The organism is Smaragdicoccus niigatensis DSM 44881 = NBRC 103563 (assembly GCF_000380645.1).
GTDB lineage: Bacteria > Actinomycetota > Actinomycetes > Mycobacteriales > Mycobacteriaceae > Smaragdicoccus > Smaragdicoccus niigatensis.
The window spans coordinates 227,456-458,141 of sequence record NZ_AQXZ01000016.1; the positions used below are offsets into that span (position 1 = coordinate 227,456).

Annotated in this window: 213 protein-coding genes and 1 pseudogene (2 of these 214 cut by a window edge); 109 read left to right on the forward strand and 105 right to left on the reverse strand. The window is 64.8% G+C overall.

Translation table 11 applies throughout. The annotated features are described in order from the left end of the window. Positions 1-329, reverse strand: partial view of a hypothetical protein gene (locus F600_RS0111550; RefSeq protein WP_245541520.1) — the 5' portion only. Its footprint begins 538 nt before the window's first position; only the first 329 of its 867 coding nucleotides appear in the window; its start codon is at positions 327-329; the stop codon falls past the left edge of the window. Between the two features lie 213 nt (positions 330-542). Here F600_RS0111550 and F600_RS0111555 point away from each other — a divergent pair, with 213 nt between their 5' ends. The 4 genes from F600_RS0111555 to F600_RS0111570 all read left to right on the forward strand — a co-directional run bounded on the left by F600_RS0111555 (position 543) and on the right by F600_RS0111570 (position 2,769). Further along, entirely contained in the window at positions 543-1,046 is a 504-nt protein-coding gene (locus tag F600_RS0111555; RefSeq protein WP_018160775.1) for a flavodoxin domain-containing protein, read from the forward strand. A 135-nt stretch (positions 1,047-1,181) separates the two neighbouring features. Beyond that, complete coding sequence (locus tag F600_RS0111560; RefSeq protein WP_018160776.1) at positions 1,182-1,952, forward strand: SDR family NAD(P)-dependent oxidoreductase; 771 nt, start codon at positions 1,182-1,184, stop codon at positions 1,950-1,952. After that, a complete protein-coding gene (locus tag F600_RS0111565) occupies positions 1,949-2,389 on the forward strand; it encodes a hypothetical protein (protein ID WP_018160777.1) in 441 nt (146 codons plus the stop codon). Before F600_RS0111560 ends, F600_RS0111565 begins: the two co-directional genes overlap by 4 nt. 101 nt (positions 2,390-2,490) lie before the next feature. Further along, positions 2,491-2,769 carry a hypothetical protein gene (locus F600_RS0111570; protein ID WP_156024537.1) on the forward strand — a complete coding sequence of 93 codons (279 nt, stop codon included), beginning with the start codon at positions 2,491-2,493 and terminating at the stop codon, positions 2,767-2,769. 11 nt (positions 2,770-2,780) lie between these two features. Here F600_RS0111570 and F600_RS0111575 read toward each other — a convergent pair whose 3' ends face one another. Further along, positions 2,781-3,626 (reverse strand): universal stress protein, encoded by an 846-nt coding sequence (locus tag F600_RS0111575; RefSeq protein WP_018160779.1) that lies wholly within the window; start codon positions 3,624-3,626, stop codon positions 2,781-2,783. 226 nt (positions 3,627-3,852) lie between these two features. Between F600_RS0111575 and F600_RS0111580 the strand changes: the two genes are divergently transcribed. Together F600_RS0111580 and F600_RS0111585 are read left to right on the forward strand one after the other, a co-directional pair. Further along, entirely contained in the window at positions 3,853-6,927 is a 3,075-nt protein-coding gene (locus tag F600_RS0111580; RefSeq protein WP_018160780.1) for an HAD-IA family hydrolase, read from the forward strand. Between the two features lie 35 nt (positions 6,928-6,962). Further along, entirely contained in the window at positions 6,963-7,241 is a 279-nt protein-coding gene (locus F600_RS0111585) for a hypothetical protein (protein ID WP_018160781.1), read from the forward strand. 99 nt (positions 7,242-7,340) lie between these two features. On the opposite strand, the gene F600_RS32380 is transcribed toward F600_RS0111585, so the two are convergent. Further along, positions 7,341-7,562 (reverse strand): hypothetical protein, encoded by a 222-nt coding sequence (locus F600_RS32380; RefSeq protein ID WP_245541526.1) that lies wholly within the window; start codon positions 7,560-7,562, stop codon positions 7,341-7,343. A 76-nt stretch (positions 7,563-7,638) separates the two neighbouring features. Here F600_RS32380 and F600_RS32135 point away from each other — a divergent pair. Then, positions 7,639-8,213 (forward strand): annotated as a pseudogene (locus tag F600_RS32135) (polysaccharide deacetylase family protein). Between the two features lie 16 nt (positions 8,214-8,229). Here F600_RS32135 and F600_RS0111595 read toward each other — a convergent pair. Then, positions 8,230-10,413: a PEP/pyruvate-binding domain-containing protein gene (locus tag F600_RS0111595; RefSeq protein ID WP_026306447.1), complete on the reverse strand. Its 2,184-nt coding sequence runs from the start codon at positions 10,411-10,413 to the stop codon at positions 8,230-8,232. Positions 10,414-10,595: 182 nt separating this feature from the next. On the opposite strand from F600_RS0111595, the gene F600_RS27850 reads away from it, so the two are divergent. Continuing rightward, complete coding sequence (locus F600_RS27850) at positions 10,596-11,456, forward strand: 1-phosphofructokinase family hexose kinase (RefSeq protein WP_306303919.1); 861 nt, start codon at positions 10,596-10,598, stop codon at positions 11,454-11,456. On the opposite strand, the gene F600_RS0111605 is transcribed toward F600_RS27850, so the two are convergent. The 3 genes from F600_RS0111605 to F600_RS0111615 form a co-directional block, all read right to left on the reverse strand. Then, a complete protein-coding gene (locus F600_RS0111605) occupies positions 11,453-11,974 on the reverse strand; it encodes a DUF2231 domain-containing protein (RefSeq protein WP_040631175.1) in 522 nt (173 codons plus the stop codon). The two genes, F600_RS27850 and F600_RS0111605, sit on opposite strands and share 4 nt — an antisense overlap. 79 nt (positions 11,975-12,053) lie before the next feature. Next, complete coding sequence (locus tag F600_RS0111610; RefSeq protein ID WP_018160788.1) at positions 12,054-13,241, reverse strand: sensor histidine kinase; 1,188 nt, start codon at positions 13,239-13,241, stop codon at positions 12,054-12,056. A gap of 65 nt (positions 13,242-13,306) precedes the next feature. Beyond that, positions 13,307-13,987: a response regulator transcription factor gene (locus tag F600_RS0111615; RefSeq protein WP_018160789.1), complete on the reverse strand. Its 681-nt coding sequence runs from the start codon at positions 13,985-13,987 to the stop codon at positions 13,307-13,309. A gap of 140 nt (positions 13,988-14,127) precedes the next feature. Between F600_RS0111615 and F600_RS0111620 the strand changes: the two genes are divergently transcribed. The 4 genes from F600_RS0111620 (at position 14,128) to F600_RS0111635 (ending at position 17,991) form a co-directional block, all read left to right on the forward strand. After that, on the forward strand, positions 14,128-15,018 hold the full coding sequence (locus tag F600_RS0111620) for an ABC transporter ATP-binding protein (RefSeq protein WP_026306448.1): 891 nt from the start codon (positions 14,128-14,130) through the stop codon (positions 15,016-15,018). Next, entirely contained in the window at positions 15,018-16,577 is a 1,560-nt protein-coding gene (locus tag F600_RS27855; protein WP_018160791.1) for an ABC transporter permease, read from the forward strand. Before F600_RS0111620 ends, F600_RS27855 begins: the two co-directional genes overlap by 1 nt. Before the next feature lie 134 nt (positions 16,578-16,711). Next, positions 16,712-17,689 carry an Acg family FMN-binding oxidoreductase gene (locus F600_RS0111630; RefSeq protein WP_018160792.1) on the forward strand — a complete coding sequence of 326 codons (978 nt, stop codon included), beginning with the start codon at positions 16,712-16,714 and terminating at the stop codon, positions 17,687-17,689. 2 nt (positions 17,690-17,691) lie between these two features. Further along, the gene (locus F600_RS0111635; protein ID WP_018160793.1) at positions 17,692-17,991 is read left to right on the forward strand and encodes a hypothetical protein; all 300 of its coding nucleotides are present in this window, start codon (positions 17,692-17,694) and stop codon (positions 17,989-17,991) included. 5 nt (positions 17,992-17,996) lie between these two features. Here the strand turns inward: F600_RS0111635 and F600_RS0111640 are convergent, their stop codons facing one another. Beyond that, entirely contained in the window at positions 17,997-19,718 is a 1,722-nt protein-coding gene (locus tag F600_RS0111640) for a DEAD/DEAH box helicase (protein ID WP_026306449.1), read from the reverse strand. Positions 19,719-20,043: 325 nt separating this feature from the next. Between F600_RS0111640 and F600_RS27860 the strand changes: the two genes are divergently transcribed. Further along, a complete protein-coding gene (locus F600_RS27860) occupies positions 20,044-21,225 on the forward strand; it encodes a YihY/virulence factor BrkB family protein (RefSeq protein ID WP_245541524.1) in 1,182 nt (393 codons plus the stop codon). Here F600_RS27860 and F600_RS31160 read toward each other — a convergent pair. Then, the gene (locus tag F600_RS31160; RefSeq protein WP_081628809.1) at positions 21,111-21,347 is read right to left on the reverse strand and encodes a DUF3039 domain-containing protein; all 237 of its coding nucleotides are present in this window, start codon (positions 21,345-21,347) and stop codon (positions 21,111-21,113) included. The genes F600_RS27860 and F600_RS31160 overlap by 115 nt on opposite strands. A gap of 113 nt (positions 21,348-21,460) precedes the next feature. On the opposite strand from F600_RS31160, the gene F600_RS0111650 reads away from it, so the two are divergent. The 4 genes from F600_RS0111650 (at position 21,461) to galE (ending at position 24,812) form a co-directional block, all read left to right on the forward strand. After that, entirely contained in the window at positions 21,461-21,829 is a 369-nt protein-coding gene (locus F600_RS0111650; protein ID WP_018160796.1) for a DUF3099 domain-containing protein, read from the forward strand. A gap of 181 nt (positions 21,830-22,010) precedes the next feature. Continuing rightward, on the forward strand, positions 22,011-22,976 hold the full coding sequence (locus tag F600_RS0111655; RefSeq protein WP_026306451.1) for a sigma-70 family RNA polymerase sigma factor: 966 nt from the start codon (positions 22,011-22,013) through the stop codon (positions 22,974-22,976). Positions 22,977-23,123: 147 nt separating this feature from the next. Beyond that, a complete protein-coding gene (locus F600_RS0111660) occupies positions 23,124-23,807 on the forward strand; it encodes an iron-dependent transcriptional repressor DtxR (protein WP_026306452.1) in 684 nt (227 codons plus the stop codon). Positions 23,808-23,828: 21 nt separating this feature from the next. Beyond that, the gene (galE, locus tag F600_RS0111665) at positions 23,829-24,812 is read left to right on the forward strand and encodes a UDP-glucose 4-epimerase GalE (protein WP_018160799.1); all 984 of its coding nucleotides are present in this window, start codon (positions 23,829-23,831) and stop codon (positions 24,810-24,812) included. A gap of 8 nt (positions 24,813-24,820) precedes the next feature. Here the strand turns inward: galE and F600_RS0111670 are convergent, their stop codons facing one another. Together F600_RS0111670 and F600_RS0111675 are read right to left on the reverse strand one after the other, a co-directional pair. Then, positions 24,821-25,861, reverse strand: a complete 1,041-nt coding sequence (locus F600_RS0111670; protein ID WP_156024539.1) for a DUF4192 domain-containing protein — start codon at positions 25,859-25,861, stop codon at positions 24,821-24,823. 73 nt (positions 25,862-25,934) lie between these two features. Further along, the gene (locus tag F600_RS0111675; RefSeq protein ID WP_156024540.1) at positions 25,935-26,627 is read right to left on the reverse strand and encodes a hypothetical protein; all 693 of its coding nucleotides are present in this window, start codon (positions 26,625-26,627) and stop codon (positions 25,935-25,937) included. A 90-nt stretch (positions 26,628-26,717) separates the two neighbouring features. Between F600_RS0111675 and F600_RS0111680 the strand changes: the two genes are divergently transcribed. The 3 genes from F600_RS0111680 to F600_RS0111690 are packed head-to-tail and all read left to right on the forward strand — an operon-like array spanning position 26,718 to position 30,843. Then, a complete protein-coding gene (locus F600_RS0111680; protein ID WP_018160802.1) occupies positions 26,718-27,668 on the forward strand; it encodes a PAC2 family protein in 951 nt (316 codons plus the stop codon). A gap of 21 nt (positions 27,669-27,689) precedes the next feature. Then, complete coding sequence (locus F600_RS0111685; RefSeq protein WP_026306453.1) at positions 27,690-30,173, forward strand: DEAD/DEAH box helicase; 2,484 nt, start codon at positions 27,690-27,692, stop codon at positions 30,171-30,173. Between the two features lie 4 nt (positions 30,174-30,177). Beyond that, positions 30,178-30,843: a PhzF family phenazine biosynthesis protein gene (locus F600_RS0111690; protein ID WP_018160804.1), complete on the forward strand. Its 666-nt coding sequence runs from the start codon at positions 30,178-30,180 to the stop codon at positions 30,841-30,843. On the opposite strand, the gene F600_RS0111695 is transcribed toward F600_RS0111690, so the two are convergent. Beyond that, positions 30,840-32,069, reverse strand: a complete 1,230-nt coding sequence (locus tag F600_RS0111695; protein WP_370670709.1) for an aminotransferase family protein — start codon at positions 32,067-32,069, stop codon at positions 30,840-30,842. The genes F600_RS0111690 and F600_RS0111695 overlap by 4 nt on opposite strands. Before the next feature lie 75 nt (positions 32,070-32,144). On the opposite strand from F600_RS0111695, the gene hrpA reads away from it, so the two are divergent. Then, entirely contained in the window at positions 32,145-36,077 is a 3,933-nt protein-coding gene (hrpA, locus tag F600_RS0111700; protein ID WP_026306455.1) for an ATP-dependent RNA helicase HrpA, read from the forward strand. Between the two features lie 13 nt (positions 36,078-36,090). On the opposite strand, the gene nrdR is transcribed toward hrpA, so the two are convergent. Next, positions 36,091-36,549, reverse strand: coding sequence for a transcriptional regulator NrdR (nrdR, locus tag F600_RS0111705; protein WP_026306456.1), 459 nt, complete (start codon positions 36,547-36,549; stop codon positions 36,091-36,093). 170 nt (positions 36,550-36,719) lie between these two features. After that, positions 36,720-37,067, reverse strand: a complete 348-nt coding sequence (locus F600_RS0111710) for a hypothetical protein (protein ID WP_018160808.1) — start codon at positions 37,065-37,067, stop codon at positions 36,720-36,722. 203 nt (positions 37,068-37,270) lie between these two features. Here F600_RS0111710 and lexA point away from each other — a divergent pair, with 203 nt between their 5' ends. Then, positions 37,271-37,981, forward strand: a complete 711-nt coding sequence (lexA, locus tag F600_RS0111715) for a transcriptional repressor LexA (protein ID WP_018160809.1) — start codon at positions 37,271-37,273, stop codon at positions 37,979-37,981. Between the two features lie 62 nt (positions 37,982-38,043). On the opposite strand, the gene F600_RS0111720 is transcribed toward lexA, so the two are convergent. Continuing rightward, positions 38,044-40,971: a crotonase/enoyl-CoA hydratase family protein gene (locus F600_RS0111720; protein WP_018160810.1), complete on the reverse strand. Its 2,928-nt coding sequence runs from the start codon at positions 40,969-40,971 to the stop codon at positions 38,044-38,046. Positions 40,972-41,038: 67 nt separating this feature from the next. Here F600_RS0111720 and F600_RS30340 point away from each other — a divergent pair, with 67 nt between their 5' ends. Next, complete coding sequence (locus F600_RS30340; protein WP_156024541.1) at positions 41,039-41,695, forward strand: TetR/AcrR family transcriptional regulator; 657 nt, start codon at positions 41,039-41,041, stop codon at positions 41,693-41,695. A gap of 10 nt (positions 41,696-41,705) precedes the next feature. Here the strand turns inward: F600_RS30340 and F600_RS0111730 are convergent, their stop codons facing one another. Genes F600_RS0111730 through F600_RS0111750 form a run of 5 tightly spaced genes read right to left on the reverse strand, consistent with a single transcriptional unit; the run spans position 41,706 to position 46,661 of the window. Continuing rightward, positions 41,706-42,689 carry a hypothetical protein gene (locus F600_RS0111730; protein ID WP_018160812.1) on the reverse strand — a complete coding sequence of 328 codons (984 nt, stop codon included), beginning with the start codon at positions 42,687-42,689 and terminating at the stop codon, positions 41,706-41,708. A gap of 3 nt (positions 42,690-42,692) precedes the next feature. Continuing rightward, on the reverse strand, positions 42,693-44,147 hold the full coding sequence (gene hflX / locus F600_RS0111735; protein WP_018160813.1) for a GTPase HflX: 1,455 nt from the start codon (positions 44,145-44,147) through the stop codon (positions 42,693-42,695). A gap of 60 nt (positions 44,148-44,207) precedes the next feature. Beyond that, positions 44,208-45,077, reverse strand: a complete 870-nt coding sequence (gene dapF / locus F600_RS0111740) for a diaminopimelate epimerase (RefSeq protein ID WP_018160814.1) — start codon at positions 45,075-45,077, stop codon at positions 44,208-44,210. A 10-nt stretch (positions 45,078-45,087) separates the two neighbouring features. Continuing rightward, positions 45,088-46,005 carry a tRNA (adenosine(37)-N6)-dimethylallyltransferase MiaA gene (gene miaA / locus F600_RS0111745; RefSeq protein WP_018160815.1) on the reverse strand — a complete coding sequence of 306 codons (918 nt, stop codon included), beginning with the start codon at positions 46,003-46,005 and terminating at the stop codon, positions 45,088-45,090. Next, complete coding sequence (locus tag F600_RS0111750; protein WP_018160816.1) at positions 45,993-46,661, reverse strand: class III extradiol ring-cleavage dioxygenase family protein; 669 nt, start codon at positions 46,659-46,661, stop codon at positions 45,993-45,995. The genes miaA and F600_RS0111750 overlap by 13 nt, the downstream gene beginning before the upstream one ends. Before the next feature lie 155 nt (positions 46,662-46,816). On the opposite strand from F600_RS0111750, the gene F600_RS0111755 reads away from it, so the two are divergent. Beyond that, on the forward strand, positions 46,817-48,127 hold the full coding sequence (locus F600_RS0111755; RefSeq protein WP_051090806.1) for a DUF349 domain-containing protein: 1,311 nt from the start codon (positions 46,817-46,819) through the stop codon (positions 48,125-48,127). 25 nt (positions 48,128-48,152) lie between these two features. Here F600_RS0111755 and F600_RS0111760 read toward each other — a convergent pair whose 3' ends face one another. Together F600_RS0111760 and miaB are read right to left on the reverse strand one after the other, a co-directional pair. Further along, the gene (locus F600_RS0111760) at positions 48,153-48,734 is read right to left on the reverse strand and encodes an Rv2732c family membrane protein (RefSeq protein ID WP_156024543.1); all 582 of its coding nucleotides are present in this window, start codon (positions 48,732-48,734) and stop codon (positions 48,153-48,155) included. Further along, positions 48,734-50,269: a tRNA (N6-isopentenyl adenosine(37)-C2)-methylthiotransferase MiaB gene (gene miaB, locus F600_RS0111765; RefSeq protein ID WP_040631179.1), complete on the reverse strand. Its 1,536-nt coding sequence runs from the start codon at positions 50,267-50,269 to the stop codon at positions 48,734-48,736. Before miaB ends, F600_RS0111760 begins: the two co-directional genes overlap by 1 nt. 113 nt (positions 50,270-50,382) lie before the next feature. Between miaB and F600_RS0111770 the strand changes: the two genes are divergently transcribed. The 5 genes from F600_RS0111770 (at position 50,383) to F600_RS27870 (ending at position 54,409) form a co-directional block, all read left to right on the forward strand. Next, positions 50,383-51,111, forward strand: coding sequence for an amino acid ABC transporter ATP-binding protein (locus F600_RS0111770; protein ID WP_026306458.1), 729 nt, complete (start codon positions 50,383-50,385; stop codon positions 51,109-51,111). A gap of 30 nt (positions 51,112-51,141) precedes the next feature. After that, entirely contained in the window at positions 51,142-51,975 is an 834-nt protein-coding gene (locus tag F600_RS0111775) for a glutamate ABC transporter substrate-binding protein (protein ID WP_026306459.1), read from the forward strand. 64 nt (positions 51,976-52,039) lie between these two features. Continuing rightward, positions 52,040-52,720, forward strand: coding sequence for an amino acid ABC transporter permease (locus F600_RS0111780; RefSeq protein ID WP_018160822.1), 681 nt, complete (start codon positions 52,040-52,042; stop codon positions 52,718-52,720). Next, positions 52,717-53,592, forward strand: a complete 876-nt coding sequence (locus F600_RS0111785) for an amino acid ABC transporter permease (protein WP_018160823.1) — start codon at positions 52,717-52,719, stop codon at positions 53,590-53,592. The genes F600_RS0111780 and F600_RS0111785 overlap by 4 nt, the downstream gene beginning before the upstream one ends. 10 nt (positions 53,593-53,602) lie before the next feature. Further along, entirely contained in the window at positions 53,603-54,409 is an 807-nt protein-coding gene (locus tag F600_RS27870; protein ID WP_081628810.1) for a transporter substrate-binding domain-containing protein, read from the forward strand. Here F600_RS27870 and F600_RS27875 read toward each other — a convergent pair. From F600_RS27875 to pgsA, 8 genes are all read right to left on the reverse strand, one after another. Next, on the reverse strand, positions 54,406-54,909 hold the full coding sequence (locus F600_RS27875) for a regulatory protein RecX (protein WP_018160825.1): 504 nt from the start codon (positions 54,907-54,909) through the stop codon (positions 54,406-54,408). The genes F600_RS27870 and F600_RS27875 overlap by 4 nt on opposite strands. A gap of 5 nt (positions 54,910-54,914) precedes the next feature. Further along, positions 54,915-55,946 carry a recombinase RecA gene (gene recA, locus F600_RS0111800; protein ID WP_018160826.1) on the reverse strand — a complete coding sequence of 344 codons (1,032 nt, stop codon included), beginning with the start codon at positions 55,944-55,946 and terminating at the stop codon, positions 54,915-54,917. 184 nt (positions 55,947-56,130) lie between these two features. Further along, positions 56,131-56,325, reverse strand: a complete 195-nt coding sequence (locus F600_RS0111805) for a DUF3046 domain-containing protein (protein WP_018160827.1) — start codon at positions 56,323-56,325, stop codon at positions 56,131-56,133. 9 nt (positions 56,326-56,334) lie between these two features. Further along, positions 56,335-57,516, reverse strand: a complete 1,182-nt coding sequence (locus F600_RS0111810) for a glycosyltransferase (RefSeq protein WP_018160828.1) — start codon at positions 57,514-57,516, stop codon at positions 56,335-56,337. Positions 57,517-57,522: 6 nt separating this feature from the next. Beyond that, entirely contained in the window at positions 57,523-58,329 is an 807-nt protein-coding gene (locus F600_RS0111815; RefSeq protein ID WP_018160829.1) for a PspA/IM30 family protein, read from the reverse strand. Between the two features lie 105 nt (positions 58,330-58,434). Further along, a complete protein-coding gene (locus F600_RS0111820) occupies positions 58,435-58,758 on the reverse strand; it encodes a helix-turn-helix domain-containing protein (protein WP_018160830.1) in 324 nt (107 codons plus the stop codon). 38 nt (positions 58,759-58,796) lie between these two features. Continuing rightward, positions 58,797-59,315 (reverse strand): CinA family protein, encoded by a 519-nt coding sequence (locus tag F600_RS0111825; protein WP_018160831.1) that lies wholly within the window; start codon positions 59,313-59,315, stop codon positions 58,797-58,799. Continuing rightward, positions 59,312-59,896, reverse strand: a complete 585-nt coding sequence (gene pgsA / locus F600_RS0111830) for a CDP-diacylglycerol--glycerol-3-phosphate 3-phosphatidyltransferase (RefSeq protein ID WP_018160832.1) — start codon at positions 59,894-59,896, stop codon at positions 59,312-59,314. Before pgsA ends, F600_RS0111825 begins: the two co-directional genes overlap by 4 nt. Before the next feature lie 59 nt (positions 59,897-59,955). Here pgsA and F600_RS0111835 point away from each other — a divergent pair, with 59 nt between their 5' ends. Continuing rightward, positions 59,956-60,492 (forward strand): amino-acid N-acetyltransferase, encoded by a 537-nt coding sequence (locus F600_RS0111835; protein WP_018160833.1) that lies wholly within the window; start codon positions 59,956-59,958, stop codon positions 60,490-60,492. Between the two features lie 73 nt (positions 60,493-60,565). On the opposite strand, the gene F600_RS0111840 is transcribed toward F600_RS0111835, so the two are convergent. The 5 genes from F600_RS0111840 to dapA form a co-directional block, all read right to left on the reverse strand. After that, the gene (locus F600_RS0111840) at positions 60,566-63,064 is read right to left on the reverse strand and encodes an FtsK/SpoIIIE family DNA translocase (protein ID WP_081628811.1); all 2,499 of its coding nucleotides are present in this window, start codon (positions 63,062-63,064) and stop codon (positions 60,566-60,568) included. Between the two features lie 133 nt (positions 63,065-63,197). Beyond that, entirely contained in the window at positions 63,198-64,754 is a 1,557-nt protein-coding gene (locus tag F600_RS0111845) for a serine hydrolase (RefSeq protein WP_018160835.1), read from the reverse strand. Positions 64,755-64,829: 75 nt separating this feature from the next. After that, the gene (locus F600_RS0111850) at positions 64,830-65,453 is read right to left on the reverse strand and encodes a TIGR03085 family metal-binding protein (RefSeq protein WP_018160836.1); all 624 of its coding nucleotides are present in this window, start codon (positions 65,451-65,453) and stop codon (positions 64,830-64,832) included. Positions 65,454-65,455: 2 nt separating this feature from the next. Further along, on the reverse strand, positions 65,456-67,189 hold the full coding sequence (locus F600_RS0111855; RefSeq protein ID WP_018160837.1) for a ribonuclease J: 1,734 nt from the start codon (positions 67,187-67,189) through the stop codon (positions 65,456-65,458). Positions 67,190-67,245: 56 nt separating this feature from the next. Next, complete coding sequence (dapA, locus tag F600_RS0111860) at positions 67,246-68,172, reverse strand: 4-hydroxy-tetrahydrodipicolinate synthase (protein WP_018160838.1); 927 nt, start codon at positions 68,170-68,172, stop codon at positions 67,246-67,248. Positions 68,173-68,389: 217 nt separating this feature from the next. Between dapA and F600_RS30345 the strand changes: the two genes are divergently transcribed. Beyond that, complete coding sequence (locus F600_RS30345; RefSeq protein WP_018160839.1) at positions 68,390-69,433, forward strand: alpha/beta fold hydrolase; 1,044 nt, start codon at positions 68,390-68,392, stop codon at positions 69,431-69,433. A gap of 109 nt (positions 69,434-69,542) precedes the next feature. Beyond that, positions 69,543-72,689, forward strand: a complete 3,147-nt coding sequence (locus F600_RS0111870; protein WP_018160840.1) for a multicopper oxidase family protein — start codon at positions 69,543-69,545, stop codon at positions 72,687-72,689. 2 nt (positions 72,690-72,691) lie between these two features. Here F600_RS0111870 and F600_RS0111875 read toward each other — a convergent pair whose 3' ends face one another. Then, positions 72,692-73,603 carry a ribonuclease Z gene (locus F600_RS0111875; protein ID WP_018160841.1) on the reverse strand — a complete coding sequence of 304 codons (912 nt, stop codon included), beginning with the start codon at positions 73,601-73,603 and terminating at the stop codon, positions 72,692-72,694. Between the two features lie 57 nt (positions 73,604-73,660). On the opposite strand from F600_RS0111875, the gene F600_RS0111880 reads away from it, so the two are divergent. Further along, on the forward strand, positions 73,661-74,107 hold the full coding sequence (locus tag F600_RS0111880) for an acyl-CoA thioesterase (RefSeq protein WP_211220063.1): 447 nt from the start codon (positions 73,661-73,663) through the stop codon (positions 74,105-74,107). A gap of 12 nt (positions 74,108-74,119) precedes the next feature. Here the strand turns inward: F600_RS0111880 and F600_RS0111885 are convergent, their stop codons facing one another. The 3 genes from F600_RS0111885 to dapB are packed head-to-tail and all read right to left on the reverse strand — an operon-like array spanning position 74,120 to position 75,779. Continuing rightward, positions 74,120-74,572, reverse strand: coding sequence for a flavodoxin family protein (locus F600_RS0111885; protein WP_018160843.1), 453 nt, complete (start codon positions 74,570-74,572; stop codon positions 74,120-74,122). Next, positions 74,572-75,036, reverse strand: coding sequence for a hypothetical protein (locus tag F600_RS0111890; RefSeq protein ID WP_018160844.1), 465 nt, complete (start codon positions 75,034-75,036; stop codon positions 74,572-74,574). Before F600_RS0111890 ends, F600_RS0111885 begins: the two co-directional genes overlap by 1 nt. Next, positions 75,033-75,779 carry a 4-hydroxy-tetrahydrodipicolinate reductase gene (gene dapB, locus F600_RS0111895; protein ID WP_018160845.1) on the reverse strand — a complete coding sequence of 249 codons (747 nt, stop codon included), beginning with the start codon at positions 75,777-75,779 and terminating at the stop codon, positions 75,033-75,035. Before dapB ends, F600_RS0111890 begins: the two co-directional genes overlap by 4 nt. A gap of 32 nt (positions 75,780-75,811) precedes the next feature. Here dapB and F600_RS0111900 point away from each other — a divergent pair, with 32 nt between their 5' ends. Continuing rightward, entirely contained in the window at positions 75,812-76,501 is a 690-nt protein-coding gene (locus F600_RS0111900) for an alpha/beta hydrolase (protein ID WP_018160846.1), read from the forward strand. 3 nt (positions 76,502-76,504) lie between these two features. On the opposite strand, the gene F600_RS27885 is transcribed toward F600_RS0111900, so the two are convergent. Beyond that, the gene (locus F600_RS27885) at positions 76,505-77,542 is read right to left on the reverse strand and encodes a hypothetical protein (RefSeq protein WP_156024545.1); all 1,038 of its coding nucleotides are present in this window, start codon (positions 77,540-77,542) and stop codon (positions 76,505-76,507) included. A 158-nt stretch (positions 77,543-77,700) separates the two neighbouring features. Between F600_RS27885 and F600_RS0111910 the strand changes: the two genes are divergently transcribed. Then, positions 77,701-77,997, forward strand: a complete 297-nt coding sequence (locus tag F600_RS0111910) for a LuxR C-terminal-related transcriptional regulator (RefSeq protein ID WP_018160848.1) — start codon at positions 77,701-77,703, stop codon at positions 77,995-77,997. 80 nt (positions 77,998-78,077) lie between these two features. Then, the gene (locus F600_RS0111915) at positions 78,078-81,842 is read left to right on the forward strand and encodes an nSTAND1 domain-containing NTPase (RefSeq protein ID WP_018160849.1); all 3,765 of its coding nucleotides are present in this window, start codon (positions 78,078-78,080) and stop codon (positions 81,840-81,842) included. A 9-nt stretch (positions 81,843-81,851) separates the two neighbouring features. On the opposite strand, the gene F600_RS0111920 is transcribed toward F600_RS0111915, so the two are convergent. The 3 genes from F600_RS0111920 to rpsO all read right to left on the reverse strand — a co-directional run bounded on the left by F600_RS0111920 (position 81,852) and on the right by rpsO (position 86,007). Continuing rightward, positions 81,852-83,216: a M16 family metallopeptidase gene (locus F600_RS0111920; protein ID WP_040631281.1), complete on the reverse strand. Its 1,365-nt coding sequence runs from the start codon at positions 83,214-83,216 to the stop codon at positions 81,852-81,854. Then, positions 83,164-85,410: a polyribonucleotide nucleotidyltransferase gene (locus F600_RS0111925; protein ID WP_018160851.1), complete on the reverse strand. Its 2,247-nt coding sequence runs from the start codon at positions 85,408-85,410 to the stop codon at positions 83,164-83,166. The genes F600_RS0111920 and F600_RS0111925 overlap by 53 nt, the downstream gene beginning before the upstream one ends. Positions 85,411-85,737: 327 nt before the next feature. Beyond that, the gene (gene rpsO / locus F600_RS0111930; RefSeq protein WP_018160852.1) at positions 85,738-86,007 is read right to left on the reverse strand and encodes a 30S ribosomal protein S15; all 270 of its coding nucleotides are present in this window, start codon (positions 86,005-86,007) and stop codon (positions 85,738-85,740) included. A gap of 148 nt (positions 86,008-86,155) precedes the next feature. Between rpsO and F600_RS30350 the strand changes: the two genes are divergently transcribed. After that, the gene (locus tag F600_RS30350; RefSeq protein WP_018160853.1) at positions 86,156-86,839 is read left to right on the forward strand and encodes a PIG-L deacetylase family protein; all 684 of its coding nucleotides are present in this window, start codon (positions 86,156-86,158) and stop codon (positions 86,837-86,839) included. Here the strand turns inward: F600_RS30350 and F600_RS0111940 are convergent. Next, positions 86,781-87,746 carry a bifunctional riboflavin kinase/FAD synthetase gene (locus tag F600_RS0111940; protein WP_018160854.1) on the reverse strand — a complete coding sequence of 322 codons (966 nt, stop codon included), beginning with the start codon at positions 87,744-87,746 and terminating at the stop codon, positions 86,781-86,783. The two genes, F600_RS30350 and F600_RS0111940, sit on opposite strands and share 59 nt — an antisense overlap. Positions 87,747-87,814: 68 nt before the next feature. Between F600_RS0111940 and F600_RS27895 the strand changes: the two genes are divergently transcribed. Beyond that, positions 87,815-88,516, forward strand: a complete 702-nt coding sequence (locus F600_RS27895) for a metal-dependent transcriptional regulator (RefSeq protein ID WP_018160855.1) — start codon at positions 87,815-87,817, stop codon at positions 88,514-88,516. A gap of 61 nt (positions 88,517-88,577) precedes the next feature. Here the strand turns inward: F600_RS27895 and F600_RS0111960 are convergent, their stop codons facing one another. Further along, the gene (locus F600_RS0111960) at positions 88,578-88,994 is read right to left on the reverse strand and encodes a cytochrome c oxidase subunit 4 (protein ID WP_018160856.1); all 417 of its coding nucleotides are present in this window, start codon (positions 88,992-88,994) and stop codon (positions 88,578-88,580) included. A 14-nt stretch (positions 88,995-89,008) separates the two neighbouring features. Next, a complete protein-coding gene (ctaC, locus tag F600_RS0111965) occupies positions 89,009-90,109 on the reverse strand; it encodes an aa3-type cytochrome oxidase subunit II (protein WP_018160857.1) in 1,101 nt (366 codons plus the stop codon). A gap of 185 nt (positions 90,110-90,294) precedes the next feature. Between ctaC and asnB the strand changes: the two genes are divergently transcribed. Beyond that, positions 90,295-92,250 carry an asparagine synthase (glutamine-hydrolyzing) gene (gene asnB / locus F600_RS0111970; RefSeq protein WP_026306463.1) on the forward strand — a complete coding sequence of 652 codons (1,956 nt, stop codon included), beginning with the start codon at positions 90,295-90,297 and terminating at the stop codon, positions 92,248-92,250. Beyond that, the gene (locus F600_RS0111975) at positions 92,247-92,810 is read left to right on the forward strand and encodes a GNAT family N-acetyltransferase (RefSeq protein ID WP_018160859.1); all 564 of its coding nucleotides are present in this window, start codon (positions 92,247-92,249) and stop codon (positions 92,808-92,810) included. The genes asnB and F600_RS0111975 overlap by 4 nt, the downstream gene beginning before the upstream one ends. Here F600_RS0111975 and F600_RS0111980 read toward each other — a convergent pair. Together F600_RS0111980 and trhO are read right to left on the reverse strand one after the other, a co-directional pair. Beyond that, entirely contained in the window at positions 92,747-93,652 is a 906-nt protein-coding gene (locus F600_RS0111980) for a pseudouridine synthase (protein ID WP_051090809.1), read from the reverse strand. The two genes, F600_RS0111975 and F600_RS0111980, sit on opposite strands and share 64 nt — an antisense overlap. Positions 93,653-93,666: 14 nt before the next feature. Next, positions 93,667-94,518 carry an oxygen-dependent tRNA uridine(34) hydroxylase TrhO gene (gene trhO / locus F600_RS0111985; RefSeq protein ID WP_026306464.1) on the reverse strand — a complete coding sequence of 284 codons (852 nt, stop codon included), beginning with the start codon at positions 94,516-94,518 and terminating at the stop codon, positions 93,667-93,669. A 227-nt stretch (positions 94,519-94,745) separates the two neighbouring features. Here trhO and F600_RS0111990 point away from each other — a divergent pair, with 227 nt between their 5' ends. Beyond that, positions 94,746-95,213, forward strand: a complete 468-nt coding sequence (locus F600_RS0111990; protein ID WP_156024548.1) for a hypothetical protein — start codon at positions 94,746-94,748, stop codon at positions 95,211-95,213. Between the two features lie 37 nt (positions 95,214-95,250). Continuing rightward, positions 95,251-95,763, forward strand: a complete 513-nt coding sequence (locus F600_RS32140) for a DUF4333 domain-containing protein (RefSeq protein ID WP_174523586.1) — start codon at positions 95,251-95,253, stop codon at positions 95,761-95,763. 13 nt (positions 95,764-95,776) lie between these two features. Here the strand turns inward: F600_RS32140 and F600_RS0112000 are convergent, their stop codons facing one another. Further along, positions 95,777-96,730, reverse strand: a complete 954-nt coding sequence (locus F600_RS0112000; protein ID WP_018160864.1) for a helix-turn-helix domain-containing protein — start codon at positions 96,728-96,730, stop codon at positions 95,777-95,779. A gap of 86 nt (positions 96,731-96,816) precedes the next feature. On the opposite strand from F600_RS0112000, the gene F600_RS31605 reads away from it, so the two are divergent. Together F600_RS31605 and F600_RS0112010 are read left to right on the forward strand one after the other, a co-directional pair. After that, complete coding sequence (locus tag F600_RS31605; protein WP_018160865.1) at positions 96,817-96,963, forward strand: hypothetical protein; 147 nt, start codon at positions 96,817-96,819, stop codon at positions 96,961-96,963. Positions 96,964-96,996: 33 nt separating this feature from the next. Further along, positions 96,997-97,176, forward strand: a complete 180-nt coding sequence (locus F600_RS0112010; RefSeq protein WP_018160866.1) for a DUF5302 domain-containing protein — start codon at positions 96,997-96,999, stop codon at positions 97,174-97,176. Between the two features lie 8 nt (positions 97,177-97,184). Here F600_RS0112010 and F600_RS0112015 read toward each other — a convergent pair whose 3' ends face one another. Further along, entirely contained in the window at positions 97,185-98,168 is a 984-nt protein-coding gene (locus tag F600_RS0112015) for a carbohydrate kinase family protein (protein ID WP_018160867.1), read from the reverse strand. 28 nt (positions 98,169-98,196) lie between these two features. Then, positions 98,197-98,544 (reverse strand): iron-sulfur cluster insertion protein ErpA, encoded by a 348-nt coding sequence (gene erpA / locus F600_RS0112020; RefSeq protein ID WP_018160868.1) that lies wholly within the window; start codon positions 98,542-98,544, stop codon positions 98,197-98,199. Positions 98,545-98,739: 195 nt separating this feature from the next. Between erpA and F600_RS0112025 the strand changes: the two genes are divergently transcribed. The 6 genes from F600_RS0112025 to F600_RS0112050 all read left to right on the forward strand — a co-directional run bounded on the left by F600_RS0112025 (position 98,740) and on the right by F600_RS0112050 (position 103,093). After that, positions 98,740-99,333, forward strand: a complete 594-nt coding sequence (locus tag F600_RS0112025) for a DUF3043 domain-containing protein (RefSeq protein WP_018160869.1) — start codon at positions 98,740-98,742, stop codon at positions 99,331-99,333. Beyond that, the gene (locus F600_RS0112030; RefSeq protein ID WP_018160870.1) at positions 99,330-99,833 is read left to right on the forward strand and encodes a bifunctional adenosylcobinamide kinase/adenosylcobinamide-phosphate guanylyltransferase; all 504 of its coding nucleotides are present in this window, start codon (positions 99,330-99,332) and stop codon (positions 99,831-99,833) included. Before F600_RS0112025 ends, F600_RS0112030 begins: the two co-directional genes overlap by 4 nt. Before the next feature lie 36 nt (positions 99,834-99,869). Next, positions 99,870-100,925, forward strand: a complete 1,056-nt coding sequence (gene cobT / locus F600_RS0112035; protein WP_026306465.1) for a nicotinate-nucleotide--dimethylbenzimidazole phosphoribosyltransferase — start codon at positions 99,870-99,872, stop codon at positions 100,923-100,925. Continuing rightward, complete coding sequence (locus tag F600_RS0112040; protein WP_018160872.1) at positions 100,922-101,644, forward strand: adenosylcobinamide-GDP ribazoletransferase; 723 nt, start codon at positions 100,922-100,924, stop codon at positions 101,642-101,644. Before cobT ends, F600_RS0112040 begins: the two co-directional genes overlap by 4 nt. 61 nt (positions 101,645-101,705) lie before the next feature. Next, positions 101,706-102,449, forward strand: a complete 744-nt coding sequence (locus tag F600_RS27905; protein WP_018160873.1) for a hypothetical protein — start codon at positions 101,706-101,708, stop codon at positions 102,447-102,449. Between the two features lie 20 nt (positions 102,450-102,469). Next, entirely contained in the window at positions 102,470-103,093 is a 624-nt protein-coding gene (locus tag F600_RS0112050) for a DUF998 domain-containing protein (RefSeq protein ID WP_018160874.1), read from the forward strand. Here F600_RS0112050 and F600_RS0112055 read toward each other — a convergent pair. Next, positions 103,065-104,465, reverse strand: a complete 1,401-nt coding sequence (locus tag F600_RS0112055) for a DEAD/DEAH box helicase (protein WP_026306466.1) — start codon at positions 104,463-104,465, stop codon at positions 103,065-103,067. The two genes, F600_RS0112050 and F600_RS0112055, sit on opposite strands and share 29 nt — an antisense overlap. Positions 104,466-104,710: 245 nt before the next feature. Beyond that, positions 104,711-105,253 carry a DinB family protein gene (locus F600_RS0112060; protein ID WP_018160876.1) on the reverse strand — a complete coding sequence of 181 codons (543 nt, stop codon included), beginning with the start codon at positions 105,251-105,253 and terminating at the stop codon, positions 104,711-104,713. 114 nt (positions 105,254-105,367) lie between these two features. Between F600_RS0112060 and F600_RS0112065 the strand changes: the two genes are divergently transcribed. From F600_RS0112065 to F600_RS0112110, 10 genes are all read left to right on the forward strand, one after another. Then, complete coding sequence (locus F600_RS0112065; protein WP_018160877.1) at positions 105,368-105,799, forward strand: nitroreductase/quinone reductase family protein; 432 nt, start codon at positions 105,368-105,370, stop codon at positions 105,797-105,799. Positions 105,800-105,811: 12 nt separating this feature from the next. Continuing rightward, positions 105,812-106,831 (forward strand): AraC family transcriptional regulator, encoded by a 1,020-nt coding sequence (locus F600_RS0112070; RefSeq protein WP_018160878.1) that lies wholly within the window; start codon positions 105,812-105,814, stop codon positions 106,829-106,831. A 61-nt stretch (positions 106,832-106,892) separates the two neighbouring features. Next, a complete protein-coding gene (locus tag F600_RS0112075) occupies positions 106,893-107,225 on the forward strand; it encodes an ArsR/SmtB family transcription factor (protein WP_018160879.1) in 333 nt (110 codons plus the stop codon). 5 nt (positions 107,226-107,230) lie between these two features. Further along, positions 107,231-108,208 (forward strand): SRPBCC family protein, encoded by a 978-nt coding sequence (locus F600_RS0112080; protein ID WP_018160880.1) that lies wholly within the window; start codon positions 107,231-107,233, stop codon positions 108,206-108,208. Positions 108,209-108,352: 144 nt separating this feature from the next. Continuing rightward, a complete protein-coding gene (locus F600_RS0112085) occupies positions 108,353-109,843 on the forward strand; it encodes a flavin-containing monooxygenase (RefSeq protein ID WP_018160881.1) in 1,491 nt (496 codons plus the stop codon). Next, positions 109,840-110,706 carry an alpha/beta hydrolase fold domain-containing protein gene (locus tag F600_RS0112090; protein ID WP_018160882.1) on the forward strand — a complete coding sequence of 289 codons (867 nt, stop codon included), beginning with the start codon at positions 109,840-109,842 and terminating at the stop codon, positions 110,704-110,706. The genes F600_RS0112085 and F600_RS0112090 overlap by 4 nt, the downstream gene beginning before the upstream one ends. Then, positions 110,703-112,217, forward strand: coding sequence for a succinic semialdehyde dehydrogenase (locus F600_RS0112095; protein WP_018160883.1), 1,515 nt, complete (start codon positions 110,703-110,705; stop codon positions 112,215-112,217). The genes F600_RS0112090 and F600_RS0112095 overlap by 4 nt, the downstream gene beginning before the upstream one ends. Then, a complete protein-coding gene (locus tag F600_RS0112100) occupies positions 112,214-113,965 on the forward strand; it encodes a GMC oxidoreductase (protein ID WP_018160884.1) in 1,752 nt (583 codons plus the stop codon). Before F600_RS0112095 ends, F600_RS0112100 begins: the two co-directional genes overlap by 4 nt. Positions 113,966-113,979: 14 nt before the next feature. Further along, a complete protein-coding gene (locus F600_RS0112105) occupies positions 113,980-114,915 on the forward strand; it encodes a patatin-like phospholipase family protein (RefSeq protein ID WP_026306470.1) in 936 nt (311 codons plus the stop codon). 31 nt (positions 114,916-114,946) lie between these two features. Next, positions 114,947-115,612, forward strand: coding sequence for a class I SAM-dependent methyltransferase (locus F600_RS0112110; RefSeq protein ID WP_018160886.1), 666 nt, complete (start codon positions 114,947-114,949; stop codon positions 115,610-115,612). Between the two features lie 10 nt (positions 115,613-115,622). Here F600_RS0112110 and F600_RS0112115 read toward each other — a convergent pair whose 3' ends face one another. Both F600_RS0112115 and F600_RS27910 read right to left on the reverse strand, forming a co-directional pair. Beyond that, on the reverse strand, positions 115,623-116,270 hold the full coding sequence (locus tag F600_RS0112115) for a TetR/AcrR family transcriptional regulator (protein WP_156024549.1): 648 nt from the start codon (positions 116,268-116,270) through the stop codon (positions 115,623-115,625). 20 nt (positions 116,271-116,290) lie between these two features. Next, on the reverse strand, positions 116,291-117,238 hold the full coding sequence (locus tag F600_RS27910) for an alpha/beta hydrolase (protein ID WP_051090798.1): 948 nt from the start codon (positions 117,236-117,238) through the stop codon (positions 116,291-116,293). A gap of 106 nt (positions 117,239-117,344) precedes the next feature. Here F600_RS27910 and F600_RS0112125 point away from each other — a divergent pair, with 106 nt between their 5' ends. Both F600_RS0112125 and F600_RS0112130 read left to right on the forward strand, forming a co-directional pair. Next, complete coding sequence (locus tag F600_RS0112125; RefSeq protein ID WP_018160889.1) at positions 117,345-119,135, forward strand: AMP-dependent synthetase/ligase; 1,791 nt, start codon at positions 117,345-117,347, stop codon at positions 119,133-119,135. Next, positions 119,132-119,584, forward strand: a complete 453-nt coding sequence (locus F600_RS0112130) for a PaaI family thioesterase (protein WP_018160890.1) — start codon at positions 119,132-119,134, stop codon at positions 119,582-119,584. Before F600_RS0112125 ends, F600_RS0112130 begins: the two co-directional genes overlap by 4 nt. Before the next feature lie 66 nt (positions 119,585-119,650). Here the strand turns inward: F600_RS0112130 and F600_RS0112135 are convergent, their stop codons facing one another. Next, the gene (locus F600_RS0112135; RefSeq protein WP_018160891.1) at positions 119,651-120,385 is read right to left on the reverse strand and encodes a lysophospholipid acyltransferase family protein; all 735 of its coding nucleotides are present in this window, start codon (positions 120,383-120,385) and stop codon (positions 119,651-119,653) included. 102 nt (positions 120,386-120,487) lie between these two features. On the opposite strand from F600_RS0112135, the gene F600_RS0112140 reads away from it, so the two are divergent. The 3 genes from F600_RS0112140 (at position 120,488) to F600_RS0112150 (ending at position 124,061) form a co-directional block, all read left to right on the forward strand. Beyond that, positions 120,488-121,192: a MerR family transcriptional regulator gene (locus F600_RS0112140; RefSeq protein ID WP_018160892.1), complete on the forward strand. Its 705-nt coding sequence runs from the start codon at positions 120,488-120,490 to the stop codon at positions 121,190-121,192. A 79-nt stretch (positions 121,193-121,271) separates the two neighbouring features. Beyond that, positions 121,272-122,633, forward strand: coding sequence for a WS/DGAT/MGAT family O-acyltransferase (locus F600_RS0112145; protein ID WP_018160893.1), 1,362 nt, complete (start codon positions 121,272-121,274; stop codon positions 122,631-122,633). A 78-nt stretch (positions 122,634-122,711) separates the two neighbouring features. Continuing rightward, on the forward strand, positions 122,712-124,061 hold the full coding sequence (locus F600_RS0112150; RefSeq protein WP_018160894.1) for a WS/DGAT/MGAT family O-acyltransferase: 1,350 nt from the start codon (positions 122,712-122,714) through the stop codon (positions 124,059-124,061). Here F600_RS0112150 and F600_RS0112155 read toward each other — a convergent pair. Continuing rightward, a complete protein-coding gene (locus F600_RS0112155; protein WP_018160895.1) occupies positions 124,058-125,431 on the reverse strand; it encodes an HNH endonuclease signature motif containing protein in 1,374 nt (457 codons plus the stop codon). The two genes, F600_RS0112150 and F600_RS0112155, sit on opposite strands and share 4 nt — an antisense overlap. 85 nt (positions 125,432-125,516) lie before the next feature. Here F600_RS0112155 and F600_RS0112160 point away from each other — a divergent pair, with 85 nt between their 5' ends. Continuing rightward, a complete protein-coding gene (locus F600_RS0112160) occupies positions 125,517-127,595 on the forward strand; it encodes a RecQ family ATP-dependent DNA helicase (protein ID WP_018160896.1) in 2,079 nt (692 codons plus the stop codon). Positions 127,596-127,653: 58 nt separating this feature from the next. Here the strand turns inward: F600_RS0112160 and F600_RS0112165 are convergent, their stop codons facing one another. The 6 genes from F600_RS0112165 to F600_RS0112190 all read right to left on the reverse strand — a co-directional run bounded on the left by F600_RS0112165 (position 127,654) and on the right by F600_RS0112190 (position 134,934). Next, positions 127,654-128,256, reverse strand: a complete 603-nt coding sequence (locus tag F600_RS0112165; RefSeq protein ID WP_018160897.1) for a L,D-transpeptidase — start codon at positions 128,254-128,256, stop codon at positions 127,654-127,656. A 196-nt stretch (positions 128,257-128,452) separates the two neighbouring features. Then, positions 128,453-129,577, reverse strand: coding sequence for a dTDP-4-amino-4,6-dideoxygalactose transaminase (rffA, locus tag F600_RS0112170; RefSeq protein WP_370670704.1), 1,125 nt, complete (start codon positions 129,575-129,577; stop codon positions 128,453-128,455). A 34-nt stretch (positions 129,578-129,611) separates the two neighbouring features. Next, the gene (locus F600_RS0112175) at positions 129,612-130,625 is read right to left on the reverse strand and encodes a glycosyltransferase (RefSeq protein WP_018160899.1); all 1,014 of its coding nucleotides are present in this window, start codon (positions 130,623-130,625) and stop codon (positions 129,612-129,614) included. Beyond that, complete coding sequence (locus F600_RS0112180; RefSeq protein ID WP_018160900.1) at positions 130,622-132,874, reverse strand: hypothetical protein; 2,253 nt, start codon at positions 132,872-132,874, stop codon at positions 130,622-130,624. Before F600_RS0112180 ends, F600_RS0112175 begins: the two co-directional genes overlap by 4 nt. Next, the gene (locus F600_RS0112185; RefSeq protein ID WP_018160901.1) at positions 132,874-133,320 is read right to left on the reverse strand and encodes a GtrA family protein; all 447 of its coding nucleotides are present in this window, start codon (positions 133,318-133,320) and stop codon (positions 132,874-132,876) included. The genes F600_RS0112180 and F600_RS0112185 overlap by 1 nt, the downstream gene beginning before the upstream one ends. Positions 133,321-133,413: 93 nt before the next feature. Then, a complete protein-coding gene (locus F600_RS0112190; RefSeq protein WP_018160902.1) occupies positions 133,414-134,934 on the reverse strand; it encodes an HD domain-containing phosphohydrolase in 1,521 nt (506 codons plus the stop codon). Positions 134,935-135,005: 71 nt separating this feature from the next. Here F600_RS0112190 and F600_RS27915 point away from each other — a divergent pair, with 71 nt between their 5' ends. Further along, on the forward strand, positions 135,006-135,428 hold the full coding sequence (locus F600_RS27915; RefSeq protein WP_018160903.1) for a nuclear transport factor 2 family protein: 423 nt from the start codon (positions 135,006-135,008) through the stop codon (positions 135,426-135,428). Between the two features lie 68 nt (positions 135,429-135,496). Next, positions 135,497-136,003, forward strand: coding sequence for a GNAT family N-acetyltransferase (locus F600_RS0112200; protein WP_018160904.1), 507 nt, complete (start codon positions 135,497-135,499; stop codon positions 136,001-136,003). On the opposite strand, the gene F600_RS0112205 is transcribed toward F600_RS0112200, so the two are convergent. From F600_RS0112205 to F600_RS0112230, 6 genes are all read right to left on the reverse strand, one after another. Next, on the reverse strand, positions 135,935-136,405 hold the full coding sequence (locus tag F600_RS0112205) for a hypothetical protein (protein WP_018160905.1): 471 nt from the start codon (positions 136,403-136,405) through the stop codon (positions 135,935-135,937). The genes F600_RS0112200 and F600_RS0112205 overlap by 69 nt on opposite strands. Continuing rightward, positions 136,402-137,562: a DUF58 domain-containing protein gene (locus F600_RS0112210; RefSeq protein WP_018160906.1), complete on the reverse strand. Its 1,161-nt coding sequence runs from the start codon at positions 137,560-137,562 to the stop codon at positions 136,402-136,404. The genes F600_RS0112205 and F600_RS0112210 overlap by 4 nt, the downstream gene beginning before the upstream one ends. Continuing rightward, on the reverse strand, positions 137,559-138,518 hold the full coding sequence (locus tag F600_RS0112215) for an AAA family ATPase (protein WP_018160907.1): 960 nt from the start codon (positions 138,516-138,518) through the stop codon (positions 137,559-137,561). Before F600_RS0112215 ends, F600_RS0112210 begins: the two co-directional genes overlap by 4 nt. After that, on the reverse strand, positions 138,515-138,988 hold the full coding sequence (locus F600_RS27920; RefSeq protein WP_156024550.1) for a hypothetical protein: 474 nt from the start codon (positions 138,986-138,988) through the stop codon (positions 138,515-138,517). Before F600_RS27920 ends, F600_RS0112215 begins: the two co-directional genes overlap by 4 nt. Beyond that, positions 138,985-139,902, reverse strand: a complete 918-nt coding sequence (locus F600_RS30355) for a DUF4129 domain-containing protein (protein ID WP_018160909.1) — start codon at positions 139,900-139,902, stop codon at positions 138,985-138,987. The genes F600_RS27920 and F600_RS30355 overlap by 4 nt, the downstream gene beginning before the upstream one ends. Positions 139,903-139,980: 78 nt before the next feature. Further along, positions 139,981-140,823, reverse strand: coding sequence for an alpha/beta fold hydrolase (locus F600_RS0112230; protein ID WP_026306477.1), 843 nt, complete (start codon positions 140,821-140,823; stop codon positions 139,981-139,983). Between the two features lie 69 nt (positions 140,824-140,892). Here F600_RS0112230 and F600_RS27930 point away from each other — a divergent pair, with 69 nt between their 5' ends. The 12 genes from F600_RS27930 (at position 140,893) to F600_RS27940 (ending at position 169,015) form a co-directional block, all read left to right on the forward strand. Next, positions 140,893-141,576, forward strand: a complete 684-nt coding sequence (locus F600_RS27930) for an HAD-IA family hydrolase (RefSeq protein ID WP_018160911.1) — start codon at positions 140,893-140,895, stop codon at positions 141,574-141,576. A gap of 97 nt (positions 141,577-141,673) precedes the next feature. Continuing rightward, the gene (locus tag F600_RS0112240; RefSeq protein WP_018160912.1) at positions 141,674-144,961 is read left to right on the forward strand and encodes a serine/threonine-protein kinase; all 3,288 of its coding nucleotides are present in this window, start codon (positions 141,674-141,676) and stop codon (positions 144,959-144,961) included. A gap of 11 nt (positions 144,962-144,972) precedes the next feature. After that, the gene (locus F600_RS27935; protein ID WP_081628813.1) at positions 144,973-147,978 is read left to right on the forward strand and encodes an MMPL family transporter; all 3,006 of its coding nucleotides are present in this window, start codon (positions 144,973-144,975) and stop codon (positions 147,976-147,978) included. Positions 147,979-148,099: 121 nt separating this feature from the next. After that, positions 148,100-162,946, forward strand: a complete 14,847-nt coding sequence (locus F600_RS0112250; protein ID WP_018160913.1) for a non-ribosomal peptide synthetase — start codon at positions 148,100-148,102, stop codon at positions 162,944-162,946. Positions 162,947-162,949: 3 nt separating this feature from the next. After that, positions 162,950-163,930, forward strand: coding sequence for an ATP-binding cassette domain-containing protein (locus tag F600_RS0112255; RefSeq protein ID WP_018160914.1), 981 nt, complete (start codon positions 162,950-162,952; stop codon positions 163,928-163,930). Next, positions 163,927-164,745: an ABC transporter permease gene (locus tag F600_RS0112260; RefSeq protein ID WP_018160915.1), complete on the forward strand. Its 819-nt coding sequence runs from the start codon at positions 163,927-163,929 to the stop codon at positions 164,743-164,745. The genes F600_RS0112255 and F600_RS0112260 overlap by 4 nt, the downstream gene beginning before the upstream one ends. Beyond that, positions 164,745-165,566, forward strand: a complete 822-nt coding sequence (locus F600_RS0112265; protein WP_018160916.1) for an ABC transporter permease — start codon at positions 164,745-164,747, stop codon at positions 165,564-165,566. The genes F600_RS0112260 and F600_RS0112265 overlap by 1 nt, the downstream gene beginning before the upstream one ends. A gap of 150 nt (positions 165,567-165,716) precedes the next feature. After that, positions 165,717-166,133 (forward strand): AMP-binding protein, encoded by a 417-nt coding sequence (locus F600_RS0112270; protein WP_018160917.1) that lies wholly within the window; start codon positions 165,717-165,719, stop codon positions 166,131-166,133. A 46-nt stretch (positions 166,134-166,179) separates the two neighbouring features. Beyond that, the gene (locus tag F600_RS0112275) at positions 166,180-167,388 is read left to right on the forward strand and encodes an FHA domain-containing protein (protein ID WP_018160918.1); all 1,209 of its coding nucleotides are present in this window, start codon (positions 166,180-166,182) and stop codon (positions 167,386-167,388) included. A 77-nt stretch (positions 167,389-167,465) separates the two neighbouring features. Beyond that, on the forward strand, positions 167,466-167,834 hold the full coding sequence (locus tag F600_RS0112280; protein WP_018160919.1) for a hypothetical protein: 369 nt from the start codon (positions 167,466-167,468) through the stop codon (positions 167,832-167,834). A gap of 10 nt (positions 167,835-167,844) precedes the next feature. After that, on the forward strand, positions 167,845-168,486 hold the full coding sequence (locus F600_RS0112285; protein ID WP_018160920.1) for a vWA domain-containing protein: 642 nt from the start codon (positions 167,845-167,847) through the stop codon (positions 168,484-168,486). 91 nt (positions 168,487-168,577) lie between these two features. After that, positions 168,578-169,015, forward strand: coding sequence for a DoxX family protein (locus F600_RS27940; RefSeq protein WP_018160921.1), 438 nt, complete (start codon positions 168,578-168,580; stop codon positions 169,013-169,015). A gap of 37 nt (positions 169,016-169,052) precedes the next feature. Here the strand turns inward: F600_RS27940 and F600_RS0112295 are convergent, their stop codons facing one another. The 3 genes from F600_RS0112295 to F600_RS0112305 all read right to left on the reverse strand — a co-directional run bounded on the left by F600_RS0112295 (position 169,053) and on the right by F600_RS0112305 (position 171,794). Beyond that, complete coding sequence (locus F600_RS0112295) at positions 169,053-170,534, reverse strand: amino acid permease (protein WP_018160922.1); 1,482 nt, start codon at positions 170,532-170,534, stop codon at positions 169,053-169,055. Further along, entirely contained in the window at positions 170,531-170,758 is a 228-nt protein-coding gene (locus F600_RS0112300) for a hypothetical protein (protein ID WP_018160923.1), read from the reverse strand. Before F600_RS0112300 ends, F600_RS0112295 begins: the two co-directional genes overlap by 4 nt. A 64-nt stretch (positions 170,759-170,822) precedes the next feature. Then, the gene (locus tag F600_RS0112305; protein WP_018160924.1) at positions 170,823-171,794 is read right to left on the reverse strand and encodes an asparaginase; all 972 of its coding nucleotides are present in this window, start codon (positions 171,792-171,794) and stop codon (positions 170,823-170,825) included. Positions 171,795-171,847: 53 nt separating this feature from the next. On the opposite strand from F600_RS0112305, the gene F600_RS0112310 reads away from it, so the two are divergent. Next, positions 171,848-172,228 (forward strand): VOC family protein, encoded by a 381-nt coding sequence (locus F600_RS0112310; protein ID WP_026306480.1) that lies wholly within the window; start codon positions 171,848-171,850, stop codon positions 172,226-172,228. Here F600_RS0112310 and F600_RS0112315 read toward each other — a convergent pair. The 5 genes from F600_RS0112315 to F600_RS0112335 form a co-directional block, all read right to left on the reverse strand. Beyond that, positions 172,225-172,683 (reverse strand): SRPBCC domain-containing protein, encoded by a 459-nt coding sequence (locus tag F600_RS0112315; protein WP_018160926.1) that lies wholly within the window; start codon positions 172,681-172,683, stop codon positions 172,225-172,227. The genes F600_RS0112310 and F600_RS0112315 overlap by 4 nt on opposite strands. Further along, positions 172,676-173,026, reverse strand: coding sequence for an ArsR/SmtB family transcription factor (locus tag F600_RS0112320; protein ID WP_018160927.1), 351 nt, complete (start codon positions 173,024-173,026; stop codon positions 172,676-172,678). Before F600_RS0112320 ends, F600_RS0112315 begins: the two co-directional genes overlap by 8 nt. Before the next feature lie 78 nt (positions 173,027-173,104). Continuing rightward, a complete protein-coding gene (locus F600_RS0112325; RefSeq protein ID WP_018160928.1) occupies positions 173,105-173,296 on the reverse strand; it encodes a helix-hairpin-helix domain-containing protein in 192 nt (63 codons plus the stop codon). Then, on the reverse strand, positions 173,296-174,585 hold the full coding sequence (locus F600_RS0112330; RefSeq protein ID WP_026306482.1) for a D-arabinono-1,4-lactone oxidase: 1,290 nt from the start codon (positions 174,583-174,585) through the stop codon (positions 173,296-173,298). Before F600_RS0112330 ends, F600_RS0112325 begins: the two co-directional genes overlap by 1 nt. After that, positions 174,582-175,811: an amino acid deaminase/aldolase gene (locus F600_RS0112335; RefSeq protein ID WP_018160930.1), complete on the reverse strand. Its 1,230-nt coding sequence runs from the start codon at positions 175,809-175,811 to the stop codon at positions 174,582-174,584. Before F600_RS0112335 ends, F600_RS0112330 begins: the two co-directional genes overlap by 4 nt. Positions 175,812-175,900: 89 nt before the next feature. Between F600_RS0112335 and F600_RS31610 the strand changes: the two genes are divergently transcribed. Next, positions 175,901-176,059 (forward strand): hypothetical protein, encoded by a 159-nt coding sequence (locus F600_RS31610; protein ID WP_018160931.1) that lies wholly within the window; start codon positions 175,901-175,903, stop codon positions 176,057-176,059. Positions 176,060-176,125: 66 nt separating this feature from the next. Here F600_RS31610 and F600_RS0112345 read toward each other — a convergent pair whose 3' ends face one another. Together F600_RS0112345 and F600_RS0112350 are read right to left on the reverse strand one after the other, a co-directional pair. Then, positions 176,126-176,896: an ABC transporter permease gene (locus tag F600_RS0112345; RefSeq protein WP_018160932.1), complete on the reverse strand. Its 771-nt coding sequence runs from the start codon at positions 176,894-176,896 to the stop codon at positions 176,126-176,128. Beyond that, positions 176,896-177,846 carry a daunorubicin resistance protein DrrA family ABC transporter ATP-binding protein gene (locus F600_RS0112350; RefSeq protein ID WP_018160933.1) on the reverse strand — a complete coding sequence of 317 codons (951 nt, stop codon included), beginning with the start codon at positions 177,844-177,846 and terminating at the stop codon, positions 176,896-176,898. Before F600_RS0112350 ends, F600_RS0112345 begins: the two co-directional genes overlap by 1 nt. Before the next feature lie 89 nt (positions 177,847-177,935). On the opposite strand from F600_RS0112350, the gene F600_RS0112355 reads away from it, so the two are divergent. Beyond that, positions 177,936-178,703 (forward strand): TetR/AcrR family transcriptional regulator, encoded by a 768-nt coding sequence (locus F600_RS0112355; protein ID WP_018160934.1) that lies wholly within the window; start codon positions 177,936-177,938, stop codon positions 178,701-178,703. A 3-nt stretch (positions 178,704-178,706) separates the two neighbouring features. Here F600_RS0112355 and F600_RS0112360 read toward each other — a convergent pair whose 3' ends face one another. The 4 genes from F600_RS0112360 to F600_RS0112375 form a co-directional block, all read right to left on the reverse strand. Then, a complete protein-coding gene (locus F600_RS0112360; protein WP_245541521.1) occupies positions 178,707-179,189 on the reverse strand; it encodes a DUF3558 family protein in 483 nt (160 codons plus the stop codon). Positions 179,190-179,204: 15 nt separating this feature from the next. After that, positions 179,205-179,570, reverse strand: a complete 366-nt coding sequence (locus tag F600_RS0112365; protein WP_018160936.1) for a hypothetical protein — start codon at positions 179,568-179,570, stop codon at positions 179,205-179,207. Between the two features lie 118 nt (positions 179,571-179,688). Then, positions 179,689-180,108: a hypothetical protein gene (locus tag F600_RS0112370; RefSeq protein ID WP_018160937.1), complete on the reverse strand. Its 420-nt coding sequence runs from the start codon at positions 180,106-180,108 to the stop codon at positions 179,689-179,691. 12 nt (positions 180,109-180,120) lie between these two features. Then, on the reverse strand, positions 180,121-180,606 hold the full coding sequence (locus F600_RS0112375) for a DUF3558 domain-containing protein (protein ID WP_245541522.1): 486 nt from the start codon (positions 180,604-180,606) through the stop codon (positions 180,121-180,123). Between the two features lie 216 nt (positions 180,607-180,822). On the opposite strand from F600_RS0112375, the gene F600_RS0112380 reads away from it, so the two are divergent. From F600_RS0112380 to F600_RS0112400, 5 genes are all read left to right on the forward strand, one after another. After that, positions 180,823-182,211, forward strand: coding sequence for an HNH endonuclease signature motif containing protein (locus F600_RS0112380; protein ID WP_018160939.1), 1,389 nt, complete (start codon positions 180,823-180,825; stop codon positions 182,209-182,211). 116 nt (positions 182,212-182,327) lie between these two features. Further along, positions 182,328-182,780: an SRPBCC family protein gene (locus F600_RS0112385; RefSeq protein ID WP_018160940.1), complete on the forward strand. Its 453-nt coding sequence runs from the start codon at positions 182,328-182,330 to the stop codon at positions 182,778-182,780. Between the two features lie 67 nt (positions 182,781-182,847). Then, complete coding sequence (locus tag F600_RS0112390) at positions 182,848-183,981, forward strand: glycosyltransferase (protein ID WP_156024552.1); 1,134 nt, start codon at positions 182,848-182,850, stop codon at positions 183,979-183,981. A 65-nt stretch (positions 183,982-184,046) separates the two neighbouring features. Beyond that, positions 184,047-185,336, forward strand: coding sequence for an MFS transporter (locus tag F600_RS0112395; protein ID WP_018160942.1), 1,290 nt, complete (start codon positions 184,047-184,049; stop codon positions 185,334-185,336). A gap of 9 nt (positions 185,337-185,345) precedes the next feature. Continuing rightward, complete coding sequence (locus F600_RS0112400; protein ID WP_018160943.1) at positions 185,346-186,059, forward strand: MBL fold metallo-hydrolase; 714 nt, start codon at positions 185,346-185,348, stop codon at positions 186,057-186,059. A 7-nt stretch (positions 186,060-186,066) separates the two neighbouring features. Here the strand turns inward: F600_RS0112400 and F600_RS27945 are convergent, their stop codons facing one another. The 3 genes from F600_RS27945 to gcvT all read right to left on the reverse strand — a co-directional run bounded on the left by F600_RS27945 (position 186,067) and on the right by gcvT (position 188,872). Continuing rightward, a complete protein-coding gene (locus tag F600_RS27945; RefSeq protein WP_018160944.1) occupies positions 186,067-186,558 on the reverse strand; it encodes a lipoprotein LpqH in 492 nt (163 codons plus the stop codon). A gap of 84 nt (positions 186,559-186,642) precedes the next feature. Beyond that, complete coding sequence (locus F600_RS0112410) at positions 186,643-187,740, reverse strand: branched-chain amino acid aminotransferase (protein ID WP_018160945.1); 1,098 nt, start codon at positions 187,738-187,740, stop codon at positions 186,643-186,645. Between the two features lie 43 nt (positions 187,741-187,783). Next, positions 187,784-188,872 carry a glycine cleavage system aminomethyltransferase GcvT gene (gene gcvT, locus F600_RS0112415; RefSeq protein ID WP_018160946.1) on the reverse strand — a complete coding sequence of 363 codons (1,089 nt, stop codon included), beginning with the start codon at positions 188,870-188,872 and terminating at the stop codon, positions 187,784-187,786. 60 nt (positions 188,873-188,932) lie between these two features. Here gcvT and F600_RS0112420 point away from each other — a divergent pair, with 60 nt between their 5' ends. Beyond that, positions 188,933-190,030: a hypothetical protein gene (locus F600_RS0112420; RefSeq protein WP_060934617.1), complete on the forward strand. Its 1,098-nt coding sequence runs from the start codon at positions 188,933-188,935 to the stop codon at positions 190,028-190,030. A 49-nt stretch (positions 190,031-190,079) separates the two neighbouring features. Further along, positions 190,080-191,510, forward strand: a complete 1,431-nt coding sequence (locus F600_RS0112425; protein ID WP_018160948.1) for a leucyl aminopeptidase — start codon at positions 190,080-190,082, stop codon at positions 191,508-191,510. A 91-nt stretch (positions 191,511-191,601) separates the two neighbouring features. On the opposite strand, the gene F600_RS0112430 is transcribed toward F600_RS0112425, so the two are convergent. After that, the gene (locus F600_RS0112430) at positions 191,602-191,919 is read right to left on the reverse strand and encodes a hypothetical protein (protein WP_018160949.1); all 318 of its coding nucleotides are present in this window, start codon (positions 191,917-191,919) and stop codon (positions 191,602-191,604) included. Positions 191,920-192,031: 112 nt separating this feature from the next. Here F600_RS0112430 and F600_RS27950 point away from each other — a divergent pair, with 112 nt between their 5' ends. Next, a complete protein-coding gene (locus F600_RS27950; protein WP_156024553.1) occupies positions 192,032-192,388 on the forward strand; it encodes a hypothetical protein in 357 nt (118 codons plus the stop codon). A gap of 5 nt (positions 192,389-192,393) precedes the next feature. On the opposite strand, the gene F600_RS0112440 is transcribed toward F600_RS27950, so the two are convergent. After that, positions 192,394-192,609 (reverse strand): hypothetical protein, encoded by a 216-nt coding sequence (locus F600_RS0112440; protein ID WP_018160951.1) that lies wholly within the window; start codon positions 192,607-192,609, stop codon positions 192,394-192,396. Between the two features lie 127 nt (positions 192,610-192,736). Here F600_RS0112440 and F600_RS0112445 point away from each other — a divergent pair, with 127 nt between their 5' ends. Then, the gene (locus F600_RS0112445; protein WP_018160952.1) at positions 192,737-193,279 is read left to right on the forward strand and encodes a CBS domain-containing protein; all 543 of its coding nucleotides are present in this window, start codon (positions 192,737-192,739) and stop codon (positions 193,277-193,279) included. Here F600_RS0112445 and F600_RS32010 read toward each other — a convergent pair. From F600_RS32010 to F600_RS27960, 3 genes are all read right to left on the reverse strand, one after another. Next, entirely contained in the window at positions 193,276-193,431 is a 156-nt protein-coding gene (locus tag F600_RS32010) for a hypothetical protein (protein ID WP_169518405.1), read from the reverse strand. The two genes, F600_RS0112445 and F600_RS32010, sit on opposite strands and share 4 nt — an antisense overlap. A 90-nt stretch (positions 193,432-193,521) precedes the next feature. Then, the gene (locus F600_RS0112455) at positions 193,522-193,731 is read right to left on the reverse strand and encodes a hypothetical protein (protein ID WP_018160954.1); all 210 of its coding nucleotides are present in this window, start codon (positions 193,729-193,731) and stop codon (positions 193,522-193,524) included. Between the two features lie 9 nt (positions 193,732-193,740). Further along, positions 193,741-194,940 (reverse strand): glycosyltransferase, encoded by a 1,200-nt coding sequence (locus F600_RS27960; RefSeq protein WP_018160955.1) that lies wholly within the window; start codon positions 194,938-194,940, stop codon positions 193,741-193,743. A gap of 334 nt (positions 194,941-195,274) precedes the next feature. Here F600_RS27960 and sucB point away from each other — a divergent pair, with 334 nt between their 5' ends. From sucB to F600_RS0112485, 5 genes are read left to right on the forward strand one after another with little or no spacing between them, the layout of a single operon-like run. Next, positions 195,275-196,966, forward strand: coding sequence for a 2-oxoglutarate dehydrogenase, E2 component, dihydrolipoamide succinyltransferase (gene sucB / locus F600_RS0112465; RefSeq protein ID WP_018160956.1), 1,692 nt, complete (start codon positions 195,275-195,277; stop codon positions 196,964-196,966). 3 nt (positions 196,967-196,969) lie between these two features. Next, positions 196,970-197,860 (forward strand): TIGR01777 family oxidoreductase, encoded by an 891-nt coding sequence (locus F600_RS0112470; protein ID WP_026306485.1) that lies wholly within the window; start codon positions 196,970-196,972, stop codon positions 197,858-197,860. Between the two features lie 16 nt (positions 197,861-197,876). Next, on the forward strand, positions 197,877-198,569 hold the full coding sequence (gene lipB / locus F600_RS27965; protein WP_081628816.1) for a lipoyl(octanoyl) transferase LipB: 693 nt from the start codon (positions 197,877-197,879) through the stop codon (positions 198,567-198,569). A 9-nt stretch (positions 198,570-198,578) separates the two neighbouring features. Continuing rightward, on the forward strand, positions 198,579-199,583 hold the full coding sequence (gene lipA, locus F600_RS0112480) for a lipoyl synthase (RefSeq protein ID WP_018160959.1): 1,005 nt from the start codon (positions 198,579-198,581) through the stop codon (positions 199,581-199,583). Between the two features lie 50 nt (positions 199,584-199,633). Continuing rightward, positions 199,634-200,389: a DUF4191 domain-containing protein gene (locus tag F600_RS0112485; protein WP_018160960.1), complete on the forward strand. Its 756-nt coding sequence runs from the start codon at positions 199,634-199,636 to the stop codon at positions 200,387-200,389. 115 nt (positions 200,390-200,504) lie between these two features. Here the strand turns inward: F600_RS0112485 and F600_RS0112490 are convergent, their stop codons facing one another. Continuing rightward, a complete protein-coding gene (locus F600_RS0112490) occupies positions 200,505-200,942 on the reverse strand; it encodes an RDD family protein (protein ID WP_018160961.1) in 438 nt (145 codons plus the stop codon). A 230-nt stretch (positions 200,943-201,172) separates the two neighbouring features. Between F600_RS0112490 and glnA (F600_RS0112495) the strand changes: the two genes are divergently transcribed. From glnA (F600_RS0112495) to F600_RS0112505, 3 genes are all read left to right on the forward strand, one after another. Further along, a complete protein-coding gene (glnA, locus tag F600_RS0112495; protein WP_018160962.1) occupies positions 201,173-202,609 on the forward strand; it encodes a type I glutamate--ammonia ligase in 1,437 nt (478 codons plus the stop codon). A gap of 200 nt (positions 202,610-202,809) precedes the next feature. After that, positions 202,810-203,163, forward strand: a complete 354-nt coding sequence (locus tag F600_RS0112500; RefSeq protein WP_156024554.1) for a hypothetical protein — start codon at positions 202,810-202,812, stop codon at positions 203,161-203,163. A gap of 255 nt (positions 203,164-203,418) precedes the next feature. Then, the gene (locus F600_RS0112505) at positions 203,419-203,940 is read left to right on the forward strand and encodes a hypothetical protein (RefSeq protein WP_018160964.1); all 522 of its coding nucleotides are present in this window, start codon (positions 203,419-203,421) and stop codon (positions 203,938-203,940) included. A gap of 80 nt (positions 203,941-204,020) precedes the next feature. Here F600_RS0112505 and F600_RS0112510 read toward each other — a convergent pair whose 3' ends face one another. Continuing rightward, positions 204,021-205,235 carry a lipase family protein gene (locus tag F600_RS0112510; RefSeq protein ID WP_040631193.1) on the reverse strand — a complete coding sequence of 405 codons (1,215 nt, stop codon included), beginning with the start codon at positions 205,233-205,235 and terminating at the stop codon, positions 204,021-204,023. Positions 205,236-205,413: 178 nt separating this feature from the next. Continuing rightward, the gene (locus F600_RS0112515; protein ID WP_018160966.1) at positions 205,414-207,438 is read right to left on the reverse strand and encodes an MDR family MFS transporter; all 2,025 of its coding nucleotides are present in this window, start codon (positions 207,436-207,438) and stop codon (positions 205,414-205,416) included. 187 nt (positions 207,439-207,625) lie between these two features. Here F600_RS0112515 and F600_RS31615 point away from each other — a divergent pair, with 187 nt between their 5' ends. Further along, a complete protein-coding gene (locus F600_RS31615; RefSeq protein ID WP_018160967.1) occupies positions 207,626-207,778 on the forward strand; it encodes a hypothetical protein in 153 nt (50 codons plus the stop codon). Positions 207,779-207,788: 10 nt separating this feature from the next. Here F600_RS31615 and F600_RS0112530 read toward each other — a convergent pair whose 3' ends face one another. Continuing rightward, positions 207,789-209,240, reverse strand: a complete 1,452-nt coding sequence (locus tag F600_RS0112530) for a bifunctional phosphatase PAP2/diacylglycerol kinase family protein (protein WP_018160968.1) — start codon at positions 209,238-209,240, stop codon at positions 207,789-207,791. Positions 209,241-209,272: 32 nt separating this feature from the next. Next, positions 209,273-210,403 (reverse strand): Dyp-type peroxidase, encoded by a 1,131-nt coding sequence (locus F600_RS27970; protein ID WP_018160969.1) that lies wholly within the window; start codon positions 210,401-210,403, stop codon positions 209,273-209,275. A 150-nt stretch (positions 210,404-210,553) separates the two neighbouring features. On the opposite strand from F600_RS27970, the gene F600_RS0112540 reads away from it, so the two are divergent. Beyond that, entirely contained in the window at positions 210,554-211,303 is a 750-nt protein-coding gene (locus F600_RS0112540; RefSeq protein ID WP_018160970.1) for an ABC transporter permease, read from the forward strand. A gap of 6 nt (positions 211,304-211,309) precedes the next feature. On the opposite strand, the gene F600_RS0112545 is transcribed toward F600_RS0112540, so the two are convergent. From F600_RS0112545 to F600_RS0112560, 3 genes are all read right to left on the reverse strand, one after another. Beyond that, a complete protein-coding gene (locus F600_RS0112545) occupies positions 211,310-211,534 on the reverse strand; it encodes a hypothetical protein (RefSeq protein ID WP_018160971.1) in 225 nt (74 codons plus the stop codon). A 58-nt stretch (positions 211,535-211,592) separates the two neighbouring features. Then, a complete protein-coding gene (locus tag F600_RS0112550; protein ID WP_018160972.1) occupies positions 211,593-212,525 on the reverse strand; it encodes a catalase family peroxidase in 933 nt (310 codons plus the stop codon). Positions 212,526-212,862: 337 nt separating this feature from the next. Next, positions 212,863-214,197 carry a family 43 glycosylhydrolase gene (locus F600_RS0112560; protein ID WP_018160973.1) on the reverse strand — a complete coding sequence of 445 codons (1,335 nt, stop codon included), beginning with the start codon at positions 214,195-214,197 and terminating at the stop codon, positions 212,863-212,865. 161 nt (positions 214,198-214,358) lie between these two features. Between F600_RS0112560 and F600_RS0112565 the strand changes: the two genes are divergently transcribed. Then, positions 214,359-216,299, forward strand: a complete 1,941-nt coding sequence (locus tag F600_RS0112565) for a M20/M25/M40 family metallo-hydrolase (protein ID WP_018160974.1) — start codon at positions 214,359-214,361, stop codon at positions 216,297-216,299. Between the two features lie 64 nt (positions 216,300-216,363). Here F600_RS0112565 and F600_RS0112570 read toward each other — a convergent pair whose 3' ends face one another. After that, a complete protein-coding gene (locus tag F600_RS0112570; RefSeq protein ID WP_018160975.1) occupies positions 216,364-219,372 on the reverse strand; it encodes a bifunctional [glutamine synthetase] adenylyltransferase/[glutamine synthetase]-adenylyl-L-tyrosine phosphorylase in 3,009 nt (1,002 codons plus the stop codon). Between the two features lie 124 nt (positions 219,373-219,496). After that, positions 219,497-220,840 carry a type I glutamate--ammonia ligase gene (gene glnA, locus F600_RS0112575; RefSeq protein WP_018160976.1) on the reverse strand — a complete coding sequence of 448 codons (1,344 nt, stop codon included), beginning with the start codon at positions 220,838-220,840 and terminating at the stop codon, positions 219,497-219,499. A gap of 125 nt (positions 220,841-220,965) precedes the next feature. Between glnA (F600_RS0112575) and F600_RS0112580 the strand changes: the two genes are divergently transcribed. After that, positions 220,966-222,207, forward strand: a complete 1,242-nt coding sequence (locus tag F600_RS0112580) for a threonine/serine exporter family protein (RefSeq protein ID WP_018160977.1) — start codon at positions 220,966-220,968, stop codon at positions 222,205-222,207. A 1-nt stretch (position 222,208) separates the two neighbouring features. Here the strand turns inward: F600_RS0112580 and F600_RS0112585 are convergent, their stop codons facing one another. The 3 genes from F600_RS0112585 to F600_RS0112595 are packed head-to-tail and all read right to left on the reverse strand — an operon-like array spanning position 222,209 to position 226,273. Then, positions 222,209-223,711, reverse strand: a complete 1,503-nt coding sequence (locus tag F600_RS0112585; protein ID WP_026306488.1) for an alpha/beta hydrolase — start codon at positions 223,709-223,711, stop codon at positions 222,209-222,211. Beyond that, a complete protein-coding gene (locus F600_RS27975) occupies positions 223,705-225,231 on the reverse strand; it encodes an alpha/beta hydrolase (RefSeq protein WP_018160979.1) in 1,527 nt (508 codons plus the stop codon). The genes F600_RS0112585 and F600_RS27975 overlap by 7 nt, the downstream gene beginning before the upstream one ends. A 43-nt stretch (positions 225,232-225,274) precedes the next feature. After that, entirely contained in the window at positions 225,275-226,273 is a 999-nt protein-coding gene (locus F600_RS0112595; protein ID WP_018160980.1) for an alpha/beta hydrolase, read from the reverse strand. Positions 226,274-226,524: 251 nt separating this feature from the next. Between F600_RS0112595 and panB the strand changes: the two genes are divergently transcribed. The 5 genes from panB (at position 226,525) to F600_RS27990 (ending at position 230,664) form a co-directional block, all read left to right on the forward strand. Further along, the gene (gene panB / locus F600_RS0112600) at positions 226,525-227,367 is read left to right on the forward strand and encodes a 3-methyl-2-oxobutanoate hydroxymethyltransferase (protein WP_026306489.1); all 843 of its coding nucleotides are present in this window, start codon (positions 226,525-226,527) and stop codon (positions 227,365-227,367) included. A 103-nt stretch (positions 227,368-227,470) separates the two neighbouring features. Then, positions 227,471-227,833: a hypothetical protein gene (locus tag F600_RS27980; RefSeq protein WP_018160982.1), complete on the forward strand. Its 363-nt coding sequence runs from the start codon at positions 227,471-227,473 to the stop codon at positions 227,831-227,833. Between the two features lie 2 nt (positions 227,834-227,835). Beyond that, complete coding sequence (gene pip / locus F600_RS0112610; protein ID WP_018160983.1) at positions 227,836-228,789, forward strand: prolyl aminopeptidase; 954 nt, start codon at positions 227,836-227,838, stop codon at positions 228,787-228,789. Continuing rightward, positions 228,786-229,670 carry a CHAD domain-containing protein gene (locus F600_RS27985; RefSeq protein WP_018160984.1) on the forward strand — a complete coding sequence of 295 codons (885 nt, stop codon included), beginning with the start codon at positions 228,786-228,788 and terminating at the stop codon, positions 229,668-229,670. Before pip ends, F600_RS27985 begins: the two co-directional genes overlap by 4 nt. Positions 229,671-229,695: 25 nt before the next feature. Next, a complete protein-coding gene (locus tag F600_RS27990) occupies positions 229,696-230,664 on the forward strand; it encodes a CapA family protein (RefSeq protein ID WP_162141414.1) in 969 nt (322 codons plus the stop codon). Here F600_RS27990 and F600_RS0112625 read toward each other — a convergent pair. After that, positions 230,661-230,686, reverse strand: the 3' portion of a protein-coding gene (locus F600_RS0112625; protein WP_018160986.1) for an RNB domain-containing ribonuclease. The gene runs 1,375 nt beyond the window's last position; 26 of the gene's 1,401 nt are visible here — the last part of the coding sequence; the start codon falls outside the window, past its right edge — the gene reads right to left on this strand; the stop codon is at positions 230,661-230,663. The genes F600_RS27990 and F600_RS0112625 overlap by 4 nt on opposite strands.

A 230,686-nucleotide genomic window follows, 5' to 3' on the forward strand; every position in this document is an offset into this window, starting at 1 on the left:
TCCTGCTGCCACCGCTGGGCATCGGAGACGCTCGCGAAGGGCCACAGCGGTGCATAGTCGAACCGCGACGGGTCAGCCGGCACGCTGGTCGTCAACGGACGCGACGTCGACGACGGCGCTGCGATCCACTGCGAAGACTCGGCGATCACCGTGGCTTGCTCGGGCGACGGGGCGATCGGCTGGACGGCGTTCACGTCGCCGTCCAGAGCTTGCACAAGTGCCACGAATCCGCCCAGAGCCAGGACAACCAGGGCGACCACGAGCACCAGCGGGCCGCGATTGCGATCCCGGCGGCGTGGCGGCTCGAGAGTGGGGATTGTGGGGATCATCGGTGACTCCGTTCCGTGAGCAAAGTTCTGAACCCGAGCCTCGCGTTCGCAAGTTGCTCTTGAAGAGAGTCGAATGAGCACTGGCGCAGGGTCTTTCGTCCTCTCGCCGGGAGGGCCGACAACTGCACCGAGGAGCGAACAAGCCCTTCGGCCTGCATTGAGGAGGCCTTTCGCATCTGTCGTGGTCCCGATCGGCGGAGCAAGACTCGGGCCATGCCGAAGATCCTTGTTGCGTATGCGTCCGCCGATGGCAGCACTGCGGAGGTCGCCAGCGCCGTCGGGCGGCGACTGACCAGCCTCGGGTTTGTCACCGATGTCGTCGACATCGAATTCAAACCTGACCCCACCCCGTACGACGCCGTCATCGTCGGTAGCGCGATACACAACGGCGCGTTGCTACCGACGGCCGTCGCCTGGGTCGAGGCACGGAAGCCGGTACTCGAATCCCGCCGGACCTGGCTGTTCACCCTGGGCTTTGGTCCGGTGCTGCGGGGACCGATCGGCGGGATCTTCCGGCGGATGGTTCCCCCGGACGTCGCTTCTGTTCAGGACGCGCTCAAGGCCGAGGAGTACCGCCCGTTCGCCGGCGCGTTCTCCCGTCCACCCGAGCGCCGGCTTCGTGTTCTCATCTGGTTATTGGGTGCCAGTTACGGCGATCACCGCGACTGGGCGCAGATCACCGACTGGGCGGACTCGATCGCCCGTCGGCTCGGGTGATTGCCATCAGTTTCTTTACCCGGGTCCTTGGGCGTTCGAATCAGCGACTATCGCCCCTGACCTGACCGGCATCGACTTCGTAGCGTCGACGGCAACACCCACATTCGAAGCGTTCTTGATCCAGCAGAGTCCCCGATGTCGAAGTACAACCACCGCAGTGCGATCGTCACCGGCGGATCGCGCGGCATTGGTGCCGCAGTCGTTCGCGCCCTGGCAAAGGAAGGCCTCGGCGTCGTCATCGCGGATATCCGCGACGCAGAAGGCCTTCAGTTGGCTGACGAATTGGGCAGCGGCGTCTCGTTCCACCACCTTGACGTCACCATGGAGAGTGACTGGAGCCGCGCCCTCGAGGCAGCCGAAAGTGACCACGGCCCATTGGCGGTTCTGGTCAACAACGCCGGCATCCTGGACATCGGTGGCGTCACGGAGGTACACCGGCCGATCTTCCGGCACGTCCTGGACGTGAACCTGTACGGAGCCTGGCTCGGAATGCACTCCGCCGCACCGTTGCTCGCACGCGCCGGGGGCGGCGTCATCATCAACGTCTCGTCCACTGCCGGACTCATGGGCTACTCGGGGATTGCGGCGTACGTGGCCAGCAAGTGGGGTCTTCGCGGGTTGACGAAAGCTGCGGCACTGGATTTGGCGCCGGCGGGGATTCGCGTCTGCTCGGTGCACCCGGGCCCGATCCGCACTCCCATGACCGCCGGGTTGGATGACAGTCTCGTTGCCACTCAACCGATCCCCCGATTCGGCGAGCCCGACGAAGTCGCCGCGATGATCCGATTCGTCGCCATGGAAGCCACCTACTCCACGGGCTCGGAATTCGTCGTCGACGGCGGCGCAACCACGGGCGCGATACTCGCCACACCCGAAACCCACTCTGACTCACCGATCGGGCTGTGACGACCAACGGCGAACCCTTGCGCCGACGCGAACTGGCGCTTCTCCGCGCATCGTTCGCCATTGCATTGCTTGTGACCCTGGCCAGTCTGCTCGGCCTGTTCGCAACGTGGCCGTACGCCCAGGAAACCGAGAACTGGGTTCTGCAGGCGCGCGGCCAAGACGTGGGCAACCTTCTCGCGGTCGTCGTCCTCATTGCGAGCGCGATCCGGATGCGTGCCGGCTCCGTGCGAGCGGCTCAGCTGTGGGTCGGCACCTTGGTCTACCTGCTCTACGCCTACACCGTGTACGCCTTCGCCGTGCACTTCGGTCGCCTGTTCCTCTGCTACGTGGCGATTCTCGGGCTGGCGTTCTACACCCTGATCGCTGGTCTCCGCACACCTACAGGAACGCCGGCTACCCGTCCGGCGCCGTTCGTCGGTCCGCCGCGTGGGTACTGATCGGCACGGGCACGCTGTTCGCCGTTCTCTGGCTAAGCGAACTGATTCCGGCGATCGTCTCGGGTAACGCTCCGGCAAACCTCGCGGTGACTGGGTTGATCGTGAATCCCATCCACGTCATCGACCTGTCAGTCGTTCTGCCGGGCCTGATCGCCACTGGCGTACTCGCCCTGCGCGGGCGCGAGACAGGCCTGTTCCTGGTCGTGCCGGCGCTGGCGTTCTCGGTGCTGATGGGATCGAGCATCATCGCGGCGACGCTGTTGATCGTCGCGAGCGGCGACCGGAGCGGATTCGTCCCGATGGTGATGGTTTCCGTTGTGGTCTGCGCCAGCCTCGCGGTTGCCGTCGCCTTCGCACACGGCACTCGCGTGGACGAATAACACCGAGTCGGCTACGCGTTGCGGCACACCATCACCGGGCACGGAGCGTTCTTGATGAGATGCTCACTGACGGACCCGAGAATCAGCGCCGCGGCCCGGCTCCGGCCATGGCTGCCCACGACGACCAAGAGCGCGTCAACAGCGAGTTCGGACAACAGATCGCGAGGGTCTCCGGCGGTGGAGACGGACTTCACGTGCACGTCGGGGTACTTCTCCGACCAGCCGGCAAGGCTCTCGGACAGCAGCGCCTTGTTCTCCTGGCCAACCCATTCCTCATCCCAGCCGCGGCCCTGGCTCCACGCATGTACCGCTACTAGGCCCGTGCCGAACCAGTTCGCGAACTCGAATGCGTGCTCGATCGCAACCTCGCTGAGCGGGCTACCGTCGACGCCGACGACGACCGGCTTGCGAACTTCACCGGGACGCCAGATGACCACCGGACACGTCGCGTGGTTGGCGACCAGCGCGGCTGTCGACCCCACCATCAGCGACTGCAAGCTCGCGGTCCGGTGGGCGCCGACGACCAGCAGTCGAGCTTTGTGACTCAAGGCGATGAGCATCGAATCGGCCGGCCCTGGCTTGATCACCGTGTGAATTTCCAGATCGGGATAATTGTCGGCCACATCTGCGCGGACGCGAGCCATGAGGCGCTCGGCCGCGTCTTGCGCCTCCGCAATGGATGAAGATGCCAAGAGCGACGCTTCGCTGAGATACCAGCCTGGGATCATGACTCCGTGCGCGATGACCAGCGGCGCATTCATTCGGCTCGCAACCTCAGCGGCCCAGAGCGTGGCTCGCATCGCGGTCTGTGAACTATCCACACCGACGACGACGGCTGTCGAATCTACGAGAGTCATAGCACCCACTGTCGGTCTGCAGCAGACCGTCGGTGTAGGGGCGTAAGTCCCGACATCCGTTCATTTCCGGCGCCTGTACGCGGATTCTGCGGGACCAAAGTCAGCCGGAATTCTGTCTTCCTCCTTCTGCCTTGCGGACGGTGCAGCGCCGATTCTGGAAGACGAGATCACGGACGCCAGGAGGAGCGATGGGCGTAACCAACCGCTGCGAGCGGATCGCTCCGCGATGACTGCCAACATCGATCCGCGCCACATCGAGGCCGTGATCTTCGACCTCGACGGCGTTGTCACCGACACTGCGGTCGTCCATGAGCTGGCTTGGCGACAAGCGTTCGCGCCGACGGTCGGCGGTGCGCCGATGACGGCGTACGAGTACCGGCGTTACGTCGATGGACGTGCCCGGATGGACGGAATCGCGGCATTTCTGGCCGCGCGAAATGTCGAACTACCCGTGGGCTCGCCCGACGACGAGCCGGGTAAACCGACACACTTCGGGATCGCCGGCCTCAAAGATCAGATCTTCCGCGAAAGTCTGACGACCGCTGGGGTGCGAAGCTTCCCCACCACCGTCGAACTGGTGCATCACCTGCAAACGATCGGCCTGGCGACCGCGGTCTTCTCCGCCAGCTGCAATGCCGAGGCGGTGCTTGATGCGGCCGGCCTGGGTTCGCTGTTCCCGGTCCGGGTCGACGGCGTCGTCGCGCGGGAACAGGGGCTGGCCAGCAAACCAGCACCAGACATGTTGCTCGAAACCGCACGCCGACTCGGCATCGGACCGCGTCGTATCGCGGTGATCGAAGACTCGCTCGCCGGAATCGAGGCCGCGCGGGCGGGAGGTTTCGGACTGGCCATCGGTATCGACCGAACCGGCTCGGCGACGCTCGACGCGGACCTGACGGTTCGCGACGCGGCGGACATCACGATGCTCTCGATCGGCGGGAATCCGTGGACTCTCGCGTTCGAAGATTACGAGCCCGGCGAGCAGCAGCTGCGCGAATCCCTTCTCGGTCTCGGCAACGGCTATCTGTCGATACGCGCTTCCCTTCCGCAGTCGACGGTCGGCGGACCGCACTACCCGGGCACCTACCTTGCGGGAATCTACAACCGCCTCAGCGACGACATCGGGGACCGGCAAACCTCGCATGAGAGCCTGGTGCGGACTCCCGACTGGCTGCCGTTGATGATCCAGACCGGGACCTCGTGGTTCGACATCGACAATTCGGAGCTGTTGTCCTACCGGCAGGAACTGAGCCTTCGCCGCGCCGTCCTCACCGAGCACTTCAGTTACTGCGACGACCTGGGACACATCGTCGACGTCCGAAACCGTCGTTTCGTTGGGATGCATTCTTCGCATGTCTGCGCGCTCGAGGTCACCGTGACGCCGCGAAACTTCAGTGGCGACATTCGAATTCGCACCGCGATCGACCATGACGTCCGGAACAGTCTCGTCCAGCGATACGCCGGGCTGGCGAACAAACATCTGGAACTCGTGCAATCCACCACCCGCGACGATGGCCTTCTCGCCGTCGTCACTCGGACCACACAGTCGCACATCGACATTGCGGTCGCGGCGGCCACCACGATCGACTGCGACGCGGCGTGGGACACGCCTCGAGATTCCAACGGGATGCTGAGCCGCGACGCGACGATTCCCGTCACGACGGGAGAAAGCGTTCGTATTCGCAAGATCGCAGCCATCTACACGAGCCGCGACCATGCGATCAGTGAGCCGCTGGAGGCTGCGGTACAGGCGGTTGGCGACGCACGATTCGATGCACTGCTCGAACGGCACGACATCGAGTGGAAGCACCTGTGGCGACAGATCGGAATCGATACCGGCGGCCGCGATGACGGACAGCGCATTCTCCGTCTTCACCTTCTCCAGCTGCTGCAAGCGGTGTCACCCAACGGTGCGGACCTCGATGCCGGCGTCCCGGCGCGCATACATGGCGAGGCCTACCGTGGCCACATCTTCTGGGATGAGTTGTTCGTGCTGCCCGTGCTCAACCTGCGCAATCCGTCGCTCACGAGGGGGTTGCTTCTCTACCGCTATCGCCGACTCGACCAGGCACGGCGGACCGCGCAGGCCGCAGGTTATGCCGGTGCGCTCTACCCGTGGCAGTCCGGCTCCGACGGGCGGGAGGAGAGCCCGACCTGGCACTTGAATCCGCAATCCGGACACTGGGTTCCCGATCCGAGTCGGCTCGCACATCACTCCGGCCTCGCCGTCGCCTACAACGTCTGGCAGTACTTCGAAGCGACGGGAGACATCTCTTTCCTCACTCAATATGGCGCCGAGATGCTGGCTGAGATCGCCCGATTCTGGGCCAGTCGCGCGGTACTCGACGACGCGACCGGTCGATTTCACATCCGCGGGATCATCGGCCCCGACGAGTTCCATTCCGGATACCCGCACGCACCGCACCTCGGTATCGATGACAACGCCTACGTAAACGTCATGGCCGTTTGGGCCCTTCTGCGGGCGCTCGAGGCTCTTCGAATCATCCCTCGAAGGGATCGGAGTGCTCTGCTCGAAAGCCTCGGATTGACGAGCGCCGACCTCAGCCAGTGGGACGACATCACCCACGAGATGTACGTCCCGTTCCACGACGGTGTGATCAGCCAGTTCGATGGCTTCGAGTCGCTGCAGGAACTGGACTGGGCGACCTACCGAAGCACATATCCGAACCTGCAGCGCCTCGACCGGATTCTCGAAGCCGAGGGCAAGGACGTGAACAGCTACCAGGTGTCGAAGCAGGCCGACGTTTTGATGTTGTTCTACCTGTTGTCCGCCGACGAGCTGCGGGCGCTGCTCGAACGGCTCGGGTACCCGATCGCAGGAGACACGATCACTCGCACGATCGACTACTACCTCGCTCGGACGTCGCACGGTTCGACACTGAGCGCCCTGGTGAACGCCTGGGTTCTCGCGCGCGCCAACCGCGAGGACGCCGCCACCTACTTCCGGCAGGTGCTCCTCTCCGACGTGGCCGACATCCAGGGCGGCACCACGGGCGAAGGGCTTCATCTCGCGGCCATCGCCGGCAGCATCGATCTGGTGCAACGGTGTTTCACCGGGATCGAGATGCGCGGCGGAACGCTCGTCGTGGGCGCGCAATGGCCGCAGCCGCTGGGCGTGCTCGGTTTCTCGATTCAGTTCCGAGGCCACTTACTGACGCTCAGCGTGCACGGCCGCGAGGTCGACATCGCATCTGCGCCTGGCGACTGCCCGCCCATCCCGATTCAGTGCCGAGGCCGGACCACCATGCTGCACTGCGGCGGCTCGGTTCGGCTCGGTTAGTACCGCTCCACAAACACATCAAAGAAGTGATCAGAATGCTTGCCGTTGTCATTGTCATCGCTGTGGTCGTCGCCGTCGCGGTCGCCGTTCCCGCGCTCGCCATCATCCGTGGCCGGAAGGTCGACACCAAGGCGTCCGCAGAGCCAGGTCGTGCGCCGATACCCGGCCACACTCAGGACAAACTCCTCGAGGTCGAAGCCGGGCTGGTCCGAGACGTCATGACGCACCGGATCAGCCCGATCGTCTACCGCAAGCGGATGCGTGACCTGGCGGAGGCCGCACGGGACTGGCCGCGGCCGGTCGTGCGCACGTGAGGACGTACCCGTCACCGCTCGAAAGTCTTTGCGTCTGAGGGCAACAGACCAAAGACTCTAGATCGAAGTGGATTCGCCGCCGACAGTGGAGGCCATGACTCAACCTCGCGGGACTTTGATCGCCCTCCTGCTCGCTGCCGCGCTCGTCGGTTGCAACGGCGATTCCCAGGTGCCGCCCTCGACGACAACGTCGGTAGTCCAGACAACGACGAGTCCCACCCGCACTTCGACGGGGACAACTTCGACGGGGACAACCCCGGCGACGAGTACGGCAGCGACGTCCACGTCCTCATCCACGGTTCCGCCAGCGACGAGCGGCACCACGACACCTCCGTCGCTGGCGACTCTCTACGGACGGGATTGGGAGACCATCCCAGTCTCTCGACACGTCGTTGCTCTGACCTTCGACGCCGGCGCCAATGACGCCGGTGTCGCTTCGATCCTGAGCACTCTCGCGCACGAGCAAGTGCCGGCAACGTTCTTCCTCACCGGGTCGTTTGTTGATTCTTCCCGGCCAGTTCCCGTGCGATGGCAATCCACCGGCTCGGAAATCATTCGGTCAGCCATCCGTACTTGACGGACTTGACCGATGACCAGATCCGAGCGGAGATCACGCACGCAGCCGAGCGGATCACAGCGGTCACCGGCGCAGATCCGGCACCTTGGTTCCGGTTCCCGTTCGGCGATCGCGTCAACCGTACGATCGCGGCCGTCAACTCGATTGGCTATGTGCCGGTCCGCTGGACTGTCGATTCACTCGGCTGGAAGGGAACCAGCGGCGGTCAAAGTGTGCTCAGCGTCCAACAGCGAGTGCTCAGCACTCTCACTGACGGCCAGATCATCCTCATGCATGTTGGTTCGAATCCCGACGACCACTCCACACTCGACGCCGACGCGCTGCCTGGCCTCATCCATCAGTTGCGGGATCGCGGCTACTCGTTCGTCACGCTGGATGCGCTGCTCGAGAAGTGAGTAGGTGACACGACGCTCAGCGGTCGCGTGCCGCGTCGAGCAGAATCCGCTGCTCGGCGCCGGCCACGACACGGCGAACGGAGTCGGCGGCATCGGGATTGACCGACACCGACGTGATGCCCATCCGGACGAGATACTCCGCGAACTCCGGCCGCGTTGACGGCGCCTGGCCGCACAGCGACGAAGTGATACCGAGGCGGCGTGCGGTTGCCACGATCGATCCGATCGCATCGAGCACCGCCGGATCGCTTTCGTCGAAGAGCGCGGCGCACTGAGCGTTGTCGCGGTCGACGCCGAGCATCAACTGGGTCAAATCGTTGCTGCCGATCGACACGCCGTCGATACCGAGCCCGACGTATTCGGGCAGCCAATGAACGACCGACGGAACCTCGGCCATGACCCAGCGATGCAGACCCTTCTGCTTCCCGAGCGGGCTCGAATCGACGAGCCGGAGACATTCCTCGAGCTCCCAACGGGTTCGGACGAAAGGAATCATGAGGTGCAGGTTCGGCCACTGCTCACGCACCCGCGCCAGCGCCTCGAGCTCGAGGGCGAATACCTCCGGTTGCTGCGTGTACCGGAAGCAGCCGCGGTAGCCGATCATCGGATTGTCCTCAACCGGTTCGAAACGCTCGCCGCCGACAAGACCACGGAACTCGTTGGTGCGAAAGTCAGTGGTCCGGTAGATAACCGGGCGTGGAAAGAATGGCTCGGCGATCGACGTGAGCGAGGTGGCGAGCTTGTCGACGAACGTCGCCTGTTCGCCGCGCGCGATGAGTTCTCGCGGATGGACGCCGCCCAATGCTTCGAGGAGAAGGAACTCCGCGCGAAGCAGACCGACACCGTCAACCTGGGTGGCAGCGACCGCGGCGGCCGCCGACGCATGCGCGAGGTTGACATAGATTTTCGTGGCCGTTGGTATGGCCGGAGGCGCGGCCACCGGAGCGGGAGCAGGCCGGGCGGCCACCTGGCGGCGGCCCGCGGATACCTCACCCGTGCGACCGTCCACCGTCACTTCAGCTCCGGTCACGAGCACCTGAGTTGCGGTTCGCGCACCCACGATGCACGGCACCCCGAACTCGCGGGCGACGATCGCCGCGTGGCACGTCATCCCGCCGCTATCGGTCACGACGGCGGCCGCGCGCTGAATTGCCGGAACCCAATCCGGGTTCGTCATCGGCGCCACGAGCACTTCGCCGTCGCGGAGTTCGTCGCATTGCGACGGGTGCTCGAGAACTCGAACCTGCCCGGTGGCAATGCCGGGTGAAGCCCCGAGTCCGCGCACCAGAACGTTTCCGCCAACCGCCGTCGGCGAGGCTTGCGTCTGTGCCATGGCCGTGATCGGCCGAGCCTGAACCAGCCAGATCGCACCTGCGCTGATCGCCCACTCGATGTCCTGCGGTGACCCGTAGTGCTTCTCGGTGGCGATGCCAAGGCGCGCGATCTCCGCAGCTTCCGCATCGGAGAGGACATGACTCCCCCGGCTTCGGACGTGCTCCACCTGCTGCGTCGCCTTGGCGATCACGTAGTTGTCGGGCTCCACTGACCCAGAGACGATCCCCTCGCCGTACCCCGACGCGGCCTCGATGACGAGCTCATTCTGATTGCCCGTCCGCGGGTCGACCGTGAACATCACGCCGCTTCGTTCGGAAGCAACCATCTCCTGAACGACGACCGCCATGGCCGGCATTGCCTCGAAGTTCATGTGTGCGCGATAGGTCTCGGATCGAGGGCTGAACAACGATGCCCAGCAAGACGTCACTGCCTCGATCAGCTCGTCCTCGCCGCTGACGTTAGTGAAGCTGGCGTTCATCCCGGCGAAGGAAGCGCTGGCTCCGTCTTCGCCCGTGGCGGACGACCGCACCGCCACCAGCGGCGCCGACAGCCTTCGGTAGCTTGCGAGGATCTCTTCCCGGATCGCCGGCGCAACGCCTGCCTTGTGCACCAGATTCCGGAGCTGTTCGCACTCCGTGTCGAGCTCTGTTTCCATGGTCGACCCCAGCGCAGCGGCATGACCGGCAGCGATGTCGCCTGCGACGGCACCTTCGGCCATGGCGTCGATATAGGCGGATCGCAATACGACAAATCCGGCGGGGACGGGAAGGCCCGCTCGGGTCAGTTCGCCGAGGTTGGCGCCTTTGCCACCCGCCTCGTCAGCGTCGGCAAGGGACAACTGCGGAAAGTCACGCACGTAAGGCATGGCTAGAGCGTTCCTCGTGCCGGTCCACGACAGGAGGGCCCGATGTCCGCACATCGCGGGACCTAGGCCCCTCACCGGATGACGGGTTCCCGCGCAGGATTGGCCCATGATTGCGACACTCACGCTCAACCCCGCACTCGATATCACGACCAGCACTCCCGCGGGTTCGGCCTGGGGACAAGCTGCGGTGCTCGAAGTCGCGCTATGACCCGGGCGGCGGCGGTATCAATGTCGCCCGCGTCGCTCAGGCGCTGGGAGAAAAGGCGTGCGCGGTGTTCCCGGCCGGCGGCCTCACCGGAGGTCAGATCATCGGATTGCTCGCCGAAGCAAGCATTCCGATGGCGGTCGTCGCCATCGAGGGCCCCACCCGCGAGAGTTTCACGGTCAATGAAACCGAGACCGGCAATCAGTACCGTTTCGTCCTTCCCGGCCCCAGCCTTACAGAATCAGCTCAGCGACAATGCCTTACCCGCCTGTCTGAGGCGACCTCGGACGGCAGCTTCGTCGTTGCGAGCGGGAGCCTACCGCCCGGCGTCCCGCCCGGGTTCCTCAACGAAGTCGCTCGGCTGTGCAGCCTCCGTGGGCTCCGACTCGTCGTCGATACGTCCGGCGCGGGGCTGTCGAATCTTTCCGAGCCGGTCTACTTGCTCAAACCGAGCGTCCGGGAGCTTCGGGAGTTCACCGGTCTCCCGCTCGATTCGGACGATGAGCAGGCGGCCGCGGCAGAGGACATCGTGATGCAAGGCCGGGCCGAGATCGTGGTGGTCTCCAAAGCGGCCGCCGGAGTACTTCTCGTATCCGCCGATGGAGTGGTGCGAATTCCCGCAGTTCCGGTTCCTCCGGGCAGCGGCGTGGGTGCAGGTGACGCGCTGGTGGCGGGGATCGTCGTCGGACTGACGCAGGGCCTACCGGTCGTCGAAGCGGTTCGGTACGGAATGGCAGCCGGTGCGGCGATGTTGTTGACGCCCGGCACCGAGGTCTGCAAGAAGCCGGACGTGGAGAGGCTGTACCGGTCGTTTTCCGCCGTCTCCGCTGAGGTCTAGCGGTCGTTCGACGGGTAGACCGTTTGCGCCTGGTCGTGCCAAACGGCGCGCGCACCGCTCTCTCCGATGCGGTAGACCTGCACCACTGAGCCGACGGACAGAGCGACCGCAAGAACGGCGACGACGATCGTGATGCCCTTGGCCAGCGTCGGTGCGGTCGCGATCCCGCGATCTTCGCGCCACTTGATGACGCGATCGTTGTGCAGCACCCACCACACTGCGGCAACCAGGAAGACCGCGGCGGACCAATAGATCAGTTGATCGCCGAGCTCGGTGTGAATCTCCACCAGCGGGTCCGGCTCCGTCCGCCGTTCCAGCCATTCCCCGGCGTTGGTCGTGATCGGGACCATGACCAGCGTGAGCAATGCCGTTGCCGGGGCCACGATGCCGATCCGGTGGCGGGCATAAGGCCAGCACACCGCCAGAATCAGGAGAAATGCCGTGAGCGGCACCAGTACGACGACGAAATGAACCAGCAAGGGGTGTGCAGGCAGTCCGCTGATCACTGTTGGGCCCATGACAGATTCCTTCTCCTGATGCTCCGCGGTCGCTTTGGCCCCAACGGTAGAAGCTGATTCTTGGAGAGTTCTGGGAGCGTCAGTGCCGTTTTTCGACGGCTGGAAAGCAGAGGGTGAAGGTGGCGCCCTTTCCGGGAGTCGAGGCGACAAACACCTCACCGTGGTGGGCCTGGGCGATCTCCCGGACGAGGGCCAGACCGATGCCGTAGCGGCGCCCGCCGGTGGGTTGATTCTCGCCATGTGCGAATCGCGTGAACAGGTCGTCGACAACCTCTGGGTCGATCCCGACACCGGTGTCTTCGACGGCCACGGACACGTCTGTGTCGGTTCGGTCGAGTCGAAGGACCACACTCCCGCCCGGGCGCTCGTGCGCCAGCGCGTTGTCTACCAGGGCAAACAGTGCGCGCCGCAATGCTCTCGAGCCCATGACGACGTAGGCAGAAGCGCTAGTGGCCGCGCCTTGCTCAACGTCCACATGGATACCGATGGACTCGGCGTGGGTCGTGACGCTGTCGCGAACCTCCCTACTCAACTCGAGCAGATCGATCGGCTCGAGGCTGCGCGGGACTGCTTCGAGGGACGCCGAAAGAAGCAGATCTTCCACCACGTCGCCGAGGGCGCGAGTGTCGGCGACGATGCCGTCGACTTGCCGTCTCAACTCGATCGGATCGAGCTGGTCAGCCCGGCGAGCCAGGAGCTGAGCACGGGTATGGAGCACCGTGAGTGGCGCCCGCAACTCGTGCGAGGCGTCGGCGACGAATCGGCGTTGCAGGTCGAGCGCCTGATTCAGCGGGCGGATCGCGCGACGCGAAAACAGTTGTGCCACAGCCGCCGACACGGCGAGTCCGACGACCTCGGCGAGCGCGAGTCCAAGCAGGAGTCTGCGCCGGTCCGCTTCGTACGGACTGGAATCGAGCAGCACCACAACCCGGCCGTCCGGATTGTCCGCGACCAGGGCGCGATAGTGCTGGTCCCCTGCCTGCAGGTCGGTATAGCCCGCGGACCCCGACAGCAACGCTGCCGCACCGGTCGGGGCATTCGCGCTCATTTGAATCTTCGCGCCGGGCCCGCGCATCACCAGCGCCATTCCGGGAGGTGGATCGACCGCGTCGTCGGCGGTTGCCGCCACCACCGACAACTGGTTCGCGATCTGTTGATTCTGCAGGTGCACTTCGACGAGATAGATCGCGATACCGGCAATCAACACGACCAATCCGAGGATGGAGGCGGCCTGCCAGGCAGCGGCCCGAGCCGCGCGGCGCAGCACTGCCTGATCGTCAGGTGCGGGGACAGCGCGTGCGGAGTTGTCCGCTCGCCTCGGCCACGGCCGCATCATCGTCCGCCGACTCGGTAGCCCGTGCCGTGGACGGTGCGCACGATGTCTCGGCCGAGTTTGCGGCGCAGATAGTGCACATAGGTGTCCACGGTGCCGGAAGTGTCGGCACTGTCGAACACGGTCTTGAGGAGCTGCGTTCGTGTGAACACCTGACCGGGCGACGCCGCCAGAACGCTCAGCAGTGCACACTCGCGCTCGGACAGCTCGACCTCGGCGCCACTGCCGCTGTCGTCGACCACGGTACGAGTCCGCCGGTCCAGTCGAAGACGACCGATCTGCAATATGTCCGCGCGATCCTGATGGCGGCGTAGGAGGGATCGGAGACGCGCCAGCAGTTCGGGGATCTCGAACGGTTTGACGAGGTAGTCCTCCGCACCGGCGTCGAGGCCTTCGACGCGATCCGCCAGCGAACCACGTGCGGTCAGGATCAACGCCGGGGCGACGACACCTCGCCCGCGCAGTTTGGTCAACAGGTCGACTCCGTCCATCACCGGCAGCCCGCGGTCGAGGATCAGCACATCGTGCCGGCCGCTGAGCCCGTGATGCAGCCCGGTTTGGCCGTCGCGTGCGACGTCGACACGGTATCCCTCCTCGGTGAGCAAACCGGCCAGCATGGCGGCAAGTTGCCGATCGTCCTCGACCAGCAGCACCACCGGTTTGGGCGCGGTGTCGACCATGGTTCGAGCCTGCCACAGCAGTTCCCGGTCCGGCGACCCCCGCACCCGAGGGCGTTGTGCCCGCCGGTGGAACGACTTTCGGCCCTCCCCCGAGATCGATCTTGACGGCGACGATGGGGCAACACTGAAAGGAGTGCACGGTGTCTGAACCCGTTATCGCCGTTCGTCAACTCGTGAAGAAATACGGCTCGTCTCGCGCTCTCGACGGCTTGGACCTCGTGGTCCAGCCCGGGGAGGTTCACGGATTCCTCGGTCCGAATGGGTCTGGCAAGTCGACGACATTGCGCGCACTGTTGGGCCTCATCCGGACCGATGGCGGGATCGCTCGCGTATTCGGGCGCGATCCATGGACGGACTCGGTCGAGATTCATCGTCGCCTGGCATACGTTCCGGGAGACATCGCGCTGTGGCCGAATCTCACGGGCGGGGAGACCATCGACCTCCTCTTACGCCTGCGCGGACTGTCACCCAGCGCATCAGCGCGAGACGATCTCATCGACCGTCTCGAACTCGACCCGACGAAGAAGGGTCGCGCCTACTCCAAAGGAAACCGTCAGAAGGTCGCACTGGTCGCTGCCTTTGCTGCCCCGGTCGATCTTCTGCTGCTCGATGAACCCACCAGCGGACTCGATCCGCTCATGGAACAGGTCTTCAACAAACTCATCGCCGAGGTCAAGGCCGCCGGCACGACCGTGCTGCTATCGAGCCACATCCTCAGCGAGGTCGAACACCTCGCCGACCACGTCACCATCATTCGTGCCGGCAAGTGCGTCGAAACCGGACAGCTGTCGGAAATGAGGCACCTGCACCGGGCCAACATCCGGGCGGAACTCGTTGCGCTCCCACCTGACCTGAGGGCGCTCCCGGGTGTCCACGACGTTCGCATCGACGGCAGCACGCTGGAGTGTTCGGTTGATGGATTCGGTCTCGACGCGGTGCTCGCGGCCCTTGCCGACACTGGAATCCGAGCGTTGTCCTGCACCGAACCGTCCCTGGAGGAACTGTTCCTCGACGCTTATCGGAGGCAGTGATGACGTCGGGAATCACAATTCTGACCAGACAAGCACTCCGGCGCGACCGGGTGATGGCGAGCGCTTGGACCACCATGCTCGTCCTGATGGTGTACGCGTCCGCGGCCGCAACCCCGGGACTGTATGGCACGGTTCAATCGCGTGTTCAGGCTGCTCAGGCGATCGGCTCCTCCCCCGCGACGGTCGCGTTGTACGGCCCGATCCTCGACCCCACGAGTCTGGGCGAGCTGTCGATGACGAAGATGACCGTGATGTATGCGGTGTTTGTCGCATTGCTATTCGTCACCCTCGTCCGGCGACACACTCGCCTCGACGAAGAGCACGGCTTGGCTGAACTCGTCCAAAGCGCCCCCATCAACCGAAACGCCCCCTACGCGGCCGCATTGGTGGAATCGCTCCTCCTGTCGGCTGTCCTCGGTATCGGCACGGTTGCTGCGAACATCGTCGGCGGATTGCCGATCGGCGGCTCGGTGGTTTTCGGCTTCGCGTGGGTAGGCACCGCCCTGGTCGCGACCGGAATCGGAGCAGTTGCGGTTCAACTCTCGTCGAGCGCCCGGACGTGCGGCGCCATCGCGATCGGCACGATTGTCGTGCTCTACGTAATTCGCGCGATCGGTGACGTGAGCTGGAATTGGCTCAGCTGGCTGTCCCCCTTCGGTTGGAACACGCAGCTGCGACCGTGGTCGGAGCCGCGGTGGTGGGTACTCGGGCTCTACGTGGTGTTGGCCCTGACCCTTCTCGTCGCAGCTGGGTTGCTGCGATACCGACGGGATCTCGGCGGCGGATTCCTCGCCGATCGGCACGGCCCCGCGTCCGGCTCACCGCGTCTGTCGAGTCCCCTGGCGCTCGCCATGCGGGTCCACCGCACGTCGATTGTCATCTGGACCGTTTCGTCGGCTGTCCTCGGACTGCTGCTCGGAGCGATCGCGCCGATGGCGTCGGATCTCTTGGACAACGACGCGACTCGCGAACTGTTCAGCCGGCTCGGTGGACCCGGAGCGGTCCGGGACGCGCTCCTGGCTGCGGAGCTGAGCATCGTCGCGATCGCCATCAGCTGCTTCGGAATCGCCGTCGCGACACATGCCGGCGAGGACGAACGACTCGGCATCAGTGAAGCCGTCAGTGCGACGAGAACGTCTCGAGCAGCGGTGTGGTTCGGGACCGCTGTGGTTGCACTGGTGGGCGGCGCCTGGCTCATGCTCGTGACCGGCATCGCGGTCGCCATCGGATCGAACGACGGCCTGCTTCGAATCACCGGAGCTGCGCTGGCGCACGTCCCGGCGGTCTGGGTTGCCACCGCAGTCGGGTTGGTGGCCTTCGGCTTCGGTGCGCGATTCGCGTCGGGCGGATGGATCGCACTGAGCGCATTCCTTGTCCTCGGGGTGGTGGGCGATCTACTCGACCTGCCGAGCTGGGTCACGGGCATTTCGCCGTTCCAGCACGTCCCCCTGCTGCCGTCGGCCGCCTTCAGCTGGGGTCCCGAAGTCGGACTGATCGGTGCCGCGGCTCTGCTGGTTGGTTTCGGATGGCTTCGCTACCGAAGCCGCGACACGGCCTGATCATGGGCGACCCCGAAGGGCCGGACGAGTCGATGCCAAAGGGCACTTCGGCCTGTGGCTTCCGGCCCCTCTGGTGGTCGTTGCGGAGACCTAGCGTCAATTACATCCACAAAGCAGTTCTCTAGGAGTCGCAAATGACGCTCACTCTTCCGGGCGCCGACACCATCACCACGGCGGTCGAGCTTGCCTCTCGTGCACCCTCACTCCACAACACGCAGCCGTGGCGCTGGCACTACGACCGCGCTGGACTCAAGCTCTACGCCGACACCCAGCGCCTGCTGCAGGACACCGACCCGTCCGGCCGGGAACTCATCCTGAGCTGCGGTGCAGCGCTCGATCACCTTCGCGTTGCGATGGCTGGCATGGGCTTCAAGTCAGTCGTGGAACGGTTCCCGAACCCGAACGATCCACAGTTTCTCGCGCTCATCGAATTCACTCGCTCGGTCTTCGTCACCGACAGCGAACGAGCGCGAGTCGACGCGATGGCACGCCGCTACAGCGACCGGTTGCCGCTCCGGGCGCCGCGTGGTTGGGCGGAGTTCGAGCAGCTTCTGCGTCCGACTCTCGGCCCGGACGTCGAGCTGACCGTGGTGCCCGACGAGCTACGCAGCTCGCTCGAACGCGCATCCACACTCGTTGAAGGGCTGCGCCGATACGACTCGCGCTACCACTCCGAGCTCGACTGGTGGACCGGTCAGGCGTTCGGATCCGTGGGGATTCCGCGGGAGAACCTGGCATCTGCCGAGGAGAGCGAGCGGGTGGCCGTGGGTCGGCAGTTCCCGCACCAGGGCAACGTCGATCGCCGGACCGAGGTCACCGAAGACCGCTCGACCGTGGTCATTCTGTCGACGGACACCGACACGAGGCGGGACTTCCTCCGGTGCGGTGAGGCCCTTTCCACCCTGCTTCTGGAGGCCACGATGGCGGGCTTCGCGAGCTGCACCCTGACTCATCTCATCGAGTTGCCCGGCACCCGCGGCGTCGTACAACAGATGGTCCCGGCAAATCTCCACCCGCAGGTCCTCGTCCGAATCGGTGCCGCCTCCGGTACCGAAGTTCCCGCACCGACGCCCCGACGCGATGTGCACAAAATTCTGGAGATCGGGATCTGACCATGCACACCGAGATGATCGACGACGGCCTGCTCATGGCGTTGGGTAGCGCGTGTATCGCGGGGAGCTTCCTGATCCTCAAGCGCGACCGCCGGTCGCATCAACGTCGGAGTCGCGCCATCGCGCGGTCGCTCCACCCCTCGGTGTGGAGCGACCCGTCGAAGACGGGTCGAGCCGATGCGCTGCTGCGGGCCGAGTCCACCCTTTCGCACCTGCGGTTCAACGAGCAGATCGACCAGGCGACCTATCAGGCGCAGATGTCGAAGTTGGCCGCGAACTCAGATGCGGCCGTGCTGCCGTAGAGCGGTTACCACTTCCGCAGGGTGGCGATCCGCTCTTCGAGTTGTTCGGCCGTGGCGATCGCCGTCGGCGGGCCGCCACACTGGGTGCGCAGCGCTCCGTGGATGACCCCGTGCGGCTTTCCGGTCCGCTGGTGATGCAGTGCCACGAGAGTGTTCAGCTCCTTGCGCAGGTCCGACAACTTGCCGGCCTTGGCGACGCGCTCGCTCGCGGCCAGCTCGGAATCAGCGGTGGCCACGGCGGGAGCCGCCGAACGACGCGTCACCTGGCGTTGCTGGTGCTCCCGCAGGAGCGCACGCATCTGATCGGGGTCGAGTAGCCCCGGCAAGCCGAGGTAGTCGGCCTCCTCATCGCTGCCCGCGAAGGTCGCCGTGCCGAACGACGAACCGTCGAAGATGACCTGGTCGAGTTCAGCGTCCGCACCGAGCGAAACGAACGACTTCTCCGGCTCGTCGTTGACGTCCTTCTGCTTGTTCGCGTCCGCGAGCAGATCGTCATCGAGACCGTCGGACTCGCGATGCGGCTTCCCGAGCACGTGGTCACGCGCGGTTTCGAGCTCACTCGCCAGCCCGAGCAGAACCGGCACCGACGGCAGGAAGACGCTGGCGGTCTCGCCGGGACGGCGACTACGCACATATCGACCGATTGCCTGCGCGAAGAACAGCGGGGTCGAGGCGCTGGTCGCATACACGCCGACCGTCAGACGCGGAACGTCGACGCCTTCGGACACCATGCGGACGGCCACCATCCACGGCTGAGTGGTCTTGGAGAACTCGGCGATGCGGCTCGACGCCGTCGGGTCGTCGGAGAGAACGACGCAGGGTCGCTCGCCGGTGATCGCCTCGAGGAGGTCGGCGTAGCCACGCGCGGCAGTCTGGTCAGTGGCGATCACGAGGCCGCCCGCGTCCGGGACACCACCCGCGCGCACCTGGGTCAGCCGCAGATTCGCCGCGTGCAGAACTGCTGCCATCCAGTCACCGTGCGGGTCGAGCGCGGTACGCCAGGCCCGTGTGATCTGTTCCTGGTTCATCGGCTCGCCCAGGCGCGCCTCATGTTCTTCGCCCGCACTGTCGCGCCACCGCGCGTCGCCGCTGTAGGCGAGGAACACCACCGGCCGGACAACGCCGTCGGCGAGCGCCTCGGCGTAGCCGTACGTGTGATCGGCCTTCGACCGCTGGAAGCCCTGGCCATCGGGTTCATAGGTGACGAAGGGGATCGCCGAGTCGTCGGATCGGAAGGGCGTTCCTGTCAACGCCAGGCGGCGCGTCGCGTCGCCATAGGCCTCGACGATCGCCTCTCCCCAACTCTTCGCGTCGCCGCCGTGGTGGATCTCGTCGAGGATGACCAGCGTCCGACGGCTCTCGGTGCGCACGCGATGTTTCGTGGGGTGCGCCGCGACCTGCGCATAAGTGACACACACGCCGTGGTAGTCACCCGACGTTTGCCCGGTCGAGTTCGAGAAGTTCGAATCCAGCGCTATTCCGTTGCGCGCGGCTGATTCCGCCCACTGGTGCTTGAGGTGTTCGGTCGGTGCGACGACGGTCACTTGATCGATGGTTCGATCGGCGAGCAACTCCGCAGCGACCCGGAGGGCGAAGGTCGTTTTACCAGCTCCAGGGGTCGCGACCGCAAGGAAGTCGCGTGGCCTGGTTGCCAGGTACCGGGTGAGAGCGCGACGCTGCCATGCCCGCAGAGAGCCTGTCGGCGCAGGTTTCGTAGTTGTCGGCACGCTCGGTGCGGCTCCTCGTGCAGGTTGAGTTAGCGGTGAAGACGCGATGAATTGTTCGGCGAGTGGCAGCTTAGCGGCGATCGCATCCCCTTCGCGAAATGCCAGACAGTGGCAGACTTCAACTTGCAGGTAGTGGCCACGACACGCGGTGGAGGAGCTACGGACTACCCCGTTACGTGAGGGATGCTTGGGACAAATGAGCGAATCGGTGTTTAGCAGTGGTGCTAAGACCGCGCCCTTCGGCGTGGTTTATGCCGGGCCGACCGATGAACTCGAAACGTGCCCGCTTCCCACCATCTCGGCGGTGCGGCGTACGGGGCACGTCATGACCCGCACGATCTCCCGAGCGTGGGATCACTCGATCTTCGCCAAGTCGGCGACGGCAGCGTTCTACCAGACCCTGTCTTTGCCACCGCTGATGCTCGGATTGCTCGGCAGCATCGGCTACGTCGCCGGGTGGTTCGGGCCGAACACCCTCGAACTGCTTCAGTCGCGAATCATCTCGTTCAGCCGAAACGTGTTCAGTACCAACGTCGTCGACCAGCTCATCGCACCCACGGTCACCGACGTCATCCAGAACGGTCGCGCCGACATCATGTCGCTCAGCTTCCTGCTGTCGTTCTGGGCCGGCTCCTCGGCATGCTCGACATTTGTCGATGCCATCACGGCCGCACACGACCAGGCTGAGGCGCGACATCCGGTGGTGCAGCGCCTCTATGCGATCTGGCTGTACGTCCTCGGTCTCATCGTCGGCGTCTTCGTGCTGCCGATCGTCGCCGTCGGGCCGGAGGTCGTCGAGGGGTGGCTACCACCTCGATGGTTCAACGTCGGTTCCCAACTCATCCAGACGCTCTACTACCCGGTCGTCGGGTTGTTGCTGATCGTCGCGCTGACGACCCTGTACAAGCTCGCGCTGCACAAATCGTTGCCATGGCATCGCCTGCTCGGCGGCGCTCTTCTCGCCGGACTCGTCTTCCTCGTCGCGAGCAAAGTGCTGCGGGTCTATCTGTCGTGGGCACTCAAGGAAGGCAGCAGCTACGGCGCGCTCGCGACCCCGATCGCGTTCCTGTTGTTCACGTTCATGCTCGGGTTCGCCATCGTCATCGGCGCTGAGTTCAATGCCACGATCCAGGAGTTCTGGCCGGCGAAGGAGACTCGAGTCGCCCAGTCGTTGGAAAGACTCGCGGGTCAGGTGACGTCCGGTTCGGTCGCCATCGTCGGCCTGCTCGCCCAGACAACGGTGCAGACCGTGCGCATCGCGACCGGCCCGCTGCGCGTGGCGGCAGAGAAAGCCCGGGCCGCGAACGCTGACGGCGAGATTGCCCCGGAAGACGCAGACGACTCCGGCGCCCCTGACGAAGAGGCCCCGGAGCCGGCAACGGGATCAGGCGATCAGCGGCCCGAAGGCAGCGACTCGTATATGCGCTTGCACTCCTCGCAGACGGGCGAGCCCGGCTTGGGTGCACGCGTCACGGGAAAGACTTCGCCGCACAGCGCCACGACGTAGGTACCCATGACCGCGCTCTCGGCGACCTTGTCCTTCTTCACATAGTGGAAGAACTTCGGGGTGTCTTCACTGGTCTGGTCCCGCGTGGTTTCATCCGGCCGAACCTCGGTTTGCGTACTCACCCCTCTATCATGCCGCAGTGTTCAACGGCCGCCTCGCAGGCTCCGTGCGAAACCAACCCGCGCATTTGTCCCTCAGGGGTGCATTGCTCACAGGCAAGTGACAGAGTTGAGATATGGCGAACCACCCGGATCCGTCGTGGACGGATCTGCCAGATGACCTGGGCAGCTCCCGCCACCCGGTCCTCATCACCGCTGCCCGCAGATCATTGGCAGAGGAACAGCACGACCGCATCGTCAAATACACGTTGCTCATGGGATGCCGAATTCCCTGCCTGCTCATCGCCGGCTACACATACTCGATCTGGGAAAGCGCCTGGATCTCGTTGTCGATCATCCTGATCTCTGTTCCACTCCCCTGGATGGCCGTGCTCATTGCGAACGACCGTCCGCCGATCAAGCGACCCAAGCCCCAGCGCAAGGTCCCGCGCATGTCGAACGCCCCAGAACTCCCGCGCGGGGAGCACCACACGGTCGACGGCTGACCGCTCAGGTTCCCCAGCGAGCACATTCTCAGCAACTTCTCAGTCGTTCGCTGTCATCGCCCCACGTCAAGGCCTGTTTCACCGGCTTGTGAAACGGGAACCTTTTAGATGGGTTTCACGTTGATCACTATGACGCTGCCAAACGCGGCGCCGATCGCGCACCCTCACGAGGAGGCAGGTAATGACAAGCCCCAGCACGACTCGACCCCGGCTCACTGACGCCGACCTGGACGCACAGAGCCCCGCAGCGGACCTCGTACGTGTGTACTTGAACGGGATCGGACGTACTGCGCTGCTCACCGCCGAGGACGAGGTTGAGTTGGCGAAGCGGATCGAGGCAGGGCTGTACGCCGACTTCCTCCTGGGCACGACGTCTCCGACGCCCGCCAAGAAGCGCGATCTCCTGACCATCGTCAAAGACGGCCAGGCCGCCCGGGCACATCTGCTCGAAGCGAACCTTCGCCTCGTCGTGTCGCTGGCCAAGCGCTACACCGGCCGCGGCATGCCGCTCCTGGACCTCATCCAGGAAGGCAACCTCGGTCTGATCCGCGCGATGGAGAAGTTCGACTACGCCAAGGGCTTCAAATTCTCGACGTACGCCACTTGGTGGATTCGCCAGGCGATCACGCGCGGTATGGCGGACCAGAGCCGCACGATCCGTCTCCCAGTCCACTTGGTCGAGCAGGTCAACAAGCTTGCTCGTATCAAGCGGGAGCTGCACCAGCAGCTCGGACGCGAGGCCACGGACGCGGAACTGGCGGCGGAGTCGGGCATCCCGGTGGAGAAGATCAACGATCTCCTCGACCACAGCCGTGACCCGGTCAGCCTCGACATGCCGGTCGGCAGCGACGAGGAAGCGCCGCTCGGTGACTTCATCGAGGACACCGAATCGACGTCGGCCGAGGCAGTGGTCATCGCCGGCCTGCTGCACGACGATATTCGGCAGGTCCTGTGCACGCTCGACGAGCGCGAGCAGCAGGTCATCCGCCTGCGGTTCGGCCTCGACGACGGTCAGCCGCGCACGCTCGACCAGATCGGACGCCTGTTCGGACTGTCGCGTGAGCGGGTTCGCCAGATCGAGCGAGAGGTCATGACGAAGCTCCGCAAGGGCGATCGCGCAGACCGCCTGCGCGCCTACGCGAGCTGAGCGACCACGCCGGGAAGTATCTGTCCTGGCGTTTCGTTGACATAAGAAGCGCTGGTTAGCCGATTGTTCAGCGGCTGACCAGCGCTTCAAGTGCGCAAAGGACCCGTTGCGCCTTGTAAACTCCGGGTCGGGAGAAGGGTGTTGAGGGTGAAAGATCTGGTTGATACCACGGAGATGTACCTCCGGACGATCTACGACCTCGAAGAGGAGGGCGTGGTTCCACTGCGCGCCCGCATCGCTGAGCGCCTTGAGCAGAGCGGCCCGACCGTAAGCCAAACGGTCGCCCGCATGGAACGCGACGGCCTTCTCCTCGTCGCCGGCGACCGTCACCTCGAGCTGACCGCCAAGGGTCGTGGCCTGGCCATTGCGGTCATGCGCAAGCACCGCCTGGCGGAGCGTCTCCTTGTCGACATCATCGGCATGGACTGGGAAGACGTCCACGCCGAAGCGTGCCGGTGGGAGCACGTCATGAGCGAGGAAGTCGAGCGCAAGCTCGTCGAGGTGCTCAACCACCCGACGACCTCGCCGTACGGAAACCCGATTCCCGGCCTGGATGAGCTGGGCATTGAGACCATTGTGGACAGCGAGAAACTCGTTCGCCTGAGCGACCTTCCCATCGGTCAGCCGACGCCGGTCGTCATTCGCCGCCTCGCCGAATACATCCAGTCCGAACCGGACGTCATCCGCCATCTGCGGGACAACGGCATCGTGCCGGACGCGCGCGTCACCGTCGAAGTGCAGCCAGGTACGGTGACCATCAGCGTTGGCGGCCACGACAGTTTCGAACTTGCCGAGGACCTCGCTCACGCGGTATCTGTCCGCACTGTCTGAGGGCTTTTCGGAAGGCGAGGAATGAGGCTTCTGGTCACCGGCGGCGCCGGTTATGTGGGTAGCGTCTGTGCTCAGGTGCTCCTTGAGAGCGGACACGAGGTCGTCGTCGTCGACGACCTGTCGACCGGCAACCGGGACTTGGTCCCCGCTGGTGCCGAGTTCGTCGAGGGTGACATCGCCGAACTGGCGCCGTCGCTGCTCGGCAGCGGTGCTCCGTTCGACGGAGTGCTCCACTTTGCGGCGATGTCGCTGGTCGGCGAATCGGTCGAGTATCCAGAGAAGTACTGGTTCGGCAATGTCGTGAAGTCGCTTCAGTTGATCGAGGCAATGCGCAATGCCGGCGTTCCGCGCCTGGTGTTCTCCTCGACAGCAGCGACCTATGGCGAGCCGGAAGTCACCCCCATTACCGAAGACATGCCGACGCGCCCGACTAACCCGTACGGCGCCTCGAAGCTGGCGATTGACCACGCGATCACGTCGTACGCAGTCGCGCATGGGCTCGCCGCGACGAGCCTTCGGTACTTCAACGTCGCAGGCGCTTACGGCGGCCTCGGCGAGAACCGCGTCATCGAGACGCATCTCATTCCTCTCGTTCTTCAGGTTGCTCTGGGCTACCGCGAGCAGATCGCGGTGTTCGGCACCGACTGGCCGACCAAGGACGGCACGGCGGTCCGCGACTACATCCACATCCGCGACCTCGCCGAAGCCCACATGCTCGCTTTGCAGTCGTCCGAGGCCGGTAAGCACCGCATCTACAACCTCGGCTCCGGCGAGGGCTTCAGCGTTCGTGAAGTCATCGCCGCGTGCGAGGAAGTGGTCGGCAAGCCGATCAAGGCGGTCGACTCGCCGCGCCGACCGGGAGACCCGGCGGTGCTCATCGCGTCGAGCGAACGGGCGATGACCGAACTCGGCTGGAAACCGCAGCACACGTCGCTGCACGAGATCGTCTCCGATGCGTGGGAGTTCCTGCGCGACCTCGGCGACCGGGCCCACGCCGCGCGCTGACACGGTCTTCATCCCGCCGGCGAGAGTTCGACGCCGAGGTGTGCGGCGCAGTCGAAACCGCACGCGGTGAAAGCGCGAATCTCCGTGGGCGCGATTCCCGACTGGAGTGACTCATCGAGCAGGCCCGCGAGGACGTGCTCGGGGTCGCTCTCCAGCGCGGCCGCGAACGCCGAACTCGCCATGGCGCCGTCACCGCCGAGGTAGGCCAGGTGCCCGAGCAGAGTCAGGGGTTCCGCGCGCTGCGGCGCCGGAGCGAGTCGGGCCATGGCGATCCAGAGAAGCTCGGCGGCCTTTGCCTGGTCGGTGGCGGCCAAGGCCAATGCAGCGTCGCGGACCTTCTTGTCGCCGAGCGCCCGGCTCACCACGACGACGGTCTCAACACCGACGGTCTCTCCCGACCCGACTGCACGAACCGCCCGCAGCACTCGTTGAAGTCCCAGCTGCGGCTTCGGTGGTTTCGCCGGTCGTCGCAGGCGTTTGGCCACCTCGTCCGCCTCCGGACACGGTGTCGGTGCGAAGACCGCGGTGAGATCGTCGCGACTCTCAAAGATCCTTCGTCCCGATAGCACGGAGGCCGCGGCGACCTCGGACGCAGTCGGGTCCGGGAGCCGGCCATGCTTGCGATCGGACAGCATCGACCGGTACGGCTTGCCCGGCGCGATTTCCGGGGTCCAGAACGCGTCGGACACGCGCAACCCGTAGTCGCGCACCTGCCGGTCGAGGACGCGAAGAACCATCTCGTGCATGGTCGTCGGCCAGGCGTCGACAAACAGGCAGATCACCGACTGGATCGATAGATCCTCATGGACGGAGACAGCGCGCTCGCACACCGACCCGATGATGTGCTCCACGTCGCGTTCGGCGAAGCCGGCGGGAATCATGTCGTACCGGACGATCGGTCCGATCCGTCGGCCGGACGGCCCACCGACGAACATGAGGACGATGGAGGCGGTCGGAAAGAAGCCGAGCATGGCCGGCACCGCGACGATCAAATCACCGGGTGATGTGACACTGCAGCGGATGGGGGTGGAGTCGAATTCGGAAGGCACCGACTCAGGTTCGTCGTCGCCGAGGACGACTCCCCGAGTTCAGCCCGGAGATGGACCCCGGCCTGTGGATAAATCAGGAATGCTTGATCTTCGACAACTGGCTGTTCAGGACGGTTTTCATGGTGTCGAGATCCGGCGATGGCGAGCCGAAGGTCATATAAGTGACCAAAACTCGGATCGCCCCGACCTGCCCGGCCATCGTCACCATCGTCTCGTGGAGAGACGCCAGGGCACTCCCCGACCGAACCACCCGGCGCCACACGAACGAGGGAGACTTCAGGTCAGCGGGCGACGGCAAGACCTCGGTGTGCACGGAGATTTCGGCCGCCCGGTTCTTGGCGGTGATATCCGTGCAGCGCGTGACGTAGTCGTGCAACTTCTCGATCGAAGAGTCACCGACGTTTTCGACGATCAGCGTGAGGGTCGACCGATCGCTCTCGTTGGTGCCGACCGCAACGGCCAACGCGCCCACCGTCGTCGGCGGCGCGTCGGGCTTGCAATCGGGGGGAGCGATGTTCTCCGCGGCGTCCGGAAGGCCGGACATGTCGCCCGCAGCCTGGGCCGCCACCTGGGGCGGAAGAACCACGGCCGGATATGTGTTGGGAAATTGAGAAGTCTCCAGCAACACTGTCTGAACATTCGCCGGAGTGACCTGCGGGATGGGGCGAGCCGTTCCGACGACGCCCTCGGAACATCCGCCGAGGAGGAGTGCGCCAGCTGCCGTTGTCGCCGCCAGCCGCCATTTGCGCATGTCAGATTCCGTCATCGCACCCCAGTGTGCCAGCCGTGACCGCAAACGCACGGCCGACGCCACGGTAGTGGACACTGGAGTCGAACCAGTAGAGGAAAAGGAACGATGGAGCCCCGAGACAACCTGTTCGAGTTGCACTTCCCGGTCCCGGAACTCGCCGGCGAGAACGGCGATGGCCCGGTGCTGATCCATGCACTCGAGGGTTTTACTGACGCCGGGCACGCTGTTCGCCTCGCCGCGACCCACCTGCGCGACAGCCTCGAGGCCGAGCCTGTCGCGGCATTCGACATCGATGAGCTGCTTGATTACCGCTCGCGCCGGCCGATGATGACCTTCAAGACCGACCACTTCGAGGCCTACGCGGAGCCCGAACTCACGCTCTACGCGCTTAAGGACCTCGCCGGAACCCCGTTCCTCCTGCTCACCGGTCTCGAACCGGATCTGCGGTGGGAGCGGTTCGTCGTGGCCGTTCGCGGATTGGCGGAGCAGCTCGGCGTGCGCCGGACCATCGGATTGAGTGCGATTCCGATGGCGATCCCCCACACTCGCCCGCTCGGAATGACGGCCCACGCCAGCGATCCCGAGTTGATCGGCGACTACCAACCGTGGATCGGTGAGGTGCAGGTGCCGGGTAGCGCGTCGGCCCTCCTCGAATACCGGACGGGCCAGGCCGGCGCCGAGTCCGTGGGCTTCTCGGTGCATGTTCCGCACTACCTCGCGCAGACCGACTACCCCGAAGCCGCACAGACGCTCCTGGAGCATGTCGCGGACAACGCCGGACTCGACCTGCCGCTTGCCGCCCTGGCTGATGCGGCCGCTCGCGTCCGGGAACAGGTCGCCGAGCATCTCGAGTCGAACTCCGAGGTCGCCTCGGTGGTTGCCGCTCTCGAGCGTCAGTACGACACGTTCATCCAGGCGCAAGAACGTCGGTCGTCGCTCCTCGCCGAGGGCGTCGAGCTGCCGAGCGGTGACGAACTGGGAGCAGAATTCGAACGGTTCCTCGCCGAGCAGGGCGGTTGGGGCCTTTCTGACGGTGATGACAAGCCGAAGAAGTAGCCTTAGCCAGTGAATCTGGGCCTGACTCTCGACGAACTGCCGGAGTCTCCGGACCCGGATTGGGTTTTCGATCAGTTCCTCACGTGGGTGACCGCGCAGGGCATGACGCTCTACCCGGCCCAGGAGGAGGCGATCCTCGAGCTGGCGTCGGGCTCGAACGTCATCCTCTCGACGCCGACCGGGTCCGGAAAGTCGCTCGTCGCGCTGGCCGCGCATTTCAGTGCGGCCGCCGCCGGACAGCGCACGTTCTACACCGCGCCGATCAAGGCCCTGGTGAGCGAGAAGTTCTTCGCGTTGTGCGACGTCTTCGGCGCGGACCGAGTCGGAATGATGACCGGCGATGCTGCGGTCAATCCGGGCGCTCCCATCATCTGCGCGACCGCCGAGATCCTGGCGAACCTGGCGCTTCGCGAGGGCTCCGACGCCGACGTCGGACAGGTGGTGATGGACGAGTTCCACTACTACGCCGAACCGGATCGCGGCTGGGCGTGGCAGGTTCCGCTCCTCGAACTGCCGAAAGCGCAATTCCTCTTGATGTCCGCGACGCTGGGCGACGTCGACTTCTTCGTGGACGATCTCACGCGCCGAACTGGTCGCTCGACCGCCAACGTCACCGGCGGTGACCGCCCCGTGCCGCTCTATTTCAGCTACTCGCTCGTCCCGATCACCGAGACGATCGAGAACCTCCTCGAAGGCAATCAGTCACCCGTCTACATCGTCCACTTCACACAGGCAGCGGCGATCGAACGGGCGCAGGCGCTGACGAGTCTCAACCTTGCGACTCGCGCCGAAAAGGACGCGATCGCCGCGGCGATCGGAGACTTCCGCTTCGCCAAAGGCTTCGGCGCGACGTTGTCGCGGCTGGTCCGGCACGGCATCGGCGTGCACCACGCGGGGATGCTGCCGAAGTACCGGCGGCTCGTCGAACGCCTCGCGCAACAGGGTCTGCTCAAGATCATCTGCGGCACCGACACCCTCGGCGTCGGCATCAACGTCCCGATTCGCACGGTGTTGCTGACCGGGCTCGCCAAGTACGACGGCCAGCGCACCCGGCATCTGCGGGCGCGCGAATTCCACCAGATCGCCGGCCGAGCCGGCCGCGCCGGGTTCGACACGATGGGCAACGTCGTCGTTCAGGCACCCGATCACGAGGTCGAGAACGCCAAGGCGATCGCAAAGGCCGGCGACGACCCCAAGAAGCTCAAGAAGATCAAGCGCAAGCCCGCCCCCGAGGGCTTCGTCTCGTGGAGCGAAGGCACCTTCAACCGCCTCGTCGCGGCCTCGCCCGAACCCCTCGTGTCACGCTTTCGAGTGACCAATTCCCTTCTGCTGAATGTCATTTCACGGCCCGGTAATTGCTTTGCCGCCATGCGCAAACTCCTCGAGGACAACCACGAGGCACGCCCTGCGCAGCGCCGCCACATCCGGCATGCGATCCGGCTCTACCGCGCGCTCCTCAACAGCGGAGTCGTGGAACGAATGAACGAGCCCGACGAACAGGGCCGATGGGCTCGCCTGACCGTCGACCTTCAGCGAGACTTCGCACTCGATCAGCCGCTCGCACCGTTCGCCTTGGCGGTGTTCGAACTCCTCGATGCGCACTCCCATGACTTCACGCTCGACGTCATCTCGGTCGTCGAAGCGATCCTCGAAGACCCGCGCCAACTTCTCATGGCACAACAGAGTGTCGCCCGCGGCGAAGCGGTCGCCGAGATGAAGGCCGACGGGCTCGACTACGACCAGCGGATGGCACTCATCGAGGACATCACCTGGCCGAAGCCGCTCGGCCATGAACTGCTCGAACCCGCCTTCGCGACATTTGTGGGCGGACACCCGTGGATGAGCGAGTTCTCGCCCTCGCCGAAGTCGGTGCTGCGCGAGATGATCGAGCAGTCGATGACGTTCAGTGACGTCGTGAGTCGCTACGGGCTCGCACGCTCGGAGGGCCTCGTCCTGCGCTACCTCGCCGATGCCTATCGCGCGTTGCGCCGCACGGTTCCCGATTCGGTGCGCACCGACGAACTCGAGGAATACACCGAATGGCTCGGTGAACTGATCCGCGGCGTCGACTCGAGCCTCATCGACGAATGGGAGCGACTGACCGACCCGGCGGCTCCCGCCGTCCCCGCCGAAGCCCGCCCGATGACGGCCAATCCCAAGGCCTTCCGAGTGGCCGTACGCAATGCGATGTTCCGGCACATCCTGCTGGCGGCGCGCAAGGACTGGTCTGCGCTCGAAGACCTACACAGTGGACTCGACGCCGACGGGTGGGAGGAACTCCTGACGCCCTATTTCGACGAGTACGAGGTACTCGGTACCGACGGCGCAGCACGCGGCCCGAAACTGTTCCAGCTCACTGAGGGCGACGGTGTCTGGAACGTCCGCCAGGTGCTCGCCGACCCGGATGGCGACCACGGCTGGTCGATCAATGCCGTGATCGATCTCGAGGCATCGGCCGAAAGCGAAGAAGTCGTATTCGAAGGCATCACAGTCGCCGTAGGCTGACGCCGTGGCAATCGAGGTGACCGTTGTTCGGGTCTTCACCGCAGCGCATGGGAAGCATGGCAACGAGCTGGGAATCGTTGAGGGCGAAGGCTTTGAGCCGATCGAACGGCAAGCGTTGGCGGCCGCCCTCGGCTTCAGCGAGACGATCTTCTACGTCGACATCGGAGACGCCGCCGTCGCCCGCATCCACACTCCGACGATCGAACTCCCCTTCGCGGGACACCCGAGTGTCGGCCTTGCCTGGTGGCTTGGCCAGACGGGCAGCAACGCGACGAGCCTCGCCCTCGCGGCGGGTGAGGTCGAATTCGAGTCTGAGAACGGCCTGACGTGGGTTAGGGCGCGCGCCGAGTGGGCACCGGAATTCACGTTTCACCCCAAGTCCGACGCCAGCGACATCGACGAGCTGAATCCGGATGACTTCACTGAAGGCGAGCATTACGCCTGGGCGTGGACCAGCCCAGGAAACGTGCGATCGCGGATGTTCGGACCGGGACTCGGCGTCGCCGAAGACGAGGCCACCGGCGCCGCCGCCGTCCGACTGACCACGCTCACGCGGAAGAATCTGACCATCACGCAGGGACGCGGATCGCAGATCTTCACCAAGTGCCTGGACGACGGCTGGGTCGAACTCGGCGGCCGCACGGTGTACGACCGGACGATCCCGGTCTAAAACTCGTCGAGCGCGGCCCGGATGCGGGTCGCCAACTCCTCGACCTCGGCGTCGGTCATCACGAACGCCGGCGAGATCTGCAGCGCACCCGCACCGCACGCCCGCGTCGAAACACCGTGGCGGCGAAGCGTCTTCACGAATCCCATCGCTTTCGACGCGTCCGCGAGCTGGATGCCCGCGACCGCCCCGAGGCCACTTCGCACTTCGGCGACCGCCGGGTGTTCGGCAAGCGGCGACAACTTCTCGTGCAGTGTCGACTCGAGTCGCTTCGCCTCGACAAGGAGGCCTTCACGCTCGATGATGTCGAGGTTCGCGAGCGCCGCCGCCGCCCCCGCGGCATGGGCGCCATACGTGTAGCCGTGACGGAGCCAGGTTCCGCCGGCGAAGAACGGCTCGGACACTCGCGGCGCGGCGAACACCGCGCCCATCGGCACATATCCCGACGTCAGTCCCTTGGCCGTTGTCATGAGGTCGGGTTCGAGCCCGAACTTCGACGATGCGAACCACGATCCGCCGATGCGGCCGAAGCCCGTCACGACCTCATCGGCCACGAACAGGATGTCGTTCTCGCGGCAGATCTGCCGAACCTCGGTGAGGTAGTTCTCGGGAGGCAGGTAGACACCGCCAGCGCCGATGATCGGCTCAGCGAAGAAGGCCGCGATGCGGTCGGCACCTTCGGCCTCGATGAGCGCACGCAGGGCCGACGCGTCGTCCCACGTGACCGTGCGGGCTTCCGGCATCAGGTCGCCGTAGCCCTCGCGGTTCAGCGGCAGTCCAGACAGCGACGTACCCGCCCAGTGCATGCCGTGGTACGCCTTCTGACGGCCGACAATGAGGGTCTTCTCCGGCTTGCCCATGACAACCCAGTAGCGACGGGCCATCTTGACGGCGGTGTCGATCGAGTCCGAGCCACCGAGTGTGAACATGATCTTCGAGTTCTGAACGGGCGCGATGGTGGCCAGCCGCTCGGCGAGTTCGATGGCGGTGTCCGTCGTCAGGTCGCCGAAGTTCGAATAATGGCCGATCTTGGTCAACTGTTTCGCTACGGCATCGGCGATCTCGGCGCGGCCGTAGCCCACGTTGGTGAACCACAGGCCGGCGGTCGCGTCGAGGTACTCGTTGCCTTGGTCGTCGTAGATGCGGACGCCTTCACCGCGCGTGACGACGAATGCCCCATCCCGCTCGACCGCTCCCATATCTGCGAAACCGTGCCACAGCGCACCCATCAGAAACTCCCCCATCATCTTTCGAGCAATTGCGCGGTCCACCCCTGCCGCGCATTTCGATAACCTGTATCCAGTATGTCTTCCGATCGCCAGCCACCTGGCCACCACCGAAGGCGGCCGTCCCGCCGATCTGATCCTCGCTTCGGAGGACGCCTTTCCGTTTTAACGTACGCGGACGCATATCGCCTTTCGCGCCGGATTGAACGGATCGCGAACGACGACGACGTCGTGTCGGTGGAAAAGGCGCTGTCGCAGGCTGAGGCACGCGTCGCAGTCCGCCAGGCGGCCGTCCCCGAGATCACCTTCCCACCACAACTTCCGGTGAGCGAACGCCGCGATGACATCGCGGCCGCCATCAAGGCCCACCAGGTCGTCATCGTCGCGGGCGAGACCGGCTCCGGTAAAACCACACAGATACCCAAGATCTGCCTCGAACTCGGCCGCGGAGTGCGTGGCGTCATCGGCCACACACAGCCGCGCCGGTTGGCCGCGCGAACAGTCGCCGAGCGCATCGCCGAAGAGCTCGGCGGCGAAATCGGCGGAGTCGTCGGATATTCGGTGCGTTTCACCGACCACATGTCGGACTCAACGCTCGTTCGGCTCATGACGGACGGCATCCTGCTGAACGAGATCCAGCGCGATCGAATGCTCCGCCGCTACGACACGATCATCATCGACGAAGCGCACGAGCGCAGCCTCAACATCGACTTCCTGCTCGGCTACCTCAAGCAGCTGCTCCCCCGCCGCCCGGAACTCAAGGTCATCATCACGTCGGCGACGATCGACCCCGAGCGCTTTGCGAATCACTTTGCCGTCGATGGTGTTCCGGCGCCGATCGTGGAAGTGTCCGGGCGCACGTACCCGGTCGAGGTCCGCTATCGACCGCTGACCCTCGAGACCGAAGACGAGGTCATCGAGCTCGACGCCGTCGATGCGATCGGTACGGCAGTACAAGAACTGTTCGCGGCCGGCGATGGCGACGTCCTGGTCTTCCTATCCGGCGAGCGGGAGATCCGCGATACCGGCGACGCCCTGCGCGACCTCAAACTGCCGCGCACCGAAATCCTGCCGCTTTACGCCCGATTGTCGATCGCCGAGCAGCATCGCGTGTTCTCCGCGCACACGGGCCGACGGGTGGTTCTCGCGACGAACGTCGCCGAAACCTCGCTGACCGTTCCCGGCATTCGCTACGTGATCGACCCCGGCACCGCACGAATCTCGCGGTACTCCAAGCGAACCAAGGTTCAGCGCCTGCCGATCGAGGAGATCTCCCAGGCGTCGGCCCGGCAGCGATCCGGCCGATGCGGACGTGTCGCGGACGGCATCTGCATCCGGCTCTATTCAGAGCAGGACTTCGAGGACCGGCCGGCATTCACCGAGCCCGAGATTCTCCGCACCAACCTGGCCTCGGTCATTCTGCAGATGGCGAACCTCGGCCTCGGCGACGTGGCGATCTTCCCGTTCGTCGATCCGCCGGACGAACGCAACATCCGGGACGGCCTCGCCCTCCTGCACGAACTGGGTGCGATCACCGCGCCCGAAGAAGACCACATTCCTCGGCTCACGCCGATGGGACGGCAGCTTGCCCGCCTCCCCGTCGATCCGCGAATGGCACGGATTCTCGCGCAAGGCCACGCTTCGGGCTGCCTCGCGGAAACACTGATCATCGTTTCCGGAATGTCGATTCAGGACGTGCGAGAGCGCCCGACCGAGCACCAGCAAGCCGCGGACACCGCACACGCGCGGTTCCGCGTCGACGGCTCTGACGTCCTCGCGTACCTGAAGCTGTGGGAGTACCTCACCGACCAGCGCCGAGACCTGTCGTCGAGCGCGTTCCGCCGCATGTGTCGCACAGAGTTCCTGCACTGGTTGCGAATTCGTGAATGGCAGGACCTGCACGGACAGCTCTCCACGATCGCCAAGGACCTCGGCTGGACACCGAATACGGCTGCCGCGGCACCGAACGCCGTCCATCGAGCGGTCGTGTCAGGTCTGCTGTCGCACATCGGCGTTCGCAGTGCGGACGCCACCGATCGCGAGTACCTCGGCGCCCGCGGCGTGAAGTTCGCGATCTTCCCCGGGTCGTCGCTCGGCAAGAAGACCCCGCCGTGCGTGATGGCCGTCGAACTCGTTGAAACGTCCCGACTGTGGGGCCGCACGGTTGCGCGAATCGAACCCGAGTGGGCCGAGGAATTCGCCGAGCACTTCGTGAAGCGCAATTACAGCGAACCTCATTGGTCGACGCGCAATGCCGCGGCTATGGCGTACGAGCGCGTGTCCCTGTACGGCGTGCCGATCGTGGCGCGGCGAGCCGTCAATTACGCGCGCATCGATCCCGAACACAGCCGCGAACTGTTCATCCGGCATGCCCTCGTCAACCGCGAGTGGGAGTCGAAGCACACTTTCCTCACCCACAACGACTCGATTCTCGAGCAGGCCTCGTCGATTGAGGATCGAGCACGTCGCCGCGGCCTCGTGGTCGATGAGGATTCGCTGTTTGCCTTCTACGACAAGCGAATTCCGAAGGACGTGGTCAGCGGACGGCACTTCGACAAGTGGTGGCGGGACGCCCGCAAGAAGCAGCCGGAACTTCTCGACTTCACGCTCGAATCGGTCATCAACGACGGTGCCGACGATGTTTCGCGTACCAGCTATCCGGGCGCGTGGCGTCAGGGTGAGATGCAGTTCGACCTCACCTACTCGTTCGAACCGGGCAGCGACACCGACGGCGTCACCGTCCGTATCCCGGCGCCGCTCATCGCGCAGGTGTCGAACACGGGTTTCGATTGGCTCGTGCCCGGGATGCGAGAAGAACTCGTGACGGCACTCATCAAGTCGCTGCCCAAGCACCTGCGACGCCTCGTGGTCCCCGCGCCCGACTTCGCGCAGGCAGCGTTGGCGGTGATGACTCCGCGCTCGAAGCCGGTTACCGAGGCGTTGGCCCCAGAACTGTCGCGGTTGGGCGGAACGCAAATCCATCCGTCTGACTTCGACCTGACCGAACTGCCCGGTCACCTGCGCATGAACTTCGCGGCCGTCGCCGAGGACGGCTCGATCACCGCGCGTTCGAAGAACCTCGATGACCTCCGGCAGAACGTTGCGCCGCGGGTCGAACGTCAGGTGTCGCGCGCGACGGCACGGTTCGAGCGCGAGCCGGCGAAAGCCTGGACAGCGGACGCCCTCGGCGACGTGCCGCGGAAGATCAGCGGCACGATTGGCGGGCACCGCGTCAACGCCTATCCCGCGCTGACCGCCGAACCCGGCGGAGTCGCCGTCCGCGTGTATTCGACGGCATCCCAGCAGACCACCGCGATGCGTGTCGGTACGCGAGCGCTCCTCAATGCGGAACTGCCGGCGAGCACCAAGTACGTCCTGGGCTCGATGTCGACGGTCGAACGTCTCGCATTGGGCCACAATCCCTCCGGCAATGCCGAGGCCTTCATCGACGACTGCCGGCGCGCCGCGATCGACGCCCTGGTTCCGCGGTGCGGCGGCTTCGCCTGGACTCCGACTGAGTACGTCGACCTGCGGAAACGCGTCGCCGCAGAGCTGCCGGACGAGGTGATTTCCGTGGTCCACGTTGCTGTCACGGTTCTCAACGAGTGGCGGAATGCGCAGGAAGCTGCGTCCGCGATGCCTGCCGCCATTCGACGAGTGTTGGAAACGCATCTGCGTTCACTCGTGTTCGACGGGTTCGCGACCGAGTTCGGCGCGGAGCGGTTGCGTGCACTGCCCCGCTATGTCGAAGCGGCGGCCGTCCGGGCAGAGAATTATGCGTCGAATGCCGGCCGGGATGCCCAACACCAGGTCGTCCTCGACAACCTCGACGCGGAATATGAAGATCTCAAGGAATCACTCCCCGCTGATCGACGCGACGGCGCGGCCGTCGAGAACATTCGATGGATGCTCGAGGAGTTGAGGGTCAGTCTGTTTGCTCAGCGGGTCGGCACCGCGTATCCGATTTCGGAAAAGCGTGTGCGGACAGCGATCGCCGAGGCGCGGCACTGAGGGTGATGTGCCCTTACTTCGCCTTCGTGCGGTGTTGCCGAAGATCCTGGATCTCGCGTTCGAAATCGTCGGCCGACGAGAACGACCGGTACACGGAGGCAAAGCGCAGGTAGGCCACTTCGTCGAGGTCGCGCAGCGGTCCGAGGATCGCCAATCCCACTTCGTGCGAAGGGATCTCGGCAGAACCCGAAGCCCGCACGGCGTCTTCGACCTTCTGGGCGAGCTGCATCAAGGCATCGTCGTCGACATCGCGACCCTGACATGCCCGACGGACGCCGCGAATGACCTTCTCGCGACTGAAGGGTTCGGTGACGCCACTCCGTTTCACGACGGCGAGGACGGCGGTTTCGACGGTCGTGAAGCGGCGACCACAGGACGGACACGCTCGGCGACGACGAATTGCAGAACCTTCCTCCGCCTCACGGGAGTCCACGACGCGGGAGTCGGGATTCCGGCAGAAAGGGCAGTGCATATCACGTCCTTTGTCGAGACCGTGGCGCTGCGGGTCGAGGAAGGAAACCGTTCCCAGCGCGCTCGGCCGTGCATGGCCAACCTTCCCAAACAATACCCGTACGGTCCCGGGCACGCCGCCGCCCTCGTCCGCGAGCGGAAGCCACATCGGCGCCCGCTCCGGGGACACCATTACCGACCACCTTCGGCTCCGGCGACGGCCGCAGCCACCGGGAAACCACCCGGCATGCCGCCGCCCGAGGCGAAATCGGCGATCGCGACCAGGCCCACGACAACCAGCGCGGTGAGCAGCGCCGCGACGATGAGCGTCACGATGTTGATCGTCTGTTCCGGCAGCTCCTGGTGCGACTGCTCGGTGTAACCGAATGCGTTGCCGTAGGAGAACTCTCGCCGCGGCGCACGGCGCGAACGGCCGGTGTGCGCAGCGGGGCGCGAACCCCCGGCGTAGGTGCGGCGCCAGCGCTCCGGGTCGAACGGGGTGCTCGAACGGAAGTTGTGAGTGTCGATTGCGATGGTCATCTCTGTCTCCCCTGTCATGAGTTGCGGCCGTTCGACCGCGGTTGTTCGAAACTGCGTTCGATGAACGCCTGTTCGAATTTTGTAGCACTCCCCTCTGACAAGTGTCACGACAGATTTGGAAAAACATCGAACAGATGTTTGATAACGGTGTGCCGCTGCGCTACATTCAGGTCCGACAGAGAAGCAGTGAAGGGAGACATCTCATGGCTGGGAGAGACCGCAGCGGTACCGGCGGCTCCGATGTCGATTCGCTGGACTCGATCGATCGGGTGGACTCCGATACGTCGGTTCTCACCGACCGCCAGCGGAAGGTTCTCGAAGTCATTCGTGCGTCCGTGTCGGAGCGGGGCTACCCCCCGAGCATCCGCGAAATCGGCGACGCCGTCGGCCTCACCTCAACGTCGTCCGTCGCGCACCAGTTGCGCACGCTCGAACGCAAGGGCTTCCTTCGTCGAGATGCGAATCGTCCACGCGCCGTTGATGTTCGGAATCTCGATGAGACACCCCGATCGCCCGAACCGGGTGGCGCGTCGCTGCCGGCGCCGGCCTACGTTCCGGTCCTCGGCCGCATCGCTGCCGGTGGTCCGATCCTGGCGGAAGAAGCCGTTGAAGAGATCTTCCCGCTGCCGCGCGAACTGGTCGGCGAAGGCTCGCTCTTCTTGCTCAAGGTCGTCGGTGAATCGATGATCGACGCCGCCATCTGCGATGGCGACTGGGTCGTCGTACGGCAGCAGAACGTCGCCGACAACGGTGAAATCGTCGCGGCAATGATCGACGGCGAAGCCACGGTCAAGACGTTCAAACGCAAGGACGGAAACGTCTGGCTCATGCCGCACAACGCGCTGTTCGAGCCCATCCCGGGCAACGACGCGACGATCCTCGGCAAGGTCGTCACCGTCATGCGCCGCGTATAAGAGTTCGACAGATGGCTTGGCTCCAGTATGGGAGCCAGGCCATTGTCGACAGGCCTCCTACGTCAGCGACTGGTCCAGACCGGAGCCCGTTTCTCCGCGAAGGCCATGATCCCCTCCGTCGCATCGGCCGAGAACAACGCCTCGGACGCGATGTCGTTCTGCCGCGCGAATGCCTCCGCGGTCGACCAATCGCTGGTCTCATCGATGATCTGTTTGCTCGCGAGCAGACTCAGCGGCGCATTGACCGCGATCTGCTCGGCCAGTCGGAGTGCCCCGGCAAGCGCCTGACCAGGTTCGGTCACTTCGTTGACCAGGCCATAAGACGCCAGGACCGCCGCCGACATCGGGTCGCCGGTGAGGGCGAGCTGCATCGCGATGTTTCGGGGCAGTCGCTCCCGCAACCGATACACCCCGCCGCCGGCCGCGACGAGTCCGCGCTTCGGTTCGGGAATGCCGAACTGCGAGTCCGATGCGGCGACGATGAGGTCTGCCGACAGCGCCAGTTCGCATCCCCCGGCCAGCGCCGGCCCCTCGACAGCGGCAATGAGCGGTTTCCGTGGTGGTCGCCCCGCGAGGCCCAGCGGTCCACGCCGTTCCGTCATCGGAACCTCACCGCGCGCAGCGGCTTTGAGGTCCATGCCCGCGCTGAAGTAACCACCGGCGCCGGTGAGAATCGCGACCTGAGCGTCCGGGTCAGCCTCGAAACTGTCGATGGCGCGTTCCAGAGCCGTCGCCATGGCGAGATTGACGGCATTGCGAACCGCGGGCCGGTTGAGGGTGATCACCATGATCGACCCTCGGCGTTCCACGAGAACCGAAGGTGGAGGCGGCGCCGGAAGATCCGTTCGATCCCGGCTGGTGATCGTGACGGTGTCCCCGTCGACCGTCACCGGGAGCCCCAGGACGTCCTCTTCGATCAATTCACTGATGAATTCAGGCGCCTTGACGCGCACGAGCACGCGGGCCCCGTCCGGTGCGATCGCGCTGACGATCGCTGCTTCCGGCTCTCCATCACGGCCGTACGGCACGGTGTACGCCTCGATCACCGCGGAGCCGCGATAGCCGGTTCGCACAGGCCGTGACGGCGGGTGATCGACGAACGGCTTGAGGTACTGATACGGCTTTGCCGGCGGTTTGGCCGAGTACACGCCAATCGAGTGTTTGGTCAGGTACCAGCCGAGTGAGGTCGTCAAACCATAGGACTTCGGTCGGCTGCGCAGTCGCTCGACCATCGTCGCGATCGAGTGACCACCGAAGTTGTTGCCCGGGCCACCGCCAAAGGTCAGACCACCCGTCACCGACAAGGGGCGCGAGGGATCGTTGATCGGCAGCCCCAGCTCGCGTGCGGAGATCTGCACAGCCGAGGGAAAGCACGAGTAGAGGTCGACTTCATCGATCTCGTCGATGGTCAGGCGGGCATGATCGAGCGCTGATTGTCCGATCGTCCGGATTGCCGGGGACGCGGCCAACTCGGCCCGCTCGGTCGCGAACCACTCATCGTGCGCCGATGCTCCAGCGTGGATGAAGACCCACTTGTCCTGCGGAATTCCCGCCTCCTGCGCCGCTGCCGCACTGCAGACGATCACTCCGCTGGCCATGTCGACCTGCAAGTTCGCGCACAGGAGCTTGGTATAAGGCGAGGTGATCATGCGGTTGCCGCCGGAGACGTCGAGGAGCGAATCGGCATGGAACTGCTCCGGCTGCCAGGCGTGCGGGTTCTGCGCCGCAATCGCCGAGAAGGTCGACCACAGCTCCGCGTTGGCCTTGGCATGCTCGCGCGGCGACAGTCCTAGACGGCGGCGATTCGCGGAGTCCATGAGTGCGAAGAGATAGATCGGCGCCCCGAGTCCAACGGCGGTCTCGGAGTCGTTGTTGCCCTGCTTGTCCAATCCGACCACTCGAGTAGGACGCACGGTCGGCGGCTGCCCGGGCCAAGACAACCCTGGGTGGCTGGCCAGCGTGGCACCGGCTTCGGCACCAGTCACCAGCACGATGCGATGTTTCCCGGTGGCGACGGACTCCGCTGCCTCATTGACGAGCACTTGTCCGGCGTCACCACCGAAGGGCACCGATTGCACTGTTTCGGACGGTGTCGTGCCCAACACCGCAGCAACGGCCGCACCGAGATCGCGATACTGCCACGAGGCGGACGCAACCGCGTACACCGCGTCGGCGGACCGGAGCAAAGCGTCTCCAGCACCGCAATCACGGGCGGCCAATCGAAGAGCGGACGCGGCCATTGCCGCCGGGTCCCGCGCCGGATCCGGCACACGGTCGACGACTTGCCCGACGCCGACGAGGACCGGGGTGTTCGGCGCCAGCATCGTTCCGGTGACTTCGTGCAGAACGGGCTTACGCGACGGTGTTTTTGCACCCTGCAACGACGCGACAGCCGCTGCGAGCCGATGCAGCGATTCCTCGAGACTTTCGGTGAAACTACGCAGCAGGGATGCTCCGAGCGGGCCCTGCACCGGCTGACCCGCAAGCCCCACAAACACCGACAACGTCGATGATCCAGGGCCGTCAGGCTCGACAACCAACCAGAATCCCAGCGTGAGACCCATCGGCCCGCGGCCGCGCATCTCAACCCCGGTGTCGCCGGCGGAAACGACCGTCCATGCGACATCGGCCGGAATTCCCATGAGTTTGGCCTGCTGGATGAACTCGAGACCCGGATAGGCCGCCGCAGGTGGCTCGCCCCGGAAGCCGGCATGGACCGTCAACCAGTCCGGAAGCCGGGCGAGGTCGCTGACGAAGGCCGCAACAGCTTCGGGCCCGGCGTCGAGGTGCATGCTTGCACGCGTCTGCCGGTCGAACGTATCCAACTCCGGAGGTCCTGCAGCCGCAGCCTGGGTCGGACCGACCTGCTTCCGGCCGATCAATTCGGCTCCGATTTCGCGGAGTATTCGCGGGTCACGACGGACCGCTTCGACGAACTGCTGAGCGCTCCTCAGCTGTCCCCGAAGGACTCGAATCGGCTTGGGTGTCATCGCAAGCTCCTCACCAAAGTTACTTGGAACTATTAACCGCGTAATAGTTCCATGTCAAGATGAGAGGGTGACACGACCGGGCGCTCCGATGCCGACGCTGCTGCAGCGGGCAGTCGGCCAAGCCCTCGACGTCGACGCCACGAGCGACAAGGAATCCCAGGTTCTCGACGCCGCATTACGGGTGTTGGCGCGCAAAGGTACGCGCGAGGCAACGATGGACGACATCGCCGCTGAATCCGGCGTCGGCCGCACCACGCTCTTCCGTCGGTACGGCGGCAAGGACCAACTGTTCGAGCAGGCACTCGGACGCGCCATCAGACAACTTCTCACTGATCTGGCCGACAGTTTCACAGTCGTCACCGACGCTACGGAACAGTGCGTCGTCGCATTTCAGACCTGCATGCGCCTGCTCGACGACATCCTGTTCGGAACCGATGAACGTCATCGCGCGGACCTCATCCATGCCTTGGGTCATGGCGAACCGTCCGCGCTGCAGGTCGGCCATTCCGCCGTCCGCACGAACATCGCGAAAGCTCAGAAAGCGGGAAGAATTCCGCCGGGCAATCCCGACGCACAGGCCGATGTCTTGATTCACCTGATGATCGGCTACCTGATCAGCCCACGTTCGATTATCGACCTCAGCGATCCCGACGCCGTCGCACGACTCGCACGAACGACGATTGCGTCCGTTCTGCTGTCGCCGAACATGTCCGCGACGGAGTGAAGGTCGTCGCCTACTTCCGCTTGCGCGGTCGCAGAATCGACATGCCCTCGACGAGCACCGCCACGGCGCCGATTCCGCCGAGGACCCACCACCACCAATTCAGGTGATGCTCGGTCTGTTGGGACGCAACCGGCTTGGCAACATCGACACTGCGCGAGATGAGAATCGGCGGAATCGGTGCGTCCGCGCGATTGCCCGCTTCGGAGGCGATCAACACATCACCGCGAGCATCGAACGCGATCGCCTCGCCTTGTGGCTCAGGGGGCAGCGAGAGATGCTTCGGCTCGGCGTGGGTCAAAGCGTGCGCGAGACCCTCTTCACCGATCGGATACAGGTAGGCGTTCCAATAGGTTCGGATGGCGACGGTCTTGCCGTCCGGATGCATCGCCGCACCGGTGACCAGCGGGGCGTCATCATTGGAGCCTTCGGGAATCACGAGCTCACCGACGAACACGAGCGGCGTCGGACCAGGAGAAGCAAGATCGGCCAGACGATGTCCGTCCGACAGCGTGTAGACGCGACTGTGGCCGCTCCACTCCTTGGTGATGACCGCGATCTCACCGTTCGGCGCGATGGCGACCGCCTCAGCGTCATGCGCGCCATCGGGATATTTGAGTCGGTACAGCTCGCCGCGGCCGTCCTTCGGGTCGACGCGAGTCAGGGCGATTGTCGGACGAACGCGGTCGTTGTCCCCCGTGTCGGCGAGCCACAACGAGCCGTCATGGAACGTGAGATCTTCGACGTCGAACGGATCGACGGGGTTCGGTATCCACCGACTCACGCCACAGTGCTCGTCCAGTGCAGCGATCCGATCGTCCGCGCCGCTGTCTCCCATGGCGTAGAGCGTTCCGTCGCCCCACGTCATCCCGGACAGCTCGGTCAACCCTGGATCGGTTGGCGTGCAATATGTTTCGAACGCCGTCTGCGCGTGGGCGAGCGGTACCGAAACAAGAGCCGCGGTGAACGGCACGATGAGCCAACGACGTTGCGGCAACTCTTACGCGCCGCTGTAGGCATAGTCGAGCAGCGCAGACGCCAACGACGCCGGCACACGCGCACGCAGTTTCGTTCCATCCTCTTCGTGTGAGGTCTTGAGGATCGTGCCGTCCGAGTGGATCTGCGCGAGCAGATCGCCACGCGAGTACGGCAGCAAAACGCTGACTTCGACGTCGGTGCGACCGATCGCCTCGGACACCATCTGACGAAGTTCGTCGAGACCTTCACCGGTCCGCGCGGAGATGAACGCCGCACCGCGGAGCACTCCCCGGAGTTCGGTCAGCATGACCGGGTCGGCTGCGTCGATCTTGTTGACGACGAGCATCTCCGGCGGAGCCGGCATCCCGGTTTCCTGCAGCACCTCGGTGATCACCGTACGGACCGCTTTGATCTGCTCGTGCGGAAGCGGGTCCGACCCGTCCACGACATGCAGGAGCAGGTCTGCCCCGGTCACTTCCTCCAGCGTCGAGCGGAATGCTTCGACGAGCTGGGTGGGCAGGTGCCGCACGAATCCCACGGTGTCGGTGAGGACGAACTCGCGGCCGTCTTCGAGCAGCGCGCGCCGAGTTGTCGGATCAAGGGTGGCGAACAGCGCGTTCTCGACCAGCACGCCCGCGCCGGTCAGCGCGTTGAGCAGGCTCGATTTCCCGGCATTCGTGTAACCCACGATGGCGACCGACGGAATGCCGTTGGTCACCCGACCCTGACGCTTCGTGTCGCGCGCTCGCTTCATTTCCTTGATCTCGCGCCGCAGCTTGGACATGCGCTCGCGAATTCGGCGACGGTCGGTCTCGATCTTCGTCTCACCAGGTCCGCGGAGACCGACACCACCGTTTGATCCGGCGCGACCACCGGCCTGCCGGGACATCGACTCACCCCAACCACGCAGGCGCGGCAGCATATATTCCATCTGCGCGAGCGCGACCTGCGCCTTACCTTCGCGAGACGTCGCATGCTGGGCGAAAATGTCGAGGATGAGCGCGGTGCGGTCGACGACCTTGACCTTCACCACCTTCTCGAGCGCGGTCAGCTGAGCCGGCGACAGCTCACCATCGCAGATGACGGTGTCGGCGCCGGAGCTGAGCACGATCTCACGGAGCTCGAGCGCCTTTCCAGAGCCGATGTAGGTCGACGGATCCGGCTTGTCGCGTCGCTGGACGAGCCCGTCGAGAACTTCCGAGCCGGCCGTCTCGGCGAGGGCGGCGAGCTCGGCGAGGCTCGATTCCGCTTGGGCTGCACTGCCTTCGGTCCACACGCCCACAAGGACGACGCGTTCCAGACGCAGTTGCCGGTATTCGACTTCGGTGATGTCGGTGAGCTCGGTCGAGAGACCGGCGACGCGACGCAACGCGCTGCGGTCTTCTAGCTGCAACTCACCGACGGACGGGAGATAGTCGTCGTCGGCGAGGGAGTCAGCTGACCACTCGGACCAACGCGATTGCGATGAATTCTTCATACAAGATTCATCGTCCCAGAATCTGGGCGGGCGTGCATTTTTATATCTGCCCGGGCGCGGTCACCCGAGTGCCGCCCACCACACTTCGTGCAGATTTCCGTTCGCCACCAGCACCGATGGCCCGCGCAGCGTCGCCTCCCGGTTGTGGATGGAAACGTCCACCGCTCCGCCGAGCACATGGACCCGTACTTCACCTTCGCTGAGTCCGTCGGCGGCGAGGGCGGCCGCTGCCGCGGCAACTGTTCCCGTACCGCAGGACCGAGTCTCCCCCACACCCCGCTCGTAGACCCGCATGGTGACGGTGCCTTGTGTGCGCGGGGTCAGGATCTCGACGTTGACTCCATGCGGGAACATCGTGTGATCGAACTCGGGTAGCTCGCGCAGATCGATCTTCTTGATCGTGTCCGGGGTCAGATCGCGGGACACGCACGCGAGGTGCGGGTTGCCGACATCGATGCCGATTCCGGTGAAGGTCATGCCGCCGACTGTCGCGCTCGAGGTGCCGAGTTCACGAACGGGTCCCATCGCCACGGACACGTCCGCGTTGAGGGCATCGGCGTAGTGGACCGTCACGGGCCGCCCGCCGGCGCGCGATCCGACGACGAACTCGGTGCCACTCTCGAGACCGGACGCCACCAGATAATGCGCGAACACCCGGACGCCGTTGCCGCACATCTCGGCGATGCTGCCGTCGCCGTTGCGGTAGTCCATGAACCAGTCGTCCGCCGAGACGCCGTCCGGCAACGCATCGAGGACACCCTTGGCCACCAGGTCCCCCGAGCGGGCCACCCGCAGGACACCGTCGGCGCCGAGGCCGCGCTGGCGATCACACAGCGCGGAAACCCGTGAGACGGTCAGATCGAGTTCGACTTCCGGGTCCGGAAGGATGACGAAATCGTTTTCCGTCCCATGCCCTTTGCTGAACTCCACGCCTTCGACTTTAACCGGCGATTCCGGCGACCTGCACGGCTCGGCCGACAACGTCACTGTCCGCGGGGTTGAGCCACGTCACCCGCGTGTCCCGACGGAACCAAGAACGCTGCCGCCGGACATACCGTCGGGTGCCCTGCGCAGTGATCTCCTGGGCTTCCGCCATCGGGTACTCGCCGTCGAGCGCGGCCAGGACCTGCGCATAACCAATCGCGCGGCGGGCGGTCTGACCCTCGCGCAACCCCAGCGGAATGAGTTTCTCGACCTCTTCGACGAGCCCCTGCTCGAACATCAACGCCGTGCGCCGAAGAATTCGGTCATCGAGTTCGTCGGTCTCGCGGTCCAGGCCGATGATCGTTGTACCCCAACGGGAATCGCCGCGCGTGGGCTGCGAGGCAGCGAACGGACGGCCGGTGATCTCGACGACTTCGAGCGCGCGCACCATTCGCCGGCCGTCGGTCGGCAGGATCGTGTCGGCGGCCACCGGGTCGACCGAACGCAGCGCTTGGTGCACGGCCCCGAGCCCCTCAGCTTCGAGCAGCGCCTCCCATTTCGCCCGCACGACCGGATCGGTCGCGGGGAAGGTCCAGTGATCGAGCAGCGACTGGATGTACATCATCGACCCGCCCACGATGACGGGGACGATCGAGCGCGAGAGCAGATCGTCGACGATCTGTCCCGCATCATGCTGATAGTTCGCGACCGTCGCGACGTCCGTGACATCGAGGACGTCGATCATGTGGTGGGTGATCCCGCGTCGTTCGGAAACCGGGAGTTTCGCGGTCCCGACGTCCATGCCCCGGTACATCTGCTGCGCGTCGATGTTCACGATCTGACCGCCGACCCGTTCGGCGACGTCGAGTGCGAGGTCCGACTTGCCCGTCGCCGTGGGTCCGATGACCGCAATCGGCTTGCTCACGCGACCCACGTCCGCATGAGATAGCCGACGCCGAACGGCGCCGCGTGGGTGCCGCGGGTTTCGGACGGGCGCATTTCGGCAAGAACCCCGGCCAGGACCTGGAACAGTCGCTGGCTCTCCCCCGCCCCGAACTCATCCCACCCGTCGAGTTCGAGAACCGTCGCCCAGTCTCCGATTTCGATCGCGGTATCGAGCTTCTCCTCGAAGGCCGGCGCATCCGGATGAAACGCTCCGGGCGCCTTGGGCGTGAGCATCGTCGAACCGTCTGCAACGACGAGGAGAGCCTCGCGGTCGGCGGATTCGTCGAGGGCCGTGAACAGTTCCGTGGCAGTACCGAGGACATACGGTCGCGCCTCGATCGCCGGTGCGGTCAGGGTCCGGAGCCAAGCGGCGATGAGGAAATGCAGCGGCATCTCGGAATCAGCGTTCGAGAGGTCGCCCGGTCGTAGCGAGACTTCGACGTCCGCGCCGAACCCGCGGAACGTCCCCTTCGACGACCTCGACTCCACCAACGAGAGGACCGTCCATCGGTCCGCTTGGGTGGCAAGAACGCGCCCGACTTCCACCGTCGCGGCCCGAACCGCATCGACATCTGGGTTGCCCGCGCCGGACAGTTCGGGAACGAGCAGGGGTGCACTCGGGACGAGACCCACCGCAGTCAGCACCCCGTCACCGTAGCCTGACGGGGGTAACGTCGCATCAAACGACAGCACTCGTCTCAACAACACCGGCTTCTATTGGCAGGCGAAGTCACAGCATGTTGAATGAACAGCGCAGTTCGTAAGTGGCAGCCGATACGCGCGGCAGAGAAGAGGACATCATGACCGATAGCACCATCGCAAAGCCCAGCGCACTCGCCGCCAAGCCGCATCCGGTCAAGCCCTCTTCTCCATCAACCGTCGTGGTGGCATCGAGCGACCCGTCGAAGTGGGGCCGCGTCGACGCCGACGGCACCGTCTACCTCAAGACCGCCGACGGCGAACGCGTCATCGGCTCGTGGCAGGCCGGCGAGCCGGAGGAAGCACTCTCCCACTACGGTCGCCGCTTCGACGATCTGGCCACCGAGGTGTCGCTGCTCGAGGCCCGCCTCTCCAGCGGCGCCGGCGATGCACGCAAGACGAAGACCGCCGCCGAGGCAATGGCCGAGTCCCTGCCCGAAGCGACCGTCATCGGCGACATCGACGGACTATCGCGCCGGCTCAAGGCGATCATCGAACACTCCGACGAAGCTAGCGCACAGGCGAAGGAAGAGCGCGAGAAGCAGCGGACCGAGGCCACCGCACGCAAGGAGCAGCTCGCCGCCGAGGCTGAGGAACTCAGCTCGAACTCCACGCAATGGAAGGTCGCCGGCGACCGCCTGCACGAGATCCTCGAAGAGTGGAAGACCATCCGCGGCGTGGACCGCAAGGTCGATGACGCGCTCTGGAAGCGTTTCTCCAAGGCTCGGGAGTCCTTCAACCGCCGCCGGGGCGCGCACTTCGCCGACATGGACCGCGAACGCGCCACCGCCCGCACCCGTAAAGAAGAACTCTGTGTTCAGGCCGAGGAGCTTTCTAGCTCCACCGATTGGGCGACGACGGCATCGGCGTTCCGTGGCCTCCTCGCCGATTGGAAGGCTGCCGGGCGCGCTCCCCGCGACATCGACGATGCCCTGTGGAAGCGCTTCAAGGCTGCTCAGGACGTGTTTTTCGCGGCCCGGAACGCGAATGCCTCCGAGCGCGACGCGGAGTTCGGCGACAACGCCAAGGCGAAGGTCGCTCTTCTGGAACGGTTCGAGAAGATCGTCGACCCGTCGTCCGGACTCGACGGCGCCAAGTCGCATCTGCGCGAACTGCAGGTCAAATGGGACGAGATCGGCAAGGTCCCGCGCGAGCGGGTTCGTGAACTCGAAGACCGTCTGCACGCGATCGAGCGTCGAGTTCGCGATGCCGAGGACCAGCAGTGGCGTCGTAGCGACCCCGAGGCGATGGCACGCGCAGCACAGTTCCGGGACCGGGTCACCCAGTTCGAAGAACAGGCCGCGAAGGCCGAGGCCGCGGGCCGCAAGCGGGATGCGGAGAAGGCTCGCGCCCAGGCGCAGCAATGGCGCGAATGGGCCGAAGCGGCTGAGCAGGCGGTCACCCGCCGCTAGCGGGCGGGGCGACTAGACCCGCCCGCTACTGGTCGCCCTTCTCCTGGTTCTTCTGGTCCTCTTCCTCCTGGCGGCGGCGTTCCTCCGCGGCCAGCAGGATCGAGGACTTGCTCCACACGATGTTGAGCCACTGGAAGGCCAAGAGCCCGACGGCAATCCACGCGATGACCAGACCGTAGCCCGGTCCGCCGCCGGCCAGGTCAGCACGGATCGTCTGGCGACTCCAGATCGCGAGCATGCCGAGAACCGTCGAAATAGACGTTCCGGTGAACGCGACCCACGCGAGTCCCCAGCGGCGCGTCATCAGTGCGAGCATCGAGAAGAACACACCGAAGATCAACGCGAACCACACGAACAGTCGCGACGGGAAAGTCACGTTGTTCGCGGCCAGATCGCTGGCGCCGGCCAGCACGTCCCAACCACGCACGTTTCCGGTGTGCGGAAGGCTGAACGACGCGAGCAGGGCGAGGAACAGCACCGCCATGAAGACCGCGCGCTTACCCGGCTCGATCTCGCGGGCCATCTTGCGTTCGACCGCATCGACGTCGCGACGCAACTCGTCAAAACCGTTGCCGCCGTGAGGCAATTTGTCCTGATCGCTCATCATCAGCAGCACCCCGTGTTGCAGCTGTCGCCAGCTTCCGCGATCAACGGCACCCCAAGCTTGGGCAGCCCCAGGCCCACCTTCTTGATCGGTTCCTCGCCAACACCCGAGGTCATCGGTCGCCGACCGACTTCATGCGCATCTCCAGCGGTAGTACGGCGGTGGGCAGCGACCTCACCGGCGATGAGGTGGTGCGGCGCCGCTTCGGTGATCGTGACGCGCACGATGTCACCCGGGCGAATCTGGCCGTTGACCGCTCCGCTCGGCGTGAAGTGAACCAGGCGACCGTCGCGCGCGCGGCCACCCATGCGGGCCTTTGCCGCGCTCTTCTTGCCGCCGTTCTCGGCCACCAGAACCTCGACCTCGGAACCGATCAGCTTCTGGTTCTCTTCGAGCGAGATCGACTCTTGAAGCGCGATGAGACGCTCGTACCGTTCCTGGACGACTTCCTTGGGAATCTGGTCGTCCATCGTCGCCGCCGGCGTACCGGGACGCTTGGAGTACTGGAACGTGTAAGCGCTGGCGAATCGCGCCTGCCGGACCACGTCGAGCGTTTCCAGGAAGTCTTCCTCGGTCTCGCCCGGGAATCCGACGATGATGTCGGTCGTGATCGCGGCGTGCGGGAGCCGGGCGCGCACGCGCTCGATGATTCCGAGGTAGCGCTCCTTGCGGTACGAACGACGCATCGCCTTGAGAATCCGGTCGGAGCCGGACTGCAGTGGCATGTGCAGTTGCGGGCACACATTCGGCGTCTCGGCCATCGCATCGATCACGTCGTCAGTGAACTCTGCCGGGTGCGGGGAGGTGAACCGGACACGCTCGAGGCCCTCGATCTCACGGCATGCTCTCAGCAGCGCAGCGAAGGCGCCGCGGTCCCGCGGCAGATCCGGGTCGCCGAACGAGGCGCCATATGAGTTCACGTTCTGGCCGAGCAGGGTCACTTCGAGAACACCCTCGCTGACCAGTGCCTTCACCTCGGCGAGGATGTCACCCGGACGACGGTCGACCTCTTTGCCGCGCAACGCGGGAACGATGCAGAACGTGCAGGTGTTGTTGCACCCCACCGACACCGAAACCCACGCCGAATAGGCCGAGTCGCGCCGGGCCGGGAGCGTCGAGGGGAACTTGTCGAGCGATTCGAAGATCTCGACCTCAGCCTGCTCGTTGTGGCGGGCACGATCGAGCAGCGCCGGCAGATTGCCGATGTTGTGCGTGCCGAAGACGACGTCGACCCACGGTGCGCGCTTGAGGACCGTGTCCTTGTCCTTCTGCGCCAGGCAGCCGCCGACGGCAATCTGCATCCCCGGACGCGCATCCTTCATCGGTCGCAGATGACCGAGGGTTCCGTACAGCTTGTTGTCCGCGTTCTCGCGTACCGCACAGGTGTTGAACACGATGACGTCCGCGCCGGCACCGGGCTCAGACTTCTCGTAACCAGCGGCTTCCAGTAGTCCGGCGAGGCGCTCGGAGTCGTGGACGTTCATCTGACAACCGAACGTGCGCACTTCGTAGCTGCGGGCCTGACTTACCGAATTCACGTGTCAAGGGTACTCAACTTCGCGGGCAGCCAAATAAACGGACATAGTGCACGAACGCTCGAATGCCGCTAGGGTCTCGTGCTGTGACCGGCGCCACGCGAGCGACCCCACCGATGATCTCTCTCACCGACGTCCAGAAGCATTTCGGCAAGCTCCACGTCCTACGCGACATCAACCTCGAGATTCCGCGCGGCCAAGTGGTCATCGTCATCGGCCCATCCGGCTCCGGCAAATCGACTCTGTGCCGCGCGATCAACCGCCTCGAGCCGATCGACAGCGGCATCGTCGCGATCGACGGGAAGCCGCTCCCCGCCGAGGGCAAAGCCCTCGCTGCCCTGCGCGCCGACGTCGGAATGGTCTTCCAGTCGTTCAATCTGTTCTCCCACAAAACCGTGGTCGAGAACGTCATGCTCGGGCCGACCAAAGTACGCAAAGTGCCACGAGCCAAAGCGCATTCGCGGGCCTTGGAACTGCTCGAACGGGTCGGCGTCGCGAGTCAGGCCGATAAGTATCCAGCTGCGTTGTCGGGCGGTCAGCAACAGCGCGTGGCCATCGCTCGGGCACTCGCCATGGACCCGAAGGTCATGCTGTTCGACGAGCCGACCTCCGCACTCGACCCAGAGATGGTCAACGAAGTTCTCGACGTCATGACCGCTCTCGCCAAAGGCGGGATGACGATGGTTGTGGTCACCCATGAGATGGGCTTCGCGCGTCACGCTGGTGATCGAGTCCTCTTCATGGCCGACGGCCAGATTCTCGAGGACACCGAACCGGCCACATTCTTCGCCAACCCTGCAACGGAGCGGGCTCGCGATTTCCTGGGAAAGATTCTCGGGCACTGAACCACGAGTACGAAACGGAAGAGGTCAAGGATGAGGAAAACCTGGCGGGTGGCAGTCGCCGCGACGGCCGCAGCTCTCGCGTTCGGCACGACGGCGTGCGGAGGTTCGACCGACAGCAAGTCAACTGCTGGCGGTTCCAAGGAGGACTTGACGATCGGGATCAAGTTCGACCAGCCCGGTCTCGGACAGCGGAACCCCGACGGCACCTACTCGGGCTTCGATGTCGAGGTCGCGAAGTACGTGGCCGGCAAGCTCGGCGTCCAGCCGGACTACATCACCTTCAAGGAGTCTCCCTCCGCGCAGCGGGAGACCCTCATCCAGAACGGTGAGGTCGACTTCATCGTTGCCACCTACTCGATCACCGACAAGCGCAAGGAGAAGGTCTCCTTCGCCGGGCCGTACTTCGTCGCTGGTCAGTCGCTACTGGTGAAGGCCGACAACGTCGACATCACCGGACCCGAGTCCCTCAACAACGGCAAGAAGTTGTGCTCGGTCACCGGTTCGACGTCTGCGCAGAAGGTCAAGGAGAAGTTCGCCAAGGACGTTCAGCTCCAGGAGTTCGACACCTACTCGGCCTGTGTCGAGGCACTCCGTAACGGTGCCATTGACGCCGTGACCACCGACGACATCATCCTCGCCGGTTACTCGGCGCAGTCGCCAGGTGATTTCAAGGTCGTCGGTAAGCCCTTCTCGACCGAAAACTACGGAATCGGTCTCGCGAAGGACAACACGGAACTCCGCAACAAGATCAACGACGCGATCGAGGCGATGATCGCCGACGGTTCGTGGAAGAAGGCGTTCGAGGACACGGTCGGTAAGTCGGGTTACCCGCTGCCGGCGCCGCCGCAGGTCAACCGCTACTAGTCAGATGGTGGTTCGGGCGGACCGCGTGTTCGCCCGAACCAAACCTCGCCGAGGAAGGAGGCGCGTGGATCTCATCTCGACGTACGGCGCCGACATTCTCAAGGCATTCGGTACGACCCTTGAGCTGACGGTCTACTCGGCGATCGCGTCCCTTGTGTTCGGCACTGTTCTCGCCGGCCTGCGGGTCTGCCCGATCCCCGTCGCTCGCGCCGCCGTGACCGTCTACATCACGATCTTCCGCAACACGCCTCTGACGCTGATCATCCTCTTCTGTTCGTTCGGGCTGTATCAGTCGATGGGCGTGAAGCTGGCCGCGAGCAATTCGCCGACGTTCCTCGTCGACAACAACTTTCGCCTCGCCGTGCTCGGACTGAGCGTCTACACCTCCGCGTTCGTGTGCGAATCGATTCGGGCCGGTATCAACACCGTTCCGCTGGGCCAGGCCGAAGCCGGACGGTCACTCGGCCTCACCTTCACGCAGAACCTGCGCCTCATCGTGCTTCCGCAGGCCTTTCGCGCTGTGGTGGCGCCGCTCGGCAGCGTGCTCAGTGCCCTGACGCGAAACACGACGATCTCGTCCGTGATCGGTGTGGCCGAAGCGGCCCTCCTGATGAAGACGATGATCGAGAACGAAGCCGCCCTGCTCACGATCGGCGGCATCTTCGCCCTCGGCTTCCTCGCGCTGACGCTGCCGATCGGCCTTCTTTCGGGATACCTGGGCAAACGCCTCGAGGTCGTGCGATGACCGCGAAGCCCAACGTTCTCTATGACGCGCCTGGCCCCCGCGCCCGCGCGCGCTACACCGTTCTGAACGTCGTCGTCCTTGCCGGGCTCGCGTGGCTCGCATACTTCGTGTATACGTCCCTGAAAGCAAAAGGCCAGCTCACCGCGGCGAAATGGAGTCCGTTCCTCGAGTCGACGACTTGGACGACCTACATCCTGCCGGGCATCGAGGGAACGCTCACCGCGGCCGTTCTGTCGATCTCGATGGCCCTGGTGCTGGGCGCCGTGCTCGGCATCAGCCGACTCTCAGACCATCGTTCGGTTCGGTGGATAGCCGGCGGGATCACCGAACTCTTCCGGGCAGTTCCCGTCCTAATCCTGCTGATCTTCATCTATCACGTGTACTCCCAGTACCACGTCGTGCAGTCGAAGTATTACGCGCTTGCTGCGGTCGTCACTGGTTTGACGCTCTACAACGGCGCGGTGATCGCTGAAATCGTTCGCGCGGGAATCAAGTCGCTCCCGCGCGGCCAGACCGAAGCCGCTCAAGCCCTGGGACTGCGCAAGAACGCGGTCATGCGGCTGATCTTGCTGCCGCAGGCCGTCACCGCGATGCTGCCCGCGATCCTCTCGCAGATGGTCGTGGCGCTGAAGGACTCCGCACTCGGCTATCTGATCGGCCTTGCAGAGGTCGTGCGAGCCGGCACCCAGATCGGTTCGTTCTACCGCAATTACCTCCCCTCTCTCATCGTCGTCGCGATCATCATGATTCTGATGAACAGCGCCCTCACCGCCTTCGCAACCCACCTCGAGAAGCGTCTGCGCTCGCGGAAGAGGTCATCAAAGCGTCCGCCGCGGGCGTGGCAGGCAACGAGTGAGGGCATCAGCGTCTGATACTGGGTCAATGCGTGCCACCGTCTGCATTGTCGCTTCGGCCATTGTGCTTGCGGGCTGCAGCAGCACGAGTCCGTTCAAACCCCTACGCGACCCCGTGAAGCTCACGATCGGCGTTCCGGTCGATCTGCCAGGTGTCGGTATGAAGACCGACAAGGGCCTCCACACCGGCTTCGACGTCGAGGTTGCGCGGTACATCGCCGCTCGACTCGGCGCCGCGCCGGACGGCATCACCTTCAAGGGCGTGGAGAACCGGGCCGCGGCAGCCACGATGATCGCCGACGGCGCCGTCGACTTTGTCGTCGCAAATGTTCCCATGACGAGCAACAACAAGAATCTCGACTTCGCCGGCCCATACTTCGTGGCTGGTGAGACCTTCCTCGTCCGCACGGACAACTACGACATCGTCGTGCCCGATGCTCTCGACAACAAGCAGGTGTGCGCGGTGAAGGGCACTACTACGGCACAGGACGTCATCAAGCGGTTCGACGAACCCGCCACCACCGTCGAGGAGAATTCCCTCCAGGACTGCGTCCTCGCCCTGCGTAAGGGCGAGGTCGACGCCGTGGTCGGTGACAACCTCATCCTCGCCGGCTTTGCCGCCGAAGCGCCGAACGAGGTGAAGGTCGTCAGTCAGCCCTTCACCGAAACCCCGTACGGCGTCGCGCTGAAGAAGGACGACAAGGCGCTTCGTGCCAAGATCAGCGCGGCGATCGAAAAGATGATCAGCGATGGTTCGTACAACCGGATCTTCGACATCACGCTCGGAAACTCGGGCGTTCCGGTCCCGAAGGCACCCACTGTCGCGCCGAACTAGCCAAACTCAGACCTGACAACGTCGATCGCCAAGCCGGCGTCGAAACCTCGGCGCGCAAGCATTCCGAGAGCGCGTCGCATCTGTTTCGACCGCTCCGCCGCGTCGGCGGGTTCGCCCGCACCGCGCATCGACTTTCGGACCAAGCCGATCGCCGCGTCCCGCTCGGCGTCGTCGGACACCTGCGAAACAGCTTCCGCTACGTCGTCTTCCGAGATCCCTTTGCGCTTGAGCTCCACCGCGATCGCACGCCGTCCGCGGCGAGCCACCTCATGCCGCGTGCGGACGAACATCGCCGCGTAGGCGTGGTCGTCGACAAGCCCGACCTCCGTCAGTCTCGCGATAGCGCGATTGGCGACATCGGCCTCGAACCCACGGGCCGCGAGCTTCGCACCCAGTTCAGCTGAGGTGTAGTTCCGGGCGGTCAGCAGTCGCAGACAGTGTTCTTTTGCCTGCGACTCGCTGCCCTCCCCGCCGTCGCGCTTCTCCCCGCGCGGGGTCACCGCTACTAGAACTCGACCGCGGCAGTGTCTGCGACCGGTGCAGCGCCGATGCCGAGTTTCTCCAAGATCTTCTTCTCGATCTCGTCGCGGATGTCGGTGTTCTCACGCATGAACTTGCGTGCGTTTTCCTTGCCCTGACCCAACTGGTCGCCGTCGTAGGTGTACCAAGCACCCGACTTGCGAATGAAGCCATGCTCGACACCCATGTCGATGATCGAGCCTTCCTTGCTGATGCCGACGCCGTACAGGATGTCGAATTCAGCCTGCTTGAACGGCGGGGCGAGCTTGTTCTTGGCGACCTTGACGCGGGTGCGGTTACCCACCACGTCGCTACCGTCCTTGAGTGCCTCGATACGACGAATGTCCAGGCGCACGGACGAGTAGAAGCGGAGGGCCTTACCACCGGTCGTGGTCTCGGGCGATCCGAACATCACGCCGATCTTCTCGCGCAGCTGGTTGATGAAGATCGCAGTGGTACCCGAGTTGCTCAGCGCACCGGTGATCTTGCGCAGCGCCTGACTCATGAGGCGGGCCTGGAGACCGACGTGACTGTCACCCATCTCGCCTTCGATTTCCGCCTTGGGCACCAGGGCCGCGACGGAGTCGATCACGAGGATGGAAAGCGCGCCCGAGCGGATCAGCATGTCTGCGATCTCCAGCGCCTGCTCACCAGTGTCTGGCTGCGACACCAGAAGCGCATCGGTGTCGACACCGAGCTTGCGCGCGTACTCCGGGTCCAGTGCGTGCTCAGCGTCGATGAACGCAGCGATGCCGCCGGCCGCCTGCGCGCTGGCGATCGCGTGCAGCGCGACAGTCGTCTTACCGGAGGACTCCGGTCCGTAGATCTCGACGACTCGACCGCGAGGAAGACCACCGATACCCAGCGCCACGTCGAGCGCGATCGAGCCAGTGGGGATCACGGAAATGGGCAGACGAGTCTCCTCGCCCAAGCGCATGACCGAACCCTTGCCAAAGTTCTTCTCGATCTGAGCGAGAGCAAGATCCAGTGCCTTCTCGCGATCCATTGCCTGCGCCATCGTGTATCCCCTTCTCGGAATGTCAGCTACCAACCGATAGACACGTTAAAGGTGGGTACTGACAAGTTTTTTCCACCGAGCCACCGATGTGCAGAATCCGCGGCCAGGCTGACACCAGAAGAGTAATGGGAACAGGTGTTCGATTCCATTCGACACGCCGTTTTCGGGCCGAATTACTGACGGACTACCAACGAGAGCGCGGTACGTCGAACTCGGCACACAACGAACGCCAGACTTCGCGCGGATCGAACCCCGCCGCGATCGCCTGTACCGCGGTTTTTCCACCGAACGCGGCAAGCGTGTGATCGTTCAGCATCGCGTCACCACGCGCAACGCCGAACTCCGCCTCCATGAGTGAACGGAACTCCGTCAGACGCATGCCGCCAACCTACCGGACGGGGCAGACGGCGGCCGACAGCGTGCCCGCGACGACATCACGGCACAACTGGACCGGATCGGAGACATCGCTGAGGGTCGCGCCCGCGGCTCGGGCCGCGTCCGTGTACGAGGAATCGCCCAGAACTTTTTCCACCGCCGAACGCAGAGATTGTGCAGTCAACGGCCGGACGACTTCGGCGCTCCCCTGCCGCTTCGCCCGGCTGGCGAGTTCCCACTGGTCTCCACCACCCGGAACGAGGACGAGTGGAACGCCCGCGAGCCAGGCCTTCGACACGATGCCGTGGCCCGAACCGCAGATGATCAGCGACGAGCGGCGCAGGAGCACGTCCTGCCGGCCCAGGCCCTGAGTCACCCAGGACGGCAATGGCGTCGACGGCGCTTCCAGCGACGAGATGACGACGCGAACCCCAAGATCCTCCAGAGCCTGGAGGCCGACCTCGACGAGGCCCTGCTGCCCACTGGTGGCCGTCGATGGCGCAATCATGACGACGGGACCGTCACCGGCCGGCGGCTCGAGCACGGCATCTGTGGGTTCGACGTGCATCGGGCCGATGAGAAATGCATTCGCCGGCCAGTCCGGCCGGGACAGTTCGAAAGCAGGCACCGTGCCGATCAGGCGAATGTCCGGCTCACCACCCGTCGGCGGCAGACCGATCTTCCGGCGGGCATCCTGACGATGACCTTCGCCGACCGCGATGGACGATGCGGTCAGGCGCCGAAGCAGCGCATCGCGGGCCCAGCCGAGCGGCCCACGCCCCCGCTCCAGGCCGAGGCCGAACGGCGGCAGCCCGCGGGAGGGCAGCCACATCGGCTGCACGAACAGCTCACCCCACGGAATGCCCACCAGCTCCGCGGTGAGTCCGCCACAGGCGGTCAGCAGGTCCGATACCAGGAAGTCGAACGAACCGTCCTCGACCAACGGCCGAAGCGCTTCCACCATCCGCACGGTCCGGGCATGCAGCCGGTCCCCCGCGTCGAGATCGTTCTCGTCCGGCAGCGGGGCCAAAGCGGGCAGGAGAGACCACGTCAATCCCGCTTGCGCACAAACCTCTTTCCATCGCTCGCCCGTGAACACCACTGCGGTGTCACCGGCGTCGGCAAACCGACGAGCGAGCGCTATGGCCGGAAACGCGTGGCCCGGATCCGGACCCGCGACGAGAGCAACTCTCACGCAGAACTACTGCTGGTCAGCCTGCGGCTGGGCCTGCGGAGTGTTCGGAGCGATTGCGGGCTGGCTCGAGTTGCCGGCCGGCAGTTGGTCGCCGCGCATCGACGCACGGATCTGCTCGAGCCGGTTGTGGCCCGCCATCTGCACCGACGCCTGCTGAACTTCCATCATGCGACCCTGAACCGAGTTCTGGGCGAGCTCCGCGGCACCGAGGGCAGTCGCGTAACGACGCTCGATCTTCTCGCGGACGGCGTCAAGGCTCGGGGTGTTGCCCTGCGGCTGGAGCGAGGTGTCCATCGACCGCAGCGAGTCGCTGACGCGCTCCTGCATCTTCGCCTGCTCAAGCTGGCTCAGCAGCTTGGTGCGCTCGGCGACCTTCGACTGCAGAATCATCGCGTTCTGCTCGACGGCCTTCTTTGCCTGCGCGGCCGCCTGAAGTGCCGAGTCGTGCAGGACCTTGAGGTCCTCAACGCCCTGCTCCGCAGTCACGAGTTGCGCTGCGAACGCCTCCGCAGCGTTCGTGTACTGGATTGCCTTCTGCGCGTCGCCGGCAGTATTGGCCTGATCGGCAAGCAGGACCGCCTGACGAGCGTTGGCGTTGAGCTTCTCGACCTCGTCGAGCTGACGGCTCAGCTTCATCTCGAGCTGGCGCTGGTTGCCGATGACGACGGCAGCCTGCTGCGAAAGTGCCTGGTGCTGGCGCTGCGCATCTTCGATGGCCTGCTGGATCTGAATCTTCGGGTCCGCGTACTCGTCGACCTTCGAGCTGAACAGCGCCATCAGGTACTTCCAGCTTTTCACGAACGGGTTTGCCACGACTGCTCACGCCTCCATAAGTACTAACTCCCGGCCAAACTCGAATCTAGCCGCGAAACCGCAATTCTTCAGCACGTGTCTACCGCAAATCAGGGCATACCCTGATCACGCAGCAGACAACACCGGGGATTTCGGCGCCGGAATGACGATCTTCGTGTCGTCCGCAATACGCGACGACACCGTCGTGACCGCGACGTCGGCAGCGAGAGTGTCGCTCACTTCGCGCAGAACGTCCGACAGTTCGACTTCCAGGGCGTCACAGATTGCCGCGAGCAGTTCACTCGAAGCCTCTTTACGACCACGCTCGACTTCCGACAGATATCCGAGACTGACGGCCGCTGACGTCGACACGTCGCGGAGCGTACGGCTCTGCTCGACTCGTGCACGCCGGAGACTCTCACCGAGTGCTTCACGCATGAGTTGCGCCATGGTCCCCTCCTATCTGCCGGCTCTCACAGCGTTTAACGCTATTCGACCGTGGTTTGGTTCCCCAATCCACCCGCGAGTCTAGTGAGCACCTCTGACAAGCACACTTCCACTGCCGCGGACCGGATGTCCCAACGATCACCTCTCAGCGAACATAGCCGCACAGATATTCCCGCGGCACTGGCAATTCCGATAAAGACAGTGCCCGCCGGATGCCCCTCCTGGGGGTCCGGACCGGCGACTCCGGTCAGCGAAATGCCCCAATCTGCCCCGGTCACCGAGCGGATATGTGTTGCGAGGTGCGCCGCCGTGGACTCCGAGACCGCACCATCAGCCGCCAGTTCCGCCTCGGGAACTCCACCGAGAGAAGCCTTCAGGTCGGTCGCGTAAACAACGATGCCGCCGCGCAGCACATTGCTTGCGCCCGGGACGCTCGCGATCGTCGCAGCCACCAGGCCCGCGGTCAGCGATTCGGCAGTCGCCACGGTCTGACCGGCGGCGGTCAACGCAGCGACGAACTCGGCCGCCGGCGCGATGGACAGCAGCGGATCAGAACTCATGCGGCCGTGGCGATACTCGACTTACGCAATCGATACGCATCGACCACATAGTCCAGCCCGGTGAGGACGGTCAGCGCGACTGCGAGGTACATGACACCGAGGATGAACAACTCCGTGCCCTCCACGAGCGGCAAAAGGTACAACCCGATCGCGACGGTCTGGACCACGGTCTTGATCTTGCCGCCACGGCCGGCGGGCATGACGCCGTACTTCTTCACGGCGAACCGCATCGCGGTGATGCCGAGCTCGCGGACGAGGATCACGATCGTGATCCACCAGGCGAGCTCGCCCAAGAAGGACAAACCGATGAGCGCCGCACCGATGAGGGCTTTGTCCGCAATCGGGTCCGCAAGCTTGCCGAAGTCCGTCACCAGGTCATAGCGACGGGCGAGATGACCGTCGAATGCGTCGGTGATGATCGCGGCGAAGAACACACCCGCTGCGATCAGGCGCGACGTGGCATTGTCGCCGCCTTCGAAGAGCAGCGCGAAGACGAATACAGGCACCGCGAGCAGGCGAAGAACCGTGAGCGCATTGGCGATATTCAGGTTCGACGGGGTGTCGCTCTGGGTGGCTGCCACGACTGTGACTGTACCGGCTCAGGGGGTGGGTTGTGCCCCTGATCTGTACCCTCACATTCATGACCGACAGCACCAGTTCCGGTTCCGCTCACCCGGATTCGACGCAGGTACTGGTTCGCCGCGCCCGCACGACCGACGTCCGGGGGATCAAGGCCCTCGTCGATATCTACGCGCCCAGAATCCTCCTCGAGAAGAACCTCGTGACGCTGTACGAAGACGTCCAAGAGTTCTGGGTCGCCGAGGTCGACGGACGGGTCGTCGGCTGCGGAGCTCTCCACGTGCTGTGGGCCGACCTGGGCGAACTACGCACGATCGCCGCGCACCCGGACGTGCGCCGGCTGAAAGTCGGCCATCGGATCGTCGCGCAGCTCATCGAGGTCGCCCGCGAGATCGGTCTGAGGCGGTTGTTCGTGCTGACCTTCGAGGTCGGATTCTTCGCCAGCCACGGATTCGTGGAAATCGAGGGGACGCCGGTCAGCGCCGACGTCTACGCCGAGATCCGCCGCTCGTACGACGAGGGTGTCGCCGAGTTCCTTGATCTCAGCGCACACAAGCCCAATACGCTCGGCAACACCCGGATGCTGCTGACGCTCTGAAACGGCCAAGGGACCTGACAGCTTCGCCATCGAAATACGTCGATGGCGAAGCTGTCAGGTCCTCCTGCCGAACTCAGAACCCCGCGTCGTCCTCGTCATCCTCCGGCATGGCCCCACCATTGCGGATCATGTAGAGCGTGCCGTCGAGTTCGTCGGGCTTGATGAGCACTTCACGCGCCTTCGAACCCTCGCTCGGACCGACGATCCCCCGGGTCTCCATGAGGTCCATGAGACGACCCGCCTTGGCGAACCCGACCCGCAGCTTGCGCTGCAGCATCGACGTCGAACCGAACTGCGAAGACACCACGAGCTCGACCGCCTGCAGCAGCACGTCCATGTCATCGCCGACGTCACTGTCGATGTCTCGTTTCTCGACGGTCTTCATCGTGACGCCCTCGGTGTATTGGGGCTCGGCCTGCTTCTTGGTGAACGCGACGATCGCCTGGATCTCTTCGTCGCTGACGTACGCACCCTGCACGCGGATCGGCTTCGAGACGTCCGACGGCAGGAACAGTCCGTCACCCTTACCGATGAGCTTCTCCGCGCCGACCTGGTCGAGGATGACGCGCGAGTTCGTCGCGTTCGTGACACCGAACGCCAGACGCGACGGCACGTTCGCCTTGATCAGACCCGTGACGACCGAGACCACCGGCTGCTGGGTCGCGAGGACGAGGTGGATACCGGCCGCACGCGCCTTCTGCGTGATGCGGACGATCGCGTCTTCGACGTCCCGGGGCGCCTGCATCATGAGGTCCGCGAGCTCGTCGACAACGGCCAGGATGTACGGGTACGGCCGGTACACCCGCTCGCTGCCGAGCGGCGTGCTGATCTCCCCCGACCTGACCTTCGAGTTGAAGTCGTCGATGTGGCGAACACCGCTCGCGCTCATGTCCTGATAGCGCTGCTCCATCTCCTCGACCAACCAGGCGAGCGCCGCAGCGGCCTTCTTCGGGTCGGTGATGACTGGCGTGATGAGGTGCGGAATCCCCTGGTACGGAGGGAATTCGACCATCTTCGGGTCGATGAGGATCATCCGGACCTCGTCCGGCGTCGCGCGCTGAAGCAGCGATACCAGCATCGAGTTGATGAAGCTCGACTTACCCGAACCGGTCGAACCGGCGACGAGAAGGTGCGGCATCTTCGCCATGTTAGCGCTGATGAAGTGCCCCTCCACGTCCTTGCCGATACCGAAGACCATCGGGTGATGGTCCTTTCGGGTGCTCGGCGCGACGAGGACGTCCTTGAGCCGGACGACTTCGCGGTCGTTGTTCGGCACCTCGATACCGACTGCCGACTTACCTGGGATCGGCGCCAGAAGTCGCACGTTGTCGGTCGCAACCGCATACGCGAGGTTCTTCTGCAGCGCGGTGAAGCGCTCGACCTTCACACCGGGTCCGAGTTCGATCTCGTAGCGGGTGACCGTCGGGCCACGCTGATAGCCCGTGACCACTGCGTCGATCTTGAACTGGTCGAGCACCTCGGAGATCGACTCGATCAAGCGGTCGTTGTCGCGCGATCCGCGCTTGGACGGCTCCCCGGCTTCGAGAATGTCGAGCGGCGGCAGGCTGTAGTCGCCGTCGACGACGCGGTCGGTGACCATGTCGAACTTCTCTTCGACCTTTTCGATCGCCTTCGCGAGAAGCTTCTTCTTCGCCGGCTTCTCTGCCTTGGGCATCGGAACTTGGACAACCGGCTCAACTGGAAGTTCGGAGGGTTCGAGACCTCTCGAGGGCTTCGCGGCGGGTTCCGGCGTGACAGGTGGCGCGGCAAAAGGCTTGGCGATCGGGGCGGCGACCGCGCGCGGTGCTTCCTCGTGGTGCGGATGCGGGAGCGCCTCGAGACGTGCACGAACTTCGTCGGCGATGTCGCGGACACTGCTGCCGGTCAGCAGCAGGAATCCGAAAGCCGCCGCGATGACCAGCAGCGGAACCGAGATCCAGGCGCTCAGGCCTTCGGTCAGCGGGCCGGCCGCAAGGAATCCGAGCCAACCGCCGGCACCCGAACGTCCCTCGACGGTCGTGGGTGAGCCCGCGATGACATGTGCCATTCCCAGGACTGCCGCGCCGAGAAGGAACGAGCCCAGCAGGAATCGCGGCCGTGCTTCCGGCCTCGGCTCACTCCGGAACAAGCAGACCGCAATGAACCCGGTCACCACCGGGATCGTCGCTGCGACGACACCCATCAGGCTGCGCAGCCCCTTGTCGATCCCACCGCCAACCGGTCCGCCCGCGCTGAACCACACCGCGCCGGCGACGATCGCGGTGACGGCAACAAGTGCCAGCGCGATGCCATCCCGACGTTGTCCGTTGTCGACCTGCCGGGCCCGGCTCACGGCGCGAGTCGTCACACCGACGCCGCGCGCGGCCATCGTCCAACTCGCCGCGATGCCCTTCCCGACGAGGTTCATCGTCTGTGGAGGTGCCTGCTTCTTCGCCGCCGGACGCTTGGCCGGGGTCTTACCTTTTGCAGGGGTGCGAGGGCGCGCTGCGGCGCTCGTCTTGCGCGGAGTTCGGCTGCCACTACTGCTACCAGCCGATTTCCGCGCCGTACCGCTGCCAGTCTTCACTGCCATAGTTATTCACAGTAGCCTCAGCGGCCTCACAGGCCCACCTTTGCGCGCCTGTCTCAATCAGCTTGTGACGCTAGGCATGAGCCCCGTCACACTCGGCGTGTCAACCACTCCCCTACCCCACCGAATGCGCCCATCACGCCGACTTTGTCCACGTTCCGAGGCCGTTTCGGTTGAAGTAATCCTGTTTGACCGTTCCGTCGTCGACATCGAAGGTCACCGAGGACAACGACCCTTCGGCCTCACTGCTGAGCGGCGGGGTGAACGCGAAGGTGTTGCCGTCCCACGGATCGAGATTGAACTCGACATTCCCCGTCGGGCCCATCGCGGCGTGCAGCCGCCCGTTCTGAACATCGACCACGAGATCGCCGAAGTACGGGTTCGAATAGGTTCCGACGTACGACGTGAACGGATCGGGTGGCGCCGCGATCGTCGGTCGCGTCTTACCCACCAGATCACCGGCGGGTTCGTATAACGGGGCGAAGACCTTGCCGAAGTAGTCGATCCAGTCCCGGCTCGTGTCGCCGGTCTGGACGACATCGAGAAACTGCGATGCCAATGCCTCGGCCGCGCCGACCGGTGCCGCGTTGGTCAGGACGACGATTCCGACTCCAAGTGCGGGGAGCATCGCCACGCGCGTCGCACCGCCAACGAAGAACGCCCCCGAATGACTGATCTCCGTCGTGCCCGTGGGCTGCGGATCGACGTTGAATCCGTAGCCATAGAAACCTGGCAGTTCGCCGGGCGCGGCCGCCGGACGGTTCGTGATCTGTGCGCTGACCGCCGGCAACAAGGCCCCGGGCGAGATGATCGTCTTTCCGCCGAACTTCCCGTCGCCGAGGACCATCGACATCCACCGGGCGAGGTCCTTCACGTTCGAACTCACCCCGCCCGCAGGCGATTGCGTATCGGGATTGCGCTGGTAGAGCGGCGCGAAGCCGCCGGGCGTTTTGGCATGAAGCACCGCGCGGTTGCGGTGTGCAAGGAAGTCGGCCGTGCGCGAACTCGTCGAGTTCATCCCCAGTGGCTGGTAGATCGCGTTCTGCGACAGCGTCTCCCAGTCGGTCCCGGCCGCGACCGCAGCACTCGCTGCACCCGCCGTCGTGCCGAAATTCGCATAGCCGTAGACCTCCCGGAACGGCCCCAACGGTAGGAACTGCAGATGGTCGAGGATGTAGGAACGATCGAACCCGAGTTCTTCGAGGTCATCACCGGCCGCCGCAGGTAGGCCGGTGCGGTGGGCGTAGAAGTCCCCCACGGTCGCGTGCGCGGTCACGTACGGATCGGCGAGCGCGAAGTTCGGCAGAAATCGTGTCACCGGGTCGTCCCACGACAGCTTTCCGGCGGTGACCTGGGTCGCGACGACCGTCGCACCGATCGACTTCGACATGGACGCGATCTGGAAGACGGTGTCCGCGTTGACCTCGGCCGATTTCCCCTGCTCACGCACTCCGTAGCCTTGCGCGAACACCATGTCGTCGCCGTGGACGACCGCGACGGCCAGCCCCGGAATGTGGTCGCGATTCATCACGTCCCGAGCGAGGCCATTAAGGCGGCGGATGGCCGTATCAAACCGACCTTGATCGAAGCCGTCGGTGCGCTTCTCCGGCGGATTGGACCCACACGCTGCCGGAACGACGAGTACGACGGCGATCGCAGCCGCGGAGATCCGGGCGAGCACAGTCTCGAACATCGACCGCCTCCAACCAGTACCGCCGTCATTCGACGATATGCCTGAAGACCAACGCCCGTAACGGAATTCGGCGGTTCAGACCGAGCGGTCGCAGCCCAGGACCGCGGCGACGTCCGCCTCGTCTCCCTCGGCGGTCACGTTGACCGCCTTGCGCCCGAAGGCGAGCAGGAGGATTTCCGACGGTGCACCGGTGATCGTGACCGTGCGCTTGCCCGACTTCTTGGCGACCAAGCGCTTCCCCATGTCCGTCACGAGCACGACCGACACGGGGGCCGAACGGAAAGTCTGCGGAGCGACGTTCCGGACGATCACCCACAGTGAGGCTTCGTCGCGATCAGACAGATGGCGGGACTCCCAGCGGTTGCCGCCACGGCGAACGTCTTCGTGGTGAACGAACATCTCGCTGGTATTGAAGAGTCGGTCGGGTCCTTTGCCCATCCACCAGACCGGGGGTCCGGTGCGAATGTCCTCGAGGAGCTCATCGAACGGCTTCTCGGTGTAGCCCTTGCGGATTCGCTCGGTATAGGCGGCCAGCGGCCCACCCATGATGCCGGGCGCGGCATCGGGTCGACGCTCGCGGATGACGATGTGGGCGGCCAGATCCTTGACGGTCCAGCCTTCGCACAATGTCGGCGCCGCGGGGCCCGCGGACCGCATCGACTTCACCATTGCCTGTCGTTCACGCTGCGCAAGAGACATGTCTAAATCGCAATCACATTCGGCACGATCATCGGACGACGACGGTAAGTCTCGGCCACCCAGCGACCGACCACGCGCCGGACAGACTGGGCGATGCGATGGGTGTCCGTGACGCCCTCCGCGCCCAGGCGGGCCAACTCGGCCTCGACGAGTTTCTGGGCTTCCTTCAGTGCGGCCGGGTCGTCGGAGAACCCACGCCCATTGAGCTCCGGAGTTCCGACCACTTGGCCGGTCGTGGCGTTGATCGCGAGCGTGATCGCGATGAATCCACCCTCGCCGAGGATGAGGCGATCGGACAACGTCGGCTCACCGACATCTCCGACCGACAAACCGTCGACATAGACATGTCCCACCGGCACGCGGCCGGTGATCTTTGCGACGCCGTCAACGAGGTCGACGACCACGCCGTCCTCGGCGAGAATCACGCGATTCTCGGGAACGCCGGTAGCCACTGCCAGAGCCCCGTTGGCACGCAGGTGACGCCACTCGCCATGGACGGGCATCGCGTTGCGGGGCCGGACAGCGTTGTACAGGAACAGCAGTTCACCTGCGGAAGCGTGCCCCGAGCAGTGCACCTTCGCGCTCTGCTGGGTCACGACGGTCGCGCCGACGCGAGCCAACCCGTTCACCACCGCGAACACGGCGTTCTCGTTGCCGGGGATCAGTGACGACGCCAGGATCACCAGGTCATCGGGCCGGATGTTGATCTGGCGGTGGTCACCGCGAGCCATCCGCGAGAGCGCCGACAACGGCTCACCCTGCGAGCCGGTCGAGATGAGGACGAGCTTGTCGTGTGGGAGCGTGGCGGCCTGCTCCATGTCGACAACCAGGCCGTCGGGCACGGTGAGATAGCCGAGATCCTGCGCAATCTGCATGTTGCGAACCATCGAGCGGCCCACGAAGCAGATTCGCCGACCGTGTCGGAACGCGACATCGACTACCTGCTGGATGCGGTGGACGTGGCTCGCGAACGACGCGACGATGACGCGCTTGCGGGCCTTGCCGATGATGCCGTCGAGCACTCCACCGATGTCCCGCTCCGGCATGACAAAGCCCGGGACCTCGGCGTTCGTCGAGTCGACCAGGAAGATGTCGACGCCTTCGTCACCGAGTCGCGAGAACCCGGCCAGGTCCGTGAGCCGGCCGTCGAGGGGCAACTGGTCGAGCTTGATGTCGCCGGTGTGCAGTGCAACGCCGGCCGACGTCTTGATCGCGACCGCGAGCGCGTCCGGGATCGAGTGGTTGACCGCGAAGAATTCGCACTCGAAGTCACCGTGGTTGGTGGTCTGCCCTTCGATGACCTCGACGAGCGTCGGGCGCAGCCGGTGCTCGCGGCACTTGGCCGCGACCAGGGCAAGCGTGAACTTCGCGCCGACCACCGGGATGTCCGGCCGCAGGCGAAGCAAGAACGGCACCGCACCGATGTGGTCTTCGTGACCGTGGGTGAGGATCAACGCGACGACGTCGTTCATGCGCGACTCGATGTACCGGAAATCCGGCAGGATCAGGTCGACGCCCGGCTGCTGGTCTTCCGGGAAGAGCACTCCGCAATCGACGATGAGCAGCTTGCCCTTGTGCTCGAAAACCGTCATGTTGCGGCCGATTTCGCCGATGCCGCCGAGCGCAACGATCCGCAGACCGTTCTTGGGCGCCTTCGGCGGCGTCCCCAACGAGTCGGTCGGATTGCCGGTCTGACGGCTATCCGGAACCTGTGTCGCGGCGGCGTTCGGAGTCACCGGCTTGGTCGGTGGACCACTTCGTCTCGTCGCCTTGCGCGATCGACCAGGACCGGTCACGCAAGAACCCCCTGGGCGCGCATTTCCGCGGCCAAGCCGGCAACCTGCTCCGGAGTTGCGGGAACGACCGGCAAGCGAGGGTCGCCGGCGTCGATGCCCAGCAGCCGAACACCGGCCTTGGCGCCCGGCGCACCGCCGATGCTCATCATCGCCCGGGTCATCGCGAGCAGGTCGAGGTTGACCTGCTGTGCCCGCTTGATGTCGCCGGCCTGGTAAGCCGTGAGCAGTTCGCGCAACTTGCCCGGCACGACATGTCCGATGACGCTGACGAAGCCGACGGCACCGACCGACAGCCACGGCAAGTTCAGCGGGTCGTCACCGCTGTAGAAATGCAGGCCGGTCGTGGCGATGAGTTCCGCACCACCTTGGAGGTCGCCCTTGGCTTCCTTGACCGCCTGGATCTGCGGGTGCTCAGCCAGAACACGCACAGTCTCGGGCTCAATCGGAATCACCGACCGGGGCGGAATGTCGTACAACATCACCGGAACCTCGGAGGCATCGGCAACCGCACTGAAGTGCGCGATCAATCCGGCCTGTGACGGCTTCGAGTAGTACGGCGTCACGACCAGCAGTCCGTCGGCGCCCGCGCGGCACGATTCCCGCGCGAGGTGAACGCTGTGTGCGGTGTCATACGTTCCGGCACCGGCGATGATCTTCGCGCGGCCCCCGAGAGCGTCCTTCACGGCACGGACGAGTTCGAACTTCTCGTCGTCGCTCGTGGTCGGCGATTCGCCCGTCGTTCCACCGAGGACGAGCGCATCACAACCGCCGTCGACCAGGTGTTTTGCCACTGCGATACCGGTCTCGACGTCAAGCTTGCCGTCCGCGGTAAACGGGGTCACCATCGCGACACCGACGGTGCCGAACGGCAGGTGGGGAGCAGCCGCTGAACCACTGAGATTGGCGGCACTGGCAACGGTCATGAGCAAAAGGCTACCGTCAGCCAAACCTGGAGTCTCCATTGACGGCACATGCTCTTGAACACCCGCGCGGTCGGCGTTATCGGACCCCGCGTTTCCCCATGTGCGGGCACCAACATCGCGAATCCGGAGAGGCAACCGATTTCCCGGGGTAAGCATCGAGTGGGGCGCTCCAGCGATAACGCGACGGTGCCTTCGACATGTGACAGGAGCGAAGACCATGGGCGGTCCGTCCCCGAAACAAATCGGCCAACTCGCGGTGCTCGCGGGTGCAGCCGCCAGCGCAGTCACCGGCGGTGAGATCTATCGGCGTCGGCGGGCTCAGGTCCGTCTTGTCCGCGGAATCGGGCATGGCGGTGAGGAGTGGACCGTCACGACGTCGGATGGCACGAAACTGCACGTTGAAATCGACGGGCCCGAATCCGCTGAACTGACCGTTGTGTTCGCACATGGCTGGTTCATGGACCTCACCACGTGGCGACACCAGCGGGCAGCGCTGTCGGGACTGCCGGTGCGGCGGGTCTTCTACGACCACCGCGGCTACGGAAAGTCCGAGCGCGGACCGAAGGGCCTCGGCAGCGTCCGTCTCCTCGCCGAGGACATGACCGAGATCATCGACGCGGTGGCGCCCAACGGCCCGGTGGTTGTGGTCGGGCATTCGATGGGCTCGTTCACCATCCAGGCCCTGGCTGGAATCCATCCCGAACTGTTCGGGAGTCGCATTGTGGCCAGCGTGCTCATCAGCACGGCAGCGCAAGGTTCGACGTTGATCCGCGCGGTGGTCCGCAACATCCCAGTCGCCCATCGGATTGTCAGCCCCACGGCGAACGTGCTGGAGATCGCAAACGTGCTGCGGCCCTACCTGGTGAGAGCTCTCGGGATGGGGTTGTACCGGCCCTTCTCGTACCTGTTCGTCGACCGGAGGTCATCCGCAGAAGCCAAGCAGGAATTCTTGGCGGTCATTTCGGCGGCCCACTTGGACGTGATGGGTGAATACCTGCTGGCATTGGCCGCGCACGAGGAGATGGCGTCGCTGCCGGCGTTGGGTAAGGCGCCGTGCCTGGTCATCACCGGCGGCAGTGACCTCATCGTCCTTCCCGAATTGTCCAAAGCCGCGGCCGCCGAGATCCCGGGCGTCGAGCACGTCATCATTCCCGAAAGCGGCCACATCGTCGTGTTCGAGAAGGCAGACGAAGTCGACGGCCTTGTCACCCGCGTGATCAATCAGGCGATGGCGGACCTCGGGCAACGACGGGGCGCGTGAGCAGGTTCGTTCAGGTCGCCATTCGACGTCCGTTTCGCCGGGAATTCGCTAGTTTGAGGGCAGCCTGGCCGCGCGTCGGTCGGATTCCTCTCGGGAAAGCGTATCGACGATGTTTTCCACTCGCAGGAAGCCCGTCCTCGTCCTCTCCAGCCTGGTGTTCACGCTGCTCCTCGTGCTCAACGCGTGCACTTCCAAGTCGACCGAACCGAAACCGGGTGCGAACTACGGCGCGGATGGCACGTCGGCGGAATATCGAGAACCGGTCACGCTGAGCAGCAAGGACGGTGTCCTCGAAGTACGGCTGTCCGCCCACGAAGCGAGCTATCCCCTCGACACCGCGTCGAAGCCGGTCGACGGATTTCTCCTGTTCGACTACGAACTCATCCGGGGCACCGCCTCGGACGGTTCGAAGAAAGGCAGCGACCTCTACCCCGCCCCGACCCTGCACGTCGAACCCGGACAGCGTTTGATCGTTCACTTCGACAATGACCTGCAGGATCTGTCGATCGCCGACTTCACCGACCCGGCGTACGCCGCCGTGGGTGACAAGATTCCGCTTTACCCCCGGATGCTGACCTCGTCGCCGCTCAATCTGCACACGCACGGCCTGCACGTGAGCCCGGACGGCGATGCCGACAACGTGCTGCTCGAGATTCCCGCCGGCATGGGCAACGTGTACGACTACGCCGTACCGGCGGACATGCCGCACGGTCTGTACTGGTACCACAGTCACCTCCACCGGCTCACGACTCAGCACACCTACCGGGGCCTGGCGGGAATGCTCGAAATCGGTCGGCCGGATGGGAATCTGCCGATCGTCACGGAGAAAAAGCTCCCCATTCGCACCATGGCGCTGCAGTACAACTGGGTCTTCGACCGCAAGGGCACGGGAGCACACCTGGATGAACCGAGCCGAGCCAAGTTCGTCGATACTCACGTCGCTCCGGTGGGCAACCAACTCGCCGACGGAACATATGAACCGCTTCTGACGCCGGTGGACTTCAAAGACACCACGATCGGCGCGCAGTACTTCACGAACTGGGTCGCTGGCCCGGGGGCACCGAACCCGAGGCGAGGCGCCAACCAATTCATCCCCAGCAACCTGCAGAGCTTCACCAGTGATTCGGTGTCCGTACCCGCAGATCCGGGGCTCAGAGACAACGAACGCGACGTCCAGTTCACCGTCAACGGTCAGTTCCAGCCGACGCTGGCGGTCAAGCCCGGGCAAACCGAGATTTGGGTACTGGCCAACATCAGCGACTACACAAGTTCGGCCCTGACGCTCACCGAGACGGCGACGGGCAATCACCCGAAGTTTGCGGTCGTCGGCCAGGACGGCAACCCGTTCCCGGTTGTGCATCCACCGGTCGATGGTGACGGAACCACGCTGGTCGTTCCGCCCGGTTCCCGCTTTGCGATCGCCGTGACGATGCCGCAGAAGGGCGACCTCGTCCTCGAGATGGCCCCGCAGAAGGGCGGCGAAGGCGAGACCACCAACGGAGTCCTGTACACCAACAACGGCACCGACCACCCTCACGCGGTACTGGGCACAACCAACGTCGACCCGTCGGCGATCAGCTACGTCGACGGATTCTTCAAGTACCCGTCGCAGAAACTGCTCCGAGCGGTGCCCGCGGAAGGCAGCGGCGTATCCGTTCCCTTCACCGACGGTCAGGCCTTGAATGCGTATACGTCGTTCGTCGACACGTCGGTGATGACTCCGGCGATCGACCGGCAATTGGTGATCAAGGGCGGATTCAGCAACGACAAGGCGAGTAAGGACGACCCGAGGGCGTTCACCTACGAGATCGCGGACAACACCTTCCCGAACATCCCGTTGATTCAGCCCCGGTTGAACTCCGTCGAGGAATGGCAGATCACCAACTTCAACAACGACGGCCATCCCATGCACATCCACGTGAACGACTTCCAGGTCATGGGGATCACCGATCCCATTTCCGGCGTCAGCACCGGAATACAAGCGTGGGGCGAAGACAACGTGGCCGTCCCGCGCGCACTTGTCGACGCTCAGCACCAGCCGCTCGCACCGGCGACGACCACGCTGCGCACCCAGTTCACTGATTACGCCGGCACTTTCGTCATCCATTGCCATCGCCTCAACCACGAGGACAACGGCCTCATGGCAACCGTGAACGTCATTCCGGAGGTATCCACGTACGCGGTGACGAACCCCGGATCGAGTGGAAAACCGGCGACCGTGGCCATGTACGACGGCAATGGCGACCGCCTGGTTTCCACGGTCACACCATTCGCCAGCTTCGACGGCACGCCGACCGTCGCGATGGCCGATGTCAACGGCGACATGATCCTCGATCTGGTCGTCGGAACCGGCGCCGGGCCGGCCGCCGAAGTCGCGGCCTACAGCGGCGCGGGACCGGCGCCCTTCACGACCGAGCTGGCGCGTTTCACCCCATTCGGACCTGATTTCCACGGTGGCGTGAACGTGGCCGGCGCCGATATCGACGGCAATGCGCTCGCCGACAACATCGTCGTTGGGGCCGGTCCGGGAATCGAGTCGCAGGTCAAGGTCTTTTCTTCCGTGCTGCCCGCCAAGAAGGGCACAGCTCCCGAGGTGTTCTCCAGCTTCGCGCCCTATCCAGGGTCGAAGGCCGGCGTGTCCGTCGCGACGGGTCTGGTAGAGCTGACTGCGGGCCGGCCGAGCATCGTGACCGCGCCCGGCCCCGGCGAACCGGCACGCATCAAGACGTTCCGGTTCGATCTGTACAAACCAACCGCCGCCGCCCAGGCCGCGGGCAAGGCTGACGCCGGAAACGCGTCGCAGCCGACGATGACCGCGGAGTTCCTGGCCTTCGATGAGAAGTACACCGGGGGTGTCTCCTTGACGACGGGGTGGGTCGCTGGACCGGAAGGAGGGGCGAAGAGCATCGTCACGAGCATGCTCGGCGACGGCGGTACCGTCCGCGTGTGGTCGAGCGGCTCTCGCCTCGATGGCGCGCCCTCCATGTATCTGGAGAGTCCCGACCACCACCATTCGGGGATGGTGACGTTCCGACAGACGGCGTCATTCGAGCCGTTCGGCGGTCAAGGCGTCCAGGTAGCGACAACGAGCACGCCGTTCGGGGCCGACCTACTCGTCAGCGGTCCCACCGGCGAGGTGCAGAAGTTCGATCTTCGGCGTGCTGAGCCCACCGCGACAACCTTGACACCGTTCCTGCTGACAACCATCCCGGCGCCTTCGGTCACTGCCAACGCGCCGTCGATCGGTGGCCGCTGAGGTCAGTATTTGGGTACCGGAATCCGCATCAGGTCCTCCGCCACCACGATGTCGCCGGAGAACACCTCGGCGGCCTGTTCGTGGTGGCGTTTCAGATCCGGGTACCGCTGGGAGAAGTGGGTCAGGACGAGCCTCCGCACTCCGCATTCGGCCGCGACTCGACCCGCGTGCCGGGCTGTTAGGTGGCCGTATTTCGCGGCCAGTTCTTCGTCCTGGTCGAGGAACGTCGCCTCGATCACCAGCAGGTCAGCATCCTGAGCCAGCTCGAACACGCCGTCGCACAGCCGGGTATCCATGATGAACGCGACGCGTTGTCCCCGCCGTCGCTCCGAGACATCCTCGCGTCGCAGCACTCGTCCATCGACGGTGATCGACCCGTCACGATCGAGTGCGCCGATCGCCGGGCCGCGCACGCCGAACTGGGTCAACTTCTCCGGGACGAATCGCCAGCGGTCGGGTTCGGTGAGGCGGTAGCCGATGGCATCCGCGGAATGGTCGAGGCCGCGTGCCTCGAGTGTGCCGAAGGCATCGGTGACGATCGGCCCGTTCCCGGCGACGGGGTGCTCGCGGATGTCGACGACGTCATGGAAGTCGCACGCGTGCCGAAGTCGCTGGAAGTAGTGCTCCCCCGATGCCGGAAAATAAGCCCACACCGGATGCAGCACGTGATCCGCCGCCATCCGTTGGACGACGCCCGGAACGCCCAGGCAATGGTCGCCGTGGAAATGGGTCAGGCATATGCGCGTCACCTGGTTGGCGGACACTCCGGCAAAGAGCATCTGCCGCTGGGTGCCTTCGCCCGGGTCAAAGAGGAAGCCCTCACCGTCCCAACGCAGGAAATATCCGTTGTGGTTGCGCGTGCGGGTGGGCGATTGACTGGCTGTACCCAGCACGACGAGCTCCCGAACCGACATGCATCGAGCCTATGACAACAGCGCACCTGGATTGATCGCCGCCAATACGCTGTGGAGGTGACGCACGAGAACCGGATCGCGGAACTTCTGGCCGAATTCCCTGTGCAGGTGCAGATTCCTGTTGCGTGGGGCGACATGGATGCGATGGGTCACGTGAACAACACCGTCTATTTCCGCTACTTCGAGACGGCGCGGCTCAGTTGTTTCGCTGAACTGGGCATGGGATCGATCGACCAGTCCGACGTCGGTCCGATACTTCACTCTGCGAGCTGCCGATTCCGGATTCCGCTCACCTACCCGGACACCGTCACCGTTGGTGCGCGGATCGGAGACATCGGCGATGACCGGTTCAACATGATCTACCGGGCGGTCAGTCACCGTCACGGCGCAGTCGCCGCGGACGGCGAGTCGCTGATCGTCACATTCTCTTACTCGACAGGCACCAAGGCTGCCGTGTCAGACGCCCTCCGAGCGCGGCTCGTCGCGTTGCGTGGCGACGCTTGAGTCAACGGCCGCTCAGCCCATCAGCTGTGCGGCGACCGTCGCGCCCAGTTCCCAGCACGCCTGGAGATCGTCCTTTGTCGGCTTGCCGGACACCACGACGTTCTCGGCGGCCTTGACCCAACCCAAGCCGGTCGTGATCGACTTCACGGCCTTCTCGGCGCCCTCGCTGCCCTCGTTCGAATGCAGGTACAGCGCGTAGGGTCTCCCCCGCGTCGCGTCGAGGCACGGGTAGTAGATGCAGTCGAAGGCGTGCTTCAACGCACCCGAGATGTATCCCAGATTCGCCGGCGTACCGAGCACGTAACCGTCCGCTTCGAGGACGTCCGAGGCCGTCACTGCCAAAGCAGCTTTTCGAACAACTTCGACGCCTTCGATGTCCGGATCCGTTGCACCCTTCACGACCGCCTCGAACATCTCCTGACAATGCGGAGACGGCGTGTGATGGACGATCAGGAGCCGAGCCATCAGGCCACTCGCTCCGCACGTTCGAGCGCGACGGCCCGGCGCATCGTCGCTCGCGCCCGCTTGCGGTCACCCGCATAGTCGTAGGCACGCGCGACCCGGTAGTTGGTCCGCCAATTGTCCGGATCGGCTTCCCATTCCGTCTTGACCTGGGCGAACAGTTCATCGGCGGCATCACGGACAATGCGTCCCGAGGGCCGTCTCGGCAGATCGGAGACGTCGAGTTCCTGACCGTCCTCGCGCATCCGGGCTGCCAGACGCTGGTGGTCGAAGCCCGCTTTCACGGTCGTCACAACTGACCAGATACCCAGAAGGGGTAGAACCAAAATCCCTACGCCGAGTCCGATCGAGACGGCATTGCCCTGCCGCATGAGCTGCAGCGAGATCGAGCCGAGCAGCACGAAATACACCGCAAGTGCCGCGATCAACAACGCGGTGACGACGTACGGAACGAGGTTGCGCTTCACAGCCCGAGAAATGTCTCGAGCCCGACAGTCAGCCCGGGGTGCTTGGCGATCTCCCGACACCCGAGCAGAACGCCGGGGCCGAACGACGAACGGTCGATCGAGTCGTGGCGGATCGTCAGGGTCTCCCCGAGAGTTCCGAACAACACTTCCTGGTGGGCGACCAGTCCGCGGAGGCGGACCGAATGCACCCGAACGTCGTCGACATCGGCGCCGCGCGCACCCTCGAGCTCCTGCGATGTGGCGTCCGGGCTCTTGGCGACACCGGCTTCCGCGCGGGCCTTGGCGATGAGCTGGGCCGTCCGGTACGCGGTACCCGACGGCGCATCGGCCTTGTTCGGGTGGTGCAGCTCGATGACCTCGACCGACTCGAACCACTTCGCCGCCTGCTCGGCGAACTTCATCGACAGGACGGCCCCAATCGCAAAGTTCGGCGCGATCAGCACACCGGTCGATGGCGAGCCGGCGAGCCATTCACGAACCTGGCCCAGGCGTGCGTCGTCGAATCCCGTGGTGCCGACGACGGCGTGGATGCCGTTCTTGACGAGGAACTCGAGGTTCGGCATCACGACATCGGGGTGCGTGAAGTCGATGACGACCTGCGTCTGCGCGTCGACGAACGTCTGCAGCGAGTCGCCCTGGTCGACCTTCGCGACCAATTCCAGATCCGCTGCGGCCTCGACCGCTTCGCACATCGCCTGACCGACTTTGCCTCGGGCCCCGAGCACTCCGACACGAATGTTCACGCGTGCAACCTTACTCGGACGACAATCGAGACATGGCTCGTCATCTGCACAGACCTTTCGCAGTCGGTGTTTCACTCATCGCGTCGCTGGCCCTCGTGGCGGGCTGCGAGAAAGAGACCGAAGCGTCCGCCAAACCGGGGGCTGCCGGTGAACGCGCTCCCGTGGGCGGCACGAAATGCCTTCTCGTCCTGCACGGCAAGGGCGGTGAAGGGGGCGAGTCCTACGTTGAAAACGATGTGACCAAGCACTTCCCCGCCGGCAACGCCTCCGCGGAGTCGTGGGGTGGCCGGCAGTGGATCTACTTCCCGGACGACAAGTACGACGAGGCGAAAGAGATCGTCACGTCCGCCGTCGAAGGCTGCGGCCAGGTGATCATCGGCGGATTCTCGAACGGTGCGGGTTTCGCGGCGAAGCTGTATTGCCGCGGTGAAACCCTCGACGGTCGCCTGACTGGGGTGGTCCTTGACGATCCGGTCCCCGATCATGGCACCGATGGGTGCTCCCCGGGTTCTGGCATCGACCTCACCGTCTACTGGACGGGCGCGCTGGTCGAGGCCAAGCCCGGCTGGAAGTGTGCCGAAGCGGACTGGACGTGCGACGGCGGCGAGACGATCGGCATCGACGCGGCCCTCGACCATCTCGGGGGTCCGCCCCTCAAGAAGAGCCCGTATACGGACCATCAGTGGTACTACGAAGCGCCGGAACTCACGGCGTTCCGCTGAGCCTCAGCTCCGCACGCAGTCGTAGGTCAGCGGGATCTCCTCGCCGAGTTCGACGACCTCGAACTGATCTGCGCTGATGGCGCTGAAGGAATGCGCGTCAACGCCGAGGTCAGCCCACTTGGCTGTGCTGTTCGAGTCGTCGGCGAAGGTCAAGGGGATCTGGCCACCATCGGATAGCAGCATGCCGTAGGTCTTCAGTGCGGCGATGATGACTTTCTCCGAGGCGTTGAAGCCCGAGTCGTCGAAGTCTGCACGCAACCGGAACCGCACGCCATACGGCGGTGCGTTCGGGTCACTGGACGACGGTCCGCCGGCGTGCGTGGCGGGACGGACGAAGACGCCTTCCTTCATCCGATCGTTCGGGAGGATGAATCGCAGCGCGTGCGGAATCTCGCCGGCAGCGACCTCGTCCGCGGTGGGCAGCAAGCCGGCAATCGGGAAGCCGGCGGCGTCCGCGCTCGTGCACTGTTCACCCCGGAGCGTGTCCGGGTAGGTCTTGTTGAGGTCCCACACGAAGAAGCCCTCGGCTTTGAGGCTCTCGCCGTCACGTGTGCCGTGATAGATCTCGTAGAGCTTCCGGTCCGCGGTATCGACGACGAGTAGGTGGCAGTCGTTTTCGGAGCTGTCGCACGACAGATCGGCTGAACCCTCCATATGGGCGCCTTCGGGCACCGGCATCTGTGCGGGCACCTGGTCGCAGTCTGGTCCGCCGAAGCAATACGGATCGGTGCCCACCACCGTCATGCGCGGAGTGCCGCCATCGGCGTAGAACACGGGAACCGAGAAGTCGACCTGGAATGCGTTGTCATTACCCCAGCCGCCCGCGTTGGTCAGCGCCGCGATGATCGCCGCGCTTCGCTCGCTCGGTTCGGCCGCGGACACATTGACGGTCCACGGTTGTGTTCCCGCGAACAACGCACCGTGAGTTGGCTCCCGCTTCGCCGGAACCGGGCTTCCACCCGCCGACGTCGAGCATGAAACTACCGCCGCAGCAACCAGAAGCGCCGCGGCTCGAGCTCGCCCGGAACGGGGCCTGGCCATCCACTGAGCGTAGCCAACGCGGGTCGTTCGTTTCGCCCTATCAGTCCGTCTATCTGCACTAATGCACTTTCGGTGCGCCCGCGAACCTGTATCGACCTTGTACGGACATCGACTTTTCCCTTGTCTCAGTTTCGACGACGGCAAGACAGTGACTCCACATGAACGTCCGACCCGACATGAACGTCCGACCCGAGGAGTCCACGATGTCGTCCCCCACACTCGAGCGCCCGAAGCCGCACCTTTCCAAGCGCGAGCTCGAGGTCATGCGCGCCTGGTTCGCGTCGAACTCGAAATCCGAAGCCGCTGCTTCGCTCTACCTGTCCCTTGGCACCGTCAACACGTATCTCACCCGGATTCGGTCGAAGTACCTCGCTCTCGGCCGTCCCGCGGGCACCAAGGCCGCGCTCGTCGCCCGCGCGATCGAGGACGGCATCGTCGACGTCTCTGACCTCTGACAGGTGAGTTATCCTCTGCCTGAATGACATTCGGCGTGCGCCTCTTTTCGGCATGCACAGACGTGGCTACCGTCTCCCGCGTGACCCTTACTCCCGGCTCCGCGACCCTCACGGTCGATCCCTCCGACGCGACCAATCGCGTCGAACTCGGGCACAAGCTCACCGCACTACGCGAGGCTGCGGGACTGACTGTTCGCGAGGTCGTCGACCGCTCGGACGCCCTCCACGGAACGGTGACTGGCTGGTTCGCCGGCCAGCACGTTCCGACCAAGGCGAGCCGGGCGATGTTCGACGACGTCCTCGCAGTTCTCGGCGTCGACGGCGATGCGGAGCGCGAGGCATGGTGGGCCGCCGTGACGCGCGCTCGACGCGCCCCCGGACCGCGTGGTGAGAAGCCGCCGTACAAGGGACTCGACAGCTTCACCGAGGCCGACGCGAATGTGTTCTTCGGACGTGCGGACCTCGTCGCCGGGGCGCTCGAACTCCTCGCTCCGGGGCGGCCGGTCTTCATCGTTGGTGCATCAGGATCCGGAAAGTCGTCGCTCATCCGGGCGGGCATCATTCCGGCGCTGCCGAAGCCGCTTCGGCCGGTGGTCATCAAGCCCGGCGACAGCCCGCTGTCGGTTCTCCTCGACGCCGAGATCGACGCGGACACTGTCCTGTGCATCGATCAGTTCGAAGAGACGTGGACGATGTGTCTGGACGCCGACGACCGCGCAAAGTTCTTGTCGGCGCTGCTCACCCACCAGGCGAAGCCGCGCATCGTGGTCGGCTTGCGGGCGGACTTCTACCCTCGGGCACTCGACGAACCGTTGCTGCTCGACCACCTTCAGGACAACTGCCTGCTCGTCGGTCCGCTGACCCCGCAGTCGCTCGAATCGGCGATCCGCCAGCCCGCGGTATCGGCGGGATATGTGGTTGACGACGAACTCGTCCACGTCGTTCTGAGCGACCTGGCACCGCGCGATTCGAAGCGCACCCACGATCCGGGCGCACTGCCGCTGCTGTCCCACGCTTTGCTCAGCACGTGGGCGCTGTCCCAACGCAAGCGGATGACCGTGGCCGCCTACCACGCGGCGGGTGGCATCAAGGGCGCGGTCGAGCAGTCGGCAGAGCGCGCGTACGGCGACCTCGACGCCGAGCATCAGCGGCTGGCCCGCAGTATCTTCCGGCGATTGGTGGCGATCGACGGCTTCGCGGAGACCCGCCGACGGGTCGGGCTCACCGAACTCTTCGACGTCGACTCGGCATCGGCGATTCGCGAGGTGGTCGGAATCTTCGCTGATCACCGTCTGTTGACGCTCGCGGAAGACACCGTCGAGATCACCCACGAGATTCTGCTGAGCCAGTGGAATCGCCTTCGCCAATGGGTTCGGGACGACAAGGACGGCCTCGTCATCCACCGCCGGCTGACCATCGCCGCGCAACTGTGGGATGAATCGGGACGCGATGACAGCACCTTGTTGGGTGCAGGCCGCCTCGAGGTGTTCAGCCTGTGGGCCAGCGACGACGACAACCGACGTGAGCTCAACAACCTGGAGAAGTCGTTCCTCGATTCGAGTGCCGAGCATCAAGCCGCACTGGCCGCCGCTGAGGATCAGCGCCAACGCAAGTTGCGCACCCTCAACCGTGCGCTGGCGATCATTGCCGTGATCGCTCTTGTTGCCGCCGTCGCGGCCGCAGCGGCCGGCATCTACGGAAGCGGACAGCGACACACCGCCGAACTCACCGGCCAGCAGGCCAAGTCCCGCCAGGCCGCGCTCGCCGCGCGACTGTTGCGGGACACCGATCCGGCCCTGGCCGCACAGCTCGCCATTGCCGCCTACAAGATCTCGCCGACGCTCGAGGCGACCTCGGCGTTGATCGACGCGACGTCCTTGAATGCGCCGACGCGACTGCAGTTCACCCCGGGCTCCGTCGCCGTTCGGGTGAATCCGCAGAGTACGCAGATGATCGTCGGAACGGTCGGCGGCACTGCGGAGATCTATCGCCTCAATGGACGGACGCCGCAGCACGTCGGCCAGTTCACCCCGCTCATCGGCGGCGGCGACATCTTCGCGATTGCCTACTCCCCCGACGGCCGGTTCGCCGTCATCGGCGGCGTCGATGGCGCCGCGCTGTGGCGGGTGGATACCGATAAGCCGAGCCTGGTCACAACGCTCGACTCATCCGTTCCGGCTGGGCACACCGCATACAAGGCGGCATTCAGCCCGAACGGCGCAGTGCTGGCGATCGGCGCGCAAGACGGCACGATCCTGCGCTGGGACATCACTGACCCGTCGGCTCCGAAGCCATTGGCGGCACTGCCGATCGACGGCGAATCGCCCCGGGCGGGCGCGGCCTTCGCGTTCAGTGCGGACGGCTCACGCATGGCCTCGTCGACCGGTGGCAACGCGGTGACCCTGTGGGACGTCAGTACGCCGCAGCCCGTCGCGATGTCCAAGGCGATGATCCCGCTCGACCGGCCGACCGCCGCGCTGGCGGTCGCGATCAGCCCAGACGGGACGAAGCTGGCCTCAGGCAGCTCCGGCCAGAACGTGTACCGGTGGGACATCACCGATCCGCACCTGCCGGCATCGCTGCCACCGCTGACCGGCTTCTCGAGCTACGTCAACGACGTCACCTTCACCGTGGACAGTCAGCGCGTGGCGGCGGTGAGCTCCGACCAAACGATCCGCATCTTCGACTGGGCACGCGCGTCGCAGTTCGCCGCGTACCCGACACCTGGACTCGACACGTCGCTGCAGTTCATCGCCAACGAGTCCCGGCTGGTTGTCGGTGGCACGGATGGGACGGTTCGCATCTTCGACCAGCCCGGTACGGTCCTGCAGGACGGCAGCGGCATCGTCTTCCAGTCGCGGTACGACGCCGATCGCGGACGGCTCGTCTCCGTCGCCGGTCGCGGCGGGCCCGGATTCGGCGTGTGGGATCTTCACGATCCCGCGCACCCCATCCTGCTGAGCCATGTCGACAACCCGGCGATGGTTGGGTCCGGAGCCGTGACCCCGGACGGAAACATCGCGGCCGTCGGCACCAACGACGGAGGCGCGACTCTCTACGACCTCACCGATCCGCGGCATCCCGTCGAGCGCGCGCACACCGGAAGCGTCGGCACCAGTGCCTTCGACGACATGCGAGTTTCCCCGGACGGACGGATTCTCATTGCCGTCACGGTCGGCGATCCCGTCATTCACGTCTGGAACATCGCGAATCCGTCGGCTCCCGTCGAGTTGCCATCCCTGCAGGCCAGCGGCGGAGTCAACGAGCAGGCCTTCTCCGCGGAAAACCTGTTGGCCGCGGCGAGCGTCGCCGGTTCGATTCGGCTGTGGACACTCGACGAGTCCGGAGGCTTCCACCAGATTCGGGACTTCGGCGACTACGCCGGTGGGGTGAGCTCGGTGACCTTCGTGACCAAGCAACTCATCGCCGTGGTCGGTCAGGATCGGCGTACGAGTCTTTGGAACGTCGCCGACCCCGCGAACCCGCGCAAGGTTTCCGAGTTCGGCGGCACGGGTCAGGAAGTGACGTCGATTCAGGCCAGCCCCGATGGCAAGCGATTCGCCATCGCCGGCAACGGGGAGGTCTACGTGTGGGACATCAGCAAACCCGAAACGCCACGAGAGATCGCCCAGCTCAGTGCCTACGGGGCGCGGGTGTACTCCGCACACTTCCTCGCGGACAGTTCCACGATCGCCGGTTCCGGTAAGGCACTCAACGTTCGTCTGTGGGAGACCAACGTGGATGCCGCGATCGCGAAACTGTGCGGCGGTCGCGGAACCGCGATCAGCCAGGAAGAGTGGGCGGCACAGCTGCAAGGCATCGACTACTTCGATCCCTGCAGCTAGAGCGGCACGTCAGCCGGGCAGGAATCCCTGCCCGGCCAGCGCGCGAAGCTCAGCTGGAACCTGGGACTTCTTCTTGTACGGTCCCACCACGGCCAGCGCGAACGGCCTCGACAGCACGATGCGTGCAACCTCGGCCACCTGTTCCGGCGTGACGTCCGCGATGCGCTCGAGAACGCTCGAGACACTGTGGTGCTTGCCGTAATTGAGCTCGCTGCGACCGATGCGGTTCATTCGCGAACTCGAGTCCTCGAGGCCGAGAACGAGACCACCGCGCAGAGAACCCTTTGCCCGCGAGCACTCCGACTCGGTGATGCCGTTCAAAGCGACGTCCGACAGCACATCGCGGATGAGGCCGGCGACCTCGGCGACGTGTTCCGGCTGGCATCCGGCGTACACGGAGAACGTTCCGGTGTCCGAGAAGGTGTCGACGCCGGAGTACACGGAGTACGCCAGACCGCGGGTCTCCCGAATCTCCTGGAACAGCCTCGAACTCAGTCCCCCGCCGATCACGGTGTTGAGCACAGCGAGCGGCCAGCGGTGACGGAGGTCGTGCCGTCCGAACGCCTGGGCACCGATTGCCAGATGAGTCTGCTCGCTTTTGCGATGAATGACCGTCGTGCCCGGCTTCGTGACGAGGTCACGCTCGCCCGCGCGCACCGGCGCGGGCTCGATATCCGGGTCGATCGAATCCGCGAAAGCCGCGGTGATCAGTCGAACGACCTCGTCATGTTCGATGTTTCCGGCGACCGCAATGACCATCTTCTCCGGCGTGTAGCGCTGCACGTGGAACGTGTGCAGCGCCTCCTGACCCATCGACATGACGGTGTCCTCGGTGCCGATGATCGGCCGGCCGATCGCATCGCTGCCGAACAGCGCCTCGAGCAGGGCATCTCCGACAAGATCCTCGAAGTCGTCATCGCGCATCGCGAGTTCTTCGAGCACGACTTGGCGTTCGAGGTCGACGTCGGCTTCCCGGCACAGACCACGCAGCACGACATCGGAGACGACGTCGATCGCCATCGCCAGATCTTCGTCGATGACGTGCGCATAGAAGCACGTGTGTTCTTTCGACGTGAAAGCGTTCAGCTCTCCACCGACCGCTTCGAGACTCTGGTTGATCTCCAGAGCCGAACGCGTCGGTGTCGCCTTGAACAACAAGTGCTCGAGAAAGTGTGCGGCTCCGGCAACGGCAGGATCCTCATCGCGGGAACCCACCCCCACCCACACACCGATGGAGGCGGAACGAACGCCGGGGACGCGCTCGGTGACAACCCGGATTCCTCCGGGCAGCACCGAGCGCGAAACACCAGCGTCTGCGGCGTTACTCAGCAGCAACTGCCTCGGTCTCGAGGGGAGCGTCGGCTGCGTCAGCACCCGCGGCACCCTCTTCGACGACCGGCACGAGCGAGATCTTGCCGCGGTTGTCGATGTCGACGATCTCGACGCGGATCTTGCTGCCGACGTTCACGACATCCTCGACCTTGGCGATGCGCTTGCCGTTGCCCAGCTTCGAGATGTGAACCAGACCATCGCGACCCGGGAGCAGCGAGACGAACGCACCGAAGGCGGTGGTCTTCACGACGGTTCCCATAAAGCGCTCGCCGACCTTCGGCAGCTGCGGGTTGGCGATGGCGTTGATCAGGTCGATCGCCGCCTGTGCCGACGGACCGTCGGCCGCACCGACGTAGACCGTGCCGTCATCCTCGATCGAGATGTTGGCGCCAGTCTGCTCGGTGATCGAGTTGATCATCTTGCCCTTGGGTCCGATGACCTCGCCGATCTTGTCCACCGGGACCTTGATCGTGGTGATGCGAGGCGCGAAAGCGCTCATCTCGTCCGGAGCGTCGATGGCCTCAGCCATCACGTCGAGGATCGTGAAGCGGGCATCGCGGGCCTGGCTCAGCGCACCGGCGAGGACCTGCGACGGAATACCGTCGAGCTTGGTGTCGAGCTGCAGAGCAGTGACGAACTCGCGGGTACCAGCGACCTTGAAGTCCATGTCACCGAAGGCGTCCTCAGCACCGAGGATGTCGGTGAGGGCCACATAGCGGGTCTCGCCGTCGATCGTGTCCGACACGAGTCCCATGGCGATACCGGCGACCGGCGCCTTGAGCGGAACACCGGCGTTGAGCAGCGACAACGTCGAGGCACAGACCGAACCCATCGAGGTCGAGCCGTTGGAGCTGAGCGCCTCCGACACCTGACGAATCGCGTACGGGAACTCTTCCTGACTCGGCAGAACCGGCATCAGGGCCCGCTCAGCAAGCGCACCGTGGCCGATTTCGCGGCGCTTCGGCGAACCGACGCGACCGGTCTCACCGGTCGAGTACGGCGGGAAGTTGTAGTGGTGCATGTAGCGCTTGCTGGTCTCCGGCCCGAGGGAGTCGACCTGCTGCGCCATCTTGACCATGTCGAGGGTGGTGATGCCCATGATCTGGGTCTCGCCGCGCTCGAACAGCGCCGAACCGTGTGCCCGCGGGACGACCGCGACCTCGGCCGACAGCGAACGGATGTCAGTCAGGCCACGCCCGTCGATACGGAACTTGTCGGTCAGGATGCGCTGACGGACGAGCTTCTTGGTGACCGAGCGGAACGCCGCACCGATCTCCTTCTCGCGACCCTCGAACGACGGGACGACAGCGTCGAGGACCTCGACCTTTACCTCGTCGATGCGGTCTTCGCGCTCCTGCTTGCCGGCGATTGTCAGCGCCTCGGACAGCTTGTCCTTCGCGGCGGCGTAGACAGCGTCGTAGGCGTCATCGGCGTACGGCGGGAAGAGTTTGAACTCGCCGGTCTCCTTGGCGGTCAGCGCCGCCAGGTCCGCCTGCGCCTTGCACAGCGTCGCGATGAACGGCTTGGCAGCCTCGAGGCCCTCAGCGACGACCGTCTCGGTCGGAGCGGTGGCACCATCGGCGACGAGCGCGATGACGTTGTCGGTCGCCTCGGCCTCGACCATCATGATCGCGACGTCGTTACCGACGACACGACCTGCGACGACCATGTCGAACACAGCCTTCTCGAGCTGCTCGTTGGTCGGGAATGCGACCCACTGGCCCTCGATCAGAGCGACGCGAACGCCACCGACCGGGCCGGAGAACGGCAGGCCGGCAAGCTGCGTCGACGCCGATGCCGCGTTGATCGCGACAACGTCGTACAGGTCCTTAGGGTCCAAGCTCAGGATCGTCACGACGACCTGGATCTCGTTGCGCAGACCGTCGACGAACGACGGGCGCAGCGGACGGTCGATGAGGCGGCAGGTCAGGATCGCGTCGGTCGACGGACGACCTTCACGACGGAAGAACGATCCCGGGATGCGACCCGCGGCGTACATCCGCTCCTCGACGTCGACGGTCAATGGGAAGAAGTCGAACTGCTCCTTCGGAGCCTTGCTCGCGGTCGTGGTCGACAGCAACATCGTGTTGTCATCGAGGTAGGCGACTACCGCACCGCCGGCCTGCTTTGCCAGGCGACCCGTCTCGAAACGGATCACGCGCTGGCCGAAGGAGCCATTGTCGAGGACCGCGGTCGACTCGAAAACGCCCTCTTCGATTTCTACTGCACTTGTCATGTTTTCTCTTCTCGACCTCTCGTCTTCGCCGTAGCCGATTCGGCGCACGAAAACCCTCGTGGTTCTCGCACGGCGCCTGACGAAAGGGAGGCGGTCATCGATCGAAGCCCGGGGTTTCTTAACCGTTGAAGAGACCCGCAGAGCCACTACCGAGGACCGACGCCAGATTTTGTCAGGGCCTACGGCTCGCCGGCCCCTCTCATCCTGAGATGGCCGACACAGGGAGTCTACGTGACCGAGTCCGGACCACTGACGTCACATCCCCTCGACGCAAACGAAAAAACCCGCGAGTGCCGAAGCATTTCGCGGGTTTGTCGTGGACTTGCGTTATCGACGCAGGCCGAGACGCTCGATGAGCGAGCGGTAGCGCTCGACGTCGGTCTTCGCGACATACTTGAGCAGACGACGACGGCGACCGACGAGCAGGAGCAGGCCACGACGCGAGTGGTGGTCGTGCTTGTGCTGCTTGAGGTGCTCAGTCAGGTCCTTGATGCGCTTGGTCAGCAGTGCGACCTGAGCCTCCGGCGAACCGGTGTCGGTCTCGTGCACGCCGTACTCGGTAAGGATGGACTTCTTGTCCTCAGTGGTGAGAGCCACGGATTTCTCCTGGTGATCACGTTTGCGCGAAAAGATCCTCCCTGAAACCAACACAGGCAGGTGGCCGGCCACCGCAAACCGCAGCACACACCGCGCGCAAGATTATCAGCTCAGACGTTCGAGACCGAAATCGAGTAGCTTCCACCCCATGTCCGATTCGAGAACGCTCATCGTGAGCCCGCATCTCGACGACGCCGCACTGTCCGTGAGCCATGTCCTGCAGCGCGGCAATGCGACGGTGGTGACCATCTTTGCCGGTGATCCACCCGCGGGGATCCCACTCTCCACCTGGGATATCCGATCCGGCGCACGCGACGCCATCGAGCACATGGAAGTCCGGCGGGCCGAAGACCGGAACGCGCTGGCCGTCTACCCGAACGTCGACGTCATCCACTGGAACTACGTCGACAACCAGTATCGGACCGAACCGCTGTCGATCCCCGACCTCACGTCGGCCATCGATGAACTTGCCGCCGACTTCGACGAATGCTGGTTTCCGGCGGGCATCGGCAGACACCCCGATCACGTCGCCGTCGCGACCGCTTGTGCCGACGTGGAAGCGCAGGGGGCCTTCACCTATGCGGATCTGCCCTACGCCCACCGATCCGCGCGACTACGCCACGGTGCCGTCGAGGTCGCGCTGGACGACGCGCAGGCAAACGCGAAGCAGCAGAGTTGTGCCTGCTACCAGAGCCAATTGGCCGGGTTGCGCGAGAGTTTTCCGCGACTCGACACCGTGAACCTCCGGACCGAATGGTTCTGGGAAGGTCCGATCAGCTCTCCGCCGCCAGGACTGCTCGCGTCTTTGCTACGTCGTCGTCGACGGCCTTGACCAGTTCATCGACCGAGTCGAACTTCAGCATCGGTCGCAGGTGTTCGACGAAGTCGAGCGCCACATACTTGCCGTAAAGGTCGGGCTCGCCTTCGAGAACGAACGCTTCGACCGTGCGCTCCTTGCCGGAGAACGTCGGGTTGGTACCAACCGACACCGCCGCCGGCATTCGCTCCCCCGCGACGAGCGTTCCGAACTGGCCGCCGCCACTGAGCACCATGAACCAGGCCGCGTACACACCGTCGGCAGGGATCGCCGCGTATTGCGGCGGCTGGATGTTCGCCGTCGGGAAACCGAGACCGCGCCCCCGGCCGAAGCCATGGACGACGTGCCCCTCGATGCGGTGGTACCGACCGAGCGCATCACATGCTGCGCGCACATCGCCGGCGTCCACGCACGCGCGGGCGTAGGTCGAGGAGAACGTCAACGCGTCCTCACCCACCAGCGACACCGCGTCCACGGTGAACCCGAACCGGCGTCCGTCATCGGCGAGTGTGGCGACGTCCCCGGCCGCCTTGCGTCCATACGTGAAGTTCTGCCCGACGACGACCTCGGCAACATGCAATCGCTCGACGAGAATCTCGCGCGTGTAGCGCTCGGGGGTGTACTTCATGAAGTCGGCGGTGAACGGCATGACGCAGAAGACGTCGACGCCGAGTTCCTCGGCGAGTTCCGCGCGTCGGGTCAGCGTGGTGAGCTGCGCCGGGTGACTACCCGGACGAACGACCTCCATCGGGTGCGGATCGAACGTCATCAGGACACAGGGAACCCGTCGACGCCGAGCCGCCGCCACCGCTCGACCGATCAACTGTTGGTGCCCGCGATGCACTCCGTCGAACACGCCGATCGTCAGAACGCAGCGGCCCCAATCGGCCGGAACATCATCGACCCCACGCCATCTCAGCACGTCTCGGAGCGTAACAGGGTGCGCTGGCACGCTTCAGGTCGAGACGAAAGCCCGTAAACTCGATAACTGTGCCGAGAACTCGCCCCGGAACCAACGCCGATGATGTCTTGACCGCAGTCGCCCAGGACTACCTCAAGGTCATCTGGACGGCGCAGGAATGGTCGAACACCCCGGTCTCGACGAAGATGCTCGCCGAGAAGATCGGCGTCTCGGCATCGACCGTCTCGGAGGCAGTGCGCAAGCTCGCCGGCCAGGGCCTCGTCGAGCACGAGCGTTATGGCGCAATCGAACTCACGCCAGAAGGCCGCGCGGCCGCGGTCAGCATGGTCCGTCGCCACCGGCTCATCGAGACGTTCCTCGTGCACGAACTCGGCTATGGCTGGGACGAGGTGCACGACGAAGCCGAGGTGCTCGAGCACGCTGTCTCGGACCTGCTCATCAGCCGTATCGAATCCAAGCTCGGATTCCCCCAGCGCGACCCGCACGGCGACCCGATTCCGTCCGCCGATGGCCGCGTACCCACCACTCCGTCACGGCAACTGGCCGACCTCCACAATGGCGAATCCGGTCGGATCACGCGCATCTCGGACTCCGACCCCGCGATGCTTCGCTACTTCGAATCCGTTGGTATCACGCTGGACGAGCGCCTAGCCGTCGTGGAACGTCGGGACTTCGCCGGCACCATCGCCATCCAGATCGGCGACTCGACGTCCGACCCGGTCGACCTCGGCCAGCCCGCCGCCCGATCGATCTGGCTCGGCGTCGACTGACTCCCTCTGCACACACGAGAAAAGGCCCGGACCGAAGTCCGAGCCCTTTCTCGTTGACTGCTTAGTGCTTCTCAGGTCCGAGGTAGTACTCGAAGACCAGACCAAACGTCGCGGCGAGGATCAGAACGGCTCCCACCGCGATGAGCCACGGCTCGAAGAACGCCAAACCGGTAGCGGTGATGGTGATCATCGCAGCCAGGGTGATGGGCCAAAAGCTACCCGGGCTGAAGAAGCCCAGCTCGCCGGCGCCGTCCGAGATCTCCGCATCCTCGACGTCTTCTGGACGCAGGTCCAGACGGCGGGCGACGAAGCGGAAGTACGTCGCGATGATGAACGACAGTCCGGTCGTCAGGACGAGGGCGGTAACGCCCGCGTACTCAGTTCCCTTGTTCGACAGCGTGGTGAACGCACCGTAGAGAAGCGTCGCGAACAAGAAGAAGACCGTCAGGAGCTCGAAGAGCTTGGCTTCTACGCGCATGTTGTCTCAGTCCCTTACTTGCCCGGCAGACCCGAGGCTTCCTTGGAAGCCCGGTCGGTGTTGAACGGAGCGGTCGAGGTCGCGATTGGCGACTCACCGATGGCAGCGAGGGCTTCACCGGTGGTCTTGCCCTGCTTACGCAGATCTATGTACTTCTGGAAGTTCTCTGGCGAAACCGCGCGAACCTCGAAGTTCATCATCGAGTGGTAGGCACCGCACATTTCCGCACAACGTCCGACGTAGGCGCCGGTCCTCTCGATCTTGTCGATCTGGAAGATGTTGTCCGAGTGGTTCTCGGCGGGGTTCGGCACGACGTCACGCTTAAAGAGGAAGTCGATGACCCAGAACGAGTGAACGACGTCCGCCGAAGCGATGTGGAACTCGATGCGCCTGTCGATCGGAAGCACCAGAACCGGAACCTCGGTCGACGAGCCGACGGTCTCGACGTTGTCGTACTTCAGGTAGCTGAGGTCTTCACCCGACTTGCCGTGAACCGGTCCGGGGCGAAGGCACTCGTCCTTGCGCTCCTTGAGCGCTTCGCCCGACAGCTTGGCAAGCTCTTCCTGGGCGCACTCACCGGTGGTCAGCGAGCGAGTCTTCAGTGCTTCGGCGGCCTTCGCCATCTCGGCTTCCTTGGCCGTGTTGGCCATGTTCACACCGTCGATCTCGCGGTAACCGAACTTCCAGTTCCACTGGAAGGCCGTGACGTCGACCGTCACGTCCGCCTTCTTGGTGTGGTCGTTCACGTAGTTCTGCACCACGACGGTGAAGTAGAACAGCACCGAGATGATGACGAACGGGATGAACGTGTACGTCAGTTCGAGCGCCATGTTGTAACCGGTCTGGCGCGGGAACTCGGGGCTGTCCTTCTTCTTACGGTGGAATGCCACCGTCCAGAAGGTGAGGCCCCACACGAAGACACCCATTGCGAGTGCCGCGACCACCGACCACGACCAGAAGTCGCGCATCTTCGTGGCCTGCGGCGTAACGCCCTCGGGCCAACCAAAGCGCGTCACGCCATTGTTCAGATCGCAGCCTGAAAGAACCAGGGCCGCTACGACCAGCGCGAGCGCCAATCCAGCACGCCGGAGAACCCGACTGTGTTGCACGTTCATGCCTTCCTGATCGCCAAAAACCGCAGGGGCAAGCCAGAAGCTCTGGCCCGAATACTACGCAGCGTAGACCAGTTCCGTGGCGACTTCGTTGACGGGTCCGCAGCGACACACCGAAATGCTCGGGCATACTCGGCATTTGAGATTCAGTTGGGCCGGTGAAAGCCGCTAGATCGAGGCAGGTAAACGTGTGTGGACTGATCGGGTTTCTTGCGGCATCGGGAACCAATAAAGGGACGATTTCGCAGGTAGAAGCCGGTTTGCCATGCATGCGGCACCGCGGGCCGGATGAACACGGCACTTGGCATGACAAAGACCTCATTTTGGGCTTCAACCGGCTCTCGATCATCGACATCGAGCACTCACACCAGCCATTGCACTGGGGTCCGCCGGAACAGCCCAACCGATACGCACTGTCGTTCAACGGTGAGATCTACAACTATCTGGAGATTCGCGCTGAACTGAAGGAGAAGTACGGCGCGGTGTTCCACACCGAGGGCGACAGTGAATCGATCGTCGCCGCTTTCCACTATTGGGGCTTGGATGCGATCCCGAAGCTGCGGGGCATGTTCGCCTTCGCGGTGTGGGACACCATCGAGCGCAAGATCGTCATCGCCCGCGACCCCTTCGGCATCAAGCCGCTGTTCCTGGCGACCGGCCCCGGCGGCACCGCATTCGGTAGTGAGAAGAAGAGTCTTCTCGAACTTCTGCCGGCGCTCGGGCTCGGCACCGACCTCGATCCCCGCGCGATCCAGCACTACACCGAACTGCAGTACGTGCCCGAGCCCGAGACGTTGCACAAGGACATCGGACGCCTCGAGTCCGGTTGCTACGCGACCTTCGCGCCCGGTGAGAAGCCCGTCGTCACGCGCTACTTCAAGCCGCAGTTCAAGGTGCGTCCGTTTGCCAAGGGCACTGAGCAACAGCGCTACCACGAGATCGCGGAGGCACTGCGGGACTCGGTCGCCAAGCACATGCGCGCAGACGTGACCGTCGGCTCGTTCCTCTCGGGAGGCATCGACTCGACCGCCATCGCGGCGCTGGCGATCCAGCACAACCCGAAGCTCATCACCTTCACGGTCGGTTTCGATCGCGAGGGCTACTCCGAGGTCGACGTCGCAGCCGAGACCGCCGAGGCTATCGGCGCACGTCACGTCGTCAAGAAGGTCACTCCGGAGGAGTACGCGGCATCGCTCCCCTCGATCGTCTGGTACCTCGACGACCCGGTTGCCGACCCCTCGCTCGTTCCGCTCTATTTCGTCGCGCGCGAAGCCCGCAAGCACGTCAAGGTCGTGCTGTCCGGCGAGGGCTCGGACGAACTCTTCGGCGGATACACGATCTATCGCGAGCCGCTTTCGCTCAAGCCCTTCGAGAAGCTCACGCCGGGGATGCGCCGCGCGGCTGCTCGAATGTCGGATCGCATGCCCGACGGGCGACGCGGTAAGAGCCTGCTCAGCCGTGGCTCGATGACACTCGAAGACCGCTACTACGGCAATGCGCGGTCGTTCAACGACGAGCAGCTCAAGTCCGTCCTGCGCGACTTCCGGCCGGAGTGGCTGCACCAGGACGTCACCGCTCCGATCTACGCGGAGTCCGAGGGGTGGGACCCGGTGGCGCGCATGCAGCACCTCGACTTGTTCACGTGGATGCGCGGCGACATCCTCGTCAAGGCCGACAAGATCACCATGGCGAACTCGCTCGAACTTCGCGTTCCGTTCCTCGACAACGAGGTGTACCGCGTCGCCGAGCAGATCCCGTACAAGCAGAAACTGACCAACCGGCGGACCGCTCGCAAGAGCGGCATGCCGGCGACGACCAAGTACGCGCTCCGCAAGGCGCTCGAAGAGATCGTGCCGCCGCACGTGCTCCACCGGCCCAAGCTCGGCTTCCCGGTTCCGCTTCGCCACTGGCTGGCCGGACCCGAACTGTACGACTGGGCGGCCGACCACATCACGGCGTCGCAGACCGACCACATCTTCAACAAGGCCGCGGTCATGCAGATGCTCGTCGACCACCGCGCCGGGGTGACGGACAACAGCCGCCGTATCTGGAACGTGCTGGTCGCGATGATCTGGCACGGCATCTTCGTGGAGAAGCGGATCGTGCCCGAGATCGAAGAGCAGGAGTACGCAGTCAAGCTGTGAGCATCCGCGTTCGACAACTCACGTCGACCGACGTTCCGAAGGCCGCGGAAGTGTTCGCCGCCGCCTTCGACGACGATCCCGTGGGTCGGTGGCTCGTGCCCCGCGGCACGCTGGTTCCCCATTTCCGATCCGATATCGACCACTGGCATGCAGCCCCCGGCTGTGCCGATGTCGCGATACGCGACGGTGAGATCGTCGGTGCGGCACTTTGGGACCCGCCCGGCTACGAGGTTCGCGGACTCGATCGAATCCTCGGCGCCGTCGCCAGTCTGCGGGCGCTGCGTGGCGGCATCGTTCGCGGCAGTCGTGCGCAGAACTTTCTCGAGGCCCAGCGACCGGAAGGTTCGTACTGTCACCTCGCACTCGTCGGCGCCGCCGTCAAGGGACAAGGAATAGGTTCGGCATTGCTCGCGAACCGAGTCGATCGCCTCGACAGTCCTATCTACCTTGAATCCAGCAACATCGCGAATGTGCCCCTGTACGAGCGATTCGGCTTTCAGGTGCTTCGTGAAGCAACGCTCCCCGGCGGCCCGACCTGGTGGTTGATGTACCGATCCTGAAGCGTGCGGCAGCTTTCGAACCGCCGCCGCTCGCCGGTCACCGGGTCATTGAATTCGATGGCCCGGGCCAGCAACTGCAGGGGTTTGTCGAAGGTGGCGTCCCGGTGCGGCCGATATTCCGGGTAGTAGTTGTCGTTCACGATCGGCGCACCCAGGCTGGCCATGTGTAGGCGGAGCTGGTGCGTTTTTCCGGTCTTCGGCTCGAGTCGGTACCGGGCGCGTTCCGCGGAACGCTCGATGACGTCGACCAGCGACTCGCTGTTCGGTTCCCCTGCTTCGTGCCGCGCGACCATGACGCCGTGCTCCTTGACGATCCGAGTGCGGACCACGCGCGGGAAGTCGAGGTCGACCGCGGGCGCAATAGCTTCGTACGTCTTGTGGACGCGCTGCGCGGAGAACAGCTCCTGGTACGGCCGCCGGAGCGTGGGATCAGCGATGAACACGAGAACCCCGGCCGTCATCCGGTCGAGCCGGTGCGCAGGGACGAGGTCGGCGAGTCCGGTTCTGGCACGGAGCCGCACCAGAGCGGTCTCGCGAACGTGCTGTCCACGTGGGATAGTCGCCAGGAAATGCGGTTTGTCGACGACGACGAGTCCCTCATCGTGATGCAGGATCTCGAGCGGAAACGGGACGGGCGTCTCGGCAACGGGTTCGATGTGAAAGAAGACCTCGGTCCCATTGCCGACTCGGACGTCGGCGGAGAATGCGCACCCGACCTTGTCGACCACCTCGCCGGCCGCGAGACGTTCCGGCCACGACTCGTCGGGATATGCCGTCACGAGCTGACTCAGCAGTGGGCCGGTCGCGGCGACAAAACGCACCGGGCCGAGCCCGTCCCGCATGGCCAGCGGCGCCCTCACGCGGTCGGCGAGCACTCGAGGCACACGAGCTTGAGCTCGCGGCCGTTCTCGTCGGGGTAGTTCTCGTAGCGGTCGGTCGGTTCGCCGCACAGCGCGCACTTGCTGATGATCTTGGCGTCCGGGGAGAAGGTCGTCGAGATGCGGCCGTCGAAGACGTAGAGCGAGCCTTCCCAAAGACCCTTGTCGCCGAACTTCTCGCCGTAGCGGACGATGCCGCCCTCGATCTGATAGACCTCTTCGAACCCGCGGTTCTTCATCAACGCGGACAGCACCTCGCACCGCACACCACCCGTGCAATAGGTGACGATCGGACGGGTCTTGAGGTGGTCGTAGACGCCACTGTCGATGACCTCGAGGAAGTCGCGCGTCGTCTCGATGGGCGGGATGATCGCGTTCTTGAACCGGCCGATCTCCGCTTCATAGGCATTGCGGCCGTCGATGAACACGACGTCGTCGCCACGCTCGGCCACGAGTTCGTGCACCTGCTCGGGCTTGAGGTGGACTCCCCCGCCGACGATCCCGTTCTCGTCGACCTTGAGTTCGTCCGGGGTGCCGAACGTGACGATCTCGTCGCGAGCTTTGACGCTCAAGCGCGGGAAGTCGTTTCCGGTTCCATTGGCCCACTTCACGTCCGCCCAGCGGAACGGCAGGTACGCACGGGTCGCCTTGAGGTAGCCCTTGACGTTGTCGAGCTCACCGCCGACGGTGACGTTGATGCCGTGCGGCGACACGATGATCCGACCCTTGACGTCGTTCATCTCACACACGGTCTTCTGCCAGAGCCGGATCGCCTCCGGGTCTGCCAGAGGCGTGAAGACGTAGAAAAGCAGGATCTTCGGTTGCGCCAACGTCACTTGCCATTTCATACGAGATTGTTCAGGGAGTCGGATTCACGGTAACGGAAGTGGATGCGAACGTTCCACTTGCCGATCTTGGTCACAAACTGTCTCCTCTCCTCGTCGAATGAAATACATTCCAGCGCAGTTGATTCGGTTTGGCTGCCACGTGGATACATGCTGATCACAGCGTTCCGATTCGCCCAAATCAGGCACCTTTCAAGGCCTATTTTTAGCGCATGCCGAAGACGTTTAAGTGCACTGCAGTTGTTTCCGGAGTCCTCGCTGCAACTGGAGTTGCGATAGGTACTGCTTCCGCAACCGTGACAGGGACGATTACGCACACGGTTACCGCCAACCAGCTTGAGGCACACTTCGACGTCACCACAGATGTCACTACCGGATACCTGCCCGGCTATATAGGTTGCAGCATGGAGATCAAGGACTCGACCGGAACGTTCATCGGTGGCCTTACCCAGGTAACAAACTGGAACGGGTCGGCAATCGCGTACTCGACGCACACACCAGGCACATTGAAGGCCACGCTTGCAGTTCCCGGCCTCTTGCCGGGAACCTACTCGGTCCACTCACAGTGTCAGGACGCCAAGTCGGACGGATCACCGATTTCTACCTACGTTGACAAGACTGACACGCTTACCGTCCAGGCGCCGACAACGACCACGCCTAACTCACTCTTCGGCAGCTAGGCGGCAAAAGATCGCCTAATCGAGAGAATCGGACATCGTGAAAAGGCTTTCTGCGCTTGCCGCTCTGGCACCAATTGCAATAGCTGTCGGCTGTTCGGGCAGCACGACACCTACTCGGGGTGGCGATACCACCTGCTCTGACTTCATCAAGGCGAACGACAGTAGGCGCCACCAGATAGTGAAGGAATTCCTAACCGAGAGTGGTGAAGCAACACCATCTGCTGGCGAATTAGGCAACAAGATCAACTCAGTCCTTCACTTCTGCTACTCCGTTGCGGACCATGACGTCAGCAAGATTCGAGATGCGCAAGCTCTCGAGGCTCCGCCGACAAAGACGCTCGACCAGAAAGCCGTCGAGCGTGGTGTTCTGAGGGTTCTCACCGACAGCTACGACATTCAAAACGTGTCGGACGTGACATGCCCAGCCGACGAACCCGTGACTACGGGTCACACGTTCACATGCTCTGTGGTCGTGAACGGCAGTTCGAAGACGGTGACGATAAAAGTAATTGACGACGAAGGCACGTACGAAGTCAGCAAGCCGCAGTGACCCTAAAGGTGTGCTAAGCCGCCGAGAACCGGCGACGATAGTCCCCCGGCGGCAGTCCAACAGCCCGGTTGAAATGGTGCCGCAGCAGTGCGCCCGAACCGAATCCACAGCGGTCAGCAATCACTTCGAGCCCGAGTTCGGTCTCTTCCAAGAGTTGCTTCGCGAGAAGCACTCGCTGATTGGTGATCCACCGGACCGGCGTCGTCCCGGTCTCGGCGACGAACTTCCGGGCGAAGGTGCGCGGCGACATCATCGCTCGTTGCGCAAGGTCATCGACGGTGTGCTGGACGTCGAGGTTCTCGGTCACCCAATCGAGGATTTGGCCGAAGCTGTCGGTCGCCACCTCAACGATCGGCTGCTCGATGAACTGCCGTTGCCCTCCGTCACGCTGCGGCGGGACGACCATGCGCCGCGCGATGATGTTAGCGATCGCCGTACCCATCTCGCGGCGCACCAGATGCAGGCAGGCGTCGATCCCGGCCGCCGTGCCCGCGCTGGTGATGACCGAACCTTCGTCGACGAACAGAACATCCGGGTCGACCTTGGCGCGCGGATAGTCGTTGGCCAGCTTTGCGGCGTACTTCCAATGGGTCGTGCAACTGCGGTCGTCGAGGAGTCCCGCGGCGGCCGCTAGAAACGCACCTGAGCAGATCGTGACGATCGTCGAACCGCTGTCGTGGGCCTGGCGCACCGCGTCCACCAGCGCTGGATCGGGACGCGTCGACACCGGGCCGGCGGGGATCACGACGACGTCGACCCCGACGAGCTTGTCGAGACCGTGCTCGGCGACGACGGTCACGCCCGGCGACGAGCTGGGAACGGGTTCACCGGGATTCTTGGAGCACACCCGGAAGTCGATCAGCGGAACGCCCACATCCGACCGGTCCAGGCCGAACACCTCACACGCGACCCCGAACTCGAACATCGCCACCCATTCGGGCAGGAGGACGGCAACCGACGCAATCATGACTGAAGCTTAGTTGGCAGAATCTTTTCGAACAACGACAGTCCTGCCACTTTCGGCAGTTTTTCTACTGTCGAAGAATTACTGCCATGCTTCGATTCCTTCGTCTTCCCAACCGCCGGCAATCCTCGCCGTACCGTTTGCCACAGGCCCGCTACTCGGGCAACACCGGACTGTACGACGCCGACGACGTCCGCATCCACAACGAGATCTGCGCGATCTACGCTCATCGATGAGCAGGACATCCGCAACAACAACAGGAGGTTGCTATGTCAGAGCCGTCGAAGCGCTCTTCCGCCGACGACGTGAAGGCCAAGTTCAAGGAGGCGCTAGACCGAAAGCGCGCGCAATCCAAGAGCGGTGCGGCCCATCAGGATGGCGTTGCGAAGGCCCAGGGAGCGCACGGCGCCGTCGCCGCGAGGCGTGAGTTCCGCCGCAAGTCCGGCTAAACCGCCGCTCAGCCGGCCACGGTGAGCAGTCCGGCGATTTCGTCGGCTGCTTCCTGCCCATAGGCCTCGGCGAGACGCTCGACAGCGACTGTCCAATCGAGCGTCCATTCCTGCGTACCAACGGTTTCCAGGACGAGCACCGCGATGAGGCAGCCAAGCTGGGCACTGCGCTCGATGCTCAGGCCACCACGATGGGCCGTGAGGAATCCGGCGCGGAAAGCGTCGCCAACACCGGTCGGGTCTTCTGCACCACGGTCTGGCACGACGTCGACGTGCGTGAGAGTGCCATCGACGTCGACGATGTCAACGCCGTTCTTGCCGAGAGTGGTCACGCGAATGCCGACCATTCCGGCGACTTCCTCGGGGGTCAGGCTGGCTTTCTGCAGCAGCAGCGCCCACTCATATTCATTCGTGAAGAGGTACTTGGCGCCGAGGATCAATTCGCGCGCCTCGTCGCCGGATAGTCGAGCCAACTGCTGCGAGGGATCAGCGGCGAAGTCAATTCCCAGGTCACGGCACTGCTGGGTGTGGCGAATCATCGCCTCCGGAGCACCTGCACCGATGAGGACGAGGTCGAGATCCGGGCGCATCGACCGCACCTCGGTGATCGTGATGTCGGCCGACTCGGTCATCGCACCCGGGTAGAACGACGCGATCTGCGCAAGGTCGTCGTCGGTGGTGCACATGAAGCGGGCGGTCTGCTGGGTGCTCGAGACGAGCACGCAACTGCAGTCGACACCGGCCTGCTCCAGCCACGCTTGGTACTCAGCGAAATCGGGCCCCACTGACCCGATCAACACCGGTGCGGTGCCGAGTCGTCCCATGGCAAATGCGATGTTGCCACCAACACCTCCACGGCGAACGACGAGATCGTCGACGAGGAAGCTGAGCGAGACGTGCTTCAGTTGGTCGGCAAGCAGTTGCTCAGAGAAACGGCCCGGAAACCGCATCAGATGGTCGGTTGCGATGGAGCCCGATACGCCAATGGTCACAAGGCCTAGACCTTAATGCACACAGCCCTTAGTTGAAGCTGTCTCCGCATGCGCACGAACCCGTGGCATTCGGGTTGTCGATCGTGAAGCCCTGCTTCTCGATGGTGTCGACGAAGTCGATGCTGGCGCCTTCGAGGTAAGGCGTGCTCATACGGTCGACGACCAGGCTGACGCCGTCGAAGTCGAGAACGAGGTCACCGTCAAGGGTGCGATCGTCAAAGAACAGCTGGTAGCGCAGGCCCGCGCAACCGCCCGGCTGAACCGCGATCCGCAGCGCGAGGTCGTCCCGACCCTCCTGGTCCAGCAGTGCCTTTGCCTTGCTGGCGGCGGCCGCGGTCAGGATGACGTTGGTCCCGGTCTCGTTCTGAACAGACATGGGTTCTCCCTACACGTTCTGGTCGCTCCGCAGCATCACCTGCTGGAACACACTTAGTACCCGACATCAACGGTACCGCGTTCTGGAGTATTCCCACGAATCGCCGACACCGTGTATCACCACTTATGTGCTGCCGCTAGCCTTGGCGGGTGCCGAATTCCACCGATTCGGCTGACCACGTTGAAGGCGGGGAAAGTGTCAGATCCCATCTCATCCGGTTCCGGCAACACGCCCGCGAAGGGCCGGCCCACGCCGAAGCGCCGTGAAGCGCAAGGCCGTCGGGGTCCGATCATGCCTGCACCGCAGACGTCGAAGGAAGCCCGCGAACGCCGGAAGGCGTTGCGCCCGGCCAAGGAAGACCGCAAGGCTGAGCGCGAGAAGGCCAAGCTCGCTGCCGCCTCGCGTCGTTCGAAGATGCTCGCCGGCGAAGAGGCGTACCTGCTCCCCCGTGACAAGGGTCCCGAGCGCGGGCTCGTTCGCGACCTCGTCGATGCGCGCGGGAGCATCTCCGGTCTCTTCATGCCGGCCGCGATCGTGATGATCCTTCTCACACTGGTCGGCAACCCGGCGATGCAGTTGATCGTCACGCTCGGCATGCTGGTCGTGATGCTGATCATCGCGCTCGAAGGTCTCTACGTCGGACGCCTGGTCAACAAGCGCGTTCGCGAGCGCTTCCCGAAGACGACTCAGACCGGATTCCGGCTTGGTTGGTACGCCTTCGTGCGCAGCACGCAGATGCGCCGCATGCGCATGCCGAAACCGCGAGTCAATCGCGGCGACGACGTGTGAGAACGCTCGTCCTCGGCGGAATTCGTTCCGGAAAGTCCGAATACGCCGAGTCGTTGCTGCGCGACATCCCCACCCGCTACATCGCAACCGCCCGTCCGGCAGCTGACGACGCGGACTTCGCGGCTCGGATCGCCGCCCACGCGTCGCGCCGCCCGAAGGGCTGGACGGTGCACGAATCCGACGCGGCGACGGCCCTGGCGACCGGCGGCGCGACGCTCGTCGACGACGTCGGCGGATGGCTGGTCAGCCGCATCGATGACGAAGACGCGTGGGAAGCACCGGTCGGGACAGTCGACATGACACCGCTGGTGACCGCTGTGTCCGGTTTCGGTGACCGTTTAGTCCTAGTCAGTACCGAGGTCGGTCTCGGCGTACTGCCGGCGACCACCTCGGGGCGCCTTTTCTGCGACGAAGTGGGTGCCCTGAATCAACGCCTTGCGGCCGTGTGTGATGAGGTCGTCCTGGTAGTTGCGGGGCTTCCGCTCCGGCTGAAGGGATAGGCAGTGACTGAGATCCAAGCTCACGAGGCATCTGAGATCCAAACTCAATCGGCGACCGAATTTCCGCCGATCATCGCACCGAATTCGCAGGTCAGGGCCGCTGCGCGCGCACGGCACGCGACGCTGACCAAGCCGCCGGGCTCACTCGGTCGGCTCGAAGCCATCGGTGAGTGGATCTCCGCCTGCCAGGACGCGTGCCCGCCAAAGACCCTGAACCGACCGCGCGTCGTCGTGTTCGCGGGCGACCACGGAATCGCGGCGAAGGGGGTCTCGGCTTACCCGAGCGAAGTCACTCCGCAGATGGTCGCGAACTTCCTCGCCGGCGGCGCTGCGGTCAACGCCCTGGCGCGCGCCGCCGGTGCGACCGTCCGAGTCGCCGACATCTCCGTCGCCGTCGACACCGCCCCGGAGGTTTCGGACCACAAGGTGCGGCAGTCCAGCGGTTCGATCGACACCGAGGACGCGCTGTCGGCTGACGAACTCATCGCCGCAGTGCAGGCCGGTCGGGCGATCGCCGATGAAGAGGTCGACTCCGGCGCGGACCTGCTCATCGCCGGCGACATGGGCATCGGCAACACCACCCCGGCCACGATTCTCATCGCCGCGATCACCGCGACCGAGCCGGTCCAGGTCATCGGACGTGGCACCGGTATCGACGACGAAGGCTGGTGCCGCAAGACGGCCGCAATTCGCGACGGTCTGCGGCGGGCCCGACCGCATGTTCGCGAGCCTCTCGAGCTGCTTCGCGTCGCGGCCGGTGCAGACCTCGCGGCAATGGCCGGATTCCTTGCTCAGGCTGCCGTTCGCAAGACGCCGGTCATCCTCGATGGCGTCGTCGTCACCGCCGCCGCGTTGGTGGCCGACGCGATGGCACCGGGCGCCAAGGAGTGGTGGATCGCGGGCCACAAGTCGACCGAGCCCGCACATGCCAAGGCACTCGCCCACCTTCGCCTCGATCCGCTCATCGACCTGGATCTTCGCCTCGGCGAGGCCACGGGAGCGCTCGTTGCTCTTCCCCTTGTCCAGGGCGCGATCGCCGTGCTCGCGGAGATGGCAACGTTCGAAGACGCCGGAGTCTCTGGAGCCTCGTGAACTCGGTTCGTCTGGCCTTCACCTGGCTGACGGTCCTGCCGATCCGTGGGCCGGCCACTGTCGACCGCACGAACGCGGGCCGGGCGATTTCGCTCGCGCCGATCGTCGGGCTCGTTCTCGGCGCGGGTGCCGGGCTCGTCTGGTGTCTGATGTGCCTCGCCGGATCGGCGCCGATCGTCGCGGGGTTCGTCGTCGTCGCCTTTCTCACGTTGGCAACGCGCGCGATGCACCTCGACGGACTGAGCGACACCTTCGACGCGCTCGGAACCTACGGCACGCCAGAACGCGCCCGCGAGGTCATGAAGTCCGGTCCGGCCGGACCGTTCGGCATCGTCGCGATCGTGCTGGCGATTGCACTGCAAGCGACCGGGTTTGCGCAGCTCGAGCCGATCGGTATCGGCCTCGCAGTCGTGGCGGGGCGTGTCGCGGTCGTGGCCGCGTGCCTGCGTGGAGTGTCTCCGGTGCCTACCGACGGATTCGGCTCGCTCGTCGCGAGCACCCAGTCACGATGGATTGCGGCTGCCTGGTTCGCAGTGTTGTGCGGTGCGTCGGTCCTGTTGTCACCGTTCGCGCCGATCGTCGTGGTGGTCGCGGCAGCAGTTGGTGCACTCTTCGTCCGCCACTGCGTTCGCCGACTGGGATCGGTCGGCGGGGATGTCCTGGGCGCCCTCACCGAGGTCACTGTTGCGATCACGGCGGTTGGGTTCAGTCTGTTCTGAGCCCAAAGATCAGGGTGGTCTCAGGGTTGTCAGAGCCGCGACATCGCCGAACGATAGCGATATGTCGGTATCTCGAATCGATAGGGCCTACTACCTACTTGGTCTGCTTCTCATCGCCTCGGGCCTGTTCCACCTCGGGGTGTTCTTCATCTACGGCGGACCCTGGTTCGGGCCGGTGTCCTGGCGCAAGCCGACTACATTCGGCTTGTCGTTCGGCCTGACGCTCATCTCCGTCACGTGGGTCACGTCCTACCTGCACATCGGCAGGCGAGTGCGGGCTACCTTGCTCGGGGTCTTCGCCGCCGACTCATTCGTCGAGGTCGGTGGGATCACGCTGCAGGCCTGGCGCGGCAGACCCTCGCATCTGAACAGCGAGACGCCGTTCGACGCGGCGGTCTCGGCGACGCTGGCATTGGGCGGGTTCGTTCTGATCGCAGTGCTGACCGCGTTCGCGATCAACGCGTTTCGCCATCCACCGCGCGGTCCACAGGCCATGAGTGTCGCGGTACGGGCGGGCTTCGGAACGCTACTCATCGGTCTCGCCACTGGTGCGGGGATGATCGCCCGCGGCGTCGTGGTGAGCCGGGGCGGAGACCCACAGGCGGTGTACGACGCGATCGGCTTCCTCAAACCGGTCCACGGTGTCAGCCTGCACGGCGTCCTGGTGTTGCCGGTATTTGCCTGGATCATCGGTCGAACCCGACTGTCCGAGACATCTCAGTTGACGCTGGTCCGAGCGGCGGTAGGCGTCTACGCCCTCGCGATCGTCGGTGCGCTCTTCCTCACGATCGCTGCGGTCGTCTGAAACTGCCATACGATGCGATCATGATGCGCGCCGCGGGACTGTGCTGGGTCGCGAGCCTGCTCTATTTCCCGGTCAGTCTCGTGGTCGCGATGCAGTGGGATCCCGCCTACAGCGTCCGGGACAACTTCATCAGCGACCTCGCGGTGACGAGCTGCGGTGAGTTCCCGCAGCGCGGCGGAGTGTGCTCGCCATGGCACGCGCTGATGAACGTCAACCTCTTCGTGGTCGGCCTGTTCATCGCGGCGGGCGCTGGCCTGTGGTTCTGGCGAGCCACCGGCCGCGCACGGATTCCCTTGGCCGGCTTTGTCATTGCCGGGCTGGCCAATTCGTTGATCGGCATCTTTCCGCTGGACGCGGACCCCGGACCGCATACGGCGGCAGCGACCACATTCCTCATCGTGCATGTTCTGTCGATGATCGGGCTCGCCGTCATTTTTCGGGCACATCGCACTTTCGTGCTGTGGACCGGCCTGTGGGTCGCGGTGTCACTCATCGGCACCGCGGCCCTACAGACCGGCAGTCATTTCGGCCTCGGAATCGGGACGTCAGAACGACTCGCGCTCGATGTTCTTGCGATCTGGCGAGCGGGAGTCGGTCTGGCGTTGATCCGCGGGATTACCTTGGGTGAGCGCCGCCTGACGTAGCGCTACGGCGGCGGTTTCCCTGCCCCGACCGAGTCTGGCCCACGTTCGAAGTGCGAGTCTGGTGCCCCTGCCCGGAGCGACCCTGACCGCCCGAACGGCTCTGTCCACCCGAGCGATGCTGGCGCGGGCGCGCAGCCTCACCGGACAGTCCGACCTTGGCCGGCTTGACCGGTGCAGCCTGCACCGGCGACGGCTTCACCTTGGGGGCGACTTCGCCAACAAGCTTCAGCACGTGCTCGTGGTTCGGTGTCACCTGAACCGACGCGACCTTGATCGCAGCCTTGCGCATGACATCCGCGACGTCGCGGCGCTGTTCCGGCAGGACGATGGTGACGACGTCACCGGCGCTGCCCGCACGCGCGGTACGGCCGGAGCGGTGCAGGTAGGCCTTGTGCTCAGCCGGCGGATCAACGTGAACGACGAGTTCGACGTCATCGACGTGCACACCGCGAGCTGCGACGTCGGTCGCGACGAGAACACGCGCTTCGCCCGCAGTGAACGCGGCCAGGTTCCGGTCGCGAGCGTTCTGCGACAGGTTGCCGTGCAGATCGACGGCCGGAATGCCGGCCAAGGTCAGCTGCCGCGCGAGGTTCTTCGCCTGGTGCTTGGTGCGCATGAACAGAATCCGGCGGCCGGTTCCCGACGCGAGAGTCTGCACGAGCAGCTTCTTCGCCTCCGCGGACGGCACGTCGAAAACGTGGTGGGTCATCGCCGGTACGGCGGCCTGGGGCTCGTCGACCGAGTGCATGACCGGGTTGTGGAGGAATCGCTTGACCAGCTTGTCGACGCCGTTGTCGAGCGTCGCGGAGAACAGCAGGCGCTGGCCGCCGACCGGGGTGGCGTTGAGAAGCCGGGTGACGCCGGGGAGGAAGCCCAGGTCAGCCATGTGATCGGCCTCGTCGAGGACGGTGATCTCGATGGCTTCGAGCGAGACGAGGTGCTGACGGATCAGGTCCTCGAGACGACCGGGGCACGCGATGATGATGTCGGCGCCGGACCGGAGCGCCTGAACCTGACGGTTCTGCGAAACGCCGCCGAAGATCGTGGTGACGGTCAGTCCGGTGGCGCTCGCCAGCGGCTCGACGACGGCAGCGATCTGGGTGGCAAGCTCGCGGGTCGGTGCGAGAACCATGGCGCGGGGCTGGCCGCCAGCGCGGCGACGCGGCGCGCCGGCGAGCTTGCTGACCACCGGAATGGCGAAGGCAAGAGTCTTGCCGCTTCCGGTCCGCCCGCGGCCGAGCACGTCGCGTCCAGCGAGCGAGTCCGGCAGGGTGTCGGCCTGGATGGGGAACGCCGTCGTCAGCCCGCCGTTGGCGAGGGCTTTGACGATGGGCTCGCGCACACCAAGGTCGGCGAAAGTGGTGGTTGTCATACGGGGTTTGAGTGCCTTTCCGGCATCGGGTGCGCCCGTCATCGCTGATGCGGGCACAAGTGGCGAGATTGGCGGTGGCCAATATCGATCGCCGCAAAAGAGCTTGTGCCACGCGGCCGAAAAGCCGGTGCGAGAGGAAGCAATCCACGACGGGAAGGGCGCGATAAACGCGCTCCGTCGATGTAAGAGTACCTTGAACCGCCGCCAGAACCCGAATCTGTGATCTGGATCGCTCGAGACGTGCTCTAAACCCGGCGTCCGATGAAGGCCATCAGGTGCTCGTGCGGCGGTGCGTCGTCTGCCACCGGCATGGCCGGCCCATAGTGCCCCGAGGTGCGGAGCATCGCCTCGATCGGCCGCATTCCGGCGAGCAACTGCGCCGAGTACTCGGCGTCGAGAGTCTCATCCTGGGCGGTCGCCCGCGCGAGGTCCCACGTGTGCATGAAGACGTCGGACGTATAGAACTGGTCGATGATGTCGGCGAGGCGGCCAGTGCCGATCATCGGATGCGTGAACTGATCGTCGGCCGACCGTGCCAGCAATCCCTGCAGGTGCGCAACGTGCGACGCCCACGCATCGACGGGCGAGGTCTCGTCGACGGGCGGTAGTTCGACTCCCCCGCTCGCGAGGAATCCGCGAATCCAGGTGATCAAGTGATCGACGACGTCCCGCGCGACCCACCCCTCGACCGGCGCTGATGCATCCCAATCAGCAGTGCCTTCGACCCGCTCGGTGAACGTCGCCACGATCTCGTCGAATCGCTGGACCGGATCGGGCGAGAACGCCATCGGTATCACTCCTAGAGAACTCGCGTCACGACGCGTGGCACGACCACGAGCAGCGTAACGTCCCCTCGTAGAACTGCCATGGCGTACGGAACCAACAGGATTGGTGGCTGACACATGAACCCGATTGCGAAGAAGTTGATGGCCACCGCGAACAAGGCGGCGTCGGGTCTGTACCGCACGACGAACGGAAAAGTCGGTGGGTCGGTCCGGGGTCAAAAGGTCTTGATCCTCACTGTGCCCGGCCGCAAATCCGGTCAGCCGCGCAGCGTTCCGCTGGCCTACTTCGAGCACGGCGGTAACTACCTGGTCGTCGGGTCTGCGGGCGGAATGAAAGACGAACCCGACTGGATGAAGAATCTGGCCGCCGTATCGACCGCGTCGGTGCAGATCGGCGACTCGACCACCGCTGTTGCCGTGCGCATCGCCGCCGAACCGGAGCGGGCACTTCTCTGGCACGACGTGGTGCTGGCCAGGGCGCCGTTCTTCGCCGACTACCAGCGCAAGACCGATCGAACTCTCCGGATCGGCGTTCTGACGCCGCAATAGACTTCACTCCACATGGTCGACCTCGACATCCCCCGCCCGCCGACGAGCATCATCACCCTGATGCGGCTCGCGGCCGAGCGTGACGTTCGCCCGGAATCTCTTTTCACCGGCACGAGGCTCAGTGCGCGTGCAGTGAAAAAGCCCGGCGCCGAAGTCACCGCTCGGCAGGAACTGCGCTTCATCGCCAATCTGCTCGAAGAACTCGACGACCCGGAAGCCCTGGGCGTCGAGGCGGGAAATCACTATCACCTCACCATTTATGGAATCTTCGGGTTCGCGCTGGTCAGCAGCCCGAGTCTGCGGAGTGCGATCGACGTGGGGCTCCGATATGTCGACCTCTCCTTCGCGATGCACAAGATCCATTCGCGGGAAGCCGGCGGTGAATTCCACTTCGTACTCGACCCCACCGGGATCCCCCGCCGCCTCCAGCGATTCTGTATCGAACGGACGGCGTCGTCGATCCGGACGATTCACCGTGAACTCGCGGGTCCCGACCTTCCGAACATGCCGGCGCGCTTTGCCTTTCCCCCACCGAAGGACATCACGCCCTACGTCGACGCCTTCGGGGTCGAACCGGAATTCAATGCCGACGACAGCACGGTCGCGCTGCCAATGCAGCTTCTGGACGAACCGTTGCCGCAGGGCAACGAATACACCGCCGCGGCCACGCAACAGCAGTGCCGACAGCTTCTCGAGGAACGTCGACGCCGCACCGGGCTGTCCGGACAGGTTCGCGACCTGATGTTGTCCCGGCCGTCCGATCCGCCGAATGCGGACCAGATCGCCGCCGAGCTCGCGATGAGCCCCCGCACCCTTCGGCATCGACTCGCGGTGGAAGGAACGTCGTACCGCGAACTCCTCGATGAGATCCGCCAGCGACTGGCGGAGGAAATGCTCCTGACCGCGCGTTTGACGGTCGCGGAAACCGCTCAGCGTCTTGGCTATTTGGAGTTGTCGAGCTTCTCCCAGGCATTCCGTCGCTGGTACGGGATGAGTCCGCGCGAATTCCGAACGAGCCACATCGGCGCTTGATTCCCCTTGCGGATAGCCTCGGTCGCGACTAACGTACAACCATGTGGTTGTACGTTTGAATTTGAGCGACGCGGAAGTCGACCGCATCTTCCGCGCACTCGCCGACGCAACCCGACGCGACATCATCGCTCGGGTCCTGGGCGGGGAACCGATCTCGGTGTCCGCACTCGCGGAGCGCTACGACATGTCGTTCGCGGCAGTCCAGAAGCACGTCGCCGTGCTGGAGGGAGCAGGACTCGTGTCGAAAGAAACCAGCGGCCGAGAACGCTTGGTCCGCGGCAACCCGGAACGACTCGCGAAGGCGCGAGCACTTCTCGTCCAACTCGAAAACCTTTGGCGCGCACGGTTCAGCCAGCTGGACGCCGTGCTCGCAGAAACCGATTCCAAGGAGTAATCACCATGCCCATCTCATCGGTCACCTCGAATCCGGAGAACCTGACCCTCACCGTGATCGGCGACTACGCGGTCTCGCTGACGCGCCTCTGGGATGCCTGGACGGACCCGCGCAAGCTCGAGAAGTTCTGGGGACCGCAGACCTGGCCCGCGACGTTCACCCGGCACGACATGGCCGCCGGCGGACAGTCGGCGTACTACATGACCGGCCCAGAAGGTGAGACCGCGCACGGTTGGTGGCGTTTCCTCACCGTCGAGCCGTCCAAGCTCGTCGAGATCGAAGACGGTTTCGCGCACCCCGATGGCACGCCGAACGACACCCTGCCGACCACGCGCTTCTCGGTCTCGTTCGAAGAGACCGAGAGCGGCTCGCGATTCACGATCCTGACCTCGTTCTCGAGCATCGAGGACATGGAGCAGCTGACGAAGATGGGCATGGTCGAGGGTATGCAGGACGCGCTCAGCCAACTCGATGCCGTGCTCGCCGACCTCGCGACCTTCTCCGCGAACCTGCCGACCCACACGCAGATCCTCAGCGACACCCAGGTGCGCATCAGCCGGGTCATCAAGGGCACGGTCGAGCAGGTGTGGCGCGCACACCACGAGGCCGACCTCATCCGCCGCTGGATGCTCGGGCCGGACGGATGGACGATGCCGGTGTGCGAACCGGCCGCCGCCGTCGGCGAGACGTACCGCTGGGAGTGGGAGTCGACCGATGGGTCGAACCGCTTCGGTTTCGAGGGTGAACTCCTCGAGTTCGAGCCGCCGTACCGTGCGGTGACCACCGAGAAGATGATCGGTACTGATGGACCTACGACGATCAACGAACTCACGCTGACGCCGGTTCAGGGCGGCACCCTGCTCGCCTACGTCGCGACCTACCCGAGCGCCGAGGTGCGGGACATGATCCTGGGCACCGGCATGACGGACGGTATGGAGATCAGCTACCAGCGGATGGAGTCGGAGGTCCTCGCCGCTGCCTAGCCTGATCTTCGAGTTACTCGTTCCGGCAGAGTCGATCTTTGCCGGAACGAGTAACTTAACCGCCATTTTCTGCCTGTTATCAGGTGTTTCTCGCCAATAGCGTGGTGTTCAACGTCAACAGACACCACTAGCGAGGGACACACAATGCGCGCATCCACAATGCCGTCGGTCGCGATCATCGGAACCGGCTTCGGCGGACTCGGAATGGCAATCCAGCTGAAGAAGGCTGGCATCACCGACCTGACGATCTTCGAGAAGGCCGCTGATGTCGGCGGTGTGTGGCGCGAAAACGACTACCCGGGCGCAGCGTGCGATGTTCCGTCGCACCTGTACTCGTTCTCCTTCGCCCCGAAGTCCGACTGGTCACGCCGCTTCGCACCGCAGGCCGAGATCTACCAGTACCTGCGCGACTCGGCGGACAAGTACGACGTCCGCAAGCACGTCCGTTTCCAGACCGAGGTTCGTGGCTCCGAGTTCGACGAGCGTGCCGGCGAATGGGTCATCTATCTCGCCGATGGCAGCACCCACCGCGCCAACGTCCTCATCACCGCCACCGGCCAGCTGAGCCGCCCGGCGGTCCCGCGCATCCCCGGCATCGACTCGTTCGAGGGCGAGATCTTCCACTCCGCGACCTGGAACCACGACTACGAGCTCGAGGGCAAGAAGGTCGCTGTCATCGGAACCGGCGCCTCGGCGATCCAGTTCATCCCGACCGTTGCCGAGAAATCGGCCCACATGAAGCTCTTCCAGCGCGACGCGGCCTACGTCATCCCCAAGCCGGACTACGACTACTCGAAGTCCGCAAACGCGCTGTTCAAGCACGTTCCAGGTCTGCTCAAGCTCTCCCGCTGGGCCACCTACGCCGAGCTCGAACCGCGCGCTGCCGCCTTCGGCGACCTGCAGTTCCTCATGAAGCCGTTCCAGTGGAAGTTCCGCAGCTTCCTGGCTCAGGAGATCAAGGACCCCGAGCTGCGCGCCAAGCTCACGCCCAAGGACCCGATGGGCTGCAAGCGGATCCTGATGTCGAACGACTACTACCGCGCGCTCGCTCGACCGAACGTCGACGTCGTCACCGACGGCATCGTGGAGATCCGACCGGAAGGACTCGTCACCGCCGATGGAACTCTCCACGCGGTCGACGCGATCGTCCTGGGCACCGGCTTCGCGGCAACTGACTTCCTCTCTCCGATGCAGGTCACAGGCCTCGACGGAGCCGGACTCAACGACGTGTGGCAGGAAGGCGCAGAGGCCCACCTCGGGATGACCGTCTCCGGTTTCCCGAACTTCTTCATGCTCTACGGCCCGAACACCAACCTGTCGCACAACTCGATCGTGTTCATGCTCGAGTCGCAGATCGCCTACGTTCGGCAGGCGATCGAGAAGCTAGCCGAAGAGAACCTCAAGTGGCTCGACGTGCGACCGGACGTGCAGTCCGAGTTCAACACCCGCATTCAGCGCAAGCTCGCCGACTCGGTGTGGGCGCAGGGCTGCAAGAGCTGGTACACCCACGCGAGCGGTAAGAACACCCAGAACTGGCCGGGATTCACCTTCTCGTACCGCGCGGCGACCCGCGTGCTCGACTCCTCCGACTTCGTCGCCCAGCCGAAGACCGCTCTGGTGCTGGTGAACGCATGAACCGCCAGATCATGCGCGCGGTCGTGCGATCGGTCGTCCGGCCGGTCCTCGGCCCGAAGGTCCCCGTACGTTTTCAGCGTCGTCTGTTGAACGCCATGGGCCGGATCGCGATCCTCCCGCCGGGAACTCGCCGCGAACCCGCCGCACTCGGCGGTCGCCCGGCCGAGAAGCTGAGCCTTCCCGGCAGTGACGAAGGCGCGGCGATCCTTTACCTCCACGGCGGTGGCTACACCGTGGGATCGCCGGTCACGCACCGCGCACTCGCCGCACACATCGCCGAAGCCGCAGCGGTGCCGGTGTACACGCTCGACTACCGTCTCGCCCCCGAGCACCCCTTCCCGGCGGCCCTCGACGACGCCCTCGCGGCGTACCGCGAACTGCTCGCCTCGGGCCGGCGGGTCGCGGTCGCCGGTGACTCGGCGGGCGGCGGGCTCGCGCTTGCGCTGGTTCGCGTCCTGCTCGAGCAGCGTCTGCCGGCACCGGCCGGATTGGCACTCATCTCGCCGTGGGTCGACCTTCGCCTCGACCACGTCCGAGACGACTCGAACGATCCGATGTTGCGGCTGAGCTGGCTCAAAGCCTGCGCCGACCGCTATGCCGGGGACCTCTCCAACCCGAAGGTCTCCCCCATCCAGGCGTTCCTCGACGAGTTACCGCCGACGCTCGTTCAGGCCTCGGAGCACGAGATTCTGCGCGCAGACATCGAACGATTCGTCACCCGAACCGATGCCGAGTACCGAGTTCTCGACGGTCTCTGGCATGTCACCCATCTCCACGCCGGCCTCGTTCCCGAGGCCACCGCAGCCACCTTCGACATCGGCCTCTTCCTCGGCCAGATCCTCCAGAAAGCAGTTGCTCAGTGACCACCTCTCTCATCCAGGCGGCCACGGACGCCGACCAGGTCATCACCTATTCGCCGTTCGGCGGTCCCAACGCTCACCTCCCGCTCTCGACCGCCGATGACGTCGACGCCGCGTTCGCCAAAGCCCGTGCTGCCCAAAAGGGTTGGCACGATACTCCGATCCGCGAGCGCGCGGCGATCATCCTGCGCTTCCACGACCTGCTGCTCGAACGGCAGAACCAGGTCCTCGATCTCATCCAGCGCGAGAACGGCAAGGCTCGAAAGGATGCGTTCCTGGAAGTCGCGGACATCGCGCTCACGGCCCGCTACTACGCGAGGACGGCCGCGAAACTGCTCAAGCCGCGTCGCCGGCGGGGCGCCTTTCCGGTCCTCACCCACACGACGGAACTTCGGCAGCCGAAGGGCGTCGTCGCGGTGGTTTCACCGTGGAACTACCCGCTGAGCCTGGCGGTCGGTGACACGATTCCTGCACTGCTGGCGGGCAATGCCGTCGTGCAGAAGCCGGACACCCAAACCGCGCTCACCGCGTTGTGGGCCGTCGATCTCATGTACGAGGCGGGCCTGCCGAAGGATCTGTGGCAGATCGTCGTCGGCCCGGGCCGCGTGCTCGGCGATGCGCTGATGGCCAACGCCGACTACCTGATGTTCACCGGTTCGACGGCCAGCGGTCGCGGCATCGCGAGCGCCGCCGGCGAACGGCTCATCGGTTGCTCGCTGGAACTCGGCGGCAAGAACGCGCTGGTCGTGCTCGACGATGCCGACCTCAACAAGGCCGCCGAAGGCGCCGTCCGGGCGTGCTTCGCCTCGACCGGCCAGCTGTGCATCTCCATCGAACGCATCTATGTCCACGAAAGCGTCCACGACCGCTTCCTGCAGAAGTTCGCCAAGCGGGTTCGCGCGATGCAACTCGGATCCGACCTCGACTACCGCAACGACATGGGGTCGCTCACGTCGGAGTCGCAGTTCAAGACGATCAACGCGCATGTCGACGACGCGAAGGCGCTCGGCGCGACCGTCGTGGCCGGTGGCCAGGCCCGACCGGACCTCGGGCCGTACTTCTACGAGCCGACGATCCTCACCGGGGTCACCCCGGACATGGCCTGCTACCGCGAAGAGACATTCGGCCCCGTGGTGTCCGTCTACGCCTTCTCCAGCGACGACGAGGCGGTCGTGCTCGCCAACGACACCCCGTACGGCCTCAACGCGAGCGTCTGGACCCGTAGCGCCAAGCGGGGCCGTCGCCTCGGTGCCCGCCTGCATGCCGGCACCGTCAACATCAACGAGGCCTTCGCCGCCGCCTGGGGCAGCGTCGATGCGCCGATGGGCGGCATGGGCGATTCCGGTCTCGGCCGCCGGCACGGTGCCGAGGGAATCCTCAAGTACACCGAAGGCCAGACCATCGCTCACCAGCGCGTTATCGGCTTCCGTCCACCGAAACCGCTCTCCGAGAGCCAGTGGGCACGCTTGCTCACCTTCTCGTTCAGACTTCTCAAGAAAGCAGGAATGAAGTGAGCAACGACTCCACACAATTCGACTACGACGTTCTCGTTGTCGGCTCCGGCTTCGGCGGTTCCGTCGCGGCCTTGCGACTGACCGAGAAGGGGTACAAGGTCGGCGTCCTCGAAGCCGGACGTCGCTTCGACAAGGACTCCTACGCGAAGACCTCGTGGCAGATTCGCCGATTCCTGTGGGCCCCGCGGCTGGGTTGCTACGGCATCCAGCGGATCCACCTCCTCAAGGACGCCGTGATCCTGGCCGCGTCGGGTGTCGGTGGAGGTTCACTCGTGTACGCGAACACGCTCTACGAACCCCTCGAACCGTTCTACAAGGACAAGCAGTGGGCGCACATCACCGACTGGCGCAGCGAGCTCGCACCTTACTACCGCCAGGCCAAGGCGATGCTCGGAGTTCAGGACAACCCGGATCACACGCCGGCGGACAAGGTCATGAAGCAGATCGCCGACGACATGGGGGTCGGCGACACGTTCCACACGACCCCGGTCGGAGTCTTCTTCGGAGACAAGGACACGCAGCCCGGTGAAGCGATGGCCGACCCGTACTTCGGCGGTGCCGGGCCGGAACGAAATGCCTGCAACCGCTGCGGCAACTGCATGGTGGGCTGCCGCCACAATGCGAAGAACACCCTCGACAAGAACTACCTGCATCTCGCCGAGAGCAATGGCGCCGACGTTCATCCCCTCACCACGGTGACGTCGGTCCGGCCACTCCCCTTCGGCGGGTACGAGATCGACACCGTGCGCAGTGGTCGAAGCGCCAAGCGGAAGAAGAACCGTCGCACGTTCACCGCACGTCAGGTCATCTTCGCGGCCGGCACCTACAACACTCAGAAACTACTGCACCAGCTGCGGAACGACGGCACCCTGCCGGACGTATCCGAGCGCCTCGGATACCTCACTCGCACCAACTCCGAATCGATCCTGGGCGCGAAGGGCAAGTCGGCCGAGGCCAACTACGACTACGGCGTCGCGATCACCTCGTCGTTCCACCCTGACGAGCACACGCACATCGAGCCTGTCCGCTACGGCAAGGGCAGCAACTCGATGGGTCTGCTGCAGACCGCACTGACCGACGGCGGGAAGAAGACACCGCGTTGGATCACGTGGCTCCTCGCGATGCTGCTTCACCCGCGGAACCTGAGCTGGCTTTCGGTTCGGAAGTGGTCGGAGAAGACAATCATCCTGCTGGTCATGCAGACGCTGGACAACTCGATCACCGTCTCCGGCAAGAAGAATGCGTTCGGGCGCTTCAAGCTGACGTCGAAGCAGGGCCATGGCGCCCCGAACCCGACCTGGATTCCGTCCGCCAACGAAGCGGCCCGCCGAACGGCCAAGGCGATCAACGGAATTCCGGGCGGCACGATCGGCGAGATCGCCAACATTCCGATGACGGCCCACTTCATCGGTGGTTGCGCAATCGGCGACAGCGCCGAATCCGGCGTCATCGATCCATGGCACCGGGTCTACGGGCACGAGGGTCTGCACGTGACCGACGGTTCGGCGATCACCGCGAACCTGGGTGTGAACCCGTCGCTGACGATCACGGCGCAGGCCGAGCGGGCAATGGCGTTCTGGCCGAACAAGGGTGAGGCGGATAAGCGTCCGGAGCTGGGGTCGGAATATCGACGGGTTCCGGTGAGCGCACCGCGTCAGCCAGCGGTTCCGGACTTCGCGCCGGCGGCACTTCGTCTGCCTCTCACGGTCATCAAGACGCCGAAGGAGACCGCCGAAACCGTCTCATGACCCACACTGTGGTCATGGCGAACGAGCAACGCACTTCAGTGCTCGAGGTGCTGCGCGAGCGCCTCGCGACGACGAGTTCACCTGGACACCGCAGCGATGGTTTCCAGGTGGCACTCGCCATCGAGGGCGGCGGGAGTCGCTCGGCCTACTCGGCGGGAATGGCGATCGCGATCGACGAACTCGGGTTGACCAACTGCTTCGACTCGGTGTTCGGCACGTCCGGCGGAGCACTGAACGCGGCGTGGCTCGTCAGCGGAGACGCGCAGCGTTTCCTCCCCTCCTGGGGGTGGCCCGAGGTCGCGGCGAAGAAGGTGACCGATCCGCAGCGAATGTTGCGCGGCGGGCCGCTCGTGGACACGCGTGTGCTCGTTCATGAGGTGTACGAGTACGTCACCCCGATGAACTTCGCCGCGATCCTTGCCAGTCCCATCACGTGCCATCCGGTGGCAACCGACGCCCGTACCGGCGAACCGACCGACCTTCATCCGCACATCCGGGACACGTTGTCGCTGCAGACAGCGCTCCGTGCGAGCACATGCATGCCACTGGTCGCGGGGCGGCCGGTCGAGCTGGATGGCCGGACATTCGTGGACGGTGGATTGTCCGAGCCGGTGCCGTTTCACGCGGCGCTCAGCCACGGCGCGACGCACGTTCTGGTTCTTCGTACGCGGCGGTCGAACCAGACCGCCGAGGCAGCGACGCTCCTCGAACGCATCGTGCTCGCGCCGTACTTCACGCTGTTCGGTCCCGGCGCCGGTCGCTCGTTCGCGCAGCGCCATGTGGGCTACCTCGACGACGACCGTCGTCTCGACGGCGACGGCGCTCACCTACTGCAGGTCCGTCCACCGGTCGATGCCCCGAATGTCTCCCGGCTCTCCGGCGACCTGGCGCTCATCACGCGTGCGATCGAGATTGGGCGCACCGCAATGCATTCGGTGTGGGCTAGCTAGGTCGACGCCGGTCGTTGGGTTAACTAGACGGATGCCACTGAACGTGCGCCGGGCAGAGGGTTATTCGCGCTGGGAATCCGGCATCTACGAAAGATTCATCGCGCCGGGGGCGCTGCGCCTGGTAGTACCTCTGCTCAACCAGATCGCCGATGACCTTGAGCCGACATCGACCGTGATCGACATCGGATGCGGCGGCGGCCAACAATTGGCTCATCTGCACGACGTGGCCCCAAATTTGCGACTGACCGGACTCGACGCGTCCAAGTACGAGCTAGCGGCGGCGAAGACTCGTTTGGGAGACCGTGCCACATTGGTCGAGGCATCGGCGGATGCGATGCCGATCGCGTCCGAGAGCTTCGACGCCACTCTCTCGTTCTTCTCCATCAAGCATTGGCCGGACCAGAAGCTTGGCCTGGCCGAATGTGTGCGTATCACCAAACCTGGCGGTCGACTCCTCATCACCGAGCTCGACGCAGGCACGACTATTCGGGAGTGGCGTCAGTTCGCCAGAACCACGGCTGTCCCACCGATACTGCGCATGCTGTACGCCGTCGGGAGTCATCCCGTCGCAATCCGCTCGTCGATCAACGCAGACGACATGACCAGACTTTTTGCTGGACTGCCGCTCCGAGACGTGACCATTTCCCGTGTCGGTTCGAGTCCGCTGCTTGTTGGTCAGGCGACCATCGAGGGATAGGCGCGCGGGTTCACTCCCCCAGTGCCCGCACGTCCGCGACCACCTGATCCACCATCGCGACGCACATCCGGGCGCATTGATCGACGAGGTCCTCCCGCGCGACGTCGACGGTGCCGCCGAGCCAGTGCAGAATCAACTCAGCCGCGCCCGCCATGAACACGATCGTCACGAGGTCCAGGCGCTTGCGGAAGGTGTCGGGGTCGAGGTCGTAGACGAAGAGAATGTTGTCGGTGAGCAGCCGGGACAACGACTTCGTGTACGACATGCGCAGCTCGCGCAGGCTCTCCGAACCGATCGCCTCGACGTAGGCCCGCCCCTTGCGCGGGTCATCGAGGAGTGCGGAGAGCAGGATCGATGCGCAGAGTTGAGCCCGCTCGGGCAGGCTCTTCGGCGCTGCATTGAGCGCGGCAACGATTTTCTCGAAGGTCTCCAGCCCGAATTGGGCGAACGTCTCCATCAGCGCTTCTTCGCGGTTGGCGAAGCTCTCGTAGAAGTAGCGCTCGGTGAGTCCGGCCTGCTGACAGATCGCCGAGACCTTGAGGCCGGCCATGCCGTCGCGGTCGATGACATCGAGCATCGCTTCGATGAGCTGGGCTCGCCGGACCGCACGGCGCTCCTGGGCGGGAACCCCCCGGAATGGACGTACGACCTGACTCACGGGATCTATTCTCTCATCCGCTAGACGACACCGAGCCGGCGTGCTGGTTGGCTCAGACCGACATCGTCGACGAACGCGGCAATCTGGCTGAGCGCCTCCCGACTTTCCGGAAGGAATCCGACCACGAGTTGGAAGACGTGAATCTGGTCCTGCCACAACTGAAGTGAGACGGGCACCCGGGCCTGCGCGAGCTTGGTCGCCATGTGGCGATTGCTCACGGCGAGGGGTTCGGTGGAACCGGCTTGCAGCAGCGTCGGCGGAAAATCAGTGAGATCCATGTCCAACGGCCGCACCAGCGCCGACAGTCCGTCGGCGTCGTAGCAATACTCAGACGCTTCAGCAGCGAAGTGCCGAGGCCACATGGCGTCGCACTCGTGCTCCCCGCCGCGATCGTCGGGGTCCAGCCAGCCGGAAAAAGTGAGCAGGCCGGCAGGTATCGGGAGTCCGCTGTCGCGTGCCGCAGCCACCATTCCGAACGCGAGATTGCCGCCGGCGGAATCGCCACTGACGACCACGCGTCCCGGACTCTTCCGGCGGACGAGCCATCGGTACACCGTGAGGCAATCCGCGGCCATCTCCGCGACGTTCGCGACCGGCGGATGACGGTAGTCGAAGAGCAACACTCGAGCGTTCGTCGCCGCGGACAGCCGCACCGCAGCGTTCAGGTACATCTCGGGTGTCCCGAACACGAATCCGCCGCCGTGAATGTGCAGAATGGTTCGCCGTTTGGTCGTCACGTTCGGTGCCGAAACCCACAGCGCGCGAACACCATCCGCGTCGACCTCGAGCACGGTGCCGGCGACGTTGCGCGAACCGACCCATTTGGCGGCCGAGTCGACGAGAGCCATCGAACCAGCACTGATCGGATACCGATTCGCGACCGCTCGGACCACCCGGAACGGGAGGGCCGTGAGGCGCGACGCCAGACTGCGACCCGCGAAGAACTGCATGTCAGGCTGGCGAGACATGTTCACGTGTCAGATATTGACATACATCATTGTCAATGTGAAGATCCTGACAACCTTCGTGGTCAACAACGGACGAACTGTTCGCCCGCAGTAACGAGAGAGATCCATGACGCACTCGACATTTCCGGAAGCCTTCCAGGCCACGATCAAGCGCCGACCCGACGCCGTCGCGATCCGCACCGTCGGCGACGCCACAACCCTCACCTTCGCCCAATGGGGTGAGCAGGTTCGCGAAATCGCGGCGGGTCTCGCCGGTATCGGTGTCAGTCGCGGCGACAAGGTCGCGATCATGATGACTAACCGCCCCGAGTTCTACCCCGTCGACGTTGCCGCGCAGCACCTCGGCGCGGCGTCGTTCTCGATGTACAACACGTCGTCGCCGGAGCAGATCCACTATTGCCTCGCGGATTCGGGCGCGAAAGTCGCGATCGCCGAAGAGCAGTTCGTCCCACTGATCCAGAAAGCGAAAGCCGGCACGGATCTCGAGTACGTGATCTGCATCGACGGTTCTCCGGACGGCACGATCCCGCTCAGCGGACTGTCGGCATTCGCCGCGGACGACTTCGACTTCGACGCCGCGTGGCGTGCCGTTGAGCCCGACGATGTCCTGACCCTCATCTACACCTCGGGAACCACGGGCGACCCCAAGGGCGTCCAGTTGACACATGCGAGCGAGATGGCGGTGGTCGAGGCGACCCAGTCGTTGTTCCAGCTGTCGCACACGGATCGCATCCTCTCGTTCCTGCCGACCGCCCACATCGCCGACCGCTGGTCCGCCATGTACCAACTCATCGTTGCCGGAAACCAGGTCACGACAGTCGCGGACCGCACGCAGTTCGCGGCGGCGCTGGCGGATGTCCGCCCGACCATCCTCGGTGCGGTTCCGCAGGTGTGGCAGAAGCTCAAGGCCGCGATCGAGGCGAAGCTCGCGTCCGAGTCAGGCGTGAAGGCCCTCCTCGCAAACTGGGCGGTCGCCACCGGCCGCGCCGCCTCCGACGCTCGACTCGATGGCAAGTCCGTCAACCCGATCCTCGCGGTGCAGGAAGCGGTCGCCGACAAGCTCGTCCTGTCCAAGATTCGCGCTGCCATCGGCGTCGACCAGGTTAGCCTCGGCCTGTCCGGCGCCGCGCCGATCTCGGCTGACGTCCTCCGCTTCTTCAACGGCATCGGCATCCCGGTGAGCGATGCCTGGGGCCTGTCGGAGACCTCCGGCCTCATCACGATGAGCCCGAAGGGCGCGGTCCGACCCGGCACCGTCGGCAAGCCGATCGACGGCGTGACCCTGCGGATCGCCGACGACGGCGAAGTGCTCGTCCACGGGTCCGCGATCATGAAGGGCTACCTCAACAAGCCGGAGCAGACCGCTGAGGCGATCGACGCCGACGGTTGGTTCCATACCGGCGACATCGGTGAACTGACGAGCGAGGGCTACCTCAAGATCGTCGACCGCAAGAAGGAACTCATCATCAGCGCGGGTGGCAAGAACATGTCGCCGGCGAACATCGAGAGCTGGGTCAAGGCGTTTTCGCCGCTCATCGGCCAAGCCGTCGCGATCGGAAACGACCGCAAGTACAACACCGCACTGATCGTTCTCGACAAGGACGCGATTGCGTCGTTCGCACCGTCGGCTTCCCTGCCCCTCGAGGCCGACGCCCTGTCCGAGCACGATGCGGTCCAGGCTCTGGTCTCAAAGGCCATCGACGACGCGAACGCCAAATTGTCGCGGGTCGAGCAGATCAAGAAGTTCCGGATCGTTCCCGAGTACTGGGAGCCGGGCTCCGACGTACTGACGCCGACGATGAAGCTCCGCCGCAAGCCGATCGATAAGCAGTACTCTGCGCTCATCGAATCCATGTATGCCGAGTCGTCGACCAAGACCGCAGGAGCTACCAAGTGACTGATCCCGAACTGCAGAAGCTGACGGACTTCGTCCGCACTGCCATCCCGATTTTCGAGCCGATGGGCGTGACGGTCGTCGACCTTCGCCGCGGGCATGCCGCCGCAGAAATTCCGGCCGAGGCGAACGTGAACCACTTCGGCGTGATCTACGCCGGTTCGCTGTTCACCGTCGCGGAGATGCTCGGTGGAATCATCGGGTTCAAGAGCTTCGAGAACCTCACCGGCTTCGTGCCGCTCGTCAAGAGCATGTCGATCAAATTCCTCAAGCCGGGAACGACTCGAGTGCGTGCCACGACGTCGCTCTCCGAGGAGGAGATGGCTCGCATCGAGGCCGAGGCGCAGGAGAAGGGCAAGGCCGAGTTCATCCTCACCACTAAGGTCACCGACGAGAACGGAGTCGTCGTCGCGGAGACCGAAGGTGTCTACCAGATGCGCAAGTTCGGCTGATTTTTCACGGAACGGGTCATCCACTGCACTGATCGCGGTGGATGGCCTTTTCTGTACCTGGCGACGTCAGTACCTGGCGACGGCCTCATCGACGGCGTGCTGCAGTTCGTTCTTGACCAGACGCGAGATGTCCAACGGTCTCGTCGGGAGACTGCTGATCGGCTCACCGATCCATACGCTCGCGCCGCGCCCATCGGATTCGAGGCCGTAGCTCAGCCCGACCGGCACGATGACCGGCGAAGCGCCCTGCTTGGCGGCCCGGAAAACGATGTGTCCAAGTCCGCTGCCGATCGCCTGAACGACCTCTGGATCTGATTTGTTGCACGTTCCTTCCGGGAACAGGACCAGATGATCGCGGCGAGCAAGTCGCGTGGCACACACGTCGATGAGTCGCTGTGCCGCCGCATTGGTGGCACGAATTCCGTGGTCCTTGCCGCGAAAGACGGGAATCCCGCCCATCGCATCAATCAGGCGGCGATGGCCGTCTGCGGTGAACAGCTCATCCTTCGCCAACGTCTGCGAACGACCGATGATCGGCCGCAGCGGACCCTTCCAAGCGGATCCAGCAATGACATAGGAATCGTTCTCGGCGATGTGGTTGATCGCCACGACGATCGGAACTCGCTGCGAAAACGCTCCGGCAAGTTTGCTTTTCGCATTCTCGGAACTGTGGACCCGCGGCCGGTAACGGCGTGCCATGGCGGCGCAGATCGCCTTCGCCCGAAGTCGATTCGGGCGATGGTCGAGATAGAAGTCGTACACCGAGTCGCTGTTGTCGAGCTCGACTACCGGCCGATCCATGGCGCCTCCAGTCGATACATGATGCGAGGCACGGTATCGATTGCAGCACCCACTGTCAATGACACCGATCACTGCAAGTGACTCGTTGAGTACAGTAAGCGCATGTCGGAGTTGACGATTGGCGAGCTGGTCGAGCGGACCGGCATTCCGGCGCGCACCGTCCGGTACTACCAGTCGATCGGACTCCTCGCGAAGCCGCAGCGGGTCGGCAAGGAAGCCGTGTACGGCAAGGCCCATATCGATCGCTTGAAGCTCATCGCGACGATGCAGAACCGCGGTATGAAACTCGGTGCGATTTCAGCGGTGCTTGCTTCGGACGCACGCGCTCGAAATTCCGCCGCCGACTGGCTCGGGCTGGCAAAGCTTCGCATCGAGCCCGGCGGAGGCACCCAGGACCAGGAGCTCGACGACGCGGGACTCGACGAGCTCCTCGGTGACCGACGCGAAGAGATTCTCGACGATCTGATTCAGGCTGGGTTCATCTCGTTTCGCCAGGGCCGCTGGCATATCGTCGACACCCCGATCCTGCGCGACGCGATCGCGCTGTACGACGCGGGGATCAGCGTGACGATCAGCGCGCGCCTGCGAGACAGCCTCCGCCAGCACCTTTCGGCCCTCGCCGACGAAGCCGTGGGCACGGTCGTGGCCGAAGCCGGGGCGGGATATGCCGGCGAAGCGACCCTCGAAGACCTGGTTCGTAACCTCGAGAGATTCCGGGCCATCGCCTGGGAATCGGCCGGACATCTCATGACGCAAGAGCTCATCCGGGCGATAAGCGACCTCCGCGAGCGTTGGCCCGAGCAGTAAGAGCGGGTTGCCGGAACGAGTAAATCCGTCGCCGGTATCCATCTTCCGACCTGCGCATGTTCCGGGGAAAGTTATTGGCATGCGCCTCATCTCCCCCGCCGACTACATCTTCCTGGCCTTAGAAGGCCGGGAACAGCCATTCCATGTGGGAGGGCTGCAACTGTTCACGCCGCCCGAGGGCAGCGGTCCGGAATTCGCCCGTGAGCTCTACCAACGAGTCATGGAGACGCCCGACGTCGCGCCGCGATTCCGGCAACGACTCGGGTCTGTTTCGCCGACTCCGCAGCGCCTGACCTGGCGCGATGACACCGACATCGACCTCGACTACCACGTGCAGTTGTCGGCGCTCCCCCGTCCGGGACGGATTCGCGAACTCCTCGAGATGACCTCGCGCTGGCACAGCACTCTCTTGGACCGACACCGTCCACTGTGGGAAATGCACATCGTCGAGGGGCTCGAAGATGGTCGCGTCGCCGTCTACACCAAGATGCACCACGCTTTGGCAGACGGCGTAACCGCACTTCGTCTGTTGCAGAACTCGCTGTCCAGCGATCCGGACGAGACCGGGCTGACACCGATTTTCGCACCCCGGAAGCGGCGCCACCGCGCTTCCCGCGCCACCCCGAACCCGTTGTCGCAACTGTTCGACGGCGTAAGCGAAACTGCCGGCCTGCTTCCTGCCGCAGCCCGGATCGGACGGCAGATCGCCCGTGAGCGAGACATTCCGCGCCCGATGACGGCTCCCAAAACCATGTTCAACACGTCGGTCGGCGGCGCCCGACGGTTCGCGGCGCAGTCGTGGGAAATCGCGCGCATCAAGAACGTGGCGAAATCGATGGGCTGCACGCTCAACGACGTCGTACTGGCAATGTGCGGCGGCGCACTGCGCGCCTATCTCGAGGAGCAGAACGCCCTTCCCGATGCGCCACTCGTCGCCTTCGTTCCCATCTCCTTGCACGGTAAGAAGGACAACGAGAAGGCACCGGGCAACTCCATCGGCCTCGCCCTGGCGAACCTCGGCACCGACACCGCGGATCCTGCCGCTCGCCTGAGCGCGGTACGAAAGTCGATGGGACAGGCCAAGCAGATGATGTCCGGCTTGACCCCCGCTCAGGCGATGGCGGTGTCCGCAACGATGCTCGCTCCATCCGCAGCCGCAAACCTCACGGGCACGACGGGCCTGATCCGCCCGACATTCAACGTCATCATCTCGAACGTTCCCGGTCCGCGAGAGACGCTGTACTGGGATGGCGCACGCTTGGACGGCATCTACCCTGCATCGATCGTCATGAACGGCGCCGCCCTGAACATCACGCTGACGAGCAATGCGCACACCCTCGACTTCGGCATCACCGGCTGCCGAACCGCGGTCCCGCACCTGCAGCGTCTGCTCGGGCATCTCGACGTCGCACTGAAGGAACTGGAGAACGTGGCGACATAAGCGGCCGACTCCCGCTATCAGCGCCGATTTATTGGGAATGCCTACTGAGCAAACTTTTCCTGACGCTAAGTAGGACCCATGCGAATCATCTCGCCCGCCGACTATGTATTCCTCGCACTGGAAGGCCGCGAAAGGCCTCTGCACGTCGGGGGTCTCCAGCTGTTCACTCCGCCGGACGGCAGCGGCCCGGAATTCGCCCGCGAAATGTACACCCGGGTGATGCAGACGCCGGAGGTCGCGCCCCGCTTCCGCCAACGACTCGGTTCGGTGTCGCCGACGCCGCAGCGCATGATGTGGCGCGACGAGAAAGACATCGATCTGGACTACCACGTGCGGCTTTCCGCACTTCCGCGTCCTGGGCGCGTGCGCGAACTCTTGGAGATGACCTCGCGGTGGCACAGCTCTCTCCTGGACCGGCACCGACCACTGTGGGAGCTGCACATCGTCGAAGGCCTCGAGGACGGGCGGATGGCCCTGTACTGGAAGGTGCATCACGCACTCGTCGACGGCGTATCGGCGCTCAAGCTCATGCAGTCGGCGCTCACCGAGGACCCGGACGAACGAGGCGTGCCACCGGTCTTCGCGCCACGACCACGTCGCGAGCGGCGCGAAGAACCCGGCCTCCTGAAATCGCTCGCCACAGGTCTCAGTGACGCGGCCGGCATGGTCCCGGCCGCAACCCGAATCGGGAAGCAGCTTTTCCAGGAACGGGACATGCCCCGACCATTGACTGCACCGAAGACGATGTTCAACGTGCCGATTGGCGGCGCACGTCGTTTCGCCGCGCAGTCCTGGGAGATCGCCCGGTTCAAGCACATTGCCAAGGCCATGGACTGCAAGCTCAACGACGTCGTCCTTGCGGTGTGCGGCGGCGCCCTGCGCGCCTATTTGCTCGAACAGAACGCACTGCCGGATCAACCGCTCATCGCGTTTGTGCCGATTTCCTTGCGTACCGACGATCAGTCGGACTCGTCGAACGCCGTCGGGGTTGCGCTGGCGAGTCTCGGCACCGACACCGACGACCCGGTACAGCGCATGGAAGCCGTCAAGCGGTCGATGAACCAGGCGAAGCAGATGATGTCCGGCCTGCGGCCAGCGCAGGCGATGGCGGTGTCTGCCGCAATGCTGGCTCCTTTCGCCACGACCACCGTCACCGGAACGTCGGAACTGCTGCAGCCCACGTTCAACGTCGTCATCTCCAACGTGCCCGGCCCGAAGAAAACGATGTACTGGGACGGCGCACGCCTCGACGGCATCTACCCGGCCTCGATCGCTCTGCCCGGCATGGCGTTGAACATCACGCTGACCAGCTACGACGATGCCCTCGACTTCGGCATCATCGGCGACCGGTCCGCCGTGCCGCACCTCCAGCGACTGCTCGGCCACTTGGATGTCTCCCTCAAGGAGTTGGAGAACGCAGCGCATTAGACCCTCCTGATCCTTCGTTCGGGGTGGTGGAAGTGGTTGACCCGGGGTTTACGTTCCGGGTCAATGATTTTGGGTGGTATCCACACCGTCCATCCGAGATGGTTTTTCGTGGTTCTCCATTGACGAAGACCGGGGCCGGCGAGTGGATGGTGGATATCGCAGGCTGGCCCGAGTTTGTCGATGTTCGTCGGGCAGCCGTCAACCCAGTCCCGGTCCGCGTGGTGTGCCTGGACGTCATACGCACCCCGATCACACCCCGGGAAGCTGCAACCCCGTTCGGTCGCCGCGAGCATCAACCGCTGCCCGGGCGAGGCGATTCGCCGGGTCCGGCCGTGGTAGAGCTCGACTGGTGTGGCGTCGCCGAAAAGCGTGGCGAGGAACAGTTCCGCGTGTCCGGCCATGCGCAGGACGTCACTGATCGGGATGTCCAGTGATCCGCCGGTGCGTCCGGTCTGTGGGGCACCCAACGCGGGGTCCAGGGCGGTGATATCGGCAGTGATGATGACCGTGACCGGCATACCCCGGTGCTGGCCCAAATCCCCGGACATGAGGATCGCGCGCAGCATCGCCACGAGCGCGTCGTGGCAGCGTTGACCATAGGTACGGGTGTCGGCCTTGATATCGGCTTCGGTCGGGTCGTGGTCGATCATGGGTTCGGCATCGGCCGGGTTGCACATCCCGCGGCGCGCGAACTTCGACAGGTACGACTCCAGATAGGCGGCGGCTTCGGGGGTCAAACAGAACGTGCCGGACACCATCTTGTCGGCACCTTGCTTGTGCAGGGTGAAATGCCGCTTGCGGGCCCGGTCAAGGTCATCGTCGAGGGTGCCGTCCGGGTCGATGACGTGGCGCAAGCGGTCCGCGAGCTTGGCCAGTTCGTCGGGGCGGAACTGGGTGGCCCAGTCCGCGAGCTGTTGTTCAGCGAACACGCGTGCGTCGGACTCGACCACCCGCGGCAGGTTCTTGAAGAACCGGCGGATCACCGTGAGGTGCTCGCGACCCACAGTGCCGTTGTTCACCACTTCGGCGACGTACTCGAGGTTCGGCGGCACCACCTCTCCACTGACCATGACGCGCGGGGTCAGGTCGGCGGCGATCCGCAGCCGGGCGCGGACGTCCTTCTTCTCCAGACGGGCCGCATCGGCGACCGCGTCCACGGTCCGCAGAATGCCGAGCGAGTCATCCGTCCGAGTCTCCAGCTCGGCCAGGACCCGGTAGCCGAGGGCGTCGAGTTGCCGCTTGAGCTTCTCGATCTCGACGAACAATGCCACCTGCTCCGCGCGGGTACCCGAGGCCTGCAGCGGCAGAGCAGCACGCATCGCGGCGAGCACCTCAACGGCCTCGTCTGCTTGAACGCTGTTTTCCCCCACGCTATGTAGACGATCGCGAGGACGGATTCGTGAGGTCGCACCCCGCGTGAATCGACTTGTCAGCGCCTGCGCATAGGGTGCAGTCGTGACCTCGCTCCGTACGCAAGCAGACGTCCTTCTCACCCAGCTCGCCGGCGACAACGCTCGTCTGCGGGACGATCAGTGGACCGCGATCGAGGCCCTCGTCGAACACCGGCGACGGGCGCTCGTCGTGCAACGCACCGGATGGGGAAAGTCCGCGGTCTACTTCATCGCAGCGAAGTTGTTGCGGGCATCGGGTCGCGGGCCAACGGTCATCATCTCTCCGCTGCTCGCGCTCATGCGGAACCAGGTGGCCGCTGCGGAGCGCGCCGGAGTTGTTGCGGAGACGATCAATTCGGGAAACATGACCGAATGGCAGTCGATCCACGAGCGCGTGGCAACGGGCGAGTTGGACGTTTTGCTCATCAGTCCAGAACGGCTCAACAACCCAGATTTCCGGGACAACGTGCTCCCCCACCTCGCCGCCGATGCCGGCATGGTCGTGGTCGACGAAGCGCACTGTGTGTCGGACTGGGGCCACGACTTCCGGCCCGACTACCGCCGCATTCGCACACTACTCGGGGACTTGCCGTCTGGGACTCCGGTCCTCGCCACGACGGCGACCGCCAACAACCGCGTCGTCGCGGACATCGCCGAGCAGTTGGGCGTCGGTGACACCTCGGAGACGCTGGTTCTGCGTGGCGGCCTGGACCGCACGAGTCTGCACCTCTCGGTCGTGAAGCTGCAGAGTGGGACACAGCGTGTGGCCTGGCTCGTGCAGAACCTGAAGAACCTCCCCGGCAGCGGAATCATCTACTCGCTCACCGTCGCGGGCGCCGAAGACCTCGCGTCGGTGTTGTCGGAGCAGGGCTATCCGGTGCGCGCATACACCGGCAAAACCGATCCGACAGAACGGGAAACTCTCGAACAGGATCTGCTCGCCAACCGGGTGAAAGCGCTGGTCGCAACGTCTGCTCTCGGCATGGGTTTCGATAAGCCCGACCTCGGCTTCGTCGTGCATGTCGGCGCACCGTCGTCACCGATCGCCTACTACCAGCAGGTCGGCCGTGCGGGCCGCGGCGCCGAACGCGCGGAAGTTCTCTTGATGCCCGGCGCCGAGGATCGGGATATCTGGAAGTACTTCGCCTCGGTGGCGTTTCCGCCGGAGCGGATGGTTCGCGAAGTCCTTGATGCTCTCGACCACGAACGCCCGCAGTCCACGCCTGCTCTCGAGCCGCGCGTCGACCTCAACCGCAGCCGCCTCGAAATGGTGCTCAAAGTGCTTGACGTCGACGGCGCGGTCCGGCGAGTTCAGGGCGGCTGGATCGCCACCGGGGAGCCGTGGAACTACGACTCTGACCGCTACCAGCGACTCGAACAGGCGCGCATGTCCGAGCAGCAAGCCATGCTCGATTTCGTCGCCACATCGGGCTGCCGCATGAACTTCCTACGCTCCCAACTCGACGACCCCGAACTCAACGGTGCACCGTGCGGTCGATGCGACAACTGCACTGGCCCGCAGTTCTCGGCTGCGGTCGACGCGGATGCGGCAGCCGCTGCCAGCGACCGCTTGACGCGACCCGGAATCGACCTCGAACCGCGGAAGCAGTGGCCGTCCGGTTTGGCGAACCTGGGAATTTCGTTGAAGGGCCGCATCACGACCGGTGCCCAACCCGGACGAGCCATCGGTCGGCTCACCGACCTCGGTTGGGGACAGCGCTTGCGTCCCGTCGTCGACGGCCCCGATGCACCGGTCGACGAATCGGTGGTCAGTGCGGCAATCCAGGTGTTGAAAGCCTGGTCGTGGGACGAACGGCCGGTCGCTGTCCTGGGTCTCGACACCGGCAGCCACCCCATGCTGGTCCAGTCCCTCACCTCACGGCTCGCTGCGGTCGGCCGCCTCGATGACCTCGGTTTCATGCGGCTCCGCGACGACCATCGGGGTACGTCAGCGCAGAATTCGGCGTACCGGGTCGCCGCCCTGCTTGACGCATGGGACGTGCCGCCGCTGCCAGAGAAAGGTCCGATTCTCTTGGTCGTGCCGCGCACCGACACCGGCTGGACGCTCGCCCTGGCCGCGCATGCGCTAAGACACGCCGGAGCTGACGCGGTGTTGCCGTTTGCTGTTGCGGCAGTGAGCTGAACGCACGAATGCCGCGGTCTAGTGACCGCGGCATTCGTGGAATTCGACGTGTGGCTGACTACCACTGCACCTGGACGGCGTCGCCCACCTGCAAGTAGTCGTAGAAGTGCTTGGCGCCGTCCGGCGTCATCCGGATGCAGCCGTGCGACTTGAACCATCCCGGCCGCGAGTTGTTCGTGGTGTTCATGGCGTGGAATGCCATGTCACCGTTGAAGAAGATCGGCCAGTACATGTCCGCGTGGTGCAGGGTGCTCCACTGGTAGGTCTTCTTGAGGAACACGTGGGTGACGGCGTCCGGAGTCTCGTACCCGGGACGGCCGGTCGAAATCGGAGTCGGGCCCCACACGGTCTTACCGTGACCGTCCATCAGCCAGGCACGCTGCGTCGACTTCTCCACGCAGGCCTTGACGCCGGGAGCCCGGCACGGTGCGTTGTCCTTCGGCAGCACGCGCTTGAGTTCGGCCGGCAGCTGGACGTCGTCCCAACTCTTGACCAAAGGCGCGGCACCGGGGATGTCGGGGCCAGCCGGCATGTCCGGGCCATGACCAGCAGGCCACGCTGGTGCAGCCTGCGACGGCGCTGCCAGCACCAGCGTCGCAAGGATGCCCAGCGAGAGCACGAAGAATCGGGCCAACGCACTGATGAATCGCTTGGCAAACATGAAATGTCGACCTCTCACTCGCCTGACGCTGAGTGCGGAGAAAATGGTCGTTACCATTTCGCCGCATTTGTCAGCGTCGTCGCGCAAACGCTCCGCGAACAACAAACTCTGTCGCGAAGAACGTTAAGGGAGTTGTGAGAGGCGCACCGTTACTTGGAATAACACCTTTGTCGCATTGCGGTCGCGTTTCTGCGCGTCATCGAATACTTGTGAATTCTGTTACCGCTTCGATGACGTGATCGATATGTTCGTCCTGCATAGCGGCCCACAACGGAAGGCGAACAAGCCGCGACGCGAAGTCCGCACTCTTGCGGCACGTGGTTCCCACGCGACCGAATTTCAGACCCGCCGGACTGCTGTCGAGCGGCACATAATGGAAGGCCGCGCCGACTCCGTGCGCCCGCAGATGCGTCAGCAGGCCGTCCTGCGTCTCCGGGTCTGGTGCGAGCAGGTAGAACAGGTGCGCGGTGTGTCCACGATCCTCAGGCACCGACATCAGCTGGAATCCGTTGTCCGCCGCCCACTTCGGCAGTGCCGCGGCGTAGGAATCCCACACGCGGTGACGTCCCGCTTGAATGGTGTCGAACTCGGCGAGCTGGGCGTCAAGAACCGCAGCATTGAATTCGCTCGGCAGGTAGCTCGAACCAATTTCCTGCCACGAGTACTTGTCCACCTGACCGCGCATGAATCGCGCCCGGTCGGTGCCCTTCTCTCGAATGATCTCGGCGCGGCCGATCAAAACGCTGTCATTGGTGAGGAGTGCACCACCTTCACCGCAGTGAATGTTCTTGGTGTCGTGGAAGCTCAGCGTGCCCATCGTGCCGATGGTGCCGAGTTGCTGACCTCGCCAGGTTCCGCCCAGACCGTGGGCGTTGTCCTCGATGATCGCCAGGCCGAAGCGTCGCGAAAGTGCAAGCAGCCCTTCCATATCCGCTGCGACACCGCCGTAATGCATGACGATGATGGCAACGGTCCGGTTCGTGATGGCAGCTTCGACCGACTCCGGGTCGAGGTTTCCGGTCGCCGGGTCGATGTCCGCGAACACGCAGGTCGCGCCGCGCAGTGCGACCGCCGCCGCCATCGACGGAAAGGTGAAGCTCGGAACGATGACCTCGTCGTCCGGCCCCAGCTCGAGTAGCAGAGCCGCAAGCTCCAGCGCGTGCGTGCACGACGTCGTGAGAAGGGCGTGCTCCGCCGTGGTGATGCGCTTGAGACGGGTGGTCGCCGATGCGGTGAACGGGCCATCTCCATGGGCATGACCGGAATCGAGCACGGCCAGCACGTTGTCGCGCTCCGCCTTGCTCTTGTAAGGGTGACTCATCGCCACCTTCAAAACCGCCACGCCCGCCTCCCGGCTACTGCTCGACCGGCCCGACCGCGGCGACCGCTTCGTTGCGGTGTGCTGTGGTCCCGGTTACAGGGGATTCGACGGTTAAGTAGAGCGGACGCCCGATTAATACGTGCAGCGCCACGCCGAGATATTCCGCAACGATACCGATCGAAAAGAGGACGGCGCCCGAGCACACTAATTGCAGAACAATTGTCGAAGCCCAGCCCGGTTCATCCTCGCCGCCGAAAATTGTCGACACCGTGACATACGCTGCAATTAAAAGGCCCGATAATGCGAGCAACATTCCCAGCGCACTGACGAAGCGCAGGCCACGCGTACCGCTGGAAAGGAACATCTTCCAGAACAGCGCAAAGAGAGATTTGTAGTTGTAACCGGAAACCTCGCGCCCCTCAGCACGGAGAACGACCGGCGCCGTCGCCGTCCGACCGACAACCCAGGTCAGCGCAACGTCGAGATAAACCCCCGACGCGGTGACCTTCGCCAATTGCCGACCGATGTCGCCACGAATGAGACGGAAGCTCTGGAATTCGACCGACTGGGGCAGTCCACACATCACCGACAGCGTCCGCTTGGCGGCGCGCGAGGTGAAGTTGCGCATGAATCCGTGCGGCGGACGGTTGGTCGGATTCGAGAACACGAGGCTCACGCGTTCGCGCAATGCGGTGTCGAGGAACGTCGCGATGTACGCGGGGTCGTGCTGACCGTCCTCGTCCATAGTGATGATCCACTCGGCCTTCGACGCCACCATTCCGGCAATGGTCGCGGCGTCCTGGCCGTAGTTGCGGCTCAACCACACGACGTTGACGAAGTCGAAGCGCTGCTCCAACTCGGACAACACCAGGTCCGAACGATCCGGACCGTGGTCGTGAACGAGGACGACGTCCGACACGACGAATCGGTGGCCGTCCGGGGTCGTCGTCGGGCTGGTGTACTGCTCCAACTCCGCGACGAGACCCGCAATGGTCTGTTCGCCGCGGTAAATGGGCACGACCACCGAGACTGTGATCAATCCACTCATACGAGCGTCTCCTCGAGTTCCCGTTCGACCGGCACGATCACCGGGTCCGCTGGCTCCGGCCGGCGGCGCGAGCGGATGTGCAGCATTTGCAGAATGGCCAGACCAAACAGGCCCACTGCGGCACTGACGGCACCGATCTTCCAGCCCGGGAACTCGTACGACACCTCGAGATCCGCATTCTTCGTGCCGGCCGGGATGTTGACCGTGATGAACTGGTCGAGCAGCGCGGTGTGCGGCACGACCTTGCCGTTGAGCGTGATGTGGTAACCCGGCCAGTCGAGCCGCGCGAAGACGATGCGGCCACCGCTCGCCGAACTCACCCGAACTGAGCTCGTGTCATCGGTCTCGCCGGTCGACTGGGCGGTCACGCCCTGGGTGTCCGAAATGCGGCCGTTCCGCGTCGAGATCAGACCGTCGTTACGCTCGAGCACCGCGATGAACGCCTCATGGCCCGGGTACTTCGCCCAGTGCCAGCCGGCCGGAGCCGGCGTGGTGTCGACGTTCGGGTACTGAAGTTTGTGCAGGACCACGCGGTCGATCTTCATCAGGTCAACGAGGGTCTTGCCCGTCGACGGCTCGACCGTGAAAGCCCACCGGTACGCCTCCGGGCACGTCGTGCCGTCCCACTTCATGCACAGGTGAAAGGCCATCGCCGCATATCCGACCGGCGTGTAGCCGTTGGCATACGTCTGGTCGAGGGTCATCGGGACATTACCCAAGGTCAACGACTGGAAATAGGCGGGATCGATCCCGCGGCCCTTGTGGTGCAGCGCATCGGCGTTGACGCCCGGAACGCGCGGCACCTGGCTCAGCTGCAGCGTCGTTCCCGTGAAGTGCGGGAACTGTGCGGCGAGTTCGGTGCGGTTCGCCGGAACGCCGAACGCGAGCGGGTGCGGATTCGCCTGACTGACCTGGAATCCCGCAATCGGCGCAACCGACAGGATGAGCACGAGGCAGGCGGCCGCGGTTCCGCGAGTGCGGGCAAGCCACAGCGCGACGAGTCCGAGGGCGACGACGACCGCCACGGAACCGGTGTGCAGCAGCCAGTCACGCGGTGCGGAGGCGATCGATCGGATGAAGAGGAAGACGATCAATCCACCTGCGACGGAGGCGCGAGTGCGCCACGCGGCGAGGGTGCCATACCGGCTGAGCAGCGTGCACACGAGGATCAATGCGCCGAGGGCGAGCATCGGAAGAACGCGGACGGGCCAGCGCAGGACGCCGATTGCTGCCGGTCCGGCGGTCCAGGTCAGGGCCAGGCCGGCGAAGATCGCGATGCCGCACAGTTCACGAGCGCCTTCGCGCGCACGCTTCCAGTCGATGAATGCGAGCGCGGGGATCAGGAACCACGCGATGTAGACGACCGGCAGCGGGAAGATGATGCCGAACCACGATGAGAACGTCGGATGGGTCGTCGGCAGGCTCGCGTTCAACGACTCCGACCACGGGATTGTCATCTGGCCGTCGTTGATGATGGTGTGGCTCCGGCGCAGAGTGACCGGCGCGGTCATGACGCCGGCGATGTAGATGATCACGCACACCAGCGCGGCACTCGTGGCGACCGCCGCGAGTTTGGCCGAACCCTTCCAATGGCGCTGGTAGATCCATTCGCCCACGACGACCGACGCGATCATCAACGCCGACTCGATGCCGGGCCAGATGTATCCGCACCCGATGGCGAAGAACAAGAAGGTGAAGACCGGAATCGGCCCGCTGTGTCCGCGCGCATAACGAACACCCGATGCCCACGCGTGCGTCAGCCACGCCGTTCCCGCGAGCCCGAGAACCCAGGTGGCCTGGTCGAAGAACAGCATCCAACCGCTGAACGGGAACGCCACAGCCGCGACCGCCGCCCATTGCGGGCGCGCGCCGTAGTTGAGGCACACACGAAACACGCCGAGGGCCAGGATCAGCGAGTACAGAAGCTTCGCGAGCGTCGCGAGCAGCAGCAGGTTGCTGAATGACGGCGCGAGCAGATTGATAAGGAACTGCGGCGGATTGAAGATCGAACTCTGGCCCTCGACGAGGTAGTTACCGGCCTGCCATTCCTCTGGCACGATCGTGGGGAAAGTGCCTTCGCGCAACATCTTTCCGACGTGGACCCACAACGGGACGTACTGCAGTTCGCTGTCGTCGGTGTAGAAGTGCCGAATGTTGGCGAGCAGCACCGCCGCGTATCCGAGCGTGACGCCCACGAGTGAGACCGCGGCCCACCGCAGATTCTGAGCTCTTGTCGTTTCGTGATCCATTAAGGCATCCGTACTGGTGAGCGGCGGAAAGAAATATGGCGGTGGCCGAAGAAACTGGCGATCGCGACCAAGCCGAGAACGACGAATTGCGAGGGAATCGGCGGCAGGCCGATGAGCGTCACGAACGCGAACATGAGCGCAATGTTCAGGACCAGGCCGGTCGAATTGACGCCGACGAACCGAACGAAGTCACCCAGCACCTGGCCTCTGACCTTGAACACGAACGTGCGGTGCAAACCGAACGCAACGACGATGCTGACGCAGTACGCGAGCACAACGGCAAGGCTGTAGAAGTGCTCGCCGAGGATCTTGATCCAGGCGACGAACGCCAGAAATCCGACGAGCGTGTTGATTCCGCCCACGACAAGAAACGCGAATTGCTGCGAGGTCAGCAGTCCCCAGACCCGACCCATGACGGTCGGACGATCGAGCACTCCCCCATCCACGAGGCCAGTGTTGCAGGAAAGTGATCGAATCCCGTGTGTGCGCTGTGGGGTGTCGGCGATCTCGTCCGATTCGAATTTCGCGACCCTTGCTAATCAGGCAAGCAGGTCATTCTCCATCGCGAAGAGCGCCGCGGCACCCCGCGTCGAGACGCCGATCTTGGTGTAGATGTTCTGGATGTGGCGGTCGGCCGTCTTGGCCGAGATGAACAGCTGGGCCGCGATCTGCTTGACCGTGTGTCCGCGAGCGGCGAGAACCAGCACTTCGACCTCACGCACGGTGAGCCCGGCGGGATACGTCTGGCGAGTCGCTCGTCCGCCATGGCCGGCGGCGACGAGTACGGCCTCGACGATCTGCGCATCCAACCGTCCTGCTGTTGCGTGATCCCTCAACCGAACGTCCGGATTCTCGGTCCCTTTGTCGACCGCCAACTGGTACACGTCCGCCGCAGCGACGACTCGCGCGGCCCGAGGTAGAGCGCCCGCCGTCAACCCCTTCGGGTATCCGCTTCCGTCCAGGCATTCGTGATGACAACCAGCCGTCGGGACCAGTTCGCGAAGAGCGTCAGACCGCCGCAGCATCTGCTCGGTCAACATCGGGTGCAGTTCGTATCGGTCCAGCTCGGACCGCGTCAACGGTCCGGTCTTCACGAGGATCGACGTCGGCACAGCTGTGATTCCCAGGTCGTGCAGCCAACCCGCGCGCGCAATGTTCCGCTGCTCCTCCTCGCTCATACCGAGTTGTTTGGCAGCACGCAGAGCAAGGTCGGCGACCGCCCGGGAGTGACCGGCCGACCCTGGATTCTTGAGGTCGACGAAATCCGCCGCTACGCGCATCGCTTCGTCGAGAACGTCGCCGCTCACCGTGCGATGTGGCGACGATTCCAACGCGAGCGCGGCCTCCCACGGATCGACATCATCGAGTCGCTCGAGGATCGAGCGGCCGTGCGCGAGGAATGCCTCGGCTACCAGCGGGTCGTAGGCCTTGCCGCTGCGTGCCCCGGCGAACGCGAGGGCGCGATCGATGCCCTGCAGTCGAGAAATCGCCTCCATATCGTGGGTGACGTGCACGATGCGCATGGGCAACGGAATGTCGGTGCCCTTGACGCCACGGGGCAGTCCGTTGCCGTTCCACCGTTCGAAAGTGTCCCGTAGCGACGCTCGGACGTCGTCCGACATCGAGAGTCGCTCGGCGAGCGAATCCCCCACCTCGCAACCCGTTTGGAAGTTCATCTCCATGTAGGCGCGACCGCCGGCGAGCATCGCCAACACGTCCTTGACCCGCTGCGGTCCGGAGGCACCATCACCGGCGTGGAAAACGATCTCGCGCAGCACCTCTCGCGGGTCCGAAAGGTCCTTGACCACAGTTCGCGAACGAGTCTCGATGTCATCGCCGAACACCGCGGCGACTTCAAACGCATGACCGGTACAGCCGAGGTAGCGCAGCAGGGACACCCAGTACACGGTGTCGCGATCGTCGGCGGTGAGGCCCATCCGCTCGGCCAACTCGGTCGCCAGCACGCAGCTACGGAGTTGCGAGCCGATCGGCTGTCCAAACGCGTTGTCCTGGCCAAGCGCGAGAATCGCAACGAGTTCTGCTAACCGGACCGCTGTCACGCGACGACCGTACCGCGAATGGGGAGTTCACCCGATGCGGCCCCACCGTCGGCGGAATTAGCGTCGCTGTCATGACAAACACCACGCTCACCAGCACTGATCCCAAGATCCTCGCCGTCCAGAACCTCTACGATTCGTACTTCCGCGCAGACCTCGAGGGCGCACTCGCCGACGTCTCCGACGACATCGACTGGGCTGCCGAGGCGGCCAGTACTTCCGCACCCTGGTACGGCCGACGACTCGGCAAGGCGGGAGTAGCCGCCTTCTTCCAGGCCATCGCCGAGAACGTGTCGATCAACCAGTTCGACATCGAGACGATCACTTCGAACGACACCGACGTCATCGCCGTCGTGAAGTGGTCGTACACGGTTCACACGACGGGTCGCACCACTGAGATGTACATGCAGCACTGGTGGCGATTCGCCGACGGCAAGATGGTCTTCTTCCGCGGCAGCGAAGACAGCGAACAGACCGCTGCGGCGTTCCGGCACTGAACGAGCGAGCCTCGGACGCCGGGTAATTCGATTGCCCGGCGTCCGGGCGCCCGAGGATCATCGGCGAAATGGACATCTCGATCCGGCCCGCGCACCTCGACGACATCGCCGCACTTCAGGATGCCGAGGAGCGCGCGGCGACCGTCTTCGCGGACACGACGTCGTCCTACGCGGTCGCGCTGCCGGTCCTGTCCGCTGAATTCCTCGCCCAGCAGATCACCGACAAACGGGTGTGGGTCGCAGCGCACCAAGAGGTTGTCGGCTTCGCCGTCGCAACCTTGATCGATGGCACGCCCCACCTGCATGAACTGGACGTCGTCCCGGAATACGCACGTCGCGGGATCGGGAAACTCCTCATCGAAACGGTCAAGACGTGGGCAGCGAGCAATGGCCACTCGGCGCTGACGCTGTCGACCTTTCGGGACATTCCGTGGAACGCGCCGTTCTACGCGAAGGTCGGCTTCACCGAGGTCACGCAGCTCACCCCGGGCCTCGAGCAGCTCCGATCACAAGAACGTGCCGTTGGGCTTGACCTCGACAATCGCATCGTCATGCGACTGGCCATTGGATCGTGACACCTGCGCGAGGACCGCGGCGACCAGCAGCACGACGAGTACTGGAGCAACGAGCGCCAGCCAGCGGGCCCCGATCGGAATCGTCGCCGCGACCACCCCGATCGCGCTTCCGGCGCCCAACGCCACGAGGATTCGGCGTAGGTCAGGCCAATCCGGGAGCACGGGAGCGAACCGAGCGACGACGGAAATGACGCCAGCCATTCCCGCGACGGCCGCCTGTGATGCCGATTGCGCCCCGAGAGCGATCGCGACCCCCGCCAGACTCGCCGCGACGACCGTCCACGCCGACAGCTTGACACCGACGACCTGCGCGCCGGCCGCCAGCGCCAGACACACGCCCGAGCCCCATCCGGCCCCAGGGACGAGGACGGCGATCATGAGGAAGCCGAATCCGATGCTCATCGCCGGTTCTCCCACTGCACGACCTCGATACCGGCGGTGCTCAGGTCGCGGTACAGAGCGCCGCGTTCCAACCGCCACATCCGCGCGATGAGCGGATCGAGGTCGTCACCGAACGGCGGTCCGCTGAGGACGTCGACCGCGAGGACAGGATGTCCGCGGCGACGCAGATCGACGAGCGCGAGCCCGAACTGTGCGTCCAACAACGGCGAGAAGGCGACCACGACCGATCCGGGCGGTGCCGCTGCTCTCGGCACGAGCGTCCCCGTCAGCGCACGCGCCGCTTCTCCTTCGAGAACGGCGTCGAGCACCTGGTAGAACTGACGCCGCCCCGGCTGCGGGGCCAGCCACCGCGGAGTCCGGCTACCGAGGCACACGAGCGCCGCGCGATCGCCCCGGCGGAGCGCAGACTGGGCCGTCGACACGGCTCCGTGAACGCAGCGTTCGAGTGACTCGCCCGCCGGGCCAGGTTGCTGCGCGTAGGTGTCGACGACGATCGACACGTCCGCAGATCGTTCGGTCAGACGTTCGTTGACGTGCATGTCGGCCCGCCGGGCACTGACGACCCAATTCACCATGCGCAAGGCGTCGCCCGCCTGGAACGGGCGGATGCCGGCGAATTCGACACCGGATCCGGGGCTGTGGGACAGATGCGTTCCGATCCGCCGGGGTAGCTCACCGACCGGCATCTGCATCTTCTCGGGCTGCGCATACGGATAGACGCGCAGGCTGCCCCCGCGCACTCGTGCTTCCGCGATCCACATGCCGGTGGACGCCTTCACCCGGAATTCCAGCGCGTAGTTGCCCCATCGCTCGACCGTGATGTCGGCCGTCACGGTGCCATCGATGCGCGTCAGGTTCTGCACCTGTGTGCCGGTGGCCTCGAGGGCAATCTCGGCGTTTTCCGGAGCCGTGATCCCCCACCGCAGCGAGACCGTCTCCCCCTCGAAACACCGGGTCAGCGGCGCTGCCGGATCGATCGATATTCCAGTCGTCAGCCGTGTCCGGCCGACGACGATCAAGACCGCGAGGAACGGCGCCGCGAACGCGATCAGCACCGGACGGCTGACCATCACGGCACCGGAGAGTGCGACTCCCGCCGTCATCGCCAACGCGCCGAAGACGGGCGCAGGGCGCCAGTCGAGCCGCGTGATCGTCATTGCCGAATCCGCGGCGCGGGTACCCGTTGCAGAATGTCGGAGAGGAGGTCGGAGGTGCTCACCCGGCGTACCCACATTTCGGGCTTGAGCGACACCCGGTGCGCGAACGCCGGAATTGCGAGCTCTTTGACGTCCTCGGGCGCCGCATAGTCGCGCCCTGCGAGAAGAGCCCGGGCCCGGGCCAATTGCACGAGATCGAGCTCGGCTCGCGGACTCGCACCGACCTCAACCTGCGGATGCATACGCGTGGCCGCGGCCAGGGCGACGACATAGTGCAGAACGTCGTCGTGAATGGTGACGCCCTCGACGGCCTCCCGCATCGCGTTGACCTCGCCTTCGTCGACGACCTGACGGACAGTCGGGGGCGTGGAACCGCGGTCGAGTCGCCGCCGCAGCATTTCCATCTCGCCGGCCTCGTCGAGGTAACCCACCTTCACCCGCATGGCGAAACGATCGAGTTGCGCCTCCGGAAGCGGGTATGTGCCTTCGAACTCGATCGGGTTGTCCGTGGCCAGCACCACGAACGGTTCGGCCAGCTTCCGGGTTTCACCGTCGATGCTGACCTGCCCCTCGGCCATCGCCTCGAGCAGCGCGGACTGCGTTTTGGGCGGCGTGCGGTTGATCTCGTCGGCGAGCAGGAGGTTGGTGAAGATCGGCCCGGGCCGGAACTGGAATCGCCCACTGGGCATGTCGTACATGGTCGAACCGAGCAGATCGGCGGGCAGCAGGTCGGGTGTGAACTGCATCCGGCGGAATTGCAGCCCGAGCGCCGCGGCGAAGGATCGCGCGATCAACGTCTTGCCGAGTCCGGGCAGGTCCTCGATGAGAACGTGGCCGCGCGCGAGTACCGCGATCATGATCAGGCGAAGCGGCTCACGCTTGCCGACCACGACGTGTTCGAGTTCGTTGAGAACGGCCTCTGACCGTGCGGCCGCTGCGTCCAACGTGAGCATCATGCTGCCGCCTCACCAGTCGTGATCCATTCCAGTCGCTGCAGGATCTTGTCGAGTCCTTCGCGCCCGGGCGCCTGCCCGGTTCCGTGTCCGAGCGGGTCGACCCACATCCAACTCGGCCCGAACACGAATTCCCCGCGTTTGCGATCCGGCCGGCCACCGACCGCCAGTTGGAATTCGCGTCCGATGATCGGTCGGATGTGCCGGTCCCAGTCCGCCGCGGTGCCGTCGGCCCACGCGACGAGTACCTGCGTCTTCGCCAACCAGTGCTCAAGGCCTTCGTTGTTGTCGAAGGTCCGCCGACGCGCGACGACCTCGGGTTCGCGCATCGTGTCGACCACCAGCGCGATGATCGCGCCGAGCGCCGCCAACCCGCCGCCGAACAACACCAGCGGCCACAGCGCCGCCCCGATCGCGACGATCTCGGCGACGATGACCCCGCCGATTCCCCAGGCGAGAGTCCGCCTCTTCATGACCGCCACCTCGCGAGGATGTCCTGGAGTGCTGTCGCTGCGGAATCCCGTTGCGTCGCAGTCATTTCGTGAACACTGAACCGCGCTTCGGTGAAGAGATCACGCAGCTGCCCAGCGGGACCGACCGGCATCAGATCGTGTTCGACCGCGCGGTCGATCACTTCCTTCGCGGTATCGGACGGGCGCGGAGCGAACTCCGTGTGCGCGAGGGCGCGTTCCATCGTGGCGAAGCACGCGATGATCGCATCCCCGGGCTTTCGTCCCGGTTGGACGACTTCCTGGAGTGCCATCTCCGTGGCTCGGACGAGAGGCTCGGGTGGGCGCGGAGCAATGCCTGGTTCCGGCACGTCGCCGACCTTGTTCAGGCGCCTGCGGATCGTCGCCCGCAACGTACCGCCGAGGATCACGAGCGAGATCGTCGCAACCACGACGAGTGCGATCGCGGCCCCGGCACCGCCGGTGTCCGGAGTGGCTGGGGTCGACTGCGGTCCGGTCGTCGGCGGGGGCGGTTGTGGCGCGGTCTCCACCTGTGGCGGCGCCGGGACGTCCGTTTCGCTCGGCACCAGATCGCGCCGAGCGAACACCAACACGATCAAGGCCGCGACCACCGCAACGAACGCGAGAGCGACGTAGGAGATCCGGATGCGCATCTCGGGCCAGTCCCACGGCGGCGCTTCCGGCACCTGCCCGACCCGTGGCTTCCGGGCGACGGACACCGCTCCCGCGGTTGTCGCGATCACCGCGACGAGGAGGGCCGTGGTCACCGCCAGGGTGGGCCAGAATCCGCTGACCGACGGCCCCGGCATCGGGCCGACCGTTCCGCTGGGTCGCACGCGCACTGCGATTCCCGTCGCGACCAACAAGACGGCCGCGAGTACGGCGCCGCCTTTGCCGGTCAGAACCAGATTGCGCACTGCGGATCCTTAACGAAGTCTTACTTCCATCATGCGCACGTCACGGGGCCAAGCGGCGAAGATCGCGACTTCTCTAGATCATTTACTGCTGCTCAAGGCCGTAATCGCCTCGAACACCGCAGCCGGCCGGTCCAGCGAGACGAAGGTGCGGGCACCGGGCACCTCGGTGAAGGTGGCGTTCGGCAGGACATCGGCCAACCGGCGGCCCAGCTTCGGTGTGAAAGCCCGGTCGGCCATCCCCCAGACGATCGACACCGGCTTGGTGAATCCGCTGAGTGCGGGCGTCACCGTTGCGAGTTCGGCCGGGTCGATCGCGGTCGCGAACGCCGCGAGGTCGGCTCGGATCGCCCGATCGGATTGCGCCGGCTTGAGAATGGCGCTCGTGAGCTTCGGGTCGCGCTTGGTCATGAGCAAGCCGTATCCGAGGGGCGAATGCCGCAAGAGACGCAAGTGCATCGGCGCGAGCAACATGCTGATCATCGCCGGATTGCGGGCCAGCGAGAACAACAGCTTGAACGGTTGCGGTGGAAAGACGTCGAACGCATCGCAGTTGGTGAGCACGACGCGACCAACGGCGTCCGGGTAGTAATGCATGACGTACTGACACAGCGCTCCGCCGGTGTCGTTGCCGACGAGCGTCACGTCCTTCAGTCCACGATCGGCGATGAACTCCGAGATCAGACGGGCTGCTCCACGTGGCGTCCGGTCGGCATCGGAACCCCACGCGACGCGGTGCGAACCCAGCGGCCAGGTTGGCGCAATACAGCGATAGCCCGCGGCTGCCAATCGTTGTGCCACCGGTTCCCACAGCCGGTAGTCGACGAGAACACCGTGTACGAACAGCACCGGCGGTCGGCTGGACACCACCGGCCCGTACTCGCGGTATTCGACGACGCCGGACGGCAATGACCGAGTAGGCATTTCGGTGTCCCTTCGAAATCGGACAATCGCGGAGAGCCAACCCCGACGCTACTCGGTACCGTGATCAGAGTGCGTGCTCTGGATGCGGTGATCTTCGACGTCGACGGAACACTGGTGGACAGCGAGCGAGACGGGCATCGCGTCGCCTTCAACCTCGCGTTCGCCGAGGCTGGACTGCCGGACCGCTGGGACGTCGACCTGTATGGCGACCTGCTCGCGATCGCCGGCGGTGCGAAACGACTGACCTATTGGTTCGAACGCACCAACACTCCCCACGCGGCTGAGCTTGCCCAGCGACTGCACCGCCGGAAGACCGAGTTCCTCCGCGAACTCATCGCGCAGGGGCGAATCGAGGCCCGACCCGGCGTTGCGGACCTGCTCGACAAGCTCGAGTCGGCCGGCGTCGCCCTCCATGTGGCGACGACCGGAACCCGCGCGTGGGTCGAGCCACTTCTGGCACGCACGTTCGGTAACCGTTTCTCGACCATCATCACCGGCGACGACGTGGCCGAGTTGAAACCGCACCCCGAGGCCTATCTCGAGGTCCTTCGCCGATCCGGAGAAGCAGTCGATCGCGTTGTCGCCATTGAAGATTCCGCGAACGGCGTGCGAGCGGCGATCGCGGCCGGACTGACGTGTGTCGCGGTCCGAAACCGGTACACCCGTCTCGACGACGTCACCGGCGCGACTCTGGTCGCCGACAGTTTCACCGAAGGCGCCCTGCAAAACTGGTTTCGCGAGCGTCTCGGCTGACCGCGCCCTTCAACGTCCGATTGCCGATGCCAGATGGACAGTCTGGCAGTAGTGTGGTTTCACCGAACTTGATCGACAATCGCGGGAAACGAGCGCAATGGCGGATCAGAGCGCGGAGGACCCCCGTACTCCGTCTACTGGCAGAGTCGCCTCAGAATTAGCTGCGTCGCTGGCTGCGGCGGGCTTCGAAGACGCGCGCGAAATCGGCCGCGGCGGTTTCGGTGTCGTCTACCGATGCCGGCAGGTCTCCTTGGGCCGCGTGGTCGCGATCAAAGTGCTGGCCTCCGACCTCGATGCACCGAATCGAGAGCGGTTCCTGCGCGAGGGCTACGCCATGGGACGGCTGTCCGGCCACCCCAATATCGTCAACATCCTGCAGGTCGGCGTCACCGACAGCGGCCGTCCGTACATCGTCATGCCGTACCACCGGGCCGATTCACTCGCGGTCCGGATGCGCCGCGAGGGCGCGATTCCGTGGCCGGAGGTGCTGCGCATCGGCGTCCATCTCGCCGGAGCGCTCGAGACCGCGCACCGCGGGGACACCCTCCACCGTGACATCAAGCCCGCGAACGTGCTGGTCAACGACTACGGAGAGGCACAGCTCACCGACTTCGGGATCGCGCACATCGCCGGCGGATACGAGACCGCGACCGGATTCTTCACCGGAACGATTGCGTACACCGCTCCCGAGGTGTTGTCCGGCGAGAAGCCGACGATCGCGGCTGACGTCTACTCGCTCGGTGCCACGCTGTATGCCCTCATCGCCGGGTCCGCCGCCTACGAGCGCCGCAGCGGTGAGGAGATGGTTGCCCAGTACATCCGCATCAGTTCGCAGCCGGTGCCGGACCTGCGCTCCGACGGAATCCCGATCAACGTCTGCGAGACCATCGAACGCGCGATGGCCAAGCGGCCCGCGGACCGGCCAGCGACGGCAGCCGAGTTCGGGCGAGAGCTACAAGACGCACAGCGCCGCAACGGGCTCAGATCGGACCAGATGGCGCTGACCGCCGAATCGATCTCGCACGACACCAACCCCAAGGGTGTCGCGCTCCCGCCCGAGCGACCCCCAGATGGCGGACCGACCGCCGGACCGCCGGCGTTCACCGGCTTCGATGACCGGACGCGACCGCCGGACGCATCGGCGTCGCAGGCGACTCGCGCGCCCAACACCATCCCGCCCGCTCCGGTCGTGGGTCCGCCCGCAGGCGCACATACGGGGTCGAACACGGGCTCGAACATGTCTGCCGACCCCACCATCTTGACCGGTGGACCGCGTTCGGGTTCCAAACCCATCTACTCGGGGCCGAACCCCGTCTACTCGGGACCGAACCCCGTCTACTCGGGACCGAACCCCGTCTACCCTTCTGGGCCGCAGCCGGTCTACCCGTCGGGCCCGCAGGTCGTTTACCCGTCCAATCCACACGCGGCCACGAGTCCACCGATCGTGCTGCCTGCCGACGTTTCCTTCGCACAACCCCCGAATCCCCCGCAGCCTCCGGGACCAAAGAAGTCAGAGTCCGGCGGCGCCAAGAAACCGCTCATCATCGGCGCGCTCATCGGCGTGTGTCTACTCGTCATCGCGAGCATCGCGTGGTTCGTCCTGCGCGACAAGTCGAGTTCCGGCAAGTCAGATGAAGACACGGTGGCGACCCAAGAGGGATGGCACGCCATCACCAATGCCCGAATCGCGCGATCCGGGGCAGCCACGACCCAGTCCGACGGCACGATCTGGATTTTCGGCGGCGAAGGCGACAACGGCGTTCTCGGCTCCCATGAGGGGTACGACCCGGCGATCGACGCCTGGAAGGGCGGCGACGAACTCCCGACACCCGTCATGGATGCGGCCTCGGTGACGTGGAACGGCAACCCAATCGTCATCGGCGGCTTCACGGCCAAGGACTCGTCACCGACCGCGAACGTGTGGCGCGTTGTGGACGCGCACTGGGTAGCGCTCCCGCCGTTGCTGCAGCCACGCGCCGCGGCCGGCGCTGCGGTCGTCGGCGACAAGATCATCGTGACCGGCGGTGTCGGCTCCGACGGCCAGAACCTGTCGACGACCGAGATCTTCGACGGAAAGCAATGGACGCAAAGCGCCGACCTGCCGACCCCGCGCGACCACCTGGCCGCGGTGTCCGACGGTGTCGCGGTGTACGCGCTGGGCGGCTCGGCCGGCGGTAAGGAACTGGCCAACGTCGACAAGTTCGACCCGGATTCGGGGACTTGGACGTCGCTCGCGAACGCGCCGGAGGCGCGGTCGGATTTCGGCGCGGTCTACGACGACGGACGGATTGTCGTGGCCGGCGGACTTGCGGGCGGAAAGGTACTCAACACCGTCGCGGTCTACGACATCGCGGGCGGACTGTGGTCGGACCTTCCATCGATGTCGACCGCACGCCACGGACTCGCGTTGTCCAGCGTCGGGCCGAGCGTGTACGCGATCGGTGGATCGACGGCAATCGGCGACAGCGACTTCACCTCCCAGGCCGAAGGCCTGACACTCGCTCCGCGCAAGCTCCAACCCGCGTCGCAATGGCGGTCGCTCCCCGATTCACCGGCGGCTCGCCTGCAGTCGGCATGGGCAGTCGCGGACAACAAGATCTGGATTCTCGGCGGCCTCGCCAACGGGCAGGTCTTGCAGACGGTCGAGAGCTACGATCCGGCATCTGGTCAGTGGGCGCCGGGTCCGCCACTCCCGATTCCGCTGCACCACGCCACCGCGACGACCTACCGGGGCGAGGTGGTCATCCTCGGCGGAGCCACCGTGTACAACAACCTCGCAAAGGCGTCCGACAAGGTCTTCGCCCTGCGGGGCAACAGCTGGGTCGAGTTGCCGAAACTCAAGCACCCGCGGGCCGCTCCCGCCGCCGCGGTCGTCGGCGACAAGCTCATCATCGCCGGTGGTCAGAACGAGAAGAAGCTCGTCGAGCCGACCGAGGTCTTCGACGGCAGTTCGTGGTCGGACGCGGCCGCCCCGCCAACCCCGCGCGAGCACCTCGCGGCGGTGTCGGACGGTAAGTACTTCTACATCGTCGGTGGCCGATTCCTCTCGTCCGACAAGAACTCGGCCGCCTTCGAGCGGTTCGACCCCGAGTCCGGCGAGTGGAAGAAGTTGCCCGACATGCCGACTCCGCGCGGTAGCTACGGTGCCGCCTACATCGATGGACGCATCGTCGCCATCGGCGGCGAGGAGCCGACGCGAGTGCTGGGCGAAGTCGAGGCATACGACATCGCCGACGGCAAGTGGCGGAAGCTGCCCCCGCTGCCGACGCCGCGTCACGCGCTGGTCGTCGCCGCCGTAGGAAACACGATCTACGCGATCGACGGTGCGAACCGTCCAACCCATGAAGGTCCCGTGGCCACGGTCGAAGCCCTCGACTTCGTTTAGAAAGTGCCTCTATGCCGCAGCTTTCCGCGATGACGCGCACGGCGTACGTGGTCCTCGCGCCCGGAACCCCCGGCGAGCGGGAGATTCCGATCCTGGGGCGGCTGTATGTGGGCCGGGAGTGCGCAGGCATCGATGAGCAGCACCGCCTGATCCTGACCGATCCGCGGGTGTCGCGACTGCACCTCGAGATCACCCTGGGCGGTGACGGATCGGCGTGGGTGACCGACCGCAGTGCCAACGGTACGACGCTCAACGGGACGTTCCTCCCGGTCACCGGTCCCGTCGCCTTGCGGCCCGGTGATCGCCTCGGCCTCGGCGCACCCGTGATCGAATACCGCACTCCGCCCGGCTTCCATCTGCCGCCACCGGATGGCACTCCGTATTTCGTCGAGATCCGCGAACCCGATCGGCCGATCCGTCTCCGGGTCATCGAAGGTCCCCTCGAGATCGGCCGAGACTGCCAGGGCGAGCGCGTCGAGGACCGGACCGTCTCCCGTTCCCACCTGAAGTTCATTCCCCGGCCCGGTTCGCTGACGGTCGCGGACCTCGGCGGCCGCAACGGCACTTTCGTCAATGGCATGCAGTTGATCGAGCCGGTCACTGTGCGTCCGCAGGATGTGCTGCGGATTGGGCGAACGGAGCTGGTTCTCCTCGCGGCCCAGCGGCTCGGACCGCCGGGTGCACCGGCGGCGCCGAAAGCAGCCGCCCCGGTGCCGGCGGGCTTCCCACCGCCGCTGCAGCCGTATCCGCAGCCGCCGTTCGCGCGACCCGCACCGCAGCCCCAGCCACAGCCGACCCCGGGACCCCCGCAGGCGGTGGCCCAGCACAAGCCGGTTCGAGTCGGCGCGGCAACAAAAGTCGGAGCGCTTCTCGTGGCGCTGATCGTCGTTGGCATCGCAGGTTTTGGCATGTCGCACCAGGCCAAGCTCGACTCGCTGAAGAAGGAAGACCCCGTCAGCTACCTGCCGGCGACGGCCGAGTCGACGACGCTCACCAAGGATCAGAGCAAGTTCTTCAAGAACGACTCCCAGCCTCAGTTCGTTCTGTTCCATCGGAACGGCGGGCTCACCGACGCCGACCAGGCGCACATTACCCAAGCTCGCGATTCCATCGCGAAGGTCAAGGGCATCGATGGCACCACCGCCGGTCTCTCTGCTCCCCAGATTTCGAACGACAAGACGACCGCCTCGGTCTCGGCACCGCTGATCTTCACGGACGGCGGCAAGGACGTCCCACTCGAAGAACTCACCAAGTCACAAGATGCCGTCCTAGCGGCCGCAAAGGCCGATGCCCCAGCCGGACTCGAGGTCGATATTGCGGGTTCGGCCGCGATCACCCTGGCCAGCACATCCGCGTTCAGCAAACTCGACGGCCCACTGCTGATCATCACGCTCATCTTCGTCGTCGTCATTTTGTTGGTCGTTTACCGGTCCCCGACGCTGCTGTTCGTACCGCTCATCTGCGCCGTTCTCGCCATTGGGTGCGCGTCCCTGGTCGTTTATCTGCTCGCGGACAATGGCCTGGTCACGTTGACCGGTATCGCGACGGCGATCCTGTACGTACTCGTCCTCGGCGCGGGGACCGACTACGCCCTCCTCCTCATCGCGCGCTATCGCGAGGAGTTGTACAAGTACGAGAACCGCTTCGAGGCGATGATGGTCGCGTGGAAGGAGTCGGCCGAAGCCATCGTGGCGTCGGCGGGGACAGCCTCCGCGGGTCTGCTCTGCATGATGGTGTCCGACCTCAAGTCCAACCAGGGACTCGGACCAGTTGCCGCCGCGGGCGTCGGTGCCACCCTGCTCGTCATGATGACCGTGCTCCCCGTATTGCTCGCGCTGTTGGGGCGCTGGATCTTCTGGCCGAAGATCCCGCACCCTTCGAAAATCGACGCCCTCGGAAAGGTCGGTCTCTGGGGCAAGGTCTCCGATGTCGTCGTCCGTCATCGGCGCGCGGGGTGGATCTGGTCGACCTTGCTTCTGGTCATCATGATCGGCGGAATCACGTCTCTGAACGCCGGCGGCCTCACCCAGCTGCAACAGTTGGATGCAGACACGCCCGCCGTCGTCGGACAAAAACTGTACGACGAGAAATTCCCGGAATCGAAGGGTTCGGGTGCACCCGCGTTGATCCTCGCCAACACCGGGTCCGCGGATGCTGTCATCGCCGCAGCGCAGGGAGTAAAGGGCATCGCGGGGACTGTGTGCATCGCACCCGACTTCGACAAACTCGCTGCGGCCCAGCAACAACAACAGCAGCAGGGCCAACCAGCCGCGCAATCGGAAGGCTGCGTGCCGCCCGAAGTACAGGTCCAGCCCGTTGACGGTCGAACCATGATTCTGGCGAACCTCACCGACGGCGCCGACAGCCCGGCTGCGATGAACACGATCGAGCGTTTACGCACGGCAGTGCACGGGGTAAGCGGTGCGGATGCGCTGGTCGGCGGGACGAGCGCCCAGTTGCTCGATGTCAAGAAGGGCACGGTCAGCGACCGCAACCACATCATCCCGCTCGTCCTGTTCGTGATCTTCGTGATCTTGATGATGCTGCTGCGCTCGATCGCCGCACCGATCCTGCTCATCGCCACGGTGGTGCTGTCGTTTGCCGCAACGCTCGGAGTGAGTGGTGTCGTTTTCGACTACTTCTTCGATTTTCCCGCTGCCGACCAGAACTTCCCGCTCTTCGCGTTCGTTTTCCTCGTGGCGCTCGGCGTCGACTACAACATCTTCCTCATGACGCGTGTGCGCCAGGAGGCACAGCTGCTCGGAACGAGATCGGGTATCCGCCGTGGGTTGGCCGTGACAGGTGGCGTCATCACGTCTGCCGGCGCCATTCTGGCCGCGACCTTCGGCGCCCTCATCACGACCCCGCTCGTCGTCCTCGCCGAGATCGGATTCGCCGTCGCGTTCGGCGTTTTGCTCGACACGCTGATCGTTCGCACGATCTTGGTACCCGCGCTCGCACACGAAATCGGGCGCGGCATATGGTGGCCGTCCAAGCTGCGAAAAGGCCTCGAGTAGTTCTCGATGTTCCGCAGGAGTGATCGAAACCCACCCTAGGGTGTCTGGCTCGTCCGATTAGGTTGCCGGAATGTTGACCGTGATCGACACTGCAGTTAGCTGACGCGAGATAGGAGGCGGAATGCCTGTGGACGCCGGGCAGGGCCCAACTGCCTCGGAGGTATTTCCGCTTTCGGCAGCACAGCGCGGCATCTGGTATGCCCAGCACCTGGCCGGCGACGTCCCGATCTCGATCGCTCAGTACGTCGAGATCAGCGGACCGGTCGACGTCGACGTCCTGACCGCCTGCACCCTCCGCATGGCACGCGAGTTCGGTTCCGGCTACCTGCGCGTCTTCGAAATCGACGGCGAGCCGTGGCAGCGGATCGGCGAGGAAGACCCGGTCATCCGTTCGCTCGACTTCAGCGACGACGCCGATCCCGCCGCCCGCGCGATGGAGTGGATGCGCACCGAATACTCGACGCCCACCGACCTCGACAGCAGCTCGATCATGTCCTCGTCGACCATCAAGCTCGGCCCAGACCTCCACTATTGGTACCTGCGCTGCCACCACATCGCGGCGGACGGTTTCGCCGGGCTCACCTTCGTCAACCGCATCGCGGAGCTGTACACCGCGGCGGTCAACGGAGTCGAGCCATCGCCGTCGAAGGCCAGCCCCCTCGTCGATGTCGTCAACGCCGACATCGAGTACCGCGCCTCCGACAAGTTCACTGCGGACCGCGATTTCTGGCTCGAACACCTCCAGAACCTGCCCGAGCCGGTGAGCCTGGCCGGGCGAACCGCGCCGCCGAGCGCACATCCTCGACTGCTCTCCGGAGCTCTGCCCGCCGACACCAACGCGTTGCTCAGTGCCGCGGGCACGGGTGCCGGGGTGGCCCCGGCGATCATCGCCGCGTTCGCTGCCTACCTGGGTCGGCTCACGGCGACCAGCGAGATCACGCTGAGTCTTCCGGTCACCGCACGGACTTCGGCCGTGCTCAAGCGGTCCGGCGGCATGGTCGCCAACGTCGTTCCGTTGCGGCTGTCGATCGCCACGGACGTGACGGTGTCCGAACTGGTTCGCAGCACACAACTCGAACTCACGGGCGCCCTGCGCCGACCGCGGTATCGCCAGGAGGACATGTTCCGCGACCTCGGACACACGGGTGATGCGCCGGCCGCCTTCGGGCCGTCGGTCAACATCATGATGTTCGAAAGCCGCGTCGTCCTCGGGCCCACCGAGGGACGCGTGCACGTCCTCACCTCGGGCCTCATGGAGGACCTGTTCCTCAACCTCTACCCGGGCATGGGTGACGCCAGCACGCACATCGACTTCCAGGCGAACCCGGACCTGTACAGCGCCGAAGACCTGGCCGCGCACCACAAGCGGTTCCTGGCGTTCCTGCACCGGTTCCTCGAAGCCGACGCCGACACCCGCGTCGCCGACGTCAGCGTGCTGGAAGCTGCCGAACGCGAGGCGATCGTCCCACTGCGCGGACACCCCGCCTCGCCACCGCAAACGCTCCCCGAGATTCTCGCGGGCGGCGTCGCGCGGTCAATCGGCAACCCGGCGGTCACGATGCCCGGACGATCGCTCAGCTACGACGAACTCGACCGCCAATCGTCCCAACTCGCGCGCATCCTCATCGAACGCGGTGCACGGCCCGAGACGCATGTCGTCGTCGCGATCGCCCGGTCGATCGAATCGATCCTCGCGGTGTGGGCGGTCGCCAAGACCGGCGCCGCGTTCGTGCCCGTCGACCCGAAGTACCCGGCCGACCGCATCCTGCACATGATCACCGACAGCGGATCGACGTTGGGCGTCACGGTCGCCGGCGCTCGCGATGGGCTGCCGGACAATCTCACCTGGATCTCCCTCGACACCACCGACCTCCTCGCGGACATCAGCGACGCCCCGATCACCGACGCCGATCGCCTCGCGCCGGTTCGCATCGCCAACACCGCGTACGTCATCTACACGTCGGGTTCGACCGGTCTGCCGAAGGGCGTCCGCGTCACGCACGCCGGACTGACGAATCTCATCGAAGACCGCACGCGCGCCTACGGCATCACCGCCGACACCCGCTTGTCGCACGCGTACTCCCCCAGCTTCGACGCCTCGCTCGAACAGTTCCTCGTCGGCTTCGGCAACGGCGCGACCTTCGTCGTCATCCCGGCCGACATCCTCGGCGGCGAGCAGCTCACGTCGTTCATCGAGGCCGAGCGCATCGATCACATCGACCTGCCGCCGGCGATGCTGTCGTCGATGGACTCCGCGAGCGCGCCAACGTTGCGCAGCGTCGTCGTCGGCGGTGACGTGTGTCAGGACGACCTCGTCACGCGCTGGCAGCCGGGTCGCACCATGCACAACGCCTACGGTCCGACCGAGGTCACGATCTCCTCGACGGCGACGACTGTCGAGCCCGGCCGAGCGGTCACGATCGGCGGGCCGATGCAGGGCATCACGGCCGTCGTCCTCGATCAGCTGCTGCAGCCCGTGCCGATCGGCGTCCCCGGTGAGCTCTACCTCGGCGGTCCCGCGGTCGCCCGTGGCTACGCAAACCTCCTGGGCAACACGTCCTCGCGCTTCATCGCCGATCCGTACGGCGAACCCGGGTCTCGGATGTACCGCACGGGTGACGTCGTCCGCTGGGTCGAGACAGAAAGCGGCCTCGAACTCAGCTACATCGGACGCTCGGACTTCCAGATCAAGATCCGCGGTTTCCGCATCGAACTCGGCGAGATCGACGCGGCACTGACGCGGCACCCGGCCGTCGAGAACGCGGTGACGGTCGGCGCGAAGACGGCCGCCGGTGCGGCTGTCCTCGCCTCGTACGTCGCCGCGATGCCCGGCCAGACGATCGATCCCGACGCGCTGACCGACTTCGTCGCAGAGTTCCTACCAGCGCATATGGTGCCGTCGACGATCATGGTTCTCGACGCGCTGCCGTTGAGCGACGTCGGCAAGGTCGACCGCAAGAAGCTCCCCGAACCCGTGTTCACCTCGCGCCGGTCCTCGCGCGGCCCCACGAACCGCACCGAGGAAGTGCTCGCGGGAATGTTCGCCGAGGTCTTGGGCCTCGACTCCGTCGGCATCGACGACAGCTTCTTCGCCCTCGGTGGCGACAGTATCGTGGCGATCCAACTCGTCGCCCGGGCGAAGAACGCCGGACTCTCCGTGACGACGCGCGACATCTTCGAGCGCAAGACCGTTGCCGGTCTAGCCGAAATCGCCGGGTCCGCGGAGACCGCGGTAGTGCTCGAAGAACTCCCCGGCGGCGGTATCGGTCCGGTTCCGCTCACTCCGGTTATCGAAGCGATGGTCGAGAACCCCGGTCCCTTCGATCGGTACTCGCAGGCCGCGCTCATCGAGCTTCCCGCGGACGTCGACGCCGCGTTCCTCGCCCGCGCGGTCGAGGCGCTCATCGACCACCACGACATGCTGCGCGCCGTCCTCCAGAAGGACGACGACTGGACGCTCGAGGTGCCCGCACCCGGCGGGACGGTCGGACGCTCGCTTCTGCACGAAGCCACGATCGACGGCTCGTCGGAAAGTGTCGACCGCGAACTTCAACAGGCTGCCGACCGCCTCGATCCGTCGACAGGGCGCCTGATCGCGCTGGCCTGGCTGCATCTCCCCTCCGGTCCAGACCTGCTGTGGCTCGTCGTGCATCACCTCGCGGTCGACGGCGTCTCGTGGCGCATCCTCCTGCCCGACCTCGCGACCGCATACCTGCAGATAAGCGCTGGTCAGGCCGTGGCTCTCAACCCGGTCGGCACGTCGTTCCGGCGTTGGGCGCACGGCCTCGCCGAGACCGCGCCGACGCGTCGCCACGAACTCGCCCGGTGGGAGGGAATCCTCACCGGTGCCGACGAACCGCTCGGCAGGCGCGCTCTCGAACCCACGACCGACGTCGGAAGCACGTCCGCGCGCATCGACACCGTCATCCCCGCGTCGGTCACCGAGGTGATCCTCACGGCGCTCCCGGAGCGTTTCCACGGCGGTGTCAACGATGGTCTGCTGACCGCGCTCGCCTTGGCGATCGCCCAGTTCCGTGCTCGCCGGAACTCGCGTCAGACCGACGTCCTGTTGCAGCTCGAAGGGCACGGGCGTGAAGAATCCGCCGTTCCGGGCGCCGATATTTCGCGCACCGCGGGCTGGTTCACGACGCTGTACCCCATCCGGCTCGACCTCGACGGCGTCGACCTGGCCGAAGCCTTCACCGGAGGTGCGGCCGCCGGCCTCGCGATCAAGTCGGTGAAGGAACAGCTGCGTGCGCTTCCGGATAACGGCATCGGTTTCGGCATGCTGCGGTACCTCGACCCGACCACCCGTGGCCGCCTCGCCGGACTCGCGGCCCCGCAGGTCAGCTTCAACTACCTGGGACGCGCGACATCGGGAGCCGACGGCGGGCCGTGGATGCCGTCGACCCAGTACGACTCACTCACCGGTACCTCCGACCCGCAGGCCGGATTGCCCGCCGTCATCGACATCAATGCCATCGCCACCGACACCGCGACCGGCTCGGAACTGACAGTGAGCTGGGCGTATGCCACCGACGTGATCAGCGCCGAAGACGTGCGCGAAATCGCCGGCCTGTGGTCCGAGGCGCTCGCCGCGCTCGCCGGCCACACCCTGGAGATGTCGGGCCCCGCGTTCACGCCGTCCGACTTCCCGCTCGTCGACGTTCAGCCGTCGGACCTCGACCGCTGGGTTGTGCAGTACCCGTCGATGGTCGACGTCTGGCCGCTGTCGCCACTGCAGTTCGGTCTGTTGTTCCACTCGATCTACGACACCGACGCCGCGGACGCCTACACCGTCCAGGCGATCCTCACGCTGTCCGGAACCGTCGATGCACACCGACTCCAACGCGCGGCCCAGGCTCTCGTCGACCGCAATGACAACCTTCGCGCCGGCTTCGTCGAAACCGATGACGGGCCGCGGCAGATCATCCTGTCGCACGCGAATGTCGGCTGGTCCGAGGTCGATCTTCGGACCCAGCCCGACCCGGACAAGCGCGCCCACATGCTGCACCGGCACATCGAGGTCGACGCGGCGACCCGTTTCGACCTGACTTCACCTCCGCTTCTTCGGCTCACCCTCGTCCGGATGTCCGACGACGAGTGCAAGCTGCTGCTCACCAACCACCACTTGATCCTCGACGGCTGGTCGACGCCGCTGATCGTCCAACAGCTCATTGCGCTTTACGCCGCCGATGGCTCGGACCGGATGCTGCCTCCCGCGCGCAGCTACAAGAGCTACCTGTCGTGGCTGGGCGAACAGAACCTCGAGGAATCGCTGAGTACCTGGAAGGAAGCGCTGTCGGGCATCGACAACCCGACGCGCGCCGTCCCGACCCTCGACCGGACCGAGGTGTCGCAGGGGTTCGAGCTCGCCACGAAACTGAGCGCCGCCGACACGACCGCACTGCAGCAGCTGAGCAAGACGCTCGGCATCACGGTCAACACGACCATCCAGGTGGCGTGGGCGCTGAACATGGCCACTCTGACCGGACGCATGGATGTCGTGTTCGGCAATACCGTCTCGGGTCGGCCCGCACAGCTCGCCGGCGTCGAAGAGATGGTCGGCATGTTCATCAACTCGCTGCCGGTCCGGGTCCGGCTCGACCCCAGCGAAACCGTCACTGAGCTGCTCATTCGGGTCCAGAAGGAGCAAGCGGACCTCCTCGACCACCAGTACGTCGGACTGTCGGACATCCACCGCGCGGTCGGTCTTCCGGAGCTGTTCGACACGCTGACCGTCTTCGAGTCGTACCCCATCGACACCGGCGCGCTCGCGGCCGCGTTCGACGTGGCGGGCATGCGAGTGACCGGCTTCGAAGGCACCGACGCGACGCCGTACCCGTTGGGGCTCAAGGTCATTCCGCACCGCCCCGAGCACACCGGCGAAGGCGAACGCTACGAGATCGTCGTGACGTACCTGGCCGGTGCCTTCGAGGCACCCGAGGTGCAGCGGATTCTCGACCGGCTCGTGCGCTGGCTGTCGGACCTCGTGGCGAATCCGCAGGCGCGCCTGGCCACCGTCCAGGTCTGCGACGCCACCGAGCTCGCCGAACTCGCCCCGGTTCGCGGCCTTCCCGACGTCGAAGTCCGCACTCTCCCGGAGATTCTGTCCACCGGCGCTGCGGTTGACCCGGACGCCATCGCGGTCACCGCGAACGGCATGGACCTCAAGTACCGCGAGCTCGACGAATGGTCGAACCGACTCGCCCGCGTCCTGATCCGCCGGGGTGTGGGTCGCGAAGTGTTCGTCGCGCTGGCGCTCACCCGGTCGATCGAATCGATCGTGGCCATCTGGGCCGTCGCCAAGACCGGTGCCGCCTTCGCTCCGATGGACCCGAACCATCCACCAGACCGCGTCGAGCACATGGTCACCGACTCGCAGGCGCCGATCGGACTCACCATCACGGCGATCGGTGAGACGCTGCCGAGTTCGATCGACTGGCTGCTGCTCGACGACTTGAACACCATGCGGCGCGTGATGACCGTGTCCGCAGCACCGGTCACCGACGAAGACCGCGGCGGGCCGATCCTGGTCGACCAGACGGCATACCTCATCTACACGTCCGGCTCCACGGGTAAGCCCAAGGCGGTTCTCCTCACGCACCGCGGCATGGCGAACCTGGTCCTCGCGCTGCACGAAGACTTCCGGACCACCCCGCAGTCGAGCGTTCTGCACGTGGCATCGCCGAGCTTCGACGCGTCGATCTTCGAGATGCTGTCCGCGTTCGGCGTGGGTGCACGGCTCGTCATCGCCTCGCCGGAAACCTACGGCGGCCCCCAGCTCGAATCGCTGCTCCGCGACGAGCGCGTGACGACCGCGAGCATGACGCCGTCCGCGCTCGCGACGATGGAACCGAACAACCTGCCCGATCTCGAGGTCCTCGCAACCGGTGGCGAAGCCTGTGGACCGGAACTGATCGAACGCTTCTCCCCCGGTCGCACGATGTTCAACGTCTACGGCCCGACCGAGTTCAGTATCTGGGCGACCGGTTCGGGACACCTCGATCCGGGCGATGACGTGACGATCGGTGGCCCGGTCCGCGGTGCCCAGCTCCTCGTTCTCGACACGTGGCTGCGGCCGGTGCCGCTCGGTGCCCAGGGTGAGCTCTACATGGCCGGCCCGGGCCTGGCCCGTGGCTACTTCAACCGCACCGAGATGAATGCGTCTCGCTTCATCGCCAACCCGTACGGCGCTCCCGGCGACCGCATGTACCGCAGCGGTGACATGGTCCGGTGGGTCCAGGGGAAGCGGGGCCTCGAACTCGAATACCTGGGCCGCAGCGACTTCCAGGTCAAGATCCGCGGTCTGCGCATCGAACTCGGTGAGATCGACGCGGTGCTCGTCGCCGACGAGGAAATCGCGTACGCCGCGACCCTCGGCGTCAAGGGTCCTTCCGGCGCAACGGTTCTCGTCTCGTACGTGCTTCCTGAGACGGGCATCGACCTCGACATCGAACGGCTGCGGACCCGCGTCGCCGGAGTGCTGCCGGGCTACATGGTCCCGTCCCTCATCATCGTGCTCGACAAGATTCCACTGACCCCGGTCGGCAAGCTCGACCGCAAAGCACTGCCGGCTCCGGACTTCCGGGCCCGCCCGCAGTCGACGTACCTCGCGCCGCGCACCCCGGTCGAGCACACGGTGTGCGAGGTGTTCTCGGCCGTCCTCGGTTTCGAGGGAATCGGAATCGACGAGTCGTTCTTCGATCTCGGCGGCAACTCGCTTCTGGCGACCCGCGTGATCGCCCGGATCAACTCCGCGCTCGGGTCGTCGATCGCGCTGCGCGACCTCTTCGACGCGCCGACCGCGGCGCAACTGAGCTCTCGAATCCACCCGGCCGGTGTAGGCCCCCGCGCGCAGCTCGTGTCTCGCGTACGCCCGGACCGGATTCCGTTGTCGCTGGCACAGCAGCGCATGTGGGTCGTCAACCAGCTCAACCCGACCTCGGGCGCCTACAACATCGCGATGGCGCTGCGTTTCACCGGCGCGCTCGACGTCGAGGCCTTCGAAGAGGCGCTCGGGGACGTCGTCGCGCGGCATGAGTCGCTGCGGACGGTGTTCCCGTCCGATGCCGCCGGTCCGCGTCAGGTCATCATCCACACCGAGGCCGCGACGCCGGTCGTCCGCGTGGTCGAGGTGCCGGAAGGCCCCGAACTTCGCACCGCGATCGAGACGATGGTCGCCACGGGAATCGATGTCACGAAGCGAACCCCATTGCGGGTGGGCCTGTTCCAGCCAGCCCCGGACGTGTACATCGTGGTGCTCGTCGTGCACCACATCGCGGCCGACGGCGTCTCGATCGCACCGCTCGCCATCGACCTCATGACGGCCTACACCGCCCGTCTCCAGGGTTCGACGAACGGTCTCGAACCACTCGCCGTCCAGTACGCCGACTTCGCGTTGTGGCAACGCGAAGTCCTTGGCGACGAGACCGATTCCGAATCGCTGGCCGGCCGACAGATCGACTTCTGGCGGACGACCCTCACCGGAATCCCCGACCAGCTCGACCTCCCAGGTGACCGCCCGCGCCCGCCGGTGCAGTCGATGCACAGCGCCGACTTCGCGTTCGACATCCCCGCTGACCTGCACGTTCGGCTCACCGAGCTGGCGAAGTCGACGAACGCCTCGATGTTCATGGTGATCCACGCGGCGCTCGCGGCCTTCCTGGGCCGGATGGGGTCGACCGACGACGTCGTCATCGGAACTCCGATCGCGGGCCGCGGCGAGGCCGCGCTCGACCCGATCGTCGGCATGTTCGTGAACACGCTCGCGCTGCGCAGTGCGCTGCCCGCCGCGACCTCCTTCCGCGACTTCCTCACCACGACCCGCACCGCGGATCTCGAAGCCTTCGCGAACGCGGACGTCCCGTTCGAGTACCTCGTCGAGGCGCTCAAGCCCGAGCGGTCGGCATCGCGGCACCCGTTGTTCCAGGTGACGTTCGCGCTCGAGAACTTCGCCGAGCCGCACTTCACGCTGCCGGGGCTCACGGTGGAGATCGAACCGTTCACGCGCAATGGGTCGGAGTTCGACCTCAGCGTGTCGATGCGGGAACTGCCCAACTCGTCGGGGCTCGCCACGACCTTCACCTACGCCACCGACCTGTGGGATGACGGCTCGATCCAGGACCTGTCAGATCGCTTCGTTCAGTTCCTCGATAGCGTCGCGACGAACCCGAACGTCGCGCTCGACCGAGTTTCGCTCGTCACCACCGAAGAGCGTCAGACCCTGGTGCCGGTGACCGGGCCCGCCGCCGCGGACCTGCGTCTGGTGCCGGACATGCTGGCCGCCACCGCCGCCGCGTACCCGCTGCGCCCAGCGCTCGTCACGTCGTCGGGCACGCTCACCTATGCCGAACTCGACCGCGCGTCCAACCGCCTCGCCCGCCAGCTCATCGCCGCCGGTGCGGGTCCGGAAACCATTGTCGCCATTGCTCTTCCGCGTTCGGAAGAGCTGTGGACAACGGTCTGGGCGGTCTTCAAGTCGGGCGCCGCGTTTGTGCCCGTGGACCCGAAGTACCCGGTCGAACGCATCACCCACATGCTCACCGACTCCCGAGCCGTCCTCGGCGTCACGGTCGCGGAGCACCGCGATGCGTTGCCGGATGCGGTGAATTGGCTGGTCCTGGATGGCGCTACCGACACCGGGTCAGATGCACCGATTGACCCGATCGAACTCCTCGGTCCGATCCGTCCGGACAATCCGGTGTGGCTCATCTACACCTCGGGATCGACCGGTCTGCCGAAGGGCGTCACGGTCACGCACCGCGGTATCGCGAACATGACGACGTCGTGCCGAGACTTCCTCGACGTCGACGAAAACGATCGCGTTCTGCAGGTCGCTTCGCCGAGCTTCGACGCCGCGGCCTTCGAATTCCTCCTCGCTTATGCGCATGGCGGTGCGCTCGTCGTCGCCCCTCCCGCCGTTTTCGGTGGCGACGAACTCAGCTCCCTCATCAACCGCGAGTCGGTGACGCTCGCCGTCATCACGCCGTCCGCGTTGACCACCGTCGATGCGGCGAAGGCCCAGTCGCTGCGCGCGCTCATGGTTGCGGGCGAGGCGGTCAGCCCGGACCTCGTCGCGCGGTGGTCCGACCGGGTGCGGATGTACAACCTATACGGCCCGACCGAGTTCACGATCTGGGCGACCGGGTCCACGGCACTGGTTCCGAACGAGCCGGTGACGATCGGCCGGCCGATTCGCGGTGCGGGTGCTCTCGTGCTCGACAGCGCACTCCAGCCAGTGCCACCGGGTGTCCTCGGCGAGCTCTACCTGTGCGGCGAAGCGCTGGCCCGTGGGTACCACGCACGGGCGAGCCTGTCCGCTGGACGATTCGTGGCCAACCCCTACGGCGCCCTCGGTGAGCGGATGTACCGCACCGGTGACCTCGTGCGGTGGGGAAAGACTGCCGACTCGACTACTGTGCTCGAATACATTGGCCGAACCGACTTCCAGGTCAAGATCCGCGGTCTGCGCATCGAGCTCGGGGAGATCGATGCCGTGCTCGCCCAACACGACACCGTCGACTTCGCGGTGACCCTGGGCGTCAAGAACCCGGCCGGGACGACGTCCCTGGCCGCCTATGTGACTGCCACACCCGGTTCGACACCAGATACCGCCGAACTGAAAGCGTTTGTCGCCGAACAGCTCCCAGCGCACATGGTGCCGAACGCGATCGTCGTGCTCGACAAGATCCCGCTGACGCCGGTCGGCAAGCTCGACCGCAAGGCGCTTCCCACGCCGGACTTCCGAGCCCGTCCGGAGTCGACCTACGTGGCCCCGCGCAATCCGGCCGAACAGGCAGTGTGCGAGGCGTTCTCCGAGGTTCTCAACGTGGAGAGGGTCGGCGTCGACGAGTCGTTCTTCGACCTCGGTGGAAACTCGCTCATCGCCACCCGGGTCGTGGCGCGTATCAATGCGGCGCTCGGTTCCGCCCTCACGCTGCGTGATCTCTTCGATGGCCCGACCGCGGCTGACCTGGCGCCCCGGGTTTCCGTATCGGGCGCGGGCGTACGGGTGCCTCTCGTCGGGCGGGAACGACCCGACCGCGTGCCGCTCTCACTCGCGCAACAGCGCATGTGGGTCGTCAACCAACTCGATCCGGAGTCACCCGTCTACAACATCCCGTTCGCGTTCCGGTTCACCGGCACGCTCGACATTGAGGCGTTCGGGCTGGCACTCGGCGACGTCATCACGCGACACGAAACCCTGCGCACGGTGTTCCCCGCCGACGCGATCGGCCCGCATCAGGTCGTCTTGCCACCAGCGCCGCCGACACTCGCGGTGCAGCACGTCGCCGAGGGTCAGGAGCTGCGCGAAGCCGTCGAGACACTCATCGGGACCGGCATCGACGTGACCAAGGGCAGCCCGCTTCGGGTCGGAGTATTCCGGCCTGCGCCGAACGTCCACGTCGTCGTTCTCGTGGTCCACCACATCGCGGCCGACGGCGTCTCCATCGCCCCGCTCGCGGGTGACCTCATGACCGCCTACTCCGCGCGCGTGCAGGGCGACTCGGCTGGGCTCGACCCGCTCACCGTCCAGTACGCCGACTTTGCCTTGTGGCAGCGAGAGGTTCTGGGCGACGACGCCGACCCCGAGTCCATCGCCGGTCGTCAGATCGATTTCTGGCGCACGACTCTTGCCGGTGTTCCCGACCAAATCGACCTGCCGACCGACCGCCCGCGGCCGGCCGTGCAATCGATGCGCAGTGGCGAATACGAATTCATGATCGGCGCCGGCACGCACGCGCGCATGCTCGATCTCGCGCGCGGCTCGAACGCCTCGATGTTCATGCTCGCGCACGCCGCTTTCGTCAGCTACCTCGGCCGGATCGGCTCGACCGACGACGTCGTGGTCGGCACGCCGGTGGCCGGTCGCGGCGAAGCCGCACTCGATCCGATCGTCGGCATGTTCGTGAACACCCTCGCGCTGCGTTCACATCTTCGGCCGAGTCTGTCGTTCCGCGAATTCCTGTCCGCGACGCGGGGCGCCGACCTCGAGGCATTCGCCAACGCCGACATTCCGTTCGAGCGTCTCGTGGAGGCGCTCAAACCCGAACGGTCCGCGGCTCGGCATCCGCTGTTCCAGGTGTTCTTCGCACTGGAGAACTTCGTCGAACCGCGGTTCACTCTGCCCGGACTCACCGTCGAAGCCGAACCGTTCGTCAAGGACGGCACCGAGTTCGACCTGCTGCTTTCGCTCAAGGAACGGCACGGTCCGGCCGGTTCTCCGGCAGGACTGTCGGCGGCTTTCACCTATGCCACCGATCTCTGGGACGCCGCGTCGGTGAAAACCATGGCGGACCGATTCCTGCACCTTCTCGACGCCCTGGTCAGCGCGCCGGACCTGCCGATCGGTGAGGTCCCGCTCGTCACGCCGGGCGAGCGCCGCACGCTCGTGCCAGTCGCCGGACTGCCCGCTGCCCAAGCTCAGCTCGTCCCGGATCTGCTGACCGCGGCCGCCGCCACGCACGCTTCTCGCCCGGCGCTCGTCACGGCCTCCGGGTCGCTCACCTACGCCGAACTCGATGCCGCTTCGAACCGGCTCGCTCGCCGTCTTATCGCTGCCGGGGCGGGTCCGGAATCGTTTGTCGCGCTTGCCCTTCCACGGTCTGAAGAGCTATGGGTGACGGTCTGGGCAGTGTTCAAGTCGGGCGCGGCGTTCGTTCCGGTGGACCCGAAGTACCCGGTCGAACGCATCACCCACATGCTCACCGACTCCCGAGCGGTCGTGGGCGTCACGTTGTCCGAACACCGGAGCGCGCTGCCCGACACCGTGGACTGGCTGGTCCTCGACGACGACACCGACGACCGGTTCAGCACAGACCCGATCCGGCCGGCCGACCGGACGGCACCGATCCACCTCGACAACCCAGTGTGGCTCATCTACACCTCCGGTTCGACCGGCCTCCCCAAGGGCGTCACGGTCACGCACCGCGGTGTGGCGAGCGTGGCCGCGTCCTTCCGCGACGTGCTCGGGGTCGACGAGAACCAACGCGTGCTGCAGGTCGCGTCGCCGAGTTTCGACGCGTCCCTGCTCGAGTTCCTCATGACGTTCACCCATGGTGCGGCGATGGTCGTGGCGCCACCCACAGTGTTCGGCGGTGACGACCTCACCGATCTCATCGCTCGCGAGTCGGTCACCTACGCGTTCCTCACCCCGTCCGCGTTGACGACGGTCGACCCGGCGAAGACGAGCAGCCTGCGGGTGCTGTCCGTCGGTGGTGAGGCGGTCAGCGCGGACCTCGTCGCCCGGTGGACGGACCGGCTGAGCGTGTTCAACTGGTACGGCCCGACGGAATGCACGATCGTGGCCACCGCATCGTCGGCGCTCCATGCGGGCGAAGCGGTCACGATCGGCAAGCCGGTCCGCGGGGCCCGCGCACTGGTCCTCGACAACGGATTACAGCCGGTGCCCCCGGGGGTCCTCGGCGAGCTGTACCTGTGCGGCGATGCCCTCGCCCGCGGCTATCACGCGCGCCCGGGACTGTCCGCTGGACGATTCGTCGCGAACCCGTACGGGGTACCCGGGGAACGCATGTATCGGACGGGCGACCTCGTGCGCTGGACCAAGGACCTGCAGATCGAATATGTGGGGCGCTCGGATTTCCAGGTCAAGATCCGCGGTCTGCGCATCGAACTCGGCGAAATCGACGCGCTCATCGGCGGCCACCCGTCCGTCGACTTCGCGATCACGCTCGGCGTCAAGAACCCGGTGGGCGCCACGTTGCTCGTGACTTACGTGACCGCTGCGCCCGGAGCGACAGCCGACCCGGCCGCACTCAAGGAATACGCAGCAGATCACTTACCTGCGCATATGGTCCCGAGTTCGATCCTCGTGCTGTCCGAACTACCGCTCACGCCAGTCGGCAAGCTCGACCGCAAACGGCTGCCGGAGCCCGATTTCGAGGACACGGCGACGGTTTACGTCGCGCCCCGAACGCCGTTGGAGGAGCAGATCGCGGCCCTCTTCGCCGAGGTCCTCGGCCGCGAACGCGTCGGCGTTCTCGACTCGTTCCTCGCCATCGGCGGCGACAGCCTCATGGCGATTGCCTTGGTGTCGAAGGCGCGCGCAGCCGGACTCGAACTGTCGTCGCGTCAACTGCTGCAGAACCTCACCGTAGCCGGGGTCGCCGAGGCGATCGAGGCAGCGGGCGAATCCAGCGGCACCATGTCCGCGCTCGAGGTGTGGCCGCTCGACGTTGTCCTGCCGATCCGCACGGGCGGTGACCTGCCTCCGCTCTTCTGCATCCACCCCGGATCCGGCATGTCGCTGCCCTACCAGCCGCTCGGCCATCTGCTGCCTGGCGATCGGCCGATCTACGGACTACAGTCGCCGGCGTTCCGGAACCCGGCGGACAACCCGTCGACGGTCGCCGAATACGCCGAGCGGTACCTCGCCGAGATCCGGAAGATCCAGCCGGAGGGGCCGTATCACCTGCTCGGCTGGTCGTTCGGCGGAACGGTCGCGCACACCATCGCGGCCATGATGCGTGATGACGGCGATCATGTCGCGCTGCTCGCGCTGCTCGACACCTACTCGTCGAACCTCACCGAGGACATGGTCGAAACCATGTCGGTCGGTCAGTTGCTCAGTGAGCTGGGACCGGTTCTCGGTGTCGAAGGCATCCCCGCGAACGCCACGACAGACGAAGCGGTCGCGTTGATCCAAAGCACCAAGCCCGAGCTGATCATCGACAGCGAGCTTCTCGAGCGATTGACAACGGTGTACAACGACGTCGGACGTGCCGGTCTCGGACATTCGTTCCCGACGGCCGATGTCGACGCCGTGTGCTTCACCGCGACGGTCGACCGCAAACCCGGCTTCGGACCGGAGGGCTGGGAGCACTGGATCATCGGTGAGATCACCAACCACGACATCGAGGCCAACCACGCGGGCATGACGGCACCCGAACCGCTCGCTCACATTGCCCGCCTGCTTGCCGAATACCTCCACGCGGAAGGTGCGTGACCCTTGACCGGTCCCCAACAGAACTCGCGATACGCCGTCGAGGTCGACGACGTCACCAAGTCATTCGGCGACATGAAGGCCCTCAACGGCATCAGCTTCACCGCCGAACGTGGTCGAGTCCTGGGCATCCTCGGTCCCAACGGCGCCGGCAAGACGACGACGGTCAACATCCTGTCGACGCTGCTCACGCCGGATTCGGGGCGTGCGTTCGTCGCCGGATATGACGTGGTGGCCGACCCGGAAGGCGTGCGTTCGTCGATCATGCTGACCGGCCAATATGCCGCGCTGGACGAATTGCTCACGGGGCGTGAGAACCTCGTTCTGTTCGGCCGCCTCATGGGCCTGTCCAAGCGCGAATCCAATGCACGCGCCGAGCAACTCCTCGGGGAGTTCGACCTCGCGTACGCCGCGGGGCGCCGGGTCGGCACCTACTCCGGAGGCATGCGGCGACGCATCGACATCGCGTGCGGGCTCGTGGTTCCCCCCGAGGTCGTCTTCCTTGACGAGCCGACGACGGGACTCGATCCGCGCAGTCGGCAAGGCATCTGGGACCTCGTCAAGTCGCTCCGCGATCAGGGTGTGACGACGCTGCTCACGACGCAGTACCTCGAAGAGGCCGACGTTCTCAGCGACCGGATCATCGTCATCGATAAGGGCACGGTCATCGCCGAGGGCACCGCCGATGAACTCAAGGCGCGCACCGGCGCGAGCTATTGCGAGATCGTCCCGCTGGATCTGCACAACTTCCCCGCGATCCTCGATGCCCTCGGACCCCTCGTCCCGCCGGAGTACCGCGAGACGGTGACCCCGGATTCGGATCGACTGGTGATCCCGGCACCGGACGGCGCCCGAACGCTGGCCGAGGCGCTGCGCCGGTTGGACGCTGCCCAGATCGAACTGGTCGACATCGCGCTGCGCCGCCCCTCGCTCGACGACGTGTTTCTGTCCCTGACCGGCCACGACACGACGTCGAGGGCCCAGTGAGCGGGATTGACTTGAGCACCGCCAGCCGACGGAATTCTCCGCCGGCCTACGCGCAATGGTGGGTACTGACGTTGCGCACGATCGCCCCGTCGCTGCGAAACGGCGAGTTCGGGCTCTCGGTGATCGCGCCCATCTTCTTCACCGTGACGGTCTACCTGCCGCTCTCGGGCGTCATGAAGGATTCGATCCCGAACGTCACCAGCTACGCGCAGTTCGTCATGCCGATGATCCTGTTGCAGGGTGCGGCGTTCTCGTCGATCACCGCCGCTTTCCGGGCGGCAACCGATCAGGTGGAAGGCATCAACCGCCGGTTCGCCGCGATGCCGATCGCCGCGTGGACTCCCGTGGCCGCACGCATGACCGCCAACATGATTCGTGCGGTCATCACGACGGTTGCAGCACTGATCTGTGGTTACGTCATCGGCTTCCGCTTCTACCTCTCACCGGTCTATGCGATCGCGTTCTTCCTGGTCGCGCTGCTGATCGGACTGGTCCTCGCGTTGATCGCGGACGTGCTCGGATCGGTGACGAAGAGCCCGGAGGCGGTGTCGCAGGCGATGATCGTGCCGCAGATGTTCTTTGGCCTGCTGTCGTCCGGCATCGCTCCCGACGACCAGTTCCCCGGCTGGCTGGCGCCGTTCGTGCGCAATCAGCCGATTTCGCAGCTCGCGAATCTCCTCCGCGCCCTGAGCGGCGAGACGCCGACGTCGGGACCACCGACCTGGAGTCAGGTCGCGCCGGGTCTGCTGTGGCTCGCGCTCCTCATCGGGCTCCTCGCCCCGCTGGCCGTCCGCATGAATTCGCGGAGGGGATGATGACGACCCTTCCGGCCGCCCGCGAACGCTCGCCGCGCGCTCTGGTGGCACACACGCTCATCCTGACGCAACGCCTCCTCGTGCGCTGGTCGCGCGATCCCATGACGCTGGCCCAGAGCCTCGTTCTGCCTGCGCTGCTGCTCATCATGCTGAACCTGGCGCTCGGCAACCAGATCACCCGCTACGCCGTCGACCACAACCTCTACGGTCCCGGGTACGACTCGATCTATGGCACCGTTCCCATGGCAGCCCTAGTCGGCATCATGGCTGGGTCGGTCGCCGGGGCGATCTCCCTGGGACGTGAGCGCGAGACCGGTCTGCTCTCCCGATTCTGGGTGTTGCCGGTGCATCGATCGTCCGGGCTCATCGCCCGAGTCCTCGCCGAAGGTATGCGCATCTTCGTCGGCACGGTCATGATCGTCATCGTCGGCTATCTCTTCGGCTTCCGCTTCGAGCAGGGTCCGCTGGCCGCACTCGCATACGTGACGCTGCCGGTGCTCTTCGGACTCGCATTCGCCACCGTCATCACGACCATCGCCGTCCGGACCGCGAAAGCCTCACTCATCGAACTGGTATCGCTCGCGAGCTCGGTCCTGACGTTCTTCAGCACGGGATTCGTCCCGTTGGATGCTTTCCCCGAGTTTCTGCGGGGTGTGGTCACGTATCAACCCCTCACCACGACCGTCGATGCGATGCGTGGTCTTTCGTTCGGCGGACCGGTGGCAAAACCGCTGTTGGTGACCTTGATCTGGTGTTTTGGGTCGATCTTGGTATTCGCAATACCCGCAGCACAGGGCTACCGCAAGGCCAGCCGGCGCTGATCGCTTCCCAACACCCCACACCTAGGTGGGGATTTCCCCACCCTCGGGGGAAGGGTGGTCACCCCCTGGGTCCCTATTTGTGATCAAGGTTTGCGACGAAATTAGACGCATACGCAGCCCACCCGGGCAGCCGTCGCAAGGAGTCAGACCGTGAACACCATCGCTTCGATCGCTCTTCGCCCCCAGGACCTCGCCGAGCTCGCTGACGTCGACCCCAACGGTGTCGCAGCATCTGCCGCTGGTGACGAGCTCACCAACTTCGACCTCGACCGCTGGTCGAACCGCCTCGCCCGGATCATCCTCGACCTCGGCGCCCGCGAAGGTTCGGCCGTCGCGATCGCGCTCGACCCGTCGATCGAGAAGATCGTCGTCGCCTGGGCCCTCGCCAAGACCGGCCTCCTCGGTGTCAGCACCGACGTCGAGGTTCCCAAGGCCAAGGTTGGTATCACGACGCGCAACAATCGCGATGGACTCTCCGAGTCGATCACGTGGCTCATCCTCGATGAGCCGGCCACCATGCGCCTCTACATGACGGTCGACGACGGTCCCGTCACTGTTGCGGCGTAAGCAATCCTCGTAGCATATTTACCCAGAACAAGCAGGAGAAACTGAAATGGAAGACGTCCTCAAGCACGTCGCAATCGAGCCCGGAGACAACGTCGTCGCCCGATTCGGTAATGCAGTAGGCGTCTTCAGCACGCACACGGTCGCCGAGGCGGAATACGTCGAGCAGCTGATCGAAGAACTCGAAGAGGCCAGCGCAGCCGAGACCTACCCGGGCGAGGAAATCGCTCGTCGAGTGGCACCGATGGTTCTGCGCAACGGCAAGGCTCTGCCGGCCTTCGGCATTGTGGCTGCGGTCCCGAACGGGTTCGTCGTGGCGGTGCACGGCCTGGCCTGGGCCCGCGTGACGTCTCCCCAGACGACGCTGCACCTCGCCGGCGACTCGGCCTTCACCTGGGTGGAGCGGATCGTCGCCGCGCCGGTGTCGGAGATCTCGCTGACGCTGTCGCCGAAGGAGCAGAAGCCGGTCAACCCGCGGTCGGACCTGCGACTCGGCACTGTGAACGGCGACGGACTCGTCATTCGGACGCAGGGTGTCGCGGCTGCCAAGGGTGTGGCCCTGAAGAGCATTTCGCCCAAGTCCATCGCTGGCAAGATCGCCGCGTCCGCGAAGATCGCCGTTGCCGACCTGTACGCGACGCAGGCTTCGCCGGCCGTCGACGATTTCGCGACTGCGCATGCCGCCGCGATCGAGTTGCTCGACGAGCCCACGACGGAACCGCAGCCGATTCGCGTCGAGGTTCCGGAGGACGACACCATCGACGGGCCCGTCGCCCAAGTGATCGATGAGACGCAGGCGTCGCGGGCTGCGACGCCGTTCGAAGAGGAGACCCGCGGGTCTGACGACGGACGCGACGCCGAGACCCAGGACGGACTGCCGGTCGATGCCGGAGCCACCCAGATGGCGCCGCTCGTGGCACCGTCGAGCCCTGTGCTGATCGGCGATGACGGTTCCCGGATCATCCTCGACCGCAACTACGTGCTCGGCCGTGACCCGCGCAGCGACTCGGCAGTTCGTCGGGGTGAGGCGTCGCCGATCACGATCCTCGACGACTCGAGTGCGATCTCCCGCGTGCATGCCTACCTCACCGCGGAGAAGGGTTCAGTCACCATCCGCGACAACGGGTCGACCAACGGCACGTACATCGCGTCGCCCGGTGCACCGGAGTGGGCACGCCTGAACGGCGAGGCGGTTCACCTGAACACCGGTTGGGCGTTGTGCCTCGGCAATCGGGTTTACGTCCTGCACTCTGCATGATTTCAGTCGGCCGCACATCCTGACGGGTGTGCGGCCGCACTTATTGCGTATCCGCAGTTTCTGCGGTACGGTGAATCATGTCCAACCCGTACGACCGCATTCGATCGGAACTCGAGAAGGCTGAGCAGGCCGCTCCTGCGGATTCATTGCCGCACTGGCGGAACATCATCGATGAAGCCAGCCGCGTCCTCGACGAACAACTTGCCAAAGCTGTCGTCGATGACGAGATCTCGATCCGGGCTGCGGGCGCGAGTGCCGGGCTCACCGAAAACGCGGTGGGTCCCCGCCTTGCCCGCACCGCACTTCTCGCCCCTTACGCCCGTCCCGACGGTCGAGTGACGGCCGAAGATGTCAGACGTGCGCGGTATGACAAAGCAAGCGGGCAGTCACAAGCTGCCCCCGTTCCACCTCAACCGATGCGGTTCAAGCCGCGCCGGCAATCCTGAAGGAGCCGCCATGACGGATCAGAACCTCACCCGAATCGTCTTCCTCCTCGACCGTTCCGGCTCGATGCAGTCCATCAAGACCGACATCGAGGGCGGTTTCGATGCGTTCATCGCCGAGCAGCGCAAGAACGCCGGTGAATGCACCGTCACGCTCGCGCAGTTCGACAACGAATATGAGGTCGTCTACGCGAACAAGCCGCTCGCACAGGTGCCGAGCCTGGACCTTCAGCCCCGCGGAATGACCGCTCTCCTCGATGCGATGGGCAAGCTCATCACCGACACCGGCGCCGAACTGGCCGCCCTTCCGGAAGATCGCCGCCCGGGTACCGTCATTTTCGCGATCATGACCGACGGCCTCGAGAATTCCAGCAAAGAGTGGACGCACGCGGCGATCAAGTCACTCGTCGAGCAGCAGACCAAGCAGTACGCCTGGGAGTTCCTGTACATGGGAGCCGATCAGGACGCCGTCGAGGTCGGCGTGAGCCTTGGGGTCCAGCCCGACAAGGCCGTCACCTACAGCCGCGGCAAGTCTCGCGATGTCTGGGCGGCGACCGCGGCGAATGTCAGCAGCTACCGCAGCGCCAAGATGGCGGACCCCGCCGCGGCGATGCCGGCCTACTCGCAGGCACAGCGAAGGGCCGCGCGGGATTAATTTCTCGGCACCTGTCGAAAAGGGCATTGCTCGATCGACGCATTGATGAACCGGCAACAACGCCGGAACACCGAGCGTCAGGAGCACCGCAATGTCCACCATCACCGCCACCCGCCCGACCGTCACCGCGTCGCAGAACGCGATCTCGTCGAAGGCCCGCAAGGCCGGCTGGATTCTCTCCGGCCTTGTCACGGCCTTCCTCCTCGCCGACTCGTTGACCAAGCTCGCCGGCGTCGAGGCCGTGCGGACGGCGACGGCTGAGCTCGGGATACCGGTCAGCCAGACCCCGATCATCGGAGCGACGCTGCTGGTGTGCATCGCGTTCTACGTGTTCCCGCGGACGTCGATCCTGGGTGCGGTGATGCTCACCGGCTACTTCGGCGGAGCGATCGAGGTGCACATGATCAACCAGTCCGGAGTGTTCGGCTACGTCCTGGCTCCCGTCTACTTCGCGATCGTGGCCTGGGTTGGCTTGTACCTCCGCGACGAGCGCACTCGCACGGTCGTCAAGTCGTTGATCGGCCGGTGATCTGCGGAAATCTAGGGCGTACGGCTCGCCGTGCGCCCTAATCCCGTTTAGGTGCAGGCCTATTCGCGACAACTGGGTAAGCGCCGGTGTGCCCCACACGTTCCTGGGCCACCGCGAGAACGCGCCCTCGAACGAGGTACCAACCGCCGATCAGCGCCGGGACGATGACCACGAGCGTCGCAACCGTCCAGGTCCCGATGGGATGGTCCAGCGCCATGAGAACGAGCACCGCGAACAGAAAGACGAGAGTCAGGTATCCGGTGTACGGCGAGCCCCACAGCCGGAACTTCGGCCGCTCGAGAATCCCCTTCTGCGACCACCGATACAACTGAATCTGGCAGACGACGATCGTTCCCCACGAGGCGAGAATGCCGAGGGCCGCCATGTTCAGCACGATCTCGAACGCCTGCCCGGGGTTCAACGCATTGAGCACGACACCGAAGAGAGCGATCACGGACGTGAGCAGGATGCCACCGTAGGGGACGCCATTCTTCGACATCTTGGCCGTGAAGGTCGGCGCGCTTCCGTTCATCGCCATCGAACGCAGAATTCGGCCCGTTGAATACAGTCCTGCGTTGAGACTCGAGAAGGCCGCCGTGAGGACGACGATGTTCATGATCGAACCCGCGCCCTCGATGCCGATCTTGGAGAAGAACGTCACGAACGGACTCTCGCCCGCGCGGTACGCGGTGTACGGGAGCAACAGGCCTAGAAGCACCAGCGAACCGACGTAGAAGACCGCGATACGTGCGATGACCGAGTTGATCGCACGCGGCATGATCTTCTCCGGATTGGCCGTCTCCCCCGCTGCGGTTCCTACGAGTTCTACTGCGGCATAGGCGAACACGACGCCGGATGTAACAATCACCAGCGGATAGACACCGGTCGGAAACAGCCCTCCGTGATCGGTGATGACGCTGATTCCGGTTCGCGCGCCGTCGATCTCGTAGCGCCCGGCGAGGAAGATCGTACCGGCAACGATGAACGTCAGCAGAGCGATGACCTTCACCAGCGCCGCCCAGAATTCGAGTTCGCCGAAGAGTTTCACCGAAATCAGGTTCATCGACAGCACGACCGCCAGCGCGATCAGCGCGATGAGCCACTGCGGTATCGAGGTGAAGGCCGTCCAGTAGTGGAAGTAGGTGGCGATCGCGGTCGAGTCGACAATGGCGGTCATCGCCCAGTTGAGGAAGTACATCCACCCGGCGACAAAGGCGGCCTTCTCGCCGAGGAACTCGCGCGCGTAGGAAACAAACGAACCCGACGAGGGCCTATGCAGAACCAACTCGCCGAGCGCTCGAAGGATGAGAAAGACGAAGACGCCACAGACCGCGTAGACGACGAACAAACCTGGTCCGGCGCTCGCCAGGCGACCACCCGCCCCCAGGAAGAGACCGGTTCCGATGGCTCCACCGATGGCGATCATCTGGAGCTGACGAGGTTTGAGGCCTTTGTGATAGCCCTCGTCCTCATGACTATGGGCCGACTTGTCGTACTCCGTGGATTCGACGGCGGTCACGACCGGCCCTCACTGTCTTCCGAAGGCCCCAGGGACGGCGGTGCGGGAACGTCCCGGAACGTGAAGATGAACCCGAACACAGCGATGACCGCCGCGACCCCATATCCGATGAGTGAGAACCAACCGGCATGTTGGTAGGCCGTCACGGCGACGATTGCGATCGCCGCGAAGACCATGAACATTCCGATCAGCGGGGTCCTCGCCAGATACTTGTCGCGCGGCATGACGTCTCCTCGAATCAGATTGCGGAGCAGTTCAAGTCAAGCGCCAGAGTCGCTGGGCCGGCAACTAATTCACGGAATCGACGTGCGCTCGTAGCTTTTCCAGCGTGTCTGTGGCGCTCCGGCCCTGCGAGAGTGCGATCGCGAGGAACACCCGGATGTGGTGCGGCGTCATCCCGCCGACGACCGGGACGTCCGCTGCGGCGAGTTGACCTCCCCCACCGGGATAGCCGTAGACCGGAGCCGTGCGAGAGTCGTGGGCCCGGGTTCCGACGACGATGAGCCGCCCGTCCCGCACCTGCCGCACCACCGCATCGGCCATCCCGACGGGCAGGTTGCCGGCGCCGTTCGCCGCCACAACCACGGCATCGGAAGCCTGTGCGGCACAGTCGATCACATGGCCGTCGGCCCCCATATAGGCAGTGACGAGAGCGACCTTGGCATCGTGGTCACCGGGCGGTCCGAGGGTCGTCGCCGCTGCTGGGCGTTCGATGACCCGCCACCCGTGCGATTCACGCCTCGCCAGGAGCGGAAATCCCGGGGTGTCGAACGCGTCGACCAAGGTGCCGGACACCTTCTGCACTCGACGCCCCAGCAGGACCTTGCCCGCGAAGACGACGACAGGTTCCCGCCAACAGCCCAGCCGGACCGCGTCGATCGCGCCGCGGAGATTCGCCGCCGCGTCGCTCCCCGGCTCGGCCCCCGGCAACATCGAACCGGTGACTGCCACGGGAAACGGCCACGGTCCGGCGTAGGTCAGCCAGGCCGCGACTTCTTCGATGGAATCCGTGCCGGTCACGACGATCACGCCGGCGACATCCGCCAATTCGGCAAGTCGGCGACTGACCGCGCGCAGGTGTTCGAAGGTGAGTTCGGAACCACCCAATTGGGCGATCGGACTGGTCCGAAATTCGACGTCGTGGACGCCGGCGAGGGACGCGATCCCAGCGGCATCGAGTTGCGGCTTGGCGAGCCCTCCCGCGGCGACCGCCATGCTGATCGTGCCACCCAGAGTCACCAGCTCAATCGGTGCTGCCATGGCACTAAGTATTAGCCACCGTGTCACCACAGCCGGATAGTGTGCGATTCATGATGATCGATCATTTCGGGATCAACTGCGCCGATGTCCAGGCCTCCGCCAAGTTCTACGACGTCGTCCTCGGAACACTCGGCTTCAGTCGACAGATGGATTATGGCGTCGCGATCGGGTACGGCCGAGATGGCTTCCCGTGGTTCTGGCTCAGCAGCTACGAGAACCTGCCGGCAAACCGTGAAGTGCACATTGCCTTCAAGGCGGAAGACGCGGCCGCGGTGCGGTCCTTCTATGAGACGGCGCTGTCGCTCGGGGCCGAGTCCTTGCATGCACCGCGGATGTGGCCCGAGTACCACGAGCACTACTACGGCGCATTCGTGCGTGACCCCGACGGCAACAACATCGAGGCCGTCACGCACCGGGCGAACGAAGGCGACTAGGTCCGCGCAAAGAGCTCGTCGAGCTTCTCGTACCCCTGGTTGACGCCGTCTTCCATGCCGTTGGCCAGCCACCAGTCGCGGTCTTCGATGCTGCCGCACAGAGACTTCTGATGCAGCCGGGTCCGGCCGTCGCCGAGGTCCTCGACAGTCATGGTTTCGAGCGTGACCTTCTCTGGCATCTCTTCCCACACGAACGTCTGCACGACACGGCTCTCGCTGACCTCGTGGAAGCATCCGCGGAACGCATAGGTGTCGTCGAGGAACCGCCAACTGCCGCCGTCGCGCGCGTCCCAATAGTCGATCTTGACGGTGCTTTCCGCCGGCCCGACCCACTTGACGTAGATGTCCGGATCGACGTGGGCCTTGATCACCTGCGCCGGCGTCGCCGCGAAATCGCGAGTGATGTGAATGATCGGGAGCTTCGGATCGGGCTCGATGGTGGTCTTGTCAGTCATTGTTCTGCCCTTCTCGGGACGTCTGGGTGTTCATTTCGGCCAGCACGGCATCGAGGCGCGAGTACCGCTCCTCCGCTCGCTGCTGGTACTTCTCGATCCACTTGGTCATGAGGTCAAAGACCTTTGCTTCCAGATGAACTGGTCGTCTTTGGGCGTCGCGGCTGCGCGTCACGAGACCCGCATCCTCGAGCACCTTGAGGTGCTTCGACACCGCCTGCAGGGATACCCCGTACGGCGCCGCCAACTCCCCAACGGTCGCGTCCCCAACGGCGAGCCGGGCGACCATGTCGCGTCGGGTGGGATCGGCAAGTGCCGCGAAAACGCGGGACAGATTGTCTGTCATGCCGCTCCTTTCTCAACCATTTGGTTGAATACAGATTAGGCCCACTGCTTGTTCGTTGTCAACCATTTGGTTGAGTAACTAGCCGAGCGACAGTCCATGCTCCGCAAGCGCAGCTTCGAGGATCCCCAGCGCCTTCGGCCCGAAGCCGTGCAGCGCTTCCAACTCCGCGCGCGGGGCGCCGACAAGGCTGCGAAGTGTCGGATAACCGGCGGCATTGAGGGCGCGCGTCGCGGGAGCGCCGATTTTCGGCAGCGTTTCGAGGTCGGTCACTATCGGTCGTCCCCCAGGACGCGATCGAGGTACGGGTTACGAAAGATGCGGTCAGGATCGAGTCTGTCTCGCACGGCGCAGAATTCGTCGAACCGCGGATAGACCTCACGGAGATAGTCGGCGTCGCGGGTGTGCATCTTGCCCCAGTGCGGTCGTCCGCCGAGGTTCATCATGACCTCTTCGACGTCCCGGAAATAGTCGTCCGGTTCGTCGCGGAAGTAGCGGTGCACCGCGACATAGCCCGACGTCCGGCCGGACGCCGTCGAGAGCATCAGGTCATCGGCCGCTGCGGCCCGCACCTCGATCGGGAAGCTGACCCGATATCCCTTGTCGGCGATCAGTTTCCGCACACCGTCAAAGGCTTCCCCGAGCTTCTCGAGCGGGACCGCGTATTCCATCTCGCGGAACCGGACCTTGCGCTCACTGGCGAACACCGCTGCCGACGCGTCCACGAACGTCCGTCCGGACAGCGCATTCCCGGAGACCTTGTTGATCGTCGGAACGGCGTTCGGAAAGCGAGCAGACACCCGACACAGACCGCCGAAAAGCTTGTTGCTGAGCAATTCATCGTCGACATAGCGTCGGAATTTGGACGGCCCCGACGGCTCGACGAGTCCGCTCAACCGCTTGTTCCGCTTCGTCAGCGCAGCCTCGGTGTGCGGGAACCAATAGAACTCGAAGTGGTCGTTCGTCTCTATTTCCTCGCGCAGGCGTCCGAGGACGTCGCCCACCTTGGCCGGCTGCTCCGATGCCTCGATCGAAAACGCCGGAACGCACCGGACGGTGATCTCCGTGACGATGCCGAGCGCGCCCAGACCCAACGCGGCCGCCTGAAGCTCGGTCGGGTCAGTGATCTCGCGCTCCTCACATCTGCCGGTCACCAGGCGCAACCGCGTAATCTGCGTGCTGATGCCACCGAACGTGACGCCCGTTCCATGGGTTCCGGTTGATGTCGCACCGGCAAGGGTCTGGCGGTCGATATCACCGAGGTTGGCCATCGCCAGTCCGTGCGGCTCGAGCCAGGCGGGAATCTCGTAAAGGTGCGTTCCCGCACGGAAGGTGGCGTCGAGATCATCGATCCGAACGAGACCGCGCATATTCGTGAGGTCGAGCATCGTCTCCCCCGGCACCGCAATGCCCGAGAAGCTGTGCCCCGCGCCGACCGCTTTGACCGTCGTTCCGGTTTCTCGCGCGGTCTCGATCGCCGCTGCGACCCCGTCTTCCGACACGGGAGTGAGAACACTTGCTGGACTTGCAGATTCGGTACGACCCCAGTTCTGCCAGATCACAGGAACGCCTTCCCCTCGCCGCGATAGGTGGGCACCTCATCGACGACAGTGTCGCCGTCGACCACGAAGATCGTGTTGACGTGCTCGCTCAGTTCGCCGGACTTCGTGTGCCGGAACCAGACTCGATCGCCGATCCCCAGCGCACGGGCAGCGTCACCGCGCAGTGGCGTCTGCACCTCCCCTGCTCCCTCGCGACCGACGTTATTCAGTCCGCTCGGCCACGCGATCTGTGGCAGCCTGTCGTCGCCCGGTGGACCCGATGCAATCCAGCCGCCGCCATGACACGTGACGACATCCGGGCGCGGCTTTCGCACGACATTGAGTCCGAAGCCCAACGCGGGCGCGGGCCGGAAGTGCCGGTAGTGGTCGAAGAGATGGCCGCCGAAGAATCCGCTGCCTGCGGCGATATCGGTGACGGACTGATCAGCGGCAGTCGCCTCGAGTGAGCCCGTTCCGCCCGCATTGACGAATTCGAGGTCGGCAATCTTGCGGATCTCCGCGATGACGTGACGGCGACGATCGCGCAATTCCCGCATCGACGCCGACTGCATCAGTTGGATCGCCCGGCTTTCATTGCCGAGCCCGGCGACTTGCGCCTCGTAGGACATGACGCCGACAAGGCGGAACCCACGACGCTCGTGAATCGTGCGGGCGAGCGACACCGCCTGGTGAACCGTATGAACCGGGGAACGCAGAACACCGAGGTCGCCCATGACGGGAAGGCGCAATGATGCATCCAGGTCGATCGCGACTCGGATGTCGTCCCGCTTGTCCGCGGACGCCACCGCATCGACGAGGTCGAGTTGCTCAATCGCATCGACGAGGATCGTCACTTGTTGCAACGCAGTCGGATTCGCAATGAGTGCGGCGATGGCCGTGCGGTTGACGGTCGGATATCCGACCAGGATGTCCGCGACGCCGTGCTCGGACAGCCAGATCGCTTCCGCCAGGTCATACGCGAGAACACCACTGAAGCCGGGAAGCGTGAGAATCGCTTCGATGAGTGGTCGTACGCGCAGCGACTTGCTCGCCACGCGAATCGGCGCACCCTGTGCCCGACGACGCAGATCTGCGATGTTGTGCAGGAGCGCCGGGAGACTCAGCGCGGCCACCGGCGCATCGAGCTCTGCGGTCGCAACGGTCAGCGAGTTCCAGTAGTGGGCGGGCGCCGCGACCCAGGGCCTGTCCTTGGGTGGTTCCGAGGCGAGCAACGACGGTAGGCGCACGAGAATCAGGCTATTGAAGAAAATCTGTTGAAGCCCACGACTCCTCGTCCTAACGTCGAATTCACCTTCGAATCTGGAAGGACATCGAAATGCCAGACCAAGCTCGGGCAAGCCGCCGGGACGACCTGCCGAAGAAGCAGCGCCACAATCAGTCCCTCATTCAGCAGAAGCAACAAGGTCGTGTCACCAAGGCCCGGTCCGTCATGACCAGCACCCCGCAGCACTTCCGCCAGCGCGGCTTCCGCTAACCACGGTGAGCGCACAACCCTCGCGGTAACGCCCGAGAGCGTTCCGCGAGGGTTGTGCACTCGCGGTCAGAACACCGTCTTGGTGACCGATCGAACCCCTACGAACAGGCCAGCCGCTGCAGTGATCGCGGCGGCGACGGCACCCCAGAGCACGCTCATGCCGAGGTCGCCCGCGAACAGCGTCCGCTCGGCTTCGACGATGTACGTCAGCGGGTTGAACTTCGACAGAACCTGCATCCAGCCTGGACCGGTCTCGAGCGGCAGCATCATGCCCGACAGGATCAGGAGCGGGAACAGCAGAGTCTGTTGAACCGCCCAGAAGATCCACTCCGTCTTGCGTGCCGCGATGGCGAGCGCGTACGAGAGCGCACCGACTCCGACTCCGAACACGCCCAGAATGACCAGTCCGACCACGATGTGCGCTGGGTAGAGATGGAATCCGAACGGTGCCGCGATGAGCGTGATGATCAACGCCTGCACGACGAGCGGTGTCATCTCCTTGAGCGCACGACCGATCAACAGCGCAGGTCGCGACAACGGAGTGGCCAGGATTCGCTCGAAAGCGCCGGTCATGATCTCGTACTGCAAGTTCGAGCCGGTCATGGAGGTACCGAACATCGTGATCATGACGACGACACCGGGCAGGAACCACTGCAGCGACGACCCGCCGAAGGCGCCGGCCGCACCGGATCCGGCGACGCCGTTGAGCAGCGGGCCGAACAGCCCGAGGAAGACGAGCGGCTGGATGAGCGAGAAGATCAGCGAGAACGGATCACGAAGGATCGTGAGCATTTCCCGCTGCCACACGAAGCGGGTGTCGGAAAGAACCGCAGTCATCACGCATCGCCCCCTTCGCGCAAGCTGCGCCCAGTCAGATTCAGGAACACATCGTCCAAGGTCGGTTGATGCAGGGTCGCCGACAGGACGTCGATCCCCTTGTTGTGCAACGCATTCAGAAGTCTCGGAAGCGTTCGATCGCCGGCCTCGACGCGAACGTTGATGGTGTTCGACGTGGTGTCGAGAATCGTTCCGGCATTCGCAGCGACCTCGCTGGCGAGTTGTACGTCGGATTCGTCGACCGTCACGGCGATCCGATCACCGGCTTGCTGGGCCTTAAGTCGATCGGCAGTGTCGGCGGCGATGATGCGGCCGTGGTCGATGATGACGATCCGCTCGGCCATCGAGTCAGCTTCCTCGAGGTAGTGCGTCGTCAGCACGATCGTCGTGCCGCGTTCCTCGCGCAGACGGGTGATGTGTTCCCACAGGTTGGCGCGGTTCTGCGGGTCCATTCCCGTTGATGGCTCATCCAGGAACAGCAGTTCGGGTGAATGAATGAGTCCGAGCGCGATGTCGAGTCGACGCTTCTGACCACCGGAAAGTGTGCTTACCTTCCGCAGTTCCATACCCTCGAGGGCCAGGGTTGAGAGCAATTCCTTGCCCCGCTCCGACACCTCGTCTTTGGACAATCCATAGAACCGGCCCTGCATGCGCAGTTCGTCCCAGACGCGGTAGTTGTAGCCCGCTCCTGGATTCTGGCCGATGTAGCCGATCTTCTTGCGCACCCCCGCGGGGTTCTTGGTGACGTCGATGCCGGCGACTTTGGCCGTTCCACTCGTCGGCGGAAGCAAGCTCGTCAGCATTCTGAGCGTGGTCGACTTTCCGGCGCCGTTGGGACCGAGAAGCGCGACGAGTTCGCCCTTTTGGACGTCGAGGTCGATGCCTTTGACGGCTTCAACGACCTGCTTGCCAGTCGTAAATGTTCTGGTGAGTTTCTCGGTGTGAATCATTCCCAGCCCTTTATCCGTACAGCATACCGAGTTACGATTAACACCGTACACCGTACGCATTGGTGGTTCAAGTGACAGAATCCAAACCCGTGAGCAGCCCCTACGAAGGTGACCCGAGCGAATGGGGCACGCCCGAAGGTCGCGCGATGATCGAGCTGCTGTGGAATCCGCCGGCGCCGGGCACTCGTGGGCCCAAGCAGCGGCTTTCGCTCGATCAGATCCTCGGTGCCGCGATGGAGATCGCGGCCGCGGAAGGCGTCGACAAACTGTCGATGCGCGCGCTCGCCACCAAGCTCGGCGTCGGCGCGATGACGATCTATACCTACGTGCCCGGGCGCGACGAACTGTTCGAGTTGATGATCGACCGCGCGTGGGCCTCGAGACGACCGGCCGACCGGTCGCTCCCCTGGCGCGCGCAAATCGAGTTTCACGCCCGGGAAGCGTGGGCCATGTACGAGCGCTATCCGTGGATGATTCAGTCCAATCTCTGGCGGATGCCGTTGGGGCCCAATGTGCTCGACATCCAAGAGGATCTCTACCGGGCAGCAAACCTCACGGGGCTCCCGCCTGCGGACGTGGCCCGCGTGACCGGGCTCGTGGAATCGCATGTGTTCGGTATTGCCCGAAGCAAGATCACCGACACCCGCATGTCCGCAACGACCGGCATGAGCGCGGACGACTATTGGGAATCACGGTCGAGCTTCTGGGGGACGTATTACTCGGCAGAACGGTTCCCCACCATGACGTTCCTGTGGGAAGAAAAGGCCTTCGACCAAGGCATGGACGAAGGCTTCGAATTCGGGCTAGCGAGGTTGCTGGATGGGGTTGAGCTCCTGGTGGCGCGCCTTGAGCCCTGACAGTCACTCGGGAAGATACCGAAGGAGAGCGAGTGACACGCTCAGCGCGAGTGGGCACGTGACTTCGACCGATTCGCCCTTCTCGTTAGTCATTTCAACGTGCACTGAACCGAACGCAGTATCGATTCCGACCGTGCACCCCGCGCGGCGATCATTCGCCAAGAGATAGGTTTCGCCGACCCGGTCACCGACATTTGCGGTTTGAAAGTCTGAGTATGTGGCGTCTCGTCGAATGGTCGACATGCCGTCGCCTGACGAGGAGACGACCAGCCAGTAGCGTCCGTTTGTCGTTTCCCATCGACAGACGTGCCACCCGACCGGTTGACCAGTCTCGTTCTTCGTCATGGGGACGGCCCCCGCCTGCCTCAACGCCTGATCCGGCAACCCCGTGCACGGATCCCAGACGTGGGCTTGAACGGCTTTGCCTTGGATCGCGCACGCGCCGATGAGGGCCGCCAGCACCAACGCCGCCATGACACTCCGCAAACCCGCACCTCTCTCCTACGCAGTGATCTCTATCTGACCTGGCTGGGGCCAGGTCGACGGCGGGTTATCGGTAATCCAGGCGTACTCGATTCCGGAGAGGTGTCCATCGGTGATCCAGATGAGGATTTCGCCGCGATAGTCAGCTCTGCTGGTAACAAACACCTCGACCTCGAGCGGCCCGTCCGGAGCGTCGAGTCGCGGACCGCTCATTGGACCCCGAATGTCGAGAATCCAGTCCGCGGAATTTCGCACTTGCGCCGACACAAGGTCGTCGACCAACGGTCGAAAACGCGAACTACTCGAAGCCACCGCCTCGACCAGGCGAACCACCTCTGGCTCGATCGGCCGCCACTCATCAGCTTGTTGGTTGCCCGGATTCATCGGACGAAGAATGTTCCTCTCTTGAGTTCAACGGAGGCCAACGGCCGTCTGGCGGTACCTGACCGCGGGGCGGTTGGAGTATCGCCCGCGTCAATTCTTCGCAAGGCGTGAATGCGAGTTAGCGCGGCTGCTCAACCGGGGTGAGCTCTTGATAACGCGCCTTGAGTTCTGAGGGTTGCTTGTCGGAGAGGCCGTGCATGGCGAGGTAGTTGGAAGCTGCGGCGTCGTCTTCCTCTTCGAAGTGTCGGATTGAAAGGAGCAAGAGTTCGCTCAGTTGCTCGCCGACTTCGATGAATTGATCAAGGCGCACCGTTAGTCCGGCATCCCGGTCGAATGCCAACCGATCGAATTTCGCAGCGAGCTGTCGCGCAGAAGGCAGATCCGGGAAGCCTGCTGCACCACCAATAAATCGCGTGTCACCCCGCATCTGGCGAAGTGCCTGCAACCAGTGCTCCGTCGCTTCGCGGCCCTCGATGGCTTTCGAGGGCTTGATCCAAAGGTTCCCAGACTCAGCCTCGCTGAGCAGTTCTGTCCACATGGCAACTCCTAACTAGGACGGGAGGTTTGGGAGCAGTTTCCGCGCCACCACGAGAGCGACCTGGCATGCCGCGTCGCCAGCTTTGCGCCGAGTCATTTCGACATGAACTGAACCGCGGGCGGAGTCGAATCCGACAGTGCATCCGCCGTTTCGATCACCAGCCACCAGATAGGTCTGACCACTTCGCCCGCCAACCTCAACGACACGAAAATCTGCATAGGCCGCCCTCTTCCGCAACGTAGCGAGGGAATCCTCCGACGATGCGACATTGAGCCGGTAGGTGTCGTAGGTGGTCTGCCAACCGCACACGTGCCAGCCCTTGAGCTTCACCGCGTCATCCTTCGTCTCAGGCTTCGCCCCCGCCTCTCGCAAAGCCTGATCCGACAACTCGGTGCACGGGTCCCAGAAGTGAGCTTCGACAGCCTTGCCCGGAATAGAGCACCCACTGACGAGGGCCGCGAGCATCAACGCCGACACCACAGTCCGCAAATCACTCACCTCCTACACACCATCGACGCACCAGATTGCCAAACGGTTCCATGGTCATTTGCGAGGACTCCTGCTGGGGCGGTCCGGTCACATTCCCTCTCGATTGAATTTCTTTAGCGCAGCGGCCGCACCACGGCTCCACTCACCGCAGAATCTGCACAGTCTTGCACCATCGTCGCAGGTCAGGGCCTCAACTTGTCGTACCTCCGTCGTACGATCGATAACGTGTTCGATACCGTCCTAACCGCCGCCACCACCGCCGCCAACCCCGTGGCAGGGGTCGATGCGGCGATCCTGTGGCACCGCATCGAATCAGCCGCCGCTGCCCGGAAGCTCGCATTTGTGGGCGAGGTTCTGGCCCGTCACCTCAACGAATGCGAAACACCAGTCGGAACGCTGCCCGGCGGCGTCGATCCTGCCGACGCCGCGGAAGCCGAAATCGCGGCCGCACTCGGCATCACCTGCTCCACCGCCGGGCGCTGGATGTGGCTCGGACACACTCTCGCCACCCGACTCCCTAACCTCGCGGCAACCTTCGCCGCGGGCGAGCTGACCGAACACCAGGTCCAGACCATCGCAACCTGCACCGCAAACGTCGACCCCGATTTCATCAAAGAAGTAGAGGCCCACATCCTGTCCGCCCTCAAGGGCTCGTCCGCGCGCCTGGTCGGTAAGAAGCTGCGCGCTGTGATCGACGCGGTCATCATCCGCGTCGACCCCGACGGCCTCCGCGCCCGCCGCGACGCGGCGGTATTGGGTCGGCACGTCCACGTCCACCCAGCCACCGACGGCATGGCCGAACTTGCCGGCTCCCTCACGGCCGAAGATGCCACTTTCCTCGACCGTCGCCTCGATGAAATGGCCAAGCGTGTCTGCAGTGATGACCCACGCTCATTCAGTGCCCGCCGCGCCGACGCCTTGGTCGCGCTCACCCACGGCCGCCCCGACCTCGATTGTCTCTGCGGCGACCCCGCATGCCCCTTCACCGCCGATATCGCCGGCACCCCGCGCCGACCGCTCGTGCACGTCATCGCCCCCGCGGACACCCTCACCGGAGAGTCCGACGCACCGGGCTGGATCGACGGCTTCGGCTTCATCTCCGCAGAACACCTCCGCGCAATTGCCGCCGCTGCGGACCTGCGGGCGCTGCACAACCCGACTGTTTCGGACGCCGTGGCCGACTACTTCGCTGAAACCCCCGAGGATCGATACCGGCCCTCCCAGAGTCTGGCGGACTGGGTCAAAGCCGTCCACGGCTGGTGCGCATTCCCGGGATGCGGCCAACCCGCATGGGAATCAGACCTCGACCACCGGACACCCCGCAGCGCGGACGGGGACACCGCTTCGTTCAATCTCGGGCCGTTCTGCCGCAAGCACCACAACCTGCACACCCATGGAGGCTGGGAGACCGAGCAACTCATCGACGGCACCCTGATTCTGACCTCACGCGAAGGAAGGGTGTACCGGGTTCCGCCGCTCGGGCCGATCCCTCTGCTGAGCAACCCCGTGCCGATGAGGCCGAAGAGGCAACCCCGCGCCCAAGGACGCGTCAATCGCGTGCGAAGGGAGCGCAAACGTGCACACGATCAGAACAACGAGCCGCCACCGTTCTGATCGACACCCCGTCTAGCCCGCCAGCCCAAGCTGGGCGGGCTAGGGGGCGCGGGTCGCTAACGGCCCAGCCGGTTCCCAAGCTGCACACCGAAGTCGATCTTTGTACGCTGCCAGGTATGCCTTCGTTTTCGAACACACGCACCGCAGTCATCAACGCAGACACGGCCGCGATCCACGCCCTGATCAACGACTTCCACAAGTGGGAGGGCTGGTCCCCGTGGGAGAAGCTCGACCCGCAGATCAAGCGGACCTACAGCGGCGCTGCTGAGGGCGTCGGCGCCTTCTACGCCTGGGAAGGCAACAAGAAGGTCGGCCAGGGCAGCATGGAGATCACCTCCTCCACCCCGAGCCAGATCGAACTCGACCTCAAGTTCATCGTCCCGTTCGAAGCGGACAACAAGACGACCTTCACGCTCACGCCTGCGGGCACGGGAACTGAGGTTGCCTGGACCATGAGCGGCGAGCGCAACATCCTGTTCGCGGTGATGGGAAAGCTGTTCTTCGACAAGGCGATCGGCAAGGACTTCGACAAGGGCCTGGCTTCGCTCAAGGAACTCGCTGAGCAGTAATCGCTTGCCTTGACCAGGGCCTCGGGGCGTGCTCCCGGGGCCCTGGTCGTTGCCGCACAATGGTGCGATGCGCATCCTCTTTTCGACCACTGCCGGCGAAGGCCACTTCGGGCCGATGGTGCCCTTCGCGCGGTCCGCGGTCGATGCCGGCCACGAGGTGGCCGTCGCCGCGCCTGAGTCGTTCGCCTCGTCCATCGCGTCGTCCGGTTTGAAGCACCTGCCCGTCGACGATGTCCCTGGTCATCTCATCGGCGCAGTGATGAGGCAGCTGCCAACGCTCCCCCGCGAAGAGGCGAACAAATTGGTCGTCGGCGAGGTCTTCGGCCGCCTCGACACCCAATTCGCGTTGCCGAAAATGCGCCAGATCTTCCGGGACTTCCAGCCTGATGTCGTTCTGCGCGAACCGGCCGAGTTCGCGTCAGCCGTGGCCGCTGTCGAGACCGGTACCCGGTCGACGATCGTCGCAATCGGGGTCGACGAGGCGGACGGGTTCTACCGCGAAACAGTGCGACCAGCACTTCGCGACTTCGGGATCGACGACGATGCGGAAGTCTGGGACGTCCCGCAGGTCTCGCTCCTGCCGGCCTCGTTCGACTCTGTCAACAACGACCACATCGTCACGCGCTACCGCGACCTGCCTGCCAAACGAGTCGAACTGCCCGACTGGTGGAGCGGGAGCGACGCACCTCTCGCCTACGTCACATTCGGATCAGTCGCCGCCAACATGGGTCTGTTTCCCCGCCTGTACCAGCACGCGATCGACCAACTGGCGAACCTCGACGTTCGCGGCCTGCTGACCATCGGCCGCAGTGCGGACCCGGCAGCCCTGGGCACACTCCCACCGAACGTCCATGTCGAACAATGGTTTCCACAAGCAGGCGCGCTTGCGCAAGCCGCCGTCGCGATCGGGCATGGCGGATTCGGCACAACCCTGGGCGCGTTGGTGGCCGGGGTCCCGAGCGTGGTCATGCCGCTGTTCTCGATCGACCAGTTCATCAACGCACGTCGTGTCGCCGAATGCGGACTCGGCTTCTCCCTCGACGGACTTGAATCGCCCGCTGCCGACCCCGCCACCGCGGGCGACCTCGCCGCTGCCGTGCAAGAGGTCCTGACACACAACGAGATTCGCGAACGAGCCGAGAAGATGGCCGCCGAAATCGCCACTCTTCCCCTCGTCACCGACTTCCCGGCAACTCTCTAGAAAACAGACAAACCGGAAAATTCGCTCGCGCTAAGTCTGCCTGGCGGCCGACACTGGATAGCGCTATGTCAGAGCAGATCCAAACCGACGTCCGGCGCACACGACTGCCCCGGGCGCTGACCCCGTTCCGGCACCCGGCATACCGCCGACTCGGACTCGCACTCACCCTGAACGTCTTCGCGCAGGGCGTGTGGGCCGTCGCGATCGTGTGGGAGGTCATCCGCATCGGGGGCGGACCGAGCGAACTGTCCGTCGTGACGGTCGCCGGTGCCGTCGGCCTGCTCGTGCCAGCCCTTCTCGGGGGCGTTGTCGCCGACCGCATTCCGCAGAAGCGCATTCTCGTCGGCGTCGCGATGGTCGAAACGGCGTGCATGGGAATCGTCGCGCTGCTGTCGTGGACTGACCTGACCGAGATCTGGCATCTCGCCGTCATCGCATTCACGACCGGCGTGGCGATGGCGTTCTACTATCCGGCCTACACGGCCTGGCTGCCCGCCCTCGTGCCAGCGGAAGACCTGTTGGCGGTCAACGGTTTTGAGGGTGTCGTCCGGCCGACGATCGGAAACGCGATCGGCCCCGGCGTCGGCGGTGTCGTCGTCGGTGCGGCGACTTCGTCGGCGGCGCTCGGCGTTGCCGCCGCGTCGAACCTCGCCGGCCTTGCGATCCTCACGCTTGTTCCGCTCACCGCACTACGCCGGGACCTCGGCACCGCGAACAGCGGAAACGCGATCACGTCAGCCCTGTCCGACGTTCGCGAAGGCTTCGCCTACATGATGCGAACGCCGTGGCTACTCGCCACACTGCTGGCCGCGTCGATTCTCGTACTCGCCGTGATGGGTCCGATGGAAGTGCTCATCCCGTTCCTCGTCAAGGACAAGCTCGGCGGCGGACCCGACGACCACGCGATCGTGATCGCTGCGTTCGGAATCGGGGGTGCACTCGGCGCCCTGGTGATGGGCTCGCTCAGACTTCCACGGCGGTATCTGACCTTCATCAACCTCATGTGGGGTGTCGGCTGCCTACCGTTCATCGTCATCGCGATGGCACCGAGCGTCTGGGTCGTCGCCGGAGCTGCGGCCGTCATCGGTGCAACCTTTTCGGCACCGATGGTCGTGTGGGGAACGCTTCTGCAGCAACGAGTTCCGCCGGAGCTGCTGGGCCGGGTGTCGTCGCTCGACTTCTTCGTGTCCATCAGCTTGATGCCGGTGTCGATGGCCCTCGCCGGTCCGGTGTCGGCTGCCATCGGCATGACCACGACATTCGTCGTCGCGGCGATTGTTCCCATCGTGGTTTCCGTTTCGGCCATCCTTCTCGCGAGACTCCCACAGGACGAACTGGCGAACCCCCTGACCTAAGCTGGGCGCGTGACCGAGAACCGCCTGTACTTCCGTCAGCTCCTGGCCGGCCGCGACTTCGCCCTCGGCGACCCGATCGCGACTCAGATGCGCAATTTCGCGTACCTGATCGGCGACCGGGAAACCGGTGACTGCGTCGTCGTCGACCCGGCCTACGCCGCTCAGGATCTGATCGACGTCGCTGCCGAAGACGGCATGAACGTCTCCGGCGTGCTCGTGACCCACCACCACCCGGACCACATCGGCGGCTCGATGCTGGGCTTCAACCTCAAGGGCCTGGCCGAACTGCTCGAGACAACGCAGGTCGCGGTACACGTCAACGAGAACGAAAAGCCCTGGGTGGCAAGGGTTACCGGCATCGCGGAGAGCGAATTGACGGGACATTCGCACCGCGACAAGATCTCCGTCGGCGCAATCGAGATCGAACTCCTGCACACACCAGGTCACACGCCGGGTAGCCAGTGCTTCCTGCTCGACGGCCACCTCGTCGCGGGCGACACACTTTTCCTGGACGGCTGCGGACGCACCGATTTCCCGGGCGGCGACTCCGATGAGATCTACCGAAGCCTCCAGAACCTGGCGGCGCTCGAGAACGATCCCGTCGTATTTCCGGGGCACTGGTACTCCCCCGCGCCCTCGGCGAAACTGTCCGAGGTTCGCGGCTCGAACTACGTATTCCGCCCGAAATCGCTCGCCGATTGGCGCGCCATGATGGGCGGATAAACCGTCGTTATTGGATGACGTTGTCGCACGCGAAAACGATGTCGAACGACTGAGTCATCGTTCCGTCGTCGCTCATGTTCATGCCCATATTGGACATATCCATGCTGGCCGAAGTGCCTTCGCCCTTGACGGTGTATTTCTTCCCGCTGACGGTGACGTCGGCATGGCCGGCTGAACTCATTCCACCGGCCTGGCCATACGCGAGGGCGTAGGCGCCGCCATTCACACCGCCCTTCGAACCTGCGAGGGTCACCGCGCTAACGGTCTTTCCGTCGGCGTTGAGCGTTGCCCCGACGGAGAACTTTCCGTACTTGCCGTTGTTCTCGTCAGCAAGTGTCAAGGCAATGGCATTGCCCTGCTTGGCGCATGTGACGGAATACGAACCCGAAACATCCTGGCCGTCGATGGACACCTTCGAATTACTCGAGGCGCTCGAACATCCGGCCACAGCGAGCAGCGCAGCCAAAACTGCAACTCCACCAGGAATGGTGTTCCGCATGTTCGAGTTCCTCACGACGGCGAGATATTTAGTGCGATCTAAGCACCGCCGAGGGAACTCGAACTGAAATGACGCGATTTTAAATTAGTGAATCTTCATCATCCAGTTGTGGGTGTCGGCGAAAAGGCCACGCTGAATTCCCGTGAGGGTATCGCGAAGTGCCATCGTCACATCGCCGGTGGCACCACCAGCGATAGCGAATTCACCGTCCGCCGACTTGACCCATCCGAGCGGGGTGATGACCGCGGCAGTTCCGCAGCCGAAAGCCTCGGTGATTTCGCCTGACGCAGACTTTTCCTTGAGTTCCGCAATCGAAATCCGTCGTTCTTCGACCTCGAATCCGGCGTCCGCCGCGAGCGTCAACAGACTGTCGCGCGTAATGCCGGCAAGCAGCGAACCCGACAGTGCCGGAGTCACGAGCTTGGCATCGCCACCCGAACCGTAGACGAAGAACAGGTTGTTGGTGCCCATCTCTTCGATCCACACGCGCTCGATTCCATCAAGCCAAATGACCTGGTCACAGCCCTCATCGAGCGACTGCTGCTGGGCCAACAGCGACGCCGCGTAGTTGCCCGCGAACTTCGCCTCGCCGGTTCCACCGGGAACCGCACGGACATATTCCGTCGAGACCCACACCTTGACCGGTTTCACGCCGCCCTTGAAGTACACACCTGCCGGAGACGCGAGCACCATGTAGCGGTAAGTCGACGACGGCTTGACCCCGAGACCGACCTCCGTGGCGAACATGAACGGACGCAGGTACAGAGCGTCCTCGCCACCGGCCGCCGGAACCCACTCGTGGTCAACCGCGAGGAGCTGCTTGATCGACTCGATGAACAGCTCGGTCGGGAGCTCGGCCATCGCCATGCGGCGCGCAGAGCGCTGGAAACGCTCGGCATTCGATTCGATGCGGAAGGTCGCAATGCTGCCATCGGGCTGGCGGTAGGCCTTGAGCCCCTCGAAGATCGCTTGGCCGTAGTGCAGAACGAACGAAGCCGGGGACAGTTCGATCGAGCTGACCGGCATCACCTGAGCGTTGTGCCAGCCCTTGTCGACCGAGTAGTCGATGCTGACCATGTGGTCGGTGAAGTACTTACCGAATCCGGGATCGGCCAATACCTTCGCCCGGTCCTCCGCAGACAGCGGCGAGGGATGCGGGACACGGGTAAACGCGATCGTCATGGCGAGGATTCTAGTCAAAGATCGCGAATGCCTCTCGCCGCCCTTACTTCGTGCGAACGTCCACGAACGGGGGCCGGACGACCTCGCACTCGAGGCTTCGACCGCGAACGTCCACCTCGACTCGATCTCCAGGCTTCAGCCCAGCGGCAGAGTCCAGCAACGCCAACGCAATTCCGACTTTGAGGGTGGGCGAGAACGTTCCGGACGTGGTCTCGCCGACCACGTCGTCGCCGCGCTTGACCGTGAGGTGCGCGCGCAACACACCGCGACCGACGGCCTTCAGACCGAGCAGCGTTCGCTTCACACCGGCGGACTTCTGGGCGGTGAGTGCGTCCTTGCCCCAGAACGCGTCTTTACCCCACCCGATTGCCCAGCCGACGCGCGCCTCTAGCGGCGAGATGTCCAGCGAAAGGTCCTGCCCGTGGAGTGGATACCCCATCTCCGTGCGGAGGGTGTCACGCGCTCCCAGCCCAGCGAGCTCGGCACCTTGAGCCTGTAGCGCCCGAAAAACTCTCTCGGCACGGTCCCATGGCGGTAGCAGTTCATATCCATGTTCGCCGGTGTACCCAGTTCGGCAGACGCGCACCGGAATCCCCTCGAACTCGGCGTCGGCGAATGCCATGTACTCCATGTCGGTCGGCAGGCCCAGAGCGCCGACGACCTCGGCCGACCTGGGGCCCTGAACCGCAAGAACGGCGTACTCCCGGTGCTGGTTGGTCACCGTGATTCCGTCTGGAGCAGCGGCCTGCAGCTTTGCGACAACCGCCGCCGTGTTCGCGGCGTTCGGGACGAGGAAGATCTCGTCCTCGGAGACGTAGTACGCGATGATGTCGTCGAGGACGCCCCCATTGTCGACGCAACACAGTGTGTACTGCGCCTTACCTGGACCAACCTTGTCGAGGTCGTTGGTGAGCGCCGAGTTGACGAAGTCCTTCGCGCCCGGCCCCTTGACCAGCGCCTTTCCCAGGTGGCTCACGTCGAACAAGCCCACCGACGTCCGCGTCGCATTGTGCTCAGCGACGGTGCCGGCATAGCTGACCGGCATCGACCAACCGCCGAACGGCGCGAACGTCGCCCCGAACTCGGTGTGTACGGCGTTGAGTGGTCCCTGGAGAAGCTCGGCGTCGCCCATGGCGTGAAGGTTAGCGAACGAGTACCGCGAGAACCGCCGCACTGCCGATACGGTGAGTCCGTGAATTCGCGGTCAGTCACCCAGTGCATCGCCCTCGGTGCGGGCGGCGGCCTGCTCGCCGTGTCCTTGAAGCCGCAGTGGACCCTTCTCATGCCCTGGGATTCGACAGCTGTCGCCATCGCGATCGCAGCCGCGATCTGCGCACTCTTCGCGCACCAACCCCGTTGGCTTCAAGGTGGCGCAAGTGCCGGGATCGCCCTACTCATAGGCCAGCAATTCGTCCTCACAAGTGTGAATCTCGGCCTCTTCGGAGTCGCTCTTTTACTCGGTTGCCTCGCCGGTTTGGCGAGGTCGCCAGAACTGCAATGTGCGCTCGGCGCAGGCGTGATGCTCGGGATGGCGCTCGATGGTGCCCGGCTCGGGATGCCACGGCGCTACGCCGACTACGAGCCGTCGCACAGCTTCTGGTCGGGTTCAACGGAGGTCGCGGGCCTCGTTCTCGCGGGCATCACCCTGATCGCGTTGCTGTGGGCGAAGTGGTCCGGAGGAAAACAGGCAAGTGCACAAGTTCTTGCGGTGTGCGTAGCGCTGCCGCTTGTGGTTCTGTTCGAGACCCAGCTGATGCACTCGACCATCTTCGCGGTAGTGGCCGCCGCAACGCTCATCGCTGCCGCATTTCTGCTTCCCGGTAGTTCCGGGCTCGTCGTCTTGGCCGGCGGGACGATTGCGATCGCACCGTTCAGGTCCGCATACCCTTCCCCCGTTCTTGCCCTGGCGCTATGCGTGGCCATCATCGCCGGGCTCGTTCTCGGACGACGATGGCCGCACGTCCCGACCGGAATTGTCGTTGTGGCACTGGCCGTTTCACCCGCACTGCTGAGCATGAACGGGCTCGCGACCGTCGCTCTGCTGATTGGCGCGCTCGGCGCGGCATACGCATTCGCCTCGGCGGTGGACGTGCCTGCGGCGGTCCTCGCCGTCGGAATCGCAGTCCCGTTCTTCCCGACCGTGGTCGAGCGCGTGAACTTCGGCTGGACGGCCTACACGCCACTCACGGACCTGCCGACGCACTTTACGATCCTGACGAATGGCTGGCTCCCTGCACTGATTCTGGCGGCGTACGCCGGCGCCGCGTTCGTTCTCACGCGACTCCGGTGACCCAACCCACATACGATCGAGCCTGCCGAGCACGACGAGAGGATCTACTTTGACTGCCATCCGCCCCACGATCAACGCCGGATTCCCCGAGAACCACCCGGACGTCCTGATCATCGGCATCCGGAGCAACGACGAGGGCATCGAGATCGCGACTCCGGTCAACGGTCTGCCGGAAGACCTCGCTGAGCAGCTCGCCGCCGTCGGCGCAAAGGGCACGGCCGAAGAGGTCACCCGGATTCCCGGGAACGGCGACTACAAGAGCATCCTCGCGGTCGGCGTGGGCGACACCGACGAAGCTGTGCGCAAGGCAGCCGGCGTCGCAGCACGTGCGCTCAAGGGTGGAACCGCGTGCTCCGCGCTCGGCGAACTCGACGTCGAAGCCGCCGTGGTCGGCCACTACCTCGGCGCGTACAGCTTCACCGAGTTCAAGACGGGCGACTCGAAGGAGCCGCCGTCGATCTTCATGCTCACCGAAGAAGACTCCGAGGACGCCGTCGCGCGCGGACTCATCATCGCCGAAGCGGTCGCGGCCACCCGCGACTTCGTCAACACTCCGCCGAGTCACCTATACCCTGCCGAGTTTGCCTCGCGCGCAAAGGTTCTCGCCGAGGAAGCCGGGCTTGAGGTCGAAGTCCTCGACGACGAACAGCTCATCGACCGCGGATATGGCGGCATCATCGGCGTCGGCAAGGGCTCGTCGCGCCTCCCCCGCCTGGTGCGGATCACCTACCAGTACTCAGACGATGCGCCCCTCGTGGCGCTGGTCGGCAAGGGCATCACCTTCGACACCGGCGGCATCTCGATCAAGCCGGCCGCGAGCATGGACGTGATGACCTGCGACATGGCCGGGGCTGCCGCGGTCATCGCGTCGATCGTGGCCGCAGCGAAACTCGGCGTGAAGGTCAACGTCACCGCGACGGTCCCGATGGCGGAGAACATGCCGTCGGGAACGGCCCAGCGGCCGGGCGATGTGCTCACCCAGTATGGCGGCACGACCGTCGAAGTCCTCAACACCGATGCCGAAGGTCGACTGATTCTCGCGGACGCCATTGTTCGTGCGTGCGAGGACGACCCCCAGTACCTCATCGACACCGCCACGCTGACCGGTGCGCAGCAGGTCGCGTTGGGTAACCGCACGCCGGGCGTCATGGGCACGACCGACTTCCGCGACCGCGTGGCCCGGATCTCGCAGAGTGTCGGGGAAGGTGGCTGGGCCATGCCGCTACCGGAAGAACTGCGCTCCGACCTCGACTCCAAGGTCGCTGACCTGGCCAACGTCACGAACCACCGCTACGGCGGCATGCTCTCGGCTGGATTGTTCCTCAAGGAGTTCGTCCCCGAGGGCGTCGAGTGGGCGCACGTCGACATCGCGGGACCGGCGTACAACACCGGCGGACCGTGGGGCTACACCGGCAAGGGCGGCACCGGCGTTCCCGTGCGGACGATTCTCGCGGTGTTGGAGGACATCGCGGGAGCCTGACCCGCTGCCGTGCACCCTCACGTCCCTTGTCGTTCGACGATTTGGGGCCCTGAGGGTGCAGATCGGCCCCCGACGACCGATCTGCAGGCTTTCAGTCGTCGAGAAGTCGACGTTCGATGATCTTGCGGCGAGCGTCGAAATCCCGCATGCGCTGCGGATACCCGGTTTTGCGCACGTCGTAGACCGGAATCTTCAGCTCAGCGCTCAGGCGTTGCGCGCCGCGCTCACCCACGACGCGGCGCGTCCACTCGCCATCGTGCGCAACGAGAACCGCCGTCACTTCGGTGACGGTGGTCTTCGGCTCGACATAGGCCTCGACGCCGTAATGCGAACGAACCCAATGCTGCAAGTACGCCGCGTCAGCGGCGCTGACGTTCGCCTTGCTTCGCCGTCGTCGAAAGATTCCCACGCATCCATGGTGCCAGCTCCGGCTGTGGGCCTCGTTCGGTGTCTCTGTGCGGTTGCTGTGAGGTCATCCCCGAACGGTTTTGACGTTCCTTCGTGGCGGGTAATCCGATGAGGTGAACAGTCCGGATCGAGAAAAGCAGGTCTGCCGCGCGTGCATGTACGGCCTCGGATTTCTCGTTGCGGCCACGGCGCTGTGCATTGTCTGCGTTGTCTGGGTTGCCAACGACCCGAATACCTGCGCTCTCACAACGACCCCAGGATGTTCGAGAATCGGCTGGGCCACTTTGGTATTCGCGCCGTTCGCGATTCTCCTGCTCGGGAGTGCGGGGGCCGCTATCCAAACCTTCCGGTCCTACCGCAACGGTGATGAATACCAGCAGTGGCACATTGTCATGTGGCTGCTGCTCGTGTGCATGGTTACGTACGTCGGATTCTCCGGCTCCGCATGGGCGGGCGCGGGAATCAACTGAGGCGCTCAGAAGTGGCGAACACGCTTCAGGTGGAACCCGTGATGGACTTCGGAGTGATGCAGCAGCAAGCCGGCCGCACCGAAGAAGACGAACGCCACGAGCGCACTGATCAAGGCCAGTGTCTCTTGTTGGGCGGACGAAGCGACATACGCAACCGGAATGCAGGCCACCGACAACACGAGTGCGGCAAAGCCAAGCCAGCCATCGAGTTCTTGATGCATCGCAAACTCCCTTCCTCTCCATCGTCCTACCCCCGCCGGACCTCGGCAAACGTGACCTCAGCGATGGTTTGCCCGCCTGCAGGTCGGGTACGTCGATTGAGTTGAATCACGACGCAGGGAGGACGACATGTCTGAGCACTCGATCCGGGACGGCGTCCTACACGCGGTCGAGAACGTCGCGGAGACCCTCAAGGAAGGCACGGCCGCAGCGGTCGGCAAGGAAGCCCACCTGGGGAAGGCGTCGTCGCATGGCGCCTCCGTCGCACGGGACATCATGTCGACGAACGTCGAGTGCGCCCGCACGACAGACAGCGTCGCCAGCATTGCGCGGCGTCTGACTGACCTGAACATCGGGTCGATGCCGATCTGCGGCGAAGACGGTCTCTTGCACGGCATGATCACCGACCGGGACATCGTCACGAAGGTTGTCGCGAAGGGCTTCGACCCAGCAGCGACGTACGTCGGTGAGATCACTGAGGATCGGATCGTCACGGTCGAAGCAGACGATCCGCTGTCAGATGTTCTGCGCACGATGTCGGAGAACCATGTTCGCCGGGTTCCCGTGATCGAGAATCGCCGGATCGTCGGAATCGTCGCGCAGGCAGATCTGTCTCGAACGATGACGCATTCGATGGTCGGCGAACTGGTCGAGCAGGTCTCGACGCCTTAGTACCAATAACGCCGTCTCATCAGGTGATATTCGGTCTCGTCGATAAACCACAACACGGCCCCGATGACGACTGCGATGATCCCCAAGGTCCACAGAATCGGCACGGCGAACAAGTATCCGAGGATGAGAAGTACGACTCCCAATGCGAGCATGACAACCTCCTGAGCGTCATGAATTGGGTTCCCCGACACTGGAATTTCTAACTCGTCAGAGGACTTCGGTCCCGTCGGGTGCGGGTGCCGCTACGGTTCGACGTCCGGTTCCTCTTCCGCCAGACGCTCGTCAAGGGATTCGTGCTCACTGACGTCGTCGCGACGGGTCTGCGTCACGGACGACCAACCTTCGGCGGGGTCCATCCCCTCCTCGAGCGGGTCGACACCGAGTGCATCTTCGTCGAGGTCTTCGGCGGTTTCGTGATCCGGGCGACCCGGATCGTGCAGCGGATCAGTCATTTGTGCTCCTCAGCCGACCGCCAAAGCGCGGCGGCGTTCGATCGCCTTCGCATACACAGCCGCCGTCCGTCGGGCGATTGTGTGCCATCGATAATGCGACGTCACCATCGCGCGACCTGCGGATCCCATGCCGGCCGCCGCGGTCGGATCGTCGAGCAGTTTTTTCAGGGCCGTGGTCAACGCGTTCCGGTTGCCCGGCGGGACAAGGAATCCAGTGACTCCGTCGCGCACCGTGTCCTTGAGCGCACCGACGGCCGCCGCAACCATCGGACGACCGCACGCCATCGCCTCGAGCGACACCATGCCGTACGGCTCGTAGTGCGGAGTGCAGGCAACGACGTCCGCTGACCGCAGAACATCCGGCAGCTGCGAATGTGGAACCCGTCCCAACAGCGTCAGCCGATGATCGACGCCGACGGACTTGGCCAACTCACGCAGCCGCCTGACCTCGCGATCGTCTTTGAGTCCGCCTTCCTGCGGTTCCCCGACCAGCGCCAACTCGGTACGCGGGAGATCCTCGAGTGCCAGGACGAGTTCGTCGAAACCGTTCACCGGAACGAGGTCACCGACCGCAACGATGCGCTGCTTCGACGACTTTGCGGCGTCCCCGACCGGAGTGAACATCCCGGTGTCGACGCCATTCGGAATCACCGACGCATAGGTCGGAGATACGCCCAATCGAGCGAGTTCCGCGGCTTCCTCGCGGCAATTGGCGATGATCGCGGACGCGTGATGGGCAATGAAATGCTCGGTCCGCGTACGCGCCCCGGGACTGTGATCGTCGATACCGAGGAATCGCTTCCGCGCCGCACCCAGATCATGGAAGGTGACGACGCTCGGAATCCCCAACGCCTCGGCCGCGCCACAGGTCGCCATGCCCGACATCCAGAAGTGAGCGTGGACGACATCCGGTCGTTCCGCAGACCACCAACTGCGCAGGAAAGCGGCGAATTCCCGCATGTGGGCGTACAGCTGATCACCCGGGATGTGGCTCGGCGGGCCCGCCGGAACGTGGACGACGCGATAGCTCGAGCCATGAAAAACGGTGGGCAGTTGCGGGTCATCTCGACGCGTGAAGATCGTGACGCGATGACCTAGATCGGCGAGAGCCGTCGAGAGGGCTGCTACGTGATCATTGTGACTGCTCGCGGTCGTATTGATGGGTGCCGCAATCGGGCTGCCATGCTCGGAGACGAGTGCGATTTTCATCTCTGACCTCTCCCTATAACCGCATGTAGAGGAGTCGTACCCGGATCGCGTTACCTGAACCAGAAAAGTGTGGGGCAGTTCTCGTTCGCGTTTGGCCGCCGGCGAGCGACGGGTAGCTCGATGAGTGCGCTCCTCAGGGGGAGCGAGCCGCCGGGAGTGGCCTCGCAACGGCGCGAGGTCGCTTCTCGGGGTTATGTTTGCGGCCATTGACCACACTGATGGGTGAACTTCTAACCCAATTCGCGAACGGGTTGGGCGCCCTGCGCCCCGCCGGAATCCGGTTGGTGCAAGGATGGACTCACCCAACGCAACACAATTGTCGAGGAGCTCAAGGATGGCCGTCTCCGTCAACATGCCCGCACTTGGTGAAAGTGTCACCGAAGGGACCGTTACGAGATGGTTGAAGAACGTGGGCGACACAGTTGCCGTTGACGAACCTCTCCTCGAAGTCTCGACCGACAAGGTCGACACCGAGATCCCCTCGCCTGCAGCGGGTGTCCTGACCAAGATCGTCGCGGAAGTGGACGACGTGGTCGAGGTCGGCGGTGCGCTCGGCGAGATCGGCGACGCGGGCGAGGCTGCGTCCTCCGCTCCCGAACCGGCTGACGAGCCCGAAGCGGCGCCAGCCGAGCCAGAACAGAAGTCCGAACCTGAGCCTGAGCCGGAACCCACACCTGCCGCGGCCGCTGCACCGGCATCCGGCGGATCCGGCGAAGGCACCACGGTCTCGATGCCGACGCTCGGTGAATCCGTGACCGAGGGCACCGTGACGCGCTGGCTCAAGGAAGTCGGCGACGACGTCGCCGTCGACGAAGCGCTCGTCGAGGTCTCGACCGACAAGGTCGACACCGAGATCCCGTCCCCGGTCGCCGGAAAGCTGCTCAAGATCATCGCCGAGACCGACGACGTGGTGGAGGTCGGCGGACCGCTCGCCCTCATCGGTTCAGGTGCGGCCGCTGCGGCACCCGCCCCTGAGCCCAAGCCCGAACCGAAGCCTGAACCCAAGCCGGAACCGAAGCCTGAACCGGCACCCGCCGCTGCTGCACCTACGCCTGCGCCGCCCGCGCCGGCCGCGGCTGCTCCGGCTCCGGCTGGCGACGACGTTCCGGACGTCTACGTGACCCCACTTGTCCGCAAGCTCGCCGCCGAGCACGGCGTCGACCTCGCGAGCCTCAAGGGTTCGGGTGTCGGCGGTCGAATCCGCAAGCAGGACATCCTCGATGCCGCCGAGGCCAAGAAGGCGCCCAAGCCGGCGGCCGCCGCTCCGGCTCCGCTCAAGTCGACCGGTCCGGACCTGTCGCACCTGCGCGGCACCGTGCAGAAGGCCAACCGGATTCGCCAGATCACCGCGACGAAGACGCGCGAGTCTCTGCTCACCACCGCGCAGCTCACGCAGACCCACGAAGCGGACCTGACGAGAATCGCCAAGCTGCGCGCCCGCGCCAAGGAGTCGTTCCGGTCGCGTGAGGGCGTCAACCTCACGTTCCTGCCGTTCTTCGCGAAGGCAGCCATCGAGGCGCTCGCCGTTCACCCGAACGTCAACGCGTCGTACGACGAGAACGCCAAGCAGATCACCTACCACGCGAACGTCCACTTGGGCATTGCGATCGACACCGAGCAGGGTCTGCTGTCCCCCGTCATCCACAACGTCGACTCGATGTCGCTCGGCGACCTTGCTCGTGCCATCGCCGACCTCGCGAACCGCGCCCGGACGGGCGGTCTCAAGCCGGACGAGTTGGCTGGTGGCACCTTCACGATCACGAACATCGGTAGCAACGGCGCGCTGTTCGACACCCCGATCCTCGTGCCGCCGCAGGCTGCGATGCTCGGCACCGGCGCGATCGTCAAGCGCCCGGTCGTCGTCGCTGATGCCGACGGCAACGAGGCGATCTCGGTTCGCTCGATGGCGTTCCTGCCGCTCACCTACGACCACCGCCTGGTCGACGGTGCCGACGCCGGACGCTTCATGACGACTGTCCGCCAGCGTCTCGAAGAAGGCGCTTTCGAAGCTGAATTGGGCCTGTAAAGCTTGAGAGTCGCCGTTGCGGGGTCATCAGGGCTGATCGGCACCGCACTAGTAGCCGCACTTCGTGCCGATGGGCACGAAGTCGTGCGGCTGGTTCGACGCATCCCTGCAGCGCGCGACGAATTCCGTTGGGACCCGGAGACCGGTTCCATCGACCGCCGGGCGTTGCGTGGAGCCGACGCGGTGGTCAATCTGTGCGGCGCGAGCATCGACGAACATCGGTGGACCGGCGAATACAAGCAGCACCTGCGAGATAGCCGGATCGATTCGACGGACGTCCTCGCGGACGCCGTCGTCAAGTCCGGTGTCTCGACCCTCGTCAACTCCAGCGGTGTCCACTACTACGGCAACCCGGGCGATCGGGTGCTCGACGAAACCGGTTCGCCTGGCGACGGATTCCTGGCGCAACTGTGTGTCGACTGGGAAGCTTCAACCGAACCCGCCGCGGAGGCCGGCACCCGCGTCGTGTTGCTGCGCTCGGGTGGAGTGCTGTCCCGCCGCGGGGGCATTCTGGGCAAGCTCAAGCCGTTGTTCGTGCTGGGACTCGGCGGTCGCCTTGGCAGTGGCCGTCAATACCTGCCGTGGATATCGCTCGAAGACGAAGTCGCCGCGATCATCTTCGCGATAACCGAAACCTCGGTCCGCGGACCGATCAACCTCGTGGGCCCGGCACCGGTGACCAATGCTCAGTTCACCCGTGCCTATGCGAAGGTCCTCGACCGTCCGGCGAAGTTCGTCGTCCCGGAATTCGCCCTCAACGCAGTGTTCGGCGAGTTCGCTCGGGAAGGCATTCTTGCGGGGCCGCGGGCGATCCCGGCCGCGCTCGAGAAGGCCGGATTCAAGTTCCAGCACAACACGATCGGTGAGGCTCTCGAGTGGGCTGCGAATCGTTAGAGCGTAAGTTCGTAGTGTGACCGTCAGATCAGCGCGCTTGTCGAACGAGCCCATGGTCGTTTCGGAGCTCGGACTCGTCGACTATGTCCCCACCTGGGAACTCCAGCGTCAGACCGCTGATCGGGTTGCCGCCGGAACCGCTCCCGATCACCTTTTCCTGCTCGAACATCACTCCGTGTACACCGCTGGCCGACGCACGGCCGATGACGAGCGGCCGACCGATGGAACGCCTGTCATCGACGTCGACCGCGGCGGAAAGATCACGTGGCACGGTCCGGGCCAACTCGTCGGATACCCGATCATCAAGCTCGCCGAACCCATCGATGTCGTCGATTACGTGCGTCGGCTCGAGGAAGCCCTCATCGCGGTGTGTGCGGAGTTCGGCGTCGACGGCGGCCGCGTCGATGGACGGTCTGGCGTGTGGCTTCCCGGGACGAGCCTCCGACCGGAACGCAAGATCGCCGCGATCGGCGTTCGGGTTCAGCGCGGAGTCACGCTCCACGGATTCGCGATCAACTGCAATTCGAACGTCAACGCATTCGGCGCGATCGTGCCGTGCGGAATCCGGGACGCCGGGGTCACCAGCCTGAGCCTCGAGGCCGGGCGCGCGATTACCGTGGCGGATGTCCTCCCGGTCGCGCAGCGATACGTCGTCGAGGCTCTCAACGGTGATCTTGCCGTCGCAGTTCACGCTGTGGCCCGCGGGTAGGGTGGAGTAATGGTTTCCGCACCTGAAGGCCGCAAACTGCTGCGTATCGAGGCTCGTAATGCGGAGACCCCGATCGAACGTAAGCCGTCGTGGATTCGCACTCGCGCCAAGATGGGCCCCGAGTTCACCGAACTCAAGAGTCTGGTCAAGCGCGAGGGCCTGCACACCGTGTGCGAAGAGGCCGGCTGCCCCAACATCTACGAATGCTGGGAAGACCGCGAAGCCACATTCCTTATCGGCGGCGATCAGTGCACCCGACGCTGCGACTTCTGCCAGATCGACACCGGCAAGCCCGCTGACCTCGACCGCGATGAACCGCGCCGCGTCGCCGAGAGCGTCCACGCAATGGGTCTGCGCTACTCGACGATCACTGGCGTCGCTCGCGACGACCTGCCCGACGGTGGCGCCTGGCTATATGCCGAAACCGTCCGGCAGATCCACGCGATGAACCCGGGCACCGGCGTCGAACTGCTCATTCCCGACTTCAACGCCAAGCCGGACCTGATGGCGGAAGTGTTCGATTCCCGCCCCGAAGTTCTCGCGCACAACCTCGAGACAGTGCCCCGGGTGTTCAAGAGCATCCGGCCGGCATTCCGCTACGAGCGATCGCTCGACGTGATCACCGCCGCACGTGATGCGGGACTCGTCACGAAATCGAACCTGATCCTGGGGATGGGCGAGACTCCCGACGAGGTGGACGCAGCGATGGTCGACCTGCACGACGCGGGCTGCGACATTCTCACCATCACGCAGTACCTGCGCCCCTCCCCGCGCCACCACCCGATTGACCGTTGGGTGAAACCCGAAGAGTTCGTGGCACATTCGGATCGCGCCGTCGAGATCGGGTTCGCCGGTGTCATGTCCGGTCCCCTGGTCCGATCGTCGTACCGCGCGGGCCGCCTCTACGTCCAGGCAATGAATCACCACGGTCGCGCCGTGCCCGAGGAATTGAGCCACCTTGCCGCGGAGGGAACCGCGTCGCAGGAGGCCCGGGCGGTGCTCGCCCGGCAGTAATCGGCGCACCCTTGCAACATGAGCGGGGGCAGTACGAATATCCTGTGAGCATGGCAAAGGGCGCTGGGGATCAATCGAAGGAAGCCAAGGCGGCTGCGAAGGCCGCCCGTAAGGCTGCGTCAAAGGAACGCCGGAAGCAGATCTTCCAGGCGTTCAACATTCAGCGCAAGGAGGACAAGCTCCTCATTCCGCTGATGTCGGCGGCATTCCTCGGCGCGATCGCGATCGTGGTGATCCCGGGGCTGATCTTCGACATCGGCTCGCCGTGGTTCCTCGTCCCGATCGGTGTCCTGCTCGGCGTCCTGTTGGCGTTCATCATCTTCGGCCGTCGCGTGCAGAAATCGGTGTACGGCAAGGCTGAGGGCCAGCCCGGCGCCGCAGCTTGGGTTCTGGAGAACATGAAGGGCCCGTGGCAGGTGCGCAACGCCGTCGCCGCGACGACCCAGATGGATGCGGTCCACCGGGTGATCGGTCGAGCCGGCATCATCTTGGTCGGTGAGGGTGCCCCGCACCGCGTGAAGCCGCTGCTCGCGCAGGAGAAGAAGCGCACGGGTCGACTGGTTGGCGACGTCCCGGTTTACGAGGTCCTCGTCGGCAACGACGCTGGCCAGGTTCCGCTCAAGGATCTGCAGAAGCACCTGCTGAAGCTGCCGCGCAATATCGATCAGAAGACGATGGACTCGCTCGACTCGAAGCTGCAGGCACTCGGCGCTCGCAGCGGACCTGCCATGCCGAAGGGTCCGCTCCCGCCCGGCGCCAAGATGCGCGGTGGAATGCAGCGGACGGTCAAGCGCCGCACCAGCTGACCTCGAAGGCACTGATGGAGCTTGACCCGCGATTTCCGCGGGTCAAGCTCCATTTTCGTTGCGACTGGTGTCGTTCCGCCGTATCCGTAACCTCATCGCCGACACCGTCGACTCGTCAGCGCGTGCGGACGACGGCCGTGCCGCTGAGCCGGTCGTGGAGTCCGCGTCCGTCGATGTCGACGAAGAACGCCGGGACCACGATCGACAGCAGGGCCGAGCGGATCAGCGCTCGGACCAGTCCCACCCGCTCCTCGGCTCCGACTCGCACCACGCGCATCCCGAGCACAAGTTGGCCGGTCGTGAACGAGAAAAGCCAGACGGACACGACCCCCATGAGGGCCCACGTGCCGAGAATCCAGAAGTTCGTGCGCGGATCTTCAAGTTCCTGGCCGAATACCAGGAGCACGATGCCCATCGCGAGGAACCAGTCGATGGCCGTCCCGGCGAATCTCCGCATGACGGGAGCGAGCGAATCGACACCTTCTTCGGGCAGTCCCAGGCGCTTTCCTGCGTACTCGTGCGATTGATCAGCCGCGCTGATGCCGTTTGACATGTTTACAACTTTATTCGGACCCAATGCTGCGCAATCAAAATGCCCGGTCATAGACTCTCCGAGGGTGTGCGCACTGCACTGTGTCGGAGGTAACCGACCTTGGGCAACGCGTAACACCACCGAAACATTGGGTTGACCGCTGGGCAACACCGCGTCCATACGTTCGAACGTGGCGTGACCCTAGTAGTCGCTACATTGCTAGGGAACTCATCCCCGAAGGAGTATCTAGAGTGGCGTTTACCACGGCCGAAGAGGTCGCCAAGTTCATCGCGGATAACAACGTCGAATATGTCGACATCCGCTTCTGTGACCTTCCTGGCGTCCAGCAGCACTTCTCGATCCCGGCCTCAACTTTCACCCCGGAACTGGCTGAAGAAGGTCTTGCATTCGACGGTTCGTCGGTGCGCGGTTTCCAGGCGATCAACGAGTCGGACATGCTCCTGCTCCCGGACGTCTCCACCGCGCAGCTCGACCCGTTCCGGGCCGCCAAGACCCTGAACATCAACTGCTTCGTGCACGACCCGTTCACGCGTGAGGCTTACAGCCGTGACCCGCGTAACGTCGCGAAGAAGGCTCAGGAGTACCTGAAGAGCACCGGCATCGCCGACACCGCTTACTTCGGTCCTGAGGCCGAGTTCTACATCTTCGACTCAGTTCGTTTCGACTCGGGCCCGAACGGTGCCTTCTACGAGGTCGACTCGATCTCGGGTTGGTGGAACACCGGCAACGAGTTCAACGCTGACGGTTCCCCGAACCGCGGATACAAGGTCCGCTTCAAGGGTGGTTACTTCCCGGTTGCACCGTACGACCACTACGTGGACGTCCGCGACAAGATGTCGACCAACCTGATCAACGCCGGCTTCGAGCTCGAGCGTGGTCACCACGAGGTCGGTACCGCTGGTCAGGCTGAGATCAACTACCGCTTCGACACGCTGCTCAAGGCCGCTGACGACCTGCAGCTGTTCAAGTACATCATCAAGAACACCGCTTGGGCTGAGGGCCACACGGCCACCTTCATGCCGAAGCCGCTGTTCGGTGACAACGGTTCCGGTATGCACGTCCACCAGTCCCTCTGGAAGGACGGCAAGCCGCTGTTCTACGACGAGTCGGGCTACGGCGGTCTCTCGGACATCGCTCGTCACTACATCGGCGGTATCCTCAAGCACGCTCCGTCGCTGCTTGCGTTCACCAACCCGACGATCAACTCGTACCACCGTCTGGTTCCGGGCTACGAGGCTCCCATCAACCTCGTCTACTCGGCCCGTAACCGTTCGGCTGCCGTCCGTATCCCGGTCACCGGCACCAACGCCAAGGCCAAGCGCATCGAGTTCCGTGCACCTGACTCGTCGGGTAACCCGTACCTCGCCTTCGCCGCCATGATGATGGCCGGCCTGGACGGTGTGAAGAACAAGATCGAGCCGATGAGCCCGGTCGACAAGGACCTCTACGAGCTTCCGCCCGAGGAGGCCAAGGACATCCCGCAGGCTCCCACCAGCCTCGCCGAGGTCATCAACAACCTGGAGAAGGACCACGACTACCTCCTCGAGGGTGGCGTCTTCACCGAGGACCTCATCGAGACCTGGATCGACCTCAAGCGCACCCAGGAAATCGCGCCGGTCAACCTGCGTCCGCACCCGTACGAGTTCGCTCTGTACTACGACGTCTAAGTCGACGTAAGTCGCTAGGAGTCTTCAAGACCCCCGAGAACTTCGGTTCTCGGGGGTCTTTGCTGCGTCCACCGCCGGATATCGGAGGTTCTTGGTACTCGCGTACAGATTTGCCGCGAGATCGTGCTACTTCCGTGCACGAGCGGTGACAATCCCCGACTTACGGTTGACGCAGTCACCCTATGAACGGTGGATCTGCCATGACTGTCACGAAATTCGTCGTTACCGCTGCATCCGTCGGATGTTTGGCGCTGGCTTCGACTGGTGTTGTTTCGGCCGCCCCGGCGGACGTACGAGTTCAGACGTACGGTCCGGTCATCACTCCTGGCTGGGTTTCGAACGTGTACGGATTCTCCGCGCGCGACATCTGCCGGTTCCTGTTTCCGAGCGATTCCGCTCCGCACAACCAGGTGCTGGCGGCGGGATTGTCGTTGACGTATTCGACAGTGTCGGAGACATTTACCGAAAGTCAGGGAGCGGCCGGTGCTGAGTCGTCCATCTCCGGTGTCCAGAAGCTGACTCACGCGAGCGCCGTCATGGCGCAGTGCCGTTAGCCCTTTCCGCTCTGTTTCGGCGACGCTGATAATTCGCTGATCCGTTTTTCCTGATGAGCCCGCCTCAAAGGCGGGCTCATCAGCGCGTTCGAAACCTAAACACCCTCGGGTGTGCTGATTCCACCCCGGGGTGGCCGACTCCTCACCCCTGGGTCCGTATGGGGATTGGGCGCGAAATTAAACACTTGTTAATGACCGCCTCATCGTCCGACCAGGCGGGGCCGTAAAGGCCAACTTTCCTTTTCAGGAGTCGACATGAGGATCACCCTCTGCGCCGCGTCGCTGACCGCAGCCGCCGCGCTTTTCACCGCTCTGCCCGCAGCCACGGCGGCGCCATCCGCGAAGTCCAGCACCTTTACACCGGAACAGCAGACTTTGCTGAGCCATATCTCTAGCGGCTACAACGCAAGTGATTGCAAACCCGCGGAACGCGAGGACGGGGCAAACTACCTCGCCGTGATCTCTTGCAAGAATCACGTCACAGGTGCCCCGAAAGGCGTCGTCTACTTCCTGTACGACAGCCAGGGGCAGATGGACGCGGACTTTGACGCGACGCTCGACGCCCTCGTACGCGCGGAGAACTGCGGTCAGGCCACCAACCCGGGCACTTGGGGACCAGCGAGCGACAGCGAGGCAGCGCTGGGCCGACTCGGGTGCGGCACCAGCGACGACCACTCGACCCTGCTCTGGACCACGAATTCCACGCAAATTCTCAGCTATGCGGCAGGCACCGATGACATTGACGCCCTCATGACGTGGTGGCGGAAGAACGGCTGACCACAACGCCTTCAGCGTCGATTAGCCTGCGCGGACCGCAGGCTAATCGACATTTCCGATGCAGGTGGCACGCAGGGCGCCTAGCCCATGTGCTGTGACAGGAACTGAATCGCCTGCGGCATTCCGATCACGGCGGCCGACAAGTGGTCCGGAGAGGGCGTCGCCATCTGGTTCACCGACACGCCCTGGGCTCGCCAGCGCTTCATCGTCACGTTGATCGCGTCGACCGGAATGAGCACGTCGGTCGGACTGTGCCACTCGAAGACCGGCACGTTCGGCTTGCCGTCGTACTTCTCGAGACTGTTCTCCGCCAGAATCTTGTGCGTGTTCGGCGCATCGAACAGGGAGAAGTCGTTCGCCAAGCGAGGCGCACTCTGTCCTGCGCCCATGATCAACAGGTCACGCGTGCACGCATTGTTAATCGCGTGACGCAGCTTTCGACCGTCCGCATTGAGTGCAGCCTGCATCGGCAGCATGTCTGGGTATTCGCGCTCGAGACCGATCGCCGCCGCGAACGCGAGGCCGAATGCGGGGTGCGCATTACGGCCGAGGACGTCGGCCATCGTCTGCAGGTTCATCGGCACACCACCGATCGCCGCGCCGACAATCGGGAGCTCCGGAGCGTAGGTCGGCGCGAGCGCCGCTGCCCACGCTGCGGCCATACCGCCACCTGAGTACCCGGTCAGACCGACCTTGCTGTGGTCGAGGTGCAATGGCTCGTAGCTTTGCGCCGCCCGGATCGAGTCGAGCGTGATCTGACCACCGAGCCGAGCTGCACCGTATGCACTGCGCGGTCCGAGGTGGTCCGCGATGACGACCGCCCAGCCCATCTGCAGCGGCAGGTTCATACCCACAGTCACCGCGTCGTCGCGGTCCGGGATGTTGTCGAACATCGTGTGCGACGGCGCGCACTCGAGACCGAGCGAGTTGATGATCGCACCGTAGGACAGCACGGGCCCGTCGGGTTTGTGGTTCGGCGGCACCAGGATCGTCGCGACGGCCGCAATCGGATGACCAGTCGAATCGGTGCTGCGGAATTGCAGCTGAGTCGCCTTCACACCGATCAATCCGAGCGGATCCGGCATGTTCCGCGACTTGAGGACGTCACCCGGCTTGTGGGAATCGAGATTGCCCGGAGCGACATAGAAGTGGTCCGCCAGCGGCGTCGGCATCTCGGGCATCGGCACAGCGCCCGCGGGAGCCGCACTGCCGATCGCAAGGACGCACGCGACCATCGTCGAGGCGCAGGCGACGCGGACTGAAAGGCGACGACCGGCAGATCTAGTGCGGCGCATGACTCGGTAACTCTCCCCCGGTCGAATTGTCATTCCGGCTGAAGACTAAGTCCGTTTGTGACGCACGCCACCATCGACCCGATTACGTTGCGGCAACCCAATGTTCACAATTTGGGTTTCGCGATTCAAGATCAGCGAATCAGACCGTCAACCAGGCCTGTTCCGGACTCGAGGTCCACTAAACGGGCGCGTTCGCTTCCTGCTCTTCCTTGAGCACGCGCGTCAGAATCCGTTCCATGGCTTCCTCAGCCATTCGAGCGTTCTCCCGATCGGTCTGATCCTCTGGGAACCAATCGGAAAGTTGCTCCACGAGCCACGACCGCCATGTGTTCCGAATTCGCTGCGCTTCACTCTCACCGACCGGGGTGACCGTCAGAATGTCGCCGTCTCGGGCGACATATCCAGCGGTTTCGAGCTCGTCATAGAACGGCCGCAGCACTCCCGGTGGAACATTGATCGCCGATTCCAGCCGCGACAGCCGAATTCCACGCCCGAGAATCCGGGATGGCCCGAACACCCGCATGATTCCCCAGGCCTGCGCGTGGGTGAGTTTGGTCTGCGAGCGCTCGATAATCGAAGGGGCGGCGGCCCGGCCGTGCTTCTCGAGGATTCGCCCGATCAGATCTTCGAGCTGGGTATCCGCCTTTGCGCCCTCCGCGATGGCAAATCCCTCGCCGGTTCCCTTGGCGCCCTCCCGCACGATTCCGCGCATCTTCACCTGTGGCAGCAAAATCGCAAAGACCAGCGCGATCATTGCGACCGGAACGACGTACAGGAACATGTGCTGGATCGCGTCGGCGTACACCGTGACGATCGGCGCCTTTTGTTCGGCGCTGAGCGCATGCAATTGTGCCGGCGTCGCAATGTCACTCGGTTTGACCCCGCTGGCCAGCATCGCGCCACCGATGCGCTGATTCAGGTAGTTGGTGTAGACGCTGCCCATCACCGAAGCGCCGAACGATCCACCGATCGTCCGGAAGAACGTGACACCGGAGGTCGCCGTTCCCAGGTCTCGGTACTCCGAGGTGTTCTGCACGATGATCGTCAGGACCTGCATGCTGAGGCCGATTCCGACGCCGAAGACGAGCAAGAACAGCGACTGGGCCCAGAACGGCGTCGACGCATCCATCGTCGACAGTAGGTACGCGCCGATGGCGATCACCGCCGTCCCGACGACGGGAAAAATCTTGTACTGGCCCGTTTTGCTCACGACATTGCCGCTCACCGTCGAGGCGATCAACAGCCCGAAGACCATCGGCAGCATCCGCAAACCGGACGCCGTGGCGGTCGTCCCGATGACGAACTGCATGTAGATCGGAAGGAACGTCATCGACCCGAGCATCGCGAAACCCACGATGAAACTCAGCACCGAGGCAACGGTGAACACACGGTTCTTGAACAGCCGCATCGGGAGAATCGGGTCGTCGACGCGCGTTTCCACGATGACGAAAACCACCAGGGCCACGATCGACGCGATGAACAGACCAATGATCGTCGGCGATCCCCACGCATACTCCGTGCCACCCCAAGACGTCGCCAAAGTCAGCCCGCTCGCACCGAGCGCCACGAAGAGCACGCCGAGGTAGTCGATCTTCGGCTTGCCCCGGCTCGACGTCCCCGGGACGAACTTGGCCGCCATCACGATGACGATGATCGCCACCGGCACGTTGACGTAGAACGCCCAACGCCACGACAAGTGGTCGGTGAACAAGCCACCCAGGAGCGGACCGACTACGGTCGTCACGCCGAATACCGCACCGAGCGCGCCCTGATACTTGCCGCGATCGCGCAGCGGAATCGAGTCGCCGACCAGGGCAGTCGCCGTCACCATGAGGGCGCCGCCGCCGATTCCCTGCACCGTTCGCGCGATGATGAGCCATGTCATCGAATTCGCCAGACCGCAGAAGAACGAACCGATGATGAAGACGACCACCGCGGCTTGGAAGACTCGCTTGCGACCGAACAGGTCACCGAACTTTCCGGCCAGCACCGTGGAGACGGTCTCCGCGAGTAGATAGCCGGTGACGACCCAACTCATATGACCCGCGCCGCCGAGGTCGCCGACGATGGTCGGCAGGGCGGTACCGACGATCGTCTGGTCCATCGCGGACAGCAACATTCCGGTGGCGATCGTGGCGAACACCAGGTTGATCTGTGCGCGCGACAGCGCTGGGGCGTCCTGTTCTTCGACGGCGACCGACATAAGCTCCCCCAACCGAAGTCCTAGAGGTGATTGTGCGCCAACGCGATTGACCTGCGCATCGAGATCACGAATGCACCGGTGCAGATTCGATCGGGTAACACTTCGGCGACCGGTTAGTGAATCCTAAGTAATTTGTGAAACGATGGATTGTCACATCCCGATATCGGAGACAAGGAGGTGCTTGCACATGCTGTGGCTGTTCGTCGTCGCGATCATCGTGTTCGCGAGCCCCGTTGCTGTCTCCGTGACCGGCCTGATGATCGCGGCTCGGCGCGCGGCGCGCTGGCAGGCGACAATGACGACCGATGAACTCGGCGTTCTCAGTTCCTCGCGAGCCTAGCGCCGCTGGCTCAGTCGCCGAACTGGCGGATTGCGCCTGGCATCGCCGCGAACTCGAATTGGCGTCCGCGGACTGAGACCTCACCATCGGTGGCCAGCGAAACCTCGTCGTCCACGGCGACGGTGACCTTCGCCGCGAGTTCCCGCACATAGTCGTGGCTTCGGCTCAACATTCCGGTGGTCATCGCCAGCATGGCCCGAATGCGCGCTCCCCTGACGTCGGCACGGAGATATCGCACATCCAACTGCCCCTCGGCAAGACTTTCCCGCGCGAGCGGCAGTCCATCCGCGGGACGGTAGGTGCCATTTCCGATGAAGATCATCCAGACGCTCGTCGAGACGCCGTCGATGGTGATCTGCAGCGGCGTCGCCCGCCGCATCACCCGTCCGGCGGCGATGGCCGCAGCGGGCCACTTGCCGATGCGGTCTTCGAGCTTCTCCCGAATCCGGACCACTTTCGGATACGGACCTAGGCTCGCGGTATTGATGAAGAATGCCTGGTCCCCGCCGTCCACCGTCACGGACGCAAGGTCGACATGCCGCACTGCGCCGGCGTTGAGCGAGCGCAGCGTCGAAGCCTCCGTGGCGGACGTGTCCCGGGCATAGTGGTTCAAGGTCCCACCGGGGAAGACCGCCAGCGGTAATCCGGCTTCGACGGCGACCGTCGCGGCCGTGTTCACTGAGCCATCTCCTCCCACGACCCCGAGCGCACGTGGGCGAGTCTTCTCGATCGCCGCCCGCAGTTGCTCGCCGACATCGCCCTCGATGTCGGCGCGCACGATCGTGGCCGCCGGCAACTGCTCGGCAAGCCGCGAATCATCCGACCCGGTTCCGGATGAGGGATTGACGAGAAGGAGTAGTCCCTCTCCCCTTTCACATCGAGAGACCTCGTCCGCTTCGCCGAGCGACACCAGCCCGGGCCGTGCGACCGGCCACCACCGTCGGGTCCGGTTCGCGACGACCACTCCGATCGCGGCGCCGGCAATGACGTCCGAGGGCCAATGCACCCCGACATGGACTCTCGAATACGCCACAGTCGCAGCCAGCGGAAACAGAACGACGCCGGCGGCGGGCACTTCGAGACTGACCGCTGTCGCGAACGCAAATGCCGACGCCGAATGCCCGGACGGGAACGACGACGACTTCGGAAGCTTGATGAGATTACGGTCGACCGGGATCGCGTGAAGTGGCGGTCGCGGCCTCGGCATCAACGGCTTCATGCCCGCGTTGGCAATGGCGCTCGATACCCCGATTGCGAAGACCCCGCGCAGGGCCGCACGCCGGGTCGCGCCCTTCTTGGCGGCCAGAATGGCTGCCAGCGCCAGCCAGATACGACTGTGGTTCGCCGAGCGGGTCAGGCGGATCAAGTAGCGATCAAGGCGCGTTGACCTCGGTGCATGCTCGATGAGCTTTCGATCCCAGGCGTGGAAGCTGTCGACAGCAGAACGGGCATTCACACTCATGTGAATGCCCGCTCCAGACCGACAGAAACAGCTCAGAAGAGCCCGTCCGCGAAACTGCCCCCGGCGCCGACGCCGCCGCGGATCGCATAGATCCCGGAACCGGTCGGCATCATGTACCGCCCGAGCTTGTCCGAGCGCGTCAGTTGGTGCTGCGCGTCGATGAACTGCGAGGGGTGCCGGTTGAACGACATGAAGAGCAGGCCGCCCTCGTAGCCCTTGTCGTAGTTGTAGCCGCGACGGAACATCGTGTGCGGGTGCATCTCCTTGACGTGCGAGCCGTTCGGGAGGCGCGGGTAGTCGGGCGTCGCGTGTTGTGCGCCATTGGGCGCGGTCAGCGGGGATCCATCGAATCGACGTCCGATCGCCGCATCCTTCTCCGGCGTCGGAGTCGCCATCCAGTGCGGAAGATCGAGCCGAATCCGGCGGTAGACCGCGTAGCAGCCACCGGCCATGTATCCCGGCTCCCCCGACGGGTCGCACCACACGACCGCGTCCCGGGCCGAGTCCGTGGGGTTCGCCGTTCCGTCCGGAACACCGAGCAGGTTGCGCGGCGCCGCTGTGTCCTTCGGCGGGATGACGAAGCCATTCTCGGTCCACCGCAGCTTCGCCTTCCCCTGCGAAACTGCGCGGAGCTGGATCAGGGCATGCGTGAGAACCTGCGGTTCGTCCGCGCACATCTGAACGAAGAGGTCGCCGCCGCTGGCACCGGGGTCACACGCGTCGCCGGCGAAGTGCGGCAACGGTGCGAGCTTGGCCGGACGGTTGAGCGGACCGAAACGGCCGTCGAACAGACTCGGCCCGAATCCGACCGTCATGGTGAATCGCTCAGCGCTCATACCCTCCGAGATGCCCGTGTCGCCCGCCGGTGCCGGCTCACCCTTGCTCAAGGCGTCGCCGAGCGCGGTCCAGTCGTCGAGGAGCTTCTTGAGTCCGGCCCGATCGGTGGTGACGTCGAACGCCGCCAGAACACAGTTGCGCTGTTGGTCGGTGGTGATGCCCGCCTGGTGCGAACCGTAGAACGGCACGGAGACGGCACGAACAGGAGCCGCATGTGCCGTGGTACCAAGGCCGCCGGCAAGGGTTGCAGCGGCGGCAGCACCCGCTCCGCGAGCGAAGAGGGAGCGACGGGAGAAACCCGTGTGACTAGTGTGAAGATCCGTCATGGGAAGCAGGTTACGATTGAGTCACGAGAGCCGTCCTGGGAATGATTTTTCTCGTCCGACACATTTTGTTTCGTCTCACCGAACTCTGGGAATGTCCCTCAGTTTGCTCTTGATCGCATCCAGAAACGTCGAGAGAAATAGCCTGTAGCCATGGACGGAGCGAGCCGCCTCGAGGCGACGGTGGTGTGCGTCGTCATTCTGGCCGCTACCGCGTGGATCGTCCTTCGCAGCTATGGCGTGCCGAGCCCGCTGGCCCCGCCCTGGGCGATCGCCCGGGGTGCCGTGCAATTGGCTCTCATCGGACTGATTCTGCACGGCGTCATCGCCAACACGGCCTTCGTCGGGATCGCTCTGCTGGTCATGTTCACGGTCGCGTCAGTGACGTCGACGCGCAGAACCGGGTGGTCCCCACGCACCTACGCAGTTGTCGCGGCGTCGATGGCGGCGGGAATCACGGTCGCCCTGACGGTCATCTTCGTGACCCGCACGGTCGAATTCAGCGGGCGCTACCTGCTCGCGCTCGGCGGCATCGTCATCGGCAACGCGATGACGATCGCGACCCTCGTGGGCCGGAATCTGAAGCAACTGACGACCGACCACTGGGACGAGGTGGAGGGTTGGCTCGCGCTCGGGGCAACCAATCGCCAGGCCACTATCGCGATCGCCCGGAGCGCAGTGCATTCGGCACTCATTCCGACGACTGATCAGACCCGGACGACCGGACTCGTCACCCTGCCGGGCGCGTTCGTCGGCGCGATCTTCGGCGGGCTCTCCCCGGTCGAGGCCGGGCGCTTCCAGATTGTCGTCCTAGCGTCGATCATGTGCGCGGGGTCGATCACCGCCGTACTGGCGGCGACCGCCCTCGCGCCGCGCGGAATACCGCGGCAAGCGCCTAACTAAGCGACGCTAAGCGACGCCCTGGAAGACCTGTTCCGGGGTGATGTTGAGGACTTCCATCATCCGGACGAGCTCATCCGGCGAGAGTCCGTCCGGACGCGAGGCGAACCCGTTGTCCCCCAAGCCGATGCGGCTGGCGAGTTCGACCTCGCCCATACCGCTGTCGACCATCGCGCGACGAATGTTGCGTTCGACGATGGCCTCCACGGCTGCCTCGTCCATGCTCATGCTCATGGTTATCGAGGCTACGGACATATAACGAACGCATCGGGACGCCACACTGTGGCGGCGGTCACACGTGCGGAGCTTCGGCCCCTCGCTCGACACCCGACCGCAAGCGCACTGATTCGGAGTAGGCCAACGTGCGGAATCGCAGCACCGGATCGTCCGAAGGCTCGATCCCGTCGGTGACGCGCATCGGGTCGAAGACGACGATGTCGCCATCCTTTTCACGTTCGGTATCGCGACCGGTGATCTCGAGAGTGCCGACGTCGACGAACTCGTCGCTCTTCCAGTTCTGCGACGGGTCGACCGTCGAATCGTCGGGACCCGCGACCTGGACGCGCAGCGTGAAGCGGATCGGGCCCTGGGCAAGTCGTGAATCGACCTCGTCCAGCAGGTAGTCGCGCGAGATGCGCGCGGCCTTATGCGGCGCGAAGTACTTCTCCCCTGCCTCGGGAATCCACTGATAGCGAACCCAACGGGACTCCCCGTCTGCGCCCGTCCACTTGAACGCGTGCAGGCCATAGAAGCGGACCTGTCCGTAGCTCTTCGGGGTCCGCAGGGTCGGCGCATTGATGACGCTCGACTTGAGCGCTTCCGGATGGTCGATGAACACCTTCGCGAGCTTGACCGGCGCCATCGCGCCCGCGCTCGCGGCCTTGATGAAGTCGACGAGCCCCTCCGGACCCTTCGTGATGAACACCTTGGCCGTCTGCGACGAGATGTCGGCGGTCTTGCCGTTGGGGAGGCTGAACTTGACGGCGAGGCCGTGCGGGGCCGGGGACTTGTCCTTGACGCGGGGGTTGCCGGCACCGTTCGAGAAGCGGACGAGGGCCGGGATCGACGATCCGTCGAGGAACCCTGCGGTCGACAGTCGCTTGCCTTCGGCGGTCGCGGTGAAGGTGCCGCGGTAGAGCCGGCCCTTGGCATGGAGGGCTCGAGCACCCGGGTGGACGCCGTACTGGCCGTGGATTGCCTCGATCGCTTCGTGTGGAGTCACCATGCTCGTTCCAAGCCCCCTCATTCGGTTTGTATTCCTGGCCGGACATTGCCCAGTCTCCGCAGGGTTTCTCCGCGGGCAGGGTAAATCGCAAAAGTCGAGGTCAGATCACGGAAAGACGACGATCAACGGACGTTCCGAGGGGCCGTTGTGGCGCCACGCACAGTTATCGTTCCGTGCCTAACACCAGCCCCACAACTGATGATTTACCCCATGAGAAACACCAACCAAGGAGGCCGTACGTGATTTCCCGGAAGAGCGGGTTCGCTGGCACGGCGATGTTCATAGCGCTTCTGTTGCTGGTACCGCAGATAGTCCTACTGGCACTGTTCACCGGCCGCTAACCGCGACCACCGCCAGTGGACTGTATGTTCGCCACGCCGGCGTCGACGACATGCTTATCGTCGGCTCCGGCGTACGCGTATACGGAGTAGACAACATTGTTCGCACCCGGAAGGTCGACGCTGATTCGACGTTCAGTTCGCTCACCCGGCTTGAGGGTGATGTCCTCCGGTGCCGGCAGCTGCCCGGGCGCCTCGGAGCCGTACCAGAGCTTGCCGCTCCAACCAGCGTTCTGCGGGGCGGTCAGCGTCACGACGATCTCGACTCGTCCGGCGCCACGCGTCACGAAGCGGCTGCCGTCGACGGTCGCATTCACGTGAACCGGGGTGTTGACGATCGGCTGCTCCGGCAGCGTCGACTCCGGCGAGCCGTCGCCGACCTTCGGCCAGCCACCCGGCCACGTCAGGCGATCGAGGATCGCGGGGCGGTTCGGCGCTCCGCTCGGCAGGTTCATCTGCGCGCGTGGGATTGCGTGGTACAGCATCCAGTCGTGGCCGGCGTCGTCCGTGGTGACGGCGTTGTGGCCCGGTCCGGCCCACTTGTCGCTACCCGCGACGACGAGTTCGCCACCACCGAGATTCAGATCGCGGCCATCGCGGTCGACGTACGGGCCGAAGAGGTTCGGCGAACGTCCCGCCAGGACCCGATAAGCGGTCGTGGGTCCGCTGCAGCAATTGCCGGCGGAGGCGAACAGATAGAAGTTGTTGTCCTTCTTGACGATGTACGGCGCCTCGAAACGCTGGTCCGCGATCTGGACCGGCTTACCGGCCGCGGCCGACCCGTCTGGGTTGAGCGGAATCGCGTACACGCCACCGAAGTTGCCGACGACGATCGTCTTGTTGCCATTGTCGTTCCAGACGAACGGGTCGATCGTGCCCGCGATACCGACGTCCTTGGCACAGAACACCGGGTGCCCGAGGTCGTTCCACGGGCCATTCAGCGACGGCGAGGATGCCATCCCGATGCAGGGATTGTCGGGGTATCCGACCGCGTAGTACATGAGGAATCGGTTGCCGTCGGCGAGGACCTGCGGAGCCCACGCGGTCTGGCCGTTGACGACCCAGCCCGGCATTCCGGAGAAGACGTTCCCGCTGTAGATCCAGTTCTGGAGGTCGTACGAAATCCAGTGCGGCAGGAAGCGCATGCCTTTGCCGTCGCCCCAGTCATCCGAGGTCGCGTACGCGTGATAGATGCCCGAGGCATCGCGAATGATCGACGGATCCGCGGCGGTCGGAAGCATGACGGGGTCAGCCGAGGCAGGTGGCGCACCCAACCCGGTGGCCAGCACAGCCGCCACCGCAGCCATGAACCAACGCGCCCGCCCGACAACCATTTTGGCCTCCGTTCACCACCGCAAGCCAGCGGATGGGGTTAACGTAGGGCGGCGGCTAAACGGCCTGTCACGACGCGCATGCCCGTGGCGATGTTGAGATCAACTCCAATGCTTTTTTGTGACACACCAACGCTTTTCACTCTCCTGGGACCAAACCTCCATTGACCATCGAGTTCGACCATCTCGACCTGGCCGTCGCTGATCTCGCGAGCGCGGTACGGGAATTCCGGGCTTCCGGATACCTCCTGGTGAAGCGCGACCTCGGACCGCTACGCGGCGGTACGGCGGGCATCGCATGCGCCGGCAACTCGCGAATCGTGCTGAGTGGGCCGGGCACGGTCGCCGCGAGTGCACTACGCGTGGTGTCGCGCACGCTCGGCAATGACTTCACCGGGATCCGGCGCGCGGTGTTCCGGGTCAAGGACCTCAGCAGGTACGTCGATCGACTCGAGGAAGCCGGTATCGGCGTCTCGAAATCGGGCAAGACGATCACCCCAGACGATCCCGCACTTCCCGTTCTCACCCAGGCATCGGCGAAGTCCGGTCCCGCGACGACGATTTCGGTCACCCGCCTGACCCTCGTCTCCCCGGATCTCGACAGAACTCTGACCGGGCTCGACGCGATCTTCGGCGAACCCGATGTCGACGGCCGTTGGCGCATCGGCCTCACCACGCTGACCGCGGAGCGCGGTTCAGTGGTCAGTATTCGAGCCCGCCTCAACGCCGCCCGAATCCCCGCTTTCGCCGCCGGTCTCGGGTTGTCGATTCCGTCCGACGACGTCGACCACGAAGCTGCCGAACGACTCGGCGAGGCACTGCGCATCGCCACCGTGTCGCACGATGAATTGACCAAGCGCGCGGAAGCCCCGTTCCATCGGCTCGGCGCCTACCTCGAAGAGCAATTCCCGCGGGTCCACCGTGAATTGGACTGGAGCACATTTGGCCCGAGCCGCCTCTACTGCTGGAAGGGCGAGTCCGAGCACGTCGGCGCGATCCTGCTCGCCCACCAAGACGTCGTTCCGGTCGACAACGCGGACTTGTGGAGCCATCCGCCGTTCAGTGGCGTCGTCGACGACGAGTTCGTGTGGGGTCGCGGAGCGATCGATGACAAGAGCCGCGTGCTCGCGATTCTCGAGGCGATCGAGGATCTCCTGCGCCGCGGATTCCATCCCAAGACGACGATCTACTTCGCGTTCGGCCACGACGAGGAGGTGGGCGGCCACGAGGGTGCGCAGGTCATGGCGCAATACCTGGCGACCCAGAACGTGAGCGCGGATTTCGTCCTCGACGAGGGCGGAATCGTGTCGGTGGGCATGGTCGACGGCATCTCTCCGCCGGTCGCATCGATCATGCTCGGCGAGAAGGGATTCGCCACGCTTCGTCTCGACGCGACCGACCCGGGCGGTCACTCTTCGATGCCGCCCGAACGGACTGCGGTCGGACGGATCGCCCAGGCGATCGCCCGGATTCAGGACAACCCGTTGCCGCTGCGCGTGACCCCGCCCGTCCTCGACATGGTGCGTCGAATGGGCCCGCACATGCCGGGTCCCGTGCGCGCGGTTCTGGCTAGCGCCGAGCGATTCCCCAAGCCGATCGCCAAGCTGCTGTCGCTCAAACCACACACGGCAGCGCTCGTACGAACGACGTTCGCGCCCACGGTAATCCGCGGCGGTGTCAAGGAGAACGTGCTGCCCCAATCGGCCGAGGCGTTCATCAACGTCCGCATCCTCGCGGGCGACACGATCGATTCCGTGGTGGAGCACTGCATCAAGGTCGTCGACGACGAGCGGGTCCGGATCGGCGTGACGTCCGGCTTCGCGGCGGACCCCTCGCCCTCGACCGATCCGAATTCGCCGCTGTTCGACATGATCTCCGAGGTCGTGCAGGAGACAGTTCCCGCGGCGCTCATCACCAGTGGTCTGGTGCCGGGTGCGACCGACTCGCGGCACTACAGCGCGGTGGCGCAGGCGCGGTTCAACTTCACGCCGATCCTGCTCGACCGTGCCGACCTCGAACGCATTCACGGCACCGATGAGCGGATTTCGCTGGCCAACTACAAGCGCATCATCGACTTCAACGTGCGGTTGCTTCAGCGGCTTTAGGGCTGTGCACCCTCACGCACCCAATTTCGTCGCCGACAAGGGCCCTCACGGTGCACGGGTCCGGCTAGGACCCGAAAACCCGCTCGACCACAATGCGAGCGCGCCGTGTCACCCGCAGATAGTTGTCGAGGAACGACCCCGCGTCCCCGCTCCAGCCAGCCGCTCTCGCGACCGCGGTGAGAACCCGCCCCGGCCCCGGCAACTGATCCGTCGGCTTGCCCTTGACCAGTACCAAGGCATTCCGCGCGCGCGTCGCGGTGAGCCACGCTTCGCGAAGCTGGAAAGCATCTTCAGCGGAGAGCAGCCCCAGGTCAGCCGCCACTGTCAGGGTTTCGAGGGTCGACGTGTTGTGCAGCGCCTTGTGCTCATGGGCGAACTTCAGCTGCAGCAGCTGAACGGTCCACTCGACGTCGGCGAGACCGCCGCGACCCAGCTTGGTGTGGGTCGACGGGTCCGCCCCGCGCGGCAGCCGTTCGGAGTCCACGCGCGCCTTGATGCGGCGAATCTCCCGGATCGCATCGGACGAGATGCCGCCCTCTGGGTAGCGATAGCGGTCGATCAGTCGCAAGAAGCGTTGCCCGAGATCCGGGTCGCCGCACACCGCGTGGGCCCGTAGCAGGGCCTGGACCTCCCACGTCTGAACCCATTGCGCGTAGTAGGCCTCGTAGGACGCGAGGGTCCGAACCGGCGGTCCCCCACGACCTTCCGGCCGCAGCGCGGTATCGACTTGCAGTGGCGGGTCCATGCTCGGCGCACCGAGAAGCCGCTGCACCGTTTCCGCCACCGTCCCGGCCCACTTGACCGCGACGCCTTCCTCGACGCCCTCGACCGGCTCGCACACGAACATGACGTCCGCGTCGGAGCCGTATCCGAGTTCAGCGCCGCCGAGCCGGCCCATGCCGATAACGGCAAGCCGCGCGGGCGGCGAGGCCTTGTTCTCCGTCTTCCACGCCGCGATCACCGCGTCCATCGACGCGGCCAGGACGGCAACCCACACTGACGACAGCGCCTGGCACACCTGCCGAAGGTCGAGAAGTCCGAGCATGTCGGCCGACGCCACCCGTGCCAGTTCATGACGCCGCAGCGATCGAGCCGCGGCAACCGCACGCGCCGGGTCGTTGTACCGCGCGGTCGCGGCCGCAATACCGCGCGCCACCTCGTCGGGTGCCGTGCCGGTCAGGAGTGGACCGCTCGGGCCATCGCCGTAGAGCCGGATGACGTCGGGGGCCTTCATGAGCAGATCCGGAAGGTAGCCGGACGTGCCCAGCAGCGTCATCAACCGATGCGCGACCGCTCCCTCGTCCCGCAACTCGCGCAGGAACCAGTTCAGGTCGTCGTGTTCCTCGCACAGGCGGCGGTACGCGAGCAGACCGGCGTCCGGGTCTGGCGTCTCCCCCAGCCACTCGAGCAGCTGCGGCAGCAGCACTGCCTGGATTCGGCCCTTACGGGAAACTCCGCTGGTCAGGGCCCTCAGGTGGCCGAGCGCGTTCTGCGGTGACGTATAGCCGAGCACGGCGAGCTGCCGAACCGCGGCCTCCGGACTGAGCGTCACCGCGTCCCGGTCCATGCGTGTCACCGACTCGAGGAGCGGTCGGTAGAAGAGCTTCGAGTGCAGGCGTCGAACCCGATAGGCATTGCGCTTGATCTCGGCCTTCAACACGCCTTCGGCATCGTGCTGTCCGTCGGGGCGCATGTGCGCCGCCCGGGCCAGCCACCGAAATGCTTCGTGGTTGTCGGGCTCCGGAAGCAGGTGCGTTCGGCGCATCTTCTGCAGCTGTAGGCGGTGTTCGAGCAGCCGCAGGAACTCGTACGACGCAGTCATGTTCGCGGCGTCGTCGCGGCCGATGTAGCCGCCCTGCGCGAGCGCAGTCAACGCGGCAACGGTCGACGTCACGCGGAGCGAAGCGTCGGTTCGGCCGTGGACGAGCTGCAGCAGTTGCACCGCGAATTCGACATCGCGTAGGCCGCCGCGCCCGAGCTTGAGTTCTCGTTCCTGGAGCCCGGACGGAATCGACTCCTCGACGCGGCGACGCATCGCCTGCACGTCGACGACGAAATCAGCCCGTTCGGATGCTAGCCACACCATCGGCAGCAACGCGTCGCAGTACCGGGTTGCGAGGTCGATGTCCCCGGTCATCGGCCGAGCCTTGAGAAGAGCCTGAAACTCCCAGGTCTTCGCCCAGCGCTTGTAGTACGCGATATGCGAATCCAGTGTCCGCGTCAGTTCGCCCCGCTTGCCTTCGGGGCGCAGCGCGGCGTCGACCTCGAAGTACGCACTCGAACCGATGCGCATCATCTCGGCGGCGAGGCGGGCCGCTTGCGGACCGTTCGGCTCCGCCACGAACACGACATCGACGTCGGAGATGTAGTTCAGTTCCCGACCACCGCATTTGCCCATGGCGAGAACACCGAGCCGGACCGGACACGGATCGTTAGGCCACAGCGTCGCCACTGCGACCGACAACGCGGCGGTCAGCGCCACGTCGGCGAGGTCAGAGAGTTGCTCGGCGACCTTGGTGAACGGGACGACCGGTTCGTTCTCGACCGTCGCCGCAAGATCGAGCGCGGCGAGGAACATGACGAGTTCTCGGTAGCGCTTCTTGAGCGCCGCGACCGCGTCCGGCCCGGTGATCGTGGCCCGGAAGAGCATCGGCGACGCGGCCGGACCGGTCTCCGGTTTCGCTCCGACTGCACTGAGCATCGCGCTCAGGAGCTCGTCCTTGGACTGAAGCTCCTTGCGCTGCAATAGCTTCCACGAGGAAGGATCGACACAAAGTTGGTCGGCGAACGCGCCTGATCCACCGATGAGGGCAAGCAACCGACCGCGCAGGGCCCGGTCCTCACGCACTGCCGTGTCAAGTTCTTGCCACGCGGGGCCCAGCTTTGCGCGCAAGTCGGCCAGCGTGCGCAGCGCGAGATCGGCGTCCGGCGCGCGGGACAACGCCCACAGCACCGGCACGTAAGGCTCCCGCATCCAACCGAGCGCGTCGAGGTCGGCACCCGCGGTCGAGCCGAGGAGACCAAGCCGAGCCGGGCTCGGGAGTACCGAACGAGAAGTCGGCGGGCGAGTCACAGTGTCATTGCCTTCGCTCCGCTTCGGCGGTTCGCCGGCCCTATGGGCACCGTCTTCCCTCCTCGCTCGAACTGCTCGTGCCTCACAGCCCTCGACTCGTCAGTCCAGACGTCACCCGGCCAGCTCACAAACTCAGGTATTCCCGCAGCTCGTAAGGGGTGACCTGGGCACGGAAGTCTTCCCACTCGCGACGCTTGTTGCGGAGGAAGAAGTCGAACACGTGCTCACCGAGGGCCTCGGCGACGAGCTCGGACTTCTCCATTTCCACCAGCGCAGCGGAGAGGTTGGTCGGCAGTTCCTTGAATCCGAGTGCGCGACGCTCCGCCGGAGTGAGGTCCCAGACGTTGTCTTCGGCCTCGGCCGGCAGCTCGTAGCCCTGCTCGATGCCGCGCAGGCCCGCCGCGAGCAGCACGGCGTAGGTCAGATACGGGTTGCACGCGGAGTCCGGGGTACGGACCTCGATGCGCCGCGACGCCGACTTGTTCGGCGTGTACATCGGAACACGCACAAGTGCAGAGCGGTTCGACCGCCCCCAGGACGCAGCCGTCGGGGCCTCGCCACCCTGGATGAGGCGCTTGTACGAGTTGACCCACTGGTTGGTGACCGCGCTGATCTCAACTGAGTGTTCGAGAATTCCGGCGATGAACGCGCGAGCGGTCGCCGACAGCTGGATCGGGTCGTCGGGATCGTGGAAGGCGTTCGTCTCGCCCTCGAACAGGCTCAGGTGCGTGTGCATCGCCGAGCCCGGGTACTGCGTGAACGGCTTCGGCATGAAGGTCGCACGCACGCCCTGGCTGAGGGCGACCTCCTTCACGACGTAGCGGAAGGTCATGATGTTGTCGGCCATCGACAGCGCGTCGGCGTAGCGGAGGTCGATCTCCTGCTGGCCGGGAGCGCCCTCATGGTGGCTGAACTCGACGGAGATGCCCATCGATTCGAGTGCCTCGATCGCCATCCGGCGGAAGCTCGGTGCCCGGTCGTGCGAGGCCTGATCGAAGAATCCACCACGGTCGGCCGGAACCGGCTCGGAACCGTCGAACGGCCCCTGCTCGAGCAGGAAGAACTCGATCTCGGGGTGGATGTAGCAGCTGAAGCCGAGGTCTCCGGCCTTGTTGAGCGCGCGACGGAGCACGTGGCGCGGGTCAGCCCACGACGGCGAACCGTCCGGCATCGCGATGTCGCAGAACATGCGCGCGGTGTGCTGCTGCGGACTGCCCGCTGCGGTCCACGGCAGGATCTGGAACGTCGAGGGGTCAGGTCGGGCGACCATGTCCGCCTCAAAGACGCGCGCGAATCCCTGGATCGCCGAACCGTCGAACCCGATGCCCTCTTCGAATGCGCCTTCGAGCTCGGCCGGCGCGATTGCTACGGACTTGAGGTAGCCGAGAACATCGGTGAACCACAGTCGAACGAAGCGGATGTCGCGCTCTTCGAGAGTACGAAGCACGAATTCCTTCTGACGATCCATGCACGCGAGCCTAATGGGTTTTTCCGGCATTTCAGTACTTAAGAGCGGGTTCCAGGAAACGCGTGTTGACGAGCCCGGTTGTGGCACCGTGAGTTACAGCCGCCGCCAGCACCAGGGGGTCGACCATGTCAGAGGTTGCCGAGCCCGTCGAGGACCAGGCCGTCGCGATGGATTTCCTGGCCCGCCTCGGCGCAACGATGCTGGCCGCGGGCTATCCGGTCAACATTGTGCGCCTTGCTTTGCAGCGGACGGCCCACGCCTACGGGTTCAGCTGTCCGATGCTGGTGCTGCCAAACTTCATCCAGATCGGCGATGTCGATCGGACCCGGATGGTGCGCGAAGAACACCCGGTTCGGTTCGACCAGACCTTCCCGCTGGGCAACCTCGTGCGGACGGCTCATCGCGGCGGAATCGGCCCCGCGGCCGGGTCGGCCGAACTCGACCGGATTCTCGCGTTGCCCCCGCCCTACCCGGCGTGGGTCGGTGTCATCGGATATGCCCTGCAATGCACTGCTTACGGCCTCATGCTGCAACCGGTGCCGGTCTCGATGATCGCCGCGGTCGGGCTCGGACTCCTCATCGGCGCAGTGCGCCGGTTCGTCGGTCCGTTTCTGGGCCTTCGATACCTACTGCCCGCGTTATGTGCCTTCGTGGTGACGTTGACCCTGTTCGGCCTCGAACGGCTGCTGAACGTCGGCCACTTCGACCTGCGCGGATTGATCGCTCCCCTGGTCGCCTTTCTGCCCGGCGTGGCCATCACCCTCGGCGTCATTGAATCCGCCACCGGCGAGATCGTGTCCGGATCGGCTCGGTTGGTGGCTGGTCTGATGCAACTGGCACAACTGGCCCTGGGCATCGTCATTGCGATTCAACTCGTCGGGCTGTCGAGCGCGGAGATCACGGACCAGACAGGCAACTTCTTCGGTCCGTGGGCGCCATGGCTCGGCGTTTTCGTGTTGGCCATCGGAATCAAGCTCGAGCACGGTCCACCGCGACAGTTCCTGCCGTGGCTCGTGCTCATCCTGTTCGTCAGCTACGCCAGCCAACGCGTGACGGCTCTGGCGGTCGGCGGCTATGTCAGCGGATTCGGCGGTGGCCTGGCCCTCATGCTGTGCGCTTTGGCCTTGAGCCGCCGTCGCAACATGCCGGCTCTCCAGACCATTCTGGCTCCCGGATTCTGGCTTCTGGTGCCGAGCTCCGTCGGCCTCATCGGGATCACCGAAATCACCGGCGGCGCAAGTAGTCAGTCCGTCGTCGCGATGCTGGCGTCGATGATTTCAATCGCTCTGGGATTCCAGGTCGCCCTGGCCATCTGGAATTCGATTCCGAAGCACAACTGGATCGACGACAACGAGGCGCGGGCGTAGGTCAGCACGTCTTTCCGACCGGCGGAACAATCGAATCGATGAAGTAGGCGAACACCGTCTGGTCGATGCAATCGACCCCGTGGAGCGCAACCGTGTGTTGGGTCCCCCGGTAGGTCACGAGAACTCCGCCCAGTTGCTTGGCGAGGACTTCACCAGACTCGTAGGGCGTCGCGGGATCACCGGTCGTCGAGATGACGACGATCGGGGGAAGCCCGGAAACCCGCACAGGATGCGCATCCCCCGTCGGCGGGACCGGCCAAAAGGCGCATTGATCGAGCGGCGCCTGTCCGGTTCCGTGTTGGTCGTCGAGGAACGGTGCCGCATCCCGGAAACGCCGATCATCGCGACCCGCGACCGCGCGGTCTGTCACCGCCGGGTAGTCGATGCACCGAACCGCGGTGAATGCGTCGCCCTCGTTGTCGTAGGACCCGTCGTCATTGCGGCCCTCGTACTGGTCCGCGAGCGCGAGCAACTGGTCACCACGGCCGACCTCGAGTTCGAGAAGTCCGACGAACAGTTTCGGCCAGCGCGCTTCCTGATACAGCGCCGCTCCCGTTCCGGTCCGCGCATCGTTGAAGCTCAAGCCGCGCGGGTCGGCCGTCTGCGCAGGCTTCGTGATGAGCGGTTCGATCAGTGCGTGATAGCGATCGTTCGCTTTGGCGGGATCGGTCCCGAGGGGGCAGCCGTCGATGGTGACGCAGTCGGCGACGAAGGCGTCGAAGGCCTTCTGGAAACCGGCGAGCTGACGAACGACCTTGTCGGCACGGCTCACCGTGGGGTCGACCGCTCCGTCGAGTACCATCGCCCGAATCTTGTTGCCGCCGAATGTTTCTGCATACTGCGTGCCGATCGCCGTACCGTAGGAATAGCCGAGGTAGTTCAGCTTCGGATCCCCGACGGCCGTGCGCATGATGTCGAGGTCCTTCGCGACATCGCGGGTGCCGACGTTGGCGAGCAGATCCCGGCCACTCACTTGTTCGCAGCGCTCGGAGAAGTGCTTCTCCTCGTCCTCGGTCTGCCGAATTCCCGCCGGCGAATAGTCGACGTCAAGGTCGGCGCGGTCGGCATCGCGCTCCGGATTCGTCAGACATCGGATCGCCGGAATCGACGCGCCGATACCGCGCGGGTCGAAGCCGACCAGGTCGAATCGATCGGCAAGTGCGGACTTCGCCGCCATCAACGGCATGCCCAGACCAGATGCGCCGGGACCACCCGGGTTGAGGAACAGAGATCCGATCTTCTCGCCCCTGGCGGGCAGCCGGCTCAGCGGAATCGAAATCGACGCCTTCTCCGGATGGGCGTAGTCCATGGGCACATCGATGCGGCCACACTCCATGGCCCGCGTCGCGCCCGGGAAACCCTCGCATGACCCCCAAACGACGTGTTGCGCATAAAACCGATTGAGGTCCGGGGTTGGCGGATCGGGCGCCGGTCGCGGCGTGCCGGCGCTGGTGCATCCAGCCAACACGAGCACTGCAGCCGCGATCGCGCTCCGATTCAGCACGAATAACCCTCCGGCGGCACCGTGAGGTCAACCAGGTAGGCAATCACGACGTCATCGATGCAAGCCACCCCGTAATTGAACGACACCGTGTGCTGAGTTCCGTGGTAAGTGAGCAGAGAAGCACCAATTGCCTTCGCGAGATCGACTCCGTCCTGATAGGGAGTCGCCGGGTCACCGGTCGTCGAAACGACGACGACCTTCGGCACATTCGCCGGAATCTTCGGCTCGGTGTAGTCGAACTTGACCGGCCAGAACGCACACGTATCCAGAGCAGCGTTGCCGTTGCCCCGACCGTCGTCCATAAAGGGTGCCGCTTTGCGGAATTCTCCGTCGGCCTGGTCCACGCGCGCACGATCGGTGACAGGCGGGTCGTCGGCGCAGCGAATCGCGTTGAACGCGTCGTCCATGTTGCTGTAGGTGCCGTCGCTACGGCGACCGTCGTAGTAGTCCGCGAGGGCGAGGAGGCTGTCCCCGCGGCCGAAGCCGAGCTCGCGCAGACCGGTCGTCAGCATGCCCCACATCTCGGGGCTGTACAGCGCCTGCTGGGTGCCGGTGATCGCATCTGAGTAACTCAAACCGCGCCCGTCGTCGGTCCTCGCGGGCTTGGCAATCAGCGGGTTGACCAGTGCGCGGTACCGCGCGACAGCATGCGCCGGATCCGTTCCGAGCGGGCAGTCCGAACTCTGCGCGCACTGACGGGCAAAGTTGTCGAACGCGGTCTGGAAGCCGACAAGCTGCACCCGGATTTCCTCGACCGGGTCGGCGCCGGGCGGTACCCCGCCGTCGAGCACCATCGCACGAACTCGATCGGGATAGGCGGCGAGATAGTCCGAGCCGATCTTCGTGCCGTACGAGAACCCGACGAAGTTCAGTTTCGGATCGCCGAGTACCGCGCGCATGACATCGAGATCCCGGACGACGTCCCGGGTGCCCACGTGTTCGAGCAGAGTGAGGTTGCTCTTCGCCTGACAGCGTGCTGCGTAGTCGCGCTCTTCCTGCTCGGTCTCCGCGATTCCCGCGGGCGAGGTGTCGACGTCGAGGTCGCGCCGGTCTGCGTCGATCTCCGCGTCGCTGTTGCACACGATCGATGGAGTAGAGGCACCAACGCCACGGGGATCGAACCCGACCACGTCGAACGAGCGACCGACAGCCGAGTTCGCGACGTTCGTCGGAGTGTTCAGTCCGGAAGCCCCGGGCCCACCGGGGTTGACGATGAGCGAGCCGATCTTGTCCCCGGACGCACGGATCCGCGACATTGCGATCTGCGCCGTGCCCGCATCGGGATGGTCGTAGTCGATCGGGACGTCGATCCGGGCGCACTCGAGCAGCCGAGACAGGGCTTCGTCCCGGTGCCGGTATCCGACGCAACTCCCCCAGTCCAACTCCTGGGTATAGAACCGCTCGAGACCGGTCGGCACCGGGTGCGAGGTGTCCGGACGCGCTTGCGGGCGGGCGGTCGAGCAGCCGGCCACCACGAAAGCGGTGACTGCGGTCAGGGCCGCGATTCGCCGAACGAGCATGGGAACGATCGTGCCACGCGGCTCGTCCGGCTCACACTCACGCCTAAAGCCCGAGGCCCCTCTTCAACGTCGCCCACGAGTCGTGCAGGGCGATCTGCCAGTACGGCCACGAGTGGGTTCCGATGAGGTTGTACCGGAACGTCCCGGTCACCCCGGCCAACCTGGCCTTGATCTGGAACGTCTTGGTGCAGTCGGCCGCGCCCTGCTCCTGGGCGATGGCACCGGCGAGGTCCGTGGGGAACGAGTAGGACGGGTCGAAGTTCAGGTCGAGCGGACCCGGTACGCCCGAACCCACCGAAACGTAGAACGGCTTTCCCTTGAGCTTGTCGAGGTGCCGGGCCGGGTCATGGGCCGGCCAATCCGGGTCGGTGACCGGACCCCACATGTTCGTCGGGTTTCCGCCGCGGGAGATGACCGAGCCACGAACGATCGCCTGGCCGGCCGGGTTGGTGAAGAACAGGCACGTGCTGTACGACCCGACGGCCTGGTAGAGACTCGGGAATCGGACGGCGAGCGAAGCTGCGGCCATACCGCCCGCGGACAGACCCGCGATGGCATTGCGTCCGCTGCCGCCGTAATGGCCCGCGTCGGCGCCGTCGATGATCGCGGGAAGCTCATGCGTCAGGAACGTCTCCCACTTCAAGTGGCCGAGGGTCGGGTCATCTTTCTGCCAGTCCGTGTATAGCGTCCCGCCGCCGCCGACCGGCATCACCACGTTGACGTTCTTGTCCGCCGTGAACGCATCGACGTCGGTGCGCAGGAGCCACGAACTCGCCTGCTGATCGTCCCGGGCTCCCGTTCCGTCGAGGAGATAGAGAGTCGGCGCGGTCCCGGTGGGATTCGCGCGGATGACGTCAACGCGCACCGGGCGGCCCATCGCCGGTGAGTCGATCGTGAGCTGGACGGCTCGCCCCGAAAGCTGCTTGAAACTGGTGACGCTGGCCCCGGCCGCCGATACCGGCGCCGTGGGGAATGCCGTCAGTTGAGCCGCGACGATCAGTGCCGCCGCGACGGTGCTCCGGGTGATCCACTTCCCGACCATGGCAAACCTCCTCCGAGTGCGAATGCCGTCAGTACAGGTCGGTAATTGATCTTTGAATTGCAAAAACCCCAGGTCGGAATCGTTCTGTGATCGAGATTCCCCTGTTCACATGACAATCTCGGCCGATTCAGGCTGTGACGAAGTCCACCGCGTCGATCCCTACACGCGATCCACCGGTGGTGGAACACTTGAGTGGTACCGAGAAACCCGGGGACCCACAGCGTGGGCCTCGAGGATGGAAAGAGACATCGATGTCCGAAATGCCCGCGTACGGTGCTGCCCCCACGAGTGCGGCTCCGCGTCGCAAGACACGCATCCACCACCTTCAGTCCGCCAAGGCCGAGGGCCGCAAATGGGCCATGCTGACGGCCTACGATTACTCGAGCGCCAAGCTCTTCGACGACGCCGAGATTCCGGTCCTCCTCGTCGGCGATTCGGCTGCCAATGTCGTGTACGGCTACGACACGACGGTCCACGTCAACATCGAGGAACTCATCCCGCTGGTGCGCGCGGTCGTCCGCGGTGCCCCCCACGCGCTCGTCGTCGCCGACCTCCCGTTCGGTTCGTACGAGGTATCCCCGGAGCAGGCCGTCCGCACGGCGATCCGCTTCATGAACGAAGGCATGGCGCACGCGGTCAAGCTCGAAGGTGGCGAGCGGATGGCCGCGCAGATCGCCGCCATCACCGCCGCCGGCATCCCGGTCATGGCCCACATCGGCTTCACCCCGCAGAGCGTCAACAGCCTCGGCGGATTCCGCGTCCAGGGACGTGGCGACGGCGCTGACCAGCTCATCGCCGACGCGATCGCGGTTCAGGAAGCCGGCGCGTTCTCCGTGGTCATGGAGATGGTTCCGGCCGAGCTCGCGGGGCAGGTCACCGGCAAGCTCCAGATCCCCACGATCGGCATCGGCGCCGGCAGGGAGTGCGACGCGCAGGTTCTCGTGTGGCAGGACATGGCCGGCTACACCAAGGGCCGCACGGCGAAGTTCGTGAAGCGGTATGCCGAGCTGGGTACCGCCCTGCAGACCGCCGCCGAGCAGTACCGCGACGACGTCGCGACCGGCGCCTTCCCGGGACCTGAGCACTCCTTCTGACGGGTCATCCCGGCAGCTCTCGACAAGCGCGCCACCACCCGTAGGTGGCAAAATCGAATGTGCAGTACCCCTTTCACAGAATCGAGGTACCAGCTTGACTTCGGTGCGCTTGCTCACCGTTTCCGCGACCGCCATGGCGCTCGCCGCCTGTGGGCCGGGGCAGTCGGCTCCGCCCGCGACCACGACACCGCCACCGGCGGTCGCCAATAACGCCGTTGCGCAATTGTGCGATCAACTCCACGGTGCCCTTTCGGACTGGCGCATACAGACTCCGTCGCTGACGCATCCCGCGCTGAACGTCCTCGTTCAGGCGTGGGGTCTCCAGAACGGCGTCACCGCCCAGATCATCGGCAATCGCGCACTGGTCGACGACGTGACGATGAAGCAGTGTGCCCAGACGCGCACCGAAGCGCTCACTGCACTGGAACTGCCGAGCTTTGCTGCCGGCTTGATTGGGCTCGGCTGACGATGCGGACTCTCTATCCCGCGATCGAGCCGTATGAGACCGGATTTCTGACCACTGCCGATGGCCAGGAGATCTACTGGGAGACCTCTGGCAATCCGGACGGAAAGCCGGTGGTCTTCCTGCACGGCGGCCCCGGTGCCGGCAGCGCTCCCTGGCACCGCCAGTTCTTCGATCCGGCCGCTTACCGCATCGTGCTCCTGGACCAGCGCGGATGCGGTCGCTCGCGGCCCCACGTCGCCGACGGCGCGGATCTCTCGCTCAACACGACCGACCACCTCATCGACGACCTCGAAGCCCTTCGCGAGCTTCTCGGCATCGACCAGTGGCAGGTCTTCGGCGGATCGTGGGGTTCGACGTTGTCGCTCGCCTACGCACAACGTCACCCGAATCGGGTGACCGAATTGGTGCTGCGCGGCATCTTCCTACTTCGGCGCGCCGAGCTCGACTGGTTCTACAACGGCCAGACCGGCTGGGCATTTCCCGACCTCTGGGAGCAGTTCCTCGCGCCGGTTCCACCTGCGGACCGCGAACGCGACCTCATCGAGGTCTATCGCGAACTACTGAATTCGAACGACCGCGCCGTCGCCGAGGCCGCCGCGATCGCCTGGACCACCTGGGAAGCCGCTACGCTGTCCCTGCTACCCGACGAGGAGCGGGTGCGATCCTCCGCCGACCCGCGGTACGCGCTCGCCTTTGCCGGTCTCGAAAACCACTATTTCTGTCACGCGGGATTCCTGCGTGAGGGTCAGCTCCTCGACGAGGCGTCGAAGATCGAAGACATCCCGACAGTGATTGTTCACGGCAGATACGACCTCGTTTGCCCAGCTCGTAATGCCTGGGACCTACACAAGGTCCTACCGAATTCGACGCTGATCATCGTCGAAGATGCCGGTCACGCGGCCAGCGAGCCCGGCATCGTTCACCACCTCGTAGAGACAACGGACCGATTCCGATGAAAAGCAAGACCACGGCCGGATCAGCGCTGCTGACTGCCTTGCGATCCGACGTCGATCGACTCATCAAGGCCGAGCCGGACGTCATCGCAGACAAGTACGACTCCGTCCATCAGATGCGGGTTGCTACCCGTCGACTTCGCAGCGTCATGCGCAGCTACAAGAAGATCCTTCCGGGTGACTCTGCGAAGGAACTTCGCGACGAACTCAAGTGGCTCGCCGGGCTGCTCGGCGAAGCCCGCGACGCCGAAGTCCTCGCCGAGCGATTCCAGAACCTGCTCGACGTGCAGCCCGACGGCTTGGCACAAGGGCCCGCGTACGACCGCCTCGTCGGCGCGCAACGGCGTCGTTATGCCGACGCACACGAGGGTGCGGTCAAGGAGCTCGGCGGTGACCGCTACCGCGCCTTGCGTGCTCGACTCGAGGAACTCAGCGTCGGCGAGCTCGACACTAAATTGTCCGCAGCTCCTGCCGAGAAGATCTTCCTCGACTGCTTGACCAGGGACTATGAGCGCGTCCGTGACGACGTGCGGATGCAGTTCGCGGCCTCCGCGGAGGACCGTATCGAAGCTCTGCATGAGGTTCGGAAGTCGAGCAAGGCGCTTCGATACTCGGGTGAAGCCGCGGCTGCGGTGCTCGGCGAGGCGGCGTCCCAGGTCGCCTCGGCGGCCAAGTCATTGCAGTCCGTGCTCGGCGATTGGCGCGATGCGGCCGAGGCACAGGCTCACATCATGGACGTGGCGGCGCAGGCACGAGCGGAGGGCGAGGACTTGTTCGTCTACGGGGTTCTGCACCACACCGAAGGGATAGCCGCGGAAAATTTCCTCTCCGGCTACCGCCCCGCACTCGACGTGCTCACGACGGAGTGTGCGGTCCTGCGCTGAACGGACGGCGGATACGCTTCGCGGCGTGAGAGCACTGCGAACCGTCCTCGCCATCGCATTGGCATCGAGCGGTCTGGGCGCGTGCGCCTCGCATCCGGAAACGCTCACGGTGGCACTGGCCGGTGACGTGCACGCTCATCCGCCGGTCAACCTGGCTGACCCGAGCTATCAGCAGTCTTTCGCGCCGCTGCGCGCTGCGGACGTCGCGATCGTCAACTTCGAGACCGCGCTCACCGACGGCGGAACCAAGTCCGACAAGCGGTATGTCTTTCGGGCCGGTGAGCAGGACGTTCGCTCGTTGGGCGACCTGGGCGTCGACGTCCTCACCATGGCGAACAACCACGCCCTCGACTACGGGCGAGACGGTCTGAGCGACACCCTCGCCATCCGTACGCGCACTGCGGTGCCCCACATCATCGGCGTCGGCAAAGACCTCGACGATGCGTATGCACCCGCGCGAATCGACGTCCGAGGGACAACCGTGACGGTATTCGCGGCCAGCCTCGACGACGACCCGACCGCGGATCCGACCGCGGACTGGTCCGCAACGGCACAGACACCGGGCACCGCCCATGTCGCCGATCCGGCGCGCTTGATCTCCGCGGTCCGCTCCGCAAGTAGCGACGGGCCAGTGGTCGTCATGCTGCATTGGGGCGTCCAGCAGAATCGTTGCGCGGTCGCCAGTCAAGTGACCTTGGCCCGCCAACTGGTCGATGCCGGGGCCGACGTCGTGGCCGGTGCGCACAGCCATACGATCCAGGGCATGGGCCGAATCGGCGATGCCTTTGTCGCTTATGGGCTCGGCAACTTTGCCTGGTGGTGGCCGAGCGCTCAGCCGGACGGGGGCGTGCTCACCTTGACGCTCGACGGTGAACGGACGGTCAAAGCGGAGTGGCAGCCGGTGACGCGCACGGCATCACATCCGGAGCCCCGCGTTGTTGGCGGTCCGGTTGACGTCCTGCATCCGTTGAGTGTTGCGGGGTGCGCCAGCTAGGCGCTGAACCGGACCGCACGTC

Coding starts and splice junctions, on each gene's coding strand:
- F600_RS0111555 (WP_018160775.1), top strand. CDS start 543: ATGCCGAAGATCCTTGTTGCGTATGCGTCCGCCGATGGCAGCACTGCG.
- F600_RS0111560 (WP_018160776.1), top strand. CDS start 1,182: ATGTCGAAGTACAACCACCGCAGTGCGATCGTCACCGGCGGATCGCGC.
- F600_RS0111575 (WP_018160779.1), bottom strand. CDS start 3,626: ATGACTCTCGTAGATTCGACAGCCGTCGTCGTCGGTGTGGATAGTTCA.
- F600_RS0111580 (WP_018160780.1), top strand. CDS start 3,853: ATGACTGCCAACATCGATCCGCGCCACATCGAGGCCGTGATCTTCGAC.
- F600_RS0111585 (WP_018160781.1), top strand. CDS start 6,963: ATGCTTGCCGTTGTCATTGTCATCGCTGTGGTCGTCGCCGTCGCGGTC.
- F600_RS0111595 (WP_026306447.1), bottom strand. CDS start 10,413: ATGCCTTACGTGCGTGACTTTCCGCAGTTGTCCCTTGCCGACGCTGAC.
- F600_RS0111605 (WP_040631175.1), bottom strand. CDS start 11,974: ATGGGCCCAACAGTGATCAGCGGACTGCCTGCACACCCCTTGCTGGTT.
- F600_RS0111615 (WP_018160789.1), bottom strand. CDS start 13,987: ATGGTCGACACCGCGCCCAAACCGGTGGTGCTGCTGGTCGAGGACGAT.
- F600_RS27855 (WP_018160791.1), top strand. CDS start 15,018: ATGACGTCGGGAATCACAATTCTGACCAGACAAGCACTCCGGCGCGAC.
- F600_RS0111630 (WP_018160792.1), top strand. CDS start 16,712: ATGACGCTCACTCTTCCGGGCGCCGACACCATCACCACGGCGGTCGAG.
- F600_RS0111635 (WP_018160793.1), top strand. CDS start 17,692: ATGCACACCGAGATGATCGACGACGGCCTGCTCATGGCGTTGGGTAGC.
- F600_RS27860 (WP_245541524.1), top strand. CDS start 20,044: ATGACCCGCACGATCTCCCGAGCGTGGGATCACTCGATCTTCGCCAAG.
- F600_RS0111650 (WP_018160796.1), top strand. CDS start 21,461: ATGGCGAACCACCCGGATCCGTCGTGGACGGATCTGCCAGATGACCTG.
- F600_RS0111655 (WP_026306451.1), top strand. CDS start 22,011: ATGACAAGCCCCAGCACGACTCGACCCCGGCTCACTGACGCCGACCTG.
- galE (WP_018160799.1), top strand. CDS start 23,829: ATGAGGCTTCTGGTCACCGGCGGCGCCGGTTATGTGGGTAGCGTCTGT.
- F600_RS0111675 (WP_156024540.1), bottom strand. CDS start 26,627: ATGACGGAATCTGACATGCGCAAATGGCGGCTGGCGGCGACAACGGCA.
- F600_RS0111680 (WP_018160802.1), top strand. CDS start 26,718: ATGGAGCCCCGAGACAACCTGTTCGAGTTGCACTTCCCGGTCCCGGAA.
- F600_RS0111695 (WP_370670709.1), bottom strand. CDS start 32,069: ATGGGTGCGCTGTGGCACGGTTTCGCAGATATGGGAGCGGTCGAGCGG.
- hrpA (WP_026306455.1), top strand. CDS start 32,145: ATGTCTTCCGATCGCCAGCCACCTGGCCACCACCGAAGGCGGCCGTCC.
- nrdR (WP_026306456.1), bottom strand. CDS start 36,549: ATGCACTGCCCTTTCTGCCGGAATCCCGACTCCCGCGTCGTGGACTCC.
- F600_RS0111710 (WP_018160808.1), bottom strand. CDS start 37,067: ATGACCATCGCAATCGACACTCACAACTTCCGTTCGAGCACCCCGTTC.
- lexA (WP_018160809.1), top strand. CDS start 37,271: ATGGCTGGGAGAGACCGCAGCGGTACCGGCGGCTCCGATGTCGATTCG.
- F600_RS0111720 (WP_018160810.1), bottom strand. CDS start 40,971: ATGACACCCAAGCCGATTCGAGTCCTTCGGGGACAGCTGAGGAGCGCT.
- hflX (WP_018160813.1), bottom strand. CDS start 44,147: ATGAAGAATTCATCGCAATCGCGTTGGTCCGAGTGGTCAGCTGACTCC.
- F600_RS0111755 (WP_051090806.1), top strand. CDS start 46,817: ATGACCGATAGCACCATCGCAAAGCCCAGCGCACTCGCCGCCAAGCCG.
- F600_RS0111760 (WP_156024543.1), bottom strand. CDS start 48,734: ATGATGAGCGATCAGGACAAATTGCCTCACGGCGGCAACGGTTTTGAC.
- F600_RS0111770 (WP_026306458.1), top strand. CDS start 50,383: ATGATCTCTCTCACCGACGTCCAGAAGCATTTCGGCAAGCTCCACGTC.
- F600_RS0111775 (WP_026306459.1), top strand. CDS start 51,142: ATGAGGAAAACCTGGCGGGTGGCAGTCGCCGCGACGGCCGCAGCTCTC.
- F600_RS0111785 (WP_018160823.1), top strand. CDS start 52,717: ATGACCGCGAAGCCCAACGTTCTCTATGACGCGCCTGGCCCCCGCGCC.
- F600_RS27870 (WP_081628810.1), top strand. CDS start 53,603: ATGCGTGCCACCGTCTGCATTGTCGCTTCGGCCATTGTGCTTGCGGGC.
- recA (WP_018160826.1), bottom strand. CDS start 55,946: ATGGCGCAGGCAATGGATCGCGAGAAGGCACTGGATCTTGCTCTCGCT.
- F600_RS0111805 (WP_018160827.1), bottom strand. CDS start 56,325: ATGCGTCTGACGGAGTTCCGTTCACTCATGGAGGCGGAGTTCGGCGTT.
- F600_RS0111820 (WP_018160830.1), bottom strand. CDS start 58,758: ATGGCGCAACTCATGCGTGAAGCACTCGGTGAGAGTCTCCGGCGTGCA.
- F600_RS0111825 (WP_018160831.1), bottom strand. CDS start 59,315: ATGAGTTCTGATCCGCTGCTGTCCATCGCGCCGGCGGCCGAGTTCGTC.
- F600_RS0111835 (WP_018160833.1), top strand. CDS start 59,956: ATGACCGACAGCACCAGTTCCGGTTCCGCTCACCCGGATTCGACGCAG.
- F600_RS0111840 (WP_081628811.1), bottom strand. CDS start 63,064: ATGGCAGTGAAGACTGGCAGCGGTACGGCGCGGAAATCGGCTGGTAGC.
- F600_RS0111845 (WP_018160835.1), bottom strand. CDS start 64,754: ATGTTCGAGACTGTGCTCGCCCGGATCTCCGCGGCTGCGATCGCCGTC.
- F600_RS0111850 (WP_018160836.1), bottom strand. CDS start 65,453: ATGTCTCTTGCGCAGCGTGAACGACAGGCAATGGTGAAGTCGATGCGG.
- dapA (WP_018160838.1), bottom strand. CDS start 68,172: ATGACCGTTGCCAGTGCCGCCAATCTCAGTGGTTCAGCGGCTGCTCCC.
- F600_RS30345 (WP_018160839.1), top strand. CDS start 68,390: ATGGGCGGTCCGTCCCCGAAACAAATCGGCCAACTCGCGGTGCTCGCG.
- F600_RS0111870 (WP_018160840.1), top strand. CDS start 69,543: ATGTTTTCCACTCGCAGGAAGCCCGTCCTCGTCCTCTCCAGCCTGGTG.
- F600_RS0111875 (WP_018160841.1), bottom strand. CDS start 73,603: ATGTCGGTTCGGGAGCTCGTCGTGCTGGGTACAGCCAGTCAATCGCCC.
- F600_RS0111885 (WP_018160843.1), bottom strand. CDS start 74,572: ATGGCTCGGCTCCTGATCGTCCATCACACGCCGTCTCCGCATTGTCAG.
- F600_RS0111900 (WP_018160846.1), top strand. CDS start 75,812: ATGGCTCGTCATCTGCACAGACCTTTCGCAGTCGGTGTTTCACTCATC.
- F600_RS27885 (WP_156024545.1), bottom strand. CDS start 77,542: ATGGCCAGGCCCCGTTCCGGGCGAGCTCGAGCCGCGGCGCTTCTGGTT.
- F600_RS0111910 (WP_018160848.1), top strand. CDS start 77,701: ATGAACGTCCGACCCGACATGAACGTCCGACCCGAGGAGTCCACGATG.
- F600_RS0111925 (WP_018160851.1), bottom strand. CDS start 85,410: ATGACAAGTGCAGTAGAAATCGAAGAGGGCGTTTTCGAGTCGACCGCG.
- F600_RS30350 (WP_018160853.1), top strand. CDS start 86,156: ATGTCCGATTCGAGAACGCTCATCGTGAGCCCGCATCTCGACGACGCC.
- F600_RS0111960 (WP_018160856.1), bottom strand. CDS start 88,994: ATGCGCGTAGAAGCCAAGCTCTTCGAGCTCCTGACGGTCTTCTTCTTG.
- ctaC (WP_018160857.1), bottom strand. CDS start 90,109: ATGAACGTGCAACACAGTCGGGTTCTCCGGCGTGCTGGATTGGCGCTC.
- F600_RS0111980 (WP_051090809.1), bottom strand. CDS start 93,652: ATGCGGGACGGGCTCGGCCCGGTGCGTTTTGTCGCCGCGACCGGCCCA.
- F600_RS0111990 (WP_156024548.1), top strand. CDS start 94,746: ATGCCGAAGACGTTTAAGTGCACTGCAGTTGTTTCCGGAGTCCTCGCT.
- F600_RS0112000 (WP_018160864.1), bottom strand. CDS start 96,730: ATGATTGCGTCGGTTGCCGTCCTCCTGCCCGAATGGGTGGCGATGTTC.
- F600_RS31605 (WP_018160865.1), top strand. CDS start 96,817: ATGCTTCGATTCCTTCGTCTTCCCAACCGCCGGCAATCCTCGCCGTAC.
- F600_RS0112010 (WP_018160866.1), top strand. CDS start 96,997: ATGTCAGAGCCGTCGAAGCGCTCTTCCGCCGACGACGTGAAGGCCAAG.
- erpA (WP_018160868.1), bottom strand. CDS start 98,544: ATGTCTGTTCAGAACGAGACCGGGACCAACGTCATCCTGACCGCGGCC.
- F600_RS27905 (WP_018160873.1), top strand. CDS start 101,706: ATGTCGGTATCTCGAATCGATAGGGCCTACTACCTACTTGGTCTGCTT.
- F600_RS0112050 (WP_018160874.1), top strand. CDS start 102,470: ATGATGCGCGCCGCGGGACTGTGCTGGGTCGCGAGCCTGCTCTATTTC.
- F600_RS0112055 (WP_026306466.1), bottom strand. CDS start 104,465: ATGACAACCACCACTTTCGCCGACCTTGGTGTGCGCGAGCCCATCGTC.
- F600_RS0112060 (WP_018160876.1), bottom strand. CDS start 105,253: ATGGCGTTCTCGCCCGATCCGGTCCAGCGATTCGACGAGATCGTGGCG.
- F600_RS0112065 (WP_018160877.1), top strand. CDS start 105,368: ATGAACCCGATTGCGAAGAAGTTGATGGCCACCGCGAACAAGGCGGCG.
- F600_RS0112070 (WP_018160878.1), top strand. CDS start 105,812: ATGGTCGACCTCGACATCCCCCGCCCGCCGACGAGCATCATCACCCTG.
- F600_RS0112080 (WP_018160880.1), top strand. CDS start 107,231: ATGCCCATCTCATCGGTCACCTCGAATCCGGAGAACCTGACCCTCACC.
- F600_RS0112085 (WP_018160881.1), top strand. CDS start 108,353: ATGCGCGCATCCACAATGCCGTCGGTCGCGATCATCGGAACCGGCTTC.
- F600_RS0112090 (WP_018160882.1), top strand. CDS start 109,840: ATGAACCGCCAGATCATGCGCGCGGTCGTGCGATCGGTCGTCCGGCCG.
- F600_RS0112105 (WP_026306470.1), top strand. CDS start 113,980: ATGGCGAACGAGCAACGCACTTCAGTGCTCGAGGTGCTGCGCGAGCGC.
- F600_RS0112110 (WP_018160886.1), top strand. CDS start 114,947: ATGCCACTGAACGTGCGCCGGGCAGAGGGTTATTCGCGCTGGGAATCC.
- F600_RS27910 (WP_051090798.1), bottom strand. CDS start 117,238: ATGTCTCGCCAGCCTGACATGCAGTTCTTCGCGGGTCGCAGTCTGGCG.
- F600_RS0112125 (WP_018160889.1), top strand. CDS start 117,345: ATGACGCACTCGACATTTCCGGAAGCCTTCCAGGCCACGATCAAGCGC.
- F600_RS0112135 (WP_018160891.1), bottom strand. CDS start 120,385: ATGGATCGGCCGGTAGTCGAGCTCGACAACAGCGACTCGGTGTACGAC.
- F600_RS0112140 (WP_018160892.1), top strand. CDS start 120,488: ATGTCGGAGTTGACGATTGGCGAGCTGGTCGAGCGGACCGGCATTCCG.
- F600_RS0112145 (WP_018160893.1), top strand. CDS start 121,272: ATGCGCCTCATCTCCCCCGCCGACTACATCTTCCTGGCCTTAGAAGGC.
- F600_RS0112150 (WP_018160894.1), top strand. CDS start 122,712: ATGCGAATCATCTCGCCCGCCGACTATGTATTCCTCGCACTGGAAGGC.
- F600_RS0112165 (WP_018160897.1), bottom strand. CDS start 128,256: ATGTTTGCCAAGCGATTCATCAGTGCGTTGGCCCGATTCTTCGTGCTC.
- rffA (WP_370670704.1), bottom strand. CDS start 129,577: ATGAGTCACCCTTACAAGAGCAAGGCGGAGCGCGACAACGTGCTGGCC.
- F600_RS0112175 (WP_018160899.1), bottom strand. CDS start 130,625: ATGAGTGGATTGATCACAGTCTCGGTGGTCGTGCCCATTTACCGCGGC.
- F600_RS0112180 (WP_018160900.1), bottom strand. CDS start 132,874: ATGGATCACGAAACGACAAGAGCTCAGAATCTGCGGTGGGCCGCGGTC.
- F600_RS27915 (WP_018160903.1), top strand. CDS start 135,006: ATGACAAACACCACGCTCACCAGCACTGATCCCAAGATCCTCGCCGTC.
- F600_RS0112200 (WP_018160904.1), top strand. CDS start 135,497: ATGGACATCTCGATCCGGCCCGCGCACCTCGACGACATCGCCGCACTT.
- F600_RS0112205 (WP_018160905.1), bottom strand. CDS start 136,405: ATGAGCATCGGATTCGGCTTCCTCATGATCGCCGTCCTCGTCCCTGGG.
- F600_RS0112210 (WP_018160906.1), bottom strand. CDS start 137,562: ATGACGATCACGCGGCTCGACTGGCGCCCTGCGCCCGTCTTCGGCGCG.
- F600_RS0112215 (WP_018160907.1), bottom strand. CDS start 138,518: ATGATGCTCACGTTGGACGCAGCGGCCGCACGGTCAGAGGCCGTTCTC.
- F600_RS27920 (WP_156024550.1), bottom strand. CDS start 138,988: ATGAAGAGGCGGACTCTCGCCTGGGGAATCGGCGGGGTCATCGTCGCC.
- F600_RS0112230 (WP_026306477.1), bottom strand. CDS start 140,823: ATGCCTACTCGGTCATTGCCGTCCGGCGTCGTCGAATACCGCGAGTAC.
- F600_RS0112240 (WP_018160912.1), top strand. CDS start 141,674: ATGGCGGATCAGAGCGCGGAGGACCCCCGTACTCCGTCTACTGGCAGA.
- F600_RS27935 (WP_081628813.1), top strand. CDS start 144,973: ATGCCGCAGCTTTCCGCGATGACGCGCACGGCGTACGTGGTCCTCGCG.
- F600_RS0112250 (WP_018160913.1), top strand. CDS start 148,100: ATGCCTGTGGACGCCGGGCAGGGCCCAACTGCCTCGGAGGTATTTCCG.
- F600_RS0112265 (WP_018160916.1), top strand. CDS start 164,745: ATGACGACCCTTCCGGCCGCCCGCGAACGCTCGCCGCGCGCTCTGGTG.
- F600_RS0112275 (WP_018160918.1), top strand. CDS start 166,180: ATGGAAGACGTCCTCAAGCACGTCGCAATCGAGCCCGGAGACAACGTC.
- F600_RS0112280 (WP_018160919.1), top strand. CDS start 167,466: ATGTCCAACCCGTACGACCGCATTCGATCGGAACTCGAGAAGGCTGAG.
- F600_RS0112285 (WP_018160920.1), top strand. CDS start 167,845: ATGACGGATCAGAACCTCACCCGAATCGTCTTCCTCCTCGACCGTTCC.
- F600_RS27940 (WP_018160921.1), top strand. CDS start 168,578: ATGTCCACCATCACCGCCACCCGCCCGACCGTCACCGCGTCGCAGAAC.
- F600_RS0112300 (WP_018160923.1), bottom strand. CDS start 170,758: ATGCCGCGCGACAAGTATCTGGCGAGGACCCCGCTGATCGGAATGTTC.
- F600_RS0112305 (WP_018160924.1), bottom strand. CDS start 171,794: ATGGCAGCACCGATTGAGCTGGTGACTCTGGGTGGCACGATCAGCATG.
- F600_RS0112310 (WP_026306480.1), top strand. CDS start 171,848: ATGATCGATCATTTCGGGATCAACTGCGCCGATGTCCAGGCCTCCGCC.
- F600_RS0112315 (WP_018160926.1), bottom strand. CDS start 172,683: ATGACTGACAAGACCACCATCGAGCCCGATCCGAAGCTCCCGATCATT.
- F600_RS0112320 (WP_018160927.1), bottom strand. CDS start 173,026: ATGACAGACAATCTGTCCCGCGTTTTCGCGGCACTTGCCGATCCCACC.
- F600_RS31610 (WP_018160931.1), top strand. CDS start 175,901: ATGCCAGACCAAGCTCGGGCAAGCCGCCGGGACGACCTGCCGAAGAAG.
- F600_RS0112345 (WP_018160932.1), bottom strand. CDS start 176,896: ATGACTGCGGTTCTTTCCGACACCCGCTTCGTGTGGCAGCGGGAAATG.
- F600_RS0112350 (WP_018160933.1), bottom strand. CDS start 177,846: ATGATTCACACCGAGAAACTCACCAGAACATTTACGACTGGCAAGCAG.
- F600_RS0112365 (WP_018160936.1), bottom strand. CDS start 179,570: ATGAATCCGGGCAACCAACAAGCTGATGAGTGGCGGCCGATCGAGCCA.
- F600_RS0112370 (WP_018160937.1), bottom strand. CDS start 180,108: ATGTGGACAGAACTGCTCAGCGAGGCTGAGTCTGGGAACCTTTGGATC.
- F600_RS0112385 (WP_018160940.1), top strand. CDS start 182,328: ATGCCTTCGTTTTCGAACACACGCACCGCAGTCATCAACGCAGACACG.
- F600_RS0112390 (WP_156024552.1), top strand. CDS start 182,848: ATGCGCATCCTCTTTTCGACCACTGCCGGCGAAGGCCACTTCGGGCCG.
- F600_RS0112395 (WP_018160942.1), top strand. CDS start 184,047: ATGTCAGAGCAGATCCAAACCGACGTCCGGCGCACACGACTGCCCCGG.
- F600_RS27945 (WP_018160944.1), bottom strand. CDS start 186,558: ATGCGGAACACCATTCCTGGTGGAGTTGCAGTTTTGGCTGCGCTGCTC.
- F600_RS0112410 (WP_018160945.1), bottom strand. CDS start 187,740: ATGACGATCGCGTTTACCCGTGTCCCGCATCCCTCGCCGCTGTCTGCG.
- gcvT (WP_018160946.1), bottom strand. CDS start 188,872: ATGGGCGACGCCGAGCTTCTCCAGGGACCACTCAACGCCGTACACACC.
- F600_RS0112440 (WP_018160951.1), bottom strand. CDS start 192,609: ATGCATCAAGAACTCGATGGCTGGCTTGGCTTTGCCGCACTCGTGTTG.
- F600_RS0112445 (WP_018160952.1), top strand. CDS start 192,737: ATGTCTGAGCACTCGATCCGGGACGGCGTCCTACACGCGGTCGAGAAC.
- F600_RS32010 (WP_169518405.1), bottom strand. CDS start 193,431: ATGCTCGCATTGGGAGTCGTACTTCTCATCCTCGGATACTTGTTCGCC.
- F600_RS0112455 (WP_018160954.1), bottom strand. CDS start 193,731: ATGACTGATCCGCTGCACGATCCGGGTCGCCCGGATCACGAAACCGCC.
- F600_RS27960 (WP_018160955.1), bottom strand. CDS start 194,940: ATGAAAATCGCACTCGTCTCCGAGCATGGCAGCCCGATTGCGGCACCC.
- sucB (WP_018160956.1), top strand. CDS start 195,275: ATGGCCGTCTCCGTCAACATGCCCGCACTTGGTGAAAGTGTCACCGAA.
- lipA (WP_018160959.1), top strand. CDS start 198,579: ATGGTTTCCGCACCTGAAGGCCGCAAACTGCTGCGTATCGAGGCTCGT.
- F600_RS0112485 (WP_018160960.1), top strand. CDS start 199,634: ATGGCAAAGGGCGCTGGGGATCAATCGAAGGAAGCCAAGGCGGCTGCG.
- F600_RS0112490 (WP_018160961.1), bottom strand. CDS start 200,942: ATGTCAAACGGCATCAGCGCGGCTGATCAATCGCACGAGTACGCAGGA.
- F600_RS0112500 (WP_156024554.1), top strand. CDS start 202,810: ATGACTGTCACGAAATTCGTCGTTACCGCTGCATCCGTCGGATGTTTG.
- F600_RS0112505 (WP_018160964.1), top strand. CDS start 203,419: ATGAGGATCACCCTCTGCGCCGCGTCGCTGACCGCAGCCGCCGCGCTT.
- F600_RS0112510 (WP_040631193.1), bottom strand. CDS start 205,235: ATGCGCCGCACTAGATCTGCCGGTCGTCGCCTTTCAGTCCGCGTCGCC.
- F600_RS0112515 (WP_018160966.1), bottom strand. CDS start 207,438: ATGTCGGTCGCCGTCGAAGAACAGGACGCCCCAGCGCTGTCGCGCGCA.
- F600_RS31615 (WP_018160967.1), top strand. CDS start 207,626: ATGCTGTGGCTGTTCGTCGTCGCGATCATCGTGTTCGCGAGCCCCGTT.
- F600_RS0112530 (WP_018160968.1), bottom strand. CDS start 209,240: ATGAGTGTGAATGCCCGTTCTGCTGTCGACAGCTTCCACGCCTGGGAT.
- F600_RS27970 (WP_018160969.1), bottom strand. CDS start 210,403: ATGACGGATCTTCACACTAGTCACACGGGTTTCTCCCGTCGCTCCCTC.
- F600_RS0112540 (WP_018160970.1), top strand. CDS start 210,554: ATGGACGGAGCGAGCCGCCTCGAGGCGACGGTGGTGTGCGTCGTCATT.
- F600_RS0112545 (WP_018160971.1), bottom strand. CDS start 211,534: ATGAGCATGAGCATGGACGAGGCAGCCGTGGAGGCCATCGTCGAACGC.
- F600_RS0112550 (WP_018160972.1), bottom strand. CDS start 212,525: ATGGTGACTCCACACGAAGCGATCGAGGCAATCCACGGCCAGTACGGC.
- F600_RS0112560 (WP_018160973.1), bottom strand. CDS start 214,197: ATGGTTGTCGGGCGGGCGCGTTGGTTCATGGCTGCGGTGGCGGCTGTG.
- glnA (WP_018160976.1), bottom strand. CDS start 220,840: ATGGATCGTCAGAAGGAATTCGTGCTTCGTACTCTCGAAGAGCGCGAC.
- F600_RS0112580 (WP_018160977.1), top strand. CDS start 220,966: ATGTCAGAGGTTGCCGAGCCCGTCGAGGACCAGGCCGTCGCGATGGAT.
- F600_RS27975 (WP_018160979.1), bottom strand. CDS start 225,231: ATGCTCGTTCGGCGAATCGCGGCCCTGACCGCAGTCACCGCTTTCGTG.
- F600_RS0112595 (WP_018160980.1), bottom strand. CDS start 226,273: ATGGTCGGGAAGTGGATCACCCGGAGCACCGTCGCGGCGGCACTGATC.
- panB (WP_026306489.1), top strand. CDS start 226,525: ATGTCCGAAATGCCCGCGTACGGTGCTGCCCCCACGAGTGCGGCTCCG.
- pip (WP_018160983.1), top strand. CDS start 227,836: ATGCGGACTCTCTATCCCGCGATCGAGCCGTATGAGACCGGATTTCTG.
- F600_RS27985 (WP_018160984.1), top strand. CDS start 228,786: ATGAAAAGCAAGACCACGGCCGGATCAGCGCTGCTGACTGCCTTGCGA.